This is a genomic window from Chromatiaceae bacterium (assembly GCA_016714645.1).
Classification (GTDB): Bacteria; Pseudomonadota; Gammaproteobacteria; order Chromatiales; family Chromatiaceae; genus M0108.
In genome coordinates, this window is sequence record JADKCI010000005.1 from 344,015 (window position 1) to 574,700 (window position 230,686).

At 64.5% G+C, this 230,686-nt stretch carries 191 protein-coding genes, 1 tRNA gene, 14 pseudogenes and 1 riboswitch (2 of these 207 cut by a window edge); of the genes and pseudogenes, 115 read left to right on the forward strand and 91 right to left on the reverse strand.

Going from position 1 to position 230,686, the window contains the following annotated elements:
• The 3 genes from IPN92_18180 to IPN92_18190 all read right to left on the reverse strand — a co-directional run.
• Positions 1–1,187: the 5' portion of a TolC family outer membrane protein gene (locus IPN92_18180; GenBank protein MBK8640114.1), read on the reverse strand. 175 nt of this gene lie to the left of the window's left edge; the window shows 1,187 of its 1,362 coding nt (coding positions 1–1,187); it begins with the start codon at positions 1,185–1,187; its stop codon lies beyond the left edge, outside the window.
• 123 nt (positions 1,188–1,310) lie between these two features.
• Entirely contained in the window at positions 1,311–4,463 is a 3,153-nt protein-coding gene (locus IPN92_18185; protein ID MBK8640115.1) for a multidrug efflux RND transporter permease subunit, read from the reverse strand.
• Positions 4,460–5,740, reverse strand: a complete 1,281-nt coding sequence (locus IPN92_18190; protein ID MBK8640116.1) for an efflux RND transporter periplasmic adaptor subunit — start codon at positions 5,738–5,740, stop codon at positions 4,460–4,462. The genes IPN92_18185 and IPN92_18190 overlap by 4 nt, the downstream gene beginning before the upstream one ends.
• Positions 5,741–5,834: 94 nt before the next feature.
• On the opposite strand from IPN92_18190, the gene IPN92_18195 reads away from it, so the two are divergent.
• The 9 genes and pseudogenes from IPN92_18195 to IPN92_18235 all read left to right on the forward strand — a co-directional run bounded on the left by IPN92_18195 (position 5,835) and on the right by IPN92_18235 (position 20,284).
• Positions 5,835–8,081 (forward strand): tRNA(Met) cytidine acetyltransferase, encoded by a 2,247-nt coding sequence (locus IPN92_18195; protein MBK8640117.1) that lies wholly within the window; start codon positions 5,835–5,837, stop codon positions 8,079–8,081.
• Between the two features lie 868 nt (positions 8,082–8,949).
• On the forward strand, positions 8,950–10,095 hold the full coding sequence (locus IPN92_18200) for a hypothetical protein (GenBank protein ID MBK8640118.1): 1,146 nt from the start codon (positions 8,950–8,952) through the stop codon (positions 10,093–10,095).
• Positions 10,092–10,532: pseudogene (locus tag IPN92_18205) on the forward strand (fibronectin type III domain-containing protein). Before IPN92_18200 ends, IPN92_18205 begins: the two are co-directional and overlap by 4 nt.
• Positions 10,533–10,820: 288 nt before the next feature.
• Positions 10,821–11,837: pseudogene (locus IPN92_18210) on the forward strand (RCC1 repeat-containing protein).
• A gap of 827 nt (positions 11,838–12,664) precedes the next feature.
• Positions 12,665–13,696: pseudogene (locus IPN92_18215) on the forward strand (RCC1 repeat-containing protein).
• A 228-nt stretch (positions 13,697–13,924) separates the two neighbouring features.
• Positions 13,925–15,766 (forward strand): annotated as a pseudogene (locus IPN92_18220) (RCC1 repeat-containing protein).
• Between the two features lie 255 nt (positions 15,767–16,021).
• Positions 16,022–16,870: pseudogene (locus IPN92_18225) on the forward strand (fibronectin type III domain-containing protein).
• 933 nt (positions 16,871–17,803) lie between these two features.
• Positions 17,804–18,736 (forward strand): annotated as a pseudogene (locus IPN92_18230) (fibronectin type III domain-containing protein).
• A gap of 945 nt (positions 18,737–19,681) precedes the next feature.
• Positions 19,682–20,284, forward strand: a complete 603-nt coding sequence (locus IPN92_18235; GenBank protein ID MBK8640119.1) for a hypothetical protein — start codon at positions 19,682–19,684, stop codon at positions 20,282–20,284.
• 14 nt (positions 20,285–20,298) lie between these two features.
• On the opposite strand, the gene IPN92_18240 is transcribed toward IPN92_18235, so the two are convergent.
• Positions 20,299–20,496, reverse strand: a complete 198-nt coding sequence (locus IPN92_18240; GenBank protein MBK8640120.1) for a helix-turn-helix domain-containing protein — start codon at positions 20,494–20,496, stop codon at positions 20,299–20,301.
• On the reverse strand, positions 20,493–21,623 hold the full coding sequence (locus IPN92_18245; protein ID MBK8640121.1) for a type III PLP-dependent enzyme: 1,131 nt from the start codon (positions 21,621–21,623) through the stop codon (positions 20,493–20,495). Before IPN92_18245 ends, IPN92_18240 begins: the two co-directional genes overlap by 4 nt.
• Positions 21,624–21,883: 260 nt before the next feature.
• Between IPN92_18245 and IPN92_18250 the strand changes: the two genes are divergently transcribed.
• Positions 21,884–22,252 (forward strand): hypothetical protein, encoded by a 369-nt coding sequence (locus IPN92_18250; GenBank protein MBK8640122.1) that lies wholly within the window; start codon positions 21,884–21,886, stop codon positions 22,250–22,252.
• Positions 22,253–22,340: 88 nt separating this feature from the next.
• Positions 22,341–23,189: a metal-dependent hydrolase gene (locus tag IPN92_18255; GenBank protein ID MBK8640123.1), complete on the forward strand. Its 849-nt coding sequence runs from the start codon at positions 22,341–22,343 to the stop codon at positions 23,187–23,189.
• A gap of 192 nt (positions 23,190–23,381) precedes the next feature.
• Here IPN92_18255 and IPN92_18260 read toward each other — a convergent pair whose 3' ends face one another.
• On the reverse strand, positions 23,382–23,774 hold the full coding sequence (locus IPN92_18260; protein MBK8640124.1) for a VOC family protein: 393 nt from the start codon (positions 23,772–23,774) through the stop codon (positions 23,382–23,384).
• Positions 23,775–23,873: 99 nt separating this feature from the next.
• On the opposite strand from IPN92_18260, the gene dapC reads away from it, so the two are divergent.
• Genes dapC through IPN92_18285 form a run of 5 tightly spaced genes read left to right on the forward strand, consistent with a single transcriptional unit; the run spans position 23,874 to position 28,419 of the window.
• Complete coding sequence (dapC, locus tag IPN92_18265; protein ID MBK8640125.1) at positions 23,874–25,070, forward strand: succinyldiaminopimelate transaminase; 1,197 nt, start codon at positions 23,874–23,876, stop codon at positions 25,068–25,070.
• Between the two features lie 43 nt (positions 25,071–25,113).
• Entirely contained in the window at positions 25,114–25,935 is an 822-nt protein-coding gene (dapD, locus tag IPN92_18270) for a 2,3,4,5-tetrahydropyridine-2,6-dicarboxylate N-succinyltransferase (GenBank protein ID MBK8640126.1), read from the forward strand.
• Positions 25,936–25,943: 8 nt separating this feature from the next.
• Positions 25,944–26,291 carry an ArsC family reductase gene (locus IPN92_18275; protein ID MBK8640127.1) on the forward strand — a complete coding sequence of 116 codons (348 nt, stop codon included), beginning with the start codon at positions 25,944–25,946 and terminating at the stop codon, positions 26,289–26,291.
• A complete protein-coding gene (gene dapE, locus IPN92_18280; protein MBK8640128.1) occupies positions 26,288–27,415 on the forward strand; it encodes a succinyl-diaminopimelate desuccinylase in 1,128 nt (375 codons plus the stop codon). The genes IPN92_18275 and dapE overlap by 4 nt, the downstream gene beginning before the upstream one ends.
• Positions 27,416–27,432: 17 nt before the next feature.
• Positions 27,433–28,419 (forward strand): serine/threonine protein kinase, encoded by a 987-nt coding sequence (locus IPN92_18285; GenBank protein ID MBK8640129.1) that lies wholly within the window; start codon positions 27,433–27,435, stop codon positions 28,417–28,419.
• Between the two features lie 143 nt (positions 28,420–28,562).
• Here IPN92_18285 and IPN92_18290 read toward each other — a convergent pair whose 3' ends face one another.
• Positions 28,563–28,757 (reverse strand): hypothetical protein, encoded by a 195-nt coding sequence (locus tag IPN92_18290; protein MBK8640130.1) that lies wholly within the window; start codon positions 28,755–28,757, stop codon positions 28,563–28,565.
• Between the two features lie 59 nt (positions 28,758–28,816).
• On the opposite strand from IPN92_18290, the gene IPN92_18295 reads away from it, so the two are divergent.
• The gene (locus IPN92_18295; GenBank protein MBK8640131.1) at positions 28,817–29,281 is read left to right on the forward strand and encodes a phosphate-starvation-inducible PsiE family protein; all 465 of its coding nucleotides are present in this window, start codon (positions 28,817–28,819) and stop codon (positions 29,279–29,281) included.
• On the opposite strand, the gene birA is transcribed toward IPN92_18295, so the two are convergent.
• Positions 29,254–30,429 carry a bifunctional biotin--[acetyl-CoA-carboxylase] ligase/biotin operon repressor BirA gene (gene birA / locus IPN92_18300; GenBank protein ID MBK8640132.1) on the reverse strand — a complete coding sequence of 392 codons (1,176 nt, stop codon included), beginning with the start codon at positions 30,427–30,429 and terminating at the stop codon, positions 29,254–29,256. The two genes, IPN92_18295 and birA, sit on opposite strands and share 28 nt — an antisense overlap.
• Positions 30,317–32,119: pseudogene (locus IPN92_18305) on the reverse strand (M61 family metallopeptidase). The gene birA and the pseudogene IPN92_18305 overlap by 113 nt, the downstream one beginning before the upstream one ends.
• 118 nt (positions 32,120–32,237) lie before the next feature.
• Between IPN92_18305 and IPN92_18310 the strand changes: the two are divergent.
• Both IPN92_18310 and IPN92_18315 read left to right on the forward strand, forming a co-directional pair.
• Positions 32,238–33,011: a lytic transglycosylase domain-containing protein gene (locus tag IPN92_18310; GenBank protein ID MBK8640133.1), complete on the forward strand. Its 774-nt coding sequence runs from the start codon at positions 32,238–32,240 to the stop codon at positions 33,009–33,011.
• Between the two features lie 236 nt (positions 33,012–33,247).
• A complete protein-coding gene (locus IPN92_18315) occupies positions 33,248–34,630 on the forward strand; it encodes a DUF4139 domain-containing protein (GenBank protein ID MBK8640134.1) in 1,383 nt (460 codons plus the stop codon).
• A gap of 3 nt (positions 34,631–34,633) precedes the next feature.
• Here the strand turns inward: IPN92_18315 and lysS are convergent, their stop codons facing one another.
• The 9 genes and pseudogenes from lysS to IPN92_18360 all read right to left on the reverse strand — a co-directional run bounded on the left by lysS (position 34,634) and on the right by IPN92_18360 (position 47,785).
• On the reverse strand, positions 34,634–36,136 hold the full coding sequence (gene lysS / locus IPN92_18320; GenBank protein MBK8640135.1) for a lysine--tRNA ligase: 1,503 nt from the start codon (positions 36,134–36,136) through the stop codon (positions 34,634–34,636).
• Positions 36,137–36,266: 130 nt separating this feature from the next.
• On the reverse strand, positions 36,267–39,371 hold the full coding sequence (locus IPN92_18325; GenBank protein MBK8640136.1) for an efflux RND transporter permease subunit: 3,105 nt from the start codon (positions 39,369–39,371) through the stop codon (positions 36,267–36,269).
• Complete coding sequence (locus tag IPN92_18330) at positions 39,368–40,513, reverse strand: efflux RND transporter periplasmic adaptor subunit (GenBank protein MBK8640137.1); 1,146 nt, start codon at positions 40,511–40,513, stop codon at positions 39,368–39,370. The genes IPN92_18325 and IPN92_18330 overlap by 4 nt, the downstream gene beginning before the upstream one ends.
• Positions 40,514–40,688: 175 nt before the next feature.
• Positions 40,689–41,787 (reverse strand): peptide chain release factor 2 gene (gene prfB / locus IPN92_18335; protein MBK8640138.1). Its coding sequence is split into 2 segments (ribosomal slippage): positions 40,689–41,711 and positions 41,713–41,787, totalling 1,098 coding nucleotides; the frame shifts between segments, so codons are not numbered across the junction.
• A 159-nt stretch (positions 41,788–41,946) separates the two neighbouring features.
• A complete protein-coding gene (locus tag IPN92_18340; GenBank protein ID MBK8640139.1) occupies positions 41,947–43,350 on the reverse strand; it encodes an MHS family MFS transporter in 1,404 nt (467 codons plus the stop codon).
• 333 nt (positions 43,351–43,683) lie between these two features.
• Positions 43,684–44,112 (reverse strand): universal stress protein, encoded by a 429-nt coding sequence (locus tag IPN92_18345; protein ID MBK8640140.1) that lies wholly within the window; start codon positions 44,110–44,112, stop codon positions 43,684–43,686.
• 4 nt (positions 44,113–44,116) lie between these two features.
• Positions 44,117–45,497, reverse strand: a pseudogene (locus IPN92_18350) (citrate transporter).
• 186 nt (positions 45,498–45,683) lie between these two features.
• Positions 45,684–47,120, reverse strand: a complete 1,437-nt coding sequence (locus IPN92_18355; protein MBK8640141.1) for an amino acid permease — start codon at positions 47,118–47,120, stop codon at positions 45,684–45,686.
• A gap of 8 nt (positions 47,121–47,128) precedes the next feature.
• Entirely contained in the window at positions 47,129–47,785 is a 657-nt protein-coding gene (locus tag IPN92_18360; GenBank protein MBK8640142.1) for a DedA family protein, read from the reverse strand.
• A gap of 230 nt (positions 47,786–48,015) precedes the next feature.
• Here IPN92_18360 and IPN92_18365 point away from each other — a divergent pair, with 230 nt between their 5' ends.
• The 3 genes from IPN92_18365 to IPN92_18375 all read left to right on the forward strand — a co-directional run bounded on the left by IPN92_18365 (position 48,016) and on the right by IPN92_18375 (position 50,187).
• Positions 48,016–48,267, forward strand: a complete 252-nt coding sequence (locus tag IPN92_18365; GenBank protein ID MBK8640143.1) for a type II toxin-antitoxin system prevent-host-death family antitoxin — start codon at positions 48,016–48,018, stop codon at positions 48,265–48,267.
• Entirely contained in the window at positions 48,264–48,647 is a 384-nt protein-coding gene (locus IPN92_18370; protein ID MBK8640144.1) for a type II toxin-antitoxin system VapC family toxin, read from the forward strand. The genes IPN92_18365 and IPN92_18370 overlap by 4 nt, the downstream gene beginning before the upstream one ends.
• Positions 48,648–48,867: 220 nt before the next feature.
• Complete coding sequence (locus tag IPN92_18375; protein ID MBK8640145.1) at positions 48,868–50,187, forward strand: HlyC/CorC family transporter; 1,320 nt, start codon at positions 48,868–48,870, stop codon at positions 50,185–50,187.
• A 65-nt stretch (positions 50,188–50,252) separates the two neighbouring features.
• On the opposite strand, the gene IPN92_18380 is transcribed toward IPN92_18375, so the two are convergent.
• The 4 genes from IPN92_18380 to IPN92_18395 form a co-directional block, all read right to left on the reverse strand.
• Entirely contained in the window at positions 50,253–51,536 is a 1,284-nt protein-coding gene (locus IPN92_18380; GenBank protein ID MBK8640146.1) for a TRAP transporter large permease subunit, read from the reverse strand.
• Positions 51,533–52,240, reverse strand: a complete 708-nt coding sequence (locus tag IPN92_18385; GenBank protein ID MBK8640147.1) for a TRAP transporter small permease — start codon at positions 52,238–52,240, stop codon at positions 51,533–51,535. Before IPN92_18385 ends, IPN92_18380 begins: the two co-directional genes overlap by 4 nt.
• Before the next feature lie 126 nt (positions 52,241–52,366).
• The gene (locus IPN92_18390; GenBank protein MBK8640148.1) at positions 52,367–53,371 is read right to left on the reverse strand and encodes a TRAP transporter substrate-binding protein; all 1,005 of its coding nucleotides are present in this window, start codon (positions 53,369–53,371) and stop codon (positions 52,367–52,369) included.
• Between the two features lie 182 nt (positions 53,372–53,553).
• On the reverse strand, positions 53,554–53,901 hold the full coding sequence (locus IPN92_18395) for a TusE/DsrC/DsvC family sulfur relay protein (protein ID MBK8640149.1): 348 nt from the start codon (positions 53,899–53,901) through the stop codon (positions 53,554–53,556).
• Between the two features lie 123 nt (positions 53,902–54,024).
• On the opposite strand from IPN92_18395, the gene IPN92_18400 reads away from it, so the two are divergent.
• From IPN92_18400 to glgA, 3 genes are all read left to right on the forward strand, one after another.
• A complete protein-coding gene (locus tag IPN92_18400; protein ID MBK8640150.1) occupies positions 54,025–54,945 on the forward strand; it encodes a LysR family transcriptional regulator in 921 nt (306 codons plus the stop codon).
• A gap of 115 nt (positions 54,946–55,060) precedes the next feature.
• Positions 55,061–55,240, forward strand: a complete 180-nt coding sequence (locus IPN92_18405) for a hypothetical protein (GenBank protein ID MBK8640151.1) — start codon at positions 55,061–55,063, stop codon at positions 55,238–55,240.
• 332 nt (positions 55,241–55,572) lie between these two features.
• A complete protein-coding gene (gene glgA / locus IPN92_18410; GenBank protein MBK8640152.1) occupies positions 55,573–57,297 on the forward strand; it encodes a glycogen synthase GlgA in 1,725 nt (574 codons plus the stop codon).
• 3 nt (positions 57,298–57,300) lie between these two features.
• Here glgA and IPN92_18415 read toward each other — a convergent pair whose 3' ends face one another.
• Positions 57,301–57,789 carry a YbhB/YbcL family Raf kinase inhibitor-like protein gene (locus IPN92_18415; protein MBK8640153.1) on the reverse strand — a complete coding sequence of 163 codons (489 nt, stop codon included), beginning with the start codon at positions 57,787–57,789 and terminating at the stop codon, positions 57,301–57,303.
• Between the two features lie 173 nt (positions 57,790–57,962).
• Between IPN92_18415 and IPN92_18420 the strand changes: the two genes are divergently transcribed.
• Positions 57,963–60,011: an elongation factor G gene (locus IPN92_18420; GenBank protein MBK8640154.1), complete on the forward strand. Its 2,049-nt coding sequence runs from the start codon at positions 57,963–57,965 to the stop codon at positions 60,009–60,011.
• Positions 60,012–60,112: 101 nt separating this feature from the next.
• On the forward strand, positions 60,113–60,748 hold the full coding sequence (locus IPN92_18425) for an RNA ligase partner protein (protein ID MBK8640155.1): 636 nt from the start codon (positions 60,113–60,115) through the stop codon (positions 60,746–60,748).
• On the opposite strand, the gene IPN92_18430 is transcribed toward IPN92_18425, so the two are convergent.
• Positions 60,707–61,855: an RNA ligase gene (locus IPN92_18430; protein ID MBK8640156.1), complete on the reverse strand. Its 1,149-nt coding sequence runs from the start codon at positions 61,853–61,855 to the stop codon at positions 60,707–60,709. The genes IPN92_18425 and IPN92_18430 overlap by 42 nt on opposite strands.
• Before the next feature lie 43 nt (positions 61,856–61,898).
• On the opposite strand from IPN92_18430, the gene IPN92_18435 reads away from it, so the two are divergent.
• Positions 61,899–62,270, forward strand: a complete 372-nt coding sequence (locus tag IPN92_18435; GenBank protein MBK8640157.1) for a hypothetical protein — start codon at positions 61,899–61,901, stop codon at positions 62,268–62,270.
• Between the two features lie 78 nt (positions 62,271–62,348).
• Here IPN92_18435 and IPN92_18440 read toward each other — a convergent pair whose 3' ends face one another.
• Entirely contained in the window at positions 62,349–65,021 is a 2,673-nt protein-coding gene (locus IPN92_18440; protein ID MBK8640158.1) for a glycosyltransferase, read from the reverse strand.
• 405 nt (positions 65,022–65,426) lie between these two features.
• On the opposite strand from IPN92_18440, the gene IPN92_18445 reads away from it, so the two are divergent.
• Positions 65,427–65,511, forward strand: a tRNA-Leu gene (locus tag IPN92_18445).
• Between the two features lie 183 nt (positions 65,512–65,694).
• Here IPN92_18445 and chrA read toward each other — a convergent pair.
• On the reverse strand, positions 65,695–67,038 hold the full coding sequence (gene chrA / locus IPN92_18450; protein MBK8640159.1) for a chromate efflux transporter: 1,344 nt from the start codon (positions 67,036–67,038) through the stop codon (positions 65,695–65,697).
• Positions 67,028–67,942 carry a chromate resistance protein gene (locus IPN92_18455; protein MBK8640160.1) on the reverse strand — a complete coding sequence of 305 codons (915 nt, stop codon included), beginning with the start codon at positions 67,940–67,942 and terminating at the stop codon, positions 67,028–67,030. Before IPN92_18455 ends, chrA begins: the two co-directional genes overlap by 11 nt.
• Before the next feature lie 355 nt (positions 67,943–68,297).
• Between IPN92_18455 and nosZ the strand changes: the two genes are divergently transcribed.
• From nosZ to IPN92_18505, 10 genes are all read left to right on the forward strand, one after another.
• Positions 68,298–70,613: a Sec-dependent nitrous-oxide reductase gene (gene nosZ / locus IPN92_18460; protein ID MBK8640161.1), complete on the forward strand. Its 2,316-nt coding sequence runs from the start codon at positions 68,298–68,300 to the stop codon at positions 70,611–70,613.
• 88 nt (positions 70,614–70,701) lie between these two features.
• The gene (locus IPN92_18465; protein MBK8640162.1) at positions 70,702–71,028 is read left to right on the forward strand and encodes a cytochrome c; all 327 of its coding nucleotides are present in this window, start codon (positions 70,702–70,704) and stop codon (positions 71,026–71,028) included.
• A gap of 152 nt (positions 71,029–71,180) precedes the next feature.
• Positions 71,181–71,879, forward strand: coding sequence for a c-type cytochrome (locus tag IPN92_18470; GenBank protein ID MBK8640163.1), 699 nt, complete (start codon positions 71,181–71,183; stop codon positions 71,877–71,879).
• A 156-nt stretch (positions 71,880–72,035) separates the two neighbouring features.
• On the forward strand, positions 72,036–73,226 hold the full coding sequence (locus tag IPN92_18475) for a hypothetical protein (GenBank protein MBK8640164.1): 1,191 nt from the start codon (positions 72,036–72,038) through the stop codon (positions 73,224–73,226).
• Between the two features lie 119 nt (positions 73,227–73,345).
• A complete protein-coding gene (locus IPN92_18480) occupies positions 73,346–74,752 on the forward strand; it encodes a nitrous oxide reductase family maturation protein NosD (protein ID MBK8640165.1) in 1,407 nt (468 codons plus the stop codon).
• Positions 74,753–74,775: 23 nt separating this feature from the next.
• Entirely contained in the window at positions 74,776–75,624 is an 849-nt protein-coding gene (locus tag IPN92_18485; protein MBK8640166.1) for a 4Fe-4S binding protein, read from the forward strand.
• Positions 75,625–75,631: 7 nt separating this feature from the next.
• The gene (locus IPN92_18490) at positions 75,632–76,609 is read left to right on the forward strand and encodes a NapH/MauN family ferredoxin-type protein (GenBank protein MBK8640167.1); all 978 of its coding nucleotides are present in this window, start codon (positions 75,632–75,634) and stop codon (positions 76,607–76,609) included.
• A 5-nt stretch (positions 76,610–76,614) separates the two neighbouring features.
• On the forward strand, positions 76,615–77,478 hold the full coding sequence (locus tag IPN92_18495; GenBank protein MBK8640168.1) for an ABC transporter ATP-binding protein: 864 nt from the start codon (positions 76,615–76,617) through the stop codon (positions 77,476–77,478).
• Between the two features lie 31 nt (positions 77,479–77,509).
• Entirely contained in the window at positions 77,510–78,031 is a 522-nt protein-coding gene (locus tag IPN92_18500; protein ID MBK8640169.1) for a hypothetical protein, read from the forward strand.
• Complete coding sequence (locus tag IPN92_18505; GenBank protein MBK8640170.1) at positions 78,028–78,855, forward strand: ABC transporter permease subunit; 828 nt, start codon at positions 78,028–78,030, stop codon at positions 78,853–78,855. The genes IPN92_18500 and IPN92_18505 overlap by 4 nt, the downstream gene beginning before the upstream one ends.
• 24 nt (positions 78,856–78,879) lie before the next feature.
• Here IPN92_18505 and IPN92_18510 read toward each other — a convergent pair whose 3' ends face one another.
• Together IPN92_18510 and aceK are read right to left on the reverse strand one after the other, a co-directional pair.
• Positions 78,880–79,509, reverse strand: a complete 630-nt coding sequence (locus IPN92_18510) for a cytochrome c (protein MBK8640171.1) — start codon at positions 79,507–79,509, stop codon at positions 78,880–78,882.
• A 211-nt stretch (positions 79,510–79,720) separates the two neighbouring features.
• A complete protein-coding gene (gene aceK, locus IPN92_18515) occupies positions 79,721–81,499 on the reverse strand; it encodes a bifunctional isocitrate dehydrogenase kinase/phosphatase (protein ID MBK8640172.1) in 1,779 nt (592 codons plus the stop codon).
• 214 nt (positions 81,500–81,713) lie between these two features.
• On the opposite strand from aceK, the gene aceB reads away from it, so the two are divergent.
• The 11 genes and pseudogenes from aceB to IPN92_18570 all read left to right on the forward strand — a co-directional run bounded on the left by aceB (position 81,714) and on the right by IPN92_18570 (position 93,004).
• Positions 81,714–83,312, forward strand: a complete 1,599-nt coding sequence (gene aceB, locus IPN92_18520) for a malate synthase A (protein ID MBK8640173.1) — start codon at positions 81,714–81,716, stop codon at positions 83,310–83,312.
• A gap of 113 nt (positions 83,313–83,425) precedes the next feature.
• On the forward strand, positions 83,426–84,736 hold the full coding sequence (gene aceA / locus IPN92_18525) for an isocitrate lyase (protein ID MBK8640174.1): 1,311 nt from the start codon (positions 83,426–83,428) through the stop codon (positions 84,734–84,736).
• Positions 84,737–84,964: 228 nt separating this feature from the next.
• A complete protein-coding gene (gene rraA, locus IPN92_18530; protein ID MBK8640175.1) occupies positions 84,965–85,486 on the forward strand; it encodes a ribonuclease E activity regulator RraA in 522 nt (173 codons plus the stop codon).
• Positions 85,487–85,613: 127 nt separating this feature from the next.
• Entirely contained in the window at positions 85,614–85,895 is a 282-nt protein-coding gene (locus IPN92_18535) for a hypothetical protein (GenBank protein MBK8640176.1), read from the forward strand.
• Positions 85,896–85,936: 41 nt separating this feature from the next.
• Complete coding sequence (locus IPN92_18540) at positions 85,937–86,386, forward strand: YaiI/YqxD family protein (GenBank protein MBK8640177.1); 450 nt, start codon at positions 85,937–85,939, stop codon at positions 86,384–86,386.
• A 118-nt stretch (positions 86,387–86,504) separates the two neighbouring features.
• On the forward strand, positions 86,505–87,302 hold the full coding sequence (locus tag IPN92_18545) for a hypothetical protein (GenBank protein ID MBK8640178.1): 798 nt from the start codon (positions 86,505–86,507) through the stop codon (positions 87,300–87,302).
• A gap of 23 nt (positions 87,303–87,325) precedes the next feature.
• Positions 87,326–88,063, forward strand: a complete 738-nt coding sequence (locus IPN92_18550; GenBank protein ID MBK8640179.1) for a sulfite exporter TauE/SafE family protein — start codon at positions 87,326–87,328, stop codon at positions 88,061–88,063.
• 105 nt (positions 88,064–88,168) lie between these two features.
• On the forward strand, positions 88,169–88,531 hold the full coding sequence (locus IPN92_18555) for a cell division protein BolA (GenBank protein MBK8640180.1): 363 nt from the start codon (positions 88,169–88,171) through the stop codon (positions 88,529–88,531).
• A 14-nt stretch (positions 88,532–88,545) separates the two neighbouring features.
• Positions 88,546–89,409, forward strand: a complete 864-nt coding sequence (locus tag IPN92_18560; protein MBK8640181.1) for a hypothetical protein — start codon at positions 88,546–88,548, stop codon at positions 89,407–89,409.
• 74 nt (positions 89,410–89,483) lie between these two features.
• Positions 89,484–90,491, forward strand: coding sequence for a TRAP transporter substrate-binding protein DctP (gene dctP / locus IPN92_18565; protein MBK8640182.1), 1,008 nt, complete (start codon positions 89,484–89,486; stop codon positions 90,489–90,491).
• A 65-nt stretch (positions 90,492–90,556) separates the two neighbouring features.
• Positions 90,557–93,004, forward strand: a pseudogene (locus tag IPN92_18570) (ATP-dependent Clp protease ATP-binding subunit).
• On the opposite strand, the gene mtnA reads toward IPN92_18570, so the two are convergent.
• Positions 92,990–94,096: an S-methyl-5-thioribose-1-phosphate isomerase gene (gene mtnA / locus IPN92_18575; GenBank protein MBK8640183.1), complete on the reverse strand. Its 1,107-nt coding sequence runs from the start codon at positions 94,094–94,096 to the stop codon at positions 92,990–92,992. The pseudogene IPN92_18570 and the gene mtnA sit on opposite strands and share 15 nt — an antisense overlap.
• Positions 94,097–94,180: 84 nt before the next feature.
• On the opposite strand from mtnA, the gene IPN92_18580 reads away from it, so the two are divergent.
• Positions 94,181–95,497, forward strand: a complete 1,317-nt coding sequence (locus IPN92_18580) for a TRZ/ATZ family hydrolase (protein ID MBK8640184.1) — start codon at positions 94,181–94,183, stop codon at positions 95,495–95,497.
• Positions 95,498–95,536: 39 nt separating this feature from the next.
• A pseudogene (locus tag IPN92_18585) lies at positions 95,537–96,867 on the forward strand (amidohydrolase).
• Positions 96,868–96,969: 102 nt separating this feature from the next.
• Here the strand turns inward: IPN92_18585 and IPN92_18590 are convergent.
• Positions 96,970–98,184, reverse strand: coding sequence for an MFS transporter (locus tag IPN92_18590; protein ID MBK8640185.1), 1,215 nt, complete (start codon positions 98,182–98,184; stop codon positions 96,970–96,972).
• Positions 98,185–98,356: 172 nt separating this feature from the next.
• On the reverse strand, positions 98,357–98,944 hold the full coding sequence (locus IPN92_18595; protein ID MBK8640186.1) for a hypothetical protein: 588 nt from the start codon (positions 98,942–98,944) through the stop codon (positions 98,357–98,359).
• 318 nt (positions 98,945–99,262) lie between these two features.
• Here IPN92_18595 and IPN92_18600 point away from each other — a divergent pair, with 318 nt between their 5' ends.
• The 5 genes from IPN92_18600 (at position 99,263) to nudB (ending at position 104,881) form a co-directional block, all read left to right on the forward strand.
• Positions 99,263–99,814, forward strand: coding sequence for a hypothetical protein (locus tag IPN92_18600; GenBank protein ID MBK8640187.1), 552 nt, complete (start codon positions 99,263–99,265; stop codon positions 99,812–99,814).
• Positions 99,811–100,410 (forward strand): hypothetical protein, encoded by a 600-nt coding sequence (locus IPN92_18605; protein ID MBK8640188.1) that lies wholly within the window; start codon positions 99,811–99,813, stop codon positions 100,408–100,410. The genes IPN92_18600 and IPN92_18605 overlap by 4 nt, the downstream gene beginning before the upstream one ends.
• Positions 100,411–100,421: 11 nt before the next feature.
• Positions 100,422–102,452: an adenylate/guanylate cyclase domain-containing protein gene (locus tag IPN92_18610; GenBank protein MBK8640189.1), complete on the forward strand. Its 2,031-nt coding sequence runs from the start codon at positions 100,422–100,424 to the stop codon at positions 102,450–102,452.
• A gap of 138 nt (positions 102,453–102,590) precedes the next feature.
• Positions 102,591–104,369, forward strand: a complete 1,779-nt coding sequence (gene aspS, locus IPN92_18615) for an aspartate--tRNA ligase (GenBank protein ID MBK8640190.1) — start codon at positions 102,591–102,593, stop codon at positions 104,367–104,369.
• A complete protein-coding gene (gene nudB, locus IPN92_18620) occupies positions 104,366–104,881 on the forward strand; it encodes a dihydroneopterin triphosphate diphosphatase (protein ID MBK8640191.1) in 516 nt (171 codons plus the stop codon). Before aspS ends, nudB begins: the two co-directional genes overlap by 4 nt.
• Before the next feature lie 18 nt (positions 104,882–104,899).
• Here the strand turns inward: nudB and IPN92_18625 are convergent, their stop codons facing one another.
• The 7 genes from IPN92_18625 to IPN92_18655 form a co-directional block, all read right to left on the reverse strand.
• Positions 104,900–105,871, reverse strand: a complete 972-nt coding sequence (locus IPN92_18625) for a CHAD domain-containing protein (protein MBK8640192.1) — start codon at positions 105,869–105,871, stop codon at positions 104,900–104,902.
• A 39-nt stretch (positions 105,872–105,910) separates the two neighbouring features.
• Positions 105,911–107,599: a glutamine--tRNA ligase/YqeY domain fusion protein gene (locus tag IPN92_18630; GenBank protein ID MBK8640193.1), complete on the reverse strand. Its 1,689-nt coding sequence runs from the start codon at positions 107,597–107,599 to the stop codon at positions 105,911–105,913.
• A gap of 142 nt (positions 107,600–107,741) precedes the next feature.
• Entirely contained in the window at positions 107,742–108,686 is a 945-nt protein-coding gene (locus tag IPN92_18635; GenBank protein MBK8640194.1) for a thiamine phosphate synthase, read from the reverse strand.
• A 7-nt stretch (positions 108,687–108,693) separates the two neighbouring features.
• Positions 108,694–109,503 carry a thiazole synthase gene (locus tag IPN92_18640; GenBank protein MBK8640195.1) on the reverse strand — a complete coding sequence of 270 codons (810 nt, stop codon included), beginning with the start codon at positions 109,501–109,503 and terminating at the stop codon, positions 108,694–108,696.
• 32 nt (positions 109,504–109,535) lie between these two features.
• Positions 109,536–109,733, reverse strand: coding sequence for a sulfur carrier protein ThiS (gene thiS / locus IPN92_18645; GenBank protein MBK8640196.1), 198 nt, complete (start codon positions 109,731–109,733; stop codon positions 109,536–109,538).
• 4 nt (positions 109,734–109,737) lie between these two features.
• Entirely contained in the window at positions 109,738–110,871 is a 1,134-nt protein-coding gene (locus tag IPN92_18650) for an FAD-dependent oxidoreductase (protein ID MBK8640197.1), read from the reverse strand.
• Between the two features lie 147 nt (positions 110,872–111,018).
• Positions 111,019–114,360, reverse strand: a complete 3,342-nt coding sequence (locus tag IPN92_18655; GenBank protein MBK8640198.1) for a PAS domain S-box protein — start codon at positions 114,358–114,360, stop codon at positions 111,019–111,021.
• A gap of 184 nt (positions 114,361–114,544) precedes the next feature.
• Here IPN92_18655 and IPN92_18660 point away from each other — a divergent pair, with 184 nt between their 5' ends.
• The 10 genes from IPN92_18660 (at position 114,545) to IPN92_18705 (ending at position 123,548) form a co-directional block, all read left to right on the forward strand.
• The gene (locus IPN92_18660) at positions 114,545–115,615 is read left to right on the forward strand and encodes an alkene reductase (GenBank protein MBK8640199.1); all 1,071 of its coding nucleotides are present in this window, start codon (positions 114,545–114,547) and stop codon (positions 115,613–115,615) included.
• A gap of 414 nt (positions 115,616–116,029) precedes the next feature.
• Positions 116,030–116,194: a light-harvesting protein gene (locus IPN92_18665; GenBank protein MBK8640200.1), complete on the forward strand. Its 165-nt coding sequence runs from the start codon at positions 116,030–116,032 to the stop codon at positions 116,192–116,194.
• Positions 116,195–116,204: 10 nt separating this feature from the next.
• Entirely contained in the window at positions 116,205–116,348 is a 144-nt protein-coding gene (locus IPN92_18670; GenBank protein ID MBK8640201.1) for a light-harvesting protein, read from the forward strand.
• 154 nt (positions 116,349–116,502) lie between these two features.
• Complete coding sequence (locus IPN92_18675; protein ID MBK8640202.1) at positions 116,503–117,384, forward strand: hypothetical protein; 882 nt, start codon at positions 116,503–116,505, stop codon at positions 117,382–117,384.
• Between the two features lie 241 nt (positions 117,385–117,625).
• Positions 117,626–119,092, forward strand: coding sequence for a YdiU family protein (locus IPN92_18680; protein MBK8640203.1), 1,467 nt, complete (start codon positions 117,626–117,628; stop codon positions 119,090–119,092).
• 66 nt (positions 119,093–119,158) lie between these two features.
• The gene (locus tag IPN92_18685; protein ID MBK8640204.1) at positions 119,159–119,830 is read left to right on the forward strand and encodes a site-2 protease family protein; all 672 of its coding nucleotides are present in this window, start codon (positions 119,159–119,161) and stop codon (positions 119,828–119,830) included.
• Positions 119,831–119,899: 69 nt separating this feature from the next.
• Positions 119,900–121,117, forward strand: coding sequence for a tryptophan--tRNA ligase (locus IPN92_18690; protein MBK8640205.1), 1,218 nt, complete (start codon positions 119,900–119,902; stop codon positions 121,115–121,117).
• Positions 121,118–121,197: 80 nt separating this feature from the next.
• The gene (locus IPN92_18695) at positions 121,198–121,968 is read left to right on the forward strand and encodes a segregation/condensation protein A (GenBank protein ID MBK8640206.1); all 771 of its coding nucleotides are present in this window, start codon (positions 121,198–121,200) and stop codon (positions 121,966–121,968) included.
• A gap of 3 nt (positions 121,969–121,971) precedes the next feature.
• Positions 121,972–122,616 (forward strand): SMC-Scp complex subunit ScpB, encoded by a 645-nt coding sequence (gene scpB, locus IPN92_18700; protein ID MBK8640207.1) that lies wholly within the window; start codon positions 121,972–121,974, stop codon positions 122,614–122,616.
• Positions 122,613–123,548, forward strand: coding sequence for a pseudouridine synthase (locus IPN92_18705; GenBank protein ID MBK8640208.1), 936 nt, complete (start codon positions 122,613–122,615; stop codon positions 123,546–123,548). The genes scpB and IPN92_18705 overlap by 4 nt, the downstream gene beginning before the upstream one ends.
• Here IPN92_18705 and IPN92_18710 read toward each other — a convergent pair whose 3' ends face one another.
• Positions 123,549–124,226: a sulfotransferase family 2 domain-containing protein gene (locus IPN92_18710; protein ID MBK8640209.1), complete on the reverse strand. Its 678-nt coding sequence runs from the start codon at positions 124,224–124,226 to the stop codon at positions 123,549–123,551.
• 257 nt (positions 124,227–124,483) lie between these two features.
• Here IPN92_18710 and adk point away from each other — a divergent pair, with 257 nt between their 5' ends.
• Positions 124,484–125,140 carry an adenylate kinase gene (adk, locus tag IPN92_18715; protein MBK8640210.1) on the forward strand — a complete coding sequence of 219 codons (657 nt, stop codon included), beginning with the start codon at positions 124,484–124,486 and terminating at the stop codon, positions 125,138–125,140.
• 186 nt (positions 125,141–125,326) lie between these two features.
• On the forward strand, positions 125,327–126,085 hold the full coding sequence (locus IPN92_18720) for a ZIP family zinc transporter (protein ID MBK8640211.1): 759 nt from the start codon (positions 125,327–125,329) through the stop codon (positions 126,083–126,085).
• A 97-nt stretch (positions 126,086–126,182) separates the two neighbouring features.
• On the opposite strand, the gene IPN92_18725 is transcribed toward IPN92_18720, so the two are convergent.
• The 7 genes from IPN92_18725 to IPN92_18755 form a co-directional block, all read right to left on the reverse strand.
• Positions 126,183–126,512 carry an RcnB family protein gene (locus tag IPN92_18725; GenBank protein MBK8640212.1) on the reverse strand — a complete coding sequence of 110 codons (330 nt, stop codon included), beginning with the start codon at positions 126,510–126,512 and terminating at the stop codon, positions 126,183–126,185.
• A gap of 264 nt (positions 126,513–126,776) precedes the next feature.
• Positions 126,777–127,007 (reverse strand): hypothetical protein, encoded by a 231-nt coding sequence (locus tag IPN92_18730; GenBank protein ID MBK8640213.1) that lies wholly within the window; start codon positions 127,005–127,007, stop codon positions 126,777–126,779.
• A gap of 104 nt (positions 127,008–127,111) precedes the next feature.
• The gene (locus IPN92_18735) at positions 127,112–128,209 is read right to left on the reverse strand and encodes a DUF2333 family protein (protein ID MBK8640214.1); all 1,098 of its coding nucleotides are present in this window, start codon (positions 128,207–128,209) and stop codon (positions 127,112–127,114) included.
• A 58-nt stretch (positions 128,210–128,267) separates the two neighbouring features.
• On the reverse strand, positions 128,268–128,711 hold the full coding sequence (locus IPN92_18740; protein MBK8640215.1) for a BON domain-containing protein: 444 nt from the start codon (positions 128,709–128,711) through the stop codon (positions 128,268–128,270).
• A 13-nt stretch (positions 128,712–128,724) separates the two neighbouring features.
• The gene (locus tag IPN92_18745) at positions 128,725–128,883 is read right to left on the reverse strand and encodes a DUF3309 domain-containing protein (protein MBK8640216.1); all 159 of its coding nucleotides are present in this window, start codon (positions 128,881–128,883) and stop codon (positions 128,725–128,727) included.
• A 114-nt stretch (positions 128,884–128,997) separates the two neighbouring features.
• On the reverse strand, positions 128,998–129,225 hold the full coding sequence (locus tag IPN92_18750) for a CsbD family protein (protein ID MBK8640217.1): 228 nt from the start codon (positions 129,223–129,225) through the stop codon (positions 128,998–129,000).
• Between the two features lie 478 nt (positions 129,226–129,703).
• Positions 129,704–130,435 carry a Crp/Fnr family transcriptional regulator gene (locus tag IPN92_18755; GenBank protein MBK8640218.1) on the reverse strand — a complete coding sequence of 244 codons (732 nt, stop codon included), beginning with the start codon at positions 130,433–130,435 and terminating at the stop codon, positions 129,704–129,706.
• Between the two features lie 489 nt (positions 130,436–130,924).
• Here IPN92_18755 and IPN92_18760 point away from each other — a divergent pair, with 489 nt between their 5' ends.
• Positions 130,925–132,112: a hypothetical protein gene (locus IPN92_18760; GenBank protein ID MBK8640219.1), complete on the forward strand. Its 1,188-nt coding sequence runs from the start codon at positions 130,925–130,927 to the stop codon at positions 132,110–132,112.
• Positions 132,113–132,179: 67 nt separating this feature from the next.
• Here IPN92_18760 and IPN92_18765 read toward each other — a convergent pair.
• The 5 genes and pseudogenes from IPN92_18765 to IPN92_18785 all read right to left on the reverse strand — a co-directional run bounded on the left by IPN92_18765 (position 132,180) and on the right by IPN92_18785 (position 134,845).
• A pseudogene (locus tag IPN92_18765) lies at positions 132,180–133,032 on the reverse strand (AI-2E family transporter).
• A gap of 11 nt (positions 133,033–133,043) precedes the next feature.
• On the reverse strand, positions 133,044–133,388 hold the full coding sequence (locus tag IPN92_18770) for a hypothetical protein (GenBank protein MBK8640220.1): 345 nt from the start codon (positions 133,386–133,388) through the stop codon (positions 133,044–133,046).
• A gap of 128 nt (positions 133,389–133,516) precedes the next feature.
• Positions 133,517–134,377 (reverse strand): hypothetical protein, encoded by an 861-nt coding sequence (locus IPN92_18775; protein ID MBK8640221.1) that lies wholly within the window; start codon positions 134,375–134,377, stop codon positions 133,517–133,519.
• Between the two features lie 116 nt (positions 134,378–134,493).
• On the reverse strand, positions 134,494–134,637 hold the full coding sequence (locus IPN92_18780) for an entericidin A/B family lipoprotein (GenBank protein ID MBK8640222.1): 144 nt from the start codon (positions 134,635–134,637) through the stop codon (positions 134,494–134,496).
• Positions 134,638–134,695: 58 nt separating this feature from the next.
• Positions 134,696–134,845: a DUF3096 domain-containing protein gene (locus IPN92_18785; GenBank protein MBK8640223.1), complete on the reverse strand. Its 150-nt coding sequence runs from the start codon at positions 134,843–134,845 to the stop codon at positions 134,696–134,698.
• A gap of 431 nt (positions 134,846–135,276) precedes the next feature.
• Positions 135,277–135,507, forward strand: a riboswitch (cobalamin riboswitch).
• A gap of 206 nt (positions 135,508–135,713) precedes the next feature.
• Between IPN92_18785 and cobO the strand changes: the two genes are divergently transcribed.
• The 23 genes and pseudogenes from cobO (at position 135,714) to IPN92_18900 (ending at position 161,443) form a co-directional block, all read left to right on the forward strand.
• On the forward strand, positions 135,714–136,328 hold the full coding sequence (gene cobO, locus IPN92_18790; protein MBK8640224.1) for a cob(I)yrinic acid a,c-diamide adenosyltransferase: 615 nt from the start codon (positions 135,714–135,716) through the stop codon (positions 136,326–136,328).
• Between the two features lie 70 nt (positions 136,329–136,398).
• Positions 136,399–137,756: pseudogene (locus IPN92_18795) on the forward strand (cobyrinate a,c-diamide synthase).
• A gap of 40 nt (positions 137,757–137,796) precedes the next feature.
• Positions 137,797–138,450, forward strand: coding sequence for an energy-coupling factor ABC transporter permease (locus IPN92_18800; GenBank protein ID MBK8640225.1), 654 nt, complete (start codon positions 137,797–137,799; stop codon positions 138,448–138,450).
• Positions 138,450–139,283 carry a precorrin-4 C(11)-methyltransferase gene (cobM, locus tag IPN92_18805; GenBank protein MBK8640226.1) on the forward strand — a complete coding sequence of 278 codons (834 nt, stop codon included), beginning with the start codon at positions 138,450–138,452 and terminating at the stop codon, positions 139,281–139,283. Before IPN92_18800 ends, cobM begins: the two co-directional genes overlap by 1 nt.
• Positions 139,280–140,248: a sirohydrochlorin chelatase gene (locus tag IPN92_18810; protein ID MBK8640227.1), complete on the forward strand. Its 969-nt coding sequence runs from the start codon at positions 139,280–139,282 to the stop codon at positions 140,246–140,248. Before cobM ends, IPN92_18810 begins: the two co-directional genes overlap by 4 nt.
• Positions 140,241–140,921, forward strand: coding sequence for a precorrin-8X methylmutase (locus IPN92_18815; protein ID MBK8640228.1), 681 nt, complete (start codon positions 140,241–140,243; stop codon positions 140,919–140,921). Before IPN92_18810 ends, IPN92_18815 begins: the two co-directional genes overlap by 8 nt.
• A 72-nt stretch (positions 140,922–140,993) precedes the next feature.
• The gene (locus IPN92_18820; protein ID MBK8640229.1) at positions 140,994–142,235 is read left to right on the forward strand and encodes a cobalt-precorrin-5B (C(1))-methyltransferase; all 1,242 of its coding nucleotides are present in this window, start codon (positions 140,994–140,996) and stop codon (positions 142,233–142,235) included.
• The gene (cbiE, locus tag IPN92_18825; GenBank protein MBK8640230.1) at positions 142,228–143,595 is read left to right on the forward strand and encodes a precorrin-6y C5,15-methyltransferase (decarboxylating) subunit CbiE; all 1,368 of its coding nucleotides are present in this window, start codon (positions 142,228–142,230) and stop codon (positions 143,593–143,595) included. Before IPN92_18820 ends, cbiE begins: the two co-directional genes overlap by 8 nt.
• The gene (gene cobI / locus IPN92_18830; protein ID MBK8640231.1) at positions 143,585–144,364 is read left to right on the forward strand and encodes a precorrin-2 C(20)-methyltransferase; all 780 of its coding nucleotides are present in this window, start codon (positions 143,585–143,587) and stop codon (positions 144,362–144,364) included. Before cbiE ends, cobI begins: the two co-directional genes overlap by 11 nt.
• A 308-nt stretch (positions 144,365–144,672) precedes the next feature.
• Positions 144,673–145,404, forward strand: coding sequence for a cobalamin biosynthesis protein CbiG (locus tag IPN92_18835; protein ID MBK8640232.1), 732 nt, complete (start codon positions 144,673–144,675; stop codon positions 145,402–145,404).
• On the forward strand, positions 145,401–145,805 hold the full coding sequence (locus IPN92_18840; protein ID MBK8640233.1) for a cobalamin biosynthesis protein: 405 nt from the start codon (positions 145,401–145,403) through the stop codon (positions 145,803–145,805). Before IPN92_18835 ends, IPN92_18840 begins: the two co-directional genes overlap by 4 nt.
• Positions 145,798–147,270 carry a precorrin-3B C(17)-methyltransferase gene (gene cobJ, locus IPN92_18845; GenBank protein ID MBK8640234.1) on the forward strand — a complete coding sequence of 491 codons (1,473 nt, stop codon included), beginning with the start codon at positions 145,798–145,800 and terminating at the stop codon, positions 147,268–147,270. The genes IPN92_18840 and cobJ overlap by 8 nt, the downstream gene beginning before the upstream one ends.
• Before the next feature lie 8 nt (positions 147,271–147,278).
• On the forward strand, positions 147,279–148,199 hold the full coding sequence (locus tag IPN92_18850) for a cobalamin biosynthesis protein (GenBank protein ID MBK8640235.1): 921 nt from the start codon (positions 147,279–147,281) through the stop codon (positions 148,197–148,199).
• 64 nt (positions 148,200–148,263) lie between these two features.
• Positions 148,264–149,379, forward strand: coding sequence for a threonine-phosphate decarboxylase (locus IPN92_18855; GenBank protein ID MBK8640236.1), 1,116 nt, complete (start codon positions 148,264–148,266; stop codon positions 149,377–149,379).
• Positions 149,380–149,535: 156 nt separating this feature from the next.
• A complete protein-coding gene (locus IPN92_18860) occupies positions 149,536–151,737 on the forward strand; it encodes a cobyric acid synthase (protein MBK8640237.1) in 2,202 nt (733 codons plus the stop codon).
• Positions 151,734–152,798 carry a nicotinate-nucleotide--dimethylbenzimidazole phosphoribosyltransferase gene (cobT, locus tag IPN92_18865; protein MBK8640238.1) on the forward strand — a complete coding sequence of 355 codons (1,065 nt, stop codon included), beginning with the start codon at positions 151,734–151,736 and terminating at the stop codon, positions 152,796–152,798. Before IPN92_18860 ends, cobT begins: the two co-directional genes overlap by 4 nt.
• Positions 152,799–152,806: 8 nt before the next feature.
• Positions 152,807–153,523, forward strand: a complete 717-nt coding sequence (locus IPN92_18870) for an alpha-ribazole phosphatase family protein (protein MBK8640239.1) — start codon at positions 152,807–152,809, stop codon at positions 153,521–153,523.
• Positions 153,523–154,287: an adenosylcobinamide-GDP ribazoletransferase gene (locus IPN92_18875; GenBank protein MBK8640240.1), complete on the forward strand. Its 765-nt coding sequence runs from the start codon at positions 153,523–153,525 to the stop codon at positions 154,285–154,287. The genes IPN92_18870 and IPN92_18875 overlap by 1 nt, the downstream gene beginning before the upstream one ends.
• Before the next feature lie 111 nt (positions 154,288–154,398).
• On the forward strand, positions 154,399–157,374 hold the full coding sequence (locus IPN92_18880) for a type I restriction endonuclease subunit R (protein ID MBK8640241.1): 2,976 nt from the start codon (positions 154,399–154,401) through the stop codon (positions 157,372–157,374).
• The gene (locus IPN92_18885; GenBank protein MBK8640242.1) at positions 157,364–158,635 is read left to right on the forward strand and encodes a restriction endonuclease subunit S; all 1,272 of its coding nucleotides are present in this window, start codon (positions 157,364–157,366) and stop codon (positions 158,633–158,635) included. Before IPN92_18880 ends, IPN92_18885 begins: the two co-directional genes overlap by 11 nt.
• Positions 158,632–158,820 carry a hypothetical protein gene (locus tag IPN92_18890; GenBank protein ID MBK8640243.1) on the forward strand — a complete coding sequence of 63 codons (189 nt, stop codon included), beginning with the start codon at positions 158,632–158,634 and terminating at the stop codon, positions 158,818–158,820. The genes IPN92_18885 and IPN92_18890 overlap by 4 nt, the downstream gene beginning before the upstream one ends.
• The gene (locus tag IPN92_18895) at positions 158,817–159,833 is read left to right on the forward strand and encodes a virulence RhuM family protein (protein ID MBK8640244.1); all 1,017 of its coding nucleotides are present in this window, start codon (positions 158,817–158,819) and stop codon (positions 159,831–159,833) included. The genes IPN92_18890 and IPN92_18895 overlap by 4 nt, the downstream gene beginning before the upstream one ends.
• Positions 159,830–161,443 carry a type I restriction-modification system subunit M gene (locus tag IPN92_18900; protein ID MBK8640245.1) on the forward strand — a complete coding sequence of 538 codons (1,614 nt, stop codon included), beginning with the start codon at positions 159,830–159,832 and terminating at the stop codon, positions 161,441–161,443. Before IPN92_18895 ends, IPN92_18900 begins: the two co-directional genes overlap by 4 nt.
• Positions 161,444–161,534: 91 nt before the next feature.
• Here the strand turns inward: IPN92_18900 and IPN92_18905 are convergent, their stop codons facing one another.
• The 6 genes from IPN92_18905 to rluD form a co-directional block, all read right to left on the reverse strand.
• Positions 161,535–163,121, reverse strand: coding sequence for a glutamate--cysteine ligase (locus IPN92_18905; GenBank protein ID MBK8640246.1), 1,587 nt, complete (start codon positions 163,119–163,121; stop codon positions 161,535–161,537).
• Positions 163,122–163,198: 77 nt separating this feature from the next.
• Positions 163,199–165,304: a carboxy terminal-processing peptidase gene (locus tag IPN92_18910; GenBank protein MBK8640247.1), complete on the reverse strand. Its 2,106-nt coding sequence runs from the start codon at positions 165,302–165,304 to the stop codon at positions 163,199–163,201.
• 91 nt (positions 165,305–165,395) lie between these two features.
• A complete protein-coding gene (gene def, locus IPN92_18915) occupies positions 165,396–165,914 on the reverse strand; it encodes a peptide deformylase (GenBank protein MBK8640248.1) in 519 nt (172 codons plus the stop codon).
• A gap of 2 nt (positions 165,915–165,916) precedes the next feature.
• Positions 165,917–166,423, reverse strand: a complete 507-nt coding sequence (locus tag IPN92_18920) for an amino acid-binding protein (protein MBK8640249.1) — start codon at positions 166,421–166,423, stop codon at positions 165,917–165,919.
• Positions 166,424–166,511: 88 nt separating this feature from the next.
• Entirely contained in the window at positions 166,512–167,255 is a 744-nt protein-coding gene (gene pgeF, locus IPN92_18925) for a peptidoglycan editing factor PgeF (GenBank protein ID MBK8640250.1), read from the reverse strand.
• Positions 167,242–168,204, reverse strand: a complete 963-nt coding sequence (gene rluD / locus IPN92_18930) for a 23S rRNA pseudouridine(1911/1915/1917) synthase RluD (GenBank protein ID MBK8640251.1) — start codon at positions 168,202–168,204, stop codon at positions 167,242–167,244. The genes pgeF and rluD overlap by 14 nt, the downstream gene beginning before the upstream one ends.
• 92 nt (positions 168,205–168,296) lie before the next feature.
• Between rluD and IPN92_18935 the strand changes: the two genes are divergently transcribed.
• Positions 168,297–169,139 (forward strand): outer membrane protein assembly factor BamD, encoded by an 843-nt coding sequence (locus IPN92_18935; protein ID MBK8640252.1) that lies wholly within the window; start codon positions 168,297–168,299, stop codon positions 169,137–169,139.
• 44 nt (positions 169,140–169,183) lie between these two features.
• On the opposite strand, the gene glnB is transcribed toward IPN92_18935, so the two are convergent.
• The 4 genes from glnB to IPN92_18955 all read right to left on the reverse strand — a co-directional run bounded on the left by glnB (position 169,184) and on the right by IPN92_18955 (position 175,504).
• Positions 169,184–169,522 (reverse strand): nitrogen regulatory protein P-II, encoded by a 339-nt coding sequence (gene glnB, locus IPN92_18940; GenBank protein MBK8640253.1) that lies wholly within the window; start codon positions 169,520–169,522, stop codon positions 169,184–169,186.
• 96 nt (positions 169,523–169,618) lie between these two features.
• Positions 169,619–171,244, reverse strand: a complete 1,626-nt coding sequence (locus tag IPN92_18945) for an NAD+ synthase (protein ID MBK8640254.1) — start codon at positions 171,242–171,244, stop codon at positions 169,619–169,621.
• Between the two features lie 411 nt (positions 171,245–171,655).
• Positions 171,656–174,502 carry an EAL domain-containing protein gene (locus IPN92_18950; protein ID MBK8640255.1) on the reverse strand — a complete coding sequence of 949 codons (2,847 nt, stop codon included), beginning with the start codon at positions 174,500–174,502 and terminating at the stop codon, positions 171,656–171,658.
• A gap of 6 nt (positions 174,503–174,508) precedes the next feature.
• Complete coding sequence (locus IPN92_18955; GenBank protein ID MBK8640256.1) at positions 174,509–175,504, reverse strand: NrtA/SsuA/CpmA family ABC transporter substrate-binding protein; 996 nt, start codon at positions 175,502–175,504, stop codon at positions 174,509–174,511.
• 521 nt (positions 175,505–176,025) lie between these two features.
• Between IPN92_18955 and IPN92_18960 the strand changes: the two genes are divergently transcribed.
• The 7 genes from IPN92_18960 (at position 176,026) to IPN92_18990 (ending at position 181,786) form a co-directional block, all read left to right on the forward strand.
• Positions 176,026–176,934 (forward strand): amino acid ABC transporter substrate-binding protein, encoded by a 909-nt coding sequence (locus IPN92_18960; protein ID MBK8640257.1) that lies wholly within the window; start codon positions 176,026–176,028, stop codon positions 176,932–176,934.
• A gap of 89 nt (positions 176,935–177,023) precedes the next feature.
• Positions 177,024–177,770: an amino acid ABC transporter permease gene (locus tag IPN92_18965; protein ID MBK8640258.1), complete on the forward strand. Its 747-nt coding sequence runs from the start codon at positions 177,024–177,026 to the stop codon at positions 177,768–177,770.
• The gene (locus tag IPN92_18970) at positions 177,770–178,438 is read left to right on the forward strand and encodes an amino acid ABC transporter permease (protein ID MBK8640259.1); all 669 of its coding nucleotides are present in this window, start codon (positions 177,770–177,772) and stop codon (positions 178,436–178,438) included. Before IPN92_18965 ends, IPN92_18970 begins: the two co-directional genes overlap by 1 nt.
• 19 nt (positions 178,439–178,457) lie before the next feature.
• The gene (locus tag IPN92_18975; GenBank protein MBK8640260.1) at positions 178,458–179,186 is read left to right on the forward strand and encodes an amino acid ABC transporter ATP-binding protein; all 729 of its coding nucleotides are present in this window, start codon (positions 178,458–178,460) and stop codon (positions 179,184–179,186) included.
• A gap of 291 nt (positions 179,187–179,477) precedes the next feature.
• Complete coding sequence (locus tag IPN92_18980) at positions 179,478–180,764, forward strand: Y-family DNA polymerase (protein MBK8640261.1); 1,287 nt, start codon at positions 179,478–179,480, stop codon at positions 180,762–180,764.
• A 27-nt stretch (positions 180,765–180,791) separates the two neighbouring features.
• Entirely contained in the window at positions 180,792–181,457 is a 666-nt protein-coding gene (locus IPN92_18985; GenBank protein ID MBK8640262.1) for an SOS response-associated peptidase, read from the forward strand.
• Complete coding sequence (locus tag IPN92_18990) at positions 181,454–181,786, forward strand: hypothetical protein (GenBank protein MBK8640263.1); 333 nt, start codon at positions 181,454–181,456, stop codon at positions 181,784–181,786. Before IPN92_18985 ends, IPN92_18990 begins: the two co-directional genes overlap by 4 nt.
• Before the next feature lie 31 nt (positions 181,787–181,817).
• On the opposite strand, the gene IPN92_18995 is transcribed toward IPN92_18990, so the two are convergent.
• Positions 181,818–182,021: a hypothetical protein gene (locus IPN92_18995; protein MBK8640264.1), complete on the reverse strand. Its 204-nt coding sequence runs from the start codon at positions 182,019–182,021 to the stop codon at positions 181,818–181,820.
• A 135-nt stretch (positions 182,022–182,156) separates the two neighbouring features.
• On the opposite strand from IPN92_18995, the gene IPN92_19000 reads away from it, so the two are divergent.
• The 6 genes from IPN92_19000 to IPN92_19025 all read left to right on the forward strand — a co-directional run bounded on the left by IPN92_19000 (position 182,157) and on the right by IPN92_19025 (position 186,475).
• On the forward strand, positions 182,157–182,519 hold the full coding sequence (locus IPN92_19000) for a lipocalin-like domain-containing protein (protein ID MBK8640265.1): 363 nt from the start codon (positions 182,157–182,159) through the stop codon (positions 182,517–182,519).
• A 287-nt stretch (positions 182,520–182,806) separates the two neighbouring features.
• Positions 182,807–183,133, forward strand: a complete 327-nt coding sequence (locus IPN92_19005) for a HEAT repeat domain-containing protein (GenBank protein ID MBK8640266.1) — start codon at positions 182,807–182,809, stop codon at positions 183,131–183,133.
• 176 nt (positions 183,134–183,309) lie between these two features.
• Positions 183,310–183,771: an HNH endonuclease gene (locus IPN92_19010; GenBank protein ID MBK8640267.1), complete on the forward strand. Its 462-nt coding sequence runs from the start codon at positions 183,310–183,312 to the stop codon at positions 183,769–183,771.
• A gap of 37 nt (positions 183,772–183,808) precedes the next feature.
• On the forward strand, positions 183,809–184,225 hold the full coding sequence (locus tag IPN92_19015; GenBank protein ID MBK8640268.1) for a VOC family protein: 417 nt from the start codon (positions 183,809–183,811) through the stop codon (positions 184,223–184,225).
• Positions 184,226–184,616: 391 nt separating this feature from the next.
• Positions 184,617–185,291: a DUF4113 domain-containing protein gene (locus tag IPN92_19020; protein ID MBK8640269.1), complete on the forward strand. Its 675-nt coding sequence runs from the start codon at positions 184,617–184,619 to the stop codon at positions 185,289–185,291.
• A 137-nt stretch (positions 185,292–185,428) separates the two neighbouring features.
• Positions 185,429–186,475 (forward strand): DMT family transporter, encoded by a 1,047-nt coding sequence (locus IPN92_19025; GenBank protein ID MBK8640270.1) that lies wholly within the window; start codon positions 185,429–185,431, stop codon positions 186,473–186,475.
• A gap of 117 nt (positions 186,476–186,592) precedes the next feature.
• On the opposite strand, the gene IPN92_19030 is transcribed toward IPN92_19025, so the two are convergent.
• From IPN92_19030 to IPN92_19065, 8 genes and pseudogenes are all read right to left on the reverse strand, one after another.
• Positions 186,593–186,904 (reverse strand): helix-turn-helix domain-containing protein, encoded by a 312-nt coding sequence (locus tag IPN92_19030; protein MBK8640271.1) that lies wholly within the window; start codon positions 186,902–186,904, stop codon positions 186,593–186,595.
• 211 nt (positions 186,905–187,115) lie between these two features.
• Positions 187,116–187,721, reverse strand: a complete 606-nt coding sequence (locus IPN92_19035; GenBank protein MBK8640272.1) for a membrane integrity-associated transporter subunit PqiC — start codon at positions 187,719–187,721, stop codon at positions 187,116–187,118.
• On the reverse strand, positions 187,718–189,382 hold the full coding sequence (locus IPN92_19040) for an MCE family protein (GenBank protein MBK8640273.1): 1,665 nt from the start codon (positions 189,380–189,382) through the stop codon (positions 187,718–187,720). Before IPN92_19040 ends, IPN92_19035 begins: the two co-directional genes overlap by 4 nt.
• A 118-nt stretch (positions 189,383–189,500) precedes the next feature.
• Positions 189,501–190,073, reverse strand: coding sequence for a hypothetical protein (locus IPN92_19045; GenBank protein ID MBK8640274.1), 573 nt, complete (start codon positions 190,071–190,073; stop codon positions 189,501–189,503).
• A 180-nt stretch (positions 190,074–190,253) separates the two neighbouring features.
• Positions 190,254–190,892, reverse strand: a complete 639-nt coding sequence (locus tag IPN92_19050) for a superoxide dismutase (GenBank protein ID MBK8640275.1) — start codon at positions 190,890–190,892, stop codon at positions 190,254–190,256.
• Positions 190,893–191,065: 173 nt separating this feature from the next.
• A pseudogene (locus IPN92_19055) lies at positions 191,066–192,308 on the reverse strand (paraquat-inducible protein A).
• A 20-nt stretch (positions 192,309–192,328) separates the two neighbouring features.
• Positions 192,329–192,625 carry a hypothetical protein gene (locus IPN92_19060; protein ID MBK8640276.1) on the reverse strand — a complete coding sequence of 99 codons (297 nt, stop codon included), beginning with the start codon at positions 192,623–192,625 and terminating at the stop codon, positions 192,329–192,331.
• Between the two features lie 3 nt (positions 192,626–192,628).
• A complete protein-coding gene (locus IPN92_19065; GenBank protein MBK8640277.1) occupies positions 192,629–193,102 on the reverse strand; it encodes a PH domain-containing protein in 474 nt (157 codons plus the stop codon).
• A gap of 140 nt (positions 193,103–193,242) precedes the next feature.
• On the opposite strand from IPN92_19065, the gene IPN92_19070 reads away from it, so the two are divergent.
• Positions 193,243–194,844, forward strand: a complete 1,602-nt coding sequence (locus IPN92_19070) for a putative DNA binding domain-containing protein (protein MBK8640278.1) — start codon at positions 193,243–193,245, stop codon at positions 194,842–194,844.
• 22 nt (positions 194,845–194,866) lie between these two features.
• Here the strand turns inward: IPN92_19070 and IPN92_19075 are convergent, their stop codons facing one another.
• Positions 194,867–196,111, reverse strand: coding sequence for a multifunctional CCA addition/repair protein (locus IPN92_19075; GenBank protein ID MBK8640279.1), 1,245 nt, complete (start codon positions 196,109–196,111; stop codon positions 194,867–194,869).
• A gap of 3 nt (positions 196,112–196,114) precedes the next feature.
• Positions 196,115–196,789 (reverse strand): DUF4126 domain-containing protein, encoded by a 675-nt coding sequence (locus IPN92_19080; GenBank protein MBK8640280.1) that lies wholly within the window; start codon positions 196,787–196,789, stop codon positions 196,115–196,117.
• A 140-nt stretch (positions 196,790–196,929) separates the two neighbouring features.
• Here IPN92_19080 and IPN92_19085 point away from each other — a divergent pair, with 140 nt between their 5' ends.
• Positions 196,930–197,409, forward strand: a complete 480-nt coding sequence (locus IPN92_19085) for a DUF2939 domain-containing protein (protein MBK8640281.1) — start codon at positions 196,930–196,932, stop codon at positions 197,407–197,409.
• Positions 197,410–198,518: 1,109 nt separating this feature from the next.
• Here IPN92_19085 and IPN92_19090 read toward each other — a convergent pair.
• On the reverse strand, positions 198,519–199,070 hold the full coding sequence (locus IPN92_19090) for an NUDIX hydrolase (protein MBK8640282.1): 552 nt from the start codon (positions 199,068–199,070) through the stop codon (positions 198,519–198,521).
• Between the two features lie 81 nt (positions 199,071–199,151).
• A pseudogene (locus IPN92_19095) lies at positions 199,152–199,886 on the reverse strand (MBL fold metallo-hydrolase).
• A 243-nt stretch (positions 199,887–200,129) separates the two neighbouring features.
• On the opposite strand from IPN92_19095, the gene phoB reads away from it, so the two are divergent.
• On the forward strand, positions 200,130–200,816 hold the full coding sequence (phoB, locus tag IPN92_19100) for a phosphate regulon transcriptional regulator PhoB (GenBank protein ID MBK8640283.1): 687 nt from the start codon (positions 200,130–200,132) through the stop codon (positions 200,814–200,816).
• A gap of 133 nt (positions 200,817–200,949) precedes the next feature.
• Here the strand turns inward: phoB and IPN92_19105 are convergent, their stop codons facing one another.
• The 4 genes from IPN92_19105 to aroA form a co-directional block, all read right to left on the reverse strand.
• A complete protein-coding gene (locus tag IPN92_19105; protein MBK8640284.1) occupies positions 200,950–201,261 on the reverse strand; it encodes an integration host factor subunit beta in 312 nt (103 codons plus the stop codon).
• A gap of 131 nt (positions 201,262–201,392) precedes the next feature.
• The gene (gene rpsA, locus IPN92_19110) at positions 201,393–203,072 is read right to left on the reverse strand and encodes a 30S ribosomal protein S1 (protein ID MBK8640285.1); all 1,680 of its coding nucleotides are present in this window, start codon (positions 203,070–203,072) and stop codon (positions 201,393–201,395) included.
• A 356-nt stretch (positions 203,073–203,428) separates the two neighbouring features.
• Positions 203,429–204,205, reverse strand: a complete 777-nt coding sequence (locus tag IPN92_19115; GenBank protein MBK8640286.1) for a (d)CMP kinase — start codon at positions 204,203–204,205, stop codon at positions 203,429–203,431.
• On the reverse strand, positions 204,202–205,524 hold the full coding sequence (aroA, locus tag IPN92_19120; protein MBK8640287.1) for a 3-phosphoshikimate 1-carboxyvinyltransferase: 1,323 nt from the start codon (positions 205,522–205,524) through the stop codon (positions 204,202–204,204). Before aroA ends, IPN92_19115 begins: the two co-directional genes overlap by 4 nt.
• Positions 205,525–205,674: 150 nt before the next feature.
• On the opposite strand from aroA, the gene IPN92_19125 reads away from it, so the two are divergent.
• Entirely contained in the window at positions 205,675–207,093 is a 1,419-nt protein-coding gene (locus IPN92_19125) for a dihydrolipoyl dehydrogenase (GenBank protein MBK8640288.1), read from the forward strand.
• Between the two features lie 29 nt (positions 207,094–207,122).
• Here the strand turns inward: IPN92_19125 and IPN92_19130 are convergent, their stop codons facing one another.
• The 7 genes from IPN92_19130 to IPN92_19160 all read right to left on the reverse strand — a co-directional run bounded on the left by IPN92_19130 (position 207,123) and on the right by IPN92_19160 (position 217,018).
• Positions 207,123–207,641, reverse strand: coding sequence for a universal stress protein (locus IPN92_19130; protein ID MBK8640289.1), 519 nt, complete (start codon positions 207,639–207,641; stop codon positions 207,123–207,125).
• Positions 207,642–207,701: 60 nt separating this feature from the next.
• Complete coding sequence (locus IPN92_19135) at positions 207,702–209,549, reverse strand: SulP family inorganic anion transporter (GenBank protein ID MBK8640290.1); 1,848 nt, start codon at positions 209,547–209,549, stop codon at positions 207,702–207,704.
• Positions 209,550–209,637: 88 nt separating this feature from the next.
• On the reverse strand, positions 209,638–210,969 hold the full coding sequence (locus IPN92_19140; GenBank protein MBK8640291.1) for a HAMP domain-containing histidine kinase: 1,332 nt from the start codon (positions 210,967–210,969) through the stop codon (positions 209,638–209,640).
• Positions 210,956–211,645: a response regulator transcription factor gene (locus tag IPN92_19145; GenBank protein MBK8640292.1), complete on the reverse strand. Its 690-nt coding sequence runs from the start codon at positions 211,643–211,645 to the stop codon at positions 210,956–210,958. Before IPN92_19145 ends, IPN92_19140 begins: the two co-directional genes overlap by 14 nt.
• 225 nt (positions 211,646–211,870) lie before the next feature.
• Complete coding sequence (locus IPN92_19150; GenBank protein ID MBK8640293.1) at positions 211,871–213,751, reverse strand: hypothetical protein; 1,881 nt, start codon at positions 213,749–213,751, stop codon at positions 211,871–211,873.
• A 188-nt stretch (positions 213,752–213,939) separates the two neighbouring features.
• Complete coding sequence (locus IPN92_19155) at positions 213,940–215,298, reverse strand: sigma-54-dependent Fis family transcriptional regulator (protein ID MBK8640294.1); 1,359 nt, start codon at positions 215,296–215,298, stop codon at positions 213,940–213,942.
• Positions 215,270–217,018: a histidine kinase gene (locus tag IPN92_19160; protein MBK8640295.1), complete on the reverse strand. Its 1,749-nt coding sequence runs from the start codon at positions 217,016–217,018 to the stop codon at positions 215,270–215,272. Before IPN92_19160 ends, IPN92_19155 begins: the two co-directional genes overlap by 29 nt.
• Before the next feature lie 163 nt (positions 217,019–217,181).
• On the opposite strand from IPN92_19160, the gene IPN92_19165 reads away from it, so the two are divergent.
• Positions 217,182–218,480, forward strand: a complete 1,299-nt coding sequence (locus IPN92_19165) for a DUF1704 domain-containing protein (GenBank protein MBK8640296.1) — start codon at positions 217,182–217,184, stop codon at positions 218,478–218,480.
• Position 218,481: 1 nt separating this feature from the next.
• Here IPN92_19165 and IPN92_19170 read toward each other — a convergent pair whose 3' ends face one another.
• Positions 218,482–219,669 (reverse strand): hypothetical protein, encoded by a 1,188-nt coding sequence (locus IPN92_19170; GenBank protein ID MBK8640297.1) that lies wholly within the window; start codon positions 219,667–219,669, stop codon positions 218,482–218,484.
• 510 nt (positions 219,670–220,179) lie between these two features.
• Here IPN92_19170 and IPN92_19175 point away from each other — a divergent pair.
• From IPN92_19175 to IPN92_19185, 3 genes are all read left to right on the forward strand, one after another.
• Positions 220,180–221,373, forward strand: a complete 1,194-nt coding sequence (locus IPN92_19175; protein ID MBK8640298.1) for a patatin-like phospholipase family protein — start codon at positions 220,180–220,182, stop codon at positions 221,371–221,373.
• Positions 221,374–221,487: 114 nt separating this feature from the next.
• Complete coding sequence (locus tag IPN92_19180) at positions 221,488–221,823, forward strand: DUF3302 domain-containing protein (protein ID MBK8640299.1); 336 nt, start codon at positions 221,488–221,490, stop codon at positions 221,821–221,823.
• Between the two features lie 9 nt (positions 221,824–221,832).
• Entirely contained in the window at positions 221,833–222,840 is a 1,008-nt protein-coding gene (locus tag IPN92_19185) for an HlyD family secretion protein (GenBank protein ID MBK8640300.1), read from the forward strand.
• 163 nt (positions 222,841–223,003) lie between these two features.
• Here the strand turns inward: IPN92_19185 and IPN92_19190 are convergent, their stop codons facing one another.
• The 4 genes from IPN92_19190 to IPN92_19205 form a co-directional block, all read right to left on the reverse strand.
• Positions 223,004–224,674: a mechanosensitive ion channel gene (locus tag IPN92_19190; GenBank protein MBK8640301.1), complete on the reverse strand. Its 1,671-nt coding sequence runs from the start codon at positions 224,672–224,674 to the stop codon at positions 223,004–223,006.
• Positions 224,675–224,772: 98 nt separating this feature from the next.
• A complete protein-coding gene (locus IPN92_19195; GenBank protein ID MBK8640302.1) occupies positions 224,773–225,783 on the reverse strand; it encodes a DUF2950 domain-containing protein in 1,011 nt (336 codons plus the stop codon).
• Between the two features lie 99 nt (positions 225,784–225,882).
• Positions 225,883–227,487 carry a DUF3300 domain-containing protein gene (locus IPN92_19200; protein ID MBK8640303.1) on the reverse strand — a complete coding sequence of 535 codons (1,605 nt, stop codon included), beginning with the start codon at positions 227,485–227,487 and terminating at the stop codon, positions 225,883–225,885.
• A 182-nt stretch (positions 227,488–227,669) separates the two neighbouring features.
• On the reverse strand, positions 227,670–230,686 hold the 3' portion of the coding sequence (locus IPN92_19205; protein MBK8640304.1) for a class I SAM-dependent DNA methyltransferase. Its footprint extends 190 nt past the window's final position; only the last 3,017 of its 3,207 coding nucleotides appear in the window; the start codon falls outside the window, past its right edge; it ends in the stop codon at positions 227,670–227,672.

The window sequence follows — 230,686 nt, forward strand, 5'->3', positions numbered from 1 at the left end:
AGGACATCGACCTGGGTACGGGTGCCGACCTCGAGGCCAGCCTCCGTGGATTCCAGGGTGCTGGTAGCCGAGACGATGGCGGCCTTGCGCGCCTCTACCTCGCTGATACTGGAGAGGACTCCCCGAAAACTATCGGTGACCTCCTTATTGACCTGGCGGCGAATCGCGTCCAGTTGTTCCTGTGTCGCCCCCAGGTTGTGACCCGCTTGCCGGGTACGGGAGGAGACGGCGCCACCCTGGTAGATGGGGATATTCAGATTAAGGCCAATGTAAGAGCCGTTGGTGTCCAACCCCCCTAATTCCTCCGATCCGCTCCGATCCAATTGATAACCCGCCTGCAAGCCCAGGGACGGATAGTGGCCAGAACGCTCGATCTCGACCTGCTTCTTGGCTCCGGCCACCGCCTGACTGGCGGCCTGGATGGTGTAATTATTCTGCAACGCCACCTGAGTCCATTCCTTAATGTCATTAGGGGCCGGTGGCGCGAGGGGCAGGTTATCGCCCAGGCGCGCCAGGGTCACATCCATGGGTCCGATGATGACCCGCAGGGCCTCCCAGGCGTTGTCCAATTGATTTTTGTTGGTGATAACGGTGGCGCGTGACCGATCGTAGGCGGCCTGGTTGTCGTTGACGTCGGTAATGGCCACCAGGCCCACGTCAAAGCGCTGCTTAGACTGTTCCAACTGGCGCTCGTTGGCCCGCATCAAGGCCTCCGAGGACCGCACCAGATCCGCGGCGCGCAGGACGTTGAAATAGGCCTCGGCGGTACGCGCCATCAACTGAATCTGGCTCGTCTTATACTCGGCCTCCGCCTGGGAGATGACATCGGCGCTCCGCTGCAAGCCGATCCATTGCCCCCGGTTATAGACGGTCTGGTTAAGAACGGCGGCTCCCTGGCCAGAAGCGAAATTATCCCGGACGGTTCGGGTGCGACCCAAGGCGTCGGGGACATCCAAGGCTTCCACGTTCTGATATTGACCGGAGGCGGTGACCCCAATGTTGGGCAACAGCAGTGCGAGGGCCTGAGGCTTGACCTCGCGGGTCGCCAGCAGTTGTTGTTCGGCCCTTTTGAGGACGGGGTCCCCGAGCACCGCAAGGTCGTAGATCTGGATTAGGTCCTCGGCGCAGACCGGACCAGCACCGGTCAGCCCCAGGGCGAGGATGGCCGTCAGGATAGGTCTATGCATGGTCTTGGTTCCCTAGAGGAAGGTATCAGGTCGGGCAAGGGTGGGATGCCAACCCGGTATCCCACCCGCTGGTGCCGCATTATAGGGAGTGGCTTCCCCTGGCTCAATCCGGGAAAGCACCGGTCACTCAGGTGTTTTCACACCAGGCTTGCCCCGCATTCCCTTGATCCAGGAACCCGATTTTTCGGCCATCCCCTGGAACATGACATAGAGACCAGGAATGATGAGGATGCCAAAGACCGTCGCCGCCAGCATGCCACTCAGCACCGTGGTACCCAGGTGAACCCGGGAATTGGCCCCGGCACCGGTGGCGATCACCAGCGGCATCAGGCCGATGATGAAGGCCAGGGCCGTCATCAGCACGGCGCGGAAGCGCATCCGGGCACCCGCCAGGGCCGCGTCATACAGGCTCTTGCCGCCCTCGTGCTGCTCCTTGGCGAACTCGACGATAAGGATGGCGTTCTTGGCCGCCAGGCCGATGAGGAGCACCAGCCCAATCTGGGAGTAAAGATCGTTTTCCAGGTGGGCAATCAGGAGGCCCCCGGCGGCACCCAGGACGGCGACGGTGACGGAGGTCAGCACCGAGAAGGGAATCGTCCAACTCTCGTAGAGGGCGACCAGGAAGAGATAACCAAAGAGCACCGCCAGACCGAAGATGGCCGCCTCGGTACCCCCGCTCTGCTGCGCCTCCTGAAAGGACATGCCGGTCCACTCAAAGCCAAAGCCCTGAGGCAGGGCCTTCTTCGCGGCCTCCGCCATGGCCGCCATGGACTCGCCACTGGCATGGCCCGGGGCCGTGCTGCCATTGATGGCGGCGGTGGGGAACTGGTTGTAACGAAACACCAGATCGGCGCCCAGATCATCGCGCACCTCCGCCAGTACCCCGACGGGCACCATCTCGCCGGTGGCGGAGCGGACATAGGTCTCGCCGATCTGATCCGCCCGCGACCGCGCGGCCTTGTCCGCCTGGACATTGACCTGGTAGGTCTGGCCCAGATAGGTAAAGTTATTGACAAAGGTGCTGCCAAACACCGATTGCAGAGTCGAGAAGACATCGGACACCGGCACATTCAGGTATTCCGCCTGGGTGCGGTCGAGATCCAGAAAGAGTTGAGGGACCGTGGCGTCGAAGGTGGAATAGGCCGAGGCAATACTGGGTTCCTGGCGGGCCGTGGCGATGAGTCCGTTCAGTACCTGGGTCAATTCCTGGGACGACTGCCCCCCCAGCCCTTCGAGCTGGAAGGTAAAGCCGCCCGCGGTGCCGAGACCCGGGATCGGTGGCGGTGGAAAGACCAACACCTCCGCATCCGCGATGGCGGCGAACCGGGCCTCCATGGCCGCGATCAGCCCGCGAATCTGGGTCTCCGGGGTCTTGCGCTGGTCCCAGGGGTCCAGCACGAAGACTCCCAGCCCACTGTTCGAGGAGGCCGCCCCGGTGAGCATGCTGTAACCGGTAACAGTCAGGACATTGGCCACCCCGGGCGTGGAGGAGGCGATCTTTTGGACCTCGGCCAGCACCTGCGTGGCGCGGGGGAGGGCCGCGCCCGTGGGCAGCTTGATATCGGCAAAGAGGACGCCCTGGTCCTCGTTGGGGATAAAGCCCGTCGGCAGGCGGCCCAGGATCATGACGGCGGCCCCGCCGACGAGGATGACCAGCAGGCCCGCCACGATCGAGCGGCGGGCAATGAGGCCCACCAGGCGCACATAGCCATTACGAGTGAGGTCGAGGCCCTTGTTGAACCAGGCGAAGGGGCCGCGCTTGGCCTCCTTTGGGGTACCAAGGAACAGGGCGCAGAGCATGGGCGAGAGGGTCAGGGCGTTCAGGGCGGAGATCGCCACCGCCGTGGCGATGGTCACCGAGAACTGCTGAAAGAGCCCCCCGGTAATGCCCGGAAGAAAGGCCACCGGGGCAAAGATGGCGAAGAGCACCAGGGTCGTCGAGATGATGGGCCCCGTGACTTGTTCCATGGCCTTCAAGGTCGCCTCCCGCCGGTCCAGTCCCTCCTCCAGCATGAGGCGCTGCACGTTCTCGACCACCACGATCGCGTCGTCCACCACCAGACCGATGGCCAGCACCACGGCAAAGAGGCTGATGGTGTTGGCGGAGAAGCCCGCCGCCAGCAGCACCGCGAAGACGCCGATCAGGGACACGGGGATCGTCAGGGCCGGGACGATGGTCGCCCGCAGGTCCTGCAGGAAGAGGTACACCACCAGCAGCACGATGACCGCCGTAATGGCCAGGGTGGAAATGATCTCGGTGATGGAGGCCTGCACGAAGAGGGTCGAGTCATACATGACCTGGGCATCGACGCCGTCGGGGAAGCGCGACTTGAGCTGTTCGAGCTGAGCGCGCACATCCCTGGCCACCTGCAAGGCATTGGCGCCCGGGGCCTGATAGAGGCCGATGGCCGCCGTCGGCTTGCCATTGAAATTCGAGAAGGAGGCGTAGATCTCCGAACCCAGTTCGACCCGGGCAATATCCTTGACGCGCACGATGCCGCCATCCGTGCTGGTGCGCACCACGATCTGGTCGAATTCCTCGGGTTTGACCAATTGGCCCTCCGTGACGATGGTCAACTGGAAGACCTGATCGTCCCCGATGGGCGGCCCACCGATCGCGCCGAGGGCGGCCTGAAGATTCTGTTTCTGGATGGCGGTAACCACATCCTGGGGCGATATGCCCAGGGCGGCCATCTTTTCCGGCTCGATCCAGATGCGCATCGAGTAATTCAAGGGCCCAAACTGGTTGGCCTGACCCACCCCCGCCACCCGCGCCAGTTCGTTCTGCACATTGATGGTGGCGAAATTGGACAGGAAGAGGGATTCCTTGCTGTCGTCGGGCGAAAAAACATTGATCACCAACAAGAGGTTGGTGGCCTCCGCCTGCACCGTGACGCCCAGTTGCTGCACCTCCTGGGGCAGGAGGGCCAGGGCCTGGGAGACGCGGTTCTGGGTGTTGACCTGGGCGATATCCGGGTCCGTCCCCACGGCAAAGGTCACCGTCAGGCTGTAGGTACCGGCGGCGGAGGCGGTCGAGGACATATAGAGCATATCCTGGACGCCATTGACCTGTTGCTCGATAGGGCCGCCCACGGTGCTGGCGATGGTCTCGGCATCCGCGCCCGGGTAGGTGGCGTTGACCATGACCACCGGCGGCGTGATGTTGGGATATTGCGCCACGGGGATCGTCTTGATGGCGAGCAAACCCGCCACCACCAGGACGATGGAGACCACGGACGCCAGCCGTGGCCGATCGACGAAGACCTTGGAGATCATGGACGGCTCTCCGGCTTGGCACCCGTACTGGCGGGGGCTGGCGTCTTATCCCCGCCCTGGGCCGGGGTCGCGGCCTTCGCCGCGCTTTGCTTGACCGGGTTCACCACCATGCCCGCCTTGACCTTCTGCTCGCCGGTCACGATGACGATATCCCCGACCTGCAGGCCCGAGGTGACCGCGTAAAAGGTGCCGACCTGGGTCGAGGTCTTGATCTCGCGCACCTCCACGCGATTACCCGAGCCAATGACATAGACCTGTTCGCCGTCCTTGGTGCGCTGAATGGCCGAAGCCGGGACCAGGGGCAGGCGCGTCTGCTCGGCACGGTGGATCACCGCTGAAATGAACTGGCCCGGCAGCAGCATCTGATCCGGGTTGGGGAAGTCGGCATAGATGGCCAGGGTGCCCGTGCGGGCATCGATCTGATTATCGACAAAGGCGATCTTGCCAAAGTGAGGATAGGTCTCGCCCGTGGGCAGAATCAGTTGGGGGACAAACTTTTCACGCACCGCGTCCAGCCCTTCCTGGCTGGACAACTCGGCAACCTTGACAAAGAGGGCGCTGGGTATGGAAAAAACGCCGCGGATGGGATCGAGTTGCACCACGGTCGCCAGGGTGCCGCTGCTGGTATTGACCAGATTGCCCTGGGTGAACTTGGTCGGACCAATGCGCCCGGCGATGGGGCTGGTCATGGTGGTGTAGCCGAGATTGATCTGGGCCGTGGCGATAGCGGCATTGGCCACGTCGATATTCGCCTTGGCCTTCCCCACCGCCGCCGCCGACTCGTCGCGCTGCGCCTTGGCCTTATCCCGCGCGGCCTGAGAGGTATCGCCCTTTTTGATGAGGGCGTCCTGGCGATCCAGGTCGAGTTGCTTATTCAGGAGATCGGCCTGTGCCGCCACCAGATCCGCCTGGGCGACCCCCAGATCGGCCTTGGCGCTATCGAGGGCGGCCTGGAAGGGCGCCTGCTCGATTTGATAAAGCAGCTCGTTCTCGGTCACCATGGCCCCCTGCTGGAAGGCCAGTTGGGTCAGGAAGCCCTCGACCCGCGCCTTCAGTTCCACCGATTGGATGGCCTTGATAGTCCCAATGAAGCGATCCTGCCTGTCCACCAACCCTTCCTCGATCGCCGCGACCACCACCGAGGGCAAGGGGGCCTTTTCCGCGCCCGCGGGGACCGGGTCGGCGGCCTGGGCGGCCAGGCCGCCGAGGGCGAGCAGGGCCAGAAGGATTCCCGCGCGGCGGATCGGAGGGGTAAAGGGGTGCGAGGTGGCTGCCATGGTGTGGGACCGGGACTAGGTGGAAAAGACGGCGAAGTATAATCCGTTTATGCCCCCCCTGCCGCTACCCATGCCCTAGCGAGGCCTGACCCGGATGCCTGAAACGCCCGTGGCCGCCACCCGCCGCCTCCCCCTCCCCGACGAGCCCCTGGCCCTCGCGCTCCGGGTCCAGGCGTGGCGCCAGCAAGCCAGCGCTCGCCGCCATCGGCTGACCCTGGTCATCGCCGGCGCGGCGGCCTGGACCCGGGAGATGGCCGAGGCCTGCCTGTGGGACCCGCCTGGCACCGGGGTCTGGCTCGCCGATGGGCCCCTGACCCGGACCCACCAACCCCTGGCCGCTGGGCTCACCCTGCTGGGACGGGAACTGGATTATCTGGTGTATGACGCCCAGGCTGGTTTTGATCCCGACAGCTTTGGCGCCGCCACCGGTGCCTTGCGCGGGGGCGGCCTGCTCCTGCTCCTGACGCCACCCCTCCAGGACTGGCCCCGGCTGCCGGACACCCAGGCGCGACGCATCGCCGTCGAGGGCTACGCCCCCGCGGACCTCGGCGGCCGCTTTCTGGCGCGCCTGGCACGAGTATTGGTAAGCCAGGAGGGCCTGACCCTGATCGAACAGGGCCAGCCGTCATGGCTGACAGCGCCGCCCCCCCCGGCAGGCTACTCAGTGCAATCCCCGGCGCCCGCCTGCCCTGCGCCCAAGGATCCGGGAGCGACATGCCGCACCCCGGATCAAGCCGAGGCGGTCCAGGCTATTTTGCACACGGCCCGGGGCCGTGCCCGGCGCCCCCTGGTCATGGTCTCCGATCGCGGCCGGGGCAAGACCGCGGCCCTGGGTCTGGCCGCGGGCCAATTACTGGCCGAGGGCCTGCCGCGCATCCTGGTCACGGCCCCGCGCCTGGCCGCCGTCGCCCCCCTCTTCCACCATGCCGCCGCCTGGCTCCAGCAGGGCCGGATCCACGCCGATCGCATTGAGTTCGGCCAGGGCGAGATCCGCTTCCTGCCCCCGGATGCCCTCTGCCAGGGGTCCGAGCCCGCCGACCTGCTGCTGGTCGATGAGGCGGCCGCCATCCCGGCGCCCCTGCTGGAGCACCTGCTCGCCGCCTACCCGCGCCTGGTCTTTTCCTCCACTATTCACGGCTACGAGGGCACCGGGCACGGCTTCGAGGTCCGCTTCCGCCAGGCCCTCCAGCGTCTGACGCCCCACTACCGCCAAATCGAACTCCAGACGCCGATCCGCTGGGCGCCGGACGACCCCCTGGAGGCCCTCGTCGCCCGCGCCCTCCTGCTGGATGCCGCCCCCGCCGCTGCGGCGGACCTGGCGGACGCCAACCCCGCCAACTGCCAGCATGCCCGGCTCGACCGCGACGCCCTGGCGGTTGACGAGACCAGCCTGTCGCAACTCTTCGGCCTCCTGGTCCTGGCCCACTACCAGACCCGGCCCCTGGACCTGCGCCACCTCCTGGATGGCCCCAACCTCCAGGTCCAGGTCCTGAGACACCGGGGCCAGATCGCCGCCACCGCCCTGGTCGCCCGGGAGGGTCGCTTCCCCCCGGACCTGGCCCGCGACATCTACGCGGGCCGACGACGACCGCGGGGCCACCTGCTGCCCCAGACCCTCAGCGCCCATGCCGGCCTGGCCGAGGCCCCGCTCCTGAGTTGGGCGAGGATTCTGCGCATCGCCGTGCATCCCGCCGCCCAAGGCCGTGGCCTGGGCCGGCTCCTGGTGAGCAACATCCAGGACCAGGCCCGGGCCGAGCATCAGGATCTGGTGGGCGTCAGCTTTGGCGCCACCCGGGACCTGCTCGGTTTCTGGGCGGCCTGCGGCATGGCCCCCGTCCACCTGGGCACCCACCGCAACGCCGCCAGCGGCGCCCAGGCCGCCGTCGTCCTGGGCGCCCTGTCGGCGAGCGGCGAGTCACTGGCCCAAGGCGCCCGGGAGCGCTTTAGCCGCCGCCTGCCCGCCCACCTCACCGGCCCCTGCCGTGGCCTGGAGCCCGACCTGGCCGCCACCCTGCTGGCCATGACCGCCCCGGACTCACCCCCCGCCAGCGACGAGCCGGACTGGCGCGAACTGGCGGCCTTCGCCTTCGCCCAACGGCCCTTCGAGGCCAGCTATGTCTCCCTGCGGGCCTTGACGGAGCGCTACTTGGGGCCAGCGCTGAAGCAGGGCGAGATCAGTCTCATGCAAGCCATCCTCCTCGTCGTCCTCCTGCTCCAGCACCGGGATTGGGGCGAGGTCGCCCGGCTCACGGGCCTCGCCGGCCGGGCGGAGGTGATTCTGCGCGTGCGGGAAGTGACCGCCGCCTTGCTGGTGGCCCTGGGGGAGGCCGAGGGCCGCTAACGTCACCCTTACCGACCGGGCAACGGGCCCCAACGACCCCGTATCCGGGTGCCGGGACGCCTTTCCCCCTCCCGCCGTCCCGAATGAAAAATATTTTCTCGCCAGGCCCACCGCCTCTTTTATCGCCACATCCGCATTATCAAGAGGCTAGCGCACGAAATGTCGCTTTGTGTCGTAAATGACGTCCTTGCCAGCCGTCGGCCGGGGGTCTAACCTCACACCCTTGCCAGGCCGCCCGGCCGGCCACCCCCGACCATGATTCGCGACCGCCAGCCGCCAGGAGCCATTACCCATGTCCACTCATCCCGGTTGGTGGCGGCGAGGTTCAAAAACCCTCGGTTTCCTGGCGGCCTGCCTGCTGGTGCTGGCCGGTACCGGCCAGCACCCCCGGCCGGTCAGCGCCGCGGAACCCTATCCCGCCGCTTTCGATCCCTTCTACGACTTGCCACTGCCCCCAGCATGGCGGGATACCGCGGACTTCGCCGCGACTGCCGAGGCCTTGCGGGACCAGATCGCCACCGCCGGCCAGGCCCGGGTCCGGGTGGACCTGCGCCTACCCGCCGTCGAACCCGACCGCCTGGACGCGGCCCAAGGCGCCCAGTGGCAGCAAGACCAGGGGGCGACCGGGGCGGATTTGCTCGATAGCCTCCCCGATGGCAGTTTTCAGCGCCTGGAGGCGCGGCCCGGGATCAACACCCTCGTCCGGGCCGGCGCGGGAACCACGGTGGCGGACGGCGCGCCCGGTGCCCGGGACGACCCCACCGCCTTCGACGGGCCGGCGGCGGCCCACGCCGTCGGGCTACGAGCGCCAGGGGTCGGCGCGCCCAGCCTCACCCTGGAGGTGGGCGCGGCCGCGTTGGAGGGACTCATGGCCTCCGACTTAGTGGCCGAGGTGCAGGCTAGCGCTGGGAATGCTCGGATCGCTGCTGGGGATTGGCACAGCCTATATCTCAGGTTCGACGGCAGCCTCTGGGCTTGGGGCCGTAACGATTACGGGCAACTGGGCGACGGGACGACCACGAATCGTGCCACGCCCACCCAGGTTTTCACCGGGGTCGCCAACCTGGCCGCAGGGGCATATCACACCCTCGCCCTCAAGACCGACGGCAGTCTCTGGGCCTGGGGCGCGAACTGGTCCAGGCAACTGGGTGACGGGACGACTACGGCTCGTGCCACGCCCATCCAGGTCCTCACCGGCGTTGCCGCCGTCGCCGCCGGGAATAGTCACACCCTGGCCCTCAAGACCGACGGCAGCCTCTGGGCCTGGGGCGATAACTCTGTCGGGCAACTGGGCGACGGGACGACCACAGCTCGTGCCACGCCCACCCAGGTCCTTACCGGGGTCGCCGCCATCGCCGCCGGGGATATTCACACCCTGGCCCTCAAGACCGACGGCAGTCTCTGGGCCTGGGGCCATAACGATCTCGGGCAACTGGGCGACGGGACGACCACGAACCGAACCACGCCCACCCCGATCCTCACCGGGATCTCCGCCATCGCCGCCGGGTATTATCACACCCTCGCTATTAAGACCGATGGCAGCCTCTGGGCCTGGGGCTATAACGGCTCCGGGCAACTGGGCGACGGGACGACCACGGATCGTGCCACGCCCACCCAGGTCCTTACCGGGGTCGCCGCCGTCGCCGCCGGGGGTTACCACACCCTGGCCCTCAAGACCGACGGCAGCCTCTGGGCCTGGGGTGATAACTCTGTGGGGCAACTGGGCGACGGGACGACCACGGCTCGTGCCACGCCCACCCAGGTCCTCACCGGGATCGCCGACCTGGCCGCAGGGACAAATCACACCCTGGCCCTCAAGACCGACGGCAGCCTCTGGGCCTGGGGCTTTAACATTTACGGGCAACTGGGCGACGGGACGACCACGGATCGTGCCAGCCCGGTTCAGTTGACCGGCATCGCCAATGACCCCCCGCCCCCCCCCCCCCCCCCTCGGCGTTCAGGCCGTTTCGCCCACCGGTATCACCCTGGCCTGGACCGATACCAGCGGCAATGAGCTGGGCTTCCAGGTCGAACGCCGCAGTGGGGAGGACGCCTGGGCCCTGCTGGCGACCCTGGGGCCAATACGACCGGTTACGCCGATGCCGGTCTGAGCGAGACCGTTACCTATGGCTACCGGGTGCGCGCGCCTACAACACCGCAGGCGCCTCCGTTTACACCCCGGAAGTCACCTCAACCGTACTCCCCAGGGCGCCGAGCGGCTTGGTCGCGAGCGCCCAGTCCGACACCCGCATTGACCTGACTTGGACCGATAACAGCGCCGGCGAAACCGCCTATCGCCTCGAGCGCAAGACCGGCACCAGCGGCACCTGGGCCGAGATCTCCACCCTGGGGCCAAACCTAACAACCTATGCCGACACCGGTCTCGCGTCCCCGGGCACCTATGTCTATCGCGTCCGCGCCGCCAACACGGTGGGGTATTCCGGTTATTCCAACGAGGCGGCGGCGACGACCCTGATCCCGCCCAGCGCGCCCACTAACCTGACGGCCAGTGCCGTGTCCTCTACCCGCGTCCAGTTGATCTGGGAAGATCGGAGCGACAACGAGTGGGAATTCCAGATCGAGCGCAAGACTGGTGCTGGCGGCACTTGGGCCACCATCGCCACGGCGCCGGCCAATGCCATCCTCTATGCCGATAGCATCACCGCCCCCACGACGGACCTCGTTTACCGGGTGCGCGCCGCCAACGGGGCTGGTAGCTCCGGCTATTCCAACGAGGCGATGGTCACCGCAGCCGTGCAGGGGCGTCTCGCTGCTGGGTATTCCCACAGCTTGTATCTCGGGTCCGACGGCAGCCTCTGGGCCTGGGGCTATAACAATTACGGGCAACTGGGCGACGGGACGACCACCACCCGCACCACGCCCACCCAGATCCTCACCGGGGTCGCCGCCATCGCCGCAGGGGAAAATCACACCCTGGCCCTCAAGACCGATGGCAGCCTCTGGGCCTGGGGCTATAACTATTACGGGCAACTGGGCGACGGCACGACCACCAACCGCACCACGCCCCAGCAGATCCTTACCGGCGTTGCCAATATGGCCGCCGGGAGTTCTCACACCCTGGCTCTCAAGACCGACGGCAGCCTCTGGGCCTGGGGCAATAACACTTACGGGCAACTGGGCGACGGCACGACCACGAGTCGTTACACGCCCACCCCGATCCTCACCGGGATTACCGCCGTCTCCGGGGGGTATTATCACACCCTGGCTCTCAAGACCGACGGCAGCCTCTGGGCCTGGGGCTATAACACTTACGGGCAACTGGGCGACGGGACGACCACCACCCGCACCACGCCCCAGCAGATCCTTACCGGGGTCGCTAACCTGGCCGCCGGTGGTCATCACACCCTGGCCCTCAAGGCCGACGGCAGCTTCTGGGCCTGGGGCAATAACGAATTCGGGCAATTGGGCGACGGGACGACCACGAACCTTGCCACGCCCACCCAGGTCCTCACCGGGGTCACCAACCTGGCTGCCGGGCAATATCACACCCTGGCCCTCAATACCGAGGGCAGCCTCTGGGCCTGGGGCTATAACTATTTCGGGCAACTGGGCGACGGGACGACCACGGATCGCACTGCGCCCACCCAGGTCCTCACCGGCGTTGCCGCCATCACCGCCGGGTTTTATCACACCCTGGCCCTCAAGACCGACGGCAGCCTCTGGGCCTGGGGCTTTAACATTTACGGGCAACTGGGCGACGGGACGACCACGGATCGTGCCAGCCCGGTTCAGTTGACCGGCATCGCCAATGACCCGCCGCCCGCCCCCACCCACCTCGGCGTTCAGGCCGTTTCGCCCACCGGTATCACCCTGGCCTGGACCGATACCAGCGGCAATGAGCTGGGCTTCCAGGTCGAACGCCGCAGTGGGGAGGACGCCTGGGCCCTGCTGGCGACCCTGGGGGCCAATACGACCGGTTACGCCGATGCCGGTCTGAGCGAGACCGTTACCTATGGCTACCGGGTGCGCGCCTACAACACCGCAGGCGCCTCCGTTTACACCCCGGAAGTCACCTCAACCGTACTCCCCAGGGCGCCGAGCGGCTTGGTCGCGAGCGCCCAGTCCGACACCCGCATTGACCTGACTTGGACCGATAACAGCGCCGGCGAAACCGCCTATCGCCTCGAGCGCAAGACCGGCACCAGCGGCACCTGGGCCGAGATCTCCACCCTGGGGCCAAACCTAACAACCTATGCCGACACCGGTCTCGCGTCCCCGGGCACCTATGTCTATCGCGTCCGCGCCGCCAACACGGTGGGGTATTCCGGTTATTCCAACGAGGCGGCGGCGACGACCCTGATCCCGCCCAGCGCGCCCACTAACCTGACGGCCAGTGCCGTGTCCTCTACCCGCGTCCAGTTGATCTGGGAAGATCGGAGCGACAACGAGTGGGAATTCCAGATCGAGCGCAAGACTGGTGCTGGCGGCACTTGGGCCACCATCGCCACGGCGCCGGCCAATGCCATCCTCTATGCCGATAGCATCACCGCCCCACGACGGACCTCGTTTACCGGGTGCGCGCCGCCAACGGGGCTGGTAGCTCCGGCTATTCCAACGAGGCGATGGTCACCGCAGCCGTGCAGGGGCGTCTCGCTGCTGGGTATTCCCACAGCTTGTATCTCGGGTCCGACGGCAGCCTCTGGGCCTGGGGCTATAACAATTACGGGCAACTGGGCGACGGGACGACCACCACCCGCACCACGCCCACCCAGATCCTCACTGGGGTCGCCGCCATCGCCGCAGGGGAAAATCACACCCTGGCCCTCAAGACCGACGGCAGCCTCTGGGCCTGGGGCTATAACTATTACGGGCAACTGGGCGACGGCACGACCACCAACCGCACCACGCCCCAGCAGATCCTTACCGGCGTTGCCAATATGGCCGCCGGGAGTTCTCACACCCTGGCTCTCAAGACCGACGGCAGCCTCTGGGCCTGGGGCAATAACACTTACGGGCAACTGGGCGACGGCACGACCACGCATCGATACACGCCCACTCAGGTCCTCACCGGCGTTGCCGCCATCACCGCCGGGGGTTACCACACCCTGGCTCTCAAGACCGACGGCAGCCTCTGGGCCTGGGGCTATAACACTTACGGGCAACTGGGCGACGGGACGACCACGCATCGATACACGCCCACTCAGGTCCTCACCGGCGTTGCCGCCATCACCGCCGGGGGTTACCACACCCTGGCCCTCAAGACCGACGGCAGCCTCTGGGCCTGGGGCTCTAACACTTACGGGCAACTGGGCGACGGCACGACCACGCATCGATACACGCCCACTCAGGTCCTCACCGGCGTTGCCGCCATCACCGCTGGGGGTTACCACACCCTGGCCCTCAAGACCGACGGCAGCCTCTGGGCCTGGGGCTATAACTATTACGGGCAACTGGGCGACGGGACGACCACCACCCGCACCACGCCCCAGCAGATCCTTACCGGAGTCGCCGCCATGGCCGCTGGGAGTTCTCGCACCCTGGCCCTCAAGACCGACGGCAGCCTCTGGGCCTGGGGCTCTAACGCTTACGGGCAACTGGGCGACGGGACGACCACGAATCGTGCCAGCCCGGTTCAGTTGACCGGCATCGCCAATGACCCGCCGCCCGCCCCCACCCACCTCGGCGTTCAGGCCGTTTCGCCCACCGGTATCACCCTGGCCTGGACCGATACCAGCGGCAATGAGCTGGGCTTCCAGGTCGAACGCCGCAGTGGGGAGGACGCCTGGGCCCTGCTGGCGACCCTGGGGGCCAATGCGACCGGTTACGCCGATGCCGGTCTGAGCGAGACCGTTACCTATGGCTACCGGGTGCGCGCCTACAACATGGTGGGCGCCTCCGCTTACACCCCGGAAGTGACCGCGACCCTGCCGCTCAACGCGCCCAGCGGCTTGGTCACGAGCGCCCAGTCCGACACCCGCATTGACCTGACCTGGACCGATAACAGCGCCTGGGAAACCGCCAATCTGGTGGAGCGCAAGACCGGCACGGGCGGGACCTGGGCCCAGATCGCGACCCTGGCACCCAACGTCACCACCTATGCCGACACCGGTCTCGCGTCCCCGGGCACCTATGTCTATCGCGTCCGCGCCGCCAACACGGTGGGGTATTCCGGTTATTCCAACGAGGCGGCGGCGACGACGATCAATGCGGCGCCAACTCAGCTCACCGCGACCGCCCAGTCCGACACCCGCATCGACCTGACCTGGACCGATAACAGCGCCTGGGAAACCGCCAATCTGGTGGAGCGCAAGACCGGCACGGGCGGGACCTGGGCCCAGATCGCGACCCTGGCACCCAACGTCACCACCTATACCGACACCGGTCTCGCGTCCCCGGTCACCTATGTCTATCGCGTCCGCGCCGCCAACACGGTGGGCTATTCCACCTATTCCAACGAGGCGGCGGCCACCCCCTGGTACATTCCCAACGCGCCGGCCAGCCTCACGGCCAGTGCCGTATCCGCGACCCGCATCCTGCTGATCTGGGAAGATCGGAGCGACAACGAGTGGGAATTCCAGATCGAGCGCAAGACTGGTGCTGGCGGCACTTGGGCCACCATCGCCACGGCGCCGGCCAATGCCATCCTCTATGCCGATAGCATCACCGCCCCCACGACGGACCTCGTTTACCGGGTGCGCGCCGCCAACGGGGCTGGTAGCTCCGGCTATTCCAACGAGGCGATGGTCACCGAGCGGCGCCTTGCTGCTGGGTCTGATCACAGCTTGTTAATCGGGTCCGATCGGAACCTCTGGGCCTGGGGCAATAACACTTACGGGCAACTGGGCGATGGCACGACCACGCGTCGTTACAGGCCCACCCAGGTTCTTACCGGCGTTGCCGCCATCACCGCCGGGTTATATCACACCCTGGCCCTCAAGACCGACGGCAGCCTCTGGGCCTGGGGCTATAACGGCTCCGGACAACTGGGCGATGGGACGACCACCGCCCGCACCACGCCCCAGCAGATCCTTACCGGCGTCGCCGCCGTCGCCGCCGGGGGTTCTCACACCCTGGCCCTCAAGACCGACGGCAGCCTCTGGGCCTGGGGCTATAACGGCTCCGGACAACTGGGCGACGGGACGACCACCACCCGCACCACGCCCACCCAGGTCCTCACCGGCGTTGCCGTCATCACCGCCGGGGGTTCTCACACCCTGGCCATCAAGACCGACGGCAGCCTCTGGGCCTGGGGCTCTAACACTTACGGGCAACTGGGCGACGGCACGACCACCACCCGCACCACGCCCCAGCAGATCCTTACCGGCGTCGCCAACCTGGCCGCCGGGGGTTCTCACACCCTGGCCCTCAAGGCCGATGGCAGCCTCTGGGCCTGGGGCAACAACGAATTCGGGCAACTGGGCGACGGCACGACCACCACCCGCACCACGCCCCAGCAGATCCTTACCGGCGTCGCCAACCTGACCGCCGGGGGTTCTCACACCCTCGCTCTCAAGACCAACGGTAGCCTCTGGGCCTGGGGCAATAACGAATACGGGCAACTGGGCGACGGGACGACCACGGATCGTGCCACGCCTACCCAGGTCCTCACCGGGGTTAGCGCCATAGCCGCCGGGAGCTCCCACACCCTGGCCATCAAGACCAACGGCAGCCTCTGGGCCTGGGGCAATAACTATTATGGGCAACTGGGGGATGGGACGACCGCGGATCGCACCAGCCCCAGTCAGGTGACTGACCGTCCGCCAGCCCCCACCTACCTCGGCGTCCAGGCCGTTTCGCCCACCGGTATCACCCTGGCCTGGACCGATACCAGCGGCAATGAGCTGGGCTTCCAGGTCGAACGCCGCAGTGGGGAGGACGCCTGGGCCCTGCTGGCGACCCTGGGGGCCAATGCGACCGGTTACGCCGATGCCGGTCTGAGCGAGACCGTTACCTATGGCTACCGGGTGCGCGCCTACAACATGGTGGGCGCCTCCGCTTACACCCCGGAAGTGACCGCGACCCTGCCGCTCAACGCGCCCAGCGGCTTGGTCACGAGCGCCCAGTCCGACACCCGCATTGACCTGACCTGGACCGATAACAGCGCCTGGGAAACCGCCAATCTGGTGGAGCGCAAGACCGGCACGGGCGGGACCTGGGCCCAGATCGCGACCCTGGCACCCAACGTCACCACCTATGCCGACACCGGTCTCGCGTCCCCGGGCACCTATGTCTATCGCGTCCGCGCCGCCAACACGGTGGGCTATTCCACCTATTCCAACGAGGCGGCGGCGGCGACGATCAATGCGGCGCCAACCCAGCTCACCGCGGTCGCCACGTCCGACACCCGCATCAACCTGACCTGGACCGACAACAGCGCCTGGGAAACCGCTCATCTGGTGGAACGCAAAACCGGCACCAGCGGCACCTGGGCCCAGATCACGACCCTGGCACCCAACGTCACCAGCTACGGCGACACCGGCCTTGCCGCTCCGGTCACCTATGTCTATCGCGTCCGCGCCGCTAACCTGGTGGGGTATTCCGGTTATTCCAACGAGGCGTCGGCGACGACCCTGATTCCGCCCAGCGTGCCCACTAACCTCACGGCCAGTGCCGTGTCCTCTACCCGCATCCAGTTAATCTGGGAAGACCGCAGCGACAATGAGTGGGAATTCCAGATCGAGCGCAAGACCGGTGTGGGCGGCACTTGGGCCCCCATCGCCACGGCACCGGCCAATGCCGCCGGCTATGCCGACACCGGCCTGACCGCGGCCACCCTCTATGTCTATCGGGTCCGCGCCAGCAACGGCGCCGGGGCTTCCCCGTACTCCAACGAGGCCAGCGCCACCAGCCTGGATCAGGCAGCCCGGCCCCGCGTCGCCGCCGGTGAGTCCCATAGCCTGACCCTGGAGGGGGATGGCCGCCTCTGGGCCTGGGGCGCGAACGGGTACGGGCAGCTAGGCGATGGCACCACCACCAGCCGCACCCAGCCGGTGGCGATCCTGAGCAGCATCACCCAACTGGCCGCCGGCGCCAACCATGCCCTGGCCGTTACCAGCACGGGGCGGCTCCTGACCTGGGGCCTCAATGACCAGGGCCAGTTGGGCGACAACAGCACCAGCAACCGCCCCACCCCGACCGAGGTCCTGACCCTGGTCAGCGCCGCGGCGGGCGGCACTCGCCACAGCCTGGCCCTCAAGAGCGACGGCAGCCTCTGGGCCTGGGGGGCCAATAGCCTCGGCCAACTGGGCGATGGCACCACCACCAGCCACCTGGCCCCGGTGCAAATCCTGACGGGCATGGGTGGCCTGGCGGCGGGCGGCACCCATTCCCTGGCCCTGACCACCGATGGCCGCCTGTTGGCCTGGGGCGCCAATACCTATGGCCAGCTCGGCAATGGCACCACCACCAACAGCCACAACCCGGTGCAGGTCATGAGCAACGTCGCCGCCCTGGCCGCCGGCAGCGAGCACAGCCTGGCCCTGCGTAACGACGGCACCCTCTGGGCCTGGGGCCGTAATCAGTACGGCCAACTCGGAGACGGGGGCAGCGTCAACCGGTCGAGCCCCTATCAGATCCTGAGCGGGGTGGCCGCCCTCGCCGCTGGCGCCAACCACGGCCTGGCCATCACCACCGACGGCCGCCTGCGGGTCTGGGGCCTCAATAGCGCGGGCCAACTCGGCAACGGCACCACCGCCAACAGCGCGACCCCGGTCGAGATCCTCACCGGGATCGCCACGGCGGCGGGCGGCGGCGCTCACTCCCTGGCCATCCGGGACGACGGCACCGTCCTGGCCTGGGGCAATAACACCGACGGTCAGATCGGCGATGGGACCACAACCCAACGGACGAGCCCGGTCGTGGTCACGGGGTTCGGCAATGCCCTGACCCCGCCCGCCCCCTCCTCGCTGGCGGCGACGGCGGCCTCCGCCGTGCGCATCGACTTGACCTGGCGGGACAACAGCGGCAACGAGACCGGCTTTCAACTCGAACGTAAGATCGGGGCGGGCGGGACCTGGGCCCTGCTGGCCACCCTGGGGGCCAATGCCACGGCTTACGCTAACACCGGCCTGACGCCCGCGACGACCTACGTCTATCGCCTGCGCGCCATCAATGGGGCCGGGGCCTCCGGTTACACCAACGAGGTCACTCGCGCCACGCCGGCCTTGCCCGTCGCCCCCGCCAACCTGACGGCGACGGTGGCCAACGCCGCGGTCATCACCCTGACCTGGCAGGACCGGAGCAGCGACGAGGCGGCCTTCGCCATCGAGCGCCAGGAGGGCGCGGCGGGGGACTGGATACCGCTCACCACCCCGGCCGCCAATACCACCGCCTATGCCGACATCAGCGTGTCCGAGCAGCGGCTCTACCGCTACCGGGTGCGCGCTACCAACTGGGCCGGCCCCTCGGCCTGGTCCAACGAGGCCAGCGCCACCACCCCCGCCTTGCCCTTGGCGCCCTCTGACCTGACGGCCACCCAGACCACGGCCACGCGCATCGACCTGAGCTGGCGGGACAACAGCAGCGACGAGGATGGCTTCAAAATCGAGCGCCAGAGCACCGGAACCGAAACCTGGACCCAGATCGCTACCGATGTGGCCAATACCACCCGCTATGCCGACACGACCGTCACGGCGGGTCCTACCTATCGTTATCGGGTACGGGGTTATAACTGGACGGGGGATTCGCCTTACTCCAACGTGGCCGGGGCGAACTTCCAGATTGCCGTCACCGCCACGGCGGGGGCCAACGGCAGTATCAGCCCGGCTTCGCGCAGCGTTGACTACGGAACAACTACCACCTTCACCGTGACCCCCGACACCGGCTACAGCGCCAGCGTTACGGGCTGCGGGGGCAGCCTGGTCGGCACCACCTACGCCACCGGTCCCATCACCGCCGCCTGTACGGTCAGCGCCACCTTTACCCTGAACAGCTACACCATCACCGCCACCGCCGGGGCCAACGGCACCATCAGCCCGCCCAGCCAGACGGTGGCCCACGGCGCCACCACCAGCTTCACCGTCACCCCCAATACGGGTTACCGCGCCAGCGCCAATGGTTGTGGGGGCAGTCTGTCCGGCACCACCTACACCACCGGCGCCATCACCGCCGCCTGTACGGTCAGCGCCAGCTTTACCCTGAACAGCTATACCGTCACCGCCACGGCGGGGGCCAACGGCAGTATCAGCCCAGCTTCGCGCAGCGTTGACTACGGAACAACCACCAGCTTCACCCTCACCCCCGACACCGGCTACAGCATTGGCACGGTAAGTGGCTGCGGCGGCAGCCTGGCCGGCACCACCTACACCACCGGTCCCATCACCGCCGCCTGTACGGTCAACGCCACCTTTACCCCGATCAGCTACACCGTCACCGCCACGGCGGAGGCCAACGGCAGCATCAGCCCGCCCAGCCAGACGGTGGCCCATGGCGCCACCACCAGCTTCGCCGTCACGCCCGACACCGGCTACAGCATTGGCACGGTAAGTGGCTGCGAGGGCAGCCTGTCCGGCATCACCTACACCACCGGTCCCATCACCGCCACCTGCGCGGTCAGCGCCAGCTTTGTCCCGGTGGTCATCACCGTGGCCGCCAGCGACAAAACCGCCACCGAGGCCGGGCTCACCACCGGGCGATACACCATCACCCGCACCGGCGACACCGCCGCCGCCCTCACCCTCGGCTATACCCTGACCGGCACCGCCACCAGCGGTAAAGATTACCTCGCCCTCGGCACCAGTGTCGTCATCCCCGCCGGCAAGACGCGGATCACCAAGGTCCTCAAGCCCAAGCAGGATACGCTGCAGGAGTTACCCGAGACGGTCGTCCTGACCCTGAACCCCAGCCCGAACTACGCCGTGGGTAGCCCGGCCAGGGCCACGGTGACGATCACCAGCGATGAACCGGTGACCCAAACCGTCAGCGTCAGCGCCTCCGATGCCACCACCACCGAGGCCGGCCTGACCACCGGGCGCTACACCTTCACCCGCGCGGGGAGCATTGCCGCCACCCTGACGGTTAACTATGGCGTCAGCGGGACCGCCACCGCGGGCCGCGACTATACGGCGCTGGGCACCAGCGTCAGCTTCCCGGCCAACGTGGCCAAGGTCACTAAGACGGTTACCCCGCTCCAGGACAGCCGGGTGGAGATCGACGAAAGTATTATCCTGACCTTGGTCGCGGGCACGGGTTATGCCGTGGGGACGTCCGCCAGCGGGACGGTCATCCTGAAGAGCGACGATTAGACCCCGGGGGCCGGCTAGGGAGGGGCCGATCGGAGGGAGCGAGGGGCCGTAACGACGGCCTCGCCAGGGAAGGCATCCCCAGGAAGGGGCTCACCACGGATGACCCGCCGGAGGGTGAGCGCCCCTACGCCGATGCGCTCGGCCAGCATCTCGCGCGACCAGCCTTTGCGGAGGCGGCCTTCCTCGATCAGGCTACCCAGGAGCTGGCTTATATGACATAGGACCGCAGGGGCTCGATGCCATTGAAGGCGATAGAGGCATAGGTGGTGGTATAGGCCCCGGTGCCCTCGATCAGGACCTCGTCCCCGGGGACCAGCGAGACGGGCAACGCATAGGGCGTCTTTTCGTACAGGATATCCGCCGAGTCGCAGGTGGGGCCGGCCAGGATGCAGGGGGTAGTCGGATCACCATCGCGGGCGGTATGGATGGGGTAACGGATCGCCTCGTCCAGGGTCTCGATCAAACCACCAAACTTGCCGATATCGAGAAAGACCCAGCGCAGGGGGTCATCCTCCGCCTTGCGCGACACCAGGACGACCTCGGCCTTGATGAGGCCCGCATCGCCGACCAGGCCGCGGCCCGGCTCGATGATGGTTTCCGGGAACTCATCGCCGAAATGACGCCAGAGGGCCTGGTTGATGGCGCGGCCATAAGTCTCCAGGGCGGGTATGGCCGTCAGGTAGTGCGCCGGAAAGCCACCGCCGAGATTGACCATGCGGGGCCGGATGCCGTGGTTGCCCAACTCGTGGAAAATGGTGGCGACCGCCGCCAGGGGCATGTCCCAGGCGTCCGGATTGGGCTGCTGGGAGCCGACATGAAAGGAGATGCCATAGGCATCGAGGCCCAGGCGATCGGCCTCGATGAGCACCCCCACGGCAAGATTCGGGGCACAGCCAAATTTGCGGGACAGAGGCCATTCGGCGCCGACGCACTCCGAAAGAATCCGGCAAAAGACCCGCGCCCCCGGGGCGGCGCGGGCGATCTTCTCCACCTCCTCCCGGCAGTCAACGGCAAAGAGGCGGATACCCCGGGCATGGGCCGCGGCAATATCCGCCTCCTTCTTGATGGTGTTGCCATAGGAGATGCGCTCCGGGGTGGCCCCGGCGGCCAGGGCCATGTCAATCTCGGGGACGCTGGCGCAGTCGAAACAGGAGCCCAGCTTGACCAGCAGTTCCAGGAGTTCCGGCGCCGGGTTGGCCTTGATGGCATAAAAGAGACGGCTGTCAGGCAAGACGCGGGCGAAGGCATGATATTTCACCCGTACAGACTCCCGATCAAGGATGAGGCAGGGGCTGGGTGGGTGCTGGTCGAGAAGGAATTGGCGGATGCGGTTGAGCATGGGTAAATAACGGGTCGCGGCGTGAATACGGCCGTATAGCGTACTAGGCCATCCGCCGCTTCGCCAATCGCGCGAAGAGGTCCTTGGCTGCCGCAATCCGCCTGATCGCTAGCGCCGACCTGCCCCGGGACCGACGAGGCACGAAATTATGTATGGCGCCCACGAAACTTAACTCAAAATTGCTTAATATGTAGGATTGGCAAGTTGCTCCAGTTGCAACCTTTTTGACCAACCAATACCAACAACAAGGAGAGAGTGAGATGCGCAATTTATTTGTCCTGGCCCTGATGGGCTGGGTTTTGATGGGCTGCCAAGCCATGCCGAACGACCCCTACCCACCCTCCTACTACCCTCCCCCGACGGACACCGTCGTCCCGGGATGGTGGGCCTATGAGGCGGGAGAGAAATATCGGCTGCAGGGTAAGTGCAAGGAAAGTCTTGCAATGTATCGAGAGGCGCTGTCCTTGAACCCCGGGCTGCTGGAGGCCAGTGAGGGCCTGCGCCGTGCCCAGCGGGATATCTGTCGCGGTAGCAGCAGTAGTAGTAGTGGAGGCAAACGTCCACCACCGGTTGAAAGGCCTACGGAGTTCATGGGTGGCGGCCGCGCCCTGAGGCCAGGAGAGTGGTAAATCCTGGCTGACTGACTGCCCCCTCGGCTTGAAGACGGGGGGCACCCCACCCACATCCTCCCGACGGTCCACTCGGGAGGAAACCTCAATGATATCGAATAAAATCAAGCTTGGCCGCGCGGCGGCCAGCCTGCTCGCCGCTTGCCTGCTCGTGCCCCTGACGCTTTCGACCCCGGCGGTCGCGGATGAGGGCCAGGTCGTCGTGCAGTGGTTGGGTCAATCCGCCTTCAAGATCACCAGCGTGACGGGCAAAGTGATCATGATCGACCCCTTTCTCACCAAGAATCCTAAAACCCCGCCCGAGAATAAGGATCTCGCCGCCCTCGGCAAGGTCGATCTGGTCCTGGTCACCCACGGCCATGGCGACCATGTGGGCGACGGACCGGCAATTGCCAAACAGCACCAGGTCCCTCTCTACGGACCGGCCGGCCTGAACGACAGCCTGGTGGCGCTGGGCGAGCTACCTCGGGAACTCGCCCCCCGTTTCAACAAGGGCGGCACCATCCAGCCCCTGGGCGAGGGTATCCGCATCACTATGACCCGCGCCGAGCACAGTTCGGAGTACCGCTGGAACAATCCCGAGACCCAGCACGAGGAAATCCACGTGGGCGGCGAGCCGGCCGGCTTCATCATTGAGCTGGAAAACGGCTTCAAGATCTATCACATGGGTGATACGGGGCTGTTTAGCGATCTCAGCTTCATTGCCAGCTACTACCGCCCGGATCTGGTGTTGATCCCCATTGGTGGGCACTTCACCATGGACCCGAAGGATGCGGCCTACGCGACCCGCGAGTTCCTCAAGCCACGCTACGCGATTCCCATCCATTACGGCACCAACCCTCAGCTCAAGGGCACCCCCGCGGAGTACCGGCAGGCGCTGGGGGAGACCCCCACGCAGGTGCTAAGCCTCAACCCCGGGGAAAGCGCACGCTTCTGATTAGACCCCTGCCCAGGCCCGGGGCGACCTATCTGCCTCAGCCAGGGATTGCCAGGGTTGGCGGCTCGGGGGGTTGGGGGAAGTCCCCGGGATATTCGAACCGATGGAGGAGCGAACCTGATCCCATCTCCGCACTTGATGCGGAGATATTCGGGGGTTATCTCCGCAACCGCAAGCCAGATCAGGGCTCCGTCACTTTTCCCCGGCGGACCTGGGGGCCGGAATGAACTCCAGGGCATTGGCATCCGGGTCCCGGCAAAAGAGGGCGGCGCGGCCCGAGCGGCTGCGGCTGTAGGGAATGCCGGCCCGCTCCAGACGCCCGGCCAGTCCGTCGAGGTCCTGGACGTGCAGGGCGAGGTGCCGGTCCCGGCCGCCATGGTCCGGGCGGCCCGTCACCGAGTCCGGGTTGGGGAGTTCCAGCAAATGAATCTGTTGTGTGCCGACGCGGAGCCAGGCACCGGGAAAGCCCAGGTCCGGGCGCTCGGCGATGATGGCCAGGCCGAGCAGATCCCGGTAGAAGGCCAGGGCCCGCGCCGTGTCGGCGACAAGGAGGCTGGCGTGGTGAATCCCCATGATTTCCGACATTGGCCTGAGTCTCCGGCTGGTGTTTGATCCGTAATCCGCCCCTGATTGGCTGATATACTAATTGACTTTCGATCCTAGGCGACAATCCCGGCAACCCGCATGAATCCCGATCTGGCCCGGCTCCAACCCTACCCCTTCGAAAAGCTCGCCGCCCTCAAGGCGGGCATCGAGCCCCCGGTAGAGCTAGGCCACATCGCCCTGTCCATCGGCGAGCCCAAGCACCCGACGCCGAAATTCATCGTCGAGACCCTGATCGCCCATCTGCACCTGCTGTCCGCCTATCCCACCACCCGGGGTTTGCCGGCCCTGCGCCAGACTATCGCCGACTGGCTGACCCGCCGTTTCCAGTTGCCGGCGGGCGGTCTGGACCCCGAGCGCCAGATCCTGCCCCTGAACGGCACCCGCGAAGGGCTGTTCGCCTTCGCCCAGGCCCTGGTGGACCGGACGCGCCAGCCCCTGGTGCTGATGCCCAACCCCTTTTATCAGATCTACGAGGGCGCCGCCCTGCTGGCCGGGGCGGAACCCCACTTCCTCCCCTGCCTGGCCGAGAACAGTTTCATCCCGGACTTCGCGGCCGTGGACGCGGATACCTGGCGACGGTGCCAGATCCTCTATCTCTGTTCCCCGGGCAACCCCACAGGCGCCGTCATCCCCCTGGCGACTCTGCAACGGCTGATTCAATTGGCCGAGGAATTCGATTTCCTGATCGCCGCCGATGAGTGTTACTCGGAACTCTATGGTGACGAGGAACGGCCGCCGATCGGCCTGCTCCAGGCGGCGGCCGCCCTGGGCCAGCTTGATTACCGGCGTTGCCTGGTCTTTCACAGCCTGTCCAAGCGCTCCAACGTCCCGGGCCTGAGGTCCGGCTTTATCGCCGGCGACGCCGAGGTGATCGAGCGCTTCTTCCAGTACCGCACCTACCACGGCTGCGCCATGCCAGTGCAGCATCAGCACGCCAGTCTCGCCGCCTGGGGCGACGAAGGCCATGTGGTCGCCAACCGGGCCCTCTACCGCGCCAAATTCGATGCGGTCCTGGCGATCCTGGGTGACATTTTGGAAGTCACACGGCCGGAGGCGGGTTTCTATCTCTGGCCCGTCACGCCCATCCCGGACCCGGCTTTCGCCCGGGGACTCTTCGCCGCCGCCAACGTCACCCTCCTGCCGGGGTCCTATCTCTCGCGGGAGGTTGCCGGCCAGAATCCCGGGACCCATCGCGCCCGCCTGGCCCTGGTGGCGCCTCTCGACGAATGCGTCGAGGCCGCCTGGCGCATCCGCCGCTTTGTCGAATCCCTGTGAAACCCCTTGCACCCCGCTAATCCCACCCTTTTGGAGTATGCCCATGAGCGATAACCGCCAAACCATCGAAGAGGCCTTTGAGCACCGTGCCGAGATCACCCCACGGAGCGTCGAGACCCTGGTTCGGGACGCGGTCCAGGACACCATCGACCGCCTCGACCGGGGGGAGATCCGGGTGGCGGAGAAATGCGACGGCGTCTGGATGGTGAACGACTGGATCAAGAAGGCGGTGCTACTCTCCTTCCGCATCGAGGACAACGCCTTCATGAAGGGCGGTTTCACCAACTATTACGACAAGGTGCCCTCCAAGTTTCAGGACTTCAACAGCCGTGACTTCCGCGACGCCGGCGTGCGGGTGGTGCCCCCGGCCACGGCGCGCCGCGGCGCCTACATAGCTCCCGGCTGTGTCCTCATGCCCTCCTATGTCAACATCGGCGCCTATGTCGATTCCGGCGCCATGGTCGATACCTGGGCCACCGTCGGTTCCTGCGCCCAGATCGGCAAGAACGTGCATCTGTCTGGCGGCGTCGGTATCGGCGGCGTCCTGGAGCCAGTCCAGGCCGCGCCCACCATCATCGAGGATAACTGCTTCATCGGCGCCCGCTCCGAGGTCGTCGAGGGGGTCATCGTCGAGGAAGGCGCCGTCATCTCCATGGGCGTTTATATCGGCGCCAGCACCAAGATCTATCATCGCGAGACCGGCGAAATCCTCTACGGCCGCGTCCCCGCCGGTGCCGTCGTCGTCCCCGGCAACCTGCCCGCCAAGGACGGGAGTCACAGCCTCTACTGCGCGGTCATCATCAAGCAGGTGGACGCGCGCACCCGGGGCAAGGTGGGCATCAACGAATTGCTGCGGGATATCTAGGGACGGCCATGATCAGACTCTTCGGCATCCCCAACTGCGACACCATGAAGAAGGCACGGCACTGGCTCGAGGAGCGGGGCATCGCCTATGACTTCCACGACTATAAAAAGCAGGGTCTGGACGAGGCCCAACTCCGGGCCTGGGTCGGCGAGCTGGGTTGGGAGAAGCTGATCAACCGTCAGGGCCTGATGTGGCGCAAGCTGCCGGTCGAGATCCGGGAAGGCTTGGACGAGGCAGGCGCCATCCGCGTCATGCTCGCCACGCCGTCTATCATTCGCCGGCCCCTGCTCGACACGGGCCAGGCCCGCTATCTGGGTTTCTCCGAGGCCGCCTACGCCGAGATTTTCCCCTCATGACAGCCACGCTCGCCCTGGCCCAGGAACTCCTGCGCCGTCCCTCCGTCACCCCCGAGGACGGGGGCTGCCAGGATCTGGTCGCCCGGCGCTTGGCCGCCCACGGCTTTCGCATCGAGCCCATGCCCTTTAACGGGGTGACCAATCTCTGGGCGCGCCGGGGCGACCAGGCCCCCCTCTTCTGCTTCGCCGGTCACACCGACGTGGTTCCGCCCGGACCCCTGGAAGACTGGGACTCGGACCCCTTTCAGCCCGAGATCCGTAACGGCCTCCTCTATGGCCGCGGCGCCTGTGACATGAAGGGCGAGATCGCGGCCATGGTGACTGCGGCCGAGGACTTTGTCCGCGCCCATCCGGACCATCCCGGCTCCATCGCCTTTCTCATCACCAGCGACGAGGAAGGTCCGTCCGTCGATGGCACCGCGCGGGTGGTCGAGACCCTGGAGGCCCGGGGGGAAAAGATCGACTGGTGTCTGGTGGGCGAACCCTCCAGTCACGAACGCCTCGGCGACACCCTGAAGAATGGCCGCCGGGGCAGCCTCAGCGGCTTTCTGAAGGTCATCGGCAAGCAGGGCCATGTGGCCTACCCCCACCGCGCCCTCAACCCCTTGCACGCCCTGGCCCCCTGCCTGGTGGCATTGGTGGACGAGGAATGGGACCAGGGCAACGCCTTTTTTCCGCCCACCACCTTCCAGATCTCCAACCTCAACACGGGCACCGGGGCCGAGAACGTGATCCCCGGTACCCTCACCGCCCAGTTCAACCTGCGCTTTTCCACGGAACTGGATGCCGACACCATCCAGCGCCGGGTCGCCGCCATCCTGGACAGGGGCGGACTCGACTATGAACTCACCTGGCGCCTGTCTGGCAATCCCTTCCTGACGCCCACCGGCGACCTGGTCGAGGCCGCATCGGTGGCGGTGGAGGAGATGATGGGCTATCGGCCGGAACCCTCCACCGCCGGGGGCACCTCCGACGGCCGCTTCATCGCCCCCACCGGGGCCCAGGTGCTGGAACTCGGCGCGATCAATGCCAGCATCCATCAGGTCAATGAGTCTATTGGCCTTGAGGAGTTGGATCAGCTCTCCGGAATTTATCGGCGGATTCTCGAAAGGCTACTGTTGTGAAAGCGGAGACAACCGCGATGGCATCCGACGCCAGGCCCTACGCCGATCTGAGCCCGGACCGCATCCTGGACGCGATCGAATCCCTGGGACTGGTCACCGATGGCCGGCTGCTGGCCCTCAATAGCTATGAAAATCGGGTCTATCAGGTCGGCATCGAGGAGGGTCCGCCGCTCATTGCCAAATTCTACCGGCCAGGCCGCTGGACGGACGCGGCCATCCTGGAGGAGCACGCCTTCACCCTGGAACTGGCGGAACGGGAAATCCCGGCGGTGCCGCCCCTGGCCATCCAGGGGCGGACTCTCCACACTCATGGTGGTTACCGCTTTTCCCTGAGCCCGCGCCGCGGTGGTCGCGCGCCGGAATTGGGGGACCCCACGGTATTGGAGTGGATAGGGCGCTTCCTGGGTCGGATTCACGCCCTGGGGGAGGTCGCGCCCTTCCAGGCCCGGCCGACCCTGGACATCGCCAGCTTTGGGGAAGAGCCGCGGACCTTGCTGCTGGGGCAGGATTGGCTCCCGGCGGAACTGCGCACCGTCTATGAGGGCGTCTCGGCCCATGCCCTGGCCGAGGTGCGGCGACTCTTCGAGCGCGCGGGCCCCGTCCGCTACCTGCGCCTGCATGGCGATTGCCACGCCGGCAACCTCCTCTGGACCGATGCCGGGCCCCACTTCGTCGATTTCGACGACAGCCGCATGGGACCCGCGGTACAAGATCTCTGGATGCTGCTGTCCGGAGACAGCCAGGAGATGTCGGTCGGTTTGGGCCATGTTCTCGCCTGCTATGAGGATTTTCGCGACTTCGATCCACGCGAGCTGCATCTGCTGGAGGCCCTGCGCACCCTGCGCCTCATCCATTACAGCGCCTGGATCGCCCGCCGCTGGGAGGACCCCGCCTTCCCCTTCGCCTTCCCCTGGTTCAATACCCAGCGTTACTGGGAGGACCGCATCCTGGAATTGCGCGAGCAGATTGCCGCCATGCAGGAGGGGCCCCTATGGACCTTCTGAGCCCCTGGCGCAACCCAAACCCAAGCTCGGGACATCGGGAGCGGGCCGAGACCAGCCGGCGAAATCAACGGAGAAATCAGTCATTGCGTCGCTTTTCGAGCCTTGCCTTCCGGTATTGCGTGATGGGCCTGGCCGCCTTGGGCCTATTTCCCTGGCCAGCGCTTGGCGGTGAACTGCCGGGCCTCGCCAACTTGAATCGTTACGAGCAGCGTGAGGTGTGGGGACTGGTAGCCCTGGTCAACGCGGCCGCCTTCCAGATAAAACGACAAGGCGAAATGGCCTTCCCGGCCTTCCGGAAGCCAGGAAGCTGGATGCCCCAGCCGCCGGTAGAGGATCAAGCCTGGCGCCGATCCTTATTATCGACTGTAAAATTCTCCCCCTAACCCCAGGAATCTCCATGAGTGACCTAAATCCGAATCGCAAAGTCCTCCACGAGGAATTACCTCAGGAACATGAAGACCCCATGATCCGCCACCTGCATTTCCTTATCCGGGCCGGCATCCGGGTATTGGCGGTGCTCATGGCCCTGGTCATTATCTGGGGCGTGGCGGATGTCATCTGGATCCTCTACCAACGGCTGAGCGAGCCGCCCATCATGCTCCTCGAAATCAGCGATCTCTTTGAGACCTTTGGCGCCTTTCTGGCGGTCCTGATCGCCATCGAAATCTTCATCAACATCCGCCTCTACCTGGGGGCCGATGTCCTGCCGGTGCAACTGGTTATCGCTACCGCCCTGATGGCCATCTGCCGCAAGATTATCGTCCTGGATTTCGAGAAGGTGTCCTCGGACTACATCCTGGCCTCGGCGGCGGCCGTCCTGGCCCTGGGCCTGACCTATTGGCTGATCGCCAAAAAAGCCTGACCAGACGGGACCCTGGCCTGGGCAATCCCTGGGTGAGCCAGCCGCAGACTCACCTCGCCACTCGTGAAGATCCGGGTCTCGCCGGCCACCTCCAGTCTGAGGGTACCCTGTTCCGTAATGCCGGCCTGGATACCCCGGATGAGACGGTCGCCCAGGCGGATCTCGACCTCCTCGCCCCGATAGAGGTCATAGCCTTCCCAGAGGGGTAGAAAGGGTGCCAGGCCCTCGCGTCCATAGCCCTCCATCGTAGCGGTCAGGGCTTCCGCCAGATGGGCGGCCATCTGGTTGCGGCTATAACCCTGGGGTCCCAGGATTTCATCCAGATCGACCCAGGGCTGATCGATGCCCTGGACCTGATCGCCACGCAGGTGGGTGTTGAGACCCAGGCCGACGACCACCAGGCTCGGCCCCTGGGCCTCGGCGGCGACCTCCAGCAGCAGCCCACCCAGTTTCCGGCGTTGCCAGAGCAGGTCGTTGGGCCATTTAAGCCCGATGCCCGCCACGCCGGCGCCCTCCAGAACCTGAGCCAGGGCCGCTCCGGCGGCCAGGCTGAGGCCGCCGAGTTCCCCCGGACCAACCGGGAAACGCCATAGCAGGGAGAGATAGAGGTTGGCACCGAAAGGCGAGACCCAGGGGCGGCCGCGCCGGCCGCGCCCGGCCGTTTGCCGCTCGGCCAGGCAGAGGGTGCCGCTGGGGGCGCCAGCCTGACCCGCACTCATGAGATGGGCGTTGGTGGAATCGATATCATCGAAAAGGTCCAGCCGACTAATCCGGCTCCGCCCAGCGGGGCTCATGGCGCCCAACAATCGCCCGGGGTCCAGCAATTCCAGGGGGGCCATCAGCCGATAGCCCTTGCCCAGGCGCGACTCGATCTCCAGGCCCAGGTGCTCGCCGGCCTTGCGCACCGCCTTCCAGATGGCGGCGCGGCTCAGGCCCAGGGTGCTGGCCAAGGTCTCGCCCGAGTGATACTGGCCATCCGCCAGGTGGCGCACCAGTCGCAGATAAGTTTCCACGGCGGCCTCAGCCTCTCGGCCCCAGCCAGGCGGCGCGACGCCGGTGGCTTTCCTCCGGGGTATCCTCCAGCAGCCAGAGCTCGCAGGTATCCAGGGGGGCCGGGGCGAGCCGCACCCGGCGGACCTGGAGTTCATCCCGGCGGAAGGCATGGATCTCGACCTCCGCGCCCTCCCCCACTACCTGCAGCAGCTTGTCCAGGTTATCGCGGGTGACGCGCAGGCCATCGAGGGCGACCAGGATATCCCCGGGTGCGAGCCCGGCTACCAGGGCCGGACCTCCCGAGAGGACATGAGCAATCTGGGGCTCGCCGCCATCGGGCCGCAGTCGCAGGCCCAGGGTTGGCGGCACCGGGGTAGCGGTGTCACCGCTTGCCAGACCGCCGAGATCCTTGACATGACGCGCCGCCCGCAGGCGCATCCCGACGCCCATTGCCGCCAGGGGCCCGGCCAGGTCCAGGTCCTGGGTGGAGTCCAGTGCCTGCTGGAAAAAGGGTCCCAGTGCCAGCCCCGTCACCTCCGCCGCCAGGGCCTCGAGGCCCCGTTCCTCCAGGCCGATACCCGTCCGGCCGTGGCGCTCCCAGAGGGCGCGCATCACCTCATCCAGGGACTGGGCGCCCCCCGTGTCGCGGCGAATGAGCAGATCCAGGGCCAGGGCCACCAGGGCGCCCTTGGCGTAATAGCTGACGATGGCGTTGGGGCTGTTCTCATCCGGACGGTAAAACTTGGTCCAGGCATCGAAGCTTGACTCCGCCAGGGTTTGCAACAGGCGGCCCGGGTTGCGCAGGACCCGACTGATGGTTTCCGCCAGCAGTTCGAGATACCCCGCCTCGTCGATACAGCCGCTGCGCACCAGGGCTAGTTCGTCGTAATAGGCGGTGATGCCCTCGAAGGCCCACAGCAGGCGCGTGTGGACCTCCTGCTCCAGACCCGCGGCCACGAAGGCCTGGGGGCGGATGCGCTTGACGTGCCAGAGATGGAAATATTCGTGACTACAGAGACCTAAAAAGCGTTTGTAACCCGGCGTGGGCTTACCCATGTCCTGCGCCGGTAGGTCGTCGCGCGCGCAGAGCAGGCTGGTGGAGTAGCGATGCTCCAGACCACCGTAACCCTCACCCGTCACCTGAGTCAGGAAGAGATAGCGGTCGATGGGCAGTTCTCCAAAGAGGGCGGCATGGGTGGCGCAAATGCGCGGGAGATCCCGCTGGAGGCGGGCCTCGTCGGCCCGATGCCGGCCCGTCAGGGAGAGCCAGTGCGGTATCCCAAGCACCTCGAAGGGAATCAGGCTGAAGACGCCCATCTCGACGGGATGATCGATAAGGTCCTCGTAGTCATCGGCATTAAAAATGCCAAAGCCGAAAGGCTCGGCTTCCCGAGGTTTGAGGCTGGTGGCCAGGCGCCAGTGCGCATAGTTATCGCCACTGGGCCGGCGGATCTCCACCTGGCAAGGGAACCTATCCAGGCCGCCGACCCGCAAAAAGAGGCTGGCACCGTTGAAATAGCCATGGCTATCGTCCAGATGGGCCGAGCGCACATTCAAATCGCCGGCATAAACTTCCATCCGCACGCTGACCGGATTCCCGCGTGGGATCAGACGCCAGGTCTGTTTGTTGAGCTTCTCTAAGGCTAGCGGTCCATCCTCATCCACCGCCTCGATGCGGAGGATATTGCGCGCAAAGTCCCTAATCATGTAGCTTCCGGGGGTCCAGGCCGGCAAGGACAGCGTCAGGGGCTTGGCCAGAGTCGTTTTGATGCACAGTTCCACGGCGAACCGGTGCCCCTCCGGCGAAATCGGCTGAACAAGATAACAAAGAGGATATTTCGGCATAGATGGGCCCTGACTAAATGGAGAAAGCCACGATCGGGAGTGGGAAGGCGAGACCTCCTTGCCAGGAATGGGGCCGGTAGAGGTAGAATGCCCTTAAGTTCAGCCAGAGTGAATATCCATGTCACCGAAAATATCCGTTCACTGGTTATGCCTGGCCCTGCTGCTGCCGGGCTTGGTGCTTGCCAACATCGAGGCGCCCGCGGTTGCCCCCGCGTCCGACCCGGCAGCCACGCCCTTGGCGGAGGTCTCGGAGGCCGCGGTCGCCGAGACCAAGCTGGTGCCCGCTCGGGCGGAGATCGACTCCATGGTCGAGGCGGCAGCCAAACGTCACGGCGTTGAGTTGGCCCTGGTCAAGGCGGTGGTGGCCGCCGAATCGGCTTACAATACCCAAGCCGTGTCACGCGCCGGCGCCCTGGGACTCATGCAGATCATGCCGGGTACCGGTGCCGATTATGGGGTAACCGAACGGGAGAAACTCTTCGATCCCGAGACAAACCTGGACACGGGCACCCGCCACATCAAGCGCCTGCTTGGCAAATATAAGAATGACTATGGCCGGGTCATCATGGCCTACAACGCCGGTGAGGGCGTGGTGGATCGTACCGGCAGCATGGTTACCTATGCCGAAACCCTTTCCTACACCGAGGCGGTGATTCGCCACTATCGTCGCAATGGTGGTACCAAACCCACGGAGGAGGCCCTGGCCAAGGTCCGTCAACTCCGCAAGCTCAAGGGTAATCAGGCCAATCAGCTTCTCGCTCGCTACCTCGACCTCAACCTGCCCTCTCTGAGAGGCAGTTCGCGAACCATCCGCGTGGTCGCGCCCGGCCTCGACGAAAATGGCCCCAAGCGTCGGCCCATGATCGTCCTGGAGATGAAAAAATCCGATTGAGGCCCTCCCCGGGTCCCGGTGTTTTGCAACTCGCCAGCGGCTGACGGTAGCCATGCCGACCAGCTAGCTCTGTCCGACCTAACCTTACCCCGTCTGGCCCCCTCCCCTCGCGCCCCGGGCCTTCTTGAGCTAGGCTTTGCCCCTTCTCTCGCCAGCCCGGACCCGGAATCATCGTGAAACGCGCCGCCATCACCCCGCTCTGCCTCCTGCCAGCCCTGCTCTGGAGTTCCGCCACCATGGCCAATACCGCCGAAGAAAGACGCAGCTCCCTGGATGACCAGACCGCGGTCGCAGTGACCATCTACAACGAGGACCTGGCCCTGGTGAAGGACCGCCGCCGCCTGGATCTGCCGGTCGGGGGGCTGGATCTAGCCTTTCGCGATGTCAGCGCCCGCATGCAACCGGAGACAGCCCTGCTGCGGGGCCTGACCGAGGGGGCCAGCCTCCAGGTCATCGAGCAGAATTTCGACTTTGACCTGCTCACCCCCGGCAAGCTGCTGGAGAAGTATGTCGGCCGCCCGGTCGGGGTCATCAAGGTCCATCCCACCACCGGCGAGGAGACCGAGGAGGAGGCCCTGGTGCTCTCCGCCGCCGAGGGGACCGTGCTGCGGATTGGGGAGCGCATCGAGACCGGTCAGCCTGGCCGCATCGTCTTCCGTGAACTGCCCCCCACCCTGCGCGACCGTCCGACCCTGGTCATGAAGCTGGACAATGGCCTCGTCGGCCCCCAAGAGCTGGAGTTGTCCTACCTGACGGCGGGCCTGTCCTGGAAGGCGGATTATGTGGGCGAACTCGCCGCCGACGACAGCCATCTCGACCTCACCGGCTGGGTCACGCTCAACAACACCAGCGGCACCGCTTACCGCGATGCCCAACTCCAACTGGTCGCCGGGGATGTCAATCGGGTGCGGGACCTACCCAGCCCGGCTATGCAAAAAGAGGGTATGCGCATGATGGCCGCCGCGGCCCCCATGATGGAGGAGGAGGCCCTGTTCGAATATCACCTCTACAGTCTGGCCCGCCCCACCAGCATCGCCGACAACCAGTCCAAGCAGGTGGCCCTGCTGGCGGCGCAGGGCATTCCCGCGCGTAAGGAGCTGATCTTCAAGGGCAATGATTACTACTATCGCGCCCAGCAAGGCGAGATCGGCGTCAAGCTCAAGGCCAGCGTCTTCCTGGAAATCGACAACCGCGAGGAGGCCAACCTGGGGATGCCCCTACCCAAGGGCGTGGTCCGCATCTACAAGAAGGATTCCCAGGGCCAGGCCCAGTTCGTGGGCGAGGATCGCATCGATCACACCCCGAAAAACGAGACTCTGCGTCTCAGGCTCGGCGAGGCCTTTGACGTGACCGCCGACAAGACCCAGACCGACTTCGTCAAGCTCTCCGGCACGGGACCCTGGCAGTACCAGTTCGAGACCGCCTACCGCCTCCGCCTGCGCAACGCCAAGCCGGAGCCCGTCACGGTCAAGGTGCGGGAACCCATCCCCGGCGACTGGAAGATTCTGGAGTCCAGCCATCCGCAGGAGAAGGTCAGCGCCAACCTGGCCGAGTGGGAGATCAAGATCCCCGCCGAGGGCGAGACGGTGCTCACCTATCGGGTGCGGGTACGGTTCTGAAATTCAATCCTCGGGCCGCAGGTGCGGAAAGAGCAGGACATCGCGGATGGAGGCGGAATCCGTGAAGAGCATGACCAGACGGTCGATGCCAATACCCTCGCCGGCGGTGGGGGGCATGCCATGCTCGAGGGCACGCACATAGTCGGCGTCGAAGTGCATAGCCTCCTCGTCGCCGGCGTCCTTTTCTTCCACCTGCTTCCTGAACCGCTCGGCCTGGTCCTCGGCGTCGTTCAACTCGGAGAAGCCATTGGCCAGCTCGCGGCCGCCGACGTAAAACTCGAAGCGGTCGGTGACGAAGGGGTCCTGATCGTTGCACCGTGCCAGAGGCGAGACCTCGGTCGGGTACTGGGTGATAAAGGTCGGGTCCTTGAGTTGGTGCTCGGCAACCTTGTCGAAAATCTCCATCTGCACCTTGCCGAGCCCCCAGGTCGGCTTGAAGGTGAGACCTAGCCGCCGGGCCAGGGCGCGGGCCGGCTCCAGGCTGTCGATATCCTCGGGCGCTATGCCCTCGCCATAACGCAGGATGGCCTCGCGCACCGTCACCCGGGTGAAGGGCCGGCCAAAGTCATAGGTCTCTCCCTGATACTCGACTTGCGTCGAGCCCGTCACCTCCAGGGCCATGCCGCGCAGCAGGTCCTCGGTTAAGTCCATCAAGTCCTCGTAATCCGCGTAGGCCTCGTAGAACTCGACCATGGTGAACTCTGGGTTGTGGCGGGTGGAGAGCCCCTCGTTACGGAAGTTACGGTTGATCTCATAAACCTTTTCGAAGCCGCCCACCACCAGCCGCTTGAGATAGAGCTCCGGGGCGATGCGCAGGAACAACCGCATGTCCAGGGCGTGGTGGTGGGTGACAAAGGGCCGCGCCGCCGCGCCGCCGGGGATCACCTGCATCATGGGCGTCTCCACCTCCAGGTAGCCGCGGCGGTCCAAATAGCCGCGCAGGTACTGGATGATGCGGATGCGGGCGCGGAAGGTCTTGCGAGCGCCCTCGTTCATGATCAGGTCCAGGTAGCGCTGACGATATTTGCTTTCCTGGTGAGTCAGGCCATGGAACTTCTCCGGCAGGGGACGCAGGGCCTTGGTGAGGAGACGCAGGGTCTCGACTCGAAGCGATAGCTCGCCGGTCTTGGTCTTGAAGAGGACGCCCTCGGCGCCGAGGATGTCCCCCAGGTCCAGATCGCGCTTGAACCAGCCATAATCGTACTCGCCCAGGGTGTCGCGCTGAACGAACAACTGGATTTGGCCCGACATATCCTGGAGATGCGCGAAGCTGGCCTTGCCCATGACCCGCCGGCTCATGAGCCGGCCGGCGACCTTGACCCTCAGGCTCAGGGCCTCCAGCTCCTCGGGCTCCCGGTCGCCATACTCCGCCAGCAGTTCCTCCGCCAGCACGTCGCGGCGAAAATCATTGGGGAAGGCAATGCCGTTCTCGCGCAGGGCGCGCAGCTTCTCGCGCCGCTGGGCGATGAGCTTGTTTTCGTCGAGGGCTTGATCCGGGTTGTTCATGGGTATCCGCTTTTTCCTTGCAGGCTATTGCCTTGGACATGACTGATGGGGTTTGGCACCTGACTGGGTACCTGCTTTGCGTGGGTAGCCGGAGAAGTCTCCGGGGTCCCCAGCGGCGAGCAATTAGGCATTATGGCCCAGAAGAAACCGGATTTCCCGGCTCCAGCGGGTGATGCGCCGCATGCCCTCCTCGTGGCACCAGCCGCTTGAGCAGCCTGAGCAGGTCATCGACATAGGTAAAGACCACGGGGATGACCAGGAGACTCAGAAAGGTGGAGGTGATGAGCCCGCCGATGACGGCGATGGCCATGGGGGCCCGGAAGCTGGGCTCGGCGCCCAGCCCCAGGGCCACCGGCAGCATGCCGGCGCCCATGGCTATCGTGGTCATGACGATGGGGCGGGCGCGTTTATGACAGGCATCCAAGATAGCCTGACGGCGCTCCATGCCGTGTTCCCGGCGGGCCACGATGGCATATTCCACCAACAGGATGGAATTCTTGGTCACGATGCCCATCAGCATGAGGACGCCAATGATGGAGGGCATGGAAAAGCTGTTGCCGGTCAGCAGCAGGGCCAGAAAGGCCCCGCCCAGGGACAGGGGTAGGGCGGCCAGGATGGAGAAGGGCTGCATGAAATCATGAAAGAGCAGGACCAGTACCGCATAGATGCAGAGGACGCCAATGAGCATGGCGGTGCCAAAGGAGGCAAATAGTTCGGCCATGCGCTGGGCATCCCCCTGCTCAACCCGGCTCACCGTGGGCGGCAGGTCCTGGAGCGCCGGCAGGGCATTAGCCTCCGCCAGCACGGCGCCGAGTTGGCGTCCCCCTAGTTCCACGTCGATGCTGACATTGCGCATCCGGTCCACCCGATCGATCTGGGCCGGGCCACTCCCCATGCTCAGGCTGGCGACGGCGGACAGCGGCACCGACCCCACCTTAGCGGGGACGCGCAGCTGGGCGATGGCGTCAAGATCGGTGCGCAGGGCCCGGTCGAGGCGCACCCGGATGGGGATCTGCCGCTGGGGCAGGTTGAGTTTGGGCAGGTTGACCTTGAAGTCGCCGGAGGTCGCCACCCGCACCGCCCCGGCCAGGGCGGATGTGGTCACGCCCAGGTCCGCGGCGCGGGCGAAGTCCGGCCGGATCTGGATCTCGGGTCGCTGGAGGCTGGCGCCAGAGGTGACATTGCCCACCCCCTGGAGGGTACGCAGGTCCCGCTCGACGGCCTTGGCGGCGGCGGCAAGGGCGATGGGGTCATCGCTGGCCAGCGATACCTGCACCTTCTCGCCGGATTGGGCCGCGCCCACGGCGACCCGCACGCCGGTCAGGGCCCTCAGGCGCTCCCGCAGTTCCCGTTCCACCTGGGCCTGAGTCCGGTTCCGGTCATGGCGATGGACCAGCCGGAGGGTCAGGGTCGCCAGGCGCACGTCCTTGGCCCCGCCCATCGCCATGGGACCCTGACCGGAGGTACTGCCAACAGCGGTGAAGATGCCCAGGATCTCCTCCATGGGCGCGATCAGGTCACGGGCCCGCTCCGCCGCCAACTGGGTGTCATCCAGGGAGCTGCCGGGAGGCAGTTCCAGCTTGATGCTGGTCAGGCCCCGGTCCGCGGCAGGGACGAAGCCCTTGGGCAGCAGGGGCAGCAGTTGCATGGAGCCGATAAAGAAGAGGATGGCGGCCATGGCCGTGGTCTTGCGGTGATCCAGGCACCAGCGGGCGGTGGCCAGATAGCCGGTCATGATGAGGCTGTCGTGGTTGCCCTCCGGGTGGGCCCTGAGAAAATAGGCGGCCATCATGGGGGTCAGGAGGCGTGCCACCATGAGCGAGGCGACCACCGACACCGCGGCCGTGATGCCGAACTGGACGAAGAATTTGCCCGGCACCCCGCCCATGAAGGCCGTCGGCAGGAAGACCGCCACCAGGGTCAGGGTCGTGGCGATAACCGCCAGCCCGATCTCGTCCGCCGCCTCCATGGCCGCCTGGAAGGGCGGCTTGCCCATGCGCAGGTGGCGCACGATGTTCTCGATCTCGACGATGGCGTCATCCACCAGGATGCCCACCACCAGGGCCAGGGCCAGCAGGGTCAGGATGTTGAGACTGAACCCGAGCCATAGCATGGCCGCGAAGGTAGGGATGATGGAAAGTGGCAGGGCCACGGCGGCGATCAGGGTCGCGCGCCAGTCCCGCAGGAACCAGAAGACCACCAGGATGGCGAGAAGCCCCCCCTCGTAGAGCAGCTCCATGGACCCCTGGTAATTATCCAGGACCGGATCCACGAGGTTGAAGGCCTCCTGGATGCGAACGTGGGGATGCAGAGTCTCCAGGCGCGCCACCGCCACCTGCACGGCCTGGGCGACCGCCACCTCGCTGGCCCCCCGGATACGGGTCACCTCGAAGGCCACCACGGGGGCCCCGTCCAGCAGGGCGCTGGAGCCGCGTTCCGCAAAGGAATCGCTCACGGTACCCAGGTCCCCCAGGCGCACCCGCCGCCCGTCCGCGAGGGGGATGATCAACTCCGCGATATCCCCCACCGTATCCACGGCGCCCAGACTGCGGACCGACTGGACGGCGCCACCAATATCCCCGCGGCCGCCAGAGGCATCCTGCTGGACCCGCTTCAACTGGGCGGAGATGGCCTCGGCGGTCACCCCCAGGGCCTGCATGCGGGCGCTGTCGAGATCAACATGGACCTCCCGGTCCACGCCGCCGACCCGCGCCACCTGGCCCACGCCCTTGACCGCCAGCAGGGCCTTGCCGACCTCATTGTCCACGAACCAGGACAGGGCCTGCTCGTCCATCCGCTCCGAGGCCACCGTGTAGGTCACGATGGGCGAACCGGAGGTGGTGACCTTGGAGACCACCGGGTCCGTCATGTCCTGGGGCAGGTCGGCGCGCACGCTGTCCACGGCGTTGCGCACCTCATTCAGGGCTACCTCGGTATTCTTCTCGATCTGGAACTCGACCCGGATGGTGGCGCTGCCATCGCTCAGGGTGGTACGGATGTGTTCGATCCCCCCCAGGGAGGCGATTTTGTCCTCGATCTTGCGGGCGACCTCGGTCTCCAACTGCGCCGGGTCCGCCCCTTCCAGGCTGGCGGTGACGGTAATGGTGGGCAGTTCCACGTCCGGGAAGTTCTGAATCCCGAGGGCGTGAAAGCTCATCATCCCGATGATGGTCAGGAAGCCAAACAGCAGGATGGCCGGGACCGGATGGCGGATGGACCAGGCGGAGACGTTCATCGACCGGCGCTCGCGGACGACTCCTTCTCCGGGGGACCCAGGGCGTCCAGGGTCGCGGGCAGGGCCTCGACCCGCACCCGATCACCGTCGTTGAGGAAGGCCCCACCCGCCGCCACGATCCGGGCTGTCGTATCCAGGCCGGACAGGATCTCGACCCGACCCTCGCCGCGCCGTCCGGTCTTGACCTTGCGCTGGGCAACCCGGTCCTCGGCCTGGATCTCGAACACAAAGCTGGAGCCATCGCGCAGAACCACCGCTGACTCGGGCAGGGTCAGGGCCTGGCTCGCCCCCACCCCGATCTGGCCCTGGGCGAACATACCGGGGCGCGCCGGACCGCCGATCGGGAGGTCCACATAAACCAGACCATAGCGGGTGATGGGGTCCAGGGTCGGGGATGGCATCCGCACCTGGCCGGTCACCGTCTCCCCACCCGGTAATCGGAGGTGGGCCTCCTGGCCAGGCTGGATTTGGGCGAGTTGCTCGGCGGTCACCTCCGCGCGCCACTCCACCCGCCCCTGACGCACCAGGCGGAACAACTCGGTGCCCACCTGGACCACGGTCCCCAGGGTGGCGCCCCGGCTGGAGATGACCCCATCGTCCACCGCCAGGACCTGCGTCTGCTGCAAACGGATCCGTTCCATTTCCCGGGCCGCCTCCGCCGCCGCCAGATTGGCCTTGGCGGCCTCCTCGGCGATCAGGTATTGGGTGATCTGCTGCTCGGACATGGCCCCCTTGTCCTTGACGTTGCGTGCCCGGTCGCCATTGGCCCGCGCCTCCGCCAGGGCGGCCCGGACCTGGGCTACCCGCGCCTCCTGCTGGTCCAGATCCGCCTTCACCGTATCCTGGTCCAGGACCGCCAGCACCTGGCCCAGATGAACCTTGTCCCCCACATCAACCGCCACCGCCATCACCCGCAGGCCACCGGTCCCGGCGGCGATGACGCCCTCCTGCCAGGCGAAGAGGCCGCCGCTCGCCGCGATCATCCGGGGCCAGTCCACCGTCTGGGGACTGACGAGATTCACGGCCAGGGCCGGATTAGGCGCGGACGTGGCCGCGGTCTTACCCACCTCCGGGTCGGCGCCGACCACTGGGAAGGCTGTCAGGGCGGCCACCAGGCCAGCCGCAACCAGGGTGATCGGCATCCAACCGGTCTTAGCTTTCATGCGGGTTCTCCCATGCTGGCCCGATTGGCGCGGGACCGAAACGACATCCCTGCGATGACAAGGCGATAATAATGCTGATGAGGCGGGAGACTTGATCCCGGAGATTCTGGGCTTAGGGATGCCCGCCCCGGGATGCCGGCCATGATCCAGCGGATCAAAAACCGCTCTTCAGACTGGCCTCGATGAAGGGATCGAGATTGCCGTCGAGTACCGCCTGGGTATTAGCGGTTTCCAGATTGGTGCGCAAGTCCTTGATCCGAGACTGGTCGAGGACATAGGAGCGGATCTGGCTGCCCCAGCCGATATCGGACTTGGTGTCCTCGACCGCCTGCTGCGTCTCGCGCCGCTTCTGCATCTCCAGTTCATAGAGCTTGGCCTTGAGCTGTTTCATGGCCTGATCCTTGTTCTTATGCTGGGAGCGGTCGTTCTGACACTGGGTGACCAGGCCCGTGGGCAGATGGGTCAGGCGCACGGCGGATTCGGTGCGGTTGACGTGCTGGCCACCGGCGCCGCTGGCGCGATAGACATCCACCCGCAGGTCCGCGGGATTGATGTCGATCTGCACCGTGTCGTCGATCTCCGGCGAGACGAAGACGGCGGCGAAGGAGGTATGGCGCCGATTGCCGGAGTCGAAGGGGGACTTGCGCACCAGGCGGTGGACGCCCGTCTCGGTGCGGAGCCAGCCAAAGGCGTAATCGCCCTCGAAGCGGATGGTGGCGGACTTGATACCGGCGACCTCGCCGGGCGAGACCTCCATCAGGTCCGTCTTGAAGCCGCGGCGCTCGCCCCAGCGCAGGTACATGCGCAAGAGCATCTCCGCCCAGTCCTGGGCCTCCGTGCCGCCGGAACCGGACTGGACGTCGAGGAAGGCATTGTTGGCGTCCATGGGCCCCGCGAACATGCGCCGGAACTCCAGATTCGCCACCTGGCGTTCGAAGTCCACCAGGTCGGCGGCCACCGAATCCACCGTCGCCTCGTCGCCCTCGTCCACCGCCATGGCCAGCAGGTCGGTGGCGTCGGCGAGGCCCGCCTCCATGCGGTCGATGGTCTCGACCACCAGTTCCAGCCCCGCCCGCTCCCGGCCCAGGGTCTGGGCCCGGTCCGGATCATTCCAGACCTTGGGATCCTCGAGTTCCAGCCGGACCTCGGTCAGGCGCTCCTGCTTGTTTTCATAGTCAAAGATACCCCCTAAGGGACGCTACGCGGCCCTTGAGGTCATTGATTGCGCCCACGATGGGATTGATGTCCTGCATGTCAGCCTCCAGGCCGGGAAAACCTGGCATTTTAGCCGATCCAGGACCCTCGGGCGGAAGATTCCTAAGATCTTACGAGGCCTGCTCCACCGCCAGGGCTTGCCGCGGGTGAGCGCTGCACCCGGAGATCTGGCGCTAGGGCTGCCGGCTTTCTTGCCCTCAAAGCGAGGTGTAATTGATACCGGCCCGGCTCGTATCGTCAACCATGGTATGCAGGTCGCGATGCTGGGTTTCCCTGCTGAGCAGAAGGGCTATGAAGGTCATGCCCGCGAGCATGACCAGATAGAGCCCGACGGCCCCGGCACCGTAGTCCCGGGCCAGCCAGGCGGCGACAAAGGGGGTCAGGGCGGCGCCTAGGATAGAGGAGAAATTGTAGGCAACCCCAGAACCGCTATAACGACGATTGGTCGGAAACAGTTCCGGCAGCAAGGCGGACATGGGACCGAAGGTCAGTCCCATCAGCGCCATGCCGATACTCAGAAATGTCAGCATGAGCCATTGATTGGCCTCCCCGCCCGTCCGCATAACCTCGGGGGCCAGGAACCAACCGAAGGAAAAACCGAAGAGGATGATTCCGGCCGTCACCACTAGCAGGAAGGCGCGGCGGCCAAAGCGATCGGCGAGGTGGCCCGAGAGGGGGATCATGGCCGCGAACCAGAGGACCGAAATGAGCTGCAGGATGAGGAAATCACGATAGCCAATGCCAAGAAATCCCAACCTGACGCTCCCAATGGCGTAGGACAGGATCCAGGTGGTCATCAGATAGAAGAGCCCATAGGTGGCGAGCATGATGAAGGTGCCGAGAATCAACTCCTTGTAATCATGACGAAAGAGCTTCACCAGGGGAAACTTAAGTTTCTCGCCACGCTCGACGGCGTGGGCAAAGACCGGCGTCTCCCGCAGCTTGAGCCGCACATAAAGCCCCACCAGTACCATAAGAATCGAGAGCAGGAAGGGGATGCGCCAGCCCCAGACCAGGAAGGGGTCGTCCAGGCTGGTCGCCTTGGAATCGTAGTTAAACCAAAAGGTCAGGAGCAGAAAGAAGCCATTGGCGAGGATGAAGCCAAAAGGGGCGCCGAGTTGGGGCCACATCGCCGCCTGGGCCCGCTTGCCCTTCTCCGCGGTTTCCGTAGCAAGGAGGGCCGCCCCGGACCATTCACCGCCCAGCCCCAAACCCTGACAGAAACGCAACAGGGCCAGCAAGGCCGGGGCGAACAGGCCGATCTGGTGATAGGTCGGCAGGAGGCCGATGGCAAAGGTCGCCAATCCCATGAGGAGCAGAGAGCCCAGCAAGGTCGCCTTGCGGCCAGCGCGATCGCCAAAATGACCGAAGAGGAGCGAGCCAATGGGGCGCGCCACAAAGGCCACGCCAAAGGTAGCCATGGAGGCCAGGAGCGCCGTGCTGCCGTCCCCCGCTGGAAAAAACAGCAGGGGAAACACCGATACCGCCGCCGTCGCGTAGATGTAAAAGTCGAAGAACTCGATAGTGGTGCCAACGGTGCTGGCAATGATGATGCGGTGGCGCGGCGTTTCAAATTCGTTGGTAGCCAAGTTCGTTCCCAATCAGAAGGAGGCATGGTGATGGCGGGTCGAGGCCAACGGTCATTCAATCCCCGGGGGTCCCGCCGGGGGACAGTCTAGGTCAAGCCGGGGATGAGGGCCACCCGTCGAGCATGGCGCTGGTGTCCCTCAAGTACGTGGCCATGATCGAAATTTCTGGTCAGTCACCCAGTGATAGTTTCCCGGCGTTGGGGGCTTCTGTTCCGGGAAATGGTTTTCATTTGGATGCTACGCAACGCCCAAAGCGCCACTGAATTCTTCCGTATTCCCAGCAATCTCGTGGCGGAACTGGGAACCCAGGTAGAAATCTGATACCACTTCCTCGGTAAGGCCACACTATTTGACGAGCGTCACCGGTATTTGGGTACCATGGATGACATCGGTGGCAACCGAGCCCATGAGAATGTGCTTGAGCCCGGTCCGGCCATGGGTGCCCATGACAATGAAGTCGCAGCCATGCTCCACGGCGTAGTGGGTGATGGCCTCGGCCACCTGGCCTTCACCGACCAATACCTCGTAACGATAGGGTATGCCGGCGGCGTCGAGCAGGGCACGGCAGGCCCGCAACTCCTCCTCCCCCTCGTGGCGCTGCATATCGGCGATCTCCTCGGCGGTGAGGAAACGGCGCACCTCCCAGGATTCGATGGGGGGGCGGACGTGGAGCAGATGGATCTCCGGGGGGGCCTCCGGGTGGATAAGCTTCAGAACATGCGCGACGGCTCGCGTCGAACTCTCCGATCCGTCAACGGGTAACAAGCATTTCATGGGTTCAACACTCCGACGCTACGCCCGAGGGGCTAGTGATTGCTGGGAGGAATTGGCAGGACCCGGCCGCCTGTCCAACCCGGCTACCTGCCTCGGCTGGCGTGGTGGCGACCTGCGGTTGCCACCCCAGGGTCAGCATCAAGGCCAGGAACCCGATGACATAGGCCAGGGCCACGTGCCAGCCGTGGGTTAGCCAGGCACCGACAGACTTGGCCTGGGGATAGAGATTGGAGAGCGCCACGCCAGCGGAGCTGCCAAACCAGATCATGGAACCGCCAAAGCCCACCGCGTAGGCCAGCATGCCCCAGTCAAAACCACCCTGCTTCAGCGCCAGGGCGGTCAGCGGAATATTGTCGAAAACCGCGGACACGAAGCCCAGGGACAGGGCCGAATACCAGGAGGCGGGTGGCAGGCGCTCCACGGGCATCATGGAGGCGCACATCACCAGGGACAACAGGAAGATACTGCCCTTGATAGCCTCCGGCAACAGGCTCCACGCCGGCCGGCGGATGCCCTGGGTGGCGAGAATGACAACCCACACCGCCACCCCGAGGAAGGGGAAGCGATCCGCCAGATCTTTGAAATGGAGATTGACCAGGACGTTGGCGGCAATGGCGATCACCAGGATCAGGGCAACGATCCCTACCCGTGCCCAATCCACATGGGTGCCTTCCGGTATTTCCCGTACCACCGGCTGATAGCGGTGCTGCTGGATGGCGGCGGGAATGCCAAAGACCACCAGGGCCACACCGGCCGCCACGTAGGCAGACAGGACATCCAGGGGGGAAATGCCGGAGATCCACATCATGGTCGTCGTCGTATCGCCCACCACGCTGCCCGAGCCGCCGGCGTTGGAGGCGGCGACGATAGCGGCCAGATAGCCGATATGAACCCGGTAGCGGAAGACCCCGGCGGCAATGGTGCCGCCGATGAGGGCGGCGGCAATGTTGTCCAGGAAACTCGACAGTACGAAAATCATGACCAGCAGCACAAAGCCGCCGAGCCAGCCCTCCGGCAGAAACCGTGGCAAGAGTTGGGGGATATGGCTATCTTCGAAATGGCGGGCTAGCAAGGCGAAGCCGAGCAAGAGCCCCAGCAGATTGGTGAGCAACACCCATTCGTGGCCCAGGTGGGTGACAAGCCCCCACCCCCGGCCCGGCCGCGAATCCCGTAAATATCAGCTTGAAGACGACAATGACTGCCAGCCCGCCCAGTGCCACCAGGAGGGTGTGGTTATGAAAAAGGGCGACGCCCAGCAGAGTCACCGCGAATAGGATGAATTCCACGGGGGTGCAGAATTGGATCAGGCTGGGCTGGTAGCCACCTTCGGTAGCGAACAGGAGACCGGGTAGGAGGAGCAGGGGCAGGGGGGCGAGCAACTGGATCCCGCGCGAGGTAAAGGGGCGGCGACCCGGGTTCCCGGAGTCAGGGTGGCTGGCCGATACAAGGCGGGTCATGGTAGGGGTCCTGGTAAGGAATATCACGGATAAGCTCGAAACGGTACAAGGGGCTTCAGCCATCCCGTGACCTCGACCCGCGTTTTGTAATGCCGAAAGGGTTGGCGTCAGATCTTATCCCCGTCGCCTGTCCTGGGTGCTTGATCCCGGCCGCCGTTGCGCTGCCGGCGAGGTTGTTGTCGCCAGGGCACTGTGCCGATAGGAATAGGCAAAGTAGATAAGGATGCCGATGGCCATCCAGATGCCAAACCGCAGCCAGGTCACCCAGGGCAAATTCGCCATGAGGAAGAAGCAGGAGGCGGCCCCTAACAAGGGGACCAGGGGTGAGAAGGGGGTGCGGAAGGGGCGGGGCAGATCCGGGTGCTTGTAACGGAGCACGATGACGCCGATGCAGACCAGAAAAAAGGCGGCCAGGGTGCCGATATTGACCAGTTCCGCTACGTCACCGATGGGGGTGAGCCCGGCGATGGCCGCCATCACCAGCCCCGCCACCAGGATGACCCGGATCGGGGTCTGGGTGCGACGGTTGACCCGGGCGAAGAGGGGCGGCAAGAGGCCATCCCGGGCCATGGCGAGAAAGACGCGGGTGAGCCCGTAGTACATGGCCAGCATGACCGTCGTCAGGCCGGCGATGGCCCCGGCCGCCACCAGACCGGCGCCCCAGGGATACCCTAGGCGCAGCACCACATCCGCCACCGGCGAGCCCACATTGAGGGTGGTGTAGGGGACCACTCCTGTCAGGAGCCCAGCGGTCAGGATATAGATGAGGGTGCAGAAGGCCAGGGAGGCCAGGATGCCGATGGGCAGATCGCGCTGCGGGTTACGGGCCTCCTCGGCGGCGGTGGATACCGCATCGAAGCCGAGGTAGGCAAAGATGACCAGGGCCGCCCCGCCGATCACCCCGCTCCAGCCGAAGGGCATGAAGGGGGTCCAGTTGGCCGGATCGACATGGGAAAAGGCAATGGTGATAAAGACGCCGATGGCCAGCAGCTTGATCAAGACCATGGTGGCATTGAAGCGTACGCTTTGGCGTACCCCCAGCATCAGCAGGAGGCCCAGGATCAGCACGATGGTCGCCGCCGGCAGGTTGATGAGCCCGCCTTCCAGGGGTCCCTTGAGCAAGGTCGGCGGCAGCGCCAGACCCGCCGCCTGGAGGGCATTGTTCGCATAGGCCGACCAGCCGATGGCAACCGCCGACACCGCGACCGCATACTCCAGGATCAGATCCCAGCCGATGATCCAGGCCACCAACTCCCCAAATCCCGCGTAACTGTAGCCGTAGGCGCTACCGCAACCGCCAATGGCCGCGGCCAGTTCCGCATAGGCGAGGCCGGCGAAGGCGCAGGCCAGGCCGGCGATCACGTAGGAGAGGATGATGGCCGGCCCGGCCTGGGTGGCGGCGGCCACCCCGGTCAGGACGAAGATACCCGCGCCGATGACCGCGCCGATGCCGAGCAGGGTCAGATCCAGGGGCCCCAGGATGCGCCGCAGACCCGTGTCGGTAAGGTGATGATCGGAATTGATCGCCTTGGTACGCAATAAGCCTTTCATGGCGGGGCCTAGGCGGACAGGGCCTGACGGGCGCGCCGTTGGGCCAGCAGGTACTCGACGACCATGGGCATCACCGAGACCAGGACGATGCCCACCACTACCAACTCGAAGTGCTGGTTGACCCAGGGCAGATTACCGAACCAGTAGCCGGAGAAGAGACAGACCCCCACCCAGGCGATGGCCCCCGTGATGTTGAAGAGGGCGAAGCGCGGGTAGCGCATCTGGCCAATACCGGCCACGAAGGGCGCGAAGGTCCGGACGATGGGGACGAAGCGGGCTAGGACGATGGTCTTGCCGCCATACTTCTCGTAGAAGTGCTGAGTGCGGACCAGATGGGCCTTATTCAGGAAGCGGGAGTCCTCGCGGTGAAAGACCCTCGGCCCAAAATGGCGCCCGATCGCGTAGTTGACGGCGTCGCCGAGGATCGCCGCCAGGGTCAGCAGGAGGAACAGCAGCCCGATATCCAGGGGTCCGGTCGCGGCCAGGGCCCCCAGGGCGAACAGCAGCGAATCACCCGGCAGAAAGGGTGTCACCACCAGCCCCGTCTCGGCAAAGATCACCAGGAAGAGGAGCAAATACAGCCAGGGGCCGAGCATGATGGTCCACTGATCCAGGTTTTCACGCAGATTGAAGAAGATATCCATGACGAACTCAAGCGCTTCCATACGGGTCTCCGGGGCGATGGGCGTAGGTTGGGCTATGGTCGGGAGCAGCCCCGGGCCTGTCAAGAAAATCAGGCGCGGAACGATGGAACGCTTGGCAATCCCGTTCGGCGCCGGCGGAGTGGGGCGGGTAGCGATGAAACCCCGCACTCCTTTCGGGTTGAAGCAGACCATTCAATGGTCTAATCTGGCTATCAAACAACGATAAGCCACGTCCACGCTAGGAAGCACCTATGCATATAGCCGTTACCGAAGCCAAGGCACGGTTGACTGATCTCGTGCGCCGCGCCGAGGCGGGAGACGAGGTGATTCTGACCCGCCACGGTCATGCCGCCGTGCGCCTGGTAGCCATCAAGGCCGTGCCAGACAGTCTGTCCCGGCGGGCACTGCTGGAGGCATTACGGGCTTCCGTGTCCCCCAAGACCGGGCCAAGCGCGTCACGCAGCCAGGATTTCCTCTACGATGACGACGGACTGCCAGGATGATCGCGGTCGATACGTCGGCCCTGATGGCAATCCTGCTGAACGAACCCGAAGCGGATGCCTGTATCACGGCGCTCGCCACGGAGGCAGACCTGCTCATTTCCGCCGGCACGGTGGCGGAGGCACTGATCGTGTCGGCACGCCGCGGCGTTGGTGAGGCGATGACCCGCCTGATCGACGAGTTGGGTTTCGAGGTGGTGCCGGTAACCGCGGCTTCGGCCCGGCGCATGGCACTGGCCTACGCTTTGTGGGGCAAGGGCATCAACCCTGCCGCCCTCAATTTTGGGGACTGCTTCGCCTATGCGTTAGCCAAGGAACAGGGGTGCCGCCTGCTCTATGTCGGCGGCGATTTCAGTCGGACCGATATCGACGGGGTGCCGTGAGGGAGACGGGCCGCCGATCTGGGTACCGAGAGCTCGCGCTTGAATGAAGCGACCCGGAACCCTCTGTCATTTCCGCCCTGGGAGACATCCCGCCGCGCGATGGGATAGGGTCGAGTAACATTAATCAGTTACCCTAGCATGCCGGCGAATGCGGGCGGCGACAGGTCGTACCCCCCAAGCCCAGGGGTGTCTCAGCCCCAGTGCAAATCGAGCATTTTCCATGGAAATTGCCTTACTCCTCGCGCTCATCCTGATCAATGGCCTCTTGGCCATGTCCGAAATCGCACTGGTCACCGCCCGCCGGGCGCGGTTACAGAAATTCATTGATCAGGGGGACAAGGCGGCCGCGGCCGCCATCAAGCTGGGTGAAGACCCGACCCGCTTTCTATCCACCATCCAGATTGGCATAACGGCCATTGGCATTCTCAGCGGTATCGTCGGCGAGGCCGCGTTGGCGGACCCCATGGCGGGCTGGCTGATGTCCCTGGGCCTCGCGGAGGACTACAGTTTCATTACCGCCACGGGTCTGGTGGTGGTCGTCATCACCTATTTCGCCATCGTTGCGGGTGAGCTGGTGCCCAAACGCATCGGCCAATCCCACCCCGAGACCCTGGCGCGCCTGGTAGCCCGACCCATCGAATGGCTGGCTATGGCCACCAAACCCTTCGTGCTGCTCTTGTCCTTATCCACCCGCGGATCCCTGCGCCTGCTGGGTATCAAGGAGAACACCACTAGCCCGGTGACCGAGGAGGAAATTCACGCCATGCTGGCCGAGGGCACGACCGCGGGCGTCATCGAATCCCAGGAGCACGCCATGGTCCGCAATGTGTTCCGCCTGGACGATCGCCCCATCGGCTCCCTGATGGTGCCCCGCGGGGATGTGGTCGTGCTCGATCTGGAGGCCTCTTTCGAGGTCAACCTGGCGCGGATCGAGTCCACGGACCATGCCCGCTTCCCGGTGGTGCATGGCGACTTGAACGAGGTAGTAGGGGTCGTGGATGCCAGTAAATGGCTGTGCAACGCCCTGCGCGGCCATCCGCGGGAATTGGCCGACCAGGTGCTCCAGGAACCGCTCTATGTCCCCGAGACCAGCAGCGGCATGGATCTGCTCGACAACTTCCGCCACTCCAAGGTGCACATGGCCTTCGTGGTGGACGAGTATGGCGAAGTGCTGGGAATCGTCACCCTCCAGGACCTGATCGAGGCGATTACGGGGGAGATGAGCCCCACCGATCCCGAGAACTCCTGGGCGGTGCAACGGGAGGATGGCGGCTGGTTGCTGGATGGCCATATTCCGGTGCCGGAGCTCAAGGATCGCCTTGGCCTCTCAGCCGTTCCAGAAGAGGAGCACGGCCGCTATAACACCCTGAGTGGCATGATGATGCTGCTCACGGGACGCCTGCCCGCGGTGGCGGACGTGGTGGACTGGGAGGGTTGGCGGCTGGAAATCGTGGACATGGACGGCCGGACCATCGATAAGGTCCTCGCCACCCAGGTATCGGAAGCAAAGGATCTGGCCAGGGGCGCGGAACATCCCTAGGGGGGAAAAGACCGCTGGCGTGGGTCGGGGCCCACGCCAGCGGTCGCGGTTGGCCTAGGCGGCCCCTACATCATCCCCATGGTCTTGGGCAGCCAGAGGGAAAGCGGCGGCCAATAGGTGATGATCAGGAGGAAGAGCAGCATGGTGAGCAGCCAGGGGAAGCAGGCGATGGTGGTCTCCGTCATGCCGAGCCTGGAGATACCGCTCGCCACGTAGAGATTGAGACCCACCGGCGGCGTGATCATGCCGATCTCCATGTTGACCACGATGATGATCCCGAAATGGATCGGATCAATCCCCAGGGCCATCGCCACGGGGAAGAGGATGGGGGCCGTGATCAGGATGATGGAGGAAGGCTCCATGATGTTGCCCGCCAGGAGCAGCATAAGATTCACCATCACCAGGAAGCCGATCGGCCCCAGCCCCGTCTCCACGAGCCACTGAGCGAGGGCCTGGGGGATATTTTCGTAGGTCAGGATGAAGGAGAAAAGGACAGCATTGGTGATGATGTAGAGCAGCATGGCCGACATATTGGCCGAGTCCAGCAGGACGCGCCCAACCGATTTGATCGTCAGGTCCTTATAGACGAAGACGGCGATGCAGAAGGCGTAAACGGCGCTCATCGCCGCCGCCTCGGTGGGTGTGAAGATGCCGGAATAGATGCCGCCCATGACGAGCACGATCAGCAACAGGCCCCAGACCGAACTACGGAAGGCTTTGAGGCGCCCCGCCCAGTTGACCCGCTTCAAGCGCGGATAACCGTTGCGGCGGGCGATGAACCAGGTGGTAAAGCCCAGCATCAGCGCCAGCACCAAGCCCGGGAGGAGGCCGGCAATAAAGAGAGCCCCCACCGAGGAATTGGTGGAGACGGCGTACATCACCATGACGATGGAGGGCGGTATCAGGATGCCCAGGCCGCCGGCACTGGCGATGGTGCCGACGCCGAAACGCGTCGGAAAGCCCTGCTTGACCATGGCCGGCAGCAGGATGGTACCAATGGCCACCACGGTCGCCGGGGAGGATCCGGAAACGGCGGCAAAGAGGGCACAGGCAAAGACGGCCCCCAGACCCAGGCCGCCATGATAGTGACCCACCATGCTGGTAGCGAAATTGATCATGCGTCGCGCCACCCCGCCATGGGTCAGGAAGTTTCCGGCCAGAATGAAGAAGGGGATCGCCATGATCTCGAACTTCTCGATGCCGGTGAAGAGTTTGAGGCCCACCGATTCGATGGGCACCTCGGTAAAGGCAAAGAGATAGGTGAGTACCGTCAGACCCAGGGCGATGGATACCGGCATGCCGGTGATCATCAGGGCCACCAGAATGCCGAAAATGATCAAACCGTTCATGGACGCTCCTCCTTCTTGCCAGCCTGGGGACCCGGGGCGCCGTCATCGGGCGGGCGGGCACCGTGGATATGCTCGCGCTCCTCGGTCAGGCTGACCGCCTCGCCGATATAGACTTGTTCCTCGCGCCCCAGGTCTTGGGCCGCCTCTACCTCCTCTTCAAGGCCCTCGACGCGCGCATGCTCGTGCTGGGGCAGTTCACCGGTGCGATAGAAGGACCAGGCAACCTGCAGGAAACGAAAGCACATGAGGTAGGAACCCAGGGGAATGGCCAGATAGACGATCCAGACCGGCAGTTCCAGGTCCGGGGTGGTCTGGGCGGTATGGGCCAGGTGCCAGACGAAGGTGACGCCGAAGGAGCCGACGGTACCGGTAAAGAGTGCCCCGGCGAAGAGTCCGAAGAGGACGAACTTGGATCTCACCGATTCCTTGAGGTTATTGATGAGGACATCGACGCCCACATGGATGCCGGTCCGCACGCCATAGGCGGCACCAAACTTGGCCATCCAGACGAACATGTAGATGGTGAGTTCCTGGGCCCAACCCAGGTTGATGAGAAAGAGGGCATCGTAGAGGGCATCCCATTCCCAGGTCGCCGCCATGTCGAGGGTGTAGCGATGGACGACGGCAACGAAGATGATCAGGGTCGCGGCCCCGATAAGGAAGGCGATCAGCCATTCCTCCAAGTGGTCGAGGATTTTTAACACGGCGAACCTCCGGCTGGCCGGGATCGCGTCCCGACCCGTTGTCAGGCGATGAGCGGAAGCGTAGCTTCGCGCTCGGGAGGGCCGGCTAAGGGGCGCGGGAACCCGCGCCCCTTAGCCCGCAGCCGGTTAAAGCTTACTCATATCGTTGCCGGTCGCCTTATAGATGGACTCAATCAGGTCGGCGCCGACGCGATCAGCCATTTCCTTATGGACCTTGGATAAGGCCTTTTTCCAACTCGTCTTCTGCTCGGGCGTCAGTTCGATGATCTCACTCTTGCCGCTCGCCTTGACCTTGGCCAGGGATTCCTCGTTCTCCTTCTTGGCAATGTCATTGGCGTAGGTGGTCGATTCGAGCATGGCCACTTCCAGGGACTTGCGGATATCGGCCGGCAGGCCATCCCAGAAGGCCTTGTTGACAATGACCGCATAGCCCAGATAGCCGTGATCGGACTTGGTCACATACTTCTGCACCTCAAACATCTTCTGGGTGTAGAGGTTGGAGGGCGGATTTTCGGTTCCGTCCACGACGCCGGTCTGGAGGGCCTGATAGACCTCGGAGAAGGCCATGACCTGGGGGCTGGCGCCAAGAGCCTTCATTTGGGCCTCAAGGACCTTGGAGGATTGGATACGCATCTTCTGGCCGCGGAAGTCCTTGACCTCGCGCAGGGCCTTGTTGGCGCTCATGACTTTGAAACCATTGTCCCAGTAGGCCAGGCCTAAAATACCCTTGTCGCTCAGCTTGGCCAGCAGGTCCTTGCCGATGGGGCCCTCGGTGACGGTATGAAGCTGTTCGTAGCCATCAAAGATGTAGGGCAGGTCAAAGACCTCGAACTGCTTGACCCCCAGGGGGCCAAACTTGGCCAGCGAAGGGGCCAGCATATGGACCGAGCCGAGCTGCAGGGCCTCGACCTCCTCCTTATCCTTATAGAGGGTGCTGTTGGCATAGACCTCGACCTTGACCTTACCCTGGGTCTTTTCGCTCGCGAGCTTGGCGAAATGTTCCGCCGCCTTACCCTTGGGGGTATCCGCCGCCACGACGTGGCTAAATTTGATGACGATGAGTTCCTCGGCCTGGGCCACGCAGGCGAGACCCAGGCACAGCAGGCCTAACAGGAGGGAAGTAGGTTTCATAGTGATGTGGGCTCCTCATGGTGATGATTTTGATCGCCACCGCCGGTGCCTGACGCCATGCCAGGGGGTGATGGCCGTGACCGAGCGGAGTTTAGCCCAGATGACAAGGATGTTACTAGCCGAGTGGGGCATTACTTTGCGGCGACCGGGTCCGGGACTTGGCGGCCGCAGCCTTTCGTCCATTAATTCAAGTAACTTTTAGCCTCCTCGCCTGGATTTGGTAGACCGGCAATGCGCCAAATAACCAGGCAACCGCCGAACAGGCTCTTGATTTGGGAGCGGGAAAGTTCGGTGCCACGGCAGACCTGGCGTAGATTAGAGGGGGCACCGAGCCGCAGGAATTTATCGCGGATAAAGCTAATCACCTTCCAATGCTCCGCGGTGAGTGGCTCCAGACCCTCTTCTTCGGCCAAGGTCCGAGCAAGCTGTTCACTCCACAGGGAGGGGTCGATCAGAAAACCATCCTCATCGAAAAGCTGGTGAGCAAGGTGGGACTGGGTGGCAAGGATCTGGCTGTGAAGGTTGGGCATGACGATCAACTCCCGGATTATCTGGTTGGGGTGGGTGCCGCCTTAGCGGCTTACGAGGGAGTATGGTTCGGACCTTTGATGATGTGAAATAATGAATTTTAATTTTTTATCACGAATCATAATATGGAACTGCGCCAACTCCGCTCCCTGATCGCCCTGGTGGAGGCCGATTTCAACGTCAGTCGCGCCGCGGACCGCATGAGCCTGGTACAGCCAGCGGTCTCCCAACACCTGAAGCACCTTGAGGAGGAACTGGGCATTCCCCTGGTTCAGCGCCATGGCAAGCGGCTGCTGGGTCTGACTCCCGCCGGGGACGAAGTCCTGCTGCACGCCCGCGCGACCCTGGCGGGAGCGGCGAATATCCTCGCCATCAGCCAGGATCGGAAGGAGGAAAGCCGGGGTGTCCTGCGCATTGGCACCACCCATGCCCAGGCACGATATGTGCTCCCCCCGCTGATCCGCCGCTTTAGTGAGTCCTTCCCCGAGGTGGAAATCCAACTCCACCAGGGTACGCCGAGCCAGTTAGTGGCCATGGTGCTGCGTGATGCCGTGGATCTGGCCATCTGTACCGAGGCCATTGGCCAACACCCTGACCTGATTTCCTCGCCGTGTTATCGCTGGAATCGCTGCCTGATCGCGCCTCGGGATCATCCCCTGCTGGCGGTCCGGCCCATCAGCCTGGAACTACTCGGCGACCAGCCCCTGGTCACCTATGTCCTGGGTTTCACCGGGCGTGGACACTTCAGCGACGCCTTTGCGCGCGAAGGCCTGAAGCCCAGGGTGATGGTGAGCGCCGCCGATGCGGACGTCATCAAGACCTATGTTCGCGAAGGCTTTGGCATTGGCGTCATCGCGGACCTGGCCTACGACCCCCAACTCGACGGAGATCTGGGTCGCCGCGACCTCAGCCATCTCTTCCCGTGGGAGGTGACGCGCATGGCTCAGGCACGGTCAAAATACCCGCGGACCTTTCAGCGGGCCTTCATGGCGCTGTTCCAGCGGGAGGTTGCCACCCTGGTACGGGAGCGGCAACAGGGGGGATGAGGGTGGGATCGGAGAGGATTTCGGGAATCCTTGGCCGCTTGCCGTTAAACTATGAGAATTAGGAGTGTCCCTCAGCCTCTCCCAATGACCTGCCACCCCATTCAGGAAAGACCAGATGCGCACCTTCGATGCCGAACCTCAGGTCCTCCAAGACCTTCGTGAAGAAAGCGAGATCGTTACCGCCCAGGCCCACCAGGACTTCAACGTCTGGGCCGTGCGGCACCCGACCCTGGGCAAGTTGGTGATCATCGAAAGCCGGAATGGCAGCGGCGTGATTGTCGAAACCGAGGAATGAGCCCTTCTCATCGCCCTTGCCCGTGGCGCGAGAGGCGCGCCAGGGCGCGAGAGGCGAAATTATCGTTGTAATGGCCGCCGCGATGGCGGTCTTGATCTTGACCGTTGCCAGCCAACGGCGGGATCCGAGCCCAGGATACTGCGATGGCCAAGAAATCTGCCGAACCCAAGAAGCCCGCGATCAACCCGAAGGCCACGGCTACCCCGCCTCCGCCGGTGGTCGTGACCCAGGCCCCGGCGGCGGTACCCCAGGAAAAGCCCGTGCCCCGGGCCAAGGTCGCACCCGAGGTCCCTAAGGTCGTTAAGGGCGGTACGGGGGTTGTCACCGCGCCCCTGGCCCTTGATCTCAGCGAGCTGATTGCCACCGCCCCCGAGCTACTAAGCGTCGAAAAGGACTTGGCACCCCCCGCCCCCCAGGTCGTTGAGTCACCAGCCTCTGGCTTCAAGCCGGAGTCCCAGGCGGAGCCAAGGCCCACGCCATCCCAGGAGGAGCCGGAATCCGTCCACCTGGTGGAACCCCTCCCCTACGAACCAGCCCCCGCGCCGAGCCAGGAGCCCTCGCCCTATGCCTACCAGGGCCCCAGCCTCTATGTAGTGCAGATTACCCCGGAAATGGCGCCGGTGGCCAAGGTCGGCGGCCTGGGTGACGTGGTCTTCGGTCTGTCACGAGAGCTGGCCATCCGGGGGAATCATGTCGAGATCATCCTGCCCAAGTACGACACCCTGCGCTACGACCACATTTTTGAACTCCATGTTGCCTTCCAGGATCTCTGGGTGCCCTGGTACGAGGGGGCCATTCACTGCACCGTCTATTTTGGTTTTGTGCATGATCGCAAATGCTTCTTCATCGAGCCCCACTCCCCGGACAACTTCTTCAACCGGGGTGCCATTTACGGCTTCAGTGACGACCTCTTGCGCTACGCCTTCTTTTCCCGCGCGGCCATGGAATTCCTGTTCAAGTCCGGCAAGCACCCCGACGTCATCCACTGCCACGACTGGCAGACAGCTTTGGTGCCGGTCTTCCTGTTCGAGATCTACCAGCACCTGGGGATGACTCATCCCCGCGTCTGCCTCACCATCCACAACTTCAAGCACCAGGGGATTACGGGCCAGGAGACGCTGCGGGCCACGGGCCTGCGCCGGCCCGACTACTTCATGGACTACAACCGGCTGCGCGACAACCACAATCCGCAGGCCCTGAATCTCCTCAAGGGCGGCATTGTCTATGCCAACTTCACCACCACGGTATCGCCGCGTTACGCCTACGAGACCCGCGACCAGGGCCAGGGCTTCGGCCTGGAACCGACCCTGCACACCCATCACCTGAAATACGGCGGTGTGGTCAACGGCATCGACTATGACGTCTGGAATCCGGAGGTTGATCCCCTCCTGCCGACGCCTTATGGCATCGAGTCCCTGGATGCCAAGTACGATAATAAGCGCGCCCTGCGTCACCGCCTGATGCTGGCGGACAACGAGAAGCCCATCATCGCCTTCATTGGCCGGCTCGATCCCCAAAAGGGTCTGGAACTGGTGCGCCATGCCATCTTTTATGGCCTGGAAAGGGGTGCCCAATTCGTGCTGCTCGGTTCCAGCCCGGATGCCGGCATTAACACCGATTTCTGGGGGCTGAAACGGATGCTGAACGACAGTCCGGACTGCCATCTGGAGATCGGCTTCGACGAGGAACTGTCCCACCTCATCTACGCCGGCGCCGATATGATGCTGGTGCCCAGCCAGTTCGAGCCCTGTGGCCTGACCCAACTCATTGCCCTACGGTATGGCACCATTCCGGTCGTGCGCTCGGTGGGCGGTCTGGCCGATACCGTCTTCGACAAGGACCATGCCCAGCGCCCCCTCCATGAGCGCAACGGGTACAGCTTCCAGAACTACGACCAGGCGGGCCTGGAATCCGCCCTGGGCCGCGCCATCGCCTGCTACTACCACCACCCCGATCATTTCCGGGAGCTGATGAAGAACGCCATACGCACCGACTATTCCTGGAACGTGCCGGGCAAGGATTACCTCAATATCTACAACTACATCCGGAACAAATAGGGATCAGTCGCCCCCATAAGCCTGCTGCCGATAGGTCCCCACCAACTCCGTCCTGGCCAAAATATGCCCCTCCATGGCCACGAGGAGTTCGTTTTTGTGGGGTGTACCCAGATCTGGCAGCCGGGTGTCCAGGGCGTAGAGGATATGGAAATACCGGTGCTGGCCGACGGGCGGGCAAGGTCCGCCGTAACCGGTACGGCCCCAACTATTGAGCCCCTGGCCAGTCCCCGGCGGCAGTTGATCTTCCCTCAAGCCGGAGGCTAGTCCCGGGCATTCCGGGGGCAGGTTGTAGAGCACCCAGTGATCCCAGACCATGCGTGGCGCCTGGGGATCGGGGGCGTCGGGGTCGTCGATCAGCAGCACCAGGCTCCCGCAATCCGCCGGAACCCCACTCCAGGTCAGATCGGGGGAGACATTGTCACCCTCGCAGGTGTGGCGTCTCGGGATATCGCCGCCCTCGGCAAAGGCGGTTGAAGTCAGGGTCAGGCTCATCGCATCTCATCCTCTAGCAGGGTCGTTTTCGTGCATCTATAGCCAGTTTATAGACTAAGCAAGCGCCATCGTCATCCCGCCTGCCGGTTAGGATATACTTCGGCCGGTGGCCGCCGCCCAACCGGAAGGCGCCATTTTCACCAACCCCGCACCCTGCTTGGAAGGTTTGCTCCATGTCTGATTACAATGCCGAGGACGTCCGCAACATTGCCCTGGTTGGTCACGCCGGCTCTGGCAAGACCACGCTGGTCGAGGCCCTGCTCGCCGCGACGGGGGTAATCCCCGCGCCGGGTAGCGTGGCCAGGGGCACCACCGTCTGTGACTACGACCCCTTGGAAAAAGAGCACCGGCACTCGCTCGACATCGGCATCACCAGCTTCAACGCCCATGGCAAGCATGTGAATTTGCTCGATACCCCGGGCTTTCCGGACTTCCTGGGCCGCAGCGTATCCGTGCTGCCGGCGGTGGAGACGGCGGCGGTGGTCATCAACGCCCAGGCGGGAATAGAGCGGATCACCCAGCGCATGATGACGGTCGCGAAGGATCGCCAGTTGTGCCGCCTCATCATCATCAACAAGATCGATGCCGAGGGGGTCGACCTGGAAGGCCTCACGGACCAGATTCGCGACACCTTCGGACCCGAATGCCTGCCCATTAACCTGCCGGCGGATGGTGGCAAACAGGTCGTCGATTGCTTCTTTCAGCCCAGCGGCTCGCCCACCGATTTCTCGAATGTCGCCGAGGCTCACAGCCGCATCCTCGACCAGGTAGTCGAGGTAGACGAGGCCCTGATGGAAATCTACCTGGAGCAGGGTCAGGAACTGCAACCCGAGCAATTGCACGACCCCTTCGAAAAGGCCCTGCGCGAGGGACACCTCATCCCCATCTGTTACATATCCGCCGAGACCGGCGCCGGTATCCCGGAATTGCTGGAGATTCTGGTACGCCTCATGCCGAACCCCTCGGAGGGCAATCCACCCGCCTTCATGAAGGGCGAAGGCGCCAGCTTGACCCCCGTGCTGATCAAGCCGGACCCCGGCCTGCACGTCCTGGCCCATGTCTTCAAGATCATCAACGACCCCTTCCGCGGCAAGTTGGGCATCTTCCGCATTCATCAGGGCCGCATCACCCCCAACAGCGCTCTATTGATCGGCGACGCCCGCAAGCCCATCAAGGTCACCCACCTCTACCGGCTCCAGGGTAACGAGCAGGTCGAGGTCCAGGAGGGCGTGCCCGGGGACATCCTGGCCATCGCCCGGGTGGACGATGTCCACTTCGACGCCGTGCTCCACGACTCCCACGACGAGGACCATCACCACCTCCGTTCCATGGAGTGCCCGGTACCCCTCTACGGCCTCGCCATCACCCCCAAAAAGCGCGGGGACGAGCAGAAGCTGACGGACGCCTTGCACAAACTCGAGGCCGAGGACCCCTGTTTCCACGTCGAGCACAACGCCTCCACCAACGAGACGGTCATGCGGGGCCTGGGCGAACTGCACATGAAGGTCCTGCTGCGGCGCCTGTCCGATCAGTTCCATGTCGAGGTGGATACCCGCCCGCCGAGCATTCCCTACCGCGAGACCATCTCCGCCAAGGCCGAAGGCCATCATCGCCATAAGAAGCAGACCGGTGGCGCCGGCCAGTTTGGCGAGGTCTTTCTGCGCATCGAGCCCCTGGAGCGCGGCGGCGGCTTCGAATTCGTGGATGCGGTGGTGGGTGGCGCCATTCCCAACCAATTCATCCCCTCGGTGGAAAAGGGCGTGCGTCAGCTCCTGGACGAGGGCGCCATCGCCGGCTTCCCCCTCCAGGACATCCGAGTCACCCTCTACGATGGCAAGTTCCACCCCGTCGATTCCAAGGACATCGCCTTTGCCACCGCCGGGCGCAAGGCCTTTATCGAGGCCATCGACAAGGCCAGGCCGGTGATTTTGGAGCCCATCGTCAAGATCCGCATCCTGGCCCAGAACAGCGCCATGGGCGACCTGGCGGGGGACCTCTCGGGCCGCCGGGGCCGGGTCCTGGGCAGCGATGCCACCAGCATGGGCCAGATTGTCATCAACGGCGAAGTCCCCCTCGCCGAACTCGAGGGTTACGAATCCCGCCTCAAGTCCATCACCGGCGGCGAGGGCACCTACTCCATCGAACTCAGCCACTACGAAGCCGTCCCGGCCAATATCCAGAAGGAACTCCAGGACGCCTACGAGCGCAATGAGGCAGACTGAGCCCTAGGGCGACGAGTGCCAGGCGGGCAACCACTGACCCTCGTCGCCATCAAGCCGGGGATGGCCCCCACCAGCCGACCACCGGAGGAAGGCGACCGACCATGAATCGCTTTGTCCTCGATACCAGCCTCTTCACCAATCCCGATGTCTTTCGTGCCTTTGGCCCGGATGCCCAGGAGGCCATTCGTGTCTTCAGCCGCCTGGCGCGGGCCACGGGGCGCGACTTCTTCATGCCGGGCTCCGTTTATGAGGAACTCGGCAAGATCAAGGACCTGTCCGAGGTCGGGGCGGACTTTGAATCCGTGGTTCGCCTGCGCTCGCCACGGAAACACCAGATCACCATCCCGGGCACCCTCCTCTACGAACTCATCGAGGAGGTTCGCTATCGCATCGATCGGGGGCTGCGGATCGCCGAAGAGGCGGCCAAGGAGGCCGCCCAGTCCCTGGAAGACCCCGGCAGGCTCATCAACCGGCTGCGCGGACGCTACCGCGAGGCCCTGCGCCAGGGCATCCTCGATAGTAAGGAGGACGTGGACGTGCTGCTGCTCTCCTTCGAGCTCGACGCCACCCTGGTGTGCGCCGACGAGGGGCTGCGCAAATGGGCGGACAAGGTCGGCATCGAGGTCATCCACCCCTTGAATTTCCGCGCCATCCTGGAAAAGTTGATCGAGGTGCCCGGCAGTTCCCCAGGACCCTCAGTCCAGGAGCGAGGCGCCACGGAAGAGTTGATGCAGTAAGCCGGTGAGTTTGGGCACCTCCTTCTCAAACTCCAGCACCCAATAACCCCCCTCCTCCTCCAACCGCCGCTGGGCCAGATGGGTATGGCCCAGGATGGCGCGCAGATGGGCCATGAAGGCGATGGCGTTCTCCCGGTGGCGGAAACGGCAGCGAAAGTTGTGAAAGACATGGCCATCGCGCTTAAAAAGGGCCACCGAGCGCCCCAGCCCTTCCAGAAAGGCCCGGCCCAGGTCGCGGTGCAGACGATCGTCGGGCACCCGCCCGGCTTCATCCAGGTACAGCGCCAGGCGCAATATGCGGCCCGTAAAGAAGTCCCCCGGCAGCTCCACTGTATCTTCCGCCCGCACGGCAATGTCATAGATACCGGACCAGGCGGTCACGAACTTGGTGCGATGCCCCCCGGGCGCCTCCTCCTTGAAGACCGCACCCTCCCGCCCCTCCGCGTCCAGTTGCTCCACGACGCCGAGTACCGCCCGCCAGTCCGCCGCCCTGAAGCGGCCGAAGATCCGGGTGGTCGGCAGGGCAAAGGCCTCGCACAATTCCCGCCTCTCTGCCTGGGAGAGAAAGCCCGGCTGGTCCAGGCGCATCATGTCGAAGACGAAGAGTTGAACATCCTGGGTGATGAAGGAGGGACCGCCCTGGGTATAGGGATTGTCCGGCCCCGCGAGCTCGGCGCACAGCACCAGGTCGGGATGGGCCTCGAACAGGGCCAGGGGGATAAAATCCGCCACCCGGTCGGTGGCGAAGGGACAGACATAGCCGCCCCGCGATAAGGCCAGCATTTCCCCGCCGGAGCAAAAGACGCGGACATTAAAGCCGTCGATCTTCTCCTCCATCCAGAATGGGCCGGTAAACTGCTGGCCCAGCCCCTGTTCCAGGCGGAAGATCCGGCCTATGCGGGGATAGCCAGGGACGAGGTGGCCCTGCCAGGCCAGGGTCCCCTTGGGGTAACCGCGGAAATCGTCTGTCAGACGCAGATAGCGTCGGTCGCCATGGGCCTCCCAACGGGCCTTGTGGCGTTCAAGCGCTTCGGGAAAAGGGATCGGGGGGAATAGGCATTTTTGGGTCGATAGCCCGGATCTAACCTTAAAACCGATGGTATACAATGGCCGAGTAACCACCCAGCCGGCCGAGAGGAAACACCAAGCCATGTCCCAAATCCCCAAGCCCCTCCTGCCCCGCCTGACCCTGTTCGCGGCCGTCCTTATTGGCGGCGCGGCCTTTATCTACATGGTCAAGCTCATGCATGACATGACCTTCCACATCAGCCGGATGTCGACCGACATCAGCGCCATGTCCGCCAACATGGGCAAGATGCAAACCGATATGGCCTCCCTGGCGCGGGACGTGGGCGATATGCGCCAGCAGGTCGCTTCCCTGCCCGGCATCGCAGCCGACATGCAGCAGATGCGCGTGACCCTGGGCCGCATGTCCGGCCTGTTCGGCGGCGGTGAAACCCTGCGCCAGGCCAACCCCGTCGAGATCATGCAGCAGTTAGTGCCTGGTACTGACCGGCGCTAAGGGCCCCACCGCCCGGACCGGGGTCCACCCTCACGGCGCGGGAGTCCGGAAAACGCGAGCCCTCCGGGCGGCTTCCTCTCAAGTCGGAGCTTTGCCGGTGCTCCGCGGCAGTCCCATCTCCTTCATCACCTCGACTCGCGCTCCTTCCTCCTCCAGGCCGCTCATGGCGGGCATGACCCCGACCAGGCTGGCGGGCAGCCACTGCATGGCGCTGATCAGGGAGACCAGGACGGAGGCGAAATAGGGGATGGACTGGACCAGGAGGACCGCGACCCAGATCTTGAGATCGAGCTGGTAGGCGTCATAACGCAGAGTCACCAGCATGGCGCCGAGCCAGAAGGCGATGACAAAGAAGCCTTCCTCGCGGGCGTCGGCAAGGGCGCGGATCAGGGCCGGCGCCTGGGCCAGCTTGGGCGTGCGGTAAAAGCCCAGCTTGTCCGAGAACATACCGGCGATCATGGCCCGCGAGATAGTGTGAGACAGGGCCAGGCCCGCCACGGCCGCGGCCAGGCTCTGGCGCAAGGTGGCATCCACCCGCCGCCGATACAGGAAGAAGCTCTTGCTCACCTTGAAGGCAAAAAGCACCAGCGGGATCATGGCCACCGTCATGTAGGGCGGCGTGACGTAGAGCTCGAACGTGACCATGGCCACGGTCCAATAGAGGGCCGCCAGGTTGAAGAGCAGGTTAAAGCCGTCGGCGAACCAGGGCAGCCAGCCGGCGGCAAAGTGGTAACGCTGGCCGGCATCGAGCTTGGTCTCTACCGTGCCGAGGAATTGCCGCCGGTGGTGGGCGAGGATGCGCACCGCCCCATAGGCCCAGCGATAGCGTTGCTTCTTGAAGTCGCTGAAACTGTCTGGCATCAGGCCGCGGCCATAGGTAAAGGGAATATAGAGCGCCTTGTAGCCGGCCTCGAAGAGCCGCAACCCCAGTTCCGCGTCCTCGGTGATGCACCACTCGGCCCAGCCATCCATCTCCACCAGGGCCGAGCGCCGGATCATGGTCATGGTGCCATGCTGGATGATGGCGTTGCGCTCGTTGCGCGTCATCATGCCCAGCAGGAAGAAGCCGCGGTATTCGGCCATGCACATGGCCTTAAAGGCGTTCTGGTCGGCATCGCGATAGTCCTGGGGCGCCTGGGCGATGGCCACCTCCGGGTCTTGGAAGGCAGGCACCAGATCCCGCAGCCAGAGGGGATGCACCACATAGTCGGCGTCGATAACCGCCACCACCTCGGCGGCGGGGTCCGTCTGGCGCAGGGCGTAGTTGAGGGCGCCGGCCTTGAAGCCTGACAGGGGATCGACATGGAAGAAGCGGAAGCGCTCCCCCAATTGGGCGCAGTAGGCCTCCACGGGCTCCCAAACCGCCGGGTCCTTGGTGTTGTTGTCGATCACCAGGACCTCGAAATGGGGATAGTCGAGGGCCGCCAGGGCGTCGAGGGTCTCCTTCAGCAGTTCCGGCGGCTCGTTGTAGGCCGGGACATGGATGGATACCAGCGGCAAGGCGCCATCGCCCACCAGGTTCCTGGGGAAGGGCCGGCGCCACTTGCGCAGCCAAATCGACTCGGCCCATTCGTGGGCCTCGGCCATAATGAAAAGGATCACCCCCAGACCGCCCACCAGAAGCAGGAAGCCGGTGATGGCGGTACCGAGCGTCATGTACTGGCGGGTGTAGTCATAGACGATCCAGACCACGGCCGTGGACAACCCATAGACGACCAGGGCCAAAAAGCCCTTGCCCTGGTGGGACATGCTGGAACTGTCCCGATAGAGAAACACCAGCAGCAGGACGGCCATGACAACCGACAGGCCCGCCAGCTCGCGCCAGTGGGGGATGCGCACCACCGGCTGGGTGAACTCGAACTTGGGCTCGCGATTGGCGTCATAAACGCCCCAATAGGCACCGGTAGCCCCCTCGGTACTCATCTTCCAGGTCTGATCGAAGGCCTCCATGACGTAGTAGGTCACGCCCAGTTGCTCGGCGTGCGCCAGGAAGCGGCGCAGAAAGCGGATCTGATTGGCCGGCGTGGCCTCCGCCCCGCCGCTGGTACGGCCATTGCTCGGCCAGCCGACCTCCCCGATGATCACCGGCTTACCCGGAAATTGCTTTTTGATGTCCTCCAGCCGCGCAAAGACGTGATCGACCGCTTCCCCAATCGGCACCTCTTCCCAGTAGGGAAGCAGGTGGATGGTGATGAAATCGACGTGGTCGGCCAGTTCGGGATGACGCATCCAGATGTAGGGGGGCTCGGCGGTGCTCACCGGCAGGGCAGTACTCCGGCGGACGCGATCCAGATATTTGATGAGTTCGGGGACCGTGACATCGCCACGCAACAGCGCCTCGTTGCCGACCATGACGCGCACCACGTTACGGTTACCCTGGGCCAGGACATTGCTCAGACGGTCGAGCTCCTGGTCATTCTCCTTCATATCCGTCCCGATCCAGGCCCCCAGGGTGACATTCAGTCGGTGCCTGAGGGCCAGGCGCGGCACCTCGGCCAGGGTATCCTTCACGGTATAGGTACGCACCGCATGCACCGTATCCCGGAGCAGCGCCAGGTCCTCGTCGATCTCGGCGACCTTGGGGTAGATATCCTTGGAGGGATCGCTCTCCGCGCGCATGGGTGCGAAGGAAAAGCCCTGCAGCTTGGCTGGCCAGGTCGGCTCCTGCTTCGGCTGGTTGAGCAGGGCCCAGGCCGCCACGGCCAAGAGGGCGATCAGGATCGGGAACAGTAGATTGCTTGACGGCCTCATCGGGCACCTGAGTCTTTGGAGTTGCACGGGGCGCCGGGAGGCGCCAAAAAGGGAAAACAAAACGATGACAAGGCCCTAACGACCAAAATCCGCCCCAAACAGCCATCGGGCCTAGGCGGCCGATGGCCATTTACAGGGCGGAATCCTGGTGGCGCGTCCCGGAGAATCCGGTCGGCCATGGGATCGTAAACGTATGAGAATAATATCCACGACCAGCGGCAAAAAAGCCAGTTTAGTTTACGTCGCCGTTGGGTTACATCGCGGCGCCCCTGACTTCCAAGGCCAGGCGCGCGGGAACAGGCGCCCTGCCCGCTCCCCGTCCCCGGCCAGTCCATCCCCGCCAGGTCAAGCTCATGCGGGATTCGAGATGCCAATAGCAGCCGAACCGGGTAAAATCCCTGCCATGCGCAGGTGGCGGAATTGGTAGACGCCCTGGATTTAGGTTCCAGTGGGGAAACCCGTGCGGGTTCGAGTCCCGCCCTGCGCACCACCCTCCCCCCTCCGGGCCCAGTGACATTTAGCTTCGGCGTGGCGGCATTCCGGCCCCATGACACCCTCAATGACTGGCTGAAACGAGCCGATGACGCCCTCTATCAGGCGTAAGCGGACGGCCGCGACCAAGTGCGTCAAGCCGGTTAGCGGATCGCCGATCCTGGGATTTTCCGAGGAAGGCTCACAGGAAGAAGGAATAGACCAGCCCAAGCAGCGCGCAGGCACCGATCACCCGCAAGATGTCCACCTGATATTTCCACAGCGCGACGAAAGCGGCGAGGGCGATGCCGACCAAGAGGGGCTCGAAGGGGCCAGCGAAGGGCGTGGCTGGGGTGCCTTGCGGCCAGAAGGTATGCCAGGCAAAGAAAGCGGCGAGGTTGAGAATGACACCCACGACGGCCGCCGTGATGGCGGTCAGAGGGGCCGTGAACTTGAGCTCGCCGCGCGTCGCCTCGATTAGTGGGCCACCGGCGATGATGAACCAGAAACTCGGCAGGAAGGTAAAGAAGGTCGCCACCGCCGCCCCGGCCAGGCCGGCGGCGATGGGCGTGCCCAGCACGGACTTGGCGACGCCACCCAGATAGCCCACCCAGGTCACGATCATGATCAGAGGCCCGGGCGTGGTTTCTCCCAGCGCCAGGCCATCCATTATTTGCGGACCCGTCAGCCAGGCGAACTGTTCCACCGCCCCGTGATAGACATAGGGCAAGACGGCGTAGGCGCCGCCGATGGTCAGGAAGGCGGCCTTGAGGAAGAACTCACCCATCTTGAACAGATCGTTGCTGCCGCTCAAGGCCAGCAGCAAGGCGGCACCGATCAGGAAAAATACCAGGCTGGTCACCAGCAGCTTGAGCCAGGTGAAGCGGGCATGCGCCGGGGGCGGGGTGTCGTCCGCGATCAGCGCCGGGCCATACTGCTTATGGGAGGCACCATGGCCACCGCCGCTCTTGAACTTTCCCGGTAGCAGCTTGCCGCCGATAGCCCCGAGGATAGCCGCGGCGAGCACGATCCAGGGAAAGCCGATGTCGAAAAAGAAGATGCCAATAAAGGCCAGCGCGGCGATGCCCCCGAGCAGGCGGTTCTTGATCGTCCGCGCTCCGATGCGCCAGGCCGCGAAGAGTACCACCGCGACCACCGCGGGTTTGATGATGTAAAAGATCCCCTGCACCGCCGGCACCTCGCCAAAGTGCAGATAGACGCCGGCCAGCAGCGACAGCAGCAGGAAGGCGGGCAGGAAAAACAATACTCCGGCCATCAGCGCGCCCCGGATGCCGTGCATCAGCCAACCAATATAGATGGCGAGTTGGATAGCCTCCGGCCCCGGCAGCAGCATGCAGTAGTTGAGGGCGTGGAGATAGCGGTGCTCGGAGATCCAGCGGCGGCGCTCGACCAATTCCTGGTGCATCATGGCGATTTGTCCGGCGGGGCCGCCAAAGCTGATAAAACCCAGCTTGAGCCAATATTTCAGGGCCTCGCCCAAGGTTGGGATGGGCGGTGGCGTAGTGGGAAGGGCGTCATCCGTCACGGGCAGGTTCCTGTTGGTAGTGGGTGAAAAGGTTGTCAAAGAGGCGGCTCGCCTCGCTCAGGAGTTCGTCATCGGTGACCGCGCTGGCCCGGGCGCCGGCGAGGACGGCCTCGATACCGGGGGCTTCCGCCACGGGCACCCCACCTACATCCAGAAAATGCACGATGGTGGCGATGCGGCCCAGGGCGGGATCGTCGGTCAGGCCGAAGCTGGCGGCCAGGACCTCGAAGGTGACGCGACCCTCGACGTGAGTGAAGGCCGCGCCGTCGAAGTCAAATCCCAGGGCCTCCTGGGGACAAAGGCTGGGGTCCGCAAGCCAGACAAATCGCGCCAGAGGGTCGATGTGGCGCCGAATAAGCCAGGCCGAGGCCAGGCGATCCGCCCACGGGTTTTTGCGGGTTGCCCAAACGCGCCCCTGAAACTCAGCGCTGGCGAGCCGGCGAATCCGGCCCGCCGCATCAACCGGCTCGCCGGCTGCCTGCGCGGCGAGGGCCGCCAAGGCAGCCTCGGCCTGGCGTTGGGCCTCTCCCGGAAAGAAATCAATGGCGGCCAAGGCCGAGAACTCCCGTTGCAATGCGCGCACGGTCTTGGCCTCTGCGGGATTCGCCGCCTGAATTGCCTTGAGGAGTCCGGCGTAATCCTCCTTGCGGTCAAACAGCGCTATAAGCGTTTGCCGTTGGGTGTCATCCCTGCCATCAAGGCAGTAAATATCGGCCGTGCCCGCCACGCTTTTCACATCTTCGGCAATGGACCCCAGCGCTTGAGCGTGCGCGGCCGAGTCCGGCAACAGATAGACGCCGTCGCGCAAGGTGGCGCTCCCCAGCGCGCGCAAGGCCCGCCAGACGCGCATGCGCCCGGCGGATTGCTTGGTGGGAAGGGTGACAAAGAGGGCAAGGAAGCTCATAGCCATGCGGTACCGACATAATGAAACGTTTACTATATTACATTATAGTTTAGTTGCTACTTAGACAGTGATTGGTCGCGTTGTCCAACGACAGGGTGGCATCCAGTGCCAAGCAGCGCTCGGGTTACCCGAGGCGACTATTGTTGAGTGGGACCCTAATCCTGATTCGATCAACAAGTTTTCGCACGATTCATGGTGCTCGATTCAGGCCCTGACTGTGTCATATGACATACCCCGCTTCGTGATTTGACTTGTATCAAGGCTTAACGCGGCCCGCGGGGATAGAGTTTTGGGGTGCCGCGGACCGCAAGTCCCGTGGTGTTTCCTTAAATTGCCAGAGTAAGAGGGCGGTTCGATGAACAAGTTTTCCAGGCGCGGTTTATCCGTCGCAGTCGGTGCGGTCCTGACGATGAGTGCGGCCTCGGCGGCCTGGTCGGCCGAGACCCTGCAGGACACTATGCAACGCCGCGGTCTGAGCGAGAAAGACCTGCTGGCGGCGGCCAAGACCTATGTCCCCAGCGGCGGCCGCGATGAATATGTCGTCTTCGCCTCCGGCGGCCAGTCCGGTCAGGTCATCGTCTATGGCATCCCCTCGATGCGCCTGCTCAAGTACATCGGGGTCTTCACCCCGGAGCCCTGGCAGGGTTACGGCTTCGACGACGAATCCAAGGCGGTCCTGGCCCAGGGTCGCATCCGGGGCAAGGATATGGTCTATGGCGATACCCATCACCCCGCTTTGTCGGAGACCGAGGGCGACTATGACGGGCGCTGGCTCTTCATCAACGATAAATCCAATCCGCGCATCGCGGTCATTGATCTGCACGACTTCGAGACCAAGCAGATCGTCGTCAACCCCTTCTTCAAGTCCGCCCATGGCGGCGCCTTCGCCACCCCGAACACTGAATATGTCATGGAGGCCGTCCAGTATGCCGCGCCTCTCCTCGAGGATGGCTTCGTCCCCCTGGAAGAATTCAATGACAAATACCGCGGCGGCCTGACCTACTGGAAATTCAACAGGGAGAAGGGCCGCATCGAGCCGGAGAACTCCTTCACCTTCGAACTGGGTCCCTATAGCCAGGATCTCTCCGATGCCGGCAAGGGACCCAGCTATGGCTGGGGCTTCACCAATTCCTTCTGCTCCGAGCGCTACGTGGGCGGCATCGAGCGCGGTCGTCCGCCCTTCGAGGCCGGCTGTTCCTCCAAGGACACCGACTATCTGCACGTGACCAACTGGAAAAAGGCCGAGGAACTGGTCAAGGCCGGCAAGGTTAAGCAGGAGAAGGGCTATTACTTCATTCCGATGGAGCAGGCCATCGCCGAAGGCCTCCTCTATCTGATCCCAGAGCCGAAGAGCCCGCATGGCGTGGACGTGACTCCGGATGGCAAGTACCTGATCGTCTCCGGCAAGCTGGACAGCCATGTCTCGGTTTATAGCTTCGAAAAGATCCAGAAGGCCATCGCCGAGGGTAAGTTCGAGGGTAAGGACCCCTATGGCGTGCCCATCATCGCCATGCAGGACGTGCTGCACACCCAGGTCAACCTGGGTCTGGGCCCCCTGCACACCCAGTTCGACAGCAAACCCTGCATCGCCTACACCTCGCTCTATGTCGATTCCCAGGTCGCCAAGTACGACTACTGCGAGGGCAAGGTGCTGGACAAGCTCTCCATCCACTACAACATCGGCCACCTCATGACCATGGAGGGCGATACGGTGAAGCCGGATGGCAAGTATCTGGTGGCGCTCAACAAGCTCTCCATCGACCGCCACCAGCCGGTGGGCCCCCTGCACCCCCAGAACCACCAGCTCATCGACATTGGCAACGACAAGATGCAGCTCCTCTATGACATGCCCCTGCCCCTAGGCGAGCCGCACTACGCCGTGGCCATCGCCGCCGACAAGCTGAAGCCGGAGGTGCGCTACAAGTCCGGCACCGACAGCCGGACCGATCAGAAGCATCCGAATGCCACCCGCGCCGGCCGCGAGACCACCGAGCGTAGCTGCGATGCCGCGGGCCAGTGCACCACCCTGGTCAAGGGTACCTTGATCCGCTCCCACATCACCCCGGAGATCATCGAGGCGGTAGAGGGTGATACGGTGAAAATCGCCCTGACCAACCTGGAGCGCGCCCAGGACCAGGTCCACGGCTTCGCCATGTACGGGCAAAATGTCCAGCTCTCCATCGAGCCCGGCAAGACATCAACCACGACCTTCGTGGCCGATAAGCCGGGTGTTTATCCCTATTACTGCACCGAGTTCTGCTCGGCGCTGCACCTGGAAATGCAGGGCTATCTGCTGGTCAAGCCCAAGGGCTATCAGGAGACCGCCGCAAAGATGGTCGAAGGTACGGCCTATACCCAGGCGGACTATAACACCCAGGTCAAGACCAACAACGAGACCCAGGCCGTCATCGATCAGGTGGTCGCTTACATCACCGGCCGCAACTTCAAGGACTTCCCCACCGTGGTCGCCCTGGTCGAGGATGCCACCGACCAGCTTGGCTTCTCTCAGGATGCCAGGAAAAAATCCGAGGAGGCCGCCGCCAAGGCCGATTGGCAGAATGCCATGCTGTGGGCCAATCAGTGGTGGCAGTATCAGGTGAAGGCGGCGGACCTCGGCCTACGCGCCAAGGCCCTCCTCGACGAGGGTGGAGCCAAGCCCACCAAGCCCTGATAGCCAAGCCCGCCCGGGCGCGCGGTGGCCTTGAGGCGAACGCGCGCCCTCTCATCGGTTAGTTAGTGCAGTTACGAGGCCATCCATCATGCGTACCCTTCAGGCCCTTTCCGCCGCCCTCGGCATCACCCTTGGGTTCGGCGTCATAACCAGTGTCCAGGCCCTCGACGGGCCGGAGCTCTATGCCAAGAAGACCTGCGTCGCTTGCCACGGCAAGGACGCCAATTCCCCGATCCTGCCCGTTTACCCCCGACTGGCTGGCCAGAATCCTGATTACGCCTACAATCAGATGAAGGATATCCAGAGTGGAGCCCGCAATAACGGCCAGACGGCAGCCATGAAGGCGGTGATGCACCTGGTCACGGATGAAGAGATGCGGACCATCGCCAACTGGTTGGGCACCCTGAGCAAATAGATACGAATATTTCGGTTTGTAACCGCTTGACCTCGGTCAAAGTGGCTCCCCGGCCTGGGAATTAGCCTGATCAACAAGGGCGCACCCCCCCCGCCGCGCTTACTTCGGGCACTCTGGCCCGCGGCACTGGATCAACATTTCGGAGATTTATCATGAGCAGTTTTACTATCCGGCTGGCCGTCGCCACCCTGGCGACCGCCATGGCGAGTTCGGCGCTGGCCTGGAACGAGGGCGGCGGCGAGCAGGACGAGGCCATGACCCTCAAGGGCAACGCGGAGAATGGGCGCGATGTCTATGAGGTCTGCGCCGCCTGCCACCTGCCGGAGGGTTGGGGCCTGGACGACGGGACCTTCCCACAACTCGCGGGCCAGCATCACAATGTCATCATCAAGCAGTTGGCGGACATTCGCGCCCAAAACCGCGACAACCCCACCATGTACCCCTTCGCCCTGCCCTCCCAGATCGGTGGTCCCCAGGCCCTGGCGGACGTGGTGGCCTACATGGCGGGACTTCCCATGACACCGGCTAATGGCGTGGGTCCGGGCGACGATCTGGAACTTGGCAAGAAGCTCTACGCAGAGAACTGCGTGCGTTGCCACGGCGAAAATGGCGAGGGTAACGACGAAAAGTACTATCCCCGCGTACATGGCCAGCATTACAACTACATCGTGCGCCAATTCAAGGAGATCAAGGGCGGCAAGCGACGCAACGCTAATCCGGAGATGGTCGAGCAGGTCAAGAACTTCAGTGATCGCGACGTCCTGGCCGTCAGCGACTACACCTCACGGATCAAACCACCGAAGGAACTCCTGGCGGAGTCCGCTGATTGGAAGAATCCCGACTTTCAGTAGTCCCGGTGCGGATCAGCGGCAGGGAGGCCGCTGGCTGTTCCTGGCAAGCCCGGTGCCTCCCGGTGCCACCGAACACCAGGACACTGGGTAAAATTCGGCCCGCCGGGGGACCCGGTGACCGATCCAGCCTTCATCCTAAATTAAGCGGTAACCTTGATGAACGCCCAGACGCATACCCCGCGAGGCCTGTTAGCCGGTCTTCTCGCCCTCCTGGCCCTCGGGCTCCTTGCGGCTATCTACTTCTCGCCGATCTGGTGGGTATCCCTGACGGCACCCAACTACCCACCCGAGTCCTTCCCCGACGGGGTACGTATCCACTTCCACATGAATGGGGTCTTCAACGGCTGCCAGAAGATCGAGAAGGCGGAGATCCACGAAGACGAGGCCCTGGATTGTGTTCACGAGATGGACACCATCAACCACTATGTCGGCATGTATCCCATCGCCGCCGGCGGCGTGGTCGAACGGGCCTTCTCACCCTTTATCATCAGCCTGCTGGGGATCATGATCATCGGCTTCGTCATCCCGAAAACCAGTCCCAGGCTGGTCGTGATGGGCGCGGGCTTCGCGGCCATCCTCGGTTGGATGAGCCTGACGATGTACGGGGACGACGGGCTCAACTACCAGAATAGCGGCTATCTGACCGCCATGGTCACGGCCCTGGACCAGGAAGGCGGCATTCAGAAGGAGGTGCCTAAGGTCTCCGCCGCCGATGCCCTGCTGGCGCGACTCAAGGCGGAACTCGCCGAGGCCCCGGCCCCAGCCGCCAGCGCCCCGCTCCGAGAGGAGGATAAGCAGCCTGCCGCCGACAAGGAGAATCTGATCGACAGCCTGGAATCCCGCTTCGAAAAGACCCAGGAGCGCCTGTCCGCGGCGGAGCGCCAGGAGTGGACCGGCAGCGGGATCCAGACCCTGCTCTGGCACTATCAGACCAGCCTCGGGCGCTATTTCAACGACCCGGCCCTCATCAGCCCTATGGTCAAGGGCATGGCGATGGCCACCCACGCCTTCTTTTGGGTCATGGTGGCTGCCATGCTCCTGCTCCTCTGGGGTGCCCGCAAGAGTTCCGGGATTCTCTACTGGTTCCTGATTATTGCCCCCCTGGCCCTACCGCTCTTCTTCATCATCGATTACGCGGCCTGGCTTTGGTGGTATGGCCATACCCTGAGCGATATGGGGGCCTTTACCGTCAAGCCCTTTATGCCCACCGTCTTTGGTGACGGCAAGGTGGCCCAGTTCGCGACCCATTCCTACCCCGCCCTCGGCTTCGGACTCATGGTGCTGTTATCGGCGGTGCTCGCGGTCCTCGCCCTGGTGAAACGCAAGGGGATGCGGGAGGCCCAGTGAGCCACCCTCCCCTCGGTCGGGCGGCGCCCGCGCCTGCCGGCGGGTGGTTCCCGGCGGCATCCGCCGACCGTGCCGCCCTCGGCACCCCCCGCCTCTGGGTCCTGCTGGCGAGTCTGGCGATGCTGTTGGTCTTGCTTCCGGCCCAGGCGCAAAACCAGCCCCGGACTGGCCTGGTCTCGCTGCAACCCCTGATTGACCAGGCCAAGCCCGGAGATGTACTGACGCCGGAGCCCGGCACCTATGCCGGCCCCCTGATCATCGATAAGGCCCTGACCCTTGATGGTCGCGACCAGGTGGTCATCGATGGGGGAGGCAAGGGGACAATCATCCTCCTCAAGACCGACGGGGCCACCATCCGGAACCTGCGCCTGACCCACTCCGGTGATTCCCACAACGACATCGACAGCGGCATCCAGGTGCGCGGCAACTTCAACGTCATCAAGGACAATGTGATCGACAACTGCCTCTTTGGCGTCGATCTCCAGCAGTCCAACAACAACATCGTCCGCCGCAACCGTATCTCATCCAAACCCGTGGAACTGGGTGTCCGGGGTGATGCCATTCGCTTCTGGTACAGCTATAAGAATCAGGCCACGGATAACATCATCCGCGACTCCCGCGATACCGTGGTCTGGTATTCCCAGGACAACCTCATCGCCCGGAACGACGCCCGCGGCGGCCGCTACTCCCTCCACTTCATGTATTCCCACGTCAACCGGGTCGAGGACAACCATTACGAAAACAATAGCGTGGGCATATTCGTCATGTATAGCGATGGCATGATCCTGCGGAACAACACCATCATCAACGCCTCGGGGCCCACCGGCGTCGGCATCGGTTTTAAAGATACCTCCGATGTGGAAATCAGCGGCAACAAGGTGCTCTCCTGCGCCACCGGCATCTACCTCGACCTCTCGCCCTATCAGCCGGGCACTACCAACCGTTTTACTAATAACCTGATCGCCTTCAATGGAGTGGCCGTCCGCTGGCTGCCCGGTCGGGACGGCAATATCTTCATCGGTAACCGCTTCGAGGGCAACATCACGCAAGTCGTGCTGGAAGGCGGCGCCGGCAAGGGGGCCACCTTCAACACCTGGGAAGGTAACTACTGGGACGATTACGAAGGCTTCGACCGCGATGGCGACGGCATCGGTGACACCCCCCATGAGCAATATACCTATGCCGACCGCCTCTGGATGGATTTGCCACCGGCCCAGTTCTTCAAGGGATCGCCCATGCTGGAGGTCATCGATTTTCTTGAGCGTCTCGCCCCCTTGAGCGAACCCAAACGACTGGCCCGGGACGAAAAACCCCTGCGTTCGGTGGACACCATGGTCGATATCCTGGCCAGTCTGGCGCGGCATCCCCCTAAATCCCTGGGCATCGTCGATGACGAGGAATACCCGGACGAGGACCCTGAGGAGGCGGGCACCGCACTCCCCGCCGCAACCGCCGCGAAGGCTGCCACACCCGGCGGCGGCTACGATGCCCTCCAGGCCCTGCGCCAGTCTCTCGGCCGCGACTGATTCCCGGAGTTGTAAAAAAAACCATGTCACCCGAACAGACGAAAGCCACATCGCCCCGCCCGGCCCTCAGCCCCAAACGACGCGAACAAAATCGCCGGGAATTCATCCGCACCTCGATCCTGGGGATCGGGGTGCTGGGCGCCACCCTGGCGGGCCTGCTGCCCCTGGCGGGTCAGGCCAATGCCCGATTGCGGCCTCCGGGCGCCATCAAGGATCGGCTCCAGGAGCAGGAATTTCTCGCCGCCTGCATCAAGTGCGGCCAGTGCGTCCAGGTCTGCCCCGTCGAGGCCATCCGCCTCGCCGATCTGACCGATGGGGTCGGGGTCGGCACCCCCTTTATCCAAGCCCGCGACCAGGCCTGCGACTTCTCCTGCGACGGCCTCCAGTGCGTCCTAGCCTGCCCCACCGGCGCCCTCACCCATGACATCAACTACCCGAGCCAGGCACGCATGGGTCTGGCCCGGCTGGCGCGGCCCGAGTCCTGCCTGGCGGTTCGGGGCCAGGGCTTCCGAGGTCAGGCCCGGGGGGCCGATTTTTCCGGCCTGCTTCGCTATGAGGCCGTGAATCGCTGGCTGCCCATCCCCGTGGCGGATCACCCCTACGATCTGGAGCTCTGCGATCTCTGCCTACGCCAATGCCCCATCGAGATCCGTCTCGCCCAGTGCGCCGCTGGCACGCCACCCTCCGGGGATGCCAATCAGTGTCCACCGCGATCGGCCATCCGCCTGGGGGCCCAGGCCGGGGGCGGCGCCCTGCCACTTGTTCTGGATGGCTGTGTCGGCTGTGGCGTCTGCGAGATGATCTGTCCCGTGGACCCCGCCGCCATCGTTATCGATATCGACCGGGTCGCGGACGCGGCCCAGGTTGGGTGAAGCCTCCATGAACTACGTGATCGAATCCCTCCGTCAGTTGATGGGCCTGGACCCATCCAAGCCCGGTCCGGAGGACCGCCGGCCAGAGGTGGTTACCCTCATGGCGGAGAAACGCCGCGACAAGTTGACCAGGGAAATGCTTCATGCGGTAGAGGCCGGGCGCGCCCAGGCCGCGGATCGCCACAAATGGCGCAACCGCCGTTGGGCCACCCTCATTACCGTCAACCTGCTCTTTGTCGTCTCCTATTATCTCGACGTCCAGCTCCTGGAGGGGGCCATGACCGCCTCGCGCTTCGTCGGCTTTCACCTGGCGGACCTGAACTCGGCCCTCCAGGTCATGCTGGCCTACCAGCATCTGGTGCTGAATCTGGTCATCGGCACCGTAACCGTTTTCATCCTCTGGCTGCTCCTGGGGGGGCGCACCTTTTGCTCCTGGGCCTGCCCCTACCACCTGCTGGCCGAGTGGGCGGAGAAACTCCACCTCTGGCTGGCCAAGCGTAAATGGGCGAGGGACATCAAGTTTCACCGGGGTGGCCGGACGATCTTCTATCTCTTCTTCATCATCCTGACCCTGGTCAGCGGCTACACCCTGTTCGAAACCCTGTCCCCCACCGGTATCCTCAGCCGCGCCCTCATCTATGGCCCGGGCCTGGCCTTGATCTGGGTACTGGCCCTGCTGGCCTTCGAGGTCTTTGTATCCCGCCGCGCCTGGTGCCGCTATGTCTGCCCCATCGGCGTGACTTACGGCCTGGTGGGCGTTCTGTCTCCGGTGCGGGTCCAGTATCGGGTACAGGACTGCCACCATGAAGGTGACTGCCGTGCCATTTGTCTGGTTCCCCATGTCCTCGACGTCACCATCCGCGGCCGGGCGCGGGCCGTCACCACTGACATTGGCGCCGACTGTACCCGGTGCGGCCTGTGCGTGGACATCTGTCCGACCAATTCCCTGAGCTTCAAGGTCAAGGGCCTGGACAAGGTGTTGTAACCGGCATGATTATCTTTGAAAAGGTCATCAAGCGCTTTCGCCGCCAGGCCGTGCTCCGGGGCATAGACCTGGAGATCGAGCGGGGGCACCGGGTGGCCCTCATTGGTTCCAATGGGGCCGGCAAGACCACCCTCATCCGCTGTCTGCTGGGGGAATACCATTGCCAGGGCCTGGTCACCCTGGATGGCCTGAACCCGCGTGAACATCGTGAAACGGTCCTGGCCAAGATCGGCTTCGTGCCGCAACTGCCACCCCCCCTGCGGATGCCGGTGGGCCAGCTCCTGTCCTTCGCCGCCGGGGTCTGCGGTGCCGACCCGGCGCGGATGACAGAGGTGTCCGGCCATCTGGGGCTGGACGTGGCCCGCTTCCGGCGTCACCCCTTTGTCAAGCTCTCCGGCGGCCAGAAGCAGAAACTCCTCATCAGCATCGCCCTGGGCCGGGACGCGGAGGTCCTGATCCTGGATGAACCGGCGGCCAACCTGGATCCCCAGGCGCGCCGCATCCTTTTCGACCTCCTCGCCCAGCGCCAGAACAGCGCCGCCATGATTATCTCCAGCCACCGCCTGGACGAGGTGGCGGCCCTGGTCAATCGAGTTATCGAACTGGATCAGGGCCAGGTCGTGCTGGACGACCGGGTCGCGGACCTGGTGGACCTTACCAGCCACCTTGCCTGCCGTCTGACCCTGACCCGCGCCGACGAGGCCTTTGGCCGCGCCCTCGGCCCCTGGGGCTTCCAGGCCCTGGACGCCGGACTGAACTGGCAAGGCCAGGTACCGGGCGCGGACCGGCTGCGGTTTCTCGGCATGGTCTCCCGTTATGCCGCCCTCATCGCCGCGCTCCGCCTCGAGGAAACCAGCAATGAGACTTAACTTGGTGATATCCCGGAGATGGAGAAGCCCCATGGCTGATCCCCCGTTGGCTTCGGCCCTCCTGGCTTTTTTATTATTGCTCGCCGGCCTGACGGGACTCTCGGGTTGCGGTGATAGCGGCACCGGTCCCGCCGCCGTGAAATGGGATCGGATCGTCTGCGAACGCTGCCGCATGGTGCTGTCGGCCCGGGACTATTCCGCCCAAATCCGCGGCTTTAAAGAGGATGGCAAATCCTCCCTGCATGTCTTCGATGACATTGGCTGCGCCGTCATCTGGCTGGATCAACGGCCCTGGCGAGAGGACCCCCGCACCGAGATCTGGGTTAACGACTGGCGGAATGGGGCCTGGATTGATGCCCGAACCGCTTATTACCTCAAGGGCAAGGAGACGCCCATGCAATACGGCCTGGGGGCGCAAACAGAACCCATGCCAGGCGCCCTAAACTTTGCCGAGGCCAAGATCCATATCCTTGAAGTGGAGGCACGCTTCAACGCCCCCGTCGTCAATCCCCAAGCCGCGACCGAACACCCGCACCTGCACCTCACCGAATGAACAACTTCTGGCTCACCGCCCAAACGGACATCCTGGAATCCCTGCGCGCCAAGTGGTTCCTGGTCTATAGCTTCATCTTTGGCGGCCTGGTGGCTCTGCTGTTCGTCTTCGGCCTCACCGAGTCGCGCGTCATGGGCTTCACCGGCCTGTCGCGGCTCATGGTGACCTATATTCAACTCGCCATGGCCATCCTGCCGGTCTTCGTCCTCATCACCACGGTGCGCTCGGTGGCTGGCGACCGCGAGGCGGGCATCTATGAATACTTGCTGTCGCTGCCCATCGGCCTCGCCGCCTGGTTCTGGGGCAAGCTGGTGGGGCGCTTCCTGGTGGTCTTTCTGCCGGTCTTCCTGGCCATGGTCGCGGCCATCGCCTGGGGGGCGGGCAAGGGCGCCGAGGTCCCCTGGGCCTTGTTCATCTATTACACCGGCTTGCTCATGGCCCTGGCCTGGTGCTTCCTGGGCCTGGCGATGCTGCTCTCCACCCTCACCCGCTCCGCCGATGTCGCCCAGGCCTCCGCCTTCGTCCTCTGGCTCACCCTGTTGCTCTTTCTTGACCTCATCCTGCTGGGCGTCATGATCCGCGGCCACCTCCCCCCCGAGACCGCCGTCGCCATTGCCCTGATCAACCCCCTCCAGGTCTTCCGCACCGCCGCCATGCTCCTCCTTGACCAACAACTGGTCATGCTCGGCCCCTCCGCCTACGTCATCCTCGACGCCTTCGGCCAGGCTGGCTATATCGCCTTCGCCCTCCTCTACCCGACTCTGCTCGGTACCCTGAGCGCCTGGCTGGGCTATGTCCTTTTCAAGCGCAGTGATCTGCCCTGATTGGCGCCCGGGGAATAGACGCCCCTAGTCGTCGAGGGTGGACAGATAGGCGAAGATATCCCGAAGTTCCTCGGCCTTGAAGGCCGCGAGCAGCTCCTCGGCATCGGGTTCCGAGGGGTCGTGGACGCGCCCTTTGTCGATATATTTGTCGATCTGGCGCCGCAGGTAGTTGGTGTATTGGCCCGCAAGGAAGGGCACCGCATCTTGCGAGTCACCCTGACCCTGGCCGCCGTGACAAGAGGCACATTCGCGGCGGTAGAGCTTTTTGCCGGCCTCGGGGTCACCCTCGGCGCGGGGGATCTGGACCAGGCGCTTGCTGGCGAGCAGACGTTCGTAGGCATTGAAGCCCGGAGCCGTCTCGTCGACGGGGGGGAGCTGGCTGGCTATTTCGAGGCCCGCGAGATAGGCGGACACATCCTGAATATCGGGGTCGGGCATCTGGCGGTGATCGACGGATTCGACCATGGCCAGATTGGTCCTTTTGCGATCCCGGAACAAAGCCAACTGGTGGGCGATAAAGGGGGCGGGCAGTCCCGCGAGTCGGGGATATTCGCCTTCCTTACCACCCTGACCGAATTCCCCGTGACACCCAGCGCAAACCTCGTTGATATCCCTGCCGTTACGCAAATCCACCTGATCGACGGCGAATTCCATCGCCGCCTGGGCGCTACTGGCCAGCAGACCGGTCGCAAAGAGGACATTCAGCGCCCACTGCGGGCTTTTTGGTTCTTGCATCTCACTTACCCGGTTACCCATCCATGAGTAATTATGGCGAGCCGAGGGACCTCAAAGCCTTAACCAAGGTCAAGAGAGAGCCGTTATCCGACCCGCGATGACCGGCCTGGCCTCGATGCGCCTGCTCCGCCTAACTCCCTGTAATGGCTTCCAGCCCTGGCATCGGGGATGGAATCACCGGGCGCTCGAAACGCAGTTCCTGGCCATAGGGAAAGACGTCCTCCCAAACCCCATTGGCGGTGTCCTTCTGGCGTTGTTGCCAATAGCGGTAGTCGTAAATTTCCGGGTGAGTGTCGAACAGGATTTGGCGCAGTTCCTGACTGTTGGTGAGAAAGGTGGGGAATTCCTCCGGGAACACATCACCGGGATTCACGGTGTACCAGGGTTCGGCGCTCATCTCGTCATCGAGGGTGCGGGCCTGGGGGATCTTGCGGAATTTGCACTCACCGAGATAACAAATCTCGTCGTAATCGTAAAAGATCACCCGACCCAGGCGGGTAACCCCGAAGTTCTTGAAGAGGAGATCCCCGGGAAAGACGTTGACCCCCATGAGTTGCTTGAGGGCCAGCCCCCAGTCGTCCAGGATGGCGCGCTGCCCAGCGGGGCTGGCCTGGGCCAGGTAGATGTCCAGGGGCGTCATGCGCCGCTCGATATAAAGATGACGCAACACCAGCAAATCGCCTTCCTCCTCCACCAGGGAGGGCACCTCTGCCTCGATCTCCCGCAACAGTTCGGGGGAGAAGCGGTGACGGGGAAAGGCTACGTCGGAGAACTCCAGGGTGTCCGCCATCCGGCCCATGAGGTCGTGATTCTTGACTTGCTGGTAGCGATCCTTCACCTGTTGGCGGGTGACCTCCTTCTGGGGGGGGAAACGATCGCGTATCACTTTGAATACATAGGGGAAGGAAGCCAGGGTAAATACCAGCATGACCATGCCCCGGGTCCCAGGGGCGATCTGGAAGAGGTCGTCCGAGTTGGCCAGGTGATCCAAAAAGTCGCGGTAGAATTCGTTCTTGGCCTGCTTCTGGAAACCAATGCTCATGTAGAGATCGGCGAGTGACTTGCTGGGCATCAGGCTCTGCAGAAAGTCAACAGTGGCCGCCGGGACCGGGGTCTTCACCATGAAATAGGCGCGGGTGAAACTGAACACCGCGTCCACCTGCTCGTGCTGGGTGAGCAGGGTATCGGCATAGATGGCCCCCGCCTCGTTATTGACGAGGGGGATCACGAAGGGCTGGCATTCCTCCCCCTGGACCACGCGCCCGATCAGGTAGGCCACCTTGTTGCGGTAGAAGGGGGATTCCAGGACGTCGATGCGCACCTCCTCCAGGCTTCGGGTACCGAGGGCGCTACGAGCCCGGAAGGCGCCGGCTACCCTTTCGGTATCCCGTTGGAGGTCCTCGTAAGGGAGGGTGAAATAAAAGGCGGAGAGGATCTCCCACACGCACTGCTCGAGCCCCCCATCCCCAGGATGGAAGGACATGTAAACCAGGTAGCGGGCCGCCAGCTCCCGACGATTGACGCTGGAGGCCAGGAAGATATTGTCATTATTGAAATATCTGCGATCGAAGAGCCTGCAGAAGACGGAGTTGTAAAAGGTCTCCGCCAACTCGGGGCGACCGTGGCGGGCGAGCAGATGAAGATAGACCCGCTTGACCTCCTGCCACAGAGGCTCGTCCAGGTGCTCGATATCGAAGGCGGAGCGCAACTTGTCGACCGCCTCCCGAACCCGTAAATCGTAGAAACTGATGCGCTTGGCGGAGGCCGCCCGCACGGATTCCCAATCGGCTCGTTCGAAACGTTGGCGAGCGGAACTGGTAATCTCTTGATAATAAGAATAATGCCGGTCAAAACCGGTCAGGATGGAACGAGCGATCTGGTGTGCCCGATCTTGCAGAACATTGCCCATGAACCTTTGTCTCCCCGCTCCCAAAATTATCCGGCTGACTCGGCGCCTGAAGGCCCGCAATCCAGGCCGCGCCGAACCATTGCATATTTCAAATCTATGTATTGAAATTTTAGACTTTAATTACTGAGCTTTTTACACCATTTTGTTGCAGCGCACAATACAAGGGTCTTCTTGACCCGACAACAAATTTGCTCACCACTTCCCGGAGAAGCCCATGCCCCAGGTCCAGATCCTTGCCCCCGTGCCCCCCGCCCTGCAGGAGGTCCTCTCCCCCGCGGCGCTGGAATTCGTGGTGGACCTGGAGTGTCGCTTCGGCCCGCGCCGGCGGGAACTCCTGGCCGCGCGTGTCGCCCGGCAGCGGCGCCTGGATGCCGGTGAGTCCCTGGACTTCCTGGCCAGCACCGCCGACATCCGCTCGGGTGACTGGCGGGTACGCCCCGCCCCCGTCGATCTCCAGGATCGCCGCGTGGAAATCACCGGCCCCGTGGACCGCAAGATGGTCATCAACGCCCTCAACTCCGGCGCCAAGTGTTTCATGGCGGACTTCGAGGACGCCCACGGCCCCACCTGGAGCGCCACCCTGGAGGGCCAGCAGAACCTCACCCAGGCCATCCGCCGCACCCTGACCTTCCAGAGTCCCGAGGGCAAGGACTACCGGCTTAATGACACCCTGGCCACTCTCATCGTACGTCCCCGGGGCTGGGCCCTGCCCGAGAAGCACCTTGAGGTGGACGGCCAACCCATGTCCGGCGCCCTCTTCGACTTCGGCCTCTACCTCTTCCACAATGCCCAGGAACTGCTGGCCCGGGGGAGTGGACCCTATTTCTATCTGCCCAAGCTGGAGGGCCATCTGGAGGCCCGGCTGTGGAACGACGTCTTTGCCTACGCCGAGGAGCGCCTGGGCCTGCCCCATGGCAGCATCCGCTGCACCGTGCTCATCGAGACCATCACCGCCGCCTTCGAGATGGACGAGATCCTCTACGAGCTGCGGGACTACATCTGCGGCCTCAACTGCGGCCGCTGGGACTACATCTTCAGCTTCATCAAGCGCTTCCATGCCCACCCGGAGCGCTGTCTGCCGGAGCGTGGCCAGATCACCATGCTGGTGCACTTCCTGCGCTCCTACTCGCGCCTGCTGATCAAGACCTGCCACCGCCGCGGCGCCCATGCCATGGGGGGCATGGCGGCCCAGATCCCCATTAAGGGTGACCCGGCAGCCAACGATATCGCCTTCGCCAAGGTGCGGGCGGACAAGGAACGCGAGGCGGGGGATGGCCACGACGGAACCTGGGTAGCCCACCCCGGCCTGGTGCCGGTGGCCCTGGAGGTCTTCAACCACTACATGCCCGGTCCCCATCAGCTCGATCGCACCCTGGACGACCTCAATATCGTCGCCGCGGACCTGCTGGCACTGCCAACGGGCACCATCACCGAGGCCGGCCTACGCAACAACGTCTCCGCCGGCCTGCGTTACCTGGCCGCCTGGCTGGGCGGACGGGGCGCGGTACCCATCCACAACCTGATGGAAGACGCCGCCACCGCCGAGATCGCCCGTGCCCAGTTATGGCAATGGGTGCGCTATCCCGATGGGGTATTGGACGATGGTCGCCAGGTGACCCCGACCCTGTTTGAGCAGGCTCTGGACGAGGAACTGGCCTTGGCGCGCACCGAACTGACCGGCGCCGGCGACCCGGCGGCCCAGCACCTGGACCGCGCGGCCCAACTCCTGCGGGACATCGTCATCCAGGACGAATTCGAGGAGTTCCTCACCCTGCCCGCCTACCGGATCCTGGACGAAACGGCCGGGCTCTGAACCTGGTTCCCGGTGGCGCCCCCACCTTTTGCGGGCGGCACCACCCCTCACGAAAAATCCATTGCGCGGCCACCGCGCCTTACCACTGAGCGGAGTAACCCATGACGAAAATACTGACCCGAGAGCAACAGATTCAGGCCCTGGAGAAGGAGTGGGCCAGCAACCCCCGCTGGAAGGATGTGAGCCGTGGTTATACCGCCGCCGATGTGGTCCGCCTGCGCGGGTCCGTGCAGCCGGAATTCACCTATGCCCGCAACGGCGCCGAAAAGCTCTGGGAACTGATCCACGGCCGTGCTCGTAAGGGTTACGTTAACTGTATGGGCGCCATCACCGCGGGCCAAGCCATGCAGCAGGCCAAGGCGGGGGTCGAGGCCATCTACCTGTCTGGCTGGCAGGTCGCGGCGGATGGCAACACCTCCGAGACCATGTACCCGGACCAGTCCCTCTACGCCTACGACTCGGTGCCGACCATGGTCCGGCGCATCAACAACACCTTCAAGCGCGCCGACGAGATTCAGTGGGGCCGCGGGGTTGGTCCGGAGGATGCCGGCTATATCGACCACTTCCTGCCCATCGTGGCGGATGCCGAGGCGGGCTTCGGTGGCGTGCTGAACGCCTTTGAGTTGATGAAGAACATGATCGCCGCCGGTGCCGCTGGTGTTCACTATGAAGACCAGTTGGCCGCCGTCAAGAAATGCGGCCACATGGGTGGCAAGGTCCTGGTCCCCACTCAGGAGGCGGTGCAGAAGCTCATCGCCGCTCGCCTGGCGGCGGATGTCTGCGGCGTCCCCACCCTGGTGCTAGCCCGTACCGATGCCGAGGCGGCCAACTTACTGACCTCCGATTTCGATGCCAACGACAAGCCCTTCCTCACGGGCACCCGCACCGCCGAGGGCCTTTATAACGTCAAGAACGGTCTGGAGCAGGCCATCAGCCGCGGCCTGGCCTACGCCCCTTACGCCGATCTGGTGTGGTGCGAGACCGGTACCCCTGACCTGGGTTTCGCCCGTGAGTTCGCAGAGGCCCTCATGGCCCAGAACCCCAACAAGCTGCTGGCCTACAACTGCTCGCCCTCCTTCAACTGGAAGAAGAACCTGGACGACAAGACCATCGCCAAGTTCCAGGATGAGCTGTCCGCGATGGGCTACAAGTACCAGTTCATCACCCTGGCCGGCATTCACAGCATGTGGTACAACATGTACGACCTAGCCTACGACTACGCCCGGGGCGAGGGCATGCGTCATTATGTCGAGAAGGTCCAGGCTCCTGAATTCGCGGCGCGCGACAAGGGATATACCTTCGTCTCCCACCAGCAGGAGGTGGGCGCCGGCTACTTCGATGACGTCACCACCGTCATTCAGGGCGGCACCTCCTCCCTGACCGCCCTCACCGGCTCCACCGAAGAGGCCCAGTTCGACCATTGAGTCCTGGGTGGTCATCAGGCCGGGTAATCAGGCGCTAGCGCCGCTTCCCGGTCGTGACCGGAAAGCCGGTCCCGGGCATACGGGGCCGGCTTTTTCCAGTTGAGCGCTAGGCCAGAAGTAGCGGAACGTGTCTTTTTTTGGGTACCCGGTGGCGATCGCTACCCAGTACCCGGTACCCGGTACCCCAGGCGCGAACCACAAGCCGAGGCCCTATTCCAGGATCTGACCATGACATTGCATAGCCTGAAAACAACCGATCTCAGCGACGAATGGGGGGACAAGGCCCAGATCTGCGCCCCCCTGTTCCGCGACTTTGGCGGCCGGACCGATTTCCACGGCCCCATTGCCACGGCCCTGTGTCCGGATGACAACTCCAAGGTGCGGGAAATGCTGGGGGAGCCCGGGGCAGGCCGGATCCTGGTGGTCGAGGCCCAGGCATCACCCCGCTGCGCCATGCTGGGGGATCTCCTCGCCCAGTTGGCCGTTGACAACGGCTGGTCCGGAGTCCTGGTGCATGGCTACATCCGTGACAGCGCCGAAATGGCCCATATGCGCCTGGGCGTCAAGGCCCTGGGCACGCTCCCCCGCAAGAGCAACAAGCGCGGCGCCGGCCAGACCCAGGTGAGCGTCAGCTTTGCTGGGGTGGAATTCCGGCCCGGTGATATGCTTTACGCCGATGCAGATGGGGTGCTGGTCATAGCCGCTACCGATGCCGATGCCGATGCCGAGACGCATCCCGGAGAGGGCTGAAACCCGTGGCCAAGGGGCTGCGGGGAGCACCGGCCAGGACAGCAGGCCCGCCCCCCGGCGGCGTCACCCCTTAAAGAGGCATTACGTCTCCATGAGTCGAGAGTCTTGAGATGATAAGGAACACAGCATGAAGCCAATGATTTTATGCGTATTTTTAGCCGCCCTGACCGTGGGGAATCCCGCGTTTTCCCAGTCCGATAAGGGGTTTAAGGGTCTGATCGATAACTTGCCTCATGACAAACTTGGCGCCTGGGTCATCGGCAGCCACCAGCTTAATGTCACGGATAAAACACGGTTTGACGAGGCCGAGGGCCCGGTCAAGGTTGGGGCCTGCGTATCCGTGGCTCTCGAAGGGACTCTCGTCAAGGTGATCACAACGGAAAAGGTATCCCAGTGCCTCCCCGAATAGCCTGAGCGCCCGACCCGGAGAGCCAAGCCACGGAGTTCGCCATGCATATCTGGGTCGATGCCGATGCCTGTCCGGGCGTCATCAAGGAAATTCTGTACCGCGCCGCCCGGCGCGTCGGGATTCCCCTCACTCTGGTAGCGAACCAGCCTTTGCAAACGCCACCCTCGCCCTTGATTCGCCGGGTCCAGGTAGGGCAAGGGTTTGATGTCGCCGACAACCATATCGCCAAGCACCTGAAGCCAGGAGACCTGGTCATTACCGGCGATATCCCCCTGGCCGCCCAGGTCATAGCGCGGGGCGGGGAGGCCATCAATCCCCGGGGCGAGCGCTACACCCCCGATAATATCCGCGAGCGGCTGGCGGTACGTGACTTCCTGGAAGAGCTGCGCGGCACCGGGGTGAATACCGGCGGGCCACCACCCCTGGGTTTGGCCGAGCGCCAGGCCTTTGCCAACGCCCTCGACCGGCTGCTGGCCCACAGACAGCCCTAAACCCATCGCGCTATTGAGGGGATGATGCCACCCATGCCGGATCGGGGCGGTCCGGCGCGAGGCCATCCTTCTCGGTTTCTATGATTGCTGATTTTTCGAGCGGGAGCCGCCAGTCGCCATGTTCGCCAACCTTTTTACCCCCAAGCCGCCACTGGACGAGCCGTCGATCACCTGGATCTTCGCCGTCTTCGGCTGGGCCCTGCGCTGGTTCGACGCCGGATACTTTCGTGACCAGACCCGCCTGATTGCCCCGACCAACGACTTCTTCCCGGGCCGGGCCGACAGCATCCAGGGCATGGCGGATCTCATCTTTCTCGCCACGACCGGCTATGCCGGCATGGGACACTGGCCCCTGCGGCTAATGCCGCTCCAGGCCGGGCTACCCATCGCGCCGCCCCCGCTCGCCCTGCCTCAACCGCTGCGCGGTGCGCCCGCGGTGCCAGCCGGTCCCGGGGTTCAGGTCGGGGCTCGGAACCTGGCCATCATCCCCATCGCCTATGACCCCATCCTCGTCAACAACCCAGAGGCCCTGATCGCGGGCCTGGCCCAGAATCTGGCCCATCATTTGGGGGCCGCCGCCGGCGAGCCACCCCCCGGGGGCCTGCAAAACTGGCCCCAGGCCACGGAGATCATGGGCGTCTTTCTGGGCTTCGGCCTCCTTTTCGCCAACACGGCCTTCCAGTTCCAAACTAAAAGCTGCGGGAGTTGCAGTGCCCCCAGCCCTCAGCGCCAGGCCTTCTTATCCCAATTCGACATCACCTATGCCCTGGCGCTATTTTGCATGCTGAAGGGCATCCCCCCCGGCGAGGCATTGCGCCATCTCAAAAGCTCCCTGCGGTCCCACTACAAGCGCTGTCTGGCCGACCTCGGCCGGCGCGCGGCGGCCCTTGCCGAACTCCGAGCCCTGCTCCCCTAGGCCATGGATTTACCATGCCGCCCCTGGATCTCTTGCTGCCCATTCTGGGCATCGCCTTCCTGGCGGGCCTGGTCCAGGGACTGTCGGGGTTTGGGTCGGGGCTGGTGGCGGCCCCTCTGTTGGCGCTGCTGTTGCCGCTGGAGACGGCGGTACCGCTGATGACCCTCCTCAGCCCGTTGATCTCGCTACAAAATCTGCTGCATCTGCGCCAGGCCATCCGCTTCGACCAGGTTAGGGTCTTACTGGCGGGTTATGTCGTGGGGACCCCCGTGGGCCTCTATCTGCTCACCCGCGCCCCGGCAACCCTGATGCTTGGCGCCCTGGGGGTCTTTCTGACGGGCTATGCCCTGGTATCTCTCACGGGCCGCCAACCCCGGGCGCGTTGGCTGCGGGAGTGGCGATTTAGCCTGGGCCTGGTGTCCGGGGCTCTGGGCTCGGCCTACAGCACTAGTGGCCCCCCCGTCATCCTCCACGTGGCCGCGCACCCGGAGTGGGAACCCGATCAACAGAAGGCCACCCTGGCCCTCTTCCTCGGCCTCTCCAACCTCATCACCCTGGTCGCCTTCGGCCTTGCCGATCTCTATACAGGCGAGATATTCAGGTGGTTCCTCTGGGGCTTCCCCCTGCTCGCCGCTGGGACCCAGGCCGGCATCCTGCTCTACCGGCGGATGGGCGCCCACGACTATCGCCGCCTGACCTTCGGGCTCATCCTGGCCATGGGGCTCTTGTTGCTCTGGCGAGCCCTCGCCCTAGGCCCTTGATCCGCCCTTGATCCGCTTTCCCATTCGGGCCTAAACCCTTATGCTTCACGGGACGGCAATTTGGCCCCGACCCCACCGACCCCTCGCCGAAGGAGAATTCGAACCATGAGCATCTGCAAAGACATCAAGGGCTTTTCGCGTACCCATGAGTACATTGCGGATTTCTTTTCCCTGCTCGCCGTTGGCGTCCTGTTTGGGGCCATCTGGGCGACGGTGGCCTATTACCAGGAGCTTTCCAATTGGCTGCGCCACGACTGGCTTTTCCACGGCAGCCTTTTGATCGGGGGCTTGATCTTCTTAGGTTTCCTCGTCCTGGGGCTATTGGCCGTGGGATCCTCGCGCTTTGCCGGGGAAGACGAGAAGTGCTTTGGAACCTTTCGCGGCCGACGCAATTACAACGGCTCACCGGTGCGCTGGTTCACGGTCTGGGTGAGCCATATGGAAAACGTTGGCAAGAAACATCGCTAATAGACTGAATAATAATGAAGTCAACGAGGCCGGTCATGCCTTTGATACGCGCCCTCTCCCTTCTGTTGATGGCCCTGACCCTGGGCGGCTGTGCTTCCCTGGCCTCCGACCGCATGGCGGGCCATCTCAAGGCGGCCATGCTGGCCCAGGACGATCCCCAGACGGTGCGAGCGGCGGCGCCGGCCTTCCTGCTTCTGGTGGAGTCCATGATCGCCGAAAGCCCGGAGGACCCGCGCCTGCTCGCCACCGGAGCCGAATTGGCGGCCTCCTATGGCGCCCTGCTGGATGATCCCGACCGCCGGGCGCGCCTGGCGGATCGCGCCTATGACTATGCCAAGCGGGCCCTCTGCGCCGAACAGGCGCCTGTCTGCGACGCCCTGAACGGCCCCTTTGAGAACTTCTCGGCAGCCGTGGCCAAGGTTGGTCCCTCGGGGCTCGAGAACCTTTATCTTTTTGGTACCGCCTGGGCAACCTGGCTGGAGTTTCATGGCGGCGACATGGACGCCATTGCCAATTTGCCCAAGCTGGAATTGCTCTTCACCCACATCCTCAGCCAGGACCCTGGCTTCCGGGCCGGCCGCGCCCACCTCTATGCGGGAGCCCTCGCCATCCTCCGCCCACCGGCTCTGGGGGGACAGCCCGATAAGGCCCGGGGTCACTTCGAAGAAGCCCTGCGGCTTTCGGATGGCAAGGACCTCATGGTCCAGGTTGAATTCGCCCGCCGCTATGCCCGTCAAGTTCTGGACCAGCCTCTCCACGATCGGCTCCTGAACCAGGCCCTGACCACCGATCCGGTCTCCCCTGGCCTGACCCTGACCAACCTGCTCGCCCAGGGGGAGGCCAAGCGCCTGCTGGCGGAGGATTGGTTTGCGATGTAAGACAGTGCCTTACGGGTTGGCCATCGCTAGCCTAAACTTACCCCTCACGATTGCTACTCATCAGGAGTCACCACATGAAGAGGCGGCGCATCTTCCTCCTCGCCCTAGTCTGCTTATTCCTGATCCCAGTCCAGACCCTGCAGGCCGCCCAGGTGATCAAGATCGCCACCCTGTCCCCGGATGGCACCAGTTGGATGCGCGCCATGCGCGTCGCTGGCGACACAATCGCCAAGCGCTCCCAAGGGCGCGTGGAACTGCGATTCTATCCTGGCGGTGTCATGGGCAATGACCAGAGCGTCATGCGCAAGATCCGCGCCGGCCAGCTACAGGGAGGTGCCGTGACCATCGGCGCCCTTTCCGGCGTAGATAAGGACATCGAAATCTATGGCCTGCCCTTTCTCTTCCACGATCTGCGGGAAGTGGATCAAGTGCGCTCCCGCATGGACGCCACCCTGCTGCAAGGGCTTGAGAATAAGGGCTTCATTGGGTTTGGCTTTGCCGAGGGCGGCTTTGCCTACTTTATGTCCAATCGGCCCCTTAAGACCATCACCGACCTCAAGGCCGGCAAGGTCTGGGCACCGGAGGGCGACACCATCAGCCTCACCGGTTTCAAGGCCGTAGGGGTGTCACCGGTCACGCTCCCCATCACCGATGTCCTGGTGGCCCTGCAAACGGGCCTCATCGACACCGTCACCTCCCCTCCCGCCGGAGCCATTGCCCTCCAGTGGCATACCCGCGTCAAATACCTGACGGAGGTACCACTTCTCTATACCTATGGCATCCTGGTCATCACCGACAAGGCCTTCAAGCTGCTCTCCGGGCCGGATCAGACCCTGGTGCGGGAGGTCCTGGGCGAGACCTTCAAGGCGATCGATGCCCAGAACCGGCGCGACAATGAGGCCGCCCTCAAGGCCCTCAAGAATCAGGGCATTGAATTCCTCCAGCCCCCGCTCCAGGACCTGGCCGGCTGGCGCAAGAGCGTCGAGAGCGCCCAAAAGCAATTGGTGGCCCAGGGTTACTTCAGCCGGAATCTGGTGGACAAGGTCAGGAAAATACTTGCTGAGCAACGGTCTGGCCGCTAGGGACCCCAGGTCGGGCCACCGGTCCTCCCCAACAAGACCCTGCCGAGTGCCAGAGGGAATCCAGCATGGCCGTCTTCGAAAACTATGCCCAATTCAGCACCAAAAAGGTAGCCCGGACCCTGGAACTGGCGGTGACGGAACTCGTCGCGCTGCGCCAGAACACCCTGACGCCGGATTTCATCCTCCTGGCCCTGCTTGGCCAGCCGGACGCGGAGCCCCTGCACATCCTGGAACGTCTGCTGCCCAATGGGGCGGAGACGGCCGTCAAGCTGCGTTCGAACGTCCAGGCCCACTATCAGCTTGCCGTACCCCGGCAGGGCAACCAGATCCTGGTCACCGAGGAAATCAACGAGATGTTCCGCCTTGCCCACGAGGAGGCCCGGCGACTGGGTGACGGCTTCATCGCCACCGGCACCCTCTTCCTGGCCCTCTTCGACCCCCTGTGCGGCGGCGTCGCCGAGCGCCTGCGGGAGGCGGGCATCGATTGCGACCAGGCGCGAACGGCACTGAAAGAGTTGCGTCACGGCCGGGCCATCAATAGCGAGGAGGCGGAGAGCGATCCCGACCCCCTTGAGCGCTATACCCGTGACCTGACAGAGTTGGCCCGCCAGCACGGACTGGACCCGGTCATCGGCCGCGAGGAAGAGATCGCCCAGGTCATCCAGACCCTCTCCCGGCGCAAGAAGAACAACCCGGCCCTGATCGGCGAGGCCGGGGTCGGCAAGACGGTGATCGTCGAGGGCCTGGCCCAGCGCATCGCCAATGCCGAGGTACCCGACACCCTCATCAACAAGCGCCTGCTAGCCCTGGACATGGGCGACATCATCGCCGGGGCCAAGATGCGCGGCGAGTTCGAGGAACGGCTCAAATCGGTGCGGGACGCCGTCATCGCCGCCAAGGGCAGCGTCATCCTCTTCATCGACGAACTCCACACCGTGGTCGGGGCTGGCGGAAGCGCGGGCTCCGGGAGCCTGGACGCCCCCAGTCTGCTCAAGACCGCCCTGGCCCAAGGCAGCCTGCAGGTCATCGGCGCCGACACCCTGGACGAGTACCACCGCTTCGTCGAGTCCGACAAGGCCCTGGAGCGGCGCTTTCACCCCATCCTGGTGCGGGAACCCAGCGCCGCCGACACCCTGCGGATCCTCCAGGGTCTGGCCCCCCGTTACGAGCAGCACCACCAGATCCACTACGCCGCCGACGCCCTGGAGGCCGCCGCTCAACTCGCGGAGCGCTACATCAGCGACCGCCGCCTGCCGGACAAGGCCATCGACCTCCTGGACGAGGCCGGGGCCCACAAACACCTGCGGCTCATCTCGGTCCCCGCCCCCATCCGCGAGCGGGAACGTGAGCGCCAACGCCTGCTGCATGAAAAGACCCAGGCCTTCAACGCCCAGGAGTTCGAGCGCGCGGCGCGCCAGCAGATGGAAATCCTGGCGCTGGAGGAAAAGCTGGCCAGCGACCGCCTGGAGTGGGAAAAGGAGCGCGCCAGCGAGGACCTGGACGTGCGCGCCGAGGACATCGCCCGGGTGGTCTCGCGCTGGACCGGCATCCCGGTGGCCCGCATGGTGGAGGCGGAGGCCGACAAGCTGGCGCGCATGGAGGAGGAGTTGCACCAGCGCATCGTCGGCCAGGATGACGCCGTCCATGCCGTCGCTGACGCCATCCGCCGCAACCGCGCGGGCATCGGCTCGGCGCGCCGGCCTATTGGTTCCTTCCTCTTCCTCGGTCCGACCGGCGTCGGCAAGACCGAACTCGCCCGCGCCCTGGCCGCCTTCCTCCTCGACGACGAGTCGCGGGTGGTGCGTCTGGATATGTCGGAGTACATGGAGCGCCACGAGGTCTCCAAGATGATCGGCGCCCCCCCAGGCTATATCGGCTATGGCGAGGGCGGCCAACTGACCGAGCGGGTGCGGCGCAACCCCTATACCGTGGTCCTGCTCGACGAAGTCGAGTAGGCCCACCCCGACGTCTTCAATATGCTGCTGCAGATTCTGGAGGACGGCCGCCTGACCGACGGCCAGGGCCACGCGGTCTCCTTCCGCAACACCATCCTTATCGGCACTTCCAACCTGGGCACGGAGGCCCTGTCACCCGACAAGCGCCCCATCGGCTTCATCCAGTCCGCCACCCCAAGTTACCAGGAGGCCCGCGACCTGGTGCTGCACGAGGTCAAACGCTTCTTCAAGCCGGAGTTTCTCAACCGCCTGGATGATGTCATCGTTTTCCACTACCTGGACCCCGCCGAGGTGCGGCGCATCGCCAGCATCTTCGTCGCGGAACTCGTCCGCCGCCTCGCCGCCCGCCACATTCAGGTCGAGGTGGAAGACGCCGTGCTCGACATGCTCGCCGCCGACGGCTTCGACCCCGTCTATGGGGCCCGGCCCCTGCGCCGCGAGGTGGAGCGCCAGCTCGAAAACCCCCTGGCCATGATGATGGTCACCGGCCAGTGCCCCCAGGGGGCCCGGGTCCAGGCGCGGCTGGAGGGTACCGGAATTAAGTTAGAGGTCGTCTAACCTACCCTTACCGCTCCCCACTTGAAACCGCTTGGCCACCCCAAGAAGAGCGCGCATCCGTTCCACCGTTGGCTGCTCGACGATGCCTCGCTCGGTGACGATAGCATCCACCAGTTCCGCCGGAGTGACATCAAAGACGGGATTGCGGGCCCCGACTCCCGCCGGGCCCAGGCGCTGGCCGCCGCAGGCGAGGACCTCGTCCGGGTCACGCTCCTCAATGGGGATGGCGGCGCCGTTGGGCATATCCCAGTCGATGGTCGAGGTGGGGGCGGCGACCATAAAGCCGATGCCGTGATAGCGGGCCAGGATGGCCAGACCGTAGGTGCCGATCTTGTTGGCGACATCGCCATTGGCGGCGATGCGGTCGGAGCCGACGATGACCCAGCCGATGCCGCCCTTGGCCATGAGGCTGGCCGCCGCGCCATCCGCCTGCAGGGTCACCGGGATGCCGTCCTGAGCCAGTTCCCAGGCGGTGAGGCGGGTCCCCTGCAGCCAGGGGCGGGTCTCGTCGGCAAAGACCCGGGTGATTTTGCCGTCCGCAAAGCCTTGGCGAATGACCCCTAGGGCCGTGCCGTAGCCGCCGGTGGCCAGGGCCCCGGCGTTGCAGTGGGTGATGACGGCGGTGGGGCCCTGAATCAGGCTGGCGCCCAGCTCGCCCATGCGCCGGTTGGCGGCGATGTCCTCGGCGTGAATGGCCAGGGCCTCCGCGAGCAGCGCCGGCGTTGGGTCACCCTCGCCAAGGCCAGCCAGCCGGCGGCTCATGCGCTCCAGGGCCCAAAAGAGATTGACCGCGGTGGGGCGGGAGGCCGCCAGTTCCCCCAGGTCGGCCTGGATCAGCGACCGCCAGCCCTGGCCATCCTGGGCGTAGCGATCCCGGGCCGCCAGGACCACGCCATAGGCGGCGGCGATACCGATCGCCGGCGCCCCCCGCACCACCATGTCCTTGATGGCCCTGGCCGTGGCCCTGGTGGAGTTCAGTGCCAGAAACTCGGCCCGCCCGGGCAGCAGGCGTTGGTCGAGAAGGTAAAGCAGGCCCTCGCGCCAGACCAGGGCATGGTCCGGGGTGGGCATCGGGGGGGTTGGGGTTTCCATGGGCGCTCATCCTGTGGCAAATTGGCGCCTATTCTGAACCAGCCTCCGCCGGCTTTGAAGAGCCCGGCCCGTAAGAGTCCCGCCATGACCGCCGATCTTGTCATCCATGCCGCATGGGTCCTGCCCGTGGACCCCCAGGACTCCGTGCTCGGCGACCATGCGGTCGTGATCGCTGGGGGTCGTATCCAGGCCCTGCTGCCGAGCGCGGAGGCGCGACAGCGCTACCCGACCGCCCGGGAACTGGACCTGCCCGAGCACCTGCTGATGCCGGGCTTCATCAATGCCCACACCCATGCCGCCATGACCCTGCTGCGGGGGCTGGCGGACGACCTGCCCCTCATGACCTGGCTCCAGGATCACATCTGGCCGGCAGAGCAGCGCTGGGTGAGCCCGGAGATGATCCTGGCCGGCTCCCGACTGGCGGCCCTGGAGATGCTCAAGGGGGGCACCGTTTGCTTCAACGATATGTACTATTTCCCGGAGGTCACCGCCCACGCCATGGCGGAGGCCGGCATGCGCGCCGTCGTCGGCATGATCCTGCTGGATTTTCCGACTGTTTACGCCGAGGGACCGGACCAGTACCTGCGGCAGGGTCTAGCCATCCATGATCGCTACCGGGGCCACCCCCTCATTCATACCGCCTTCGCGCCCCACGCGCCCTACACGGTCTCCAACGCCTCTCTGACCCGGATCCGCACCCTGGCGGACGAACTGGAGGTGCCCATCCACATTCACCTGCACGAGACCGCCGACGAGATTGACCAGTCCCGGCGCGACCATGGCGCGCGACCCCTGCGGCGGCTCCAGCGGCTGGACCTCCTGGGTCCGAACCTGATGGCCGTGCACATGACCCAGGTCGAGGACGGGGAGATCGAACTCCTGGCCACCACGGGGACCCAGGTCATCCATTGCCCCGCCTCCCAACTCAAGCTGGCCAGCGGCTTCAGCCCCGTGGCACGCCTCCGGGAGGCGGGCGTGAACGTCGCCCTGGGCACGGATGGCGCCGCCAGCAACAATGCACTCGACATGCTAGGCGAGATGCGCCTCGCCGCCCTCCTGGCCAAGGGCGTGGCGGGTTCCGCCGCCGCCCTCCCCGCCCCTCAGGCCCTGCGCATGGCCACCCTCGACGGCGCCTGCGCCCTGGGTCTGGAAGAGGAGACCGGCTCCCTGGAGATCGGCAAGTCCGCCGACCTGATCGCCATCGACCTGGGCCATCCCAATACCCAGCCCATCCATAACCCCCTCTCGCAACTCGTCTATGCCGCCAACCGCTCCCAGGTCCGGCATGTGTGGGTCGCCGGGCGCCAACTCCTCCGCGATGGCCAGCCGACGACCCTGGACTCCCAGGAGATCCTCGACGAGGCCCGCGCCTGGCGAGCGCGCCTGGCTGGCGGACATTAACGGCATGACACCCCCTTGCACCCCTTTCGAGGCCCTGAGATGACTGAAGCTGACACCCTGATCCTGGGGGGAACTATCCTGTGCCTCGATGAGCGCATGACCCAAATCCCTGATGGCGCCCTGGCGATTGCGGGTGACACCCTCGTCGCCGTGGGTCGCGAAGAAGAATTGCGGGGCCAATTCACCAGCCAGAACATCATCGACGGCAACAAGACTCTCATCATGCCCGGCCTGATCAACAGCCATACCCATGCGGCCATGACCTGCTTCCGGGGCATCGCCGATGACATGAATCTGATGGACTGGCTGAACCATTATATTTTCCCCGCCGAGGCCCGGAACGTGAACCCGGAACTGGCCTACTGGGGGAGCCTGCTGGCCTGCGCGGAGATGATCAAGTCCGGCACGACCAGCTTCTGTGACATGTACATCTTCGAGGAGGAGACGGCGCGGGCCGCCCAAGAGGCCGGGATGCGCTGCCTGCTGGGGGAGGTGCTGTTCGATTTCCCCTCGCCCAATTACCAGACACCCCAGGAGGGGCTGGCCTACAGCCGCGGACTCCTGGAGCGCTGGGCCGATGATCCCCTGATCCGCATCGCCGTGGAACCTCATGCCCTCTATACCTGCTCCCGGCCCCTGCTAGTCGAGGCCATAAAATTAGCGGATGAGTTCGAAGCGCCCTCGCCCTGCATCTCCTCGAAAATGCCGCGGAAAAGCGCCATCTGGAGGACAAGCTCGGACAGGGACCCGTGCCCTATCTCCAGGAACTTGGCTGCCTCAACGAACGCTTTATCGCCTTTCATGGCGTCTATCTGGATGAATGGGATCTGCGCATCTTCGGCCATCAGGGCTGTAAGGTGGTCTATAACCCCCAAAGCAATATGAAGCTGGCCTCGGGCTGCGCGCCGGTTTCCGGTATGCTCAGGGCGGGTATTGATGTCGGATTAGGCACGGATGGCTGTGCCAGTAATAACAGCCTGGATATGTTCCGGGAGATGAATACCGCCGCCAAGCTCGAAAAGGTCGTCCATTCCGATCCGACGCTCATGCCGGCGCCGACCGTCGTCGCCATGGCCACCCGTGAGGGCGCCCGCGTGCTCGGCATGGATCATCTGACGGGCTCCTTAAAGCCAGGCATGAAGGCGGATCTCATTATGATCGATCTCCAGAGCCCGCATCTAACCCCCCTCTACCATCCTTACTCGCACCTGGTTTACGCCGCGAACGGCGCGGACGTGAAAAACGTCTTCATTAACGGGAAGCTGGTGATGAAGGATCGCCATCTCCTCACCCTGAACGAGGAGGCGATCATGGCAAAGGTGTGCCAAATCGCGGAGCGGATCCGTCACTCCCTGGAAACCCCCGCATAACCGAACCACCCAGGTGCCAACAGTCCCGACCAAGGGACTGAAGACGTGGCGGAAGCGCCACGCCACCCTGGTGCGTCACCTAATCCCCCGGGCCGGTTCCCGTCAGGCCTTGGGTTTAGGTCCTAAGCCCGCGAACCCATACCAACCCAAGGCGGCAAGCTGCAACACCAGGACCAGGCCGAAGGCCATGCCGTAGCCGTGAGGGGCATAGCCCCCGGACGTGGCCGGCCAGAGTCCAATCACCGCGCCCAGGCCCCACTGGGTGACAAAGGCGCCCACGAAGACCAGCAAATTCAAGGCCGTGTTCACCCGCCCGGCCAATTCCCGTGGAAAGGTCTGCGATAGGACGGCATAGCTCAGGTTAGCGGAGGTGCCGAAGAAACCAAAGCCCAACCAAATCAGCAGGGTGGCGCCGGTATAGCCCAAGGCTATGAGCAACTGCAGCGCGAGGAATATGACCACTCCACACATCGAGACCACCACCGGGGGAATCCCCAGGCGGCTGAGACGATAAGCCATGGTACCCATCGACAGAAACCCAGCCACCATGCCCCCCGCGACCCAGAAGAGATGATCCGCCACCGCCATCCGATCGAGACCCGCCACATCCCGTAGCCAGGGTCCCGCCCAGAGACCCTGAATCGCCATGTGGCTACTCATCACCAGCAGGCTGATGGGGGCCAAACGCCAGAATACCCGGCTGGTGTATATCGCCACAATACCGCGCCACTGAACCCGCCAGTCGCCCGCCTGAGCCGCCGCTGGCCGGTCCGGGACCACTCGGAACAGCACCGCCGCCGCCAGTAGGGTCAGCACCGCCAGTCCGGCGAAGACCCCCCGCCAAGAGGTCAATTCCATGGCCCACTCCACCGGCGCGGTCGCGGTCAGGGCGCCCAGCCCCCCCGCGGCGAGCACCCAGCCGTTCACCGCCGGTAGGCGTTGGGGCGGAAACCACAAGACGAAGGTTTTCAGGCTGGCCATCAGGCAGGCCGATACCCCCAGACCGATCAGCGCCCGCCCCAGGACCAGCTCTCCCAGACCATCACTGATCGCGAACAGGGCGGCGCCCGCGGCGGCGAGTATCAAGAGCACACTCTCGACCTTGTGGGGGCTGAACCGGTCGAGCAGGATGCCAAGCGGCAACTGAAAGGCCGCGAATGTCAAAAAGTAAACACTGGTCAGCAGCCCCAGGGCGGCGGCGTCGAGCCCCAGGGCGGACTCCAGTTCCGGGGCCAGCACCGCGTTGATGGTTCGGTAGAGGTAGGACAGGAAATAGCCGGCGGCGAAGGGTAAAAACACCCGCAGCACCAGGGACAGAGGCAGTTCCTGGGAAGGGTTGGGCGAATGAGCCTGACGGGGATCCACAGGGTTAAGGCATCCTGATGTGATAAAACCTGACGGGTTTCACTGAAATGACCGCTGGCTTCCCTGATGCCAGGAGCGGACGGGAAGGCTTGACACCCCGCCCCCTCCTGGTGCAAACAGGCGATTACTTCTTCGGCGCTACAAAACCGATCGCCAATTCCTGGGCGTACTCGACCAGCACCTCATCGCCGACCTTGAACTTTTCCAATCCCAAAACGGCCTTGCCCACCTGAACCTTGAGGTGCTTGCCATCCGGCATGCTCAGCACGGCGGAGCGTTTCTTTGCATCAATGCTTAGGATCTTGGCCGTGGCCGCCACGGTATCCACTTCCTCGGCAAAGGGCTTGGAGCCCTTGCCGGAGACCGCCAGGGTGCGTGTTTCCGTAATACCGGGCTTGGCTCCCTTGGGGGCCGCCACCAGACCAACGGCGATGGCCTGGGTGAATTCAACCACGAACTCGTCGCCCTTTTTGATCTTGTCGAAGTCGGGGACCGACTTGCCGACCTTCATGGCCGTCAGGTTACCCTGGGCATCCTTGATCATGAGGGTCCGGGTCTTGGGATTGGTGGATTCAATCCGCGCCGTAATGAGGGTCACCTCGGCGGCTACCGGCACCGGCTTGGCGTGGACACCGGTCGCGGTCGCTTCGGCCGCGACCACCTGGAAGCCAGCGGTAGCTAGCAGAACGGCGAGTAATAGGGATTTATTCATTTAAACTCCTAAAATATCGGCAATAAGTTCTTCACAAGCCAGATCAGAAAAACATCGGCATCGCATGGGAAGCAGGACAAGAGGCCTCCTTGTCAGCCTTGGCAGGCACTGGAGCCAATCAATAATATACCGAACAACCCTGAGTTTTCGGTTTTCAGGGTCGCCCCGATCATCCTCCCGCATGCCAGAGCTCGACAGTCTTGTCGATCGCCTGAGGTGCGGCTAACATCGTACCGCTATCAGCCCCCAGGCAAAGCCCGGCGCCCACACCACCGGCGGGGCTTCCTAACTCCCTTTCCGCCCAGCAGGCGTCAACACATGCCCATCGCCCCCGAGGACCAGGCCCGAATCGAAGAGATCGCCGCGGGTTTCAAGCACATTCTGGATCAGCAGTTCGCCATGCACCTGCGGGTGGCGCGGCGAACTACCTCGGTGGTCCGCTTCGGCATGATCAGTCTGGCGGTCATCGGGGTGAGCATGTTCCTGCTGCTGCTGACGCTCGCCTATCAGATCAAGCCCATGATCGGCTCCGTCGATACCATGAATGGTCATTTCACCCATATTTCGCAAAACATGCTGGTCATGAAGGATGCCATTCTAGAAATGGAATCCAATGTCCGCCCCTTGCCGCTCATGTCCGGGGAAATGTACCGGATGCAAGGGAGTGTCCGGGAGCTGACCGGCTCCACCAACAGCCTCTCGGTGCGCATGGATAACCTGGATACCAACATGGCCAGTATTGCCCAAAGCGTCACGCGCATGACCTCCAGCTTTGCCTTCATAAATCAGACGGTCGGCATCATGGGCGCCGACGTTAACCGCATGTCCGGGCCCATGCGGATCTTCAACTCGATGACGCCCTTGAAATGATCCACCAAACCGCTCAACCGCCGACCGCCCAGGGGACGAGCCTGACCGACACGACCCGGATCATCGAGGTTTTCCACCAGGCCGTCACCGAGGTCGATAACCGGATGACGGAAGAAAACCGCATTGGCACCGGGATCGCTCGGCGCACCATGGGGATCATCCGCGGGGTGCTGCTGCTGTTGGCCATTCTCGCGGTCATCAATCTCTACCTGATCCAGGATCTGGCGCAAGCCATGCTTGACATGATCAGTACCATGGACCGCATGCAGCAGCATTTCGCGGCCGTGGATCGTGACATGCGGACCATTACCCAGTCCGTCCTCGGCATGAACGAGCAGGTGCGCAGCCTGCCGCCCATGAAGGATTATCTGGTACTCATGAACCAGGACATGGCCAACATGAATCACGATGTCCGCTTCATGGATCAAAACCTGGCCACCATGGATCAGCATGTCGCCACCATTACCAACGGGGTCGGGGAGATGGCCGGACGTTTCGAGCTGCTGAACCAGACCACCCAGGGTATGGGTTATAACGTCAATCAGATGTCCCAGCCCGTCAGGACCCTGGACCCCTTCGGTTTCATGGGACGCTGAGCGCATCCGACATGGAACCATCCCCGAGCGAAGCGGATTGGATTCGCCAGATCGAGGGCCTGATCGAGGAAGGTCAGTGTTTTCTGGCCTACGACCGGTCTGGACAGGCGCGGCGCGATTACCCCGACAGCCGGCGCCTGCGGCTGTTGGCGATCCTGGCCCTGATGCGCAGCGGTGGCATGCTGGAGGCGCGCAAGATCCTGTGCAAGATGCCCGACGCCCTGGAGGCCCTGGAACCGATCGCGAACCAGGTCCTCGCTACCCTGCGCCAGCACCTCCCGCCGCTCCTCAAGGAAGCCCGGGACCCGCCAGGGGAGCCCCGCCTCGCGTGGGTCCTGGAACTCGCCACCCACCTGAAGCACCTGGGGGAGAGGACCTCGGTCGGAACCCCGGAAGACCTGGGTACCCTGGATCTATGCGCCCGCATCCATGCCGAACTCTGGCGTCACCAAGGCAGCCCCGAGGATCTCCGCAAGAGCCGGCAGGCCCATCTGCGGGCCTTCCAGGCCCATCGCCAGGCGGGGAACGGTGTCCATGCGGCCCGCCTCTCCTGGTTGCTGGGCGAGACGGAACTGGCGCGGACCCTGGCGCGCCAGGTGCGGGCCGCCACGACCGGGGCGCGGGAGGAGCTCGGCCCCAAAGACCGGTTTTTCACCCTCGCCCATCAGGCCGAATGCTGCTTGCTGCTGGCAGAGCCGGCCCTGGCCGAGGACCAGTTCCGACAGGCCTTGAGCGATGGCCAGGTGCATTACGCCTGGGTCGTCGAGGTCCGTAATCGCCTCCTCTCGCTCCAGGAAGGGGATTTCCCCGTCCCCGCCGCCCTGATGGAATTGCTGCGCCCGCCGGTCATTCTGATCGGCGGCGGGCACCCCCTCGACCTCCCCGGGGCCTCGCCGCCCATTTTCCCGCCCCCCTGCGAGGAGGCGGTCAGGCATGCCATCCAGGAACACCTCGACAAGCTGGGCGCCCACATCGGTTACAGCTCGGCGAGCGCCGGAACCGAGCTGCTGTTTGTCGAGGCCATGCTGGAGCGGGACGCCGAGGTCCACCTGGTATTGCCCTTCGCCACAGAGGATTTCATCCGCGAACGGGTCGCCCCCGCGGGCGCCCGCTGGGAGCGACGCTTTCGGCACGCCCTCAAACTGGTTGCCAGCGTCAACCATGCCACCGAGGAGCACTATCTCGGTCACGATTGGCTGTTCCGCTTCAATAATCAGATTATCGACGGTCTCGCCCGCCTGCGCGCCGATCTGTTGGGGACGACCCCGCACCTGCTGTTGGTCTGGGACTATGCCGCCGAACAGGGGGCCGGGACGGCGGCGGACTTCATGGACCACTGGCCAGACCCAGGCCGCCTGCGGCTGATCGATCTGGACGCCGTACGCGCACGCACCCTCGCCGCGACGCCAACCCTGGCCGCCCCGCCGCCCGCCGTCCGCCCTGCCCCACCCAGCGGCCTGCGGCGGGAACCCCAACGGGTGCTCAGGACCCTACTGTTCGCCGACCTGGTGGGCTTCAGCAAGCTCCGCGAAGAGGAATTGCCGGGGCTCTGGAGCTACCTGGCCAAGGTCCAGCGCCGGTTGGATGACATCAGCTCCCCGCCGGATCTGGTGGAAAGCTGGGGCGATGCCCTCTACGTGGTCATGTCCAGCGCCCGCTCCCTCCTGCATCATGCCTTTGCCCTTCAGGACAGCTTTATCCGCCTCGATCCACGCATCCATGGCCTGCCGGACCACCTGAGCCTGCGCATCGGTCTCCACGCCGGCCCCGTCTATACGGGCCAGCACCCCCTGACCGGGCGCCCCATCGTCTATGGGAGTCATGTCTCCCGCACGGCCCGCATCGAGCCGATCACCCTCCCGGGCAATGTCTATGCCTCGCAACAATTCGTCGCCTTACTGACCGCGGAGGAAGGCGCCCATTGCGCCGAACAGGCCTCGCGGGGCAGACCCTGCTCCCCCTGGTATGCCTGTGAGTACCTGGGCTATCAGCAACTGGCGAAAAACTACGGTAACACGCCCGTTTATCACCTGCTGCCCTGACCGGCCGCACCCATGCAGCCCCGATGCGCTCGAGGGTGCCGCCCTTGCACTCCCCAGCCCCCCTCGGTATCTTGCAATCCTTTTTCCAGGTCGCCTCGGGCGGCACCCCAGCGGGCACTCACAGCGGAGCCAAAGCGCATGCGCAGTCATTATTGCGGAGATCTGAACCGCGAACAGGTTGGTCAGGACGTTTCACTGAGCGGATGGGTCCACCGTCGCCGGGATCACGGCGGCGTCATCTTCATCGACCTGCGCGACCGAAGCGGTCTGATTCAGGTGGTGATCGACCCGGACAATCCCGAGACCTTCCGCCTGGCCGAGCAAGCGCGCAGCGAGTTTGTCCTCCGCATCGAGGGGCGGGTGCGCCCACGCCCGGAGGGCACCGAAAACAAGGACATGCCCACCGGCGAGGTTGAGATCCTGGCCCGCGCCCTGACCATCCTCAACAGTTCCGAGACCCCGCCGATCCAGCTCGACGATCATGGCCGCGACGCCGCCGAGGAACTGCGCCTGCGCTACCGCTACCTCGATCTGCGCCGCCCCGAGATGCAGGAACGTCTACGCCAGCGCAGCCGTATCACCCGGAACCTGCGCAACTTCCTGGATGCCCATGGTTTCCTGGACATCGAGACCCCCATCCTCACCAAGTCCACCCCCGAGGGGGCCCGCGACTACCTGGTGCCGAGCCGCACCCATCCCGGCGAGTTCTTCGCCCTGCCCCAGTCGCCGCAGCTCTTCAAGCAGTTGCTGATGATGTCGGGCATGGATCGCTACTACCAGATCGCCCGCTGCTTCCGCGACGAGGACCTGCGCGCCGACCGCCAGCCCGAGTTCACCCAACTCGATATCGAGGTCTCCTTCATGGACGAGGATGAACTCATGGAACTGACGGAGGAGATGATCCGGCGACTCTTTCGCGAGATCCTGGGGGCCGAACTCCCCAACCCCCTGCCCCGCCTGACCTATGCCGAGTCCATGCGGCGTTTTGGGTCGGACCGCCCCGACCTGCGCGTGCCCCTGGAGTTGATCGATGTCGCCGATCTCATGGCAGAGGTGGACTTCAAGGTCTTCGCGGGTCCGGCCAAGGACCCCGAGGGCCGGGTCGTGGCCTTGCGCCTGCCCAAGGGTGGCGAACTGAGCCGCAAGGCCATCGATGACTATGGCCAGTTCGTCGGCATCTACGGCGCCAAGGGGCTGGCCTACATCAAGGTCAACGACTGGACCGGCCAGGGGCGGGAGGGGTTGCAATCGCCCATCCTCAAGTTCCTGCCAGACGCGGCCGTGGCGGGCATCATGGCGCGCACCGGCGCCCTGGACGGGGACCTCATCTTCTTCGGCGCCGACAAGGCCAACATCGTCAACGAGGCCATCGGCGCCCTGCGCGTCAAGCTGGGCCAGGACCTGGGCCTGATGGCCGAGGGCTGGCACCCGCTGTGGGTGGTGGACTTCCCCATGTTCGAGCGCGAGCCTCACACCGGCCGCTGGACGGCCCTGCACCACCCCTTCACCTCGCCCAAGGAGGACCAGATCGGTCTCCTGGACAGCGACCCGGGCGCCTGCCTGTCCCGCGCCTACGACATGGTGCTCAATGGCACCGAGATCGGCGGTGGTTCCATCCGTATCCACCGCGAGGCGGTGCAACGCCAGGTCCTGAAGCTGCTGGCCATCAGCGACGAGCAGGCCGAGGACCGCTTTGGCTTCCTGCTGCGGGCCCTCAAGTATGGCTGCCCGCCCCACGGCGGCCTCGCCTTCGGCATGGACCGCCTGGTGATGCTGATGACCGGCGCCAGCTCCATCCGCGATGTCATGGCCTTCCCCAAGACCCAGACCGCCGCCTGCCTGCTGACCTCCGCCCCCTCGCCGGTCGATCAGGCCCAGCTCAACGAGTTGGCCTTGCGGATCAAGTTGCGGCCTTGAGACGGGGCGCGCCACCGCCAAGGCGTGACGCCGGAACCCGGCATCCGACCGCTCCCTTTAAGCGTCCGGAGTCCGTGCTGCTGGTGATCGCCACCTTCGCCGGGGAATTCCTGCTCCTGCGCCGCACCCGGCCTGCCGGCTTCTGGCAATCCGTGACCGGCAGCCTGGAACCGGGGGAGAACCCCCGCCAGGCCGCCCGACGGGAGCTGTGGGAGGAGACGGGGTTGAGCCTGCCGGAAGCGGCCCTGCTCGATCTGAATCATCGGGAGCGCTTCCCCATCCTCCCTGCCTGGCGGGAACGCTATGCCCCCCAGGTCCATGACAACCTGGAGCACTGGTTCGCCCTGGTGCTGCCCCTGCGGCGACTGATCCGCCTCAACCCCGGCGAGCACCAGGAGGTCTGCTGGCTGCCCGCCTCCGGGGCCGCCGGCCTGGCCAGGTCCTGGACCAATCGCCAGGCCATCCGGCTGCTGGCGAGCCTGCTGGCGGGGGCGCCAATGGCTTGGCGCTAGATCGGGAGGGGTGACACCTCAGGCAGCGGCGACCGACTCCAGCTCTAGCGCATCGATCAGGGCGCCACTCTTCCACCAGGGATGGCGGGCCTCGGTAAACTCGTTCCAGAAACCGTCGAAGCGCCCCAGGGAGTGGAAGAAGTCACAGGTCCGCCAGCCGATGAGACCGCCCGCGTAAACCAGGATCTCATGATTGCTTTCCTCGGCGAGGATGGTGTCCAGGACATGCCGGGTGACCGAGACATCGTTCATGAGACCCAGCAAATCCTGAATGCCCTTCATGTGGGCGATGAAACTATCCATGCCATTGAACAGGGGGCGGAAGAACTCGGCGGCGTAACGCAGCTTCTTGCACTCGATGCGTAGTTGGTGCATTGCCGCGGCGTTGTTACGGTCCACATGGCTACCCACCAGGAGGACCTGACGCTCCTGCTTGTCGAGGAGGGCACGGGCAAAAGGGACCAGTTTGCTGTCCTGAAGATTACGCGGTTTGCGCTGCTTCTCCACCGTGCCTTCCCAGCGGCGATGGGCATACCAGTCGTGAAAGCCTTCCTTGAATTGGCGATAGCGTTTGCTCTCGAGCATGGGCTCGACCTGTTCCTGGTAGGCACGGGCCCGCCGCAACCGGGCCACGCGATCCAGGCCCTCCGCCCCCGGGAGGGGTAGATGGGGGGCGGCATGCGTCAGTCCCTCGTCGATAAAGACATCCAGGTCCCGCGCCAGTCCCAGTTCGCCGACGATCCACCGCATCTCCTCGGACCAGGGCTTGCTGGCCTCTTTTGGAATGGCGGCGCGGAAGAGCGACAGGGCCGAACGCAGGCGCCGGATGGCCACGCGCATCTGATGGACGCCCTCGATGTCTTCCCAGTTCTTGGCCTTGTCCTCCCACGCGACGATAAATTCATAGTTGTGCGCCATGATGGTGGCAAAGGCCTTGCTGACGTTTTGGCTCGGCGTGACGGGAGCGGATGATTTGATAATGCTCGACATGAGGCCTCGGTCTCCGAAGTTCAGCGATATTGTTATGAATTAGCGGCCCTGGCCGGTCCAGGTATCCCGCAGCCCCACGGTGCGGTTGAGGATCAACCGATCGCGACGGGAATCGCGATCGACGACGAAATACCCCTCGCGCTCGAACTGGAAGCGATCGCCCGGCGCCGCCGCCAGGAGCGCGGGCTCGACCAGGCAGCCGGTGAGGGTGCGCAGGGAGTCCGGGTTGATGTCGTTGAGAAAATCGCGGCCGCCGGCACCCGGATGGGGCACGGCGCAGAGGCGGTCATAGAGGCGCACCTCGGCGGCCACCGCTATGGCGGCGGGCACCCAGTGGATGACGCCCTTGACCTTGCGGCCCTCCGGATTGCGGCCCAGGGTCGCGGCATCGTGACGGCAACGCAGCTCGATGACCTCGCCCGCGGCGTCCTTGATGACCTGGTCGCAGCGGATGACGTAGGCCCCGCGCAACCGAACCTCCCCGCCGGGGACCAGGCGCTTGAAGCCCTTGGGCGGGTCCTCGGCGAAATCGGCCTGATCGATATAGAGCTCGCGGCCAAAGCTCAGGGCGCGGACGCCGCGCATCTCGTCCTTGGGGTGATTGGCCAGTTCGATGGTCTCCTCCCGATCCGCAGGATAGTCCCCGATCACCACCTTGAGGGGGTGCAGCACCGCCAGGCGACGGTCGCTGGTGGCGTCCAGGTCCTCGCGGATGGTGTTCTCCAGCAGGGACATCTCCACCAGATTGTCGGACTTGGTAATGCCGATGCGGTCGCAGAAGGCGCGAATGGCGGCGGGGGTATAGCCCCGGCGGCGGAGACCCGCGAGGGTGGGCAGGCGCGGGTCGTCCCAGCCCTCGACGTGGCCCTCGCTCACCAGTTGGGTGAGGAGGCGCTTGCTCATCACCGTGTACTCCAGGTTGAGGCGGGAGAACTCGATCTGGCGCGGCTGGCAGGGCAGGTCCAGGTTTTCGATCACCCAGTCGTAGAGGGGGCGATGGTCCTCGAACTCCAGGGTGCAGAGGGAATGGGTGATGCCTTCCAGGGCGTCGGAAATGGGATGGGTGTAGTCGTACATGGGGTAGAGACACCACTGACTGCCGGTCTGGTGGTGGGTCACCCCGTGCTTGATGCGGTAGAGGACCGGATCGCGCAGATTGATGTTGGGCGAGGCCATATCGATCTTGGCGCGCAGGGTGCGGGCGCCGTCCGGGAACTCGCCGGCGCGCATGCGGGCAAAGAGGTCCAGGTTTTCCTCTCGGGTACGATCGCGGTAGGGGCTGTCCTGGCCCGGCTCGGTCAAGGTGCCGCGGTAGACGCGGGTCTGCTCGGCATCCAGGTCGCAGACATAGGCCAGGCCCTTGCGGATCAGGTCCACGGCGAAGTCGTGGAGCTGCTGAAAGTAGTCCGAGGCAAAGAAGGTCCGCTCGCCCCAGTCATAGCCCAACCAGCGCACGTCCGCCTCGATGGCCGCGACGAACTCCAGGTTCTCCTTGAGGGGGTTGGTGTCATCGAAACGCAGATTGCAATGACCCGGATAGTCCAGCGCCAAGCCAAAATTCAGGACGATGGACTTGGCATGACCAATGTGCAGATAGCCGTTGGGCTCCGGCGGGAAGCGCGTGAGGATACGCGAATGTTTACCACTGGCCAGATCCTGCTCGATGATCTGGCGAATGAAATTGGTTTTCCCCGGGGCGGTCAGGGTGGAGTTCTGGGTATCGGACATAGGATTGGGATCACGAAGACGAAGGGAGGCCCAAGTGCCTCCACAAAAATATCAAGGCTGGAAGGATACCTGGATTCGGGTATCGACAGCCACCTTTTTGATTTCATCGGATCGCTAGGTTATTCAGGCTCTTGACCCGCGCTTAGTGGCCTGACGGGTAGCGCGCCCGCTGGGTGGCCTGCTCCCAGGCTTGCCGCAGGGTTGCCGCCGCGACTTCCGGCTGTTCGGCGCCGGTGATGGCGCGGACCACGGCGAAGGAACCGACGCCGGCACGCGCGATGTCGGGTAGTTGCGCCGCGGCGATGCCGCCGATCGCCACCAGCGAGCGGTCACGCAGCAGGCGGGCGTAGGCCCCCAGCCGGGCGCTGCCTTGGGGTGGGGTGGCCATGGCCTTGAGCGTGGTCGGATACACGGCGCCGAGGGCCAGGTAGCTCGGGCCGAGGGTGTCGGCGCGCAGCATCTCGGCATAGCCATGGGTGCTTAGGCCCAGGCGGAGGCCGGCCTCGCGTATCTCCCCGACCTCGGTGGGGCCCAGGTTATCCAGGTCTTCCTGGCCCAGATGCACGCCGTAGGCCCCGGCGGCGATGGCCTCGCGCCAATGGTCGTTGATGAACAGCAGGCTGTCGGTGCCCTGGACCGCGGCCACCGCGGCCTGGATCTCGGCGCGCAGGGCGGCGGCATCGCCGGATTTGTAGCGCAGTTGCAGGGTGGACACACCGGCGCGTGCCAGGCGGCCAACCCAGTCGGCACTGGGCAGCACGGCATAAAGGCCCAGGGCTTGCGGGCAGGGCGCGAAGGCGGGCGAGCGCGGACTGGGGCTCATGCCGAAGTCGGCCGGATCGACCGGCCAGACCTCCGGGTCGAAGTGGCCGGTGCGCGCGCTCTGGCGGTGCCAGGCACGCGCCAGACAGGCGGCGTCGGCGGGGATGAAGCCGAGCCGGCGGGCGGCGGCAAAAGTGATACCGTAGGGGCTGTCCTCGTCGGGCAGGGCCTGGGGATCGGCCTGGATGGCCAGACCGAGCGCCGCGTGCCGCTCGACCAGGGTGAGGGTCAGATCTAGCGCACGCGGCAGGGCGGGAGCGGACATGGCCGGATCAGGCATGGTGCCAGAAGGGGGTACCCAACACCGGGGTACTGGGCTGGGCAACCTCCTGGGCCGTCATGGCCCCGGACAGGAAGGCGCCGCGGCCGGCGCGCACCGCATCGGCAAAGGCCCCGGCCATGGCTACCGGCTCCCGCGCCAGGGCCACCGCGGTATTGAGCAGCACGGCGTCGAAGCCCCATTCCATCACCTGGCAGGCGTGCGAGGGCAGACCCAGCCCGGCGTCGACGATCAAGGGCACGCTCAGGCGCTCGCGCAGGGTGCGCAAGGCGTAGGGGTTGATGGGGCCCTTGCCGGTGCCGATGGGCGCGGCCCAGGGCATGACGGCCTGGCAGCCGACATCGACCAGGCGCTGGCACAGCACCAGGTCGTCGGTGCTGTAGGGCAGCACCTTGAAGCCGCTCTTGATCAGTTGCGCGGCGGCCTCGACCAGATTGAGGGTGTCGGGCTGCAGGCTGTAGTCGTCGCCGATCACCTCCAGCTTGATCCAATCGGTCTCGAAGACCTCCCGCGCCATCTCGGCGGTGGTGATGGCCTCCCGGGGGCTGTGGCAGCCGGCGGTATTGGGCAGCACCGGCACCCGCAATTTGCGCAGCAGGGGCCAGAAGCCCTGGTTGGGATCGAGACCGCTGGCGCCCTGGCGCCGCAGCGAGGCCGTCAGCAGGCAGGGTTGGGCCCGGCCGACGGCCAACTCCAGCACGGCGGGCGAGGGATAGCGGGCGGTACCGAGCAGTAGGCGGCTAGCAAAGCTTTCGCCATACAGCAGCAGGGGATCGGCTTGAGGGGCGGGGGCAAGGGTCATGGCATGGCCTGTGGGGTGGGGCGCCGCGGCGTTCAGCCGCCGGATACGGGCGCGATGATTTCGATGTGATCGCCCTCCGCCAGGGGCGTCTGGGCATGGCGGCCGCGAGGCACGAAGTTCAGGTTGAGGGCGGCGGCATAGGGCTCGTTGGCCGCGACGGCCTGGATGGCGTCGGCCAGGGTGGCGTTGTCGGCGAGTTCGCAGGGGGTCTGGTTGATGAGCACGCGCATAGGTTCAAGCCGTTACGGCGGCGGTGGCCGCGGTGTGGAAACTCAGCCGCAGGCGCGCGGCCAAGGTGGTTTGCCCGGTTTGCATCCACTCCAGCACGGCGTCGAGCAGGGCCGGGGAGATCATGAAACCGTGGCGATAGAGGCCGTTGACCTGCAGGACGCGGGGGCGCACCTCGTAAATCGCGGGCAGGTTGTCCGGCAGGGTGGGACGGCACCGGGTGGCGAGTTCGAGGATGCGGCCCTCACCAAAGCCCGGGTGGACGGCGTAGGCGGCGCTCAGCAACTCGAGGGTGGAACGGACGCTGGCCGGCGACAGGTCGTCACTCTCGATCTCGGTAGCGCCAATCACGAAGACATAGTCTTCCTTGGGGGCAATGTAGAGGGGGTAGCGTGGATGCAGCAACCGGGTCGGGCGGTGCAGGGTGACGTCGGGCGCATGGATGCGCGCGACCTCGCCGCGTACGCCGCGCAGCGTCTCCTCGGGCGTGCGCCATTCGCCCTGGCTGCCCAGGCCGCGGCAGTCGAGCACCCAGCCGCCATGACGGTCCTGGATGTCCAACGCCTGCTCCAGGGACAGAGCGGTGTGCCATTCGATCGGCACCCCCAGGTCCCCGAGCGTCTCGGTCAGGGCCCCCAGCAGTTGGCGGTTGTCGATCTGGGCCTCCCCCGGCAGATAGAGCCCCTCGTGGAAGCGCCGGGCCAGGGCCGGCTCCAGGCCGGCGATGCCCTCGCCGTCAAGGGTGAGTGGCTGGGGTAGTTCCGGCATGGCCCGGCCGGTGGCGGCCAGCAGGCCGCTGAAGCGCCGGGCCTCGGGGGCGTCCTGCCGGTGCCAGAGAATCAGGGTGCCGTTTTGCTGGAAAAAGACCGGGCGCCGCAGCCCTGCGATCAGGCTTGGCCAGCGGCTCAGGGCATACTGGCCCATGGCGACGACATTGAGCTCGGTAATGGCCGATTCGGCCAGTGGAGCCAGCATGGCGGCGGCCACCCAGGCGGCGGCACCACTGCCGTCGGGCGGGCCGGCATCGAGGATCCGAACCGGGTGCCCGGCCTGGGTCAGCGTCAAGGCCAGCAGGCGGCCCATCAGGCCGGCACCCAGCACCAGCACCGGCTCGCCAGGAAAAGAGGTGTTATTTTGCATAGGGCTATGGATTCAAAAATGGAACATCAAAGGTAATCCTTCAGCCCCCTCTCCCCAACCCCCCCACCAAGGGGGAGGGAGCCAGAGAAGCAGTGGCGTGAGCTACCGAACTCAACCCCTGTGGCAGGGAGATCTGAAGGCTTACTATCAAACTTTACTGCCCGGTGGGTGTGGCTGGGCCGGGCCCTCCCCCTCTGCCGTCGGGACCCCTCGCCAGGGCGCGCTGGCAGCGATAAGCGCATCGATCTGGCGGCCCAGGACCCGGAGCCCCGCCTCGATATGGGTCTCGCCCTGGAGAAGAGCATCCTCCAGCATGCCCGCCTGCTGCATCAGCTCCAGGGCACAGATATTTGCCGCGGAACTCCGGACCTTGTGCAAGCGCCGGGCCGCGTTCACTCGCTCCCCCTGGTCAAGATCATCACGGGTCGCCTCGACCACCCTGGCGTAATCCCTGACAAAGGTATCGAGGAATTTTCGCAACAATTCCGGGTTGCCATGGAATAGTTTCGCGGCCTTGATTGTGTTGATCCCGGCGATGGGCGGGAATGCCTCCGCCAAGGGGCCAGGCAGGGCGGGGGCCGCCGGCGCCGATGTCGAGGTCTGGGTTGCCGCTGGCTCCTGGGTGGGCACCCAGGGCCGCAACAGCCCTGCGATTTGGTCCAGATCCACCGGCTTGGTCATCACCGCATCGGCGCCGGCCTCATGCGCCGCCTGCCGTTGCTCCGGCAGGACCCCAGCGGTAAGGACGATGATGGGCAGATCGGTCAGCGCAAGCCGGTCACGGATCAGCCGGGTTGCCGTGAGCCCATCCATCACCGGCATTTGCAGGTCCATCAGCACCGCATCAAAGTCTCGAGGTTGCGACTCCAGGATCTGGACGGCTTGCTGCCCATCGGTGGCGGTAATGACCCCGGCCCCTTCCCATTCCAGGGCCTGTTTCATCAGGGCAAGGTGCGTCTCACTATCGTCCACCACCAGAAAAGCGCATCCCCGCAGCCACGGTCCCAGGCCAAGCGCCGGCTCGGCCAAGACCGGGGCGGCCAGCTCGCCATGATCGGCCCGTTCGAAAGGTAGTTCGAACCAGAAATTACTGCCCTGTCCCGGCTGGCTAAGGGCCCCAATCTCTCCACCCATCAATTCCACCAGCCGCTTGCTGATGACCAGACCCAGACCCGTGCCGCCAAAGCGCCGGGTAATGGTGGCATCGCCTTGAGTGAAGGGGGTGAAAAGCGCTGTCAGGACCTCCGGGGAGATGCCCATGCCCGTGTCCCGCACCTCAAAGCGCAGACGCGCAGACCTTGGGGTGAGGGCAATGACCTGGACCCGGACGGTGACCTCGCCCCCCGGGGCAAACTTGATGGCGTTGCCGATCAGGTTGGTCAGCACCTGACCCAGGCGCAGGTCATCGCCCCTGAGGGGCCCGAGGGGTTCCAGCAAACCCGCAATCCGCAGATCAAGCCCCTCGGCCCTGGCCTTGAGACCCAGGAGGCCATCGAGTTGTTGCAACAGCGCCCCGAGATCAAAGGGCCGGTTATCGATCTCGATCTTGCCGGCTTCGATCCGGGAAAGATCCTGAATATCGTTGATGATGCCCAACAGGGTCTGGCCGGCGTCATGGATGCGCCTGACCATGTCCCGCTGGTTGGCACTGAGGGGCTCGCGGTCGATCATCTGGGCCAGGCCCAGCAGGGAGTAGAGGGGGGTGCGGATCTCGTGACTCATGTGGGCCAGGAACTCGCTCTTGGCCTGATTGGCGCCCTCCGCGACGAGCCGCGCTTGCCGCAATTCATTCTCGCTCCGTTTGTGCTCACTGATATCCCGCGTGATGCCCAGCAATTCCACGAAATTGCCATCGTTATCGTAAATGCCGCTGGCCTTGATCTCGGTCCAGACGCTTGAGCCATCCTTGTGCAGTTCCTCGAAATCCCAGATTTGGAAAGTAACCGGAATCCCTGCCTGTACCTGAGCGTAGGCCGAGGCGATGGCCTCTCTGAGGATGAGACATGAATCAGGATGACAGGTATCCTCAAGTTTTAGCCGCAGGTATTCTTCCGGCCGATACCCGGTCAATTTCTCGATGGATGGACTGACATAGGTCAGCCCTCTATGAAAATCAAAAGTCCAGATGACATCACCGGCATTATCGGCCAGCAGGCGGTGCCGTTCCTCGCTGATACGCAGATGATTCTCGATTACTTTATTTTGCGTAATATCCTGTGTCGTTCCGCGAGTCATGGTTACGGTGCCGTCCGGGGCATATTCGGCTCTACCAATTCTCTCGATATGTTTGATGCGGCCATCGGGCAGCAGCAGGCGGACATGGATCTTAAAACCACGCCTCTCGGCCAGGGCCTGAGTGTAGGCCGCCAGAGCCGCCGACTGATCGTCGGGGTGCACAAACTTGCCCCACAATTCCTCCCGTGACGGGGGCAGGTCCCGACCCGGGACCAGTTCAAACAAGCGGTAGAGTTCCTCGGACCACCAGACCCTGTTCCGTTTCACGTCCCATTCCCAACTACCGATATGGGCCACCCGTTGGGCTTCATTGAGGCGTTCAACGCTCTCCAACATGGCTAGCTCGGCTTGCTTGCGATCCGTCACATCCATGAAGGCCGCTAATTCTTCCCTGTCCAGGGTCATGGCGAATATCTCGACATGACGGACCGCGCCGTCCCTGCGCGTCATGCGAAATTCAAAGGGACCCATCAAGGAGTCGTTTTCAACCCCTTTGGGCAAGACCTTTTCCCAGGAAGCCACTGCCTGGCGGCGATAGGCTTCATCGGGATAAAACAGCTCATACCAGCGACTCAGGGTCTGAATATCCTCGGCGGAATACCCGAAGGTCCGCACGAATTGGTGATTGCAGAGCAGAATCCTGCCGTCGGGATCCTTCAGCGCCAAAGGGATGGGTGCGAATTGGAAGAGGTGTTTGAATTTGATCTCGCTGGCCCTGATGAACTCCTCGGCAATCGAACTGACGTCGCTATTGCACCTTTGGGCATCCAGTTCCCGGCGTGAGTCACCGGTAACCGCGAACCCTGAGGGGCCTTGTTCCTCGCTCGGAGGCAACGATTCCTCTTTCCCTATCGATGCCGTGATGTCCTCGACCATGGCCAGGATTTGGGGTCCCGCCCCGGGGCCGGTCACGACCCGAGTGGCGGTCACCCTGATCCAGACCACCGAGCCATCGGGTCGCAGATGCCGCCTCTGGCCCTGGTAATCATCAAGGCACCCGCTGCCGGGGGGTATTGGAGGGTCACCGTCTGTTACTTCATCATCCGGGTGGCCGAGGCACTTCCAGTCGAAAATCGCCAAGGCCGCGGGGCTTAGGCCCAGAATGGTCGCAAGGCGCTGATTGGCCTCCAGGAGGCTACCACTCGCCGGATCGAACAGGACCATGCCCACCGGAGCCTGGTCGAAGAGGATCTGAAACCGAGATTCCGCCCCAGGCGGGTGCGAGACGGGGCTGGCAGTCGTGGTTTCGCTCATCTGATGGGCACTCGCCGTGTCGATCGGGAAGAGACGCGCGCCCATGGGATCCTGGAGGGCCGTCGCGGGGTGCGCTGGCCAGGCGGGAGCCGGACCCGAGGATTGAAAAGGGGATGGCCGCACCTAAGTGAGGCCCAACCCTTGCCTTCTTCCCATCCACCTACCCCCTTGGCTGAATATCATTATGCCTGATCTCTTCACCCCACTGCGCATCGGCGCCATTACCACCCCCAACCGTATCTTCATGGCGCCCCTGACTCGCTGCCGGGCGGGTGACGAGCACCTCGCTAACGCCTTGATGGCCGAACACTATGCCCAGCGCGCGAGTGCCGGCCTGCTGATTGCTGAGGCCACCATGGCCATGGCCGGGAACTCGGCCTTCTGGACGGAGCCGGGCATCTACTCCGCGGCCCATGCCGCGGGCTGGCAGCAGGTGACCGATGCCGTCCATGCCGCCGATGGCCGTATCTTCCTCCAGATCTGGCACGGCGGGCGCGCCTGCCATCCCCTCCTCAATGACGGGGTCCAACCCGTCGGGGCCAGCGCCCTTGCGATTGCCGGCGACAAAGTCAATACCCCAGCGGGTAAGCAACCCTACGTCGTCCCACGGGTCCTCGCCGACGAGGAGCTTCCCGCCATCGTCGCGGGCTTTCGCCAGGCGGCGGCATACGCCAAGTTGGCCGGTTTCGATGGGGTCGAGCTGCATGGCGCCAACGGTTACCTGCTCGACCAGTTCCTGCGTGACGGCACCAACCAGCGCCTTGGCCCCTATGGCGGCAGCCTGGAGAACCGCGCCCGCCTGATGTTCGAGGTCATCGAGGCCGTCAGTGGGGTGTGGGGCAGTGATCGCGTGGGCCTGCGCATTTCTCCGCTCAACAGCTACAACGACATGATCGACAGTGATCCCATTGGCCTGGCCACCTGGCTGGCTGGGGAGCTAAACCGCTTCAACCTAGCCTACCTGCATCTGATGCGTGGCGATTTTTTTAGTCAGCAGCAGGGTGATGTCGTAACGCCCGTGCGTGAGCGATACCAGGGCGTCCTCATCGGCAATATGGGCTATGGCCCGGAGGAAGCCGCGACCGCCGTCGCGGAGGGAACACTCGACGCGGTGGCCTTTGGCACCGGCTTCCTGGCCAACCCAGACCTGCCGGCGCGGGTCAAGGCGGGTGCGCCGCTGAATGAGCCTGAACAAGCAACCTTCTACTCCCCCGGGCCTGATGGCTACACGGACTATCCCGTTTGGGAAGCCTGACCAGGGCCACCAGGGCCACCTAAAGGGGGGTCCGGGCCATGATCAGCGGCGATCACGACGAACGGCACTCTCACGCGACCCCGGGCTTACCTGCCGTTGGTGGCACGCCCTGCTGGGTCATGGTCAGCGCCAGCATGGTCAGGGGTACGAGGGCGCGGGGCCGGGCGGAGAGGCGGATCGTCTACCAGTGTCAACTTAAATTGACACTTTTATTTGTTAAGTCTTGTTGACAGAGCTTGATGGTGTTCGTAAGATTCAGCTAGAGGGAAATATTTCTCCCGGTAGCGACAGGCCACCGCCCGTCTCTAGCAATTGTTCCCTCCTCTCCCTTTGGCGCGGTAGGTGATTAGGCCCGCGCGGGGTTCGCACGATATCGAGGTTGTCGAGACCTCTTTTTGTCTTTGGAGAATGCACATGGCAACTGATCTGAACGATCCGGACCGGGTATGGCCCACCGGGCTCACTATCAAAGAGTCGGAAGAGCTTCATAAACACGTTATCGACGGTACGCGGGTGTTCTTTGTGATCGCCCTGATTGCGCACGTCCTTGCGGCGTTCCTGACCCCGTGGCTTGGCTGAGGAGAAGATCATGAACCAGGGTAGAATTTGGTGTGTTGTTAAACCTACTGTTGGCCTGCCGCTGTTGCTGGGCTCGGTCGCCGTGATCGCGTTGCTGGTGCATTACGAGATCCTCTCCCACGTCAAGTGGTTTTCCGCCTATTGGGGTGGTTAGATCTCGCGGCCTCTCTCGCGGGAGGCTGGCCTTGAGGGGTCGGAAGTCACCAAACCCGACCCCGCCCCATTATCGGGGTTGACCGAAAAGCCGCCAATGGGGTCCGCCCTGCCGCCACTGCGAATTTCTCCGCAAACGCTTCTGGAGAGCCATCATGACCTACGTACGGATGTACGAAACCGAACAGAAGGCCCGGGATGCCATAACCAAGCTTAGGAAGGGTGGTTTCCCCGAAAACACGATTCACCTGGTGGCAGCGGGCGCGAGCGGTGAAGCCCTCTTGGGGTACATGATCGGCAACGATACCGAAGTCTATGCTGAAAACCTCGCCCGGGGCCGCATCTTCGTGCTGGTCCGAGCGGCCTTTGGCCATGGCCAGGCCGCGATCGACATCCTGGACAGTTGCGAACCCATCAATAGCCACCTCCTGGCGTCGGCGCAGCCCGCGAACTGCTGGGAAGAAACGGTTACGCCCTTATCCACGGCTTTGCAGTGGCCAGTCCTTAAGCAAAATGACCCCGCGCCCTTTTCAAAGTGGATGGGTTTCCCCTTGCTTTCTAAAAGTGGTGAGCCAGGCCCGCTCTCGAAATGGCTCGGTTCCCGCCTGCTTTTCGAGCATGACCGGCCAGCACCCTTTTCTAGCTGGATGGGTTTCCCCACGCTGGATCCTAGCTACTCACTGAGTCGATACTTCGGGTTCGATCTGCTGAGCAGTGACGCGACCCCTCTGTCTTCGCGCTTAGGCCTTAACACGCTTGTTGGCTGGGTGGCCTCCGGTGAGGCGAGCGGCAACCCACCGCCACCGGCCCCCTATCAGCCGGCAGCCCCGGCCATGGACGAGCCCCCACAAGCCCCGGCCGAGGTTTCCCTCGCGGCGGCTGTAGAGGAACCGCCGGTTCAAGCGACCGATCCGGCCGAGTCTGCCTCGCCCGACGAGGTCATTCAGGCCTCCCCCGCCCCAGAATCGCCGGCTGATGATCGCCCCGTCGAGGGTCCGGTTACCCTTAAGCCGAGGGGCCGGCCAAAAACCGTCTAACCCTCTCCCGGCTCAAAGCCGGGGGCTGAATTGTGAGCCGCTCAAGGCGGTGGTACGGGGTCGCTAAAGCGGCCCCGTCGTTCTTGCACCCACCAAGGGTTGGCGACCGACCCCGAGGCGGGGCCTACCAGACCTGAAAAACCGCCTCAATATCCCTGGGATCAAAAATGCGTTCGATCCACCCTCGGCAATCGCGGTGGGAAGCGAAGCGTCGCATCACCATGCAAACGGGGATCCCCAGATGACATTCGCCTTTGATAACAGCTACGCACGGCTGCCGGAGCGCTTCTTCGCCCGCCAGGCGCCGGTCCCTGTCGCGCAACCGCGACTCATCAAGCTCAACGAGGCGCTCGCGGAACAACTCGGGCTAGACACCGCTGTCCTGCGGTCCCCCGAGGGTCTGGCCGTGCTCGCGGGGAACCAGGTGCCGGCCGGGGCTGACCCGCTGGCCATGGCCTATGCCGGCCACCAGTTCGGCGGCTTCGTGCCTCGGCTCGGCGATGGCCGGGCGCTTCTCCTGGGGGAGATCCTGAACCCGAACGGCGAGCGCTTCGATATTCAGCTCAAGGGCTCCGGTCGCACGCCCTTCTCCCGGGGGGGCGACGGCCGGGCCTGGCTGGGGCCGGTCCTGCGAGAATACATCCTGAGCGAGGCCATGCAGGCCCTCGGCATCCCGACGACCCGCTCCCTGGCGGCGGTCGCGACCGGGGAGCCCGTCTTTCGCGAGGCCGGGGCGCTGCCCGGCGCCGTACTGACGCGCGTGGCGCGCGGCCATGTGCGGGTGGGCACCTTCGAATACTTCCAGGCGCGCCAGGATACGGATGGCCTCCGACAACTCGCCGATTACGTCATGGCACGGCACTACCCGGAGGCGCTGGCGTCGGACCAGCCCTATCGCGCCTTGCTGGTCGCGGTGGTCGCCCGGCAGGCGGAACTGATCGCCCGCTGGCTCGGCGTCGGCTTCATCCATGGCGTGATGAATACCGACAACATGTCGATCGCGGGGGAGACGATCGACTACGGCCCCTGCGCCTTCATGGATGCCTATCACCCCGGCCAGGTTTACAGCTCGATCGATCATGGCGGACGCTACGCCTACGACAACCAGCCCCAGATCGCCCAGTGGAACCTTGCCCGTCTGGCTCAGGCGCTATTGCCGTTCCTCGGCCCCGACCAGGACCAGGCCGTCGCCCAGGCCCAGGCGGTCATCGACGGCTTCGGTCCCTGCTTCGAACAGGCCTATCTGGCCTGCTTCCGGGCCAAGCTGGGCCTGCTGGAGGCAGACGAGGACGACGCCGACCTGATCGAGGGGCTCTTGCGGGCGATGGCCGCGACCGGCGCCGACTTCACCAACAGCTTCCGCGCCCTGAACACCGCCGCCACTGGCACGGAGGGGCCGCTCCGGGCCCAACTCGGCGAGGACGGCCCCGCCGCGGCCTGGATCGCCCGTTGGCAGGCACGCCTGGCGCGCGAAGCCGCCACCCCGGAGGCGCGGGCGGCCGCCATGCGCCGCACCAACCCCGCGGTCATCCCCAGAAACCACCAGGTCGAGGCCGCCCTCGATGCGGCGGTCGCCGGCGACCTCAAGCCCCTCGACGCCCTGTTGCAGGCCCTCGCCCAGCCTTGGGACGAAGGCCCCGGGTTCGACGAATACCAGCGGCCGCCCTCGCCGCATCAGATTGTCCAGCAGACCTTTTGCGGGACCTGAATTCTGGCGTGTAGGGATACCGGCATCCAGGCCACCGGAGCCGGTTCTTACGGTTATAATGCCGCCATGGATATTCTCAATAACATTCAAATCCTGGCCGTCATGGTGCTGCCGGTGCTGTTCGCCATCACGGTGCACGAGGCCGCCCATGGTTGGGCGGCCGGCTACCTGGGCGACCGCACGGCACGCATGCTGGGCCGGGTGACCCTCAATCCCCTCAAGCACATCGACCCCATCGGTACGGTCGTCGTGCCTCTGGCGACCTTTTTCCTCACGGGCTTTCTCTTCGGCTGGGCCAAGCCGGTGCCGGTGGATGTCCGCAACCTGCATAATCCCCGCCGCGACATGGCCCTGGTCGCCCTGGCCGGGCCCGGCGCCAACCTGCTGATGGCAATCATCTGGGGACTGGCGATCCAGCTTGCCCTGGCCCTCTGGAATGTCTCGCCCTGGCTGGCCCAACCGCTGGCCTACATGGGCGCCGCCGGGGTCCTGATCAACGTGCTCCTCATGGTGCTCAACCTCTTCCCGCTCCTGCCGCTGGATGGCGGCCGGGTGCTCAACGCCCTGCTGCCGCGCCACCTGGCCATCGCCTTCTCGCGCCTGGAGCCCTATGGCCTCATCCTGCTGGTGGTCCTCCTGGTCACGGGGGTCCTGGGCACCCTGCTGGGGCCCCTGGTCAACCTTACTATCGGCCTTATGCCCGGCGCCGGCGTGGTGCGCGAACTCTTCATGACCTGAACCCCGCCGCGCGACCCTCTCCTCACCCTTTTTCCGAATCGGCATCCGAACCCCCGGGGAATTCCCGCCTTGAACTCCGCAACCCCCTCCAACGGCCGCGTCCTTTCCGGCATGCGGCCCACCGGCCGCCTGCACCTGGGTCACTATCAGGGTGTCCTCAAGAACTGGTTGGACTTGCAGCACGAATACAGCTGCTTCTTCTTCGTCGCCGACTGGCATGCCCTGACCACCCACTACGATGACCCTTCCATCATCCCCGCCAGCATCTGGGATATGGTGGTGGACTGGCTGGCCGCGGGCATCGACCCGGACCAGGCGACCCTCTTCATCCAATCCCAGGTGCCCGAGCACGCGGAACTCCACCTGCTGCTGTCCATGATCACCCCCCTGGGGTGGCTGGAGCGGGTACCCAGTTTCAAGGATCAGCAGGAGCGGCTGAAGGAGCGCGACCTGGCCACCTATGGCTTTCTGGGCTATCCCCTCCTCCAGAGCGCCGATATCCTCATGTACAAGGCCGGCCTGGTCCCGGTGGGCGAGGACCAGGTCGCCCATGTGGAGCTGACGCGCGAGATTGCGCGACGCTTCAACCACCTCTTTGGCCGCGAGCCGGACTTCGCGCAGAAGGCGGAACAGGCCAAGGATAAGATGGGCAAAAAGAACGCCAAGCTCTTTGATAAGCTGCGCAAGACCTATCTGGAGCAGGGCGATCACGAGGCCCTCGAGATGGCCCGGGCCCTCCTCGAATCCCAGGGCAACATCGGCATCAGTGACCGCGAGCGCCTCTCCGGCTACCTGGAAGGCAGCGGCCGCATCATCCTGCCGGAACCCCAGGCCCTCCTCACCAAGGCCTCCAAGATGCCTGGGCTGGACGGCCAGAAGATGTCGAAGTCCTACGGCAACACCATCGCGCTTCGCGATCCCCCCGCCCAGGTGGAAAAGGCCCTGCGGACCATGCCCACGGACCCGGCGCGGGTCCGTCGCACCGACCCCGGCGAACCCGCTAAGTGCCCCGTCTATCAGCTCCATCAGGTCTATTCCAGCGACGAGACCCGGGCCTGGGTCGCGGAAGGCTGCCGTTCGGCGGGCATCGGGTGCCTCGACTGCAAGCAACCGGTCATCGAAGCCGTGCTGGCGGAACTCAAACCCATCCAGGAGCGCGCCCGGGAATTCGAGGCCCAACCGGAACGGGTGCGCGACCTGATCGCCGCGGGCAGCGAGGCCGCCCGCCACGTCGCCCGCAAGACCATGGACGAGGTCCGCCAAGCCATGTCCATGAACTTTCGTTGAGCGAGACCTCGGGCGAGGCCGCCCCGGCCATCGCGGCGGCCGGCGGCGGCGCGGTGGGACGACCCGCCCAGCAGCAGGAGATGCCCTTCGCCATCGTCCAGGGCACCCCCCTGCTGGTCCTGCCCCTGGACCTCTACATACCCCCGGATGCCCTGGAGGTGTTCCTCGACACCTTCGAGGGGCCCCTCGACCTGCTCCTCTATCTCATCAAGCGCCAAAACCTGGACATCCTCGACATCCCCATCGCCCGGATCACCGATCAGTACATGGCCTACGTGGAGCTGATGAAGGATTTTCACCTGGAGCTGGCGGCGGAGTACCTGGTGATGGCCGCCCTGCTGGCGGAGATCAAGTCGCGTATGCTGCTGCCGCGCCCCGCCGAGATCGAGGAGGAGGCCGATCCCCGGGCCGACCTGATCCGCCGGCTCCAGGAATACGAACGCTTCAAGCAGGCCGCTCAGGACCTGGACGCCCTGCCCCGCCTGGAGCGCGATCACTACCTGGTCCAGGCCCCGGTGCCCCCGGGCCATCGCCGCCTCATCCCGCCGGAGGTCGATCTGCGCGAGGTGTTCCTGGCCCTGCGCGACCTCCTGGCGCGGGCGGACCTCTTCACCAATCACCGGGTGGAGAAGGAGTCCCTGAGCCTGCGTGAACGCATGACCCTGGTACTGGCCAAGCTTCAGGGTATGGGCTTTGTCCCCTTCGTCCATCTGTTTGAAATTCATGAGGGCCGGGCGGGCATCGTGGTCAGCTTCCTGGCGGTGCTGGAGCTCATCAAGTCCGCCACCATCGAACTGGTCCAGACGGAGCCCTTCGCCCCCATCCATGTGCGCCTGCGCACCGGGGACTAGGGCATGAACGACCAGCCACCCCTCAAGAACATTATCGAGGGCGCCCTCCTCGCCGCGGGTGGCCCCCTGACCCTGGACAGCCTGCTGGGGCTCTTCAGAACGGATGAGGCAGCCCCGACCCGCGAGACGCTGCAACTCGCCCTCGCCACCCTGGAGGAGGACTACCGCGACCGCGGCATTGAACTGGCCCTGGTCGCCGGCGGCTATCGCATCCAGGTGTGCAAGGCGTGCGCCCCCTGGATTGCGCGGCTCTGGGACGAAAAGCCCCCACGTTATTCGCGCGCCCTGCTGGAGACCCTGGCGCTCATTGCCTACCGACAGCCCATCACCCGGGGCGAAATCGAGGATATCCGCGGCGTCGCCGTCAGCACCAACATCGTCAAGACCCTGCTGGAGCGGGAGTGGGTGCGGGTCGTCGGCCACCGCGACGTCCCCGGCCGGCCCTCCCTCTACGCCACCACCCGCAAGTTCCTGGATTACTTTGGCCTCAAGTCCCTCAACGAACTCCCCACCCTGGCCGAGTTGCGCGAACCCGAGTTCCTGGGTGATGACCTGCCCCTGGAGGTACCGGCTGCCCCGCCGACGCTCGACCTTGCGCACCCTGACCCGCTCACGCCTAAGCCATCACCCCCGGCCTCACTGACATGATCAAAGACAAACGCCCCACCCCCAAGCCATCGGCCAGCCGGAAGGCCACCCGGACCGCCGCCCCACCGGCCTCCCCCGCTGCCAAACCTGGCGCGGCCGTGCCGGTCCGCATCCAGAAGGTCCTGGCGGACGCCGGACTCGGCTCGCGGCGGGAGATCGAGGGCTGGATCGAGGCGGGACGGATCGAGCTCAATGGCGAGCTTGCCAAGCTGGGGGATCGCATGGTCCCCTGTGATCGCATCCGCCTGGATCGCCGGGAGTTGCGGCTCGCCCCCCCCAGCATCGAGCCCCTGCGCGTCATCGCCTACAACAAGCCCGAGGGCGAGGTGGTCACCCGCCACGACCCCGAGGGGCGACCCACTATCTTTAGCCATCTGCCCCCCCTGGAGCAGGGGCGCTGGATCGCCGTGGGCCGCCTGGACATCAATACCTCCGGCCTGCTGCTGCTGACCAATAATGGCGATCTGGCCAACAAGCTGATGCACCCCTCCCAGGAGATCGAGCGGGAATATGCAGTGCGCGTCCTGGGCGAGGTGCCCAAGGAGGCCCTGCACCGCTTGGTGCATGGTGTCGAACTGGACGACGGCCCGGCCCACTTCGAGGAGATCGTCGAATCCAGCATCAGCCAGGGCGCTAACCGCTGGTATCACGTCCTGCTGCGCGAGGGCCGCAATCGCGAGGTCCGCCGTCTCTGGGAGGCCGTGGGGCTCAAGGTCAGCCGTCTGATGCGGGTCCGCTTCGGCAATGTCATCCTGGGGCCCCGGGTCTTCAGTCACCACTGGCGCGACCTCACCCCCGAGGAACTGGATGGCCTACTGGCCATGGTCGGCATGAAAAAGCCCAGCCCCCCCCGCCCCAAGCCCGGACCCAGGGGACCCTGGAAAGGCGCGCGACCGGGAATGGCTGGAGGGAGGAATCAGCGGCGAGGCTGATCAGTTCTCACCTTCAATTTCCGGATCAAAACGATAGCCCAGGATTTCGATATCCCGGGCAAAATGGCGGGCGACCAGCTCCGCCGTTGCCTCGCTGTAGTAGCTGCGATAGTCCTTCTGCCGATCCCGGGCCTGGCGCTGATGGGGCAGGCCGGGTGCCGGGATGCCGATGCGCCGGCAGGCCTCGGCGAAATCCCCTTCCAACCGCTCATAGCGGCCAATGAAATCCACCACCACCTGGCCACTCAGATCGATCAGATAATCGGACTGACGCTCGATGGAGGTATCGATGTGGTACTGATAGGGCCGTTCCGGATCCAGTTTCCAGCGCAGAAACCCCTCGAAATCCTCATGTCCGCCCAGATAATGGGGCCGCTCCCGGCGGATGTGATGAAAGGAACTGACCTGCAAATCCCAGGGATTGCGGACGAAGGCGAACTTGAAAAGCTGGTCGAAGAACTCCCGGGGCAGTAACTCCTTAGCCGCCACCACCTTGGCATGGCGCGGCAGCTTGGTGGCGATGCGATGGCCGCTCAGATGGCTCATACGACTACAGAGAAACATCGGCCAGTACCAGGGGTCCCGCCAACGCCCCGCCTGTAAGGCGGCACGCACGCTGGTCCCACCGGTCTTGGCGATGTGGACGAAGAGAAAACGGTGTTTGACGGATAGGAGCATGGCGGGATTTTAGCCTGAAATGGCCCAGCCAGCGCGACCAGGATCGCCCGAGCACCGGTCGGATCCGTGGCCGGCGCTGCAGGTACACCCACCAACCCTGAGTTTTTGGTATTACCCGCACCCAAGGGGTCGCGTCAGGATGGCCCCCGGCCGCCCCATGTGGCAGACTTACCTGTCCCCGCCCTGGGCGGAGCAAACCCTGCGTGCCTCACGCGAACAACGAGGCGCGCCCATTCGATTCGAGGAGGAATAATATAATGCGTATCATACTGTTGGGTGGTCCAGGGGCCGGCAAAGGCACCCAGGCGGGCTTTATCAAGGAGAAGTTCGGTATTCCCCAGATCTCCACGGGCGACATGCTGCGCGCTCACGTCAAGGCCGGCACCGAACTTGGCGTGGCCGCCAAGAAAATCATGGACGAGGGCGGCCTGGTCTCCGATGACATCATCATCGGCATGGTCAAGGAGCGCATCACTCAGGACGACTGCGGCCAGGGCTTCCTGTTCGACGGCTTCCCGCGCACCCTCGCCCAGGCCGACGCCCTGCGCGACGCCGCCATCTATGTGGATGCCGTGGTCGAGATCGACGTAGCCGACGAGGAGATCATCAAGCGCATGTCCGGCCGGCGCGTCCACCTGGGCTCGGGCCGCACCTACCATGTCCTCTTCAACCCGCCCCGCGAGGAAGGCAAGGACGACGTCACGGGCGAGGACCTGATCCAGCGCGACGATGACCAGGAAGACACCGTCATGGCCCGCCTCAAGGTTTATCACGACCAGACCGAGCCCCTGATCGCCTACTATTCCAAGTGGTCCGCCGATGGCGGCGCGGGCGCGCCCAAGTACGTCAAGGTGCAGGGTATCGGCGGCGTGGAAGAAATCCGCGACCGCATCTTCAACGGCCTGAAGGGCTAAAACCCGGTTGGGTAACCGGCTGGCGCCACTGGCCCAGCCTGGCGGGAGGGATAGGCCCTGCTATCCCTCCCCCTTTTCATAACCGCCAGGAGGGGCTTTTGAGGGGAGACCCTGTGGGGATAAGGCCACGGAAGATCCAGAGGACAATGAGGTTATGCAAGCCACAAATCGTTCACAGGCGGAATCATGATACCAGTCTGGTTACAGGCAGGACTTTGGGGCCTGTTCTCCGGTGGGGCGCTGTTGATCGGGGCGGTGATCGGCTATCGGGTCGAGTTGTCGACCCGCCGGATCGCGGGCATCATGGCGTTCGGCGCCGGGGTCCTGATATCCGCCCTGTGCTTTGAACTCATGGAAGAGGCCTTCAAGGAGGGCGGGCTCCACGCAACCATCATCGGGTTTGCCGCCGGCGCCTTGGTTTACAGCGCTGCTAATTGGGGGCTTAGTTTCTATGGCGCGAAACATCGAAAACGCTCAAAAGTCCAGCATGTCTCCCAAGAGGAAGCCGCAGGCAGCGGCGCCGCCATTGCCGTGGGTGCGCTGCTGGATGGCATTCCGGAATCCATTGCGATCGGCCTGAGCATGTTGGCCGGAACCGGAGTCAGCCTGGTGACGGTCGCGGCCATCTTTATCTCCAACATCCCCGAAGGCCTCTCCAGCTCTGCGGGAATGAAACGCAGCGGACGATCCGCCGCATTCATCTTCGGCATCTGGGGGGCGATTGCGCTCATCTCGGGGCTAGCGGCCCTGGCCGGCTACAGTCTCTTCGACGGCTTCTCACACGAAACGCGGGCGGCCACCACCGCCCTGGCGGCGGGGGCCATCCTCGCCATGATCGCCGACACCATGCTTCCCGAAGCGTTCGAAGGCGCGCACAATTTTTCTGGACTCATCACCGCGGCCGGATTTCTCTGCGCCTTCGCCCTCTCCATGATGGGGCCCTAGCAGGCAGGGCTCACGCAATCACCGAAATGAAACCACTATGAAAACAACCCCCACCAAACGTAACAGAGGCCGACTCATTTTCAGTGACTACTGTGACTTAGCGGGTGAAATCCGTGATCGCGTCGACAACCAGTCCTGTACCGATCGCGATCAATAAGATGTCACTGGCAATGCGAACATATCGATATCCCGGTGGCGGAAGGCCAAGATCGACGACCAACGGCGGCGGCAAGTCATAGTAGATCACACCGCGCGGCAAGGGCCGCCCGATCCGCCATTTTTTGGCCTGACCAGGGGGCATGCAGCCGTTTCTTTTCTTGACAAGTCCCGGCGGACAGAACCCCCGGTCAAATTCGTGGTAGTAGTAATCCCGAGCTATGGTACCTTGCTGATCCCTGAAATGGCTTCTGGGCGGAAGCGGTACCACGTGGCGATCATCGTTGAGATGGGCAGGGAGTTGCTTGCGGTTGACACCTTGGTCCTGTTTATCATTGCGGCTCTTGGCCTTACCAGGATGGCGGTTGTCTTCCGGGCCATGGCCCTTTCCGACTGTTGGTTACTGCCTCCTCCCGGGTGATTCTCCACCCGGCTAGGCTTATCGGCTTGAGCTGGAGTAGCGACCAGTATCCCAATCAGGAAAGAGGCCAACAGGTTCCTAATAAGTGCTGGTTCCGTTTCATGGATTGAATATTCATCCCTGGCGGCGGATACCCATGGGCACAATGAGCAGCAATACACCACCCACAATCGCTGCCGCGCCAACCCAAACCGGGACATTGACCGTCTCCTGTTCACTGACCGTGATTTCAAGTGGTCCAATCTTCGCTTCTTGAGTCTCCTTGGGATAGCTGAAGCCACCATAGGTCAGAGCCAAGGCTCCCGCGATAATCAGTGCCACGGCGACCAATTTCAAAGTGTTCATCATTTCTGTCCTTTGTAGTGAAACATGAATCGGGATTGCCTCTCTTCACGCATCCGATCGATAAGAATTCTGCGTTCCCTTGTCTCGGCGGTGAAGGTTTGGCGCTAGCCCCTGGCAAGCAGATTGCGTAGATCAATAACCGCCGCATTAGCCCGGGAGATGTAGGACGCCATCACGAGGGAGTGATTTGCTATGGGCCCAAATCCAGTGCCGTTCATGATCGCCGGGCTCAAGATAATGTTCTGAGTATTTTCCAGTTCGCGAATGATCTGCTTGACGGACACGATAGCGTTTTTGTCCTTCAGGACGGGGGCGAAATCGATCTCAAGCGCTTCCAGGCTCTGGAGGAGTGCCCAGGTATAACCGCGGGCCTCGAAGAAGACGTCATCGATCTGTAGCCATGGGGTCTTGGTCAGGGACTCGGCGGGTGCGGGTTTTGATTGACGCGCATTCGGGTCCCCCCCCAGGTCCGTATCGAGATGGGCCTGGCCGACGGCGTAGGACAGACGCTGGGCCAGACTACCCAGACGCTTCTCAACCACTTGTAAATAGGCACCCAGATTATCCGCGCGGGCAACGAATTGACCGTCATCCTGTTTCTCATCGTAAAGTCGGCCCATAAAAGCCTTTAGAAGAGTGACTCCGCCCCGATATTCCGATTCCGTCGAGGGGAAGACCCAGGAGTTGGATTCATAATTGAATCTGGGTTCGGCCAATTGGAGGTCGGCATCCTCCACGGATTGCGACTGGGCCCGGGCAAAATCATTACGCAAGGCGCTCGTGAAGCCCCTCAGTTCCGTCAGGGCCCCGAACTCCCAGTTCGGGATGTTATCCAGATAAACGCCAGGCGGAGTAATATCATTGGTCAGGTATCCGCCTGACTTATTGAGCAGGGTCTCGGCAATACCGATAGCGGTTGCCACGGTCACGACACCCGCTACCAGCTTGGCCGGGTCATTATTAACCATGCCCAGCGCCTTTTCCTTGACGTCAAAGGGTCCGGGTGAAGTAGACCAGACCATACCCAGGACCACTACGATAACGAGGTAGGTCACCAGGAAGAGGCCCGCCGTCCTCACCAGGAAGAGGCCCGCCGTCCACCAGGGGCCTTTCTCCTTCCAAGTCCTGGGGTGATATGCCTTGGCAACCTTTGCCCCCGTCGTAATCAGCCGAGGCGCTCTCGATGCGAGTCCATCGTACATTGCGGTTTCCTCGATCAAATTTGTGGTGGAGTCACGCCAACAGCGCCGAGGCTTAGCCCTACTGGGCGGGCTTAACGACGAGCCTGTTTTCCACGGAGGCAACTCCCTTTATGCCGCGGGCGATCTCCAGGCTGCGGTCAATGCTCTGCTGGGAATCAACGACACCACTTAGCGCCACTACGCCATTAGTCGTGGTGACATGAATCTGTAAGCTCTTGAGTGTCGAGTCGGCCAGCAATCCGGCCTTGATTTGAGTCGTGATCGCCGCATCACTCATATAGACACCCGCGGCTTCGGCCTTATCGCCAATCGCCTCCTTGGCCGTATCAAGCTTAGTCGATGCCTTATCGCCCGCTTTCTCGATGGCCTCTCCCGATCGGGCCGCGGCTTGATCGATCTTTTTCCCCGCTTGCTCTGCGCTGTCATTCTTATCACAACCCACCGCAATCAAAACAAGCGCCAGTGATGCCGTGACAAGACCTACTTTAGTGACAATGATCATTCTCAATCTCCGCTTAAATCCGGCCCAGGAGAACCAGGACCAGTAAGATGATGACGACCGCCCCTATGGCACCGCTGGGTCCATAGCCCCAAGATCTGCTATGAGGCCAGGCGGGTAGTATCCCTAAGAGTATTAGGATCAAAATGACGAGAAGTAGAGTACCTAGTGACATGATCTTTCTCCGGTTTCAGTCTAACCTCGGGTCCCGGCCTTCCGCCGGGACGACGAGGCCTGGAGCTGGGCCTCACCATGACATGATGACATACCCGGCCCCTGATGATTCATCTCAAGAATGGCTGGACTCCCAGTCCTTGACCTCGTGGCCCTTCTCCCATTCCTTGACCTGCTTTTCGGCCGCCTCCTGCAGAATCCCATACTTGGTCTGAATTAGGCCGACAAGCGCATCGCGTTCGCCAGCGATTTGGGTAAGCTCGTCGTCCGTCAGGTCACCCCATTTCGCCTTGGCTTTCCCCATGAATTGCTTCCAGTTTCCCTTCGCTTGATTCCAGTTCATTTTTTTCACCCTATCTTATCGTGTTGGTTGCCGCATGATCCCGCGATTGGGAGGTCCTTCTGGTCGACCACGCGGGCCGATAGGGATCATGCTCCTGGGCGTGAAAGGTCTTTCGCTTTGCCCACTCGTCCACCTGACTCATGGCGATATCGCACCGATCTCACCGCTTGCCTTTTCCTTTGGCATAATTGAACTATAGAGGGTATTTTGGAGTCACTCCGTGCTCTGGCGTACATAGCGCGGGATTAATTTCTGCCTGCGGGCTCAAAGGCAGCGCTTAGCCGGAATGGCGGCCATCATTCGTGCTCAGTAACCCCTAGTATTAATGGGGGCGCGGCAATGCCCCGGCACCGCCCGGAGAGGAGGTGTCAAGCAGTTAAACGAAAGGACCGGTGTTAAGCATCCTAAGGATTGGATTGCTGGAAGCGGGAACCCAGGGGGAAAGGCAAAATCGCGCCAGAACCCTTATCTGGTTTAATCAGGAATTCTTGGATAAGAACTGGGGCAGGAGCCGATCCGATTCGCGCTTGACGACCTTGTAACATTCACAGGTTAGTTCTTCGAGTTTGGGTCGATTTAGTACCCTGATATGACCCCGGTTGTATTCAATCACGCCCTGGCGTTGCAAGTGGCCAGCGGCCTCCGTGACCCCTTCGCGTCGCACGCCCAGCATGTTGGCGATTAGCTCCTGCGTCATGATGAGATGATCGCCCGACAGACGATCCAGGGATAACAAGAGCCACCGGCACAACTGCTGATCGATCGAATGATGGCGGTTGCAGACCGCGGTTTGGGCCATTTGGGTGATCAAGGATTGGGTGTAGCGCAACATGAGCATGAGCAATTCACCGTGGCGGTTCACCTCGTCCTTGAAGCGTTTCCCGGGGAGTCGGTAGGCGAAACCGGCGCTCTGCACAATAGTGCGACTGGTCGTGCTTTCGCCGCCCATGAAGAGGGCAAGGCCAACCAAGCCCTCGTTCCCGACCACGGCGATCTCGGCGGAGGCGCCATTTTCCATTACATAAAGTAAGGAGATGATGGCGTCGGTCGGAAAATAGACGTGGCGTGTGGCAACTCCAGATTCGTAAAGGACCCGACCAAGGGGCATCGGTGCCAGTTCGAGGAAGGGGTAGACACGCTCTTGAACCACCTCAGGTAAGGCCGCCAGAAGGTGATTTTGATCAGGCGAATGAGGGGGCGTGTCTAACATCTCGGCAACCAGATTAAGATCAAGTAAAGGCCCAAGGTGAAGTATAGCTGTCCAGCCGCGTATGTAGGATAGCGCACGGAGAGAATCTGGCCTCTGTTACGTTTGGTGTGGGTAGCCGGGTTTTCCCCGGCACCGGCGACCCCACCTGAGGGGCATCTGAGAACACACTTTATCCAGCCTGTTGTTGTGCCGGTGGGCCTGGTGGGCGAGAGGCCCGCGAGGGTGGGCAACCGGTGGGCCGCGCCGGCTCTGGGCTCGCCGACCGCTCGGGCGGTGGGCGGCGCGGTCCATGGGTTGTCCACACGTCCCGCAGGGCTCGGGCCGGTCCGTTAGCCGAGTCCACAAGTCCACAGGCAGATGGGCTGGGGGTATCACCATGAATCCGACCGCGTTGTTCACCGTCGCGCTGGGCCTGAAGGCGCCTTGGGGCGTGGCCGAGGTGGGCACTACCATCATAATTTACCCATTTTTATGAATAATGATAGATATATGAAAAAGATCGGAACCAAGATTCGACATTTCATAATTTGCAAGGACATAAGAGCAAGAACATTCGTTAGGCTGATAGCTGCTGGCATGGCTATTGGTGGGCTGGAGGCGAACTCGAGGGACCAAGATTTCGTTCCGGAGTCGAAGGAGGCTTTGGTTTCGACATTGGCAATCAGGAAAGCATCATTTTTTGATACGATTATCCGTTCAAAGGTCCTGTCTTGCCCCGTGTCAATCCGCGTCGATTTTACGCGGGATCTTGAAAAAGTCTTAAAAATCAGAAGCTCCAATATTGGCCAACAAATTAGTTATTCATTCATCACGGACAAATGGGACAGAATCGCGAGCGAGGTTTTTAACTGTGCAAGCTATGATGAATTCATCGAACTGCAGTTAAATGATTCGTTTATTTTTGGTCAGACCCTTCATAAAATAAACTACGCGATGATCCAAATTCTATATAGAGTCGAGGAAGATTTGATTAATAATGAGGGGGCTGGATACAGAGCACCTATTGTGAATAGTACGCTAAGGAAAAAATCCGGAATGCATGGATGGGGACTGGCTATTGATTTTGATGTCGGAATAAATCCCTACATCTTGAACGAAAAAGCCGAGAAAGATCTAGACCTGGAACTCATTGGCGCGTTGGACAACATTGCCAGGTTCATGCTTGGCAAGAATGAATCGGATTTAAGAAAACTTAAAAGCGGAAGATCGGCATTTGGGGATGGATCAATCGGAGATGTTCATGATATTCTTCAGCAGGAAAGCGATGCGATGAAAAGATATTTTTTATTAATGAAAAATGACGCGGCCCTCCAGAAATTTATCGATACGGAGTGGGTAATCAATAATCCCGATAAACCTCTCCCCGAATTTGCAACAATAAAGGTCCAAATGGAAAATGACTACAGAATACTTGGCGGAAAATCCAACAGGGGAATAGCATGGCGGACAGCCGCGGGACAAGATCGCCCCTTTGCTCCTGACAGTATGGGTGGAAAGGGTGATCCGGCAACGGGATTTTTGAATCTTGGAAAAGAATTCGTAGAGGCCATGACCGCAAGGGGTTTCGCATGGGGCGCCATTGATATCTCAGGCGAGCCTGGGGATATGCAACATTTTGACCTGCGACTACAGGGGGTCGGGGCAAGGGTTTACAATTTGCTTTTGAAATACAAATAGCGAGTTGATTGTAAAGGGGATTTAGTTTGTAAACGGAATTACTTCACCACCTACCGGTAACTCCGCTTCAAAGCAGATTGATCGTTGTCGGCTCATCCCCAAGCCAGGCGACCAGAAGTTTATAGCCCAGTACCAGCACCACTGCGCCAATGAAGAGCCCAACAATACCGGAACTCAAGAATCCGCCGATAGTGCCGACGAAGATCACGGCCATGGGGACATCCATGCCGCGACCCAGCAAGATCGGCCTAAGGATGTTGTCGATGGTACCGACGGCGAGGCTCCAGACGAGAAGAAGCACAAAGGTGGTCATCTCCCCATTGTAGAAGACATAGATGAGGATCGGGACCGACACCAGAAAGATGCTGACCTGTGCGGTGCTCACCAAGAGCGCCAGCAAGGTCCAGAGTCCGGCTGCGGGCACCCCAGCCGCTAGCCATCCCAGGCCGGCCAGGAGCGACTGGATCAAGGCTATGCCAAGGATGCCGCGGGTAACGCTGCGGACCGTAGCCATGGCGAGATCGGTGAATTCAAGCCCACGATCACCCGCCAGTCGATGGGCGATGATGACGGTTGCCCGCCGCGTCTCTTCCTCATGGGCGAGCAGCACCCCGGCGATGGCGATGGCGAAAACGAATTGCAGGATGTCGATCCCCGCCCCAGCCGCCGCCCCAACCAACCAACTCAAGGCCATTTTGAAAGGTCGCGGCCAATACCGACCTGTCGCCCAAGGCTTTCAGCAGGCTTTGATAGAGGGGATAAAGACCGATTGCGATGATCAAGCTCCAGAGGCCCGGCACGATAAAGTGGCGCACGATATCGAAGCACAAGGCCGCCAGGATGATGATCAAAGCAATACGGATGAATATCTCGATGGCTTGGTCCGTTACATGACGGTCCGATTGCGTGACCACGGCCATGGGAATTCAGATCAATAGCTCGAATCGTAGAAGTTACGATTTTCGTCGTAGCGGGTGTTGTAGTTACGGTTGTTGTAATTTCGATCGTTATAATAGCGATCGTTATAATAGCGATCGTTATAATAGCGATTATTATCGTTCGCCTTTGCGTTCTGGTCGATGACCAAGCCACCAACGGCCCCAGCTCCGGCGCCAACCAATGCTCCCGTGCCCACATTACCACTCATGGAGCCGATCGCGGCCCCGGTAGCGGCGCCTAATAGGGCGCCGCTACCGGCCCTCTCCGTGGTCGTTGTGCCACACCCAGACAAGGCGGCGAGAGCGAGTGTGAGTAGAGAGACAGTTAAGCGTTTCATCATGGATTCTCCGATTCAAGGGATTTGGGGGTGTCACGGGTAGCTTTAGGCCGTGGACGATTGCCGGGGTGATCCGGCAACCGGCTACCCGCAACATGCCTAGGTTTGCCTATCGCGAGACAGGCTGGTCAATGCTTCCAATTGAAGGATTCAGTGGCTGAGCCATTCTCTGGGACACCCATTTCCTGATGGTATTGCTGACCATCGTAATCCAGAGTCACAAGATACCGGCCTTGTGGTACCTTGGCATAGAAGATGGGTCCCTTGGCATCGGTGTCGAGCAGGGTCCTCTGGCTAGCCATATCCTGGACGCGTACCCGAACGCTGTTGGGTACATAATCCGCATTATCAGTTGAAAAGAGCAGCCGCAAGTTGTATTGGCGCCTAGCGGCTTCCATGCGATCGTACTCGTAGGGGGTATTGCCGCCACTGATGTAGGGTATGTCACTGCTGTACAGGCGCTGGTCCATCGGTTCAGGGGTTAGGCCCGCTGGGGGACGGATTGCCCACTCCGTGGTGGTTTCTTGCGCAGGTGAAGACCCGACGGGTTCTACCCAATAGAAGTTCTCGATCGTGGCCCCCTCGGCGGAAATATTGACATTGCGCGTTTTGATTTTGCCACGATTATCCAGGGTTAGGACATAGTTACCGGAGGGTAACCGAGCATAGAACCAGGGGCCATTCGAAGGGACGTCGAGCAGCGTCACGCCACTGTTATCCTGGATGCGGACCCTAACGCCAGACAAATAATTACCCGCGCTGATCGCGAACATAAGCCTGAGATTGAACTGCGACTTGGCTGCTTCCAGCCGGTCGCGTTCATCAGAACCAACCCCGCCACTGGTATAAGGAACGCTGGGCGCACTGGCGGAAACGGCAGGTGGTTCGGCGATCGAGACCGGTTGGGCATTAGCTACATTAGCCACATTGCCGCCGATACCCAGGACGAGGATGACTGGGATCAGGCTGGCGAGGATGGTTTTTTTCATGGGGCATTCCTGGGTGATGATGGTGAGAAGCGAGGGGGAGGGGTGAGAATCCTAACCTGACTTGAGTTGATCGCGGGTTAACCCCCCTCCCAATCAACTAGCCATCAAGTTCGTACTCACATGTCGCGTTTGACGTCCTTTGCTGTATCGGTGACAGCATCTCCACCGGCCGAGATATCCTTACCGGCGCCTTCCATGGTATTGCAGCCGACCAGACCTACTATCGACATCAGCAGGATTAGCGCTATAAATTGTTTCATGGCAATTTCCTTCATTATTAGGTTAGGTTGTTGTTTGTATTGCCGCCGCGAGCCCGAGTTACCGGGCAGACATGAGCCCCATGACGCCGATCACGATCAAATAAACGGCAACAAAATAGCTCAGAAATCGTGGCGCCACGAGGATCAATATTCCTATCAGGATGGCAAGTACTGGCTCAACGGCGAAATGGCTTAAACTGAAATTCATTGGATGCCTCTTTAGTTTTGTCACATGGTGTTGGGTGATTATCACTCCGACCCGACTCGCCTCCGGTTCACATCGCTCGATCGCCCTATCACCCTTGCAATCGCGACGGTAACGCCCCCGACGAAGACCGTATATCTCACCTTTACGCTGATCGCCGTACCTTTTGGTATGCCTTAACTATAAACCTGGTTTAGGTTATTTTATGTGCGCCGGCGTACATAGCGGCATTTAATAGTGGTCAGAGCCTGCTTTTTGACCTATCTGGCCATTGCAGGCATGTCCGTGAGGAGGCTAGCGAGCGCGGTTAAGCCCCCCGCAATCCGTCTCTTGCAGCCTAATGATTAACTTTAGCCCAGGCCCACGGCCCCATCCGGGCGCTGAAGAACACTGAAATCATTCACCTCTTCTTGAGTCCCCTGCCCCAAGCCTGTAGCATAGCGCCCGTTTCAGGTGTCCCGAGGGTTTCCACCCGAGGGGTGAAACGGGAAGCCGGTGCTTCTCTAGCCTTCCGGGGTTGGAGACCATGCCGGCGCTGCCCCCGCAACGGTAGGCGAGTCAAGGCGGATCAAGATGCCACTGCGTTTCGACGTGGGAAGGCGATCCAGCCCGGTCCTTGGGACCCCTCGCGAGCCCGGAGACCGGCCTGAAACAGATTGCGGATGAGGTCACTGGCGTTGGCGAGGGGGACAAGTTGTTGTTCCCGCTGACACTTTAACCTTGTCCGCCGGAACCTGGCCGATCGGTGCACGGGTGGTGCGCCAAAGGAATTTGCCGTGCAATTCGTTCATTCCCCGCCCTTGGCTTGGCGTCCCCTGGACTGCCCGCGGCCCTTCCCCCCATTCCTGGTCGTTTCCTGGCTGGGGTCATCATGATTCCCAGCGATACCACTGACCGGGACCAGCGTCACCGGGACCGTATGCGGCGTAAGAAAGACGCGATCGACGCCGCCATCGCCCGGGCCGACCGGGAGCAGGGCCTGCTGCTGGTGCTCACGGGCAATGGCAAGGGCAAATCCAGTTCCGCCTTTGGTATGGTGGCGCGGGCCCTGGGGCATGGCCTCCAGGTCGGGGTGGCCCAGTTCATCAAGGGCCGCCAGGACACGGGGGAGGAGGCCTTTTTCCGCCGCCAGCCGGGGGTCACCTGGCGGGTGCTGGGCGAGGGCTTCACCTGGGAGACCCAGGACCGCGCCCGGGATGCCGAGACGGCACAAGCGGGTTGGGCCCAGGCGCGGGCCATGCTCCGCGATCCCGCCCTAGACCTGGTCGTGCTGGACGAACTCACCTATCCCCTCAAATATCGCTGGCTGGATATGGCCGTGGTCCTGGCTGACCTGGCGGCCCGGCCCGCCGGCCAACATGTCGTCATCACCGGCCGGGCCGCCCCCGAGGCCCTGTGCGCGCTGGCGGACACCCTCACGGAGATGGCCGATCTCAAGCACGCCTTTCGCGCCGGGGTCATGGCCCAGAAGGGGGTCGATCTGTGAACACCGGGGTGATGGCCAACCCTGCGTCTGGCCGCCGCGCCGCTCTCCGCCAGCCCCGGGGCCCGCAACGGTGAACCAGCGCGCCTGTCCCGCCCTCCTGCTGGCCGCCCCGGCCTCCGGGCAGGGTAAGACGACGGTCACGGCCGCCCTGGCCCGTCATCACCGGGATCTGGGCCGACGGGTGCGGGTCTTCAAGACCGGTCCCGACTTTCTGGACCCCATGATTCTGGAGCGGGCCTCGGGGGCACCGGTTTATCAGCTCGATCTCTGGATGGGTGGCGAGGCCCACTGCCGTCAGCTGCTGTACCAGGCGGCGGCCGCGGCCGATCTCATCCTGGTCGAGGGCGTCATGGGTCTCTTCGATGGCGATAGCTCCAGCGCCGATCTGGCGACACTCCTGGACATTCCCATCCTCGCGATCATCGATGCCAGCCACATGGCCCAGACCTTTGGCGCCCTGGCCCATGGCCTGGCGAGCTACCGGCCGGGACTGCCCTTCGCGGGGGTCTTCGCCAATCGCGTCGCGGGCGAACGTCATTACCAGATGCTGGCCGAGAGCCTGCCGACCGGGCTGACCGCCCAGGGCTGGCTGCCGCGCGACGCCGACATCGCCCTGCCCTCCCGCCACCTGGGCCTGGTGGGGGCGGACGAGATTCAGGACCTTGATGACCGCATCGCCCGGGCCTCGGCGGCCCTGTCAGGCCTTAGCCCGGCCTTGCCGCCCGCCATCGACTTCTTCCCAGCCCAAGGCTACCCTCGGACCGGCGAGACTGACCCGGACCCCGGCACGACGGGGACCCACCCGGACTCACCGGTTCCCGGGCTGGAGGGGGTGCGCATCGCCGTGGCTCGTGACGCAGCCTTTGCCTTCCTCTACCGCGCCAATCTGGAACTCCTGACCGCCCTGGGCGCCGAGATCGCCTTTTTCTCGCCCCTCATCGACCGGGCCCTGCCCGTGGCGGATGCCCTCTACCTGCCCGGCGGCTATCCTGAACTCCACCTCGACCGCCTCGCCGCCAACGCGGACATGCAGGCGGCCATCCGCGCCCATCACGCCGCGGACAAGCCCATCTTCGCCGAGTGCGGCGGCATGCTCTATCTGCTGGAATCCCTGACCGACACCCAGGGCCGGGGCGCCGCCATGGCCGGCTTGATGCCCGGCCAGCACGGATGGGCGACAGGCTCGCCAATCTGGGCATGCATGAGATCGCGCTACCCGAGGGCACCCTGCGCGGCCACAGCTTCCATTACTCCCGACTGGAGACGCCCTTGACGCCCCTCGCCCTGAGCCAGGCGCGGCGGGGCCACGGGCGTGAACCGGCCTACCGCCTGGGTTCGCTCCTGGCCTCCTATCTGCACCTCTATTTCCCGTCCAACCCCCGGGCCACGGCACGGCTGTTCGCGCCCCGGCCACCCACGTCCACCTGAAGCCTCCACCCGAGGCGCCCACCCACCCGGAGAAGCCACCATGCACATCGAACCCGGACTCATCGCACCCACCAAGGTGCTGCTCGCGAATATCTCGGCCCTGGGCCTGCTGGGCCTCTACGCCCAGGGTCTGCTCAAGCAACCGGCGGACCTGATCCGCATCCTGATCGCCGCCCTCTTCTTCTCGGTCTTCATGCAGGGCTTTCATCTGCCCGTGGGGCCCTCGGAGCTGCACTTTGTCGGCGCCATGGCCATCTATCTGACCCTGGGCTTCCTCCCCACCCTCTATGGCTTCGCCCTGGGTCTGCTGCTTCAGGGGCTGCTGTTTGACCCCCTGGACCTGCAGCACCTGGCGGTCAATGCCCTGTCCCTGATCCTGCCCCTGCTGGTGGTGCATTACGGCCTGGGCCGCAAACTGCGCGAGGCCGCCAGTGGCCAACGCATCGGTTGGGCGACCATCGTCAAGCTCGACGCCCTCTATTACAGCGGTGTCACCCTCATGGTGGGCTTCTGGCTGCTAGCCGCCGAGGTGGCGACGCCCCTGGCCGCCTGGGCCGCCTTCGCAACCTCCTACCTGGCTATCGTCGCAATAGAGCCCCTGGTCACCTACGGTGCCCTGCGGCTGCTCAAGCGCCATCAGGACCGGCCCCTGGTGGCGACCTGCTTCAGCGTCGGCGCCCTCCGGCTGGCTTGATGGCTAAGGTCTGGTTCGTCGGCGCGGGCCCCGGAGATCCCGACCTCATCACGGTCCGGGGTCGGGATCTGATCGCCCGCGCCGGGGCCATCCTCTACGCCGGGTCCCTGGTTTCGGCCACCGCCCTGCGCTGGGCCCCACCCGGTTGCGCCATCGCCGATTCCAAGGACCTGGACCTGGAGGCCATCGCCGCCTGGCTGATCGACCAGGCCGGGCGGTATGAGTGCGTGGTCCGCCTGCAGACCGGCGATCCCGGCCTCTACGGGGCCCTGATCGAGATGGTCCAGCCCCTCGATGCCGCCGGGATCGAGGTTGGGGTGGTGCCGGGCATCTCGTCGGCCCTGGCCTCGGCGGCGGCGGCGGTGGAGAGCCTGACCCTGCCGGAGGTGACCCAGACCGTCATCATCACCCGCGTGGCGGGCCGCACCCCCATGCCCGAGGGCGAGTCCCTGGCGGAACTGGGGCGGCATCACTGCACCCTTTGCATCTTTCTGTCCATCACCCTGCTCAAGGAGATCCAGTCCGAACTCCAGGCAGCGGGTTGGCGGGAGGATGCCCCGGTGCTGGTGGTCCACAAGGCCAGTTGGCCCGGCGAAGAGGTCATCGTCCGCGGTACCCTGGCCGATATTCGCGACCAGTGCCGCGCCGCGGGTATCAAGAGTCAGGCCATGATCATCGTCAGCCCCACCCTAGGCGCCCGCCACTGGCCCTCTCTGCAAAAATCCAAGCTCTACGATGCTGGATTTAGCCACCGTTTTCGCCACGGTAGCGCCGCTCAATCGTCCGTGATCGCCACTCCAGGAGAGCCAAAGATCATGAGGGGAACCCCATGAAGGAAACCATTTTGCTCGTCGGACACGGCTCCCGTGATCCCGGCGGAGAGGGTAACCGCGAGGTTGAGGCGTTCGCCCGCCTCTGGCGCGAGCGGCAACCGGACTGGAACATCCAGGTGTGCTTCATCGAATTCGCCAACCTGCTGGTGGCGGAAGGGCTGACGCAAGCCGCCCGGGATGCCGACCGGGTCATCGTCGTGCCCCTGATCCTCAACGCCGCCGGCCATGTGAAGATGGAACTCCCCGAGCACCTCCAGGCGGCCAGGGCGGCATTCCCGGACACCGAATTTATCTATGTGCCCCATCTCGGTGCCGAGGACACCATCCTGGAAGTCCTGAAGCGGCGCCTGGGCCAGGCCCTGGACGAACTAGACCGGCCCGACCCCCAGACCACAGGGGTCATACTCCTCGGCCGGGGCTCCTCGGACCCCATGGCCAACGGCGAGGTCGCCAAGATGGCGCGCTGGCTCTTCGAGGCCAGCGACCACGACCTGGTGGAGATCGCCTTCACCGGGGTCGCCTATCCGCGGCTGGAGCGGGTAGTCCAGCGCCAGGCCCAGCTGGGCATGACCCAGATCATCGTCCTGCCCTACTATCTCTTTACCGGCAGCCTGATGGAGCGCATCAAGCGCCAGATGGAGCACCTGAGACGGCAATATCCGCGCCTGCGTTTTGCCCAGGGCGCCTATTTCGGTTTCGAGGAGGAGATCTTTGACCTGCTGGAGCAGCGCGTCCGCCAGGGCCAGGAGGGGACCGGCCTCATGCCCTGCGATGGCTGCAAATATCGGGAGCTGGCCCGCGACGGCACCGGGGGGCATCACCACCATGAGCCTGGCCCCGGTCATGGCCATCATCACGAGCATCATCACCACCCGCATCAGGCTCACCCTGCCCACCCCCTTGGCGGACAACACCGCCCGGAGGTGACAGGCATCGAGCCCGGGAACCACCCAAGACATGAGTGACGGGAGCCCCATGAGCGCAAGGATCACCGAACAACTGACCCAGGCGGGCCGCACCATCGAACACGCCTCATTTGCCATCATCGACCGGGAGGTTGGGCCTCATGGCTACAGCGCCGACCAGTGGCCCCTGGTACGGCGTCTGATCCACGCCTCCGCCGATTTTGAGTTCAATGGTCTGACGCGCTTTCATCCCGAGGCGGTCAGTGCCGGCATGGCCGCGCTGCGGGCGGGCCGGCCCATCGTCGCCGACATCGAGATGATCCGGGTCGGCGTCTCCCGGCCCCGGCTGGCCCATTTTGGCGGCGAGATCCATCAATTCATCAACGACGAGGACGTCATCCGCCAGGCCCGGGCCGAGGACAGCACCCGCGCCGTCCAGGCCATGCGCAAGGCCCGGCGGCTGGGCCTGATCGACGGCGGCATGGTGGGCATTGGCAACGCCCCCACGGCCCTACTGGAGGTACTGCGCCTGATCCGGGAGGAAGGGGTGCGACCCGCCCTCGTCATTGGCATGCCGGTGGGCTTTGTCTCCGCCGCCGAGTCCAAGGAGGAACTCACCCAACTCCAGGACATCCCCTGGATCCTGACCCAGGGCCGCAAGGGGGGCTCGACCCTGGTGGTCGCCGCCATCCATGCCCTGCTGGCCCTGGCCGAGGCCCAGGATGCGGCCTGACCCGGACCGGCGGCCAGGGGCCCGTCAGGCTCCCCGTTCGCCCCCCTCGCCCCCTCGGCCCGCAGGGTCATGATGGCGTCGGAGAAGCGACGGCGGGGCCATCGCACCGGCTTCACCACCGGCGCCTGTTCCGCCGCCGCCGCCCGGGCCGCGACGGTGGGGCTGATCTCTGGCCAGGTGCCCGACCAGATTGACTGCCTGCTCCCCAACGGCCAATGGGCCTGCTTCGCCGTGACCGAGGGCCGCCTGGAGGCGGGTACGGCCCACGCCGTGGTGGTCAAGGACGCGGGTGACGACCCGGACTGCACGAATGGCGCCCATCTCACCGCCGATGTCCGGACCCTGCCGCGAGCCCCCGGTGAGGTGCGTCTGCGGGGCGGCGCCGGGGTCGGCGCCGTCACCCTGCCTGGCCTGGGGCTGGAGGTCGGCGGGCCAGCCATCAATCCAGTGCCGCGCCAGAACATCGAGGACAACGTCCGCGCCGCCGCCGGTCATTGGCTGGCGGCGCAGGGGCTGGAGGTGACCATCTCGGTACCCGGCGGCGAGAAGATGGCGTTAAAGACCCTCAACCCACGCCTCGGTATTCTGGGGGGCATCTCCATCCTCGGCACCTCAGGCATCGTGCGCCCCTACTCCACCGCCTCCTTCCGCGCCAGCGTGGTCCAGGGCATCGAGGTCGCCGCCGCCCAGGGCCAGGAGACCCTGGTCCTCACCACCGGCGGGCGCACCGAGAAGTTCGCCATGCGGGCCCTGCCCCATCTGGCTCCCGCCTGTTTCGTGCAGATGGGAGACTTCACCGGCGCCGCCCTGGATACCGCCGTCAAGCAGGGCATCCGCCAGATCGTCATCGGCTGCATGGTGGGCAAGCTCGCCAAGATGGCCCAGGGCGAGACCCTCACCCACGCCCGGCGCGCCGAGGTGGATCGGGGCCTGCTGGCGGAACTGGCCCGGAAGTGCGGAGCGCCCTCCGAGGTCTGCGAGGATATCCGCCAGGCCGAGACCGCCCGTTACGCGGCGGAGCGCCTGGCCGAGTTGGGCCTGGGCCAGGCCTTTCACCAAGCCCTGGCCCGGCGTCTGGTGCGAACCCTGACCGGGCGCTATCCCGACCAATTCTCCCTCCAGGTGCTGGTCTGCGATTTCGAGGGCCAAGAGCTGATTGCCGCGGCGGCGTCGGCCCCGGCGGCTGATGCCGAGGGCAGGGCGGCGGCGCCAACGGGCCTGGTAACGGGGACCTTAACGAGCAATTCGGTGCTCTCCCCCCTTGCGGGGGAGGGCTGGGAAGCGGGGTCCGAAGGATTACCTATCGATGTTTGATTCCTGCCCGCCCCCCCCCTGCCGGATCATCGGCGTCCTGGACGATGGCCCCCCCGGCCTGACCGCCGCCGCCATGGCCCATCTCCAGGCGGCGGACCTGGTGATCGGCGGCACGCGCCTCCTGAACCTCTGCGCGGTTCACCTGGCACCCCAGGCCGAGCGGCGCGATCTGACGGGCTGCCTGGGCAGCGTCCCGGCCTGGATCCGCGCGGCCCTGGTGGCCGGCCGGCGGGTGGTGGTCCTCGCCACCGGCGACCCCCTCTTCCACGGCATCGCCGGCTACTTGCGCGCCCGGCTCCCGGACCTGCCCCTTGAGATCATTCCCAACCTCTCCACGCTCCAGGTCGCCTGCGCCCGTCTCGGCTTGGCCTGGCAGGATCTGCGCATCGTCTCCGTCCACGGCCAGGATTGCGGTGAGTGGCGGGAGGGCGCGGGACCCGAACACGGGCTTTACCCCATCCTGCGGGCCATCCAGTACCCGGAAGCCGGTCATGGCAAGGGTGTCTCCAGTATCGACCTGGGTCCCAGGCCAGACTCTGACCCGGTCATGGCCATCCTCACCAGCCCGGCCAACAGCCCGGACCGCATCGCCCGCATGCTGATCCAGGAGGGCCTGGGCGACAGGTTCCGCATGACGGTGGCCGCGCGCCTGTGCCGGCTGGACGAGCAGGTGATCGCCGATTGCGCCCTGGACCAGGCCGCCACCATGACCTTTGCCGAGCCCAATCTGGTCATCCTGACCCGCCAGGCACCCGCCCCAGCCCCGGTCCTCTTCGGTCTGGCGGACGAGCGCTTCCGCCAGCGCCAGCCCGACCGGGGCCTGATCACCAAGCGCGAGGCGCGCGCCCTGTCCCTGGCCCGTCTGCAACTGCGTGCCGATAGCATCGTCTGGGATATCGGCGCGGGCTCCGGCGCCGTGGGTCTGGAGGCGGCGCGCCTCTGCCCCCTGGGCTTCGTCCACGCCATCGAAAAAAATCCCGAGGATGCCGCCATCGCCCGGGAGAATCGCCGCCGCCTCGGCATCCCCAATTACCGCCTGCTCCAGGCCCAGGCCCCCCAGGGCCTGGCGGACTGGCCCGACCCCAACGCCGTCTTCATCGGCGGTTCCGGCGGTCAACTCGTCACCTTGATCCAGCTCGTCCTGACCCGCCTGCGGGCCGGGGGCTGGCTGGTGATGAACTTCGTCACCTTCGAGAATCTGCACCTCGCCATGACTGAACTCAAGACCCTGCAAGCTCGCTGGGATGTCACCCAGATCCAGGCCTCCCGCGGCCAGCCCATCCTCGCCATGCACCGCCTGGTCCCCGAGAACCCGGTGTGGATCCTGGCCGCCACGCCGGTCGTCCGCCATGACCGTTAAAGGCTGCCTGTACGGCGTCAGCCTGGGCCCCGGCGACCCGGGCCTCATCACCCGCCGGGCATGGGAGCTGCTGACGGGGGCAGGCCTCTGGACCTACCCAGTGCGCAAGCCGGGCGGGGACAGCTTCGCCCTGGACATTGCCCGGCGCGCCGGGCTGGCGGTGCCGGATGCGGCCATCCCCCTCTGTTTCCCCATGACCCACAACGCGGAGATCCTGGCCAAGCACTGGCTGGCGGCGGCTCACATCGTCCTGGAACAGCTCGAGGCGGGGCGGGATGTCTGTTTCCTGGTGGAAGGCGATGCCTCCACCTATTCCACTTTCGGCCACCTGGCCCGCACGGTCACCGCCCTGGATGCCGGGATTCGGGTGGAGGTGGTGGCCGGGGTCACCTCCTACCAGGCCGCCGCCGCCCACCTGGGTCTGGCCCTGGCGGACGCGGACGATACCCTGGCCATCCTCCCCGCCGGTTATGGCATCCACACCATCGATCACCTCTTGGACGAGTTCGACTCCCTGGTCCTGCTCAAGGTCAAACCCCTGCTGGGGGACATCATCGCCCTGCTGGAGAGACGCGGCCTGCTGCCCTACGCCAGCTTCGTGGAAAAGGTGGGCTGCCCCGAGGAGCGGACGGTCCGGGACCTGACCCAGATTCGCCACGAGACCGTCAACTACCTGTCCCTCCTCCTGGTCCACAACCCCCACCGGCCCAAGGGCGAGATACTGCGCGGCTGCCGTCATCCGGCGGCCCGGGACGAGGCAGCCGCATGAGGATTCCGGCGGGGCGGATTGCCCTGGTCGCCATCACGCGCCAGGGAGCCCAACAGGCCGGGGCCCTGGCCCGGCGGCTGGTGGCCGCCAGCCCTGTACTTCCGACTCCCTCCCCCCTCGCGGAGGAGTGCCGGGGAGAGGTGTCCGAAGGCCTTCCAACCCCCTCCCCTCTCGCGGGGGAGGGCTGGGGAGAGGGGGCCGCAGGGTTACCTCCCGCTTACCCACGGGTCAAGGTGGGTCTGACGGTCCCCGGGCCTGAGTCCCCGGTTTCCGCAACCTCGCTGAGCGAGAACACTAGCCGGGTTGACCTGGTCATCGCCGCCAAATTCGCCCCAGCCGCGGCGGCAACAGCCAGCCCGGCCATATCACCTCCCGACCCGGCCGCGACCGACGAACCCCAGGCGGATGACGCCTCCAGGAGCGCGCCCGGCCCCAGCCCGCGGCTCATCCCCTACCCAGGTGCCCTGAAGGACCAGATCGGCCCCCTCTTCGCGACCTATGACCAGATCGTCTTTTTCGTCTCCCTGGGGGCCGTGATCCGCCTCATCGCCCCCCACCTCCAATCCAAGCACCAGGACCCCGGCGTGCTGGTGGTGGACGAGGCTGGGCGCTTCGTCATCCCCGCCCTTTCCGGCCATGTGGGCGGAGCCAATGCCTGCGCCGAATACCTGGCCGGCCTGCTGGGCGCCACCGCCGTACTGACCACCGCCTCGGATGTAGGCCAGAACCTTGCCGTCGATCTCCTGGGCCGGGAACTGGGCTGGCGCCTGGAGGCCCCCAGGATCAACGTCACCCGCGTCTCCGCTCATGTCGTCAATGGCGAGCCCATCGCCCTGGTGCAGGAGGCCGGCCGCCGCGACTGGTGGGGCCGCGCGACGCCACCGCCGGCCAATATCCAGGTCTTCGCGCGCTTCGAGGACATCGACCCGGAGGCCTTTCGGGGCCTGCTCTGGGTGACGCGCCGCGCCATCTCCCCGGACCTGTGGCAACGCTTCGCGGAGCGCCTGGTGGTCTATCGGCCACCCGAGGATCAGCCATGAGGCGCGTCACCCTAGGCGTCGGCTGCGATCGCGGCACCGCTCCCGAGACCTTGCACACGGCAGTCATGCAGGCCCTGGCCAGCGTCCATCTGGAGCCGGTCGCGGTCGCAACCCTGGCCACCATCGACCAAAAGCATGACGAGGTGGCCATCCTCCTCCTCGCCACGGCACAGGGCTGGCCTTTGCGCCTCTTCGGCGCCGCCGAACTGGCTCAGGTCCCGGTGCCCAATCCCTCCGCGACGGTCCTCGCCTACATGGGGACCCCAGCGGTCGCGGAGGCCGCGGCCCTGCTGGCCGCGAACGGCCGGATGGAAGATCTGGTGCTGGAAAAATTCAAATATCGGGGCCCCGACGGCAAGAACGCCACGGTCTCCATCGCCTGGAGTCGCATCCATGAATGAAGGCGCATTGGCGGATTCGACCCTCGGCTTGGCCGGGAGCCTGGCGATCGACCCCGGAGCAGACCCGGCCGCGACCGCCCCCCGGGGGAAAATATTTCTGGTGGGCATGGGCCCTGGCGCCGAGGACTACCTGAGTCTGCGCGCCCGCCAGGCCCTGGCCGAGGCCGAGGTGATCATTGGCTATGGCACCTACATCAAGCTGATTCAGCATCTCCTGATCGATCAGGAGGTCATCCGCAAGGGCATGACCGAGGAGATCGACCGCTGCGTGGCGGCCTATGAGTATGCCCAGGCCGGTCGGCGCGTGGCCCTTATCTCCTCCGGTGACATCGGCGTCTATGGCATGGCGAGCCCTACTTACGAGGTGCTGCTGCGCTCGGGCTGGCACCCAGGGGGCGACATTGAGGTCGAGGTGATACCCGGCATCACCTCCCTCTCCGCCTGCGCCTCCCTGGTGGGGGCGCCCCTGACCCATGATTTCTGCTCCATCTCCCTCTCCGACCTCCTGACCCCCTGGTCCGTTATCGCCCAGCGGCTCGCGGCCGCGGCGCGGGGCGACTTCGTGATCGCCCTCTACAACCCGCGCAGTGGCCGGCGGACCCAGCACCTGGTCGAGGCCCAGCGGATTCTCCTGCGCCATCGTCAACCCGAGACGCCGGTGGCCATCGTCAAATCCGCCTACCGCGAGGGCCAGGCGATTCATCTGACCCACCTCGGCGCCCTGGCGGAGGCCCAGCTCGGCATGCTGTCCACCGTCCTGATCGGCAATGCCAGCACCTACGTCCAGGATGGGCTCATGGTCACACCGCGCGGCTATGCCCAAAAGTACGACGCCATCACCGGCGACCCCCGGTCGGGCGAGCGGGCCGGTCGGTCCCTCAGCCTGGGTCTGGAAGGCTGGCAGGCCGCGATCCAGGAGCAGCTCGGGCACATCCAGGGGGGGTCGCTAGCGGCGTTGGCGCGGGACCGCGGGATCCCCCTGGGCGAACTCCTCCAGGCCATCGGGCCGGCCGGGGCCCGGGAGGCTGGCGGCCTGGTTAACCGCCAGGATGACGGTGCGGCGGGCCTGGTCGCGGCCCCGGTCAGGGCTGGCGCCGCGCATGAGTTGTTACGGGCGATCCCGGCCTGGGGGCCGGTCCGGCTGGAGATCCAGAGTCCGGCGGGTCTGGCGGCGGAATGGCGGCTGGATCGCCTCGCCTTCAGCCGGGATGAGGGCGAGAGTGGGCGGGACGGCTGGCTGACCCTTGTCACCCCAGGGTCCCGCCTGCGCATCGACGCCGCGCGCATCGCCCGGGCCTGGTTCCTGCGCCAGGGCGATCAACGGCGCGAGGTCCATTTCCTCGACGCAGCGGATGAGGCCATCCTGAGCCTGGCGTTGGTAGCCCACCGGGGGCCGGGTCTCGATCCCCTGGCGGAGCAGGCCTACTTCCAGGCCTGGCGGACCCTGATGGTTGCGGCGACATGAGCGGCGGCATGAACAGCGCCCTCATCCTGCCCCTGGCCCTGGCCCTCGACGCCTGGCTGGGGGAGCCGCGACGCTTTCACCCCCTGATCGGCTTCGGCTGGCTGGCCCAGGCCCTGGAAAACCGCCTCTGGGGTGATGCTATCTGGCGGGGTGCCCTGGCCCTCCTGATGCTCATCCTGCCCTTCACCCTCATCGCCCTCCTCCTCGCCCCCTGGCCCGGGAGCCCCGCCCTGGACCTGCTGCTGCTCTATCTCGCCATCGGCTGGCGCAGCCTGGGGGAACACGCCGGCCGGGTGCGCCATGCCCTGGCGGTTGGCGACCTGGCTCAGGCCCGCCAGGGGGTGGGCTACCTGGTCAGTCGCGACACCGCCGACCTGGATGAAGCGGCCATCACCAAGGCGACGATCGAATCCGTGCTGGAAAACGGCAATGACGCCCTCTTCGGCGCCCTCTTCTGGTTTCTGGTGGCGGGGGCGCCCGGCGTCCTGCTCTATCGGCTGACCAACACCCTGGACGCCATGTGGGGCTACCGTACCGAGCGCTATCGGCGTTTCGGCTGGGCGGCGGCACGCCTGGATGACCTGCTGAATTGGGCGCCCGCGCGGCTGACGGCCCTGAGTTATGCCCTGGCCGGTCATTTCACCCAGGCCCTGGCCTGCTGGCGCCAGCAGGGTCCGGCCTGGAAGAGCTCCAACGCCGGCCCGGTGATGGCCGCCGGCGCCGGCAGTCTCGGGGTCCTGCTGGGCGGCGCGGCCAGCTACCATGGCACCGCCCAGGTCCGGCCCCCCTTGGGGGCGGGGCGGCCGGCGGGTACCCCGGACATCGACCGCGCCCTCGGCTTGCTTCGCCGCGCCCTGGCGCTCTGGGTCATCGCCGTCCTGGTGGGCGCTGGACTCCACACCTATTGGGTCTCGGGAGCAGCGACATGACGGGGGCAAGGCTATGACGGGCTGGTGTTTGGCAACGGAGCCTCGACTCGGGAAGGGCCGAGCCATGAAGAATGCCCAGGACCCCGCCACCGACACGGGCGGCGCGCTAGCGGACCCACCGGGCTTGGTTATCACCCGCGACCGCTCCGGGCCCCTCCACCACGGGGGTCGCCTGCGCGCGGCGGCGAGCTATTACGGCCTGGCCCTGGACCAGTGGCTGGACCTCTCCACCGGCATCAATCCCAACGGCTGGCCGGTACCCCCGATCCCCGCCTCGGCCTGGGCGCGCCTGCCGGAGGAGGAGGATGGCCTGGAGCAGGCCGCGCGGGCCTATTACGGTGCCGCGCACCTGCTGCCCGTCGCCGGTTCCCAGGCAGCGATCCAGACTCTGCCCCGACTGCGCCCCCCCACGCGGGTGGGCGTCCTGTCACCGGGCTATGCCGAACACGCCGCCGCCTGGCGCACGGCCGGTCACGCGGTCAGGGCCCTGACGGCCGGAGAGGTGAATCAGGCGATCCCCGCCTGCGATGTCCTGGTGTTGATCCATCCCAACAACCCCACCGGCTTCCGCTGGCCGCTGGAGCGGCTGCTGGACTGGCATGCTCAACTCGCCGCCTGCGGCGGCTGGCTGGTGATCGACGAGGCCTTCATGGATACGACCCCTGACCAAAGCCTCTGCGACCAGGCCGCGCGACCAGGCCTCATCGTCCTGCGCTCCCTGGGCAAGTTCTTCGGCCTGGCCGGGGCGCGGGTGGGCTTCGTCTGCGCCCAGCCCGAGCTACTGGCGGGACTCCAGCGGCTGCTGGGTCCCTGGAGCATCAATGCCCCGGCCCGCCGGATCGCCCAGGTGGCGCTGAAGGATGGCGATTGGCAGGAGCGGGAGCGGCCCCGACTTGCCGCCGCCGGGGAGCGGCTCGGCACCCTGCTCCGCCGCCAGGGGCTAACGCCCCAGGGCGGTTGCGCCCTCTTCCAGTGGGTCCGCACCCCCCAGGCCCGAGACCTGCACCAGGCCCTGGCACGCCAGGGGATTCTGACCCGCCTCTTTGACGAGCCGCCTAGCCTGCGCCTGGGTCTGCCCGGGAGCGAGACGGATTGGGCGCGCCTGGAGGCCGCCCTGATCCAGGCGGTCGCCGGGACGCCGGCTCAGCCGCCCACGAACCCCGCCGAGGTTAAGCCATGAAACGCCTCTGCCTACCGCTCCCGGACGTCCGGCCAGGCCGGCCAGAGCCGCGCCAGGGATCGCCAGCGGGCCGGGAAACCGAAAACTCCGGTACCTTGGGCATAGTATGGCGATCTTAATTACCGGCTTGATTCCCTTTCACGCCGAGGCCACCGCATGAAGACCAAAACCCTCATGGTCCAGGGCACCACCTCGGATGCGGGCAAGAGCCTGCTGGTGACGGCCCTGGGCCGCTGGCTGGTCCGGCGCGGGGTCCGGGTCGCCCCCTTCAAGCCCCAGAACATGGCCCTGAACAGCGCGGTCACCGTCGATGGGGGCGAGATCGGCCGCGCCCAGGCGGCCCAAGCCCGAGCCTGCGGGCTGGAGCCCCACACCGACATGAACCCGGTGCTGCTCAAGCCCAACACCGACACCGGCGCCCAGGTCATCATCCAGGGCCGGGCGGTCGCCACCATGAACGCCCGCGACTACCAGGACTACAAGAGCCTGGCCCGCGTCGTCGTGCTGGAGTCCTACCAGCGGCTCGCCGATCGGTTTGACGTCGTCCTCGTCGAGGGCGCTGGCTCTCCCGCCGAGATCAATCTGCGCGCCAACGACATCGCCAACATGGGCTTCGCCGAGGCGGTGGATTGCCCGGTGATCCTCATCGCCGATATCGACCGTGGCGGGGTCTTCGCCCATCTCGTCGGCACCCTAGAGTTGCTGAGCGACAGCGAGCGGGCTCGGGTCCAGGGCTTCGTCATCAACCGCTTTCGTGGCGACCTCGCCCTCCTGCAACCGGGTCTGGACTGGCTGGAACGGCGTACCGGCAAGCCAGTACTGGGGGTCCTGCCCTTTCTGCCCGGCCTGCACCTGGAGGCGGAGGATGGCCTGGCGCTCCCGCCCTCGCGACCGACCGCGTCCCCGGGCCCAAGCGCTTTGGCGGGAGCCCAGCCGGGGATCGGTTCAAGCCGGGATGCGCCCCAGAACCCCGGGGATGTAGAACCAGCCAGCCCGACCCTCCTGCGCATCCTGGTCCCCGCCCTGCCCCGCCTGAGCAACCGCACCGATTTCGATCCCCTCTGCCTGCACCCTCAGATCAGGCTGGATTTCATCGGCCCCGGCCAGGCGATACCCCCCGCCGACCTCATCATCCTGCCCGGCTCCAAGAGCGTGCGCGGGGATCTCGCCTGGCTGCGTGACCAGGGCTGGGAGGCGGCGATCCACCGGCACCTGCGCTACGGCGGCAAGGTCATGGGTATCTGCGGCGGCTATCAGATGCTGGGCCAGCGCATCCATGACCCCCTCGGCCTGGAGGGAGCCCCCGGCACCAGCGCCGGTCTGGGGCTCCTCGACCTGGAAACGACCCTGGAACAGGACAAGCAATTGCGCAACGTCCAGGGCCGACTGGTGCTGGCGGACGCCCCCGTCTCCGGCTACGAGATTCACGCCGGCGTCACCCAGGGCCCGGCCCTGGCCAGGCCGGCTGTACATCTGACCGAGGGCCCGGATGGGGCCATCCGGGACGACGACCAGGTCCTCGGCACCTATCTGCACGGCCTCTTCGAATCAAGCGCCGCCCTCGCCGCCCTCCTGACCTGGGCCGGCCTGCGTCAGGTCGAGCAGATCGACTACGCGGCCCTGCGCGAGGCTGCCTTTGACCGCCTCGCCGATGCCCTCGATCAGCATCTGGATCCTCGCTGGCTGCACAGCCTCATTAAGGGGGGACAGCCCTTGGCGCGAGGACTGGGCGCGGCAGGGGACGCCACCCCTCGGTCCCCTCTCCCCAACCCTCCCCCGCAAGGGGGGAGGGAGCAGGAGAAGCAATGGCTTGCGCTTGAGCAACCGGACTCCTTTTCCCGGGTCCTGATCCTGGGCGGCGTCCGTTCCGGGAAGAGCCGGCTGGCGGAGCGCCTGGCGAGCGAGGGCGCCGGCCCCGTCACCTACATCGCCACGGCCACCGCCGGGGATGGCGAGATGGCGGCCCGGATTGCCGCCCATCGCGCCCGGCGGCCGGCGCACTGGGGCCTGGTGGAGGAGCCTCTGCATCTGGCGGCGGCCCTGGCGGCCCATGCCGCCCCGGGGCGCTGCCTGCTCATCGATTGCCTGACGCTCTGGCTGACCAACCTGCTCCTGGCCGAGGACGCCAGCCTGTGCGAGCGGGAAGGGGACGCGCTGCTCCAGGTGCTGCCGACCCTGCCGGGCCGGATCATTATGGTCAGCAACGAGACCAGCCTGGGGGTCATGCCCCTGGGAGAACTCAGCCGGCGCTTCGGCGACGCCGCGGGCCAACTGCACCAAGACCTCACGCCCCTCTGCGATCGCGTCATCCTCGCCATCGCCGGGCTACCACTCACCTTGAAGGAAGCAACGGTATGAATTTGGACACGCGGATCGATTGGCTAGGGGTACCGGCGGCCAGCCTGGACACCGAGGCCCAAGGGGCCGCCCAGGACCGCCAGGCGACCCTGACCAAGCCACCCGGCTCCCTGGGCCGGCTGGAGGCGATCGCCATCCGCCTCGCCGCCCTGCAAGGCACAACCCGCCCGTCCCTTGAACGGGTCCGGATCACCCTCTTCGCGGGCGATCACGGCGTGGCGGCGGAGGGCGTGTCCGCCTTTCCCCAGGCCGTCACCGCCGAGATGATCAAGAACTTCGCCCGGGGCGGGGCGGCCATCTGCGTGGCCGCGCGCACCCTCGGCGCCGAACTCGAGATCATCAACCTGGGGACGGTGCATGACCCCGGGCCCCTGGCGGGGGTCAAGGACCAGCCCCTGGGCCCGGGTACCGCCAATTTGGTGACGGGGCCGGCCATGACGGATCACCAGGTCGCCCTCGCCCTCGGCGCGGGCCGTCATGCCGCCGAACGGGCCCGCCTGGAGGGCTGCCAACTCTTCATCGGTGGCGAGATGGGCATCGCCAACACTACCGCCGCCGCCGCCCTGGCCTGTGCCCTGCTGGGCGCCCCGCCCCGGGACCTCGCCGGTCCTGGCACCGGTCTCGATCGGGCGGGCGTCGCCCATAAGGCCGCCGTCATCCAGCGGGCCCTCGACCACCATGCCCCGCATCTCGCCTCGCCCCTGGAGGCCCTGCGTCGCCTGGGCGGTTTCGAGATCGCCGCCCTCGCCGGCGCCTACCTGGCCTGCGCCCACATGGGCCTTCCGGTCCTGGTGGACGGCTTCATCACCACCGTCTCCGCCCTCGTCGCCACCCGCCTGCAACCCCAGGTCGCGGATTGGCTCTTCTTTGCCCACGCCTCCGCGGAACCCGGCCATGCCGCCGTCCTCGCGGCCCTAGGGGCCCACCCTCTGTTGGATTTGGGTATGCGCCTTGGGGAAGGCAGCGGCGCCGCCATCGCCCTCCCCCTGCTGCGCCTGGCCTGCGCCCTGCACAACGAGATGGCCACTTTCGCCGAGGCCCAGGTCTCGAACCGGGTGTGAAGTCGCTCATGGCAAGCGTCACACCGCGCGTCCAACGCATCGACCTGCTACGCCACGGCGAGACCCTGGGGGGAAGCCGCTTTCGGGGCCGTCTCGATGACCCGCTCACCAAGAGAGGTTGGGAGGAGATGTGGGCGACGGTCGGGCCAGGGGGTCGCGACGGGCAAGAGGATCAGGCTTGGGATGGCATCGTCACCTCGCCCCTGGCCCGCTGCGCCGACTTCGCCCGCGCCCTGAGCCAACAAATGGGTATCCCCCTGAGCTTGGACCCGCGGCTCGCCGAGCTGGACTTTGGCGACTGGGAGGGGCAAACCGCCGCCGACCTGATGGCGGCGGACGCCGAGGCCCTGGGCCGTTTTTGGGCGGACCCCGTGGCTCATCCCCCGCCGAGAGGGGAACCCCTGCTGGCCTTCCAGGGGCGGGTTCTGGCCGCCTGGGATGAACTACTGCGCCAGGATCGCGGTGATCGAACCCTGGTGATCAGCCATGGCGGCGTCATCCGCGTCATCCTCTGCCAGGTGTTGGGCTATCCCCTGGGGCGCCTGCTGGAACTGGACGTCGGTCATGCCAGCCTGAGGTGCATCCGCGTCCGTAGTGGGGGGGAAGGCGCCGGAGCCGGGGAGGGAGTGGGCGACGCCAGGGGCCTCCTGGCTGGCGCGGTGGCCCCCATCGGTCCCGACCCCAGGATTCAGGTCGAACTGATCCCGCGCCCGGCAGAGTCATGATCCGGCCCTTTCTCATCGCCCTGCAGTTCCTCACCCGGCTCCCGGTCCGGCTGGCGGGCGAGCTGGCGGCGGCGGACCTCGGCCGCTCCCTGCTCTACTACCCCCTGGTCGGCCTCATCCTGGGGGGGCTCCTCGCCGCCAGCGCCTGGCTGCTGAGTGGTGCTCCGCCGCTCCTGGCCGGCGCCCTGGTCCTGACCCTGTGGGTGGCCCTCACCGGGGCCCTCCACCTGGACGGCCTGGCCGACACCCTCGACGCCTGGGCCGGCGGCCGCGGCGACCCCGAGCGCACCCTGGCCCTCATGAAGGACCCCCACTCTGGTCCCCAGGGTGTCACGGGTCTGGTGCTGGTCCTGCTCCTCAAATTCGCCGCCCTGGCCGCCCTCCTGGAGGCCGGCGACTATCTCCCCCTGATCCTGGCCCCTTTCCTGGCCAGGACCGCCCTGCCCCTGCTGTTCCTGACCACCCCCTATGTCCGACCCGGCGGGCTCGGCGCCGCCCTGGCCTCCGGCCTGCCCCGACGGGCGGGTACCGGGGTCCTCATCGCCGCCGGCGCCCTCACCCCCCTCCTGGCGGGAGCCACGGGCCTGCTGGCCCTGGCCTCTACCCTCGCCGCCTTTTACATCCTGCGCCTGGCGATGACGCAGCGCATCGGCGGCACCACGGGCGACACCGCCGGCGCCCTGGTCGAAGTCGCCGAAGCCGTCGCCCTCCTGGCGGGCTCCCTCCTGGCGGGGTCTTGCATCGGAGTTGTAGGTAGCCGGTAGAACCCGACGGGGGTAAGCTGGCGTTGAGAGGGGGTGTGGCTCTTGGTGTCCGCAACCAGGCTACCTCTGGATTCGGCCAAGAGCTGACCAAGAATTTTCCGAGAGTGGTAAATGACTGAACAAGAAATCGAACAAGCGCTAATCGAGAAACTGGGCGACCTGAAATACCGCTACCGCCCGGACATCCGCGACCGGGCGGCGCTGGAGCACAACTTCCGCCAGCATTTCGAGTCTCTGAACCGCGTCCATCTGACAGACAGCGAGTTCCACCGCCTGCTGGACTCGATTATTACCTCCGACGTCTTCGCCGCCGCCAAACACCTGCGCGAGCGCAATAGCTTCGAGCGCGATGACGGCACGCCGCTCTACTACACGCTGGTCAACATCAAGGACTGGTGCAAGAACAGCTTCGAGGTCATCAACCAGCTCCACATCAGCACCGATTACAGCCACCACCGTTACGACGTGATCCTGCTCATCAACGGGATTCCCGTCGTCCAGATCGAGCTGAAAACATTGGCCATCAGCCCGCGCCGGGCCATGCAGCAGATCGTCGATTACAAAAACGACCCCGGCAACGGCTACAGCAAAACCCTGCTCTGCTTCCTGCAACTCTTCATCGTCAGCAACCGCAGCGACACCTGGTTCTTCGCCAACAACAACCGCCGCCATTTCAGCTTCAACGCCGACGAGCGCTTCTTGCCGCTCTATCAATTTGCGGACGTCGACAACACCAAAATCACCCATCTGGACAGCTTCGCCGACGCCTTCCTCGCCAAATGCACGCTGGGCGAGATGATCAGCCGCTACATGGTGCTGGTGGCCAGCGAGCAAAAGCTGCTGATGATGCGTCCGTATCAAATCTATGCCGTCAAGGCGATTGTCGATTGCATCCACCAGCACTGCGGCAACGGTTACATCTGGCACACCACCGGCAGCGGCAAGACCCTCACCTCGTTCAAGGCCTCCACCCTGCTCAAGGACAACCCGGACATCGACAAGTGCCTGTTCGTGGTGGATCGCAAAGACCTCGACCGGCAGACTCGGGAGGAATTCAACAAATTCCAGGAAGGCTGCGTCGAAGCCAACACCAATACCGAATCGTTGGTTCAGCGCCTGCTCTCCGACGACTACGCCGACAAGATCATCGTCACCACCATCCAGAAGCTCGGCCTCGCGCTCGACGACGGCAAGAAGCGCAACTACAAGGAACGTCTGGAACCGCTGCGCCAGCAGCGCATGGTCTTCATTTTCGACGAATGCCACCGCTCGCAATTTGGCGAGAACCACAAGGCCATCAAGGAGTTCTTCCCCAACGCCCAGTTGTTCGGCTTCACCGGCACACCCATCTTCGAGCAGAACGCCAGCACCCAGCAGATCGAAGGCCAGCAGGCCAGCTACAAAACCACCGCCGACATCTTCCAGCAGCAACTGCACGCCTACACCATCACCCACGCCATCGAAGACCGCAATGTCCTGCGCTTCCATGTCGATTACTACAAGCCCGAAGGCAAGCAACAACCCAAGCCGGGCGAGGCGCTGGCCAAGCGCGCCATCATCGAGGCCATTCTCGCCAAGCACGACGCCGCCACCGCCGGCCGCAAGTTCAACGCCGTGCTCGCCACCGCGAGCATCAACGACGCCATCGAATACCACGCCCTGTTCAAGACCGTGCAGGCCGGTAAACTAGCCACCGACCCTGACTTCCAGCCGCTCAATATCGCCTGCGTCTTCTCCCCGCCCGCCGAGGGCAATAAAGACGTGCAGCAGATTCAGGAAGACCTGCCGCAGGAAAAGGCCGACAACGAACAGGAACCCGACAAGAAGAAGGCAGCCCTCAAGGCCATCATCGCCGACTACAACGCCCAATACGGCAGCAACCACGGCATCGGCGAATTCGACCTCTACTATCAGGACGTGCAAAAGCGCATCAAGGATCAGCAATACCCCAATGCCGACCTGCCCCACGCCCAGAAGATCGACATCACCCTCGTGGTGGACATGCTCCTCACCGGCTTCGATTCCAAGTTCCTGAACACGCTCTACGTGGACAAAAACCTCAAGTTCCACGGCCTGATTCAGGCGTTTTCGCGCACCAACCGCGTGCTCAACGACACCAAGCCCTACGGCAACATCCTCGACTTCCGCCAGCAACAAGACGCCGTGGACACCGCCATCGGCCTCTTCTCCGGCCAGACCGCCAGGCCCGCCAAGGAAATCTGGCTGGTCGAGCCGGCCCTGGAAGTCATCCGCCAGTACGAGGCCGCGGTCGCTCGCATGGCGGGATTCATGGAAAACAAGCATCTGGTCTGCGAACCCGAGCAGGTATACAACCTGAAGGGCGACAGCGCCCGCATCGAGTTCATCAACCGCTTCAAGGAAGTGCAGCGCCTGAAGACGCAGCTTGACCAGTACACCGAACTTGAAACAGACCAGAAGGCCAGGATCGAGGCCGCCCTGCCGAAAGACCAGTTACTGAGCTTCCGCAGCACCTATCTGGAAACCGCCCAGCGCCTGAAAGCGCAACAGGACAAGCACGACCAAGATGGCAAGGGAAACGACCCGGAAGTGCAGCAACTCGATTTCGAGTTCGTCCTGTTCGCCAGCGCCCTCATCGATTACGACTACATCATGGCCCTCATCACCCGCTACGCCAGCCAGACGCCGGGCAAGCAGAAGATGAGCCGCGCACAGCTCATCGGCCTGATCCAGTCCGACGCCAAGTTCATGGACGCCCGCGATGACATCGCCGACTACATCGATACCCTGGAGGCGGGCAAGGGGCTGGACGAAGCCGCCATCCGCGCCGGCTTCGAGCGCTTCAAGGCCGCCAAGCACGCCCGCCAGTTGGCGGACATCGCAGGCAAGCACGGGCTGGATGCCGCCGCCCTGCAAGGCTTTGTGGATGCCATCCTGCGCCGCATGATCTTCGATGGCGAACAACTGAGCGACCTCATGGCGCCGCTGGCTCTCGGCTGGAAAGCCCGCACCAAAGCGGAACTGGCGCTGATGGCAGACCTCATCCCCCTGCTGCACAAACTCGCCCAGGGGCGCGAGATTTCAGGGCTGGGGGCGTATGAGCAATAAGGTGGAGAAACGCGGGCTGGTGCCCAAGCTGCGCTTTCCTGAGTTTCGGGAGGCGGGGGAGTGGGAGGAAAAGCGGCTCCAAGACATTACTTCGTCCGTATTTGATGGGACGCATCAAACACCAATTTATACCCTAGAGGGCATTCCCTTTTATAGCGTCGAAAATCTTATAAGCGGCAATAAAAATAAATTCATATCGCGTGAGGATTACCTCGCAGCAACGAGCAAGAACAAGCCAAACCAAGGAGACATTCTGTTAACCAGAATTGGAAAAATTGGCTACTCGCAAGTAGTGACGTGGAGTCATGAATTTAGCGTGTATGTAACTCTTGCGGTCATTAAAAAGTCAGCATTATTCGACTCGCATTATCTGCATTGCTTTATGCAGTCTGACCGCTATCAAAACGAAATTCTCAAAAAGTCGTTGCTGAACGCTGTCCCTTGCAAGATCAACATGGACAGTTTGAGAAAAACTAACGTTCTATTACCAAAACCAGCCGAACAACAAAAAATCGCCGACTGCCTCGCTTCCCTCGATGAACTGATCACCCTGGAGGCGCAAAAGCTCGACACGCTCAAGACCCATAAAAAAGGGCTGATGCATCAGCTTTTCCCCGCCGAAGGAGAAACCCTGCCCAAACTGCGCTTCCCCGAGTTTCGGGATACGGGGGAGTGGGAGGAAGTCGCGTTGGGAGAAATCGCCGAAATCAAGCTTGGGAAGATGCTCGACAGTAAGAAGCACACGACTGGCAACCTCCTGCCTTACCTCAATAACTTGGCAGTGCGTTGGAATGACGTGGAAACGTCAAACCTGCCGAAGATGTATTTCGACGAGAGCGAACTCGATCGCTTCGGATTGAGAACGGGTGACGTCGTTGTTTGTGAAGGCGGAGAGCCCGGTCGTTCTGCTGTCTGGGACGGACGGTTCCCCGATCTTAAGTTCCAGAAGGCCATTCATCGCGTCCGGTTCACTGTTCCGTTTCAGCCCCGCTTGCTAGTCCTTTATCTTGAATCCATAGCAGGTACACCGCGATTAGAAAACCTCTTCACTGGGGGAGGGATTAAGCATTTAACGCAAGAGGTGTTCGCTCGACTCAAAATTCCCTTTGCTTCCCACGCCGAGCAGAAAAAAATCGCCGACTGCCTCACCTCCCTCGACGACCTCATCACCGCCCAAACCCAAAAACTCGCCGCGCTCAAGACCCACAAGAAGGGCTTGATGCAACAGCTTTTCCCCGTGCTGGACGAGGTGGCCGCATGACGCAGCTCATTCTCTACACCAGCGAAGACGGGCAAGCCCAAGTGCAACGCAAGGCAACTGCCGAGGATTCCTCGGTAGTTCAAACCAGAGGCACCAACGAAGCCTCTGCCTATGCGGCTGCAGATCATTTTCGTGGCGTCACGAAATTGATCGGACTGGGCCATAACTGGAGAGTCGTAGCATGACGCACGGAAATTCATCGCAGTTTGTGATCTACCAAAGTGCTGACGGGCAAATCAAGCTGGATGTGCGGTTTGTGGATGAAACCGTGTGGCTGACGCAGCAGCAGGTGGCTGAGTTGTTCCAGACCTCGCGCACCAATGTGGTGGAGCATATTCAGCACATCTACGAGGAAGGCGAACTGGAAGAGGCGGCAACCTGTCGGGAATTCCGACAGGTTCGCACCGAGGGGACGCGTGAGGTGGCGCGCAGCATGGCGTTCTATAACCTCGATATGATTTTGTCAGTGGGCTATCGGGTGAAAAGCGCGGTGGCAACACGATTTCGTATCTGGGCCACGCAGCAGTTGCGCGAGTACATCGTTAAAGGTTTTTTGCTCAACGACGAGCGCCTGAAGAACCCCGATCAGCCTTTTGACTACTTTGAAGAGCTGACGCGGCGCATTCAGGACATCCGCACCAGCGAGCGGCGCTTCTATCAAAAAATCACTGACATTTACGCTACCAGCGTCGATTACGACCCCACCCAGCCGGAGAGCATCGCGTTTTTCCAGACGGTGCAGAACAAGATGCACTGGGCCATTACCGGGCAGACGGCGGCGGAGATCATCCACACCCGTGCCGACAAAAATCAGCCGAATATGGGGCTGACCAACTGGCGGAGCGGCAAGGTGCGCAAGGCCGATGTAAGTATTGCCAAGAACTATCTGAACGCCGACGAACTGGCGGCGCTCAACAATCTGGTGGAACAGTATCTGGTGTTTGCCGAAGGTCAGGCGATGCGCCGCGTGCCCATGCATATGAGCGACTGGATTACCAAGCTGCATGGCTTTTTGACCATCAACGACCGCGACATCCTCAACCACGCCGGAAAAATCTCCCATGAAATGGCCAAGACCTTGGCGGAAGCCGAGTACGAGCAATTCAACGCGGCTCGCATTGCCCATGCCGATCAACAGGAAAGTGATTTCGACCGGGCCGTGAAACAGTTGCCCAAGATGCCGAGCAAGGACACATGACTGATCAAGATCAAAAACAACTGGGAAACACCCTGTGGGGCATTGCCGACCAACTGCGCGGGGCGATGAACGCGGACGATTTCCGCGATTACATGCTGTCCTTCCTGTTCCTGCGCTATCTGTCGGACAACTACGAGACGGCGGCGCACAAGGAGCTGGGGCCGGACTATCCCAGGCTGAAAGTCGGCGATCGCAGTACGCCGCTGGCCGTGTGGTACGCGCAAAACCCGGACGACACCGCCGAGTTTGAAAAGCAGATGCGCCGCAAGACGCATTACGTGATCCAGCCCGCCTACCTGTGGGGCAGCATCGCGGAGATGGCGCGCACGCAGGACGGGGAATTGCTGCACACCTTGCAAAAGGGCTTCGACTACATCGAGAACGAGTCCTTCGCCAGCACCTTCGGCGGGCTGTTTTCCGAGATCAATCTGAATTCGGAAAAGCTGGGCAAGGGCTATGAAGCGCGCAATGCCGTGCTCTGCACCATCATCAAGTCGATTGCCGAGGGGCTGGAAAAGTTCTCCACCGACAAGGACACGCTGGGCGACGCCTATGAATACCTGATCGGCCAGTTTGCCGCAGGCTCGGGCAAGAAGGCGGGCGAGTTCTACACGCCGCAGCAGATTTCCAGCATCTTGTCGGGCATCGTCACGCTGGACAGCCAGGAACCCGCCACGGGACCGAAAAAGCATCTGGACAGCGTGTTCGACTTTGCCTGCGGCTCGGGCTCGCTGCTGCTGAACATTCGCCAACGACTGAAGGACGCGGGCGGCACCATCGGCAAGATCGCCGGGCAGGAAAAGAACATCACCACCTACAACCTGGCGCGCATGAACATGCTGCTGCACGGGGTGAAGGATTCCGAGTTCGAGATTTACCACGGCGACACGCTGACCAACGACTGGGACAGGCTGCGCGAGATGAACCCGGCCCGGATGCCAAAGTTCGATGCGGTGGTGGCCAATCCGCCGTTCAGCTACCGCTGGGAGCCGACCGATGCGCAGGGCGAGGACATGCGCTTCAAGAATTACGGCCTGGCGCCCAAGTCCGCCGCCGACTTCGCCTTTTTGCTGCACGGCTTTCATTACCTGAAGCCCGAGGGCGTGATGGCCATCATCCTGCCCCACGGCGTGCTGTTCCGAGGCGGCGCGGAAGAGCGCATCCGCACCAAGCTGCTGAAAGACGGCCACATCGACACGGTGATCGGCCTGCCCGCCAATCTGTTCTTCTCCACCGGCATTCCGGTGTGCATTCTGGTGTTGAAGAAGTGCAAGAAGCCCGATGACGTGCTGTTCATCAACGCCGCCGAGCATTTCGAGAAGGGCAAGCGGCAGAATCGCCTGCGGCCGGAAGATATCGACAAGATTATCGATGCCTACCAGCTCCGCCTACCAGAAGAACGCTATGCCCGCCGCGTGCCGATGGAGGAGATCGCGGCTAATGGCTACAACCTGAACATCTCGCGCTACATCAGCACGGCTCAGGCGGAGGAAGAGATTGTGTTGCAGGCGGTCAATGCTGACCTCGTCACACTGACACGGAAGGCCGAGGCAGCACGGGACAAACACAATGTATTCCTCAAGGCGCTGGGTTTGCCGCCTTTGCCGTGACGCGAATCCTTTTGGGGGCGTTCGCTGGGTGGCCTTCGGCGCTGTTCAAGTGGCCGAGTAACACGGCGCTGTACAGGGTCTCGCGCGCTGCTTATAGACCTGACCCCCCCGCCAGGTAGCGGGCGAGGAAGGCGTCGAAGGGCTGGTCGTCGGCGGCTTCGAGGGCGGCCTGGCGGCGGAGGGAATCCTGGGTGAGATGCTGAAAGAGGGCGAGACGTTCGGAGGACGGGGGCCGCGCCAGGTAGGCCCGGCGATGGGCCAGGGACAGGCGCTGGGCGAAGCCGAAGAAGCCTTCGCGGCGCTCGCGCATCTCGGCGAGCATGCGGGCGGAGGGGGTCAGTTCCGGGTCCAGGACCTTGGCCCGCTGCCGCTGGAGACTGGCGACGCAGGGACCTCCGGGGCCACCGTCGACCCACTCGGCGATGGCGGTCATGGCGTCGAGCAACATCAGGGCCCAGTCGCGCAAGGGGATGGCCTGGCCCGCGCGCTCCAGTCGCAGACCCGGTTCGCGGCCACGATGGGCCGTCAGGACCAGATTGTCGTCGATGGCGCTGCGCTCGCGGGCATCGATGCGGGGACTGTCGGCCAGGAAGCAGAACCGGATGAAGGCGTCCATGAAGTGGAGTTGCTCCGCCGAGACGCCGGCGGGCTCGAAGGCGTTCACATCGAAAGAGCGCACCTCGATATAGCGCACGCCCCGCCGGCGTAGGGCCTGGGTCGGTTTTTCCATCCCCTCCAGCAGGGGCTTGGGGCGTACCGAACTGTAGTACTCATTTTCGATCTGGAGAATATTGGCGTTGAGCTGCCGATACTGGCCATCCACCTTGACGCCGATGGCCTCGTAATGGGGACAGGGGGTCTCGATGGCCCAGGAGAGGCTGCGAATATAGGCATCCAGGCTGTCGTAATTGGCCTTGATGCCGGTGCCCTCCTCCTGGCGGTTCTGGTAACCGATATCGCCCAAGCGCAGGGAGGTCGCGTGGGGATAGTGGAGGGTATGGGGGTCGAAGGCCACCAGATTGGTCTCGGCGCCCTGGACAAAGGTCTTGCAAACGGCGGGCGAGGCGCCGAACAGGTAGGGGATGAGCCAACCATAGCGCTGGATGTTGCGCACCAGGCCCATATAGGCCTCGGAGCGGAAATGGACGGGATCTCCGACCTCCCCCACCCGATCCTGGTAGGCGGACCAGAAATCATCGACGAAGGAACAGTTGTAATGGACCCCGGCGATGACCTGCATGGTCCGGCCATAGCGGTAGCCCAGGCCACGCCGGTAGATGGTCTTCATACGCCCCGCGTTGGAACTGCCATAGCGGGCCAGGGGGATGCGCTCCGCGCCTTCCAGAAGGCAGGGCATGCTGGCGCCCCAGAGGATCTCCTCCTCCAGGTGGGCATGGATGAAACGGTGCAGATCGTCCAGGAAACCCAGCACCTCGTCCTTATCCGCCAGGGCCGGGGTGATGAGTTCAAGCAGGGCCTCGGAAAAATCCGTGGTGATGTAGGGGTGCGTCAGGGCGGAGCCGAAGACCGCCGGGTGGGGCTTGGGGGAGAGGGTGCCGCTGGGGGAGACGCGCAGGGTCTCCTTCTCCAGGCCCACCAGGCCGGCGCGGAACAGGCCGGCCAGCCCGGCCCGCTCGATAGCCCCCATTCGGGCCCGATATCCCCAGCAGTCATCCATTCAGGACGCCCGGGAACCTGGGGCACTCCCCCGCACTCGAGTTGTCCCTGCTGGCCCCGGTTCCGCCGCCCGGGACATCAATCGCGTTTGGCTTCCCGGACCCGGAAGGTATCGGCGCGCACCACATCGGCCAGGATGCTGGCGGCCTCGCGGATCTGAATCTGCTCAACGACCTTCTGCTGGCGCTCCATGACCTCCTCATCGACATCCTCGGCTTCCTCGTCGATAGGCGTCTCGCCTTGGGCGCGCAGAAATTCATCCCGCTGATGTTTGAGGATTTTCTCGCGCCGGTCGGCCTGAATCCGGCGGTCGGCCTCCTTGAGGGACACCGTCTTCTCATCGTCGAGTTCGCGCAGCACCCGCTCGCGGGCGGTGAGCATGCGGAAACCGGGGTCACTGTCGATACGCTGGGTGGAGGCCTTGTGGAAAGTGCTCAGATCCCCCAGCTTGGTCTTGTCGTATTTGGCCGGATGAATGCTGTTCCAGGGCAGTGCGTTCTCCAGGGAGCGCTCCCCATGCTCGGCCCCCTGAGGGGCGGTCGGGAAGAGGATATCCGGCTCCACGCCCCGCAACTGGGTGCTACCGCCACTGATGCGATAAAACTCGGCCATGGTCAGGCGCAAGCGGCCCAGGTCCTCGCCATTACCGGGGACATAACGATTGAGGTCGATCAGGGTCTGCACCGTGCCCTTGCCGAAGGTCGGCTCGCCAATGATGATGGCACGCCCATAATCCTGCATGGCGGCGGAGAAGATCTCCGAGGCGGAGGCGCTATTGCGATCGACCAGGACCGCCAGCGGCCCGCTATAGGCGGCTCCGGCGGCGACATCGCTCTCGACCTCCACCTTGCCGAACGAGTCCTTGACCTGCACCACCGGGCCCTTATCGATAAAGAGCCCCGTCAGGTCCGTCGCCTCCGTCAAGGAGCCCCCGCCGTTGCCCCGCAGGTCCACCACGATGCCATCCACGCCTTTGCGCTTGAGGTCCGCGAGCAGAGCCTGGACATCGCGGGTGGTGCTGCGGAAATCCTTGTCGCCATCGGACTCGGCGCGAAAATCGCGATAAAAGCCCGGCACCTCCAGGACACCGATGCGCAGCCCAAGGGCATTGGGGAGGTCTTCCAGCATATAGGCCTTGGCGGCCTGGTCCTCCAGCTTGATTTCGTTGCGCACCAGGGAGACGGTGCGGGTAACGCCGTCCGTCCCGGCCGACTTAGGCAGAAGCTGCAAACGCACCACCGAGTCCTTGGGCCCTCGAATCTTGTCCACCACATCCTGAAGCCGCCAGCCGACCACATCCTCCATGGTCCCGTCCGCGCCCTGGGCAACGCCCACGATCCGGTCACCGGAGTGAATGAGGCCAGAAAGCCGGGCCGGACCGCCCGGAATGGTGCGCTGGACCTCGGTGTAATCCGCGTCTCCCTTGAGTACGGCGCCGATGCCCTCCAGGGACAGCCTCATGCTGATGTCGAAGTTTTCCGCCGTGCTCGGGGACATAAAGCTGGTGTGAGGCTCCAGCGTTTCGATGTAGGCATTGACGAAGGTTTGATAGACATCATCGCTATCGAACTGCCGTACCCGGCGCGCCAGGCCCTCATAGCGCTCACCCAGCAGCTTGCGGATCTCGGTATCGCTCTTTTTGGCCAGCTTGAGGCCCAGCCAATCATTCTTGACCCGCTGGCGCCAGACATCATCCAGATCCGCGGCGTTAGCCACCCATTCCGCCTTGGCGCGGTCGAAGCGATACTGCTCGTCCTGGTCGAAACTGAAGCCCTTATCGAGGAGCCCCATGGCGAAGGCGATGCGGTTCTCGACATTCTTGCGGTAAAGGCGGAAGACCTCGAAGCCCAGATCGACCTTGCCACGCTTCAAATCATCGTCCAGGTGCTTGAATTCGCGCTTATAGCGATCGACTTCCTGCCGGGTGAAGAAGGAGCGATTGGGGTCCAGGGACTTGAGGTAGGCCACGAAGATCTGATCGGCAAAGGCGTCATCCAGCGTGACCTTGCGATAGTGGAAGCGCTCCAGGACCTTGTTGATGACCTGGGTCGTCTTCTCCTGACGGGCCTTGGGCTGCAAATCCCCGATCGCCACATCCTGGGACTTGGCCCCCACGCAGCCACTGGCCAGCACCAGCAGGGTTGACAGAAGGAGATGGAGAAGGGGACGACGAGGCATTTTCATGCGCGAGTACTCTCAAGGTGATGCTCATTGGATAAGTCAGACAGGTTGGCAGGCCCAAGGTTCGGCCTGTCCGCACCGCATCCGGGGGCCCTCAAGCCGACTGCCCGCCCTGCCGATAGACCTTGCGGCGGAAGAGATCGGTACGGCGACTGACGACCCGATCGACAAAAAGGGTACCATCGAGGTGGTCCATCTCGTGCTGGACTGCCCGGGCCTCGTAACCCTCCATTTCGAACTCCAGGGGCATCCCCCGGGGATCACAGGCACTCAGGTGAATCTTGCCGGCCCGAATGACGTTCCCGGTGTAATCCGGCACGGACAGGCAGCCCTCGCGGGCCATTTCGAAGCCATCCCAGTGGGTGATCTCGGGATTGACCAGGACCAGATAGCCATGGTTGGGGGTGTTCTTGCGGCCGGAGACATCCACGATGACGATCCGCTTGAAGACGTTGACCTGGGGCGCGGCGATGCCCACCGCCGCCGGCCCGGCCTGGCGGGTCTCCTCCAGATCGGCGATGAAGGCGCGCAGCCCGTCGTCGAAGTGGGTAACGGGCGCGGAGACCTGGCGCAGCCGCTCGTCCGGCAGGGTAAGGATTTCGAGTAGGGCCATGATTAACCGATCAGGGTCTCGACGGCCGAGATGTCCACCGCGATGCCACCGGCCACCAGACCCGCTACCGCCGCCTCCAAGGCCTCCAGGGGGCTTTCGGAATACCCCTGGATGTTCATCAGGTAGAAGGGGCGCTGGGGGTCGCCGCCGACATCGGACTCCAGCTCCAGAATATTGAAGCCCACCCGGGCCAAGGCCCCGGTCACGTCAGCGACGATGCCGGCGCGGTCCGCCCCGGCGACGCGCACCTGGACGTTGGGGACCAGGTGCCGATGCAGACCGCCCCTCATGGCATCGATATGCAGGCACAGACCCAGATCCGCCACCACGGGCGCCAGGGCCAGGCGCAGCCGCTCCTCCCCGCCCACCACCTCGGCCATCAACATGATGGTGAAATTGCCGCCCAGACGGATCATGGAGGCCTCGCCCAGACTGCCTCCCGCCTCGAAAATAGCCTGGGTGACCCGGGCCACGATACCGGGCCGGTCCTCCCCCACCAGGGTCAACATCTGCCATTCAGCCAAGATTCACCTCGTCGCGCACTCGGATTTGTGTCGCATGGTACGTCGAAATGGGTGAAGGGGGAAATCGGGAACCCTACGCATCATGGGGCTCGATCCAGATGAGGCTGGCCATGCGCCCCGTGACGCCGTCCCGGCGATAGGAGTAGAAGCGCCCGGCATCCTGGAAGGTGCAGAGGCCCGCCCCCTGGACGTCCCGCACGCCGAGCCTGGCGAGCCTGTGGCGCGCCAGCAGCGGCAGGTCCGCCAGCCACTGGCCCTGGCCAAGGGGTACGAAGGCCGCTGCGGCCTGCCCGTCCCCGGCCAGAAAACACGCTCGCACCTCGGCCCCCACCTCGAAGGCCCCGGGCCCGATAGCGGGGCCCAGCCAGGCCAGCAGGGACTCGGGAGGCCCCCCGAGACGGGCCAGGGCGGCCTCGATCACGCCCACGGCCAGGCCGCGCCAGCCGGCATGGACGGCGGCGACCCGGGTGCCAGCGCGGTCGCAGAGCAGGATCGGCAGGCAGTCGGCCGTCAGGACGGCGCAGACCTGGCCCGGACCCCAGGCCACTAGGGCGTCCGCCTCGCAAACCGCCACGGCGGGCTCATGGGCCAGCGCCACCGCGCAGCCATGGACCTGACGCAACCAGTGGGGCGCGGCGGGCAGGCCCAGCCCCAGGCGCAACCGCTCCCGGTTCGCGGCCACGCAGGTGGCATCGTCGCCCACGTGATCGCCCAGATTGAGCCCCGCGTAGGGACCGCGGCTGATGCCGCCACGCCGGGTGGTGCTGATGGCCCGCACCCAGGGCGGAGCGGACCAGTCGGCCTCAAGCCACTCCATCCGCGTCCTCCCGCAGCAGGCTCACCAAGTCCAGCATGTCCGCCGCCAGGGGGATTTCCCAAGCCAACGCCTCACCCGTGAGCGGATGGGGGAAGCCGAGACGGATGGCGTGCAGAGCCTGGCGCGGAAAGGCCCTCACCCCCGCCACCAGCCGCGTCGAGGCGCCCTTGGGCGGCCGGGGCCGACCGCCATAAACCGGATCGCCCAGGATAGGGTAATGGATATGGGCCATATGGACCCGGATCTGATGGGTGCGCCCGGTTTCCAGTCGCACCGCCAGCAGGGCATGGCCCCGAAAGGCCTCAAGGAGGCGGTAGTGGGTGACCGCCGGCCGGCCGCCGGAGACCACCGCCATCTGGGTGCGCTGACGCGAATGCCGGCCCACCGGGGCATCGACATGGCCGCCGCCCGTCGGGACGCCCGTCACCAGGGCGCGATATTCCCGATGGACCTGGCGCTGCTGGAGCAGATCCACCAGAAACTTGTGCGCCTGCAAGGTGCGGGCGACTACCAACAGGCCGCTGGTATCCTTGTCGAGCCGGTGGACCAGGCCAGCCCGGGGGACCAGGGCCAGTTCCGGGGCATGGTGGAGCAAGGCATTCTGGAGGGTGCCATCGGGATTACCGGCGGCCGGATGGACAACCAGCCCGGCGGGCTTGTTGATCACCAGAATGGCCTCGTCCTCGAAGACGATGTCCAGAGGCAGATCCTGGGGTTGGCAGGTCTCGTCCGGCGCCACCGCCGGTTCCAGCCACACCTCCTCCCCGCCCCAGACCTTGTCTCGCCGCCGACAGGCTTGACCGTTGAGGCGCACCCGGCCCTCATCGATCCACTGTTGCAGCCGGCTGCGCGAGAACTCGGGCAGCAACTCGGCCAGGGCCTGATCCAGGCGCTGACCACCCAGGTCGGCGCCCAGACGGCAGGCACGGGGGACCGCGGCGGCGACTATCACCCGCCCACCCGCGGGCAATGAATAAGCCCCCTCGCGCCCGTCCGCGCTTGGGTTATACTGCGGCCGTTTTCGTCTGGATGAATCATTACATGTATTACCGGATCAAACCTTTCCTGCCTACCCTTGGGCCCCTGCTGGCCCTTGCACTCCTGCTCTCCGGCTGTTCCTGGTTTGGCAACCTGGAAGACACGACCAAGGATTGGAGCGCCTCGAAACTCTACTCCGAGGCCTCCGCGGAGTTAAACAGCGGCGGCTACGAGACGGCTATCGAATATTACGAGAAGCTGGAGGCCCGCTTTCCCTTTGGCCGCTACGCCATGCAGGCCCAACTTGATGTCTCTTATGCCTATTACAAGGCGGACAAGCCCGAGGAGGCCATCGCAGCGGCGGACCGCTTCATCAAGCTTTACCCCCAGAGCCCCTACGTGGACTACGCCTACTACTTCAAGGGCATCGTCAACTACAACCGCAGCGTCGATTTTCTCGACCGCTACATCCCCACTGACCGCTCCCAGCGCGATCCCGGCTCGGCCCTGGATGCCTTCAACGACTTTTCGGAACTGGTTCGGCGCTTCCCGGACAGCAAATATACCCCCGACGCCCGCCAGCGCATGCTTTACCTGCGCGGCAACCTGGCCAGGAACGAAGTCAACATCGCGAAATTCTATGTCAAGCAGGGCGCCTACATGGCGGCGGTGGACCGCTGCAACCACGTCATCCAGCACTTTCAGCGCACCACTGCGGTGCGCGACGCCCTGGTGACCATGATCGACGCCTACAAGCGCCTAGGCAAGGACGACCTCGCCACCGACGCCCAGCGGGTGCTCGATCTTAACGACAAGGAAGGTAAGTTTGTCTCCGACGACCTGCCGCCGTCAGAAGTTACCCTGACACGGAAGCTCTGGGACTATCTGGAACTCGACAAGAACTGACGCACGGGATGAAGGCCGGGGCATTCATCCCGGCCTATCCCTCCTCAAACGGCCGCTACGTCCTCCTCACCGGTACGGATACGCACCACGCGGCTCACATCGCTGACAAAAATCTTGCCGTCACCGATCTTGCCGGTGCGGGCGGAGGTGGTGATAGCCTCGACGCAGACATCAACCAGGTCATCGTTCAGGACGATCTCAATTTTCACTTTTGGCAGAAAATCAACCACGTATTCCGCGCCTCGATAGAGTTCGGTATGACCCTTCTGCCGACCAAACCCCTTGACCTCGATGGCGGTCATACCGGTGATACCCGCCATGGACAGGGCCTCGCGGACGTCATCCAGTTTGAATGGCTTGATTATGGCTTCGATCTTTTTCACTAGGATCTCCTGCTGTTGAATGCGTAGGTTACAAAACGCTGATCAGTATAGTTTAAGCGGCGGGACCACACACGGCCGCCTTTGCCACGCTGACACTCAAAAACCACTCGTGATGGGATAACGTCGGTCGCGGCCGAAGGCCCGGGTAGTGATGCGTACGCCGGGCGGGGCCTGCCGACGCTTATATTCATTACGGTCCACCAGGCGCGTCACCCGCCGCACCAGCTCCTCCGGAAAGCCGGCGGCCACGATACCCGCCACGCCCTCGTCCTCCTCAATGTAGCGCTTGAGGATGACGTCGAGAATCTCGTAATCCGGCAGGCTGTCCTGGTCGGTCTGGTTGGGCCGCAGTTCCGCCGAGGGCGGCCGGTCGATCACCCGCTGGGGGATGACGGGCGCGGGGCCAAGGCCATTGCGATAGGCCGCCAGGCGATAGACCAGGGTCTTGGGCACATCCTTGATGGGAGCGAACCCCCCGGCCATGTCACCATAGAGGGTCGCGTAGCCCACGGCGACCTCGCTCTTGTTGCCGGTGGTCAGCAGCATCTTGCCCTTTTTGTTGCTGATGGCCATGAGGATGATGCCACGACAGCGGGCCTGGATGTTCTCCTCGGTTACGTCCAGGTCGCAACCGGCGAACTCACCCGCCAGCATCTCCAGAAAGGCCCTGAAGGCCGGCTCGATGGGCACGATGCGATGGACCACGCCCTGCGTCCGCGCCTGTTCCCGGGCATCCTCGACGCTCATGTCCGCCGTATAGCGCGAAGGCATGAGCACCGCCTCCACCTGGTCCGCCCCCAGGGCATCCACCGCGATCGCCAGGGTCAGGGCCGAATCGATACCGCCCGACAGACCCAGCACGGCACCCCGGAAGCCATTCTTGCGCACATAATCCCGCACCCCCAGGACCAGGGCGCCATAGACCCCCTCCTCCGCCGCCGGGATGGGCGCGATGACGGCGGGGCGCGGACAAGGGGCTTGACCCGGCGGACCCACCTCCACCTCGACCAGCAGCATCGCCTCCGCGAAGAAGGGCGCCCGCTGGGTCAGTTGACCCTGGGCATCCACCACGAAGGAGCCGCCGTCAAAGACCAGTTCATCCTGTCCGCCGACCAGGTTGGCGTACAGGATCGGCAATTGGTGTTCCTGGGCGCGACGGACCAGAAGTTCCTCGCGCTCCGGGGCCTTCCCGACGTGGTAGGGCGAGGCGTTGAGATTGATCAGCAGTCGCGCCCCCGCCGCCGCCGCCAACTGGGTGGGGCCCTCCTCCCAGATGTCCTCGCAGATGCTGATGCCTAGTCGTGTCCCCTGAAAATCGATCACACAGGGGGCATGACCCGGCTGAAAATAACGCTTCTCATCGAACACACTGTAATTAGGCAACATTTGCTTGGCGTATTCCGCCACCAGCCGGCCATCCTGAAACAGCCCCGCGACATTGAAGAGGCTCCCCAGATCCCGCTTTGGATAGCCCAGTACCAGCCCGATCCCCTGGCTCGCGGCGCGGATAGCCTCCAGGGCCGTCGCCACGCGCTCGATCAACTCGGGCCGCAGCAGCAAATCCTCGGGGGGATAGCCCGTCAGGGTCAGCTCCGGAAAGACCACCAGGTCGGCCTGATGCCGCTCCCGCGCCTCCCGGGCCACCTGGATGACCCGGTCACGATTAGCGGCGACATCGCCGACCAGTAGATTGACTTGAGCGATGAGAATGCGTAGGGTCATGTCAGGGACTCTGTCCGCCAATTCCGGCCCGGCAGCCATGAGTACCGAGACGCTATTAACAGAAATTACAGGGAGTTAAGCAATGGTTCGCGGGATTCCACGGAGGTAAGAACTGAACAACCAGGCCAGCCTCCCTCGGATGGTATCAGGATAGCAGCCTGAAGGAACGGCGGTGATTTCATATTGCCACGACCTCTTTGGCATCCCCCCGGCTAGCAGGCCGGCCAGACGAATCGCTCCTGTTTCAAAATACCTTCATGCGCTTAAACACCGAACAAATTCAAGCCATACGCCAAACCGCCAGGCGCCTGCTGGGTGACGGCACCTGAGTCAGTGTTGTACGCCGAGGGGCCCCTCGATCGCCATCGCCACCTGATCCGCCACCCGACGGATGGCGTCCGCGGTCAGTCGTCACTCAGACGAGCGGGAACCCGTCGTTTTCGCTCCCCACGCGGCGGGCGGCGTCCAACCGGCGATCCAGTCGGGGATCTGCTCCGGCGGCATCGGCCGGGCGATGCCATAGCCCTGCGCCCAGTCGCAACCGAGTTCTAGCAGCCGGCAGCCCAGTTCGGTCGTTTCCACCCCCTCGGCGATCACGCTGCGCTGGAAGGCGGCGGCTAGTCCGACCACGCCCTGGACAATCGCCTGGGCCTCGGGATCCACCAGCAGGTCCTGCACGAAGGACTGATCGATTTTCAGCACCCGCACCGTCAGATGCCTAAGGTTGGTCAGTGAAGCATAGCCGGTGCCGAAATCGTCCAGGGCGAAGTGCACCCCCAGTTGTCCACAACCTTCGATCAGGCGGGAGACGGTCGCTATATCGTCAAAGGCGACCGATTCCAGAATTTCCAGTTCGAGTTGCGCCGGCGGCACCGCGGGGTATCGCGCCAGCAGCGTCCGCAAGTCGGCGACGAACGCGGGTTGCAGCAAATGACGGGCCGCAACATTCACGCTCACCGGCAACGACAACCCCTGCGCCGCCCAGGCACTCATCTGGCGCACGGCTTCGCTGATCATCCAGGAGCCGACCGGACTCTCCAGTTGGCTGGCGTTCACCACCGGCATGAACTGGGCGGGCGGCAGCAGGCCCTCCTGGGGGTGTTGCCACCGGATCAGCGCCTCCGCGCCGATGACCGTGCCGGTACGCATGTTCACCTTGGGTTGGTAGTACAGCACCAGTTCGTGCGCGCTCAGCGCCTCATGAATGCGCGCCAGCGTTTGATAATGGTGGGGGATGCTGCGGTCCTGGACCGCGTCGAAGGCGTAGTAGCCATTCTTGCCCGCCAACTTGGCCTGATACATCGCCTGGTCCGCTTGGCGGAGCAGTTGCTCGGCATCAATCTCGTCCGCCTGCGGGTAGAAGGTGATGCCGATACTGGCGGACACCTGGAGGGCGTGATCGCCGATCATCACGGGCTGACTGGCGGCCGCGAGCAGGCGCTGGAAGATCGGCTCACCGACGGCGATGTCGACCAGATCGAGCAATACCGCAACGAATTCATCGCCGCCGACGCGCGCCAGGGTGTCGCCTTCGCGCAACGCCTCCTTCATCCGGGTGGCCACGACCATTAACAACCGGTCGCCGACGGCGTGCCCATAATGGTCATTCACGGCTTTGAAGCCGTCCAGATCGAGAAAGGCCACCACGATGGATTGTGCGTGCCGCTGGGCCTGCGTCATGGCCTGTCGCACCCGGTCGGCCAGCAGCACCCCGTTCGGCAACCCTGTCAGGGCGTCATAGTGGGCGAGGTGTTCGAGTTGTCGTTCGTGTTCCTTGAGCGCGGTGATGTCCGAGAACAACCCGACGTAGTGCAAGGGGTGGCCTTGGGCGTCGCACACCCTGCTGATCGTGAGCAGCACCGCGTACACGCGGCCCTGCTTGTGCCGGTTCCAGATTTCGCCGTACCAATGGCCGCTCGCGAGCAACTTGTTCCACAACTCCGCAAAGAACGCCGGGGGGTGCAGGCCGGAACTCATGAGCCACAGGCTGTGGCCCAGGGCCTCCTCACGGGGATAGCCGGTGATTTGGGTGAAGGTGTCATTGACCTCAATGATCGTTCCGTTGGGGTCGGTGATCAGGATGCCTTCGTGGGCATGACTGAACACGTTGGCGGCGAGTTGCAGCTGTTGTTCGGCCTGCTTGCGGGCGGAAATGTCATGGATAATGGAAAACAGCAACACCTGATCGGCCACCTCGGTGGGCGTTGCATAGACCTCCACATCGCGCACTTCGCCGTTGGCCAGCCGGTGCTGGAAGTTGAAAAAGTTACGTTCTTCGTGCAGCGCCGCGGCCCGTTCCCGAGCAATCGCCTCGGGCGGCAGGGTGTTGATCTGGGCGATGTTCATGCCGATGAGTTGATTCAAGGGCGTGCCGTAATAGGTTGCGGCGGCCGGGTTAGCGTTGACGATCTGCCCGCTGACGGGTTCGGTCAGCAGCATCACCGAGCTATTGCCCTCGAAGAATTGGCGAAAGTGCGCCGCGCTTTCCCGCAGCCGCGCCTCTTCCTGCTGCCGGGCTGCCTGGCGCAGCAGCGCCTCCGTCATGGTATTGATCGAATCGGCCAGGTCCGCGAGTTCATCCGTACCCGGCACGTCAATCCGGAGATCAACCCGGCCATTGGCCACCGCCCTGGCTCCCGTGTGCAGGGCAGCCAGACGTTGGTTAATCAGCCGGTCGGTGGAGAAGAGGACGGTCATGATGAGCAGGGCCAGCGCGACCGTCCCCCCCGCTAGGTTCCACACCCCCTGCCGAAGGGCATCGTCCGCCCGCTGCTGGCTGGACCTTTGCAGGACCATGGCCAGGTTGCGGAAGGTTGCGGCCCTCACTAGCAGTTGATTCAGCAAGCGCTTGTCCAGTTCCTCATAGAGGAATCGGTTCGGTCCGGCCTCGCTCAGGGATCGGGTGTTGGCCACAATGCGCTGAAAAAGGGCCAGTCGTTCCGTCTGCTTGTGCACCAATTGCGCGACCAGTTGACGTTCGTCCGGGGTCGAGAACCGTTCGTGTGCTTGGGCCAGCAGTTGCGCACCCTCCTGGTGCAGGCTCAGCCAAGCCTCCCGGGTGTGTTCAGTCCGATACAGGAAATACTGGTCGCGCAGGGACGCGGCTTCGGCCGCATGGTTCTGGATCGCAGAGGCCAGTTGATTCGCGTCCCTGGCGTTGCTGAATTCCAGCAGTGACCCGATCATCACCCCGCCCAGCACTGCCAGGCTCAGCGGAATGACGACTTTGAGTAGTTTCAGCCGGGTAAGGATCCGCATGACGGCTTAGCGTTCGAGGAAGATGGCGTCGGGCTGCACGGCTTTGAGACCGTCCAGATACAGGATCGTCGAGTAGTCCGGCATCTGGGTTTGATCGGTCAACTGGTTGCTGATCGCCCAGCGCGTTTCGTCTTCCAGGATCAGCAGCAAGATCTGATCCAGCCCGACAAGGAACTGGAAGTTGCCCAAGATTTCTTGCACCAGGCTCGGGTCGATCTGGGTGGCCTCGGCCAAGAGGGTCTGAGCGGCGTCTGGCTGCGTGCGGGCGAAGCCCTCGGCCTTGATCAGCGCCCGCAGGACTTTCTGAATGACCAGCGGGTGCTGGTCGATGAAGTCCTGCCGGGCGACCAGATTAAAGGTTTGGGTATAGATTTCCGAGTCTAAGATAACCCGCGCGTTCGGCCCCAGCGCGTGGACGAGCGGGTAATAGCTCCAGGTGGCCACCGCATCCACCTCCCCGGCCAGCAGGGCCTCCTGCATCGCGTCGGGCTTCAGGTCCACGGCCAGCACCTCCTGGCGCGGGAGGCCGTTGGCGGTGAGCAGAGCGGCGAGAAAGAAATCCGAGGCGGTGCCGGGGGTGTAGCCGATGCGTTTGCCCTTGAGGTCTTTGGCGCTGGCAATACCGGCATCGCCACGGGCCACCACGGCGAGGTTGGTATCACTTTCGAGCAGGGTAGCCAGCACCCGGAGGTTCGCGCCCTGGAGGACGGCAAACATAATGGGGGTTTCGGCTACCGTGGCGAGGTCGGCTTGACCGTCCAGTATTGCCTCTAGCGCGGCCTTGCCGAAGGTGCGCATGACGGGTTGAATGTCCAGCCCCTCCGCGCGGAAGTAGCCCTGGATTAGCGCAATATGTACCAAGGCACTCTCAAGCCGGTCGGTGAAGGCAATCCTTAGCGTCTGCGGTGGTTCGGTCGCCGGCGCGGGCGACTGTTGGCAGGCCGTCAGGGCCAGCGCCAAGGTCAGGAGGGCCGCTACCCGGTTCATTGTCGTTTTTTTCATGAGCGGATTCCGGTGGTGATTGCCGCAGACCCTGGGTGAGGTTGGTAAGCCGCTGATTTAGTTAAAACGGAATGCCGTTGTCATCAGGTAGGGCACTGCTACCCTGGGTCGCCCGGCCCGGCAGTGGCTCTATAGGTGGTGGCTGCGGTGGGGCCTACTCTTGGCAGCGCAAACTCACCGCGGGTTCGGAAAGAGGTACGCAGGTCCCGCCGGGATGGAGTTTAGACCAGGCGCAGGGGCCGCGCGACCCGGGCATTCCCCTAGTCAGGCCTGATTTTACCGGGGAACGCCCGGGACTACCGCAACCAGAGCGCCCTGACACTGGGGGTTACTGCCCCGCGCGGCCATGCACCGAGGTGTACTCCTCGGGCGCGGTGGCCTATACGCGCAAATGTGGACTTTGCAGCAGCCGGAACACCGGTTTTCGGTGTAGTCTAGAGGTGTTACCCGCCGCACGCCCGCAGCGCCGCGGCCGCCAGCAAGTCCCAACCGCAGTCCGTCCGATCATTCAGGAGACCATCATGATTCGTCGCGCAGCCGTTGTCGCATGCATCAGCCTCACCACCCTTGCAATACCCGCCCTCGCCCAGGACACCGGCACGCTGAAGAAGATCAAGGACAGCGGCAGCGTAACCATGGGTGTGCGCGAATCTTCCGGCGGCCTCTCTTTCACCCTCGGTGACGGCAAGTTCGCCGGCTTTCATGTCGAACTGTGCCAGCGCGTCCTGGCCGAGGTGCAACAACAGCTCGGCCTGGCCCAGCTGGACATCAAGTACCAGCCGGTCACCTCGCAGAACCGCATCCCACTGATGCAGAACGGCACCCTCGACATCGAGTGTGGCTCGACCACCAACAACGCCGCCCGGCAGAAGGATGTTGCCTTCGCCGTCACCACCTATGTCGAGGAAGTCCGCATTGCCGTCAAGGCCAACTCCGGGATCACCTCGATCGGCCAACTCAACGGCAAGAACGTCGCCACCACCACCGGCACCACCTCCGTCCAGCACCTGCGCAAGCACGAACGCGGCGCCGGGGTGACCTTCAACGAGGTGTACGGCAAGGACCACGCCGACAGCTTCCTGCTGCTCGAATCCGGCCGCGCCGATGCGTTCGTCATGGACGGCCAGATCCTGGCGGGCAACATCGCCAAGTCAAAGAAACCGGACGATTTCAAGATCGTCGGCGAAGTGCTCGCGGTGGAGCCGATCGCCATCATGCTGCGCAAGGACGATCCCGACTTCAAGCAGGCGGTTGACACCAGTCTGTCGGCGATGATGAAGTCCGGCGAAATGGCCAAGATCTATGACACCTGGTTCATGCAGCCGATCCCGCCGATCAACACCCGCATCGGCCTCCCGGCATCCGACGCCACTCAGGCGGCCTGGGCCGGCCCCAACGATAAGCCGATGGAAGACTACGCCAAGCAGTAAGGCGGAACTGTCTGCGGATGGCGAAGGCGCGGCGTTAACACGGCGGCACAGCGCCTTTTTTGGCTGAAACGGCGGCGAGAGGAACGGGCTTGGCTACTTGGGACTGGCAGGTCTTCTGCAGGGACACCATCGACGGCAACGTCGTGCCCGGCTGCTTCGGCCGGTCCGGTGACATCACCTACCTCGACTGGCTGCTTTCGGCCTGGGGCTGGACGCTTTCGGTGTCGGCGCTCGCGCTGCTGGTGGCGCTGGCGCTGGGATCGCTGATGGGCATCCTGCGTACCACGCCGCACCGGTGGCTGGTACGGCTGGGCAATGCCTGGACCGAACTGTTCCGCAACGTTCCCCTGCTGGTGCAAATTTTTCTCTGGTATCACGTCGTCCCGGCACTGATCCCACCCCTGCGTGACGTCTCCAGCTTCATCCTGGTGGTGGTGGGCCTCGGGCTGTTCACCTCGGCGCGGATTTCGGAGCAGGTGCGCGCCGGCATCCGGTCCCTGGCGGGTGGCCAACGCATGGCCGGGCTCGCGATGGGCTTCACCCTGCCGCAGACTTATCGCCATGTGCTGCTGCCGATGGCCTACCGCATCATCATTCCGCCGCTCACCAGCGAAGCGATGAACATCATCAAGAATTCGTCGGTGGCTTTCGCGGTGAGCATCCCCGAACTCACCCTGTTCGCCCTGCAGGCACAGGAGGAAACTTCGCGCGGCGTCGAGGTCTACCTCGCGGTGACCGGGCTATATTTCATCTCCGCCTTTGCCATCAACCGCCTCGCACTCTTCATCGAAAACCGCGTGCGCGTGCCGGGCATGATCGGCGGGGGAGGCCACTGATGCTGGCCCTCGACTTCGCCTTTTTCACGCCGGAGGTGATCTCCGGCTATCTCGTCAAGGGTTTCATCTTCTCGATCCAGCTAACGCTGGTGGCCATGGCCGGCGGCATCCTGCTGGGCACCGTGCTGGCGCTGATGCGCCTCTCCGGCAAACCCTGGCTGGTGATGCTCGCGGCCACCTACGTCAATACCATGCGCAGCGTGCCGCTGGTGATGGTGATCCTCTGGTTTTTCCTGCTCATTCCGATGGTGATCGGGCGTCCGCTCGGCGCGGAAATATCGGCCATGATCACCTTTACCCTCTTCGAGGCGGCCTACTACTCGGAAATCATGCGCGCGGGCATCCAGAGCATTCCGCGCGGACAGGTTGCCGCCAGCTACGCGCTCGGCATGAACTACCCGCAGACCATGGGCCTGATCGTCCTGCCGCAGGCCTTCCGCAACATGCTGCCGATCCTCCTGACGCAGACCATCATCCTGTTCCAGGACACCTCGCTGGTGTATGCCATCGGCGCCTACGACCTGCTCAAGGGCTTCGAGATCGCCGGCAAGAACTTCAACCGCCCGATCGAAACCTACCTGGTCGCCGCAGGGCTTTACTTTATCATCAGCTTCAGCCTGTCCCTGCTGGTGAGAAAACTGCAGCAGCGCATCGCCATCGTCCGCTGAAAGGAAGCTCCCCGTGTCCATGATCGAAATCCGCAACGCCAGCAAATGGTACGGCGCCTTCCAGGTGCTGACCGACTGCACGACGCAGGTTGAGAAAGGCGAGGTCATCGTCGTTTGCGGCCCGTCCGGCTCGGGTAAATCGACGCTGATCAAATGCGTGAACGGCCTCGAACCCTTCCAGCAGGGCGAGATACTCGTCAACGGAATCTCTGTCGGCGACCCAAAGACCAACCTGCCCAAGCTGCGCGCCCATGTCGGCATGGTGTTCCAGCATTTCGAGCTGTTCCCGCACATGACGATTACCGAAAACCTGTCGATCGCCCAGATCAAGGTGCTGGGGCGGAGCCGGGACGAGGCCACCGAGCGCGGTCTGCGACTGCTGGAGCGGGTTGGCCTCACGCAGCACGCCCACAAGTATCCGGGCCAGCTCTCTGGCGGCCAGCAACAGCGGGTGGCCATCGCCCGGGCGCTGTCCATGGACCCGATCTGCATGCTGTTCGACGAACCCACCTCGGCGCTCGACCCGGAAATGGTCAATGAGGTGCTCGATGTCATGGTTGAGCTGGCCAAGGAGGGCATGACGATGATGGTAGTGACGCACGAGATGGGCTTCGCGCGCAAGGTCTCGAACCGGGTGATCTTCATGGATCAGGGCCGCATCGTCGAGGACGCGGTCAAGGAAGCGTTCTTCGGCACGCCGCGTGCGGAGCGCGCCCAGCTTTTCCTGTCCAAGATCCTATCGTACTGAACCGCCCCACGGCACGGGTAACCCCTTGGTCGGCGGATTGGAAATCTAACCGCCCGTGTGATCAAGGGCGGCTGACGTGGCAGCGAGCCTCCTGGCGCTGGGCGGCCACCGCCCGGCTCCGCGCCCAAGCCGCACTGCCGCAGGCGCCAATTCCCCCGCCATTGCCCTATACTCTGGTTCTCGTAACACCAATCGGAGAACCCAGATGCCAAGCGGTGGTGCCCGCCCCGGCGCCGGGCGCAAGGTCGAAGCGGGCCGCTGCGGCGAGGCGACCCCGGTGGTGCGCCTGCCATGAGCCCCTACGCCCTCATCGACGCCAACAACTTCTACGTCAGTTGCGAGCGAGTCTTTGACGACCGCCTGCGCGACCGCCCCGTCGTGGTCCTCTCCAACAACGACGGCTGTTGCGTGGCGCGCAGTGACGAGGCCAAGGCCCTGGGCATCCGTATGGGCCAGCCCTATTTCGAGGTGCGGGACCTGCTGACCGAACACCAGGGCCGCGCCCTCTCCTCCAACTATGCCCTCTATGCCGATATGAGTAGCCGCCTGATGGCGGTAATCGGCCAGTTCAGCCCGGCGCAGGAGGTCTATTCCATCGACGAGTCCTTTCTGCGCTTCACGCCGGGCGAGGCCGGGGGCCTGACCGCCGTGGGGCGGGCGCTGCGGGCGCGGGTCCGGCAATGGACCGGCCTGCCGGTAGGGGTGGGCATCGGGTCCACCAAGACCCTGGCCAAGCTCGCCAACCGCCTGGCGAAGCAGCATCCCGACTTTCAGGCCGTGGGGGTGTGCAATCTGGCCGACCTGACCCCGGCGGCGGAGGCCGGCTATGCGGCGGCACTGGGGGTGGAAGCGGTGTGGGGCATCGGCGCGCGCTGGGCGGCGCGGCTGAAACAGGCGGGCATCGTGACGGTGGCGGACCTGCGCCGCGCCGACCCGGCGCGCCTGCAGCGGGACTTCAATGTCGTGCTGGCGCGCACCGCCCTAGAGCTGAATGGCGTCGCCTGCCTAACCCTGGAAGAGACCCCGCCCCCGCGCCAGCAGATCATCGCCTCGCGCAGCTTCGGCCGCCTGGTGACGGACCTGGCGCCGTTGCGCGAGGCGGTGGCCAGCCATACGGCGCGGGCCGCCGCCACCCTGCGCCGGGCGGGACTGACGGCGGGGGTGGTCCAGGTGCAGATCGGCACCCCGCCCTTTCGGGACAACGAGCCCCAGTATCATCCCAGCCTGGCGGTGCCCCTGCCGCTGGCCACCGCCGAGACGGCGCGGCTGATCCGCGCCGCCCTGGCGGGGCTGGGGGTCCTCTACCGGCCGGGCTATCGCTATCAGCGGGCCGGGGTGGTGTTGCTGGAGCTGGCCCCGGCGGGGGCGCGCAGCGGGGACCTGTTGGCGCCGCTGTCCGCCGCCGGGGAGACGCGGCGCCAGGGGGTGATGACGGTGATGGATGACATCAACCGCCGCTGGGGGCGCGGCACCCTGCGTTATCTGGCGGAGGGTTTGGGCCAGCCGTGGCGGATGCGCCGGGAGCGGTTGTCGCCGGCTTATACGACGCGGTGGGCGGAGTTGTTGGGGGTGGGGTGAGGCCGTCACCGGGCTAAACTAAGCGGTATGTGTGGCCGCTTCGCCCTTGCCCGTAGCCCCGAGGAACTGACCCGGGTCTTTGACCTGGTGGAGGCTGCTGACTGCGCGCCGCGCTTCAATATCGCCCCGACCAGCGATATCGCCGTGGTGCGGCGGTCGCCCGCGGGGGCCCGGGTGCTCCACCGGTTGCGCTGGGGGTTGATCCCTCCCTGGAGCCAGGACCCGACCCGCGGCGCGCCGCTCATCAACGCCCGGGCCGAGACGGTGACGGCCAAGCCCGCCTATCGCTCCGCCTTCCAGCAGCGCCGCTGCCTGATCCCCGCCGATGGCTTTTACGAATGGCAAGCCCAGGAGCGGACCAAGCAGCCCTTTTACTTCAGCGACCCGCAGGGCCAGGTGCTGGCGTTGGCGGGTCTCTGGGCGGCCTGGCCGATCCCGGCGGGCGGCTGGTTACGCACCACCTGTATCCTGACCACCGCCGCCCAGGGCCAGGTGGCGCCGGTGCATGACCGGATGCCGCTGATCCTGCCCCCGTGGTCTTGGGAAACCTGGCTGGGGGGTACGGTAGCCGAGGCCCGGGCCCTCTTGGCGCCGGCACCGGCGGCGGCGCTCCAGGGCTGGCCGGTGAGTCAGCGCGTCAATGCCGTGCGGGAGGACGGGGCGGCTTTAATAGAGCCGGTGGCTGCTGACTGAAGGTAGCGCAGCAACCGCCCCTCAGGCACTCTCCCGCTCATATTGCTGGTTCCTGCCCAGCCACTCCACCAGGGCCTCATGGGGACCACCGCCGCCGTGACGGTAAAGTACGCCAACGCCATGGCACGGCCCAGGCCGGCAGTGATTACACCGCCACCAGCGGCGTGCTGACCTTCCCGGCCGGCCAGTTGGCGCGGACGGTGGGCGTCGCGGTGCGGGGGGAGCGGGTTAAGGAGGGGCATGAGACCTTTTACGTCAACCTCAGCGGCCCGAGCGGGGCGACGCTGTTAGATGGGTCGGGGCTGGGGACGATTGGGAATGATGATTAGGGGGAAGGGGAGTGGGTAGGCGGTCAACTCCCTAAAGTGGTGTGATTGCCCAGGGATTTGGATTGTGGCGCGGCACGTCAGCTTTGCGGATTCGCAAGCGGCGCCCGTGACCAGCCGTGCACCGCAGACCTTGGGCATAGGCTTCGCGGGTCTTCTCGGCCTTGCCCTGGAGTTGCATGGCGCACAGCATGGTGGCATAGAGGGCGTTAAACCGGGCTTGCTCGATAGCATTCATGGGGATACTCTCCATCAGGAGTGTCGCAATAGTCGCGACCGCCCGGAGAACGGGCGGCTGAGGGAGTATCGGGGGTCAGCTCACCTGCCGCGATAGCGGCTTCGTCCAACATGGCGCTCAAGCGGGACGCCCGGGATGCTGGCTTCCCAAGGTGTTTTGGTCGGCACCTGGACGCTTGTCTCCACCGCCAACGAGCAGGGCGGGACCAAGACCGACACATTCGGTCCCAATCCGAAAGGCATCCTGATGGTGAATGGCAACGGCCACTATGTGATCACCATCGCACATGCCGATCTGCCCAAGATGGCCTCCAACAACCGCACCACGGCCACGCCAGCGGAAAACAAGGCGATCGTCGGGGGGAGTCTCACCCACTTCGGTACCATCTCCGTCAACGCGGCCGACAAGACCCTTACCTTCAAGATCGAGACCGCCACGTTCCCCAATTGGGAGGGGACGGAACAGAAGCGGCCATTCACATCACCGGCGACGAACTGACGTATACGGCCGCGGTCGCGTCGGGCGGCGGCACCGCGACGGTGGTGTGGAAACGCGCCAAGTAGGCGAGGCAGAGCCAAATCAGGACGCGAAGCGTACTTGCTGCGGTGGCGCGTACCAGTGGAGCGGGCGGCCACGGGCCAGGGATGGGGCCACGGCGGGGCGTGCTTCCCAGCCTAACATCGGCCTGCAGCCGACGCCTGCCAGCCTCCGCTCGCCCCTCGCTGCGGCTCCCAGACGCGGCTGAGGCCCAGCGTTAGGTCAGCCGTGGTCAAGGAACGGTGAGAATGTCGAGCTCCGATTCAGAACAGCGGCGTCACGCCATTCTTGCGGCATCTCGCTCGTCATCCGAGGTCGCAAGGCAGGCCCTCATCGCCGGTCTCAGTGACTCTGATGCAATTGTGCGAGAATGGTCGATCGAAGGGCTGGTCCGAAACAAGATCGGGTGTGCCGGGGCCGTGGCGTCGTTGGTGGCCTCGCTTGGTGGCGATGGCAGAGCCGACATGCGCTGGTACGCGGCTCGCGCGCTCGGCAAGCTTGGAGTTCGGGATGCCCGAGCAACAGTCGCCTTGAAGAACGTCCTCGACGACGGCAACGTCTATGTCAGATCCTAGCCGCTCGGTCCATTGGCCATCTGAGGGTCCACGATCCGGACGTTTTTGAGCACCTCCGGAAGCGTCTGCTGGACCTACGCGCAAACAGCGGTGGTCTTGAGACGCAAAGCCTCGGAGTTGCGCTGGCGCGCATCAACACCGAGCCTCGCGTCCAAGAGCCTGACCGGCAACTCCCGTTGTTCGATCCGGTCGTTCAAGGGGATGAGAAGTTGCCGACCACGAAGGACCAACTCCTCTCGGATCTTCGGTCGGCCGCGCAAGCCATCATCGAGGACCGGACGGGAATCCGACTGGATCTGCGTCGGCATGTCCAAATTGTTGCGCGCGTCATCCGTGACTGGCGCGTAAAGGAACGTGCGGCCAGTGATCGAGGTCCCCACTGCCAGATCTGCGACTTCACTTTTCGGAAGCGCGACGGGCAAACGTACTATTACGAATGCCATCACATAGTACCCGTGAGCAAGGGAGGACCCGACGCCGCCGGGAATATCTTGGTACTCTGTGCCAACCACCACCGACAGATGCACTACGCCGAGGTGGATTGGCCATCGGGGGTCACGCGCCCGGCCGAAGTCGCCATCGACGGTCAACTGCACGCGATCAAGTGGCCACCCCAGGCAAAGCGAGGCCGGACCTAACCCCATCAATTCATATCCACCGCAGGGGATCGAGACCATGAGCACGCTCGGCTTTCAACGACTTAAGGTGGTGGCGCTGGCCGCCGAGGATCTGCCGCGGGCGGAAAGATTTTACGGGGGGACACTGGGTCTGCCCGCCGCTTACGAGGACGGGCGCCAGGTGGGTTACCTGCTAGGCAAGGTCATCCTGATGCTCAAGGCGGTGGGCGAAGGTTGGTACGCCCGGCCTAGCGAGCAGCTCAATCCGCGGCTGACGGTTGCGACGGAAAACGCCCCGCACACAGAACGTGAACTGGTCGCGCGGGGCGTTCAAATTGGTGATCCGGTCCAGGCCTATGGGGACGGATTCTACGTCGGGAGCTTCCTCGACAGTGAGGGTAACAAGATCTGGTTCTGCTCGCCCGTCGAGGACGGCACCGGGGTTGGTGCGGGCGGCGCCTGCTGCACCCTATAGGATCCAGGGCTTTCTTGCGCCGACCGCGCGTCCGCGCAAAGAAAACCCGGCAAGACGCCGTTCGCCCAGTAGTCGCGGAATCGGGCAGTGCCCGCCTAGACGCCCGCCAATACCGCAAGAGGGGTAATTCACCCAGCGGGTGATGGCGATGCTCGCCTCGGACAGGCCCCACTACACCAGTCGGGCGCAAAGCCGTCCCCCAATTGTGCTCCACTGCCCGACTCCCTGCCCACCGGTGGCGTTCCCGGGAAGCCTCGGGCGAGATCCCTCCCACTCTGCCTCACCCCCTCCCTCCCACCACCGGTGGCAGAATGTTACCGATAGCGGGCGGTGAAACGCGGATCAGCGTGAGGGATAACACTGGGCGGCGCGGCTGAAACAGGCGGGCATCGTGACGGTGGCGGACCTGCGCCGCGCCGACCCGGCGCGCCTGCGGCGGGACTTCAATGTGGTGCTGGCGCGCACCGCCCTGGAGCTGAATGGCGTCGCCTGCCTAACCCTGGAAGAGACCCCGTCGCCGCGCCAGCAGGTCATCGCCTCGCGCAGCTTCGGCCGCCTGGTGACGGACCTGGCGCCGTTGCGCGAGGCGGTGGCCAGCCATACGGCGCGGGCCGCCGCCACCCTGCGCCGGGCGGGGCTGACGGCGGGGGTGGTCCAGGTGCAGATCGGCACCCCGCCCTTTCGGGATGACGAGCCCCAGTATCATCCCAGCCGGGCGGTGCCCCTGCCGCTGGCCACCGCCGATACGGCGCGGCTGATCCGCGCCGCCCTGGCGGGGCTGGGCGCGCTCTACCGGCCGGGCTACCGCTACCAGCGGGCCGGCATCGTGCTGCTGGAGCTGGCCCCGGCGGGGGCGCGCGGCGGGGACCTGTTTGCACCGCTGTCCGCCGCCGGGGAGACGCGGCGCCAGGGGGTGATGACGGTGATGGATGACATCAATCGCCGCTGGGGGCGCGGCACCCTGCGTTATCTGGCGGAGGGTTTGGGCCAGCCGTGGCGGATGCGCCGGGAGCGGTTGTCGCCGGCTTATACGACGCGGTGGGCGGAGTTGCCGGGGGTGGGGTGAGGGAGTGAATGACGGCTTGGCCACTGCCAGGACCGGAAACCGAGCCGGAGCCTCATCTCGCCGGCCCCTGGCCCCTGGAGTCTGTTACCCTTTACCCGACCCGTGCCCCGCTGATGCGGTAACCCGTCGTTAACGCCATGACCTCAATCCCTGCCGTTTGGCTAGCCTTGTTGGCTGCGAGCTTGTTCGGTGCCAGTACCCCTGTTGCCAAGTTGCTCGTGGGGGAAATGTCCCCGATGCTGCTCGGCGGCTTGCTCTATCTGGGTAGTGGGGTCGGCTTGACCGTGGCGCGCCTGGCGCGTGATCGTGGTTGGCGGGCCTCTGGCATGGCCCCGCGGGAGTGGCCCTGGCTGCTCGGTGCCACCCTCTTTGGGGGTGTCTTAGCGCCGGTGGCCCTGATGGTAGGCCTGACCACCACCCCTGGCGCGACGGCGTCCCTCTTGCTGAATCTGGAGTCCGTCTTAACGGCGGTGCTCGCCTGGGTCGTTTTCAGGGAGAACGCCGATCAGCGCGTCGTGCTGGGCATGGTCGCGATCGTTGCCGGCGGCATCTTGCTGTCTTGGCCGGCGGGAGAGTGGGGGGCGTCCCAGGGGCTAGGCCCGGTGGCCATCGCCTTCGCCTGCTGCTGCTGGGCCATCGATAACAATTTGACTCGCCATGTCTCTGCCGCCGATGCCTTGTTCATCGCCGGGACTAAGGGGTTGATAGCCGGGGGGGTTAACTGTGCCCTCGCGCTCGCATGGGGTCTGCGCTTACCCGCGCCCCTGACCCTGCTGAGGACGATGTTGGTCGGCCTGCTCGGCTACGGTATCAGCTTGGTGCTGTTCGTCTTGGCGCTGCGGGGACTGGGGACAGCGCGAACCGGGGCCTACTTTTCGATTGCCCCTTTTATAGGTGTCGTGGTGGCACTGGTTGTGTTGGATGAACCGACTACACCCGCCTTCTGGTTGGCTGGTGGCCTGATGGCCTTTGGCGTTTGGCTGCACCTGACCGAGCACCACGAACATGAACATGCCCATGAACCCCTGGCCCATCGGCATCCCCACCAGCATGACCCACATCACCAACACGACCACGACGCTGAAGGGGATGGTGGGGCACCGCACGGCCACCTGCATACTCATATCAGCATGAGGCACAAACACCCGCATTTTCCGGATATTCATCACCGCCACGGTCATTAGTCGGTCGCGATTAGGCCGTGGAGCGACCCAAGAGCGCCTTGCGCTATCCCTCGAGATGGCACCGCGCGGCGGGGCCGGGAAACGCCCCCCGCCTACTCCCCGCTGGCCCCGCCCCCCTCAGCCGCTCTCCCGCTCATACTGCTGGTTCCTGCCCAGCCACTCCACCAAGGCCTCATGCGGAATCCGATGGTGACAACCCACCAGAAAGGATCCCAGACCGCGCGGAGTGGGGTGGCCGACGGCCGGATGTTCGCGCTGGGCGCACAATTGCAGGAGCGTGGAGCGGGAAATTCGCAACAGCCGACACACCTCCCCCGGGCGATAGACCCCCGATCTCGGGATGCCGGTCGCCCGCAGGAGGGCCGCGAGTTGGCCCTCGGCCTGGTCGCGGGGGCTGGGACCCGGGCCCAGGCGCCTGACCTCACGCAAGGGGCCTAAAGCGGCCAGTGACCCGTTGGCCGAGGATGTCGGCACAGCCGGGGAAGGCGTAGCGCAACGAAGCGGCGCTTGGTCTGGCCGACTGGGTCGGGGGTGGGTGCCTGGGGTGGGGCCTGGCCCAAGAGAGAGGCGGCCTGGGCCGCCCTAAAGATCCTGTCGAGGCCAGCCAGCCGCCACCAGGCTCCCTTAGGAAATGCCCAAGTCAGGGGAGGCGGCGAATGGTCTCGGCCACCTCGCGGCTAAGATCGCCGAGGGTGGCGCTGAGAGCGGCGACCTGGGCATCGGGGCCGGCCTTGGCAAAGGGCTGGCGAAAGGAGGATTCGCGCATGGCCAGGGCCACCTCGGCGCTGGGGTCGATGAGGGCCCAGCGCGCCTTGAGCAGGGCCTGGCCGTCGCTATCGGCCTCGAAACGCAGAATATCCACCACCAGGCGATATTGGACCGGTAGTTTGACCTCGGCGGGCAGGATGACAACCCGGCTGGTGCCAAGCAGGTGGGCCAGATTTTCACCGAGGGTGTTGACGATATCGGCGCGCAGGGAACCGCCCCAGCGCTGATATTCGTCCACTTCGATCCGCCCGGCCCCAACAATGCCCGACACCATCTGGGGTCTATCCATGTAATCCGGCAGGGTTACCGGTCCTATGCCCAGGCTGACCTCGCCCTCGACGAGGGTCTCCTGACGGGCCTTGGCCTCCGGCAGCGGCGAAAGGATATAAAAGTTGGACGCCGGCGAGGAGGCGCAACCCGCCAGCCAGGCTAGGCCAGCGAGCGGCAGGCCGATTTTGAAAACTCCGAGCCCCCTCATCTTGCCCCCTTGCCCTTGATCAGGGCCTCCGGATGTCGTTCCAGGTAGTCCGCCATGTCGCGGATGGAGCGGGCCGCGGCGGAGAGTTCCGTCAGGGCCCGCTTGATGTCGTAGTAGAGGGCGGTATCCGGGGCGATAACGCCTTGGGCCGACTTGAAGGTGGCCCGCACCTGTTCCACCGCTTCGCCCAATTTCGGCAAGGTCTGCTCGTCCATCTTGCTGGCGGTGAGGCGAAATTGCTTGAGCGCGCCACCTATCTCGGTCAGGGCGTTGGCCAGCCCCGAGGAGTTGAGGAAGCCCTTGGCACCCTTGATGGCATCGCGCAAGTCATTGCCCATCTCTTCAAGGGGCAGGGCCTCGAATTTGCCCATTAAGGCGCTGATTTTGTTGGTTAGGGCATCGAGGGGCGCGCGCACCGTGGGCAGTACGGTTAAATCCCCCCGCTGACCCAGGCGCGCGGGTGGGGCGGTGGGATGGAAATCGAGGTCCACATAGAGCTTGCCCGTCAGCAGGCTGGTGGATTTGAGTTGACCACGCAGGCCGTTGGCCACCAGATCCGCCATCATGTCCTGTTCCTCCAGCTCCCGGATATCCTGCACCTCGTCGATGCGCTCGGGCTCCAGTTCAATAAGAACAGGAATCTGGAAGTTGCGGTTATCGACATCAAAATCCAACCGGATATCCAGTACCTTGCCGATCCTGATGCCGCGCACCATCACTGGGGCGCCGATTTCGAGGCCATGTACCGAGCCATCGAAATAGAGCAGATAGTTCACTTTTTTAGAGTAGGTAATCTCGCTGGCCTGGGCCTGATTGCCATAGAGAGGAAAGGTGTCATTATCCCGCGCCGGCCCGCCCTCGTCCTCCAGGGACCGGATGTTGTCAAAGGCGACGCCGCCGATGATGATCGACAGCAGTGACCCCGTATCCAGTTGAATGCCTTCGGGGGTCAGCTTGAGATCCAGGCCGCTGGCATTCCAGAAACGGGTATTGGTCAGCACCAGACGCTCGTAGGGCGCCGAGACAAAGACCCGGATGCTCACCCCCTGGCCATCTTCGTCCAGGTCGTAGCTCACCACTTGACCGGCCTGAATGGAGCGATAAAACACCGGCGAGCCGATATTGAGAGACCCCAGGCTGGTGGCGTGCAGGATGAAGTGCTTGCCGGGTTCCGAGGTCGTGACCAGGGGCGGGGAATCCAGACCCACGAATTCACGGCTGGACTCTCCCTCGAGAACCGGGTCGATCGCGATGTAGGCGCCAGAGAAGAGGGTCTCCAGCCCCGTCACCTCGGTGGCGGAAATTCGCGGACGGGCCACCCAGAAGCGGGTTTTGTCCTTCAGGTAACGTTCACTGCCCGCCAGCAGGCGGGCCTTGACCAGGGCATGGGTAAGGTCGGGGCTGACGGAAATGCTGGTCACCTGCCCGACTTCCACATCCATGAATTTGACCTTGGTCCGGTCCGCCTGCAACCCCGTGGCGGACTTGAAGGCGATTTGGATCTCCGGACCCCCCTGGCTGTAGCTCTGCCAGGCCAGCCAGCCGCCAATGGCGAGGGCCAGCAGGGGTATCAGCCAGATGGTGGAGAGACGCCCCGGGAGGACTACATCCGCCTCCGGCAGGGGTTCGGGATAATTATCGGTGGCGTGCTCTTCCAACATCTTCACTATCCGAGATATCCCCCATCGCCCGAGATCATCGGGCTAGACTTTTCCTTCGCGGGCAGGGTCGGTTGGCGGCAATCCCTTGCCATCGGGGATACGAAGGGGAGAACTTCGCTCAGTTGGCCGGAATGGGCGCGGCTGGCACGCCGAGGTTCACCGGGCTGGCTTGTGGGCCAGGGGCCGGGGCAGCCCCAGGGCCAAATCCAGCCCCGGGTCCCCTACCCGCTCCCGGACCCCGGCTACGATCGCAGCGGCCCATGCCCCGGCCGCCGCTCTTGACGCCAACACCTTGACCGCGCATCTGCATCATTTGGTCATGCCGGGCACGCTGTTCCGGGGTAAGCACCGCATCCACCTGCTCCTTCATGGCATCGCGCATGGCCTCTTGCATGGCTTGGCGCGTGGCCTGCTGGACTTCCAGGATGGCCTGAATCTCGGCTTGTTGTTCTGGACTTAGCCCCAGCATAACCGTCATGCGTTGGATGTGGGCATCGACACCCCCGCCAGGGCCTCCCCCGCCGGAACCCCGTCCGCCCCTGCCCATGGCGGGACCCGGTTGCATCATGCCGCAATTCGCCGGTCCCTGCCCGGGGCCAAAACCGCCACAGGCTTGGGCCGTAATCGCGCTGGTCATCGCCATTAGGCCCATGGCGCTGGCAATAAGGGTCATTTTCATATTCATATTCATGGCCAATCTCCACTGGTTAAAAGGGTAACCCGGGTCGGCGGGGGGCCGTGCCCTGCTGTCCCTGGAAAACAAGCATAAGCCCCCAGCCGGTCAATTAGGTGCAGTAAGCATGGAAAAAGGGTGCATATGGCGCCCTAAGCACTGCTTGAAGTCGGCCGGAAGCACGGGGGCCGGGGGCCCTTATTGGATCGCCGCGCCAAAGAGGGTATTCACGCGCTCCCAATTGACCACTTGCCACCAGCCCTTGAGGTAGTCACCGCGCTTATTCTGGTGCTTGAGGTAGTAAGCGTGTTCCCAAACATCGTTGGCGAGGATCGGGGCGCCCTTGACCTCCGCCAGGTCCATCAAGGGATTGTCCTGATTGGGTGTGGAGATGACTTGCAGGCGGCCATCGCCCCACACCAGCCAGGCCCAGCCCGAGCCGAATCGCTTGAGGCCCGCCTCCTCGAAGGCGGTTACAAACTTATCCCAGGATCCAAAATCCTTGTCGATCTGGGTGCGAAGGGCGAGGGATGGCTCCCCCCCCTGCCCCACCGGGGCCATGAGGGTCCAGAAGAGGGTGTGGTTGTAGTGGCCGCCGCCGTTATTGCGCACGGCCGCCGGCAGACGGGAGACATTGGCCAGCAAGGCTTCCAGAGGCTGGCCCTGGAGCGCCGGATCCGCCGCTACCGCCAGATTGAGATTTTTGACATAGGCGGCATGGTGTTTGTCATGGTGGATCTCCATGGTCTGCTGGTCGATGACCGGCTCCAGGGCAGCGGTGGCATAGGGCAGCGGGGCCAAGGTGAAGGCCTCGGGCGGGGCCGCGGTAGCGGACATCACCAGCCCGGCGGGGGCAATAGTGACCAGGCCAAGGGCAAGGATAAGGGTGCGTAGCGACATGGGTGCGGCTCCTCTGGTGTCCAAAGCCCAGGTGGGTGGGCCTTCGGAAAAATGGGGTTGAAGGTGCAGGGGTCGGTAGTGGACGTGAGATGGGGGCTAAAGGGCGGAAACTAGGGTGCAGATTCCTGGGATGGCCTATCCCAGATCAATCGGGGATCAAAACTCATGGAGGCCAGCATGGTCAGCACGACCACGGCGGCAAAAAAAATGGCTCCCGGCTGGGCGACGACATTGGCGAGGTTGCCCAACTGCACGAGGGCGACCAGGATGGTGACCACATAGATATCGACCATGGACCAGCGCCCCACCAGCTCAAGGATACGGTAGAGCTGCGTCCGCTCCCGGGGCCGCCAGGTCCAGCGCCAGCGCACGGAAATCAGCAGCAAGATCAGGATCAGGATTTTGAGCATGGGCACGAAAATACTGGCGATGAAGACGACCAGGGCCAGGGGCCACATGCCGCTTTCGATCAGATAGAGGGCGCCACTCATGATGGTATCGGTCTGAATCCTGCCCAGGGAGGTGACCTGCATGATAGGCAGGACATTGGCTGGGATATAGAGGATGAGGGCGGCCATGATGAGGGCCGTGGTGCGTTGTAGGCTGCGCGGCTTGCGCCGGTACAGGATTTCTCCACAACGCGGACAGCAGGGGCGGCCATGGCGGCGGTAGGGACTCCTTTCCGGCACCACCAGGTCACAGACGGGACAGGAGCGGGTCGGTTCCCCCGGCCTGGTAGGGCCCTTGGGCCCGATCTGGCAGGCGCGACCAGACGATATTCGGGTCCAGGGAGGCCTGGGCGGCCGCCAGCACCAGGATTAGCAGGCCAAAGGCGTAGAGGCCGGTGCCCGGGACGATGGCGGCCATGGAGGCCAGCTTGACGGTCGAAACCAGGATACCCAGCATGAAGACGTCCATCATGCCCCAGGGTGCCAGGGTGCGGACATGGCGGAATAGGGTAGCGAAACGCGCCGGCAGGCGGCCGAGCTTGAGGGGGATCAGGACAATCAACAGGAGGCCGAGTTGCAGACCCGGGGCGAGGATGCTGGTAAAGAGCACGACCGCCGCCAGTCCCCACATACCCTCCGCGTAAAGGCTGATAACGCCCGTGGTCAGGGTGGTGGCCCGGGCCTGGCCCTGCATCTCCAAGGCCAGAAAGGGAAAGCTGTTGGCGACCAGAAAGAGGATGAGGCCGGCCAGGGTCAGCGCCAGGGCGGGTTCCAGGCTGTCCGGCCGGTTCCGGTGCAGGAGGGCCCCGCAACGGGAACAGTGGGCCGCCCCCCCCGGAGGCAGCGGCGGGTTGCGCTGCAGCAGGTCGCACTCATGGCATTGAGTCAGGAGATCGCGGGCCATGCTCGGGGTGAGGGCGGCGATCAGAATATCCAGGCAATCAACAGGGTGAGGATCGCGAAAAAGGTGAAGAAGGCCCCCAGCATGAAGGGCAGTTCACCGAGGATGCCATCCCCCGCCACCATAGCGAAGACCAGGAAGAGGACGACCGTGGTCACGAAGCCCCAGAGGGTCGCGGTCTTGAGGCCGATGCCCGGCGCCAGGGCGGCGCTGGCCTCCGCCACCAGGGGCGCCCCAAAGTAGCCCAGGAGGGCGATGATCGCCAGCGCCGCCAGGGTCAGGAAGCCAAACAGCTTGAGATCGCCAGTGGGGGCGCCCATGGCTCAGCTCCGTTCCGATGCGCTGGTGTATTGACGCAGCTTCTCCGGCTCGGGGAGGCCGCGGATCAGCACCTCGGGCATGTCGCCCGCCGTGTAGATGAGCACATCGCCAGCGCCCATGAGGCGTTGCAGGACGGATTGCTGGACGCGCACGGTCCGGATCGAGGTCTGGGCGATCTCCGTGTACTGCTTGCTCAAGAGGCCATGGGTCCAGACGATCTCGTCCGCCTTGATGACGAGGTGATCCATCTTGGTCTTCACGAACCAGACCAGCAGCCAGAGGAAGGCCAGGGCCGCGCCGGCCAGTCCCACCAGGCTGATGACGCGGGAGTCAAGGGCCAGGGTGGCACTGAGGCCGCTGGCCACCGGTGGGGTGGCGAGAATCACCCCCCCGACCAGAGACAGGATGAGGAGAACCGAACCGAAGGGGTTCATGCGGACCAGGGAGGGACTGGCTTCATACAGGACCTGGGACATGAGGGGACTCCTATGGGAATGGATGGAGGGTGCGTGGCTAGCGGGATGGTACCAGCCGAAAGGTGGTCATCATAGCCCAACCAGGCCCAGACGTCCGTCGCCTCGGCGGGATCGGGAGGGGCCCTGTTATACTGGTTGTCATGTCCACCGCCCCGCTATTTCTGCCCGCCTCCCGACCCATCCGCTCCCGCCTCTTCCGGGATCTGGTTCTGCTCATCCTCTTCACCGCCGGCTTGCTGGCCCTGGTGGCCTGGGGGCTGATCAGTGAGCTGAAACGGGACCTGGCGGCGGCGCGGGTTGGCGATGCCACCCAAATGGCCCGCGAGGAGGTCGGCAATTTTCTCCAGCCCCTGTCCCGCCAATTGGTCATTGCCCGCGACAGCCTGGTCATGAGCGGGGGGGCAGGCCTGGAAGCCAAGCAGCTCAATGCGCGCTTTATCCCCATCCTGCGCCACCTGGAACAGATCTCCGGGGCTATCCTGGCTGACCAGTCTGGCGGTGAATACTTCCTGCGCCGCGAGGCGGATCACTGGCTGGTCAGTCAGCGCGATCCGAGGCGCCCGGGGGTGTTGACCTGGACCCGACTCGACGCCCAGGGCACCATTCTCGACACCTGGGAGGCCCCCTGGGATCTGGACCCGCGCGAACGGCCCTGGTACCAGGCGGCGCTGGCGGCCGATGGCCAGGTCGGCTGGAGCGATCCCTACCGCTTTCAGTCCCTGAAGCTACCGGGGGTTACCGCCGCCATCACCTGGGAGAGTACCGGCGAGACCCGCGTCCTGGCCTTCGACCTCCTGTTGGGTCAAATCCTGGACTTCCTGGGGCGCCTGCCCCTGGGGCCCGAGGGCAAGGCCTTCCTGCTGGATGCCGGGGGCGGCCTCTATCTCCCCGATGCCGATGGCCAGCAGGGCCTGGATCAGGGCGACTTCTTCTCCGCCCATAACCAGCATGGGGGGCCCGTTCTGTTCGATGCCACCGCCGCCTGGCGCGCCGCGGGTCGGCCCAGCGAGGCGTTGGTGCCCTTCTTAAGTGGTGGCCAAGCCTGGCTGGGCGGGTTTCGACCCCTCTCGGACAACCCCGCGGGGGCCTGGTTTGGCATCGCCATGCCCGAATCCTCCGGGGCCGCCCTCACCAGCCGCTGGCCGGTCCTGGCCCTGACCACCCTGCTCATCGCCGGACTCGGCATTGGCCTGGCCGCCATGGTGATCCGCAAATACAGCCGCCAGTTGCGTGACCTGCCGCGGCTGACCATCGACCAGGCCAATCCCGAACGGGACCTTTATGACCTCATTGGCCGGGGGGAGGACGCCCATCTCGAATTCAAATCCACCATGCGGCAGAACCTCCACACCGGCCGGCCCGGGAAGGAGATCGAGCTGGCCTGGCTCAAGGGTGTCACGGCCTTCCTCAACACCGAGGGAGGCATCCTGCTGCTGGGGGTGGCGGACGATGGGAGCCTGCTCGGTCTGGAGGCGGACGGCTTCGAAAACGACGACAAGTGCCTACTGCACTTCAAGAATCTTCTCAACCAACATCTGGGTGCCGAGTACGCCCAACAGGTGCGGTTCGAACTCTACGAATTGGAGGCCAAGCGGATCGGCGCCGTGGAGTGCGAGCGCTCCCGCACTCCCGTTTTTCTGCGGGCCAAGAATAACGAGGAGGCATTTCTGATCAGGACCGGCCCCTCCAACATCGAACTCAGCCTGAGCCGGGCCTTGAAATACATCCAGGATCGCGCCTGAGGGACGCCGCGGTCCCGGGCAGTCAGATTGTCGCGATCGCCTCCTGGATGGCTCGCACCGCCTGGATCCTGGCCTCGCGCACCCGCTCCGGGATCCGCCCCGGCTCCCCGGTCCCGCGGGCGATGGCCCCGATATCGATCCCCCGGACCGCCGCCAGATAGGCGCGCCAATGATCGGCCTGGACATAATGGCGCTCCTGGTAGGTCTCGCGCCCACGGTAATCCGCCTCGCAGACCCGCAACAGCCGTTCAAACCGCTCGGGTCGCCGGAAGGCGTCGGCGCTCTCCAGGACCTCGACGAGGGTCGTGGGCCGCAATTCGGCAACCTTGTGGATGAGGCCGTGATAGCGGGCGGCGATCACCGCCAGTTCCCGGTAGCGGAGCGGGACCCGGTAACGCTCGCAGAGGTCATGGATCAGGGTAACCCCCCGTTCCTCGTGGCCCTTGTGGCTCGGCAGGATGTCCCCTGGGGTGATGCCCTTGCCGAGATCATGGGTCAGGGCCGCGAAACGCACCTCCGTCTCCCCCGAGACCCGGGCGGACATATCCAGCACCATCATGACGTGGACGCCCGCATCGATCTCCGGATGCCACTGAATCGGCTGGGGCACGCCCCAGAGCCGGTCCAACTCCGGGAAGAGGCGCGCCAGGGCACCGCACTGGCGCAGAACCTCGAAGAAGCGCGAGGGCCTGGTCTCCGCCAGGGCCTTGTGCAGTTCCTGCCAGACCCGTTCCGGCACCAGGGCGTCCACCTCCCCGGCCGCGACCATGGCACCCATCAGGTCCAGGGTCTCGTCGGCGATCTCGAAGCCCAGATCGGCGTAGCGGGCGGCAAAGCGCGCCACGCGCAGGATGCGGACCGGGTCCTCGGTGAAGGCCTCGGATACATGCCTCAGCCGCCGGGCCTCCAGATCCGCCAAGCCACCGTGGAAGTCGATGATGCCGCCCGCCTCGTCCTCCGCCAGGGCATTGATGGTCAGATCACGGCGGCGCAGGTCCTCCTCCAGGGTCACATCCGGCTCGGCATGGACCACGAAGCCCCGATAACCCGGCAGGGTCTTGCGCTCGGTGCGCGCCAGGGCGTATTCATCCTTGGTTTTGGGGTGCAGGAAGACGGGGAAATCCACCCCGACCTGGCGAAATCCCAGGTCCAGAAGCTGTTGAGGGGTGGCCCCGACCACCACGAAATCACGTTCCGTCGTTGGCCGCCCCAGGAGCCGGTCGCGGACCGCGCCACCGACGAGATAGGTCTTGACGCCAGGAAGCATGCCTCAATCCTCCCCTTTCGGCCGTTCCAGCCGGGGTGGCCCACCGGGTGGCTGAGGTGGCCGAGGCTGAGGCGCCGCGGGCCTGGCCCCGAATAAACGCCCGAGGGCGCCAAAAACGCGCTTGATGCCGCGCCAGAGCTTGGGTAGCAGCCAGATCAACAGCAGGATAAAGAGGACCAGCAGGACCAGGAAAACCAGTGGGTGATTAACGGCCACCAACAAACCGCCCACCACGGCGAAATCCTCCGCGAAGGAGGCCGCCCAATTGGAAAAGGGCTCGGGCGAGGTATTGATCATGACGCGGGCACCGGCCTTGGCGGCATGGGTGGCCGCCGCCAGCCCTCCCCCGGCCAGGGCCGCCGCGAGCTCGGCGCCGGGACCGATATCACCCACCGCCCCCGCCGCCAGGAGGGCCCCGGCGGGGATGCGGATAAAGGTGTGAATGCCGTCCCAGACGGTATCCACGCCCGGGGTCTTGTCGGCGAAGAACTCCATCAGATACATGAAACCCGCGGTGAACATCACCAGGGGATCGCTCAGAACCTCCAGGCCCGCGGGCAGATCCATGCGCCCGGTCAGGCCTAGATAGCCCAATACCAGGATAGCGGCGTAGAGATTGATGCCGCTGGCCCAACCCACACCCAGGGTCAGCGCCAGGCTTTGGGTGATATCTTCCATCTTCGAATCGACCCCCGTTATCTCGTGGATACCTGGACCATTATAGCCTGTCCTGGCGCTAGCCCCTGGCTGGGGGATTGAGGGGGGGCTAGAATGGCACCCCTCTTCCCCAACGCGACCAATCCGGTCGGCAGGTCGTCATGCGATTTCTGGTTTCGCTCCTATTGGTTTTCATCCTTGTCTTCATCTTTTGGCCCTACTATCACCTTTATCGCATCGATGATGCCCTCGGTCGGGCCGAACCCGCCGCCCTGGCCCCCCTCACCGATCTCGAGGCCATTCGGGACAATACCAGGCAGCGCCTCGAATGGGCGTTGGGGCTGAAGAATCTCACGACCGCCAACAATCCCATGGGCTGGTTCCAGCAGGGCCTGCAGCGGGCGGGCGAGGTCGCCCTGGAAGACACCATCAACCTCGAATGGGTCCAGAGCCAACTGCGCGATGCCGCCACCACCGCGACGGAAAAACGCCCGGCCTACTTCCTCGCCGCCGTCGATTTCGCCATGTTCGAATCCTGGAACAACTTCCTCGTCCGGCTGGGCAAGCTTGGCTATAACGACGCTCACGTCCGCCTCCACCTGGAAGGCGTGACCTGGAAAATGACGGATATCGTCCGCTGACCGGAGGCGGAACCTGGCCGGCCGGAGGCCCGACCCCCCGGCCGGTATGACGGCTGGCTAGTATTCCGCCATGGGCCCCAAACGGGGGCGGGAACTAGTGCCCGGTGAGGGGCCGCCCTGGACACCAAAGGGGCCTGAACCGGGCTCGGATGAGGTGTCCCCGGAACTGGGTGGTGGGACGCGCGGCTTGCCATGCGGAACCTGTCCACCGGGCCTGCCGGCTGGCGGCGTATAAGGCCCCAGGGGAGAACCTCCGGGTCCGCTCCTGGGGGGCTCATTGCGCGGTTGCGGCATGGGCCGGGGCTGGGGCCGGGGACTCGGTTGATTGCCCACCGGCCGGGGAGGATAGGCCTGACCCGGTCTCTGACTGCGCGGGAGTTCGTTGGTACGCGGCCCATCACCGAAACCAGGGTCCTCTCCTAACCGCCAAGGCTGAGGCTGGGGGCGCGGAGTTGGCCGGGGAGCCTGGCCGGGTGGGGGTCGATCCCCCCCCGGGGGCCTGGAACCAGACCAGACGGTATTGTCACCCGGGGGTCGGTAACCCGGCCTGACGTTATCCCCACCTGGCCGGTGATAGCCTGGCGGGGTCCGTCCGCCCGAAAGGGGTGGCCTATCAACGGGACGCTGATCATCATCCCATCTCGGCCGGTGTCCGTACCGGGGTGGCGGGTTGGGTGGATAATGCCGGTAACGCTCGGCGGGGTAATAGCGCCGGTGATTGTTGTAGTAGTACCAGGGCCGCGGACCCGGGTTGTCGAGGACGACATAGGTGCCCAGGCCGCTGTAGAGATAGGAGGGCAAGACCGTCGTCTCGACCCAGGTTCCACCGGAATTGTAGTGATAATAGCCCCGCTGGTTGTCGTAGTAGACGCCCACGGAGGGATAAAACCAGAAATCGTTTTCGAGGGGCCCGGGTCCTGGATAGTAGGAACTGGCCCCCACCACGCACCCACCCAGGCCAAGGGCCAGGGCTAACAGGGAAGCGGTCACGACATTGCGATAGATCCGCCTTGGTTTCATTGAGTTACTCTTATTCTTGGGGTAATGGGGAAACGGAGATTTCGTAACTGATATTTGTGTCTTCCTGGTGGCTATCAAGAGACGCCGCATCAATCCATACTAGGATCACAATTCTCGGACGCTCCAGCCAGCAGGGCCTGGGCACGAAACAGACCAATCAGGGTCTTAGCATCGGAAATAGTACCATCGCGGCACCATTCCAGGGCCTGGTTTAAGGGCAGCCAGTGCACCTCGATAACCTCCTCCTGTTCGTGGCCAAGCGCGACGGGGGTCAGGTGCCGGGCCAGGTAGAGATACACAACCTCAGTGAAGATGCCGGGGGAGCTGTGCATGAAGCCGAGTTCCCGCCACTCGGCCGCCTCCCGACCCGCTTCTTCCTCCAGTTCGCGCCGGGCGGTTTGGGTGGGCGGTTCCCTGTCGTCGATCTTGCCGGCGGGCAGTTCCCAGAGCCAGCCGCCCGTGGCGTAGCGATATTGCCGCAAGAGACAGACCTGGTCCGCCTGATCGAGGGCCACGACGGCGGCCCCTCCCGGGTGATGGACGATTTCCAGCTCGGCCTCATGGCCGTTGGGTAACCGCACGCACTCCTGAGTCAGACTGATGATGCGCCCGCGAAAGAGGATCGGGGGGGTAGCGGGCATGGTGGCGGTTCTTGAGTCGGGATGGAGGAGGATTTCCCGCGTCTCGCGGTGCCCGGGGGACCAGGCCAGGGGCTCAGGCCCGGGGTGGGACAGCGCCAGTCGCTCTCCTCGCCTGGCGACGCGGTAACCCTGACTTTCCAGCATCTGGCCATCGGCCTCGGAGCCATAGTGGTAGAGGACCAGACGCCCGCGCTGCTCGGGCTTGTATTCGCGGGCCAGATCCTGGTATCCGGTATGAGAAGGATTGGAACGGGTGCCACAGTCATGGAAAATAGCCTCGCCCCGGCTGGCATAGCGATTGAGTATCTCGGGAATGGGCCGGGTATCGCCGGTGAAGAGAAAGCGCCCCTTCAGGGCCAGGCCGAAGGCGGCGAGATAGTCATGATGCCGGACCGGAAAGACGCTGAAGCGCAGATCCCGATGCCAGAAGCGCTCCGAGACCGGGATCAGGTGGAAGACATCCCAAAAGTTGCACCCCCCCTCGGCGAGGAGATTGGGATAATCCGCCAGCCGCCGCTGGAGCACGGCCACCAGTTCGACCGGGACCATGAGGCGTGGGGGTTCTACCGGACTGGCGGCCGTCGCCAGCCGGTAAAAGAGGGCCTCCAGGCCACCGATATGATCAAAGTGAGCATGGGTAATGAAGATGGCGGTGGGCAGACCACCGTAGGTCTCCACATAGGCCGGTAGGCTGTCCGGACCACAGTCGATCAGCAGCCAGGGCTCGGCACCAAGTTCCAGGACGGCCGCGGAGGAACCCAGGCCGGGTGCGTGGGCGTTACCGACACCCAGAAAGCGTAGAAAGAATTCGGACATGGGCCTGCGCTACGGGGGGAAGTCGTTGGTAAATCGCGGTTTGGGGATTATCTTACCCCAGAGACCCTATCCGGCGCTGGCCTTAACACAGCCTTTCCGTTGGGGTCTTTCCCCGGACATCAAGGCCCCTGGCAGTCATCAAATTGTCATGGGACCCCAATAAGATACCTTATGGCCAAATCGCATCCCAACAAAGTTAAAACCCCTCACCCGCCATCCAAGCCTGCCGGGACCCACAAAATTATGGCGACCATCCTCCTCGTCGATGACGAGCCCGATATCCGTGAAGTCATGCGGTTTGCCCTAGAGGGATCGGGTTTCCGGGTTCTGGAGGCCGGTCATGCCGATGAGGCCCGCAAGCTGATGCAGGCCGAGGACCCGGACCTCCTTCTCCTGGATTGGATGCTGCCCGGCCGCTCCGGCCTGGAACTGGCCCTGCAACTCAAACAGAACCCTAAGACGCGCGCCACCCCCATCATCATGGTGAGTGCCCGGGGCGAGGAGGAGGACAGAATACGGGGTCTGGAAACGGGGGCGGACGACTACATCGCCAAGCCTTTCTCGCCGCGCGAGATGGTAGCGCGGGTCAATGCCGTGCTCCGCCGCTCCAGGCCCGAAACACCCTCGGACCAGATCGAGATCGGCGGCCTGCGGATCGACAGCATCAGCCATCGCGTCACCGCCAATGGCCAACGTCTTGAAATCGCCCCCACGGAGTTTCGCCTGCTGCACTACCTCATGAGCCATGCCGAGCGCGCCTTCACGCGCTCCCAACTCCTGGATCAGGTGTGGGGCGAACAGATTTATGTCGAGGAGCGCACGGTTGACGTCCATGTGCGTCGTCTGCGCAAGTCCCTGGAAGATACTGGCCACGACAGTCTGCTACAGACGGTGCGGGGTATCGGTTATCGCTTTTCCGACAAGCCCTGACAGGCACCCCGGGAGCGGACTCCATGGCAACGTCAGGGATCGATTCTATCCCTGACGCCTTCGTTTTCGATCCTGGTTACGCGACACCTTAATCACTTCCCCGCATCCCTCGGGAAGGGGGTAAAAATGGGGACTAGCCGCCAGTGGCCAGTTCGTGCTGATAGGCATCGTTGACACGGTCCCGCAACTCCTTGCCCGGCTTGAAATGGGGGACATGCTTGCCCGCTAGGGCCACGGCATCGCCGGTCTTGGGGTTGCGGCCTACGCGCGGCGGGCGAAAATGCAGGGAAAAGCTGCCGAAACCGCGTACCTCGATACGTTCGCCCGCAGCCAGGGCATTGCTCATGCGCTCGACGAGGTGGCGGACGGCCAGTTCCACATCCTTATAGGGGAGTTGATGATCCGGCTTGGCGGCCAGGATTTCGATCAGGTCGGATTTGGTCATGATGCTGGTTTCCCCTCTGGGTTGGCCCGCGATGCTGGGCAAATCGCCGCTGAAATAGACAGGATTTCACCGATACGGCGGCGCCTCGGGAGGCGCCGCCATTCGGACGGTCGGGTCAGAGGCTAGAACTTCTAGCCCCGACCCGCCTCTTCCATCTGCTGCTTGAGGATGTCACCCAGGGTAGCGGTACCCGCCTGGGCCTCGCGGGCATAGCCCTTCATGGCCGCCGACTCCTCGTCATGATCCTTGGCCTTGATGGACAGGGAAATGGTGCGGTTCTTACGATCGACGCCCAGGAACTTGGCCTCGATGGGCTCACCGGCCTTGAGCACGGCACGGGCATCCTCAATGCGGTCCCGGGAGATCTCGGAAGAACGCAGGTAACCCTCCACGCCATCACCCAGGGCAATAGTCGCCCCCTTGGCGTCCACATCCATGATGGTACCGTTGACGATACTGCCCTTCTCATGAGCGGCGACGAAGGCCGAGAAGGGGTCCTTGTCGAGTTGCTTCACGCCCAGCGAGATGCGCTCGCGCTCCGGATCGACCGACAGCACCACCGTCTCCAGTTCGTCACCCTTCTGGTAGCGGCGCAGGGCCTGATCACCGCCCTCCTCCCAGGAGATATCGGACAGGTGAACCAGGCCGTCGATGCCACCATCCAGGCCGATGAAAATGCCGAAGTCGGTGATGGACTTGATCTTGCCGCTGACATGATCACCCTTCTTGTGGTTGAGGGCGAACTCGTCCCAGGGATTCATGGCGCACTGCTTGATGCCCAGGGAGATACGGCGGCGCTCCTCGTCGATATCGAGGACCATGACCTCCACCTCGTCACCCAGGGCCACGATCTTGCTGGGATGGACATTCTTGTTGGTCCAGTCCATCTCGGAGACGTGGACCAGACCCTCGACGCCCTCCTCGATCTCCACGAAGCAGCCGTAGTCTGCGATGTTGGTGACCTTGCCGAAGACGCGGGTGCTTTCCGGATAGCGACGGGAAATGTTGACCCAGGGGTCCTCGCCCATCTGCTTGAGGCCCAGGGAGACCCGCTGGCGCTCGCGGTCGAACTTGAGGACCTTGACGTCGATCTCGTCGCCAATTTCCACCACCTCGGAGGGGTGCTTGACGCGCCGCCAGGCCATGTCGGTGATGTGCAGCAGACCGTCGATGCCACCCAGATCCAGGAAGGCACCGTAATCGGTCAGATTCTTGACCACGCCCTTGACCTGCATGCCCTCTTCCAGCTTCTCCAGCAGGGCCTCGCGCTCGGCGCTGTACTCGTCCTCGACCACCGCGCGGCGGGAGACGACCACGTTATTACGCTTGCGGTCCAGCTTGATGACCTTGAACTCGAGTTCCTTGCCTTCCAGGTAGGAGGTGTCGCGCACCGGGCGCACGTCCACCAGGGAGCCCGGCAGGAAGGCGCGCACGCTGTCAAGCTCGACGGTGAAGCCGCCCTTGACCTTGCCGTTGATGATGCCCTTGACGGCCTCACCGGCCTCGAAGGCCTTGTCCAGGAATTCCCAGGCCGCGTGGCGCTTGGCCTTTTCGCGGGACAGGCGGGTGGCACCCGAGCCGTCCTCGACGGCCTCCAGTGCGACCCGTACCTCATCGCCCACAGCACACTCCAGGTTGCCATTGACGTCGAGAAATTGGGATCTGGGAATAATGCCTTCGGACTTCAGGCCAGCATTGACCACCACCACTTCAGAGGTGATCGCGACCACAGTGCCGGTAATGATGGTACCGGGCTGCAGTTGATTGACGGTGAGGCTCTGTTCAAAGAGTTCGGCAAAGCTTTCGCTCATGGGTTAAAGGTTTCCTGACGCGGCGTGGGCTCGATCCCGAGAGACCGATGGTTTGGTTGAAAAAAGGCCGCCCGCCGGCGACCGCCTTGGGAAATCCACATCGCCGGCTGCGTCGCTGCGGCGGCATGACTCCCGAATGACCACTTGACCCGGACCAGCCGGGACGACAGACCGGGAAGGATGACCGAAAAGACTTTCGGAATCAAGCCGTTTTCCGGTCAAAATCATGATTTTGACCGGACTGGACAGGCAGGATGCCGCGCGGGTCGGAGTCCCGGCATCGCCTAAAACGCTGATAATCTTGATTCCCTGTCGATTCACCCATCGGACGGCCGACACCTGGCGGCCACCGGCAGCTAGCCGGCCGCCGTCGCCAGAACCCCAAGCCGCCCCCGCAGAACGCCCAACACCTCTTCCAGCACCGCATCGATACCGATGCCGGTGGTATCCACCAGTTGGGCGTCGGCGGCCGGGCGCAGGGGGGCGACGGCCCGCTGGCTGTCACGCGCGTCGCGCTCGGCGATATCCCGCACCAGTTGCGGCAGGTTGACCCCCAGGCCCTTCTCCCGGAGCTGAAGATAGCGGCGCCGACCCCGCTCCTCGGGGCTGGCGGTGAGGAAGATCTTGACGGGGGCCTCGGGGAAGACGACGGTACCCATGTCGCGCCCATCGGCCACCAGTCCTGGCGGCCGCGCCGCCGCCCGCTGCCAGGCCAGGAGAGCGTCGCGTACCGGGCCGTGAGCCGCGACCCGGGAGGCGGCGTTGCCCGCCGTCTCGGTGCGGATGGCCCCGGAGACGTCCTCGCCATCCAGCAGCACCCGACCCTCGTGAAACGTCAGTTGCAGCCCCGTGGCCAGGTGGGCCAGGGCCTCGCCCGCCTCCAGATCGATACCGGCGCGTCCCGCCGCCAGCCCCAGCACCCGATACAGGGCCCCACTGTCCAGGCAATGCCAGCCCAGGCGTACCGCCAGGAGGCTGGCGATGGTGCCCTTGCCGGTCCCCGAGGGGCCGTCGAGGGTGACGACCGGAACTTGGGGCAGTCCGGCGGGAACTCCCCCATGGCCAGGGTTGGCTCTGCCAACCAGGGCCGGGGCGGTCGGAGCATCCGCCGTCGAGTCGGGGGGCAGGGTCATGACTCCACCTCCTCGATGGCGAGGCCAGCGCCGCTGGCGAGGCGGGCAAAACCGGGGAAGGAGGTCCGCACATTGGCGCAGTCACGGATTTCGATGGGGCCCGATGCGCGGGTGGCGGCCATGGCGAAGGCCATGGCGACCCGATGATCGCCCTGGCTGTCGATCCGGCCGGCGTGGGGCCGGCCACCCTGGATGCGGATGCCGTCCGGTCGGGGTTCGTTGGCGATGCCGAGGGCTTTCAGGCCATCGGCCATGACCTGGATGCGATCGCTTTCCTTGACCCGCAACTCCTCGGCACCCGTAAGCAGGGTCTCCCCCTCGGCGCAGGCGGCGGCGATGAAGAGAGCCGGGAATTCGTCGATGGCGAGGGGCACCTGGTCCTCGGGGATACGGATGCCGTGCAGGGGCGCCGAGCGCACCCGCAGATCCGCCACCGGTTCGCCCCCCGCGTCCCGGGGGTTCATAACCTGGATATCGGCGCCCATGGCCCGGAGGATGTTGAGCACCCCCACCCGGGTCGGATTCATGCCGACGTGCTCCAGGGTGAGGTCGGAACCCGGGGCAATACTGGCCCCGACCAGGAAGAAGGCGGCGGAGGAGATATCCGCCGGCACCTCCAGTTCGCGTCCCACCAGCCGCCCGCCCCCCTCCAGGCAGACGGTCGCGCCCTGGCGCTGGACCGGATAGCCAAAGCCCGCCAACATGCGCTCGGTGTGATCGCGGGTGGGCGCCGGCTCGATGACGCAGGTGCGGCCCTGGGCGAACAGACCCGCCAGCAGGACGCAGGACTTGACCTGGGCGCTGGCCACGGGCAAGGCGTAGTCGATGCCCTGGAGCGAAGCGCCGGCTTGGACACGCAGGGGGGCGGTACCCGAGGGGCTGGCCTCGATGCGGGCACCCATCAGGGCCAGGGGCTCGGTGACCCGCCGCATGGGGCGCCGGGTCAGGGAGGCGTCCCCTACCAAGGTGACCGCGAATCCCTGCCCCGCCAGCAGCCCGCACAGCAGGCGCATGGAGGTGCCCGAGTTGCCCAGATCCAAGGGGCCCGTTGGCGCCTTGAGGCCACGCAGACCCAGGCCATCGATGATGAGGTTTCCGCCCTCCGGTCCCTGAATCCGCACCCCCATGGCGCGAAAGGCCGCCAGGGTGGCGAGGCTGTCCTCGCCTTCCAGAAAGCCGCTGACGCGGGTCTGGCCCTCGGCCAGGGCCCCGAGCATGATGGCGCGATGGGAGATGGACTTGTCCCCCGGCACCCGCAGACGCCCGCGCAGCGACCCGCCGGGGGCCATCAAAAAGCTGGAAGCCATACCGCCGCTCATGCGCCTTACGCCTTTAAGGGGTTGCCCTGGATCAGGAATCGAGAAGATTAACACCGGGGCAGTTTACCCCGGGCGGACAATCCGGCCAAGAAAAACTACACTGACGGCCCGTCGCAAGCCATTCCCTAACCCGCCGTCGAGGTATTCATCGTGGAAGAAAGATTCGTTGATGTCGCCATCATTGGCTCCGGGACCGCCGGCCTCAACGCCATGGGCCAGGTCCGCCGGGCCGGCAAGACCTTCGTCCTCATCAATGGCGGGGAGGCTGGCACCACCTGCGCCCGGGTCGGCTGCATGCCCTCCAAGGCCCTGATCCAGGTCGCCGAGGACTTCCACAAGGGCACCCATTTACGGCGTTACGGCGTCTCCGGTGGCGCGGAACTGCGATTGGACGCCCCGGAAGCCCTCGAATACGTCCGCCACATCCGTGACACCCTGGTTGATCGCGTCCTGACCAACAGCACCGACGGCATGGCCCCCGAGGTCTTTATCGAGGACTATGCCCGCCTGCTGGAACCGACCCTGATCGAGGTCGGCGGCCAACGCATCCGCGCCGGTGCCGTCGTCATCGCCACCGGCTCCCGGCCCCTGGTGCCCGAGGCCTGGCGGGCCTTCGGCGACCGCCTCATCACCAGCGACAGCCTGTTCGAGCTGGAATCCCTGCCGGCCTCCCTGGCCGTCATCGGCCTGGGCGTGATCGGCCTGGAATTGGGCCAGAGCCTTGCGCGCCTGGGGGTCGAGGTCACCGGCTTCGATCAACTCGATACTATCGGCGGCATCACGGACCCGGAGGTGCTGGCCGAGGCCAAGGCCATCATCGGCAAGGATTTTCCCCTGTATCTGGGCCAGGCGGCCCGCATCGAGGAAGCAGGCGACAAGCTGCGGGTCAGCGCCGGCGACCGGAGCGTGCGGGTGGACCGGGTCCTCTGCTGCATCGGGCGGGTGCCCAATGTCGAGGGGCTGGGTCTGGAATGCCTCGGCCTGCCCCTGGATCGCCGGGGCCTGCCGCCCTTCGATAGCCGCACCCTGCAAATCGGGGATCTGCCGGTTTATATCGCCGGCGACGTCGATGGGGAGCGCCCCATCCTCCACGAGGCGGGCGACGAGGGCAAAATCGCCGGCTTCAATGCCACCCGCCGCGGCCACACGGCCTTCCGCCGCAAGGTCCCCATCGCCATCACCTTCTGCGACCCCAACATCTGCGCCATGGGCGCCCGCTTCAGCGAACTCGACCCCGCCACGACCGCCATCGGTCAGATCAAGTTTGCCCCCGTGGGTCGTGCCCTGGTGATGGGCCAGACCCAGGGCCTGTTGCGCCTCTACGGGGACAAGGCCAGCGGCCGCCTGTTGGGCGCGGAGATGATAGGTGCCAAGGGCGAAAACCTGGCCCATCTCATCTGCTGGAGCATCACCCTGGGCCTCACGGCCGGTCAAATGCTACGCCTGCCCTTCTACCACCCCGTCATGGAGGAGGCCCTGCAAGCGGCTCTCTACGACCTCTACCGTCAGGTGGATGCCAAGAACAGCGGTGGACTGTTGGAACTGGAAGAGGTAGAGGTAGATGCGTGATCCCGATCCGGGGTCGGGCCTGCGGCTGATCAGTGCCCCGGGCCGGCCGGGAGCGATAGATCCTCTCCGAGCCAATGGCGCACCCGGGCCATCAGGCCCTGGGGTGCGACCCCGTCCCCGGTCGGCACGACCAGGAGTGCCCCGCCGTTGCGGGCCTTGAGGGCCGTGCCCAGCCCCGCCGTCGTGCTCAGGACTCCCCAACGCGCCGCGCCAATCAGGACATAGTTCGGATGCCATGCCGCGGCCAGATCGGCCAGGGTCTCCACCACTGATCCGGTGGGGACCTGGATCTCGACCCAATCCTTCGCCAGTTCCAGGTGGTGAACCATGCCCGACAAGGTGGCCCGCGCGTGACGCACCATGTCCGCCAGGACTACCCCCGGGGGTTGGGGAAGCCCGTGATCGTCTTCATCACCGCCGGTGTAATCGACGACATGGACTACCACCAGGCGACCCTGGCACAGGGCGGCAAGGCGGGCGGCGTGGGCAATGACGGCTCTGGCGCGGGCGTCGATGTCTACCGCGGCGAGGATGATCGGGTTGGACATATTCTTAGCCTCTGGTGATGGCCCGGGGACCCTTAATGGCCATGAGGGGGAGGGAAGCGTTCAAGGGCACGCAGGCATGACCGCTGGGCTGGTGGGCTGGGCCCCGGGTTGCCCGGCGCACTCGCGGAAAATCCGTGCGGTGCAGGTGCGGCAGATGTCGGGGTCGAGCTTGGGCACGACAGCGGCGATGGTCTCGGTCTTGCCGGAAAACAGGTTCTCCGCCCCGATAGCCTCGAGATAGCCGCCCCGCCGCAGAGGTTCGCGGCCCCCCGGCTTGAGACGGATCAGATAGAGACCGCCGCCCTGGTCGCGCCTACGGCTGGCCTCCTCGGCGAGGAATTCGGCCCCGGCCACGTCAATGAAGTTAACGCCTGTCGCGGAGATGGCCAGGTGCTTTTGGCCGGGGTTCCGCTGTTCCCAGAGGGCGAGGCCCTCCGATACGTGGCTGACGGCACCGAAGAAGAGCGAACCGTCCAGGCGGGCGAGCTTGAACTGCGGGCACTCCGGCAAGGCCGGGTTGGTGACGAAGTCGCGTCCCGGCGCGCTCGGATCGGGAACCCGGGAGACCAGCTTGGGGCGGGAGGTGCGGTTCAGATACAGCCCCAGGGACAGGAGTACCCCGGCCATGATGGCGAACTCCAACTCCAGGAACAGGGTGGAGAAGAAGGTCACCGCCAGGACCGCGGTCTCGGCGCGGCTGGTGCGCAGGATATTGCGCACCGCATGGAAATCGATCAGGCCCCAGGCGACGAGGAACAGGATGGCCGCCATGGCCGCATTGGGCAGATAGGCCGCCAGCGGGGCGACCAGGACCACCACCCCGGCCAGGAAGACGCCGGCGGCAACCGCCGCCAGGGGCGTCTTGGCCCCGGCCTGGAAGTTGAGCCCGCTGCGGTTGAAGGACCCGGTGGCGACATAGCCGGAGAAGAAGGAGCCGGCGATGTTCGATAGCCCCTGGCCGATGAACTCCTGATTGCCATCGATGTGCTGGTGGGTACGGGCGCCGAGCGAGCGGGCGATGGAGACCGCCTCGGTGAGGGCGAACAGGGTCGTCGCCAGGACCACCGGGGCGAGCTGGCGGATGGTGTCCAGGGAGAAGTCGGGCATGGACAGGGGTGGCAGCCCCCCCGGCAGGGCGCCGACGGTGCGGATACCGGTGTGGTCCAACCCGAGAAGCTGGTTCAGGGCGAAGGCGATCAGACTCCCACCCACCATGGCGACGATCATGTAGGGGACACGGGGATACCAGTGGCGGACCGCTAGCCCTATGACCAGGGTGGCGATACCCACCCCGGTGACCAGGAGGTTCAGGTGCTCGACATTGAGCAGCAGGGTCCCGAGCATCTCGTGGAAGTGCAGCCCGCGGGGGATCTCGATCCCGAAGAAGTTCTTGAACTGGTTGGCGGCGATCAGGAAGGCGGCCCCGGCGGTGAAACCCACGACCACCGAATGGGAGATGAAGTTGACCAGAGACCCTAGACGAGCCAGGCCCATGGTCAGTTCCAGAACACCGACCATCAGCGTCAGGGTCAAGGCCAGGCGGATGTAGTCCGGGCTCCCGGGTTCGGCCATGACGGAAAGCCCGGAAAAGACCACGATGGAAGCGGCCGTCGTCGGCCCGGAGACCAGGTGCCAGGACGAGCCCCAGAGGGCGGCGACGATGGCCGGGACTATGCCGGCATAGAGCCCATACTCCGGTGGCATCCCCGCGATGGTGGCAAAGGCCACGCCCTGGGGCAGGACTACCACGGCGCCGGTCAGTCCAGCCAGCAGGTCGGCCTTGAGGGTCCCGCGATTGACCCGGCCCGACCAGCGGAGGAAGGGCAAGAGGCGCGTCAGCCAGGCTGGGCCGGAAAACGGCTTGGCCTGGACCGGGGGCGGGCCGTTTTGTGCCGGGGAAGACGACATCGATACACCTCCTCGAAGGGATGATCCGGGGGAATCCGGACGAGATACAGCGTATCAAAGCCAAGGTCAAGACGGCGTTAAGAAGGCGTCAAGGCGGGGTAAAGGGGGCATCAGGATGGACCTGGAATGCCTCCCCTGGCCCGGGCAGGAACTCCAGTCGGAAGCTGGCACCTTCCCCGGGGCGGTTCTCGGCCCGGATACCCCACCCCTGGTGGTCGGCGATGCGTTTGACCAGCGGCAAGCCGATGCCCTCGCCGCGCGCCTGACGCCGGCAGCCAGGGCCCTGCTCGAACAGACAGGGCAGTTCCTCGGGCGGGATTCCGGGGCCCGTGTCATCGACCCGGAACCCGGTTGCGTCGAGGGTTAGGGTCACCTGGCCCTGCTCGGTGTAGGCACAGGCGTTACGCAGCAGATTGCCCAGGGCGATGGCCAACAGGGGACGTTCCACCGCCAGGATGGGATGCGCCTTCACCAGGCATTCCAGAACGACGGGTTTGTGCAGGAGCAGGGGGCGGTGCAGCTCGACCACCTCCGCCAGGACCCTGGCCACCGGGCAGGAGGGTGCTGGGCCGGTCCGGCCTTCGCGGGCGAGCACCAGGAGCGCCGTGGTCAGGTCCGTCATGCCCCGGGTAGCCCGGGCAATGCGGTCCAGTCGCTCCTGGGTGCGGTCGTCCAGGCGCGGATCGGCCTTGAGGACCTCGACCGCCCCCTGGATCACCGCCAGGGGGGTGCGCAGCTCATGGCTGGCGTCGCTGACGAAGGCGCGCTCACGCTCGACGAAGGCCCTCAGGCGCAGTACATAGCCCTCAATGGTCTGGGCCAGCTCGCCAACCTCATCCTGCGGCAGGACATCGCCCGCCTCATCGACGGCCGACATAGGCCCGGCCGCGGGGTCGCGACCCCGTACCCGCTCCGCCAATTCTCGCACCGGGGCTATGACCCGCCCGGCGAGCCACCAGCCACCCGCCGCGGACAGCAGGATGGTGAGGGTCATGCCCAGTATCAGCATCAGGGCAAAGCGCTCCTCGCGGCGTTCCACCTGGGTCCGGTTATGCAACATGACCAGATCGCCTTCCGGACGTACGCGCATCAGGACCCGGTAGCTCACCCCGTCCAGATCCAGGGTATGGCGTCCGTTGGGGAGGTCGCGCAAAGCGGGCGGGGGCTGGTCGCCGGTGCCGTCGGGGCGGGCGACGAAACCGCGGATGGTCGCGGTGTCCGGGGGCAAGGACTTGGGGTTGCGCGCCAGGCGCGCCTGGTAGTCCTCAAGCTCGGCGCCGAGGGCCTCGTCGATGAGGCGCTGCTCGAGGTCGCTGGAGGCGAGATAAAGCCAGCCCCCCAGGGCCAGGCTGACGGCCAAGCCTAGCAGGGCGAAGCCGGCCGCGACCCGCAGCCGCAGCGTGACCCTAAGGCGTGTCATTCTGCCCCAACCGGTAGCCAAAACCGCGGACCGTGTGCAGGAGCGGGTGCGGGAAGGGTTTGTCGATGACCTGGCGCAGCAGGTGCAGATGGGCACGCAGGGCATCGCTATCCGGGGGTTGGTCGCCCCAGGCGGCACGTTCCAGCTCGGGACGGCTGACCAGATGCGGGGCGCGGCGCATCAGGGCCTCCAGCAGCTTCATCGGGATTGGAGGCAATTCCAAGGGGCGGCCGGAGCGGGTCAGACGCCGGGTGGCGAGGTCCAGATCCAGGTCCGCCACTCGCAGATGTTCAGCCCCGCCCCCCGGTGCCCCGGACTGTCCCCGCCGGACGATGGCCAGCAGGCGGGCCTCCAGTTCGAGCAAGGCGAAGGGTTTGACCAGATAGTCGTCCGCCCCGCTGGCGAACCCCTCCAGCCTGTCGTCGAGCCCGTCGCGGGCGGTGAGCATCAGAACCGGGAGGGCCAGACCCGCGGCACGCAATCGGGAGCAGACCTCGAAACCGGACAGTCCCGGCAGCATCAGGTCCAGGATCATGGCGTCGTAGTTCTGCTCCAGGGCAAACCCCAGGGCGGCGAAGCCGTTGTAGGCGATATCCAGGGTGTGCCCGTGCCCCTCGAGGAAGTCCACGACATTGGCGACCAGATCCGGATTGTCTTCAACCATCAGCAAATGCATGTGCGACCCCTCCGCCAGACCCAATGACCCGCTCCTATGGTAGCGCCTGATCAGGGTGGGGGACCTTTTCCCTTTGCCTGCACGGCGCAGGAATAGTCGTTGTGATTAAAGCCGATCGGGTCCCGTGGCGTCGCACGGTGGAGGAGGTCGCGGGAGCCTGGCGGGTTCCCGGGGAGGGGATGGCGAGTCCGGCCATGGGCCGGACTCGCCGGGTCGAGCGTGGCGTTAGAGCTTGCTGGCGTCGTGGCAGGCCGCGCCACAGGCATGGGTGTAGGGAATGGGCATGGCCTTGCCGGGTTCCACCCCCTTGACCCCCGCGTTGTCCTTGCGCGGCACGTCATAAAGGTGCGACGTGATGTCATTCATCCAGTAGTTCTTGCCGTCGCTTCCCACCAGGCCCTTGCCCATGCCGGCGCCGGTCTGCATGGTCTTGGTGTTGTGGCAGCTCGTGCAGGCGATCTTGTCCGGGGCCACGGTGCATTGGGTCGTCGCCTTGACGTGCTTCTTCATGTCCGTTTGCTTCTCGTGGCACTGGTTACAGGCCTTGCTGGAATCCAGGGCCGCCTTGCGCTGATGGGCGAACTCGGCCTCCCCATGGGGGTCATGACAGTCGTAACAGGCCACCAGGTGTCGGTCATTGCGGTACTTTGACGCCTTGATAAAGTCGGTGCCCTGCTGGTGGTGGGCCTTGGAGTGGATCCCATCCGGCCAGAAGTCCTTTTCGGCCGCATCCTCCCGGCTGGTGAACTGGGTGAGGAAGCTGTTGCGGCTGGTGCCGGGGGGCATCATCCGATTGGCGACATCGACCGGCGAGTCGTTACCCAAGTGGCCCTGGGGGCGGCTATGGCATTGCACGCAGATAGTGGAGGCGCGTTCCGAGGCCAATTTACCGGGATTGACGATGCTGACCGACTCCTCGTCCTTCGCATGCGCCGACCCCGGACCGTGACAGGTCTCGCAGCCCATGTTGAGCTCATTGGGAACGCCGTCGCCATCAATGTCCAACTCGCCATTTTTATCGTTCACCGAGCCGGCGATAAATTTGCCCTCGGGGGTTTCGGTCAGGGTAAAGCCCGCGTAGTGACAGGAGGCACACTCCCGCTCGAAGGACTTCTTCGCTGGGGGGTCGGTGAGCTTCTTGGTCTCCTCCTTGAACAGCCAGTCCGCATGGTAATCGCGCCACTGCTTGCGGCTACGGTCGCCAAAGGAATCGTCGCCCTGGGTATTGAACTGCACGAAGGGGAAGAGATTCTGGCCGACGCGATAGAGGTAGCGCTGTTTGTAGAGGCCACCGCCATAGGTCAGCTCCACGGGATAGACCCGGGGCGGGTCGCTGGGATCGCGGACATTCTCGGTACGGAACTTGAGCTTGCCGTCGGTATCCTTGAAGAAGGTCGCGGTAAAGCTCACCGTGCTCGGATCGGCGGGCTCCTTATCGCTGATCTGGTACTTGTCGAAGCCACGCTTCTCATCAAAGCCATAAAACCAGAACTTGGTTCCAGCCGTGAGCTTGTCCAGACCCTGGTTGAAATCGGGAAAGCGGGAGTAATCCTGATTTTTGCTGTCGTCACCGATAACGCGGATACCTAACCGATGCAGCGTCTTAGTGAAATGCTCCTGCTCCTCGTGGCATTTCAGGCACTTGGTGGTACCTATGTAGGAGGCATCGGTTGGGGTATTGCCCGACACCTTGACCGTCACCGCCGCCTTCGTCAGCTCTTGAGTGGACAGGGCCTTGCGCGACTTATCGCCGCCAGGCAGGTAGCGGGCATCGGCGGGCTCCACGTACAGAAAGAAGTGGCCTTTCGGCACCTTGGGGACCGCGAACTTACCGCCAGGGCCGCTCTTCGCCTGCAAGTAACTTTGCCGGTGAGCCGCCAGATTGTCCTCCAAGGGCTCGTCGTTGGGGGAGTCCCGCTTGATCTCCACCGGCGTCTTGGCCATGGCCGCCACGTCGCCGGCGGGAATCAGCCAGACGGTGGCGTTCTCCAGCTTTTTGCCGTCGGCATCCTCGACCACGCCCTTGACGGTGGCCGCCGCCACGGGACCCGCGGCCAGGATAGCGGCGACGGCGAGCCCCAGCAGGGTTGCGAAGCTTGTTTTCATCGTGCTTTGATTCTCCCCATACGATACTTAGAGTGATGGCCATGCGAGGCGTGGCGTATTTCCAAGTGCAATTGTCTGGCCAGCGAGTAGGCCTGACGTAGCATCCTGGGATCGTTGCATTTAGCAGGCGGAGGCAGGAGGACGGCGGGGACGCCCATCGTCACGCTGGCATGACATGTGTCATGACTTCATGACAGGTCCCAACGTTTTAGACGCGGGTACAGATTCTGCCGGGCGATGCCGCTGATACGGGCCGCCTCGCTGACGTTGCCGCCGGCGGCCTGGAGCAGGCGGACCAGATAGCCCTGCTCGAAGTGGCCGCGTTCCTCCTCGTAGGGCAGCACGGCCTGCGGGGCCGCCAGGGGCTGGGTGCCCTCGGCGGCCAGGTGCTCCAGGTGGACGGGGCCGATGGCCCCCCCGGGATGCAGCGCCACCACGCGCTCCACGGTGTGGCGCAACTGACGGACGTTGCCGGGCCAGGCAAAGCCCTCCAGCAGGCGGATGGCGTCCGGGGTGAAGGGCCCGACGTCCTTGTGGAAACGGGCCTTGAACAGCTCCAGAAAGTGCAGGGTGAGGGCCAGGATGTCCTCCCGCCGTTCGCGCAGCGGCGTGATGCGCAGGGCAACCACATTGATGCGGTAGAACAAATCCTCGCGAAAGCTGTGGTCGCGCACGGCGTCCGCCAGTCGGCGATTGCAGGCGCAGATCAGGCGGAAGTCGCTGCCACGCAGGGCCGTGCCGCCCAGCCGCTGGAAGTTGCGCTCCTGAAGCACCCGCAACAGGCTGGTCTGGAGCTTGGGGCTCATGTCCGCCACCTCATCGAGGAAGAGGGAGCCGCCGTTGGCCTGCTCGAGGTATCCCGGCGTGGTCCGGGCCGCCCCGGTAAAGGCGCCCTTCTCGTAGCCAAACAGGGTGCTCTCGAGCAGTTGCTCGGACAGGGCGCCGCAGTTGACCTCGAAGAAGGGCCCGGCGGCCCGTGGGCTGCTGGCGTGCAGGATACGCGCCACCACCTCCTTGCCGGTGCCGCTCTCGCCCTCCAGAAGGACCGTGGTATCCAGCGGCGCGACCTGGCGGATCTGTTGCAGCAGACGCTCGATGGCCGGCGAGCGGCCGATCAGGACCTGACCCTCGGCGCGCCCGTCCAGGGTGTGCCGCAGGCTGTCGATCTCGCGATAGGCGCGATCCAGTTCCAGGGCCTTGTCAATGGTTGCCTCCAGGGATTCGAGGTCCTCGAAGGGCTTGGTCAGGTAATCGAAGAGGCCCCCACGCACCGCGCGCACCGCATCGCGCACATCGGCATAGCCGGTGATCAGGATGGCGACCTGGTGCGGTCGCTCCCGGCGCATCTCCTCGACCAGGTCCAGGCCGCCGCCATCCGGCAGCCGCTGGTCCATCAGGATCAGGTGGTAATCGCTGGTGCGAAAGCGCTGTCGAGCGCCGGCGGCATCGACGGCCACGTCCAGCGTCAGGGGGCGTCCACGGAACAGGCCCGCGAACAGGGTGGCCGTATAGGGCTCGTCATCGACCAGCAGGATCTTGACCGTCACCGCGCGCTCCCGGGTTGCCATGGGTGTCGGGAAGCCATATCGCAAAGATCGCACCACCATCCGGGTGGTTGTCGCCAGTGGCCTCCCCCTCATGCAGGATGGCGACGTGCTGCACCACCGCCAGCCCGAGCCCGGTCCCCGTGGAGCGGGTGGTAAAGAAGGGGGTGAACAGCTTCTCGCGCACTGCCGCCGTGAGGCCCGGGCCCTGGTCGATGACCGCCAGGGACCAGCCGGGGCGGCGCTCGGACCCGGTGGCCGGCCGCAACCGCACGGTGATGGTCCCCTCGGGCGGATTGATCTGACCGGCATTGGCCAGCAGGTTGAAGAGGGCGTGGCGCACCAGCACGGGGTCGATGTCGAGGGTCACCGGCGGCGGCAACTCGGTGGCGACCGCCGGGTGGCGGTCGGTGCTCTGCTGGAACAGGGCGATGGTGTCGCGCACCAGGGCCGTGACCTCGGTGGGCCTGCGCTCAGAGCGTGACACTCGGGTAAAGGCCAGCATGCGTTGCAGGAAGGCGTGGCAATCCTTGCCCGCCCGACGAATCTCGCCCAGCAAGTGGCGCACCCGCACCGGGTCGTCGGCCTCGCGCTCGGCCAACTGGGCCATGTTGATCACCCCCACCAGGGGATTGTTGATCTGGTGTGCGATCTCGCCAATGGTGCGCCCCACCTCGGACAGCTTCTCGATTTGGACGATGCGCTGGTGCTCGGTGCTGAGTCGGGCGAAGCGGGTCTCCAGCTCACGCTGGCGGCGGTAGTCCCGCTCCACCCGGTCCAGGACCAGGTAAAAGAGGTAGAACACCAGGCCGCCGACCCCCAGGATGGCCAGGGTAGCGGTGATCAGCGTCTTGCGAAATCCGGCCTGCAATGCCGTCACGTCGCGCACCACCGCGATCTCCCCGACCTCCAGGCCCGTGGCGTCGGTGAGCGGCAGCAGGGCGGTGTACAGCACCCGGCCACCGTCCAGGGTCTGCTCCGCGGCCCGGCGCTCGGCGGCGGGCCGGCGCAGGCGCTCGGCGACGGCGGTGGGGATCTCGCTCAGGGTGCTGCTCAGGATCACCGGCGTCTCCGTGCCTCCCTGGCTGCCACTGGCCGCCGGGGCCAGCAGCCGGCCCTCGACCAGCACCAGCAGATCCAACCCCAGGGCGGCGTGGATCTCCTGGGCGACGTGATCGATCTCCTCGCCGAGCTCCAGATAGCCGATCAGGGTATCACCGTCGTACCAGGGCTTGACCGCGCGCAGGGTCAGGGTGCCCAGAGGGCCCAGTTCCAGGCCCTGGGTCTCGCGCCCGCTCTCCTGAGCCAGGCGGGCGGTGGCACGGTCGATCGCATCTCCAAACATGTCGGGCTGGTGAGCGCGCAGCACCACCCGGCGGGCGGTATCCAGGACGTAGAAGTGAGTGACCCGGTGTTGCCCGTGCAGACGCTCGAACAGGGGGGTGATCTGGGCCTGCAGCGCCCCCAGATCGCCGGCCAGAAAGGCGGTCTTGAGGGTGGCGTCGCGGCTGATGGGGCAGAGGGTGGCGTGGAGCTTGGCCGCGTCGTTGTCGAGCTGGAGGTGAAACAAACGCTCCACGGCCCGCACGCTGTTGGCCAGGTCGTGCGCCCGGGCGTGGGCCTCGTAACGATAGGCGATGGACAGCAGGGCGCCCAGCGCCAAGAGGAGCACCAGGGTAAAGGGGACCAGGATCGGCCCTTTGACTCTATCCGCGCGTCGCATGGGGTATCCACCGAGGGTGCATGGGGTTGTCGGGGCGACGGAGCGGCGGCGGGCCGGCCCGCCAGATCCAGGGACGGGACCAGCATAGCACGCGGTACCAGAGGTATCATGAGGCAGCTCCACCAGACCGGCTTTCATCCACGAATCCCCGGAGGCTTCCCCCATGACTACCCCCACTGAACGCGAGAAGGACCGTATCCGCGCGGTAACCGGCCTGCTCCACCAGGCCTGCAAGCCCATCCGCATCCTGCGCGCCCTCGACTGGCCGCCCGAGGTAAAGGAGTCTTTCCTGGCTGGCGGTTGCCGGGAACTACCGCAGGTGACGTATCCCCCTTTCGACCCTACGCCGAGCATCGAGTTGGTGCGCGAGGCCCGCCGCCAGATCGTGCCCTTTTCGACCATCGACGTCTGGCTGGATCGGCATGCCCAGTCCATTGAGCTCGGGGCAAGGATGCTGGCGGCGGTGGGCACCCCCAGCTTTTTCGATTTCGGACGCCAACTCTATGGCGAGCCCACGGCGCCCTTGCGTTATGTGGCGATATCTCCCCTGGAGTTGGCGCAAAGCGTCCTGGATACCATTGACCAACTGGCTCACATCGATATCTCCACGGCCCCGCCGGCTTATCACAGTGCCGAGGAGGTGGCGGTAGATCTCGATCGCGCAGTGCGCGCCCATTTCGGCGACCAGGCCCCCGCCATCGAACTGGTGGACCGCCTCTCCGCCAATGCCCTGGCCACCTCCCGGGCGATTCGGGTGCGCCGGGGCGCCCGCTTTACCGACCGCGATTTTACCCAACTGCTGCATCACGAGGCCTTCATCCACGTCGCCACCTCCCTCAACGGCAAGGCCCAGACCGACCTGCCGCTCCTGGCCGCCGGGCATCCGGGCACTACCCGCACCCAGGAGGGGCTGGCGGTCTTTGCCGAGGTGATCAGCGGCTCCATCGAACTGGACCGGCTGCGGCGCCTGGCGGATCGGGTACTGGCCATCCAGATGGCCATCGAGGGCGCGGATTTTCTGGAGGTCAATGGCTTTTTCCTGGAGCGCACCGGCGATCCGGATCAGGCCTTCGAAAATACCCGGCGGGTCTTTCGCGGTGGCGTCATCACCGGGGGGGCGCCCTTCTGCAAGGATCTGGTCTATCTCCTGGGCCTGCTTCAGGTGAACAACTTCATCCGGGCCACTTTCGGCGCCGGGCGCGCGGACTGCCTCAGCCTGCTGTTCTGCGGCAAACTGGATATCTTCGACATCCCGGCCCTGTGCGAGCTCTATGCCATGGGCCTCTGTCGGCCACCGCGTTTTCTGCCGCCCTGGATCAGCGACCCCCGCCACCTGCTGGCCATCCTGACCTTTAACGTCTTTATCAACCGCATCAAGCTGGAGACCATGATCGATGTGGCGCGCAAGGTGCTGGACAGCGCGCCCCTGGTGAGGATGCCAGGGCCCGAGGTAGCCGCTTAACCTAGAGCAGCGCCCCCGCCAGCAATTGCAGTATCTCCCCGACCGGCATCACCAGGAAGATGAGCGGCAGGCCGGGGAGGCAGGCAACCACCGCGATCTGCAGGATCTGCTGCTGGCTGAAGGGGAAAATCTTCATCTCCCGGATCATGCCGAAGCTGTTGCCCAGGTCGGCCAAGGACTGGATGTCGGCGCTGCCCAGGAGGGGCTCATCCGTCGGCGGCGTGCCCGCCACCCATTTCTGGTGGAAGGCGCGGTTATAGTCGTTGGCCAAGAGGCTGTATTGGCGGAGCCCTTGCCGCCGGGCGCGGGCCAGCAAGGGGGAGAAAATCAGCAGGGGACCCAGAATGAGCAGCAGCATGGCCACCAGGTAGACCGCGAACACGACCTTGAACGACATGACGGGTACCGCCTCGAAATGGACCTGGAAGGCCACGTGGGCGCTCAGGACGCAACTGAAGGCAAAGGGGAAGATCGCCAGGGCCAGATGGGCGCCCCCGAGGAAACCCAACCCCGCGGCCCGGTCCGGATGAGTGGGCACCAAATCCAGGTCGAGACGCGCCATGTCGCGCAGGAACAGGGTCCAACTGATCAGACGCCAGATCCAGCGGAACAGGAAGAATTGCAGGAGGGGGACCGCCACGAAGTAGTACCAGAGCCCCGCCCAGGTGAAGGCGGCCCCGGCCTCCGTCATGCTGGTCCGCCAGGTGGCGGCACTCGCCGCGCCGACCCAGGTATCCATGGTCAGTTGCCAGGCCCCGATCATGGCGATTCCCAGCATGAGCAACTCCGGCAGGAGCGCCTCGCGGCGACGCCAGGCCCGGAGGATGGCCGCCTCGACGGCGGGTATATCCTCCGGGCGGACAAAGTTGCCCTGCACGAAATTCAACCCGGCCGTCCGGAGTCGGGGCCCGACGATGACCTCCGAGAGGAAGAGCAGGGGGACGGCCAGGAAGAAGCGGGCGTAGGTGGGGAAGTCGAGTAAGAGGGATTCCCGGGGCGTCGACCCCAGCGCCAAGCCCTCCATTAGGGCCAAGATGAGGAGCGGTAGCCAGGTGATCAGCAGAAAGCCGATCATCCGCCGCCCAATGGAAGGACCCTCGCCCTGGATGAGGCCCATGCGCTGCATGAGGCGGTAAGCTGGCCCACCCAATTGGAATTCCAGCTTGGATTCCTGATTCAAGATACTCATTTTGGCCACCAGCCAGGTTAATGTATGAAATGGGTGGGTGACGCAGGCCGAGTGCCCTGCCCCCCCAGCCGGCAACAGCGGGGCAAGGTGCCGGTGACCGAGATTCACAGCCCTCCCCCCACCGATATTGCCAGGCGATGCCCAGCAGGTCGAAATTGTTCCCGGTTCGGGCCTCACCCCCGAGCTGGCGTAGATAAGCAGGCCTAATCGACCCAGTCTCCGGAGTTTTGGCTTCGGCGGTGGATGGGCGCCAGGCGCGCCCCAAGTAGAAATCCCCCATCTCTTCTAACCGGGAAACCCAGTAAAATAGCTCAGGCCAATCTCTGGGCTGGGGATCAGGATGACCCGCAACTGGCTGGAAATGTCACGACAGCCGCTGATGAGCCTGGTACCTTCCCAAGGATACTTGAGACAAGGCAAGCATCCCGCCTGGCGGCGACGGCATCCCCTTCAGGTTCCATCCCCCCCGAGGCTGAGACGGACATCCTCACGATTCAGAGGCAAACGCAGATGAGACTCAGCATTGACCCCGTTTTAATCTTCATGGCCGCGGTGATATTGCTCGCCCAAGGGTGCGCGGGGCCGGTACGCCAGCAGGCGGTACCCTCGGCCTTGACGGCCCAGGCCGTCATACCGGGACTGGAAGAGGTACGTTACCGCATCGGCATCGACAACGAGGCCATCGAGCGCGAGGCTCTTGATGCCTTGCGGCGTGAGCAGGCCTATCGCGCCGCCAGCGGCCAGCGCGGTCCCCTGCCCCCGACGGCCTTCCTGGCCATATCCGGCGGCGGTGATAACGGGGCCTTCGGCACCGGACTTCTGAATGGCTGGACGGCCGCCGGCGACCGGCCGGAATTCAAGCTGGTAACCGGTATCAGTACCGGCGCCCTCATGGCCCCTTTTGCCTTCCTCGGTTCCGCCTACGATGACCAGCTCAAGCGGCTCTATACCAAGGTGTCCCCCGCGGACATCAGTATCCGGCGGTCGCTGCTCGCCGCGCTCACCAACGATGCCCTGGCCGACAACGCCCCCCTCTGGCGACTCCTCGAAAAGGAGGTGGACCAGTCCCTGCTCGACGCCATTGCCCGGGAATACGCAAAGGGTCGGTTGTTGCTGGTCGGTACCGTGGACCTGGATTCACGCCAGGCGGTGCTCTGGAACCTGACGCGGATCGCCGCCAGTCATGATCCCAAGGCGCTTCCCCTCTTCCGCTCCATCATGATCGCCTCCGCCGCCATCCCCGGCGCCTTCCCGCCGGTGTTGATCGACGTCGTAGCCAAGGGCCAACCCTTCCAGGAGATGCACGTGGACGGCGGCACCATGTCCCAGGTCTTCGTCTATCCGCCCACACTGAACTTGAAGGCGCTAACCAAACAGCACGGGGCCAGTCGTGAGCGCCGGGTCTATGTGATCCGCAATGCCCGCCTCGACCCCGAGTGGGCCCAGGTCGAGCGCCGGACCATGAGTATCGCCGGACGGGCCATTTCCTCCCTCATTCACACCCAGGGTCTCGGCGACCTCTATCGTATCTATCTGACCAGCCAGCGTGACGGGGTGGACTTCAATCTGGGCTATGTCCCCGCCAGCTTCAACGCCCCGCACCCCGAGGAGTTCGACCCCGACTTTATGCGGGCCCTCTACCAGACCGGCTACGAGATGGCGGTCAAGGGCTTTCCCTGGGAAAAGCTACCGCCTGGCTTCTGATCAGGTCCCAAGAGGTTTGGCGCCCCTTATCATCGTCTCCGCCAAGGGCGCCGTAAGTATTTTTTAACCGCGGTCCAACGCTATCGGTGTGACCGCCCACCTAGGAGTCATCACGTGTTTCTCGATTATTTTGCCTTGGGCATTCTCTTCTTCGTCGCCATCGTGCTCTTCTACGGGATCATCGCCATCCACGACATCCCTTACGAGATCGCCAAACACCGCAATCATCCCCAGCAGGATGCCTTGCACGTCGCGGGCTGGATCAGCCTCTTCACCCTCCATGCCATTTGGCCCTTTCTCTGGATCTGGGCCACCCTCTATCGCGAGGATCGCGGCTGGGGCTTTCAACAAGTCGGCCTGGCCGAGGTCGAGGACATCGCCAGGATCAAGGCCGAGATCCAGGCCCTGTCCGACCGTCTCCACACCCTAGAACAGTCCCCCCATCAGTGAGATCGCCGCATGGATTTTCTACTCATCCTGACCTACACCGCCCTCTGCGTCTTCATCTTCAAGGTCTTCAAGCTACCGCTTAACAAATGGACGGTGCCGACGGCGGTCCTCGGGGGCATCTTCATCATCGGCGCCCTCCTGCTGATCATGAACTTCAACCATCCCTATTCGGAATCCGTTCGCCAATATTTCGTGACCACCCCCATCATCGCCGAGGTCCGGGGCCGCGTCATCGAGGTCCCCATCCAGTCGAATACCCTCATCAAAGAGGGTGATGTCCTGTTCAAGATCGACCCCGAGTCCTTCATGGACGAGATCCGCGGGGTAGAGGGTGACCTGGTCGCCGCCAACAAGGACCTTGACCGTTCCAAGGAGTTGTTCTCCAAGGGCGCCGTGAGCGAGCGGGTCCTCGACCAGAGCCGCGCCAAGGTCGAGGAATTGAAGGCCAAACTCGACGATGCCCGCTTCAAGCTCGATCAGACGGTGGTCAAGGCCCCCAGTGACGGCTTTGTCACTCAACTCTTCCTGCGTCCGGGTATGATGGCGCTCCCCTTGTCCATGACGCCCGTCATGACCTTCGTCCATCGAGAGGAGCGGCTCTTCACCGGCTGGTTCCGCCAGAACAGTATCGAACGTCTGCAAGTGGGCAGCGAGGCGGAGGTGACCCTGGACGGCATCCCCGGGGTCATTTTCTCCGGCGAGGTTGAGAAAGTCCTGCCCATCATTGCGGAGGGCCAGGTTAGACCTAGCGGGGATTTCATCGGCTTCGACCCCAAGAGCAGCCCGGGCCGGGTAGCCGTAGTCATCAAGATTACCGACCCCGACCTGGCGCTTTACTCGCTGCCGGCAGGCCTGTTCGGCCAGGCGGCGGTCTATACCGAGCACTTCCACCATATTGCCATCCTGCGGCGCACCCTACTGCGCATGGCCGCCTGGATGAACTACGTCTTCCCTTACATTAAAGCCCTTCGTGGCCAGAATGGCACCGCTCCGGGCCAGCCTCCTAGGGGAAGCTGACCCGGATTAGCCGATCGAAATACCATGATCCTGAACGACAAAGGATCAGGTTAAAGGTCGCAACCGCGAACGCATCCTGGCCAGCCTAACCCTGCCATTCGACCCGAGGCCGCATGGGGGCGGTGGCTGGCGGACCTGGGACAGGGACCCAGCCGCGCATCCTCTAGGCATCATCAAACCTGACCCGGTCCCCGGCCTCCGCCGGGGGCGCATACCAGTCCCCCTTGTCCACCCAGACCTTCTGTTCGGGCTGGCTGACGAAATTCGGGGACATGATCTGGACGCCGTACTCGTTAAAGACATCCTGTATATGGGCGTGCAACTCCGACAGGACCACCCCCCTCTGCTCCGGTTGGTCGATATGCACGATCAGTTCGTATTCGGGATAGAAATCCGCCAGGGCCCGCTGCATGACAAAGGGCGCCGGGTCCTGGCGGACCTGGGAGGCACGCTGGGCGGCGAGCGTCAGCATGGCATGAACCTGGCGCCAGGGGGTGTCGTAACCGATGGTGACCTTGGTCCCAACGATGGCCCCGCGCTCGTCCGCCAGGCGTGAATAATTGGTGATGGGGGAACTCACCAGCACCGCGTTGGGTACCGTGACCGTCTCGCGCTTAGGGGTAATCACCTTGGTCGAGAGCATATTAACCTCGCTCACCGTACCCAGGGTGTTGCCCACCAGCACGAACTCCCCGGACTTGAGCGCCCGGCTATAGGCCACCACCAGCCCACTCATGACTTGATTCACGAGCCCGGCGGAGCCGAGGGACACCATCAGGCCCACAAAGACGCTGATCCCCTTGAAGGCCTCCGAATCCGAACCCGGGATGTAGGGATAGGCGACCGTCACCGCGAAAATCCAGATCAACACTACCGTCAGCCGACGGGTCGCCTTGGCGGTATCCGCATGCAGCCAGGACACGGACATGGCCCCGCGCTCGACGGTCTGGTAAAAGCCATCCACCGCCCGGACGATGATCCGGGTCAGGACAAAGATCACCAGCACCGTGAACAGCCCTGGCAGTGCCTGGAGCGCCCCGGCCGCGAAATTTGCCAGCATATCCCAGAGAAACCCGGCCAGCTTCTCGCCCCAGGGCCGCGAAAAGGGGAAGCGACTAAAAACAAAGGTCAGCCAGAGATAAACGGCGATGGCCGCCAGACCAAAGCTGGTCGCCTTGATCGCGGCCCGTTCCAAGCCGCTCAGGATGGGTCGCAGTTGCAGACCGCCGACCTTGACCAGGGTCGGGGCCAGCAGACTGTGGCGTTGCAGGGCGCGGGCATGGAGCCTGGCCACGCCCCAGAGCAGCACCCCCAGGAGTAGCGTGGCCACCGCCGCCAACCCCGCCCCTCCCAGGATCAGGGGCAGACTGTGCTGCTCGCGGCGGGCGTCGAGCGCCTCCTGCAGCGCGGCCACCGTCCGCGGCACCAGCGCCTCCAGGGTTTCGCCCGTCATGCCGTCCGCATCCTCGGGCACCAGTCCAAAGATCGGACTACCGTCGATCTGGATCCAGTAGCCGGTGAGATTGGCAAAGGTCCCCGGGATCGCCTCCGCCTTGTTCCCCGGCCCAGCCGCCAGGACATTAGCGATCTTGCCCTGGATACGCGCTACCCGCTCGGCGGGTGGGATACCCCCGATCTCGGCGCGCAAGATCGCAACCTCCCGGTTCCAGAAGGTCAGCGGCATGGGCTTGCCCTGAAGGACCTGGAGCCCCTCGGACTCAGGCTTGGGATCGGCGGCCATGGCGGCGCCCAGGCCCAAGGCCAGGAACCAAACCAGAGAGACGAGAAAAAGACGGCGGACGGACCGGCAAAAGCTCGGCGGAGGAATCGGCATGGGCAGTTCCTAAGGAGTGATCGGGGGTCGGGAATCCAACTGACAGGGTCTCGAGCGCGCCTTGATGGGCCGAACCGGGCCCGGCGCGCTAGGGCCGCTCAATCCACGGCAGCGCGCCAGCCTTCACCTGGGTCATAGGCCTCGATGGCGGCGGCGAGGGCGGTAGTATCCACACCCAGGTCCTGCTCGTAAACCATCCCCTTGTGATTGACCAGGAAGGTCATGATGCCGGAACGGCCATAGCTGGCGGGCCAGGCCAGCAGGGCAACGCCTTGCGTCAGGCGGCCCTCCTTGAAATAGCTCATGGCCCCGCCCGGGGCCTGATCCCCCTGGGCGGTCAGGATCTTGTAGAGATAGCCATGGAAAGGCCGGGGGTCCTGGCCCGAGGGGGAGGCACCATAACCCGCTCCCACCGCCTCCGCCACCAAGTGCCCGAGCGGACTAGCGGGCTCTCCGGGCTGGGTGGGCCAATAGAGTCCATCACGCCGACCCTCGGAACTGAGGATACGGTCCGCAAAGACCGGGATCCCCTGCCCCATGGGATCCGCCGCGGCATACTCGCGTTGCGCCTCCACGAAGGCACGGAGGGCCGCCAGGGTGTAAATCTCGTTGAGTCCGATGCGCCGATTCAGCAACTCCTCCAGCCCCGCCGCCGTGTCGAAGAACCAGCCCTGGTCATCCTTGGCGAGCGGAATAGGGAAGGGCCAGTCGTCGGGGCCAATGACCAGCAGGGCACTGTCGCTGCTCTCATCCTCGATCTGGGCGGAGAGCAGGGCATTCTCGATGAACCATTCCCGATCGGCGGCATCCGCCACCGGGTCGCCGGAGACCATCTCGGCCAGGTCCGGACCCAGGACGGCAAGGAGCAGGTCGGAGCCATCCGCGGCGGCGGCTTCGATGAGGGCCAGGGCAGCGGCGTCCGGGGTCTCGAAGCGCGTCGCACCCGGCTCGGCGGCTGGCTCGGGAACGGCGGGGTCGCCACCCGCTGGTTGGCTGACCCCCGACGGCGGCAAGGCCGCGGCGGGCGGGGAGGTCTCGGCGGCGGGCAGGGTGCCGACGAGCAGGAGTCCGGCCGTCAGCATCAGGGTCGGGATGAGGATCTTGTTCATGGCTTGGATCTCGCTTTTGAGGAGCAGGGATGAGGTTGGGCCGCGGGCCACGTCGGGCCCGGCGCGGTAAGGGGCCTGGGTGCGTCTGGGCCAGGCGGATCAACGTCCCCGACCGCCTCCGCCACCACCCCGACCGCCTCCGCCACCACCCGACCGGCCACCGCCACCTCGTGCCCCGCCCCCGAAATCGCCGCGCCCCGCCGCTGATCGACTCGTCGCGCCCCGATTACTGGCTGCCCGCTCCACCTGGGGTTTGCTGGCCTTGAAGGCCCCACTCGCCGCCGGAGCCGATCGCGCCTCCGGGCGCTGCGGCCTGGCGGCGGCCCCCTCGGGCCTGGAGGGACGCTGGGCCTTGCTATCCGCCACCGCCGGCCGCTTGGCCGCTTGATTCACCGGACGCCGGTCGGCCGAGCCGGCATTGGCCTTGGGTTTGGCCTTGGGTTTGGACACCGCCTTATCCTTGCCCGGCGCCTTGGGACGGGCCTCGCCCGCGGCTGGCCGATCCTTGGCGCCATCCAGCCGGCCCTGACCAACCGCCTGCCGGTCCTGAAGATCGACCACTCTGCCGCCCGCCGCCCCCTCCGCGCGCACCCGGTCCAGATCCGGGGCCTTGAGGGGCCTGTCCCCGGCCCGGCCCCCATCGCCCAGCCGGCCGCGCGCCTCATCCCGGTCAATGCCACCCGGCCGGCGCTGTTCAGCAAAGCGGTTCTGGGTAGCCTGATCCCGGTAGCGCACCCCGCCGCGCCGCTCGGGGTTATGGTTCCAGCGATTGATCTCGTTCCCGGAGATCCCCCGGTTGATATTGATATCGCCGGTATTGATGCGATTACGATCGATGTCGCGATTGATATGGATGTTGTTGGCACTGCGCCAGCCGTTGTTATGCCAATAGTTCGGCTGGCTCCAATAGGAGCCGCCGCCCCAGCGGCCCGGCCCGCCCCAGTAGATGTGATCATCGTGATCATCCCATAGGATGGCGGCGGTCAGGAGCCCGCCTACCAAGGCCCCCGCGCCGAAGCCGATCAGCCCCGCGTTGTAGGAGCTATCGGTGGTCACGACACTGGTTGTGACGGGCTGGGTGGCCGCGTAGCCGTAGGCCGCGTCGGTATAGACGGCCGGGTAATACTGGGTAGCCGGTGGCGTGGTCTGACCATAGACCCGCGCCGGGTCATAAGTCGGCACATAGACCGTCTCCGCGCTGGCGGGCTGGATGACGATGGTCTCCCCCGCCTTCTCGACCCGCTGCTGGTCGTTGCTCTTTAGGTTGCCCGCCAACTCCGCCTCCCGGCGCAGCTTCTGGATGGCATCGACCAGATCCTGCATCTGGGCTAGGACGGCATCCCCCAGATCCTGGGTCCAGTCCAGATTGTCGCTCATGAAGCCGAGTATGCTGGGGAACTGGACCAGGACCTTGACGCTTTCGTCCCAGGGCTCGCCCCGGACTGCCTTATCAAGGTCCTCGCCCTTCAGGTCCGGGTGATCCTCTTGCCAGCGGTTAGCCAGCACCAGGTCCAGGGGATAGGTCGAGGCCATCAGGATCTGCGTGAGCAAGGCATCGGGATAAAGCGCAATGGGGGCGACCAGTTGCTCGATCTGGGCCATGGGGATCGGATCTTTCGACGGCTCCGCGGCACGGCTGGGGAGGCCGAAACCCCAGGCGGCAACCACCAACAGGGCTATCAGCAGGCGCGACAGGAGGGACATGGGAGTAACCCTTTGATTAGCGAGGTCATGATCCAAAGAGACGGAGTGTCCGCCCGGAGGGAGGCTTCCGGCGGCAAGAACTATGAAAAGTATAGCCAATCCCGCCACTCGCACAAGCCAGGCCCCAACGGGGCTATAAGGACCCTTTGAACACAGGCAACTATTGCACTAAACCCCCTCCCTCATTGCCCGCTGGAGCGCGCCAAGTTGAGGGCCAGCAGGCGCCGCAGGATCTCGTCCTCAGGCATGGCAGGCGTGAAGTCCTCCCAACCGTAGGCGGCGGCGACCGCCACATCAAGCGCCTGATGCGCCATGTCGAGCCAGGCTGGCCGGGCGTTGTAGAGGTTGGTGAGGGTGCGCTTTTTCAACTCGGCCGCGTGCGCGGGCTTGGGGATAAGCCGGTCCGGGTAGCCGGAGACGATCTCGGGGACGCGATCCACCCACTCCGGGGGATTGAGCCAGTTTGCGCGCAGGGTGTTGAGGTGGTGGGCGGCCTCGGCGATGGCCAGGGCGACCGGGCGGTGCTCGGGGGCGACGGGCGGGAGGATGACGCCGGAGTCGAGGGCCTCGGTGGGGCCGGTGGTGTCGACGGGGGTCAGGCCCCGGGGGAAGGGGAAGGTCTCGAAGGTGGTGGTTGGGGTGTAGCGTGGGTCGTTGCCTTTGCCCAACCAGGTGCATAGCCCTAAGGACCACAATTTATGAAACCGTGAGTGCAGGATGCCAAAGGTGGTGTCATCAGCGCGGACGATCGTGATGACCTGCTGGTCTGGTATGACGGTAGTTGGCAACCAGACGAACATCCGGTGTTTGGCAACCATTGCCGTGGCGATATAGCGATCCAGTGGCTTGACAGCGACTCGGAAACCGGGGCGGCTCTCGCCGAAAATCCACCAGTTTTCGCGGTAGGCAGCACGTCTGTTACTGGCCCTCATAGGCTTGACCATCGTCAGGACCTGTGCGAATGGAAGCTCATAGAGTGACGCATCTTCTATGGGCATGGACACACCGAAGTCGATGATCCAGGTATCCGAATGGCGCCGGGTAACATCCATGCCGTTGCACCAAGGCTTCAACACATCGGCGTTGGGACGCCCGTGGGGGTTGGGTCGTGTCAGCCAGGAGCGCGCAAGGTCACCGGGGATGTCAAAAGGACCATTTTTTGTCGTCCCCCTCAGACTGGCTCCCGCATTTTCTCGGAGAGGAACAGCCACCGTCAGGTTTGTCACCTGGCTCTCGGTACCCAGTGGTGAGGCCGTCAGGTCGGCGTGGACATTGGCCACCCTCATACCATCTAGCCTGATTCCCGCCTGCCTGTCATGCTCCGGCCCGAAGGCCACCAGCGACACCCGTACCGCCGCGCCCTCGTTGATCCAGGGCTCGTCGGACCAGGCGTTGAAGATGCACAGGGGCGCGTCTAGAAGAAGCCTTTCAGAACGAGTGACATCACCCCCGCCAGCAGCAAGCCCATCATCCATTTCAGCAGGGTCAGGTCGGTGCGAATCGGCGCCAGTGTTTTTTCCAGGGTGTGGTCCAGATAGGTCTTTGTGACCAGTTCCTCCTGGGCCTCGCCGATGGCCCGAATTACGGCCTCCGCCTGTTCCGGCGGAAAACCCGCCGCCTTGAGCTTGTCCACCAGGTGTAGTGTATCGAACGTGATCGTTGTCATGCGATTCTCCCTGCTTGGTTCGGGTTTCAGTGCGCTGGATGCGTTCCAGCACGGTGCGGTTCGCCCCACCCCGGATCGAGTTCGTGGCGACCAGGCCGGCCGCCCCCGCCTTGCCCGCGACAATCTGGGCGCGCGATTTCTCAAACCAATAGGTTACCAGGTCGGCCCCGGCCGGCACACGCTCGGCATAGAGCCGGTCGAGCGCCTCGAAATAGGCATCGCCAAGGGCGCCACGTTTCTTGCTCCCACCCAGAAACGGGGGGTTGCCGACAATCACATCCGCCGCCGGCCACTCCGGTTCCGTCCCGTCTGGGTTCACTACGGCGTCCCGCTGCTCAATGGTATGCAGCGGTTTGAGGATCGGCTTCTTTGACAGTGAGAAGCCATGCGACAGCATCCACTGGATCTCGCCGATCCAGACGGTCACGCGGGCAAGTTCGGCGGCGTAGGGGTTGAGTTCGATCCCGAGCACGCACTCCGGGCCAACCAGCGGAAAGGCCCGGGACAGCCCCAGGGTCTCGGCCTCCAGGATGACCCGATGTTCCAGGTCCTTGAGCCCCAGCAGGGCCAGCAGCAGGAAGTTGCCGGACCCACAAGCTGGATCCAGGATCCGGAAATGGGCGAGCCGCGCGAGGAAGCCTTGTAGGAGCCCATGGGCATCGTTCTGGTTCTTGGTGCGCGCGGAGGCTGACTTGGCGCCGGTTGCCTTCGCCAGCAGGGCCGCGATCTCCGTCTTTCTCGCGGTCCACTCGTCCCGCAAGGGGTCGAGGACTACCGGGTCAACCAGCCGCATGATCGCGCCGCGGTCGGTGTAGTGGGCGCCCAACTGGCTGCGCTTGTCCGGATCGAGACCGCGCTCGAACAGGGTGCCGAAGATGCTCGGCTCGATTGCCGACCAGTCGAGTCCGGCCAGGGCGCGTAGCATCTTGATGTCGGCCAATTCCAGAGGTAGGGCATCGCGCGAGTCGAAGAGTCCGCCGTTGAACCACTCCACCGGCTCGAAGCCGATCCGGCCGCCGCTGGCCATGGCCCCGAACAGGTCCTCCAGCATTCCGGACAGGCTCGCCGGGTCCTTCAGCCCAGCATCAAGCAGCCGGGTGAACATCTGCCGGGGCAGAAGCTCGATGTCCTCGGCGAACAGGCAGAACAGGACGCGAATGCAGAAGTGACCAACCGCCCAAGGGTCGTGTCCACGGGCACGCAGCACCTGGGCGAGGCCGCCGAAGCTGACGGCCGCCGCCTCGGTGAGGGCCGCCGTGGTCTGGCCCGGCCGCAGGCGCTCGGGCTCGCTGAAGGCCCACTTCAGCAGCACCCGCTTGGCGGGATCGCGCAGGTCCTCCAGGGTCAGCCGATGCTCCACCGGCACCAGGCCGGTAAAGGCGGTATGGATGACGATCGTCTGGATATCGGAGACGATCAGGAGCGGCGGGTACTCCAGGGCCGGGGTGTAAAGTTGCAACTGCCGGAAGGCCGCCGCCAGGTCCTTGCCAGGTCCCTTGTACTCCCAGCCAAAGCAGCCGCGCCGCCAGACAT

Excerpts from the sequence above, each read along its gene's own strand:
- IPN92_18680 (MBK8640203.1), top strand. The coding sequence starts at position 117,626 with ATGACATTCGCCTTTGATAACAGCTACGCACGGCTGCCGGAGCGCTTC.
- IPN92_19135 (MBK8640290.1), bottom strand. The coding sequence starts at position 209,549 with ATGTCGTCTTCCCCGGCACAAAACGGCCCGCCCCCGGTCCAGGCCAAG.
- IPN92_18980 (MBK8640261.1), top strand. The coding sequence starts at position 179,478 with ATGAGCCCCTACGCCCTCATCGACGCCAACAACTTCTACGTCAGTTGC.
- lysS (MBK8640135.1), bottom strand. The coding sequence starts at position 36,136 with ATGAACAACCCGGATCAAGCCCTCGACGAAAACAAGCTCATCGCCCAG.
- aceB (MBK8640173.1), top strand. The coding sequence starts at position 81,714 with ATGCCCCAGGTCCAGATCCTTGCCCCCGTGCCCCCCGCCCTGCAGGAG.
- dctP (MBK8640182.1), top strand. The coding sequence starts at position 89,484 with ATGAAGAGGCGGCGCATCTTCCTCCTCGCCCTAGTCTGCTTATTCCTG.
- IPN92_18675 (MBK8640202.1), top strand. The coding sequence starts at position 116,503 with ATGACCTACGTACGGATGTACGAAACCGAACAGAAGGCCCGGGATGCC.
- IPN92_18545 (MBK8640178.1), top strand. The coding sequence starts at position 86,505 with ATGTTCGCCAACCTTTTTACCCCCAAGCCGCCACTGGACGAGCCGTCG.
- IPN92_18840 (MBK8640233.1), top strand. The coding sequence starts at position 145,401 with ATGAGGCGCGTCACCCTAGGCGTCGGCTGCGATCGCGGCACCGCTCCC.
- IPN92_18635 (MBK8640194.1), bottom strand. The coding sequence starts at position 108,686 with ATGTCCGCTCCCGCCCTGCCGCGTGCGCTAGATCTGACCCTCACCCTG.
- IPN92_18610 (MBK8640189.1), top strand. The coding sequence starts at position 100,422 with ATGGAACCATCCCCGAGCGAAGCGGATTGGATTCGCCAGATCGAGGGC.
- aroA (MBK8640287.1), bottom strand. The coding sequence starts at position 205,524 with ATGAGCGGCGGTATGGCTTCCAGCTTTTTGATGGCCCCCGGCGGGTCG.
- IPN92_18485 (MBK8640166.1), top strand. The coding sequence starts at position 74,776 with ATGTCACCCGAACAGACGAAAGCCACATCGCCCCGCCCGGCCCTCAGC.
- IPN92_19065 (MBK8640277.1), bottom strand. The coding sequence starts at position 193,102 with ATGTCCCAGGTCCTGTATGAAGCCAGTCCCTCCCTGGTCCGCATGAAC.
- IPN92_19190 (MBK8640301.1), bottom strand. The coding sequence starts at position 224,674 with ATGCCGATTCCTCCGCCGAGCTTTTGCCGGTCCGTCCGCCGTCTTTTT.
- IPN92_18200 (MBK8640118.1), top strand. The coding sequence starts at position 8,950 with ATGGCCTCCGACTTAGTGGCCGAGGTGCAGGCTAGCGCTGGGAATGCT.
- IPN92_18660 (MBK8640199.1), top strand. The coding sequence starts at position 114,545 with ATGCCTGATCTCTTCACCCCACTGCGCATCGGCGCCATTACCACCCCC.
- IPN92_18820 (MBK8640229.1), top strand. The coding sequence starts at position 140,994 with ATGGCGTCGGAGAAGCGACGGCGGGGCCATCGCACCGGCTTCACCACC.
- cobJ (MBK8640234.1), top strand. The coding sequence starts at position 145,798 with ATGAATGAAGGCGCATTGGCGGATTCGACCCTCGGCTTGGCCGGGAGC.
- birA (MBK8640132.1), bottom strand. The coding sequence starts at position 30,429 with ATGAACTCCAGGTCCGCCGGGTGCGGCTCGCCCCGGCCCCCCTGGATA.
- IPN92_18950 (MBK8640255.1), bottom strand. The coding sequence starts at position 174,502 with ATGCGGATCCTTACCCGGCTGAAACTACTCAAAGTCGTCATTCCGCTG.
- IPN92_18560 (MBK8640181.1), top strand. The coding sequence starts at position 88,546 with ATGAAGTCAACGAGGCCGGTCATGCCTTTGATACGCGCCCTCTCCCTT.
- IPN92_18480 (MBK8640165.1), top strand. The coding sequence starts at position 73,346 with ATGCTGTTGGTCTTGCTTCCGGCCCAGGCGCAAAACCAGCCCCGGACT.
- def (MBK8640248.1), bottom strand. The coding sequence starts at position 165,914 with ATGGCCCTACTCGAAATCCTTACCCTGCCGGACGAGCGGCTGCGCCAG.
- IPN92_18400 (MBK8640150.1), top strand. The coding sequence starts at position 54,025 with ATGGAACTGCGCCAACTCCGCTCCCTGATCGCCCTGGTGGAGGCCGAT.
- IPN92_18245 (MBK8640121.1), bottom strand. The coding sequence starts at position 21,623 with ATGCTCAACCGCATCCGCCAATTCCTTCTCGACCAGCACCCACCCAGC.
- aceK (MBK8640172.1), bottom strand. The coding sequence starts at position 81,499 with ATGGGCAATGTTCTGCAAGATCGGGCACACCAGATCGCTCGTTCCATC.
- IPN92_18665 (MBK8640200.1), top strand. The coding sequence starts at position 116,030 with ATGGCAACTGATCTGAACGATCCGGACCGGGTATGGCCCACCGGGCTC.
- IPN92_19105 (MBK8640284.1), bottom strand. The coding sequence starts at position 201,261 with ATGACCAAATCCGACCTGATCGAAATCCTGGCCGCCAAGCCGGATCAT.
- IPN92_18810 (MBK8640227.1), top strand. The coding sequence starts at position 139,280 with ATGAAGGAAACCATTTTGCTCGTCGGACACGGCTCCCGTGATCCCGGC.
- IPN92_18315 (MBK8640134.1), top strand. The coding sequence starts at position 33,248 with ATGGCCAATACCGCCGAAGAAAGACGCAGCTCCCTGGATGACCAGACC.
- IPN92_18355 (MBK8640141.1), bottom strand. The coding sequence starts at position 47,120 with ATGAAAGGCTTATTGCGTACCAAGGCGATCAATTCCGATCATCACCTT.
- IPN92_19035 (MBK8640272.1), bottom strand. The coding sequence starts at position 187,721 with ATGAGGGGGCTCGGAGTTTTCAAAATCGGCCTGCCGCTCGCTGGCCTA.
- IPN92_18735 (MBK8640214.1), bottom strand. The coding sequence starts at position 128,209 with ATGTACGATGGACTCGCATCGAGAGCGCCTCGGCTGATTACGACGGGG.
- IPN92_18255 (MBK8640123.1), top strand. The coding sequence starts at position 22,341 with ATGATATCGAATAAAATCAAGCTTGGCCGCGCGGCGGCCAGCCTGCTC.
- IPN92_18760 (MBK8640219.1), top strand. The coding sequence starts at position 130,925 with ATGAAAAAGATCGGAACCAAGATTCGACATTTCATAATTTGCAAGGAC.
- IPN92_18325 (MBK8640136.1), bottom strand. The coding sequence starts at position 39,371 with ATGAACGTCTCCGCCTGGTCCATCCGCCATCCGGTCCCGGCCATCCTG.
- IPN92_18285 (MBK8640129.1), top strand. The coding sequence starts at position 27,433 with ATGGCATCCGACGCCAGGCCCTACGCCGATCTGAGCCCGGACCGCATC.
- IPN92_18535 (MBK8640176.1), top strand. The coding sequence starts at position 85,614 with ATGAAGCCAATGATTTTATGCGTATTTTTAGCCGCCCTGACCGTGGGG.
- IPN92_18860 (MBK8640237.1), top strand. The coding sequence starts at position 149,536 with ATGAAGACCAAAACCCTCATGGTCCAGGGCACCACCTCGGATGCGGGC.
- IPN92_18815 (MBK8640228.1), top strand. The coding sequence starts at position 140,241 with ATGAGTGACGGGAGCCCCATGAGCGCAAGGATCACCGAACAACTGACC.
- IPN92_18630 (MBK8640193.1), bottom strand. The coding sequence starts at position 107,599 with ATGTCCGATACCCAGAACTCCACCCTGACCGCCCCGGGGAAAACCAAT.
- IPN92_19045 (MBK8640274.1), bottom strand. The coding sequence starts at position 190,073 with ATGAATATGAATATGAAAATGACCCTTATTGCCAGCGCCATGGGCCTA.
- IPN92_18800 (MBK8640225.1), top strand. The coding sequence starts at position 137,797 with ATGCACATCGAACCCGGACTCATCGCACCCACCAAGGTGCTGCTCGCG.
- IPN92_18375 (MBK8640145.1), top strand. The coding sequence starts at position 48,868 with ATGGAAATTGCCTTACTCCTCGCGCTCATCCTGATCAATGGCCTCTTG.
- IPN92_18910 (MBK8640247.1), bottom strand. The coding sequence starts at position 165,304 with ATGAAAATGCCTCGTCGTCCCCTTCTCCATCTCCTTCTGTCAACCCTG.
- adk (MBK8640210.1), top strand. The coding sequence starts at position 124,484 with ATGCGTATCATACTGTTGGGTGGTCCAGGGGCCGGCAAAGGCACCCAG.
- IPN92_19070 (MBK8640278.1), top strand. The coding sequence starts at position 193,243 with ATGTCCACCGCCCCGCTATTTCTGCCCGCCTCCCGACCCATCCGCTCC.
- cobO (MBK8640224.1), top strand. The coding sequence starts at position 135,714 with ATGATTCCCAGCGATACCACTGACCGGGACCAGCGTCACCGGGACCGT.
- IPN92_18190 (MBK8640116.1), bottom strand. The coding sequence starts at position 5,740 with ATGGCAGCCACCTCGCACCCCTTTACCCCTCCGATCCGCCGCGCGGGA.
- IPN92_19170 (MBK8640297.1), bottom strand. The coding sequence starts at position 219,669 with ATGAGTATCTTGAATCAGGAATCCAAGCTGGAATTCCAATTGGGTGGG.
- IPN92_19195 (MBK8640302.1), bottom strand. The coding sequence starts at position 225,783 with ATGAACAAGATCCTCATCCCGACCCTGATGCTGACGGCCGGACTCCTG.
- IPN92_18390 (MBK8640148.1), bottom strand. The coding sequence starts at position 53,371 with ATGAAACCTACTTCCCTCCTGTTAGGCCTGCTGTGCCTGGGTCTCGCC.
- IPN92_18260 (MBK8640124.1), bottom strand. The coding sequence starts at position 23,774 with ATGTCGGAAATCATGGGGATTCACCACGCCAGCCTCCTTGTCGCCGAC.
- IPN92_18250 (MBK8640122.1), top strand. The coding sequence starts at position 21,884 with ATGCGCAATTTATTTGTCCTGGCCCTGATGGGCTGGGTTTTGATGGGC.
- IPN92_18960 (MBK8640257.1), top strand. The coding sequence starts at position 176,026 with ATGATTCGTCGCGCAGCCGTTGTCGCATGCATCAGCCTCACCACCCTT.
- IPN92_18465 (MBK8640162.1), top strand. The coding sequence starts at position 70,702 with ATGCGTACCCTTCAGGCCCTTTCCGCCGCCCTCGGCATCACCCTTGGG.
- aspS (MBK8640190.1), top strand. The coding sequence starts at position 102,591 with ATGCGCAGTCATTATTGCGGAGATCTGAACCGCGAACAGGTTGGTCAG.
- nosZ (MBK8640161.1), top strand. The coding sequence starts at position 68,298 with ATGAACAAGTTTTCCAGGCGCGGTTTATCCGTCGCAGTCGGTGCGGTC.
- IPN92_18775 (MBK8640221.1), bottom strand. The coding sequence starts at position 134,377 with ATGAAAAAAACCATCCTCGCCAGCCTGATCCCAGTCATCCTCGTCCTG.
- IPN92_18510 (MBK8640171.1), bottom strand. The coding sequence starts at position 79,509 with ATGGAATTCGCCGTCGATCAGGTGGATTTGCGTAACGGCAGGGATATC.
- IPN92_18670 (MBK8640201.1), top strand. The coding sequence starts at position 116,205 with ATGAACCAGGGTAGAATTTGGTGTGTTGTTAAACCTACTGTTGGCCTG.
- IPN92_18730 (MBK8640213.1), bottom strand. The coding sequence starts at position 127,007 with ATGAACACTTTGAAATTGGTCGCCGTGGCACTGATTATCGCGGGAGCC.
- IPN92_19000 (MBK8640265.1), top strand. The coding sequence starts at position 182,157 with ATGCTGGCTTCCCAAGGTGTTTTGGTCGGCACCTGGACGCTTGTCTCC.
- IPN92_18625 (MBK8640192.1), bottom strand. The coding sequence starts at position 105,871 with ATGTCGAGCATTATCAAATCATCCGCTCCCGTCACGCCGAGCCAAAAC.
- IPN92_18500 (MBK8640169.1), top strand. The coding sequence starts at position 77,510 with ATGGCTGATCCCCCGTTGGCTTCGGCCCTCCTGGCTTTTTTATTATTG.
- IPN92_18470 (MBK8640163.1), top strand. The coding sequence starts at position 71,181 with ATGAGCAGTTTTACTATCCGGCTGGCCGTCGCCACCCTGGCGACCGCC.
- IPN92_18995 (MBK8640264.1), bottom strand. The coding sequence starts at position 182,021 with ATGAATGCTATCGAGCAAGCCCGGTTTAACGCCCTCTATGCCACCATG.
- IPN92_19005 (MBK8640266.1), top strand. The coding sequence starts at position 182,807 with ATGTCGAGCTCCGATTCAGAACAGCGGCGTCACGCCATTCTTGCGGCA.
- IPN92_19175 (MBK8640298.1), top strand. The coding sequence starts at position 220,180 with ATGAGACTCAGCATTGACCCCGTTTTAATCTTCATGGCCGCGGTGATA.
- IPN92_18370 (MBK8640144.1), top strand. The coding sequence starts at position 48,264 with ATGATCGCGGTCGATACGTCGGCCCTGATGGCAATCCTGCTGAACGAA.
- IPN92_18900 (MBK8640245.1), top strand. The coding sequence starts at position 159,830 with ATGACTGATCAAGATCAAAAACAACTGGGAAACACCCTGTGGGGCATT.
- IPN92_18885 (MBK8640242.1), top strand. The coding sequence starts at position 157,364 with ATGAGCAATAAGGTGGAGAAACGCGGGCTGGTGCCCAAGCTGCGCTTT.
- IPN92_18505 (MBK8640170.1), top strand. The coding sequence starts at position 78,028 with ATGAACAACTTCTGGCTCACCGCCCAAACGGACATCCTGGAATCCCTG.
- IPN92_19050 (MBK8640275.1), bottom strand. The coding sequence starts at position 190,892 with ATGTCCGCTACCGCGGCCCCGCCCGAGGCCTTCACCTTGGCCCCGCTG.
- IPN92_19075 (MBK8640279.1), bottom strand. The coding sequence starts at position 196,111 with ATGCTTCCTGGCGTCAAGACCTATCTCGTCGGTGGCGCGGTCCGCGAC.
- IPN92_18435 (MBK8640157.1), top strand. The coding sequence starts at position 61,899 with ATGTCCCAAATCCCCAAGCCCCTCCTGCCCCGCCTGACCCTGTTCGCG.
- IPN92_19130 (MBK8640289.1), bottom strand. The coding sequence starts at position 207,641 with ATGTCCAACCCGATCATCCTCGCCGCGGTAGACATCGACGCCCGCGCC.
- IPN92_19150 (MBK8640293.1), bottom strand. The coding sequence starts at position 213,751 with ATGAAAACAAGCTTCGCAACCCTGCTGGGGCTCGCCGTCGCCGCTATC.
- IPN92_18970 (MBK8640259.1), top strand. The coding sequence starts at position 177,770 with ATGCTGGCCCTCGACTTCGCCTTTTTCACGCCGGAGGTGATCTCCGGC.
- IPN92_18975 (MBK8640260.1), top strand. The coding sequence starts at position 178,458 with ATGATCGAAATCCGCAACGCCAGCAAATGGTACGGCGCCTTCCAGGTG.
- IPN92_18440 (MBK8640158.1), bottom strand. The coding sequence starts at position 65,021 with ATGAGGCCGTCAAGCAATCTACTGTTCCCGATCCTGATCGCCCTCTTG.
- dapE (MBK8640128.1), top strand. The coding sequence starts at position 26,288 with ATGACAGCCACGCTCGCCCTGGCCCAGGAACTCCTGCGCCGTCCCTCC.
- IPN92_18780 (MBK8640222.1), bottom strand. The coding sequence starts at position 134,637 with ATGAAACAATTTATAGCGCTAATCCTGCTGATGTCGATAGTAGGTCTG.
- IPN92_18490 (MBK8640167.1), top strand. The coding sequence starts at position 75,632 with ATGAACTACGTGATCGAATCCCTCCGTCAGTTGATGGGCCTGGACCCA.
- IPN92_18420 (MBK8640154.1), top strand. The coding sequence starts at position 57,963 with ATGTCTGATTACAATGCCGAGGACGTCCGCAACATTGCCCTGGTTGGT.
- cbiE (MBK8640230.1), top strand. The coding sequence starts at position 142,228 with ATGTTTGATTCCTGCCCGCCCCCCCCCTGCCGGATCATCGGCGTCCTG.
- IPN92_19115 (MBK8640286.1), bottom strand. The coding sequence starts at position 204,205 with ATGACCCTGCCCCCCGACTCGACGGCGGATGCTCCGACCGCCCCGGCC.
- IPN92_18685 (MBK8640204.1), top strand. The coding sequence starts at position 119,159 with ATGGATATTCTCAATAACATTCAAATCCTGGCCGTCATGGTGCTGCCG.
- IPN92_19085 (MBK8640281.1), top strand. The coding sequence starts at position 196,930 with ATGCGATTTCTGGTTTCGCTCCTATTGGTTTTCATCCTTGTCTTCATC.
- IPN92_18365 (MBK8640143.1), top strand. The coding sequence starts at position 48,016 with ATGCATATAGCCGTTACCGAAGCCAAGGCACGGTTGACTGATCTCGTG.
- mtnA (MBK8640183.1), bottom strand. The coding sequence starts at position 94,096 with ATGGAAACCCCAACCCCCCCGATGCCCACCCCGGACCATGCCCTGGTC.
- dapC (MBK8640125.1), top strand. The coding sequence starts at position 23,874 with ATGAATCCCGATCTGGCCCGGCTCCAACCCTACCCCTTCGAAAAGCTC.
- IPN92_18330 (MBK8640137.1), bottom strand. The coding sequence starts at position 40,513 with ATGCCGATCACCCTGGTTGCGGCTGGCCTGGTGGCCGCCCTGACAGCC.
- IPN92_18600 (MBK8640187.1), top strand. The coding sequence starts at position 99,263 with ATGCCCATCGCCCCCGAGGACCAGGCCCGAATCGAAGAGATCGCCGCG.
- IPN92_18380 (MBK8640146.1), bottom strand. The coding sequence starts at position 51,536 with ATGAACGGTTTGATCATTTTCGGCATTCTGGTGGCCCTGATGATCACC.
- IPN92_19025 (MBK8640270.1), top strand. The coding sequence starts at position 185,429 with ATGACCTCAATCCCTGCCGTTTGGCTAGCCTTGTTGGCTGCGAGCTTG.
- phoB (MBK8640283.1), top strand. The coding sequence starts at position 200,130 with ATGGCGACCATCCTCCTCGTCGATGACGAGCCCGATATCCGTGAAGTC.
- IPN92_18275 (MBK8640127.1), top strand. The coding sequence starts at position 25,944 with ATGATCAGACTCTTCGGCATCCCCAACTGCGACACCATGAAGAAGGCA.
- IPN92_18345 (MBK8640140.1), bottom strand. The coding sequence starts at position 44,112 with ATGAAATGCTTGTTACCCGTTGACGGATCGGAGAGTTCGACGCGAGCC.
- IPN92_18495 (MBK8640168.1), top strand. The coding sequence starts at position 76,615 with ATGATTATCTTTGAAAAGGTCATCAAGCGCTTTCGCCGCCAGGCCGTG.
- IPN92_18195 (MBK8640117.1), top strand. The coding sequence starts at position 5,835 with ATGCCTGAAACGCCCGTGGCCGCCACCCGCCGCCTCCCCCTCCCCGAC.
- rpsA (MBK8640285.1), bottom strand. The coding sequence starts at position 203,072 with ATGAGCGAAAGCTTTGCCGAACTCTTTGAACAGAGCCTCACCGTCAAT.
- IPN92_19060 (MBK8640276.1), bottom strand. The coding sequence starts at position 192,625 with ATGGGCGCCCCCACTGGCGATCTCAAGCTGTTTGGCTTCCTGACCCTG.
- IPN92_18295 (MBK8640131.1), top strand. The coding sequence starts at position 28,817 with ATGAGTGACCTAAATCCGAATCGCAAAGTCCTCCACGAGGAATTACCT.
- IPN92_18935 (MBK8640252.1), top strand. The coding sequence starts at position 168,297 with ATGTATTACCGGATCAAACCTTTCCTGCCTACCCTTGGGCCCCTGCTG.
- IPN92_18540 (MBK8640177.1), top strand. The coding sequence starts at position 85,937 with ATGCATATCTGGGTCGATGCCGATGCCTGTCCGGGCGTCATCAAGGAA.
- IPN92_18655 (MBK8640198.1), bottom strand. The coding sequence starts at position 114,360 with ATGAGCGAAACCACGACTGCCAGCCCCGTCTCGCACCCGCCTGGGGCG.
- IPN92_18755 (MBK8640218.1), bottom strand. The coding sequence starts at position 130,435 with ATGTTAGACACGCCCCCTCATTCGCCTGATCAAAATCACCTTCTGGCG.
- IPN92_19145 (MBK8640292.1), bottom strand. The coding sequence starts at position 211,645 with ATGCATTTGCTGATGGTTGAAGACAATCCGGATCTGGTCGCCAATGTC.
- thiS (MBK8640196.1), bottom strand. The coding sequence starts at position 109,733 with ATGCGCGTGCTCATCAACCAGACCCCCTGCGAACTCGCCGACAACGCC.
- IPN92_18475 (MBK8640164.1), top strand. The coding sequence starts at position 72,036 with ATGAACGCCCAGACGCATACCCCGCGAGGCCTGTTAGCCGGTCTTCTC.
- IPN92_19080 (MBK8640280.1), bottom strand. The coding sequence starts at position 196,789 with ATGGAAGATATCACCCAAAGCCTGGCGCTGACCCTGGGTGTGGGTTGG.
- IPN92_18695 (MBK8640206.1), top strand. The coding sequence starts at position 121,198 with ATGCCCTTCGCCATCGTCCAGGGCACCCCCCTGCTGGTCCTGCCCCTG.
- IPN92_19200 (MBK8640303.1), bottom strand. The coding sequence starts at position 227,487 with ATGTCCCTCCTGTCGCGCCTGCTGATAGCCCTGTTGGTGGTTGCCGCC.
- IPN92_19040 (MBK8640273.1), bottom strand. The coding sequence starts at position 189,382 with ATGTTGGAAGAGCACGCCACCGATAATTATCCCGAACCCCTGCCGGAG.
- IPN92_18455 (MBK8640160.1), bottom strand. The coding sequence starts at position 67,942 with ATGAGCTTCCTTGCCCTCTTTGTCACCCTTCCCACCAAGCAATCCGCC.
- IPN92_18185 (MBK8640115.1), bottom strand. The coding sequence starts at position 4,463 with ATGATCTCCAAGGTCTTCGTCGATCGGCCACGGCTGGCGTCCGTGGTC.
- IPN92_18745 (MBK8640216.1), bottom strand. The coding sequence starts at position 128,883 with ATGTCACTAGGTACTCTACTTCTCGTCATTTTGATCCTAATACTCTTA.
- IPN92_18985 (MBK8640262.1), top strand. The coding sequence starts at position 180,792 with ATGTGTGGCCGCTTCGCCCTTGCCCGTAGCCCCGAGGAACTGACCCGG.
- IPN92_19160 (MBK8640295.1), bottom strand. The coding sequence starts at position 217,018 with ATGCGACGCGCGGATAGAGTCAAAGGGCCGATCCTGGTCCCCTTTACC.
- IPN92_18595 (MBK8640186.1), bottom strand. The coding sequence starts at position 98,944 with ATGAATAAATCCCTATTACTCGCCGTTCTGCTAGCTACCGCTGGCTTC.
- IPN92_18360 (MBK8640142.1), bottom strand. The coding sequence starts at position 47,785 with ATGGAAGCGCTTGAGTTCGTCATGGATATCTTCTTCAATCTGCGTGAA.
- IPN92_18310 (MBK8640133.1), top strand. The coding sequence starts at position 32,238 with ATGTCACCGAAAATATCCGTTCACTGGTTATGCCTGGCCCTGCTGCTG.
- IPN92_18890 (MBK8640243.1), top strand. The coding sequence starts at position 158,632 with ATGACGCAGCTCATTCTCTACACCAGCGAAGACGGGCAAGCCCAAGTG.
- IPN92_18955 (MBK8640256.1), bottom strand. The coding sequence starts at position 175,504 with ATGAAAAAAACGACAATGAACCGGGTAGCGGCCCTCCTGACCTTGGCG.
- IPN92_19185 (MBK8640300.1), top strand. The coding sequence starts at position 221,833 with ATGGATTTTCTACTCATCCTGACCTACACCGCCCTCTGCGTCTTCATC.
- dapD (MBK8640126.1), top strand. The coding sequence starts at position 25,114 with ATGAGCGATAACCGCCAAACCATCGAAGAGGCCTTTGAGCACCGTGCC.
- IPN92_18395 (MBK8640149.1), bottom strand. The coding sequence starts at position 53,901 with ATGCCCAACCTTCACAGCCAGATCCTTGCCACCCAGTCCCACCTTGCT.
- IPN92_19140 (MBK8640291.1), bottom strand. The coding sequence starts at position 210,969 with ATGACACGCCTTAGGGTCACGCTGCGGCTGCGGGTCGCGGCCGGCTTC.
- IPN92_18870 (MBK8640239.1), top strand. The coding sequence starts at position 152,807 with ATGGCAAGCGTCACACCGCGCGTCCAACGCATCGACCTGCTACGCCAC.
- cobI (MBK8640231.1), top strand. The coding sequence starts at position 143,585 with ATGACCGTTAAAGGCTGCCTGTACGGCGTCAGCCTGGGCCCCGGCGAC.
- IPN92_18770 (MBK8640220.1), bottom strand. The coding sequence starts at position 133,388 with ATGAAACGCTTAACTGTCTCTCTACTCACACTCGCTCTCGCCGCCTTG.
- IPN92_18415 (MBK8640153.1), bottom strand. The coding sequence starts at position 57,789 with ATGAGCCTGACCCTGACTTCAACCGCCTTTGCCGAGGGCGGCGATATC.
- IPN92_18740 (MBK8640215.1), bottom strand. The coding sequence starts at position 128,711 with ATGATCATTGTCACTAAAGTAGGTCTTGTCACGGCATCACTGGCGCTT.
- IPN92_18650 (MBK8640197.1), bottom strand. The coding sequence starts at position 110,871 with ATGCAAAATAACACCTCTTTTCCTGGCGAGCCGGTGCTGGTGCTGGGT.
- IPN92_18750 (MBK8640217.1), bottom strand. The coding sequence starts at position 129,225 with ATGAACTGGAATCAAGCGAAGGGAAACTGGAAGCAATTCATGGGGAAA.
- IPN92_18880 (MBK8640241.1), top strand. The coding sequence starts at position 154,399 with ATGACTGAACAAGAAATCGAACAAGCGCTAATCGAGAAACTGGGCGAC.
- cobM (MBK8640226.1), top strand. The coding sequence starts at position 138,450 with ATGGCTAAGGTCTGGTTCGTCGGCGCGGGCCCCGGAGATCCCGACCTC.
- IPN92_18720 (MBK8640211.1), top strand. The coding sequence starts at position 125,327 with ATGATACCAGTCTGGTTACAGGCAGGACTTTGGGGCCTGTTCTCCGGT.
- IPN92_18640 (MBK8640195.1), bottom strand. The coding sequence starts at position 109,503 with ATGACCCTTGCCCCCGCCCCTCAAGCCGATCCCCTGCTGCTGTATGGC.
- pgeF (MBK8640250.1), bottom strand. The coding sequence starts at position 167,255 with ATGGAGTGGCTTGAGGCCGACTGGTCCGCTCCGCCCTGGGTGCGGGCC.
- IPN92_18605 (MBK8640188.1), top strand. The coding sequence starts at position 99,811 with ATGATCCACCAAACCGCTCAACCGCCGACCGCCCAGGGGACGAGCCTG.
- IPN92_18405 (MBK8640151.1), top strand. The coding sequence starts at position 55,061 with ATGCGCACCTTCGATGCCGAACCTCAGGTCCTCCAAGACCTTCGTGAA.
- IPN92_18785 (MBK8640223.1), bottom strand. The coding sequence starts at position 134,845 with ATGAATTTCAGTTTAAGCCATTTCGCCGTTGAGCCAGTACTTGCCATC.
- IPN92_18895 (MBK8640244.1), top strand. The coding sequence starts at position 158,817 with ATGACGCACGGAAATTCATCGCAGTTTGTGATCTACCAAAGTGCTGAC.
- IPN92_19015 (MBK8640268.1), top strand. The coding sequence starts at position 183,809 with ATGAGCACGCTCGGCTTTCAACGACTTAAGGTGGTGGCGCTGGCCGCC.
- IPN92_18555 (MBK8640180.1), top strand. The coding sequence starts at position 88,169 with ATGAGCATCTGCAAAGACATCAAGGGCTTTTCGCGTACCCATGAGTAC.
- IPN92_19165 (MBK8640296.1), top strand. The coding sequence starts at position 217,182 with ATGACTACCCCCACTGAACGCGAGAAGGACCGTATCCGCGCGGTAACC.
- rraA (MBK8640175.1), top strand. The coding sequence starts at position 84,965 with ATGACATTGCATAGCCTGAAAACAACCGATCTCAGCGACGAATGGGGG.
- IPN92_18905 (MBK8640246.1), bottom strand. The coding sequence starts at position 163,121 with ATGGATGACTGCTGGGGATATCGGGCCCGAATGGGGGCTATCGAGCGG.
- IPN92_18920 (MBK8640249.1), bottom strand. The coding sequence starts at position 166,423 with ATGTTGACCCTGGTGGGGGAGGACCGGCCCGGTATCGTGGCCCGGGTC.
- IPN92_18945 (MBK8640254.1), bottom strand. The coding sequence starts at position 171,244 with ATGACCCTACGCATTCTCATCGCTCAAGTCAATCTACTGGTCGGCGAT.
- IPN92_18580 (MBK8640184.1), top strand. The coding sequence starts at position 94,181 with ATGACCGCCGATCTTGTCATCCATGCCGCATGGGTCCTGCCCGTGGAC.
- IPN92_18705 (MBK8640208.1), top strand. The coding sequence starts at position 122,613 with ATGATCAAAGACAAACGCCCCACCCCCAAGCCATCGGCCAGCCGGAAG.
- IPN92_18425 (MBK8640155.1), top strand. The coding sequence starts at position 60,113 with ATGAATCGCTTTGTCCTCGATACCAGCCTCTTCACCAATCCCGATGTC.
- cobT (MBK8640238.1), top strand. The coding sequence starts at position 151,734 with ATGAATTTGGACACGCGGATCGATTGGCTAGGGGTACCGGCGGCCAGC.
- IPN92_18850 (MBK8640235.1), top strand. The coding sequence starts at position 147,279 with ATGAACAGCGCCCTCATCCTGCCCCTGGCCCTGGCCCTCGACGCCTGG.
- scpB (MBK8640207.1), top strand. The coding sequence starts at position 121,972 with ATGAACGACCAGCCACCCCTCAAGAACATTATCGAGGGCGCCCTCCTC.
- IPN92_18855 (MBK8640236.1), top strand. The coding sequence starts at position 148,264 with ATGAAGAATGCCCAGGACCCCGCCACCGACACGGGCGGCGCGCTAGCG.
- IPN92_18710 (MBK8640209.1), bottom strand. The coding sequence starts at position 124,226 with ATGCTCCTATCCGTCAAACACCGTTTTCTCTTCGTCCACATCGCCAAG.
- IPN92_19090 (MBK8640282.1), bottom strand. The coding sequence starts at position 199,070 with ATGCCCGCTACCCCCCCGATCCTCTTTCGCGGGCGCATCATCAGTCTG.